The organism is Amycolatopsis sp. cg9 (genome assembly GCF_041346945.1).
GTDB lineage: Bacteria > Actinomycetota > Actinomycetes > Mycobacteriales > Pseudonocardiaceae > Amycolatopsis.
Map to the genome: position 1 here is coordinate 10,268,830 of NZ_CP166850.1, position 182,383 is coordinate 10,451,212.

150 protein-coding genes, 1 tRNA gene and 1 pseudogene (1 of these 152 cut by a window edge) are annotated in these 182,383 nt (G+C 72.0%); 65 read left to right on the forward strand and 87 right to left on the reverse strand.

Going from position 1 to position 182,383, the window contains the following annotated elements; genetic code table 11:
* The 3 genes from AB5J73_RS46875 to AB5J73_RS46885 all read right to left on the reverse strand — a co-directional run.
* Positions 1–10,415: the 5' portion of a type I polyketide synthase gene (locus AB5J73_RS46875; protein ID WP_370966489.1), read on the reverse strand. It extends 8,995 nt beyond the left edge of the window; 10,415 of the gene's 19,410 nt are visible here — the first part of the coding sequence; its start codon is at positions 10,413–10,415; its stop codon lies beyond the left edge, outside the window.
* Between the two features lie 61 nt (positions 10,416–10,476).
* The gene (locus tag AB5J73_RS46880; protein WP_370966491.1) at positions 10,477–13,242 is read right to left on the reverse strand and encodes an acyltransferase domain-containing protein; all 2,766 of its coding nucleotides are present in this window, start codon (positions 13,240–13,242) and stop codon (positions 10,477–10,479) included.
* Positions 13,243–13,270: 28 nt separating this feature from the next.
* Complete coding sequence (locus AB5J73_RS46885) at positions 13,271–14,761, reverse strand: FAD-binding oxidoreductase (protein WP_370966493.1); 1,491 nt, start codon at positions 14,759–14,761, stop codon at positions 13,271–13,273.
* Between the two features lie 200 nt (positions 14,762–14,961).
* On the opposite strand from AB5J73_RS46885, the gene AB5J73_RS46890 reads away from it, so the two are divergent.
* The 5 genes from AB5J73_RS46890 to AB5J73_RS46910 are packed head-to-tail and all read left to right on the forward strand — an operon-like array spanning position 14,962 to position 23,081.
* Positions 14,962–15,753, forward strand: coding sequence for a hypothetical protein (locus AB5J73_RS46890; protein ID WP_370966495.1), 792 nt, complete (start codon positions 14,962–14,964; stop codon positions 15,751–15,753).
* Positions 15,754–15,790: 37 nt separating this feature from the next.
* Complete coding sequence (locus AB5J73_RS46895) at positions 15,791–17,218, forward strand: methyltransferase (RefSeq protein WP_370966497.1); 1,428 nt, start codon at positions 15,791–15,793, stop codon at positions 17,216–17,218.
* Positions 17,205–20,075 carry a condensation domain-containing protein gene (locus tag AB5J73_RS46900; protein WP_370966499.1) on the forward strand — a complete coding sequence of 957 codons (2,871 nt, stop codon included), beginning with the start codon at positions 17,205–17,207 and terminating at the stop codon, positions 20,073–20,075. Before AB5J73_RS46895 ends, AB5J73_RS46900 begins: the two co-directional genes overlap by 14 nt.
* A complete protein-coding gene (locus AB5J73_RS46905) occupies positions 20,072–21,841 on the forward strand; it encodes a non-ribosomal peptide synthetase (RefSeq protein WP_370966501.1) in 1,770 nt (589 codons plus the stop codon). The genes AB5J73_RS46900 and AB5J73_RS46905 overlap by 4 nt, the downstream gene beginning before the upstream one ends.
* A gap of 10 nt (positions 21,842–21,851) precedes the next feature.
* A complete protein-coding gene (locus AB5J73_RS46910; RefSeq protein ID WP_370966503.1) occupies positions 21,852–23,081 on the forward strand; it encodes a cytochrome P450 in 1,230 nt (409 codons plus the stop codon).
* A gap of 349 nt (positions 23,082–23,430) precedes the next feature.
* On the opposite strand, the gene AB5J73_RS46915 is transcribed toward AB5J73_RS46910, so the two are convergent.
* The 3 genes from AB5J73_RS46915 to AB5J73_RS46925 form a co-directional block, all read right to left on the reverse strand.
* Positions 23,431–25,815 carry a beta-glucosidase gene (locus AB5J73_RS46915; RefSeq protein ID WP_370966505.1) on the reverse strand — a complete coding sequence of 795 codons (2,385 nt, stop codon included), beginning with the start codon at positions 25,813–25,815 and terminating at the stop codon, positions 23,431–23,433.
* 179 nt (positions 25,816–25,994) lie between these two features.
* Complete coding sequence (locus AB5J73_RS46920) at positions 25,995–26,303, reverse strand: hypothetical protein (RefSeq protein ID WP_370966507.1); 309 nt, start codon at positions 26,301–26,303, stop codon at positions 25,995–25,997.
* 20 nt (positions 26,304–26,323) lie between these two features.
* Entirely contained in the window at positions 26,324–27,652 is a 1,329-nt protein-coding gene (locus tag AB5J73_RS46925) for a histidine kinase (RefSeq protein WP_370966509.1), read from the reverse strand.
* A 301-nt stretch (positions 27,653–27,953) separates the two neighbouring features.
* On the opposite strand from AB5J73_RS46925, the gene AB5J73_RS46930 reads away from it, so the two are divergent.
* The 5 genes from AB5J73_RS46930 to AB5J73_RS46950 all read left to right on the forward strand — a co-directional run bounded on the left by AB5J73_RS46930 (position 27,954) and on the right by AB5J73_RS46950 (position 32,608).
* Complete coding sequence (locus AB5J73_RS46930; RefSeq protein ID WP_086863354.1) at positions 27,954–28,625, forward strand: VC0807 family protein; 672 nt, start codon at positions 27,954–27,956, stop codon at positions 28,623–28,625.
* Between the two features lie 39 nt (positions 28,626–28,664).
* Entirely contained in the window at positions 28,665–29,858 is a 1,194-nt protein-coding gene (locus AB5J73_RS46935; protein ID WP_370966512.1) for a macrolide family glycosyltransferase, read from the forward strand.
* 183 nt (positions 29,859–30,041) lie between these two features.
* Positions 30,042–31,028: an ABC transporter ATP-binding protein gene (locus AB5J73_RS46940; RefSeq protein ID WP_370966514.1), complete on the forward strand. Its 987-nt coding sequence runs from the start codon at positions 30,042–30,044 to the stop codon at positions 31,026–31,028.
* Positions 31,025–31,861, forward strand: coding sequence for an ABC transporter permease (locus AB5J73_RS46945; RefSeq protein WP_370966516.1), 837 nt, complete (start codon positions 31,025–31,027; stop codon positions 31,859–31,861). Before AB5J73_RS46940 ends, AB5J73_RS46945 begins: the two co-directional genes overlap by 4 nt.
* An 87-nt stretch (positions 31,862–31,948) precedes the next feature.
* Positions 31,949–32,608: a response regulator gene (locus AB5J73_RS46950; protein WP_370966518.1), complete on the forward strand. Its 660-nt coding sequence runs from the start codon at positions 31,949–31,951 to the stop codon at positions 32,606–32,608.
* Between the two features lie 79 nt (positions 32,609–32,687).
* Here the strand turns inward: AB5J73_RS46950 and AB5J73_RS46955 are convergent, their stop codons facing one another.
* From AB5J73_RS46955 to AB5J73_RS46990, 8 genes are all read right to left on the reverse strand, one after another.
* Positions 32,688–33,743 (reverse strand): DegT/DnrJ/EryC1/StrS family aminotransferase, encoded by a 1,056-nt coding sequence (locus AB5J73_RS46955; RefSeq protein ID WP_370966520.1) that lies wholly within the window; start codon positions 33,741–33,743, stop codon positions 32,688–32,690.
* Positions 33,744–33,772: 29 nt separating this feature from the next.
* The gene (locus tag AB5J73_RS46960) at positions 33,773–35,125 is read right to left on the reverse strand and encodes a glycosyltransferase (RefSeq protein WP_370966522.1); all 1,353 of its coding nucleotides are present in this window, start codon (positions 35,123–35,125) and stop codon (positions 33,773–33,775) included.
* Between the two features lie 4 nt (positions 35,126–35,129).
* A complete protein-coding gene (locus tag AB5J73_RS46965) occupies positions 35,130–36,161 on the reverse strand; it encodes a GDP-mannose 4,6-dehydratase (RefSeq protein ID WP_370966524.1) in 1,032 nt (343 codons plus the stop codon).
* A 315-nt stretch (positions 36,162–36,476) separates the two neighbouring features.
* Entirely contained in the window at positions 36,477–39,329 is a 2,853-nt protein-coding gene (locus AB5J73_RS46970) for an AAA family ATPase (RefSeq protein WP_370966526.1), read from the reverse strand.
* Positions 39,330–40,054: 725 nt separating this feature from the next.
* Positions 40,055–40,543: a hypothetical protein gene (locus AB5J73_RS46975; RefSeq protein ID WP_370966528.1), complete on the reverse strand. Its 489-nt coding sequence runs from the start codon at positions 40,541–40,543 to the stop codon at positions 40,055–40,057.
* Positions 40,544–40,555: 12 nt separating this feature from the next.
* Positions 40,556–41,158, reverse strand: coding sequence for a TetR/AcrR family transcriptional regulator (locus tag AB5J73_RS46980; protein ID WP_370966530.1), 603 nt, complete (start codon positions 41,156–41,158; stop codon positions 40,556–40,558).
* 143 nt (positions 41,159–41,301) lie between these two features.
* Positions 41,302–41,748: a nuclear transport factor 2 family protein gene (locus AB5J73_RS46985; RefSeq protein WP_370966532.1), complete on the reverse strand. Its 447-nt coding sequence runs from the start codon at positions 41,746–41,748 to the stop codon at positions 41,302–41,304.
* A 5-nt stretch (positions 41,749–41,753) separates the two neighbouring features.
* Complete coding sequence (locus tag AB5J73_RS46990; protein ID WP_370966534.1) at positions 41,754–42,629, reverse strand: TIGR03619 family F420-dependent LLM class oxidoreductase; 876 nt, start codon at positions 42,627–42,629, stop codon at positions 41,754–41,756.
* A gap of 146 nt (positions 42,630–42,775) precedes the next feature.
* Here AB5J73_RS46990 and AB5J73_RS46995 point away from each other — a divergent pair, with 146 nt between their 5' ends.
* Complete coding sequence (locus tag AB5J73_RS46995; protein ID WP_370966536.1) at positions 42,776–43,597, forward strand: hypothetical protein; 822 nt, start codon at positions 42,776–42,778, stop codon at positions 43,595–43,597.
* Positions 43,598–43,660: 63 nt separating this feature from the next.
* On the opposite strand, the gene AB5J73_RS47000 is transcribed toward AB5J73_RS46995, so the two are convergent.
* The gene (locus AB5J73_RS47000; RefSeq protein ID WP_370966538.1) at positions 43,661–44,467 is read right to left on the reverse strand and encodes an Fpg/Nei family DNA glycosylase; all 807 of its coding nucleotides are present in this window, start codon (positions 44,465–44,467) and stop codon (positions 43,661–43,663) included.
* Positions 44,467–44,940 carry a ribose-5-phosphate isomerase gene (locus AB5J73_RS47005; protein WP_125314872.1) on the reverse strand — a complete coding sequence of 158 codons (474 nt, stop codon included), beginning with the start codon at positions 44,938–44,940 and terminating at the stop codon, positions 44,467–44,469. Before AB5J73_RS47005 ends, AB5J73_RS47000 begins: the two co-directional genes overlap by 1 nt.
* Before the next feature lie 45 nt (positions 44,941–44,985).
* On the opposite strand from AB5J73_RS47005, the gene AB5J73_RS47010 reads away from it, so the two are divergent.
* Complete coding sequence (locus tag AB5J73_RS47010; RefSeq protein WP_370966540.1) at positions 44,986–45,708, forward strand: 2-phosphosulfolactate phosphatase; 723 nt, start codon at positions 44,986–44,988, stop codon at positions 45,706–45,708.
* On the forward strand, positions 45,705–46,514 hold the full coding sequence (locus AB5J73_RS47015) for an MBL fold metallo-hydrolase (RefSeq protein ID WP_370966542.1): 810 nt from the start codon (positions 45,705–45,707) through the stop codon (positions 46,512–46,514). Before AB5J73_RS47010 ends, AB5J73_RS47015 begins: the two co-directional genes overlap by 4 nt.
* Before the next feature lie 79 nt (positions 46,515–46,593).
* Here AB5J73_RS47015 and AB5J73_RS47020 read toward each other — a convergent pair whose 3' ends face one another.
* Entirely contained in the window at positions 46,594–47,214 is a 621-nt protein-coding gene (locus tag AB5J73_RS47020; RefSeq protein WP_370966544.1) for a DsbA family protein, read from the reverse strand.
* A 154-nt stretch (positions 47,215–47,368) separates the two neighbouring features.
* Between AB5J73_RS47020 and pepN the strand changes: the two genes are divergently transcribed.
* Positions 47,369–49,936: an aminopeptidase N gene (gene pepN / locus AB5J73_RS47025; protein ID WP_370973560.1), complete on the forward strand. Its 2,568-nt coding sequence runs from the start codon at positions 47,369–47,371 to the stop codon at positions 49,934–49,936.
* A gap of 160 nt (positions 49,937–50,096) precedes the next feature.
* Here the strand turns inward: pepN and AB5J73_RS47030 are convergent, their stop codons facing one another.
* Positions 50,097–50,585, reverse strand: a complete 489-nt coding sequence (locus AB5J73_RS47030) for a DUF5130 family protein (protein WP_370966546.1) — start codon at positions 50,583–50,585, stop codon at positions 50,097–50,099.
* Positions 50,572–50,826, reverse strand: a complete 255-nt coding sequence (locus AB5J73_RS47035; RefSeq protein WP_370966548.1) for a hypothetical protein — start codon at positions 50,824–50,826, stop codon at positions 50,572–50,574. The genes AB5J73_RS47030 and AB5J73_RS47035 overlap by 14 nt, the downstream gene beginning before the upstream one ends.
* A 278-nt stretch (positions 50,827–51,104) precedes the next feature.
* Here AB5J73_RS47035 and AB5J73_RS47040 point away from each other — a divergent pair, with 278 nt between their 5' ends.
* The gene (locus AB5J73_RS47040) at positions 51,105–51,476 is read left to right on the forward strand and encodes a hypothetical protein (protein ID WP_086862935.1); all 372 of its coding nucleotides are present in this window, start codon (positions 51,105–51,107) and stop codon (positions 51,474–51,476) included.
* A gap of 95 nt (positions 51,477–51,571) precedes the next feature.
* On the opposite strand, the gene AB5J73_RS47045 is transcribed toward AB5J73_RS47040, so the two are convergent.
* Positions 51,572–52,000, reverse strand: coding sequence for an HNH endonuclease (locus tag AB5J73_RS47045; protein WP_370966550.1), 429 nt, complete (start codon positions 51,998–52,000; stop codon positions 51,572–51,574).
* A gap of 427 nt (positions 52,001–52,427) precedes the next feature.
* Here AB5J73_RS47045 and AB5J73_RS47050 point away from each other — a divergent pair, with 427 nt between their 5' ends.
* The 3 genes from AB5J73_RS47050 to AB5J73_RS47060 all read left to right on the forward strand — a co-directional run bounded on the left by AB5J73_RS47050 (position 52,428) and on the right by AB5J73_RS47060 (position 55,687).
* Entirely contained in the window at positions 52,428–53,414 is a 987-nt protein-coding gene (locus tag AB5J73_RS47050; RefSeq protein ID WP_370966552.1) for a mechanosensitive ion channel family protein, read from the forward strand.
* Positions 53,415–53,673: 259 nt separating this feature from the next.
* A complete protein-coding gene (locus AB5J73_RS47055; protein WP_257920085.1) occupies positions 53,674–54,075 on the forward strand; it encodes a globin in 402 nt (133 codons plus the stop codon).
* 58 nt (positions 54,076–54,133) lie between these two features.
* Positions 54,134–55,687 carry a glycoside hydrolase family 13 protein gene (locus AB5J73_RS47060; RefSeq protein ID WP_370966554.1) on the forward strand — a complete coding sequence of 518 codons (1,554 nt, stop codon included), beginning with the start codon at positions 54,134–54,136 and terminating at the stop codon, positions 55,685–55,687.
* Positions 55,688–55,815: 128 nt separating this feature from the next.
* Here AB5J73_RS47060 and AB5J73_RS47065 read toward each other — a convergent pair whose 3' ends face one another.
* The 7 genes from AB5J73_RS47065 to AB5J73_RS47095 form a co-directional block, all read right to left on the reverse strand.
* A complete protein-coding gene (locus AB5J73_RS47065; RefSeq protein ID WP_370966556.1) occupies positions 55,816–56,070 on the reverse strand; it encodes a hypothetical protein in 255 nt (84 codons plus the stop codon).
* Between the two features lie 52 nt (positions 56,071–56,122).
* The gene (locus AB5J73_RS47070) at positions 56,123–56,758 is read right to left on the reverse strand and encodes a hypothetical protein (RefSeq protein WP_370966558.1); all 636 of its coding nucleotides are present in this window, start codon (positions 56,756–56,758) and stop codon (positions 56,123–56,125) included.
* Entirely contained in the window at positions 56,751–57,170 is a 420-nt protein-coding gene (locus AB5J73_RS47075; RefSeq protein WP_370966560.1) for an acyl-CoA thioesterase, read from the reverse strand. Before AB5J73_RS47075 ends, AB5J73_RS47070 begins: the two co-directional genes overlap by 8 nt.
* Positions 57,167–62,161 carry an NAD-glutamate dehydrogenase gene (locus AB5J73_RS47080; protein WP_370966562.1) on the reverse strand — a complete coding sequence of 1,665 codons (4,995 nt, stop codon included), beginning with the start codon at positions 62,159–62,161 and terminating at the stop codon, positions 57,167–57,169. Before AB5J73_RS47080 ends, AB5J73_RS47075 begins: the two co-directional genes overlap by 4 nt.
* A gap of 574 nt (positions 62,162–62,735) precedes the next feature.
* A complete protein-coding gene (locus AB5J73_RS47085; protein WP_370966564.1) occupies positions 62,736–65,345 on the reverse strand; it encodes a hypothetical protein in 2,610 nt (869 codons plus the stop codon).
* A gap of 16 nt (positions 65,346–65,361) precedes the next feature.
* On the reverse strand, positions 65,362–67,038 hold the full coding sequence (gene ettA / locus AB5J73_RS47090) for an energy-dependent translational throttle protein EttA (protein WP_370966566.1): 1,677 nt from the start codon (positions 67,036–67,038) through the stop codon (positions 65,362–65,364).
* Between the two features lie 118 nt (positions 67,039–67,156).
* Positions 67,157–69,184, reverse strand: coding sequence for a cytochrome c oxidase assembly protein (locus AB5J73_RS47095; RefSeq protein WP_370966568.1), 2,028 nt, complete (start codon positions 69,182–69,184; stop codon positions 67,157–67,159).
* Between the two features lie 56 nt (positions 69,185–69,240).
* Here AB5J73_RS47095 and AB5J73_RS47100 point away from each other — a divergent pair, with 56 nt between their 5' ends.
* A complete protein-coding gene (locus tag AB5J73_RS47100; protein WP_370966570.1) occupies positions 69,241–69,879 on the forward strand; it encodes a phosphoglycerate mutase family protein in 639 nt (212 codons plus the stop codon).
* Here AB5J73_RS47100 and AB5J73_RS47105 read toward each other — a convergent pair.
* Positions 69,853–71,016, reverse strand: coding sequence for a sensor histidine kinase (locus AB5J73_RS47105; protein ID WP_370973562.1), 1,164 nt, complete (start codon positions 71,014–71,016; stop codon positions 69,853–69,855). The genes AB5J73_RS47100 and AB5J73_RS47105 overlap by 27 nt on opposite strands.
* Before the next feature lie 377 nt (positions 71,017–71,393).
* Here AB5J73_RS47105 and AB5J73_RS47110 point away from each other — a divergent pair, with 377 nt between their 5' ends.
* From AB5J73_RS47110 to AB5J73_RS47120, 3 genes are read left to right on the forward strand one after another with little or no spacing between them, the layout of a single operon-like run.
* Positions 71,394–72,662 (forward strand): MFS transporter, encoded by a 1,269-nt coding sequence (locus tag AB5J73_RS47110; RefSeq protein WP_370966572.1) that lies wholly within the window; start codon positions 71,394–71,396, stop codon positions 72,660–72,662.
* Positions 72,659–72,805 (forward strand): hypothetical protein, encoded by a 147-nt coding sequence (locus tag AB5J73_RS47115; RefSeq protein WP_158104371.1) that lies wholly within the window; start codon positions 72,659–72,661, stop codon positions 72,803–72,805. Before AB5J73_RS47110 ends, AB5J73_RS47115 begins: the two co-directional genes overlap by 4 nt.
* On the forward strand, positions 72,805–74,166 hold the full coding sequence (locus AB5J73_RS47120) for a YcaO-like family protein (RefSeq protein ID WP_370966574.1): 1,362 nt from the start codon (positions 72,805–72,807) through the stop codon (positions 74,164–74,166). Before AB5J73_RS47115 ends, AB5J73_RS47120 begins: the two co-directional genes overlap by 1 nt.
* Before the next feature lie 377 nt (positions 74,167–74,543).
* Here AB5J73_RS47120 and AB5J73_RS47125 read toward each other — a convergent pair whose 3' ends face one another.
* On the reverse strand, positions 74,544–75,728 hold the full coding sequence (locus tag AB5J73_RS47125; protein ID WP_370966576.1) for an MFS transporter: 1,185 nt from the start codon (positions 75,726–75,728) through the stop codon (positions 74,544–74,546).
* A 216-nt stretch (positions 75,729–75,944) separates the two neighbouring features.
* Between AB5J73_RS47125 and AB5J73_RS47130 the strand changes: the two genes are divergently transcribed.
* The 7 genes from AB5J73_RS47130 (at position 75,945) to AB5J73_RS47160 (ending at position 81,073) form a co-directional block, all read left to right on the forward strand.
* Positions 75,945–76,328, forward strand: coding sequence for a peptidase inhibitor family I36 protein (locus AB5J73_RS47130; RefSeq protein WP_370966578.1), 384 nt, complete (start codon positions 75,945–75,947; stop codon positions 76,326–76,328).
* Between the two features lie 373 nt (positions 76,329–76,701).
* A tRNA-Arg gene (locus tag AB5J73_RS47135) sits at positions 76,702–76,778 on the forward strand.
* Between the two features lie 330 nt (positions 76,779–77,108).
* Complete coding sequence (locus AB5J73_RS47140) at positions 77,109–77,393, forward strand: hypothetical protein (RefSeq protein WP_370966580.1); 285 nt, start codon at positions 77,109–77,111, stop codon at positions 77,391–77,393.
* Positions 77,394–77,546: 153 nt separating this feature from the next.
* Positions 77,547–78,164, forward strand: coding sequence for a TIGR03086 family metal-binding protein (locus AB5J73_RS47145; RefSeq protein ID WP_370966582.1), 618 nt, complete (start codon positions 77,547–77,549; stop codon positions 78,162–78,164).
* A 49-nt stretch (positions 78,165–78,213) separates the two neighbouring features.
* Positions 78,214–78,669 carry a VOC family protein gene (locus AB5J73_RS47150; protein ID WP_370966584.1) on the forward strand — a complete coding sequence of 152 codons (456 nt, stop codon included), beginning with the start codon at positions 78,214–78,216 and terminating at the stop codon, positions 78,667–78,669.
* Positions 78,670–78,756: 87 nt separating this feature from the next.
* Positions 78,757–79,350 carry a dihydrofolate reductase family protein gene (locus tag AB5J73_RS47155; RefSeq protein WP_370966586.1) on the forward strand — a complete coding sequence of 198 codons (594 nt, stop codon included), beginning with the start codon at positions 78,757–78,759 and terminating at the stop codon, positions 79,348–79,350.
* Positions 79,351–79,534: 184 nt separating this feature from the next.
* A complete protein-coding gene (locus AB5J73_RS47160; protein WP_370966588.1) occupies positions 79,535–81,073 on the forward strand; it encodes an alpha-amylase family glycosyl hydrolase in 1,539 nt (512 codons plus the stop codon).
* A 126-nt stretch (positions 81,074–81,199) separates the two neighbouring features.
* Here the strand turns inward: AB5J73_RS47160 and AB5J73_RS47165 are convergent, their stop codons facing one another.
* Positions 81,200–82,153, reverse strand: a complete 954-nt coding sequence (locus AB5J73_RS47165) for an NAD-dependent epimerase/dehydratase family protein (RefSeq protein WP_370966590.1) — start codon at positions 82,151–82,153, stop codon at positions 81,200–81,202.
* A gap of 177 nt (positions 82,154–82,330) precedes the next feature.
* Here AB5J73_RS47165 and AB5J73_RS47170 point away from each other — a divergent pair, with 177 nt between their 5' ends.
* Entirely contained in the window at positions 82,331–82,933 is a 603-nt protein-coding gene (locus AB5J73_RS47170; RefSeq protein WP_370966592.1) for a sugar O-acetyltransferase, read from the forward strand.
* A gap of 60 nt (positions 82,934–82,993) precedes the next feature.
* On the opposite strand, the gene AB5J73_RS47175 is transcribed toward AB5J73_RS47170, so the two are convergent.
* Together AB5J73_RS47175 and AB5J73_RS47180 are read right to left on the reverse strand one after the other, a co-directional pair.
* Positions 82,994–84,574, reverse strand: a complete 1,581-nt coding sequence (locus AB5J73_RS47175) for an FAD-binding oxidoreductase (RefSeq protein ID WP_370966593.1) — start codon at positions 84,572–84,574, stop codon at positions 82,994–82,996.
* A gap of 254 nt (positions 84,575–84,828) precedes the next feature.
* Entirely contained in the window at positions 84,829–85,761 is a 933-nt protein-coding gene (locus AB5J73_RS47180; protein ID WP_370966595.1) for an LLM class F420-dependent oxidoreductase, read from the reverse strand.
* A 238-nt stretch (positions 85,762–85,999) separates the two neighbouring features.
* Between AB5J73_RS47180 and aroB the strand changes: the two genes are divergently transcribed.
* The 9 genes from aroB to AB5J73_RS47225 are packed head-to-tail and all read left to right on the forward strand — an operon-like array spanning position 86,000 to position 94,119.
* Positions 86,000–87,190, forward strand: coding sequence for a 3-dehydroquinate synthase (gene aroB, locus AB5J73_RS47185; protein ID WP_370966597.1), 1,191 nt, complete (start codon positions 86,000–86,002; stop codon positions 87,188–87,190).
* Positions 87,187–87,858 carry an HAD-IA family hydrolase gene (locus AB5J73_RS47190; RefSeq protein WP_370966598.1) on the forward strand — a complete coding sequence of 224 codons (672 nt, stop codon included), beginning with the start codon at positions 87,187–87,189 and terminating at the stop codon, positions 87,856–87,858. Before aroB ends, AB5J73_RS47190 begins: the two co-directional genes overlap by 4 nt.
* Positions 87,851–88,750: an NAD(P)-dependent oxidoreductase gene (locus AB5J73_RS47195; RefSeq protein WP_370966600.1), complete on the forward strand. Its 900-nt coding sequence runs from the start codon at positions 87,851–87,853 to the stop codon at positions 88,748–88,750. The genes AB5J73_RS47190 and AB5J73_RS47195 overlap by 8 nt, the downstream gene beginning before the upstream one ends.
* Positions 88,750–89,757: a BadF/BadG/BcrA/BcrD ATPase family protein gene (locus AB5J73_RS47200; RefSeq protein ID WP_370966602.1), complete on the forward strand. Its 1,008-nt coding sequence runs from the start codon at positions 88,750–88,752 to the stop codon at positions 89,755–89,757. The genes AB5J73_RS47195 and AB5J73_RS47200 overlap by 1 nt, the downstream gene beginning before the upstream one ends.
* A complete protein-coding gene (locus AB5J73_RS47205; RefSeq protein WP_370966604.1) occupies positions 89,723–90,679 on the forward strand; it encodes a sugar phosphate isomerase/epimerase family protein in 957 nt (318 codons plus the stop codon). The genes AB5J73_RS47200 and AB5J73_RS47205 overlap by 35 nt, the downstream gene beginning before the upstream one ends.
* A complete protein-coding gene (locus AB5J73_RS47210; protein ID WP_370966606.1) occupies positions 90,676–91,944 on the forward strand; it encodes a glycosyltransferase in 1,269 nt (422 codons plus the stop codon). The genes AB5J73_RS47205 and AB5J73_RS47210 overlap by 4 nt, the downstream gene beginning before the upstream one ends.
* Positions 91,941–92,666, forward strand: coding sequence for an SDR family NAD(P)-dependent oxidoreductase (locus tag AB5J73_RS47215; RefSeq protein WP_370966608.1), 726 nt, complete (start codon positions 91,941–91,943; stop codon positions 92,664–92,666). Before AB5J73_RS47210 ends, AB5J73_RS47215 begins: the two co-directional genes overlap by 4 nt.
* A 5-nt stretch (positions 92,667–92,671) precedes the next feature.
* Positions 92,672–93,496 (forward strand): mycothiol conjugate amidase Mca, encoded by an 825-nt coding sequence (gene mca, locus AB5J73_RS47220; protein WP_370973564.1) that lies wholly within the window; start codon positions 92,672–92,674, stop codon positions 93,494–93,496.
* Positions 93,497–93,498: 2 nt separating this feature from the next.
* Positions 93,499–94,119, forward strand: a complete 621-nt coding sequence (locus AB5J73_RS47225) for a DsbA family protein (RefSeq protein WP_370966610.1) — start codon at positions 93,499–93,501, stop codon at positions 94,117–94,119.
* Positions 94,120–94,398: 279 nt separating this feature from the next.
* Here AB5J73_RS47225 and AB5J73_RS47230 read toward each other — a convergent pair whose 3' ends face one another.
* The 5 genes from AB5J73_RS47230 to AB5J73_RS47250 form a co-directional block, all read right to left on the reverse strand.
* Positions 94,399–95,595 carry an amidohydrolase family protein gene (locus AB5J73_RS47230; protein WP_370966612.1) on the reverse strand — a complete coding sequence of 399 codons (1,197 nt, stop codon included), beginning with the start codon at positions 95,593–95,595 and terminating at the stop codon, positions 94,399–94,401.
* A complete protein-coding gene (locus AB5J73_RS47235) occupies positions 95,592–96,812 on the reverse strand; it encodes a MalY/PatB family protein (protein WP_370966614.1) in 1,221 nt (406 codons plus the stop codon). Before AB5J73_RS47235 ends, AB5J73_RS47230 begins: the two co-directional genes overlap by 4 nt.
* A 174-nt stretch (positions 96,813–96,986) precedes the next feature.
* Positions 96,987–97,436: an NUDIX domain-containing protein gene (locus AB5J73_RS47240; RefSeq protein WP_370966616.1), complete on the reverse strand. Its 450-nt coding sequence runs from the start codon at positions 97,434–97,436 to the stop codon at positions 96,987–96,989.
* Positions 97,433–98,815, reverse strand: coding sequence for an FAD-binding oxidoreductase (locus AB5J73_RS47245; RefSeq protein ID WP_370966618.1), 1,383 nt, complete (start codon positions 98,813–98,815; stop codon positions 97,433–97,435). The genes AB5J73_RS47240 and AB5J73_RS47245 overlap by 4 nt, the downstream gene beginning before the upstream one ends.
* A gap of 21 nt (positions 98,816–98,836) precedes the next feature.
* Positions 98,837–100,165, reverse strand: coding sequence for an MFS transporter (locus AB5J73_RS47250; RefSeq protein WP_370966620.1), 1,329 nt, complete (start codon positions 100,163–100,165; stop codon positions 98,837–98,839).
* Positions 100,166–100,348: 183 nt separating this feature from the next.
* Here AB5J73_RS47250 and AB5J73_RS47255 point away from each other — a divergent pair, with 183 nt between their 5' ends.
* From AB5J73_RS47255 to AB5J73_RS47265, 3 genes are all read left to right on the forward strand, one after another.
* Positions 100,349–101,002, forward strand: a complete 654-nt coding sequence (locus AB5J73_RS47255) for a sigma-70 family RNA polymerase sigma factor (protein ID WP_370966622.1) — start codon at positions 100,349–100,351, stop codon at positions 101,000–101,002.
* A 51-nt stretch (positions 101,003–101,053) separates the two neighbouring features.
* Positions 101,054–102,052 (forward strand): dTDP-glucose 4,6-dehydratase, encoded by a 999-nt coding sequence (gene rfbB, locus AB5J73_RS47260; protein ID WP_370966624.1) that lies wholly within the window; start codon positions 101,054–101,056, stop codon positions 102,050–102,052.
* An 87-nt stretch (positions 102,053–102,139) separates the two neighbouring features.
* A complete protein-coding gene (locus AB5J73_RS47265) occupies positions 102,140–103,360 on the forward strand; it encodes a class I SAM-dependent methyltransferase (protein ID WP_370966626.1) in 1,221 nt (406 codons plus the stop codon).
* A 174-nt stretch (positions 103,361–103,534) separates the two neighbouring features.
* Here the strand turns inward: AB5J73_RS47265 and AB5J73_RS47270 are convergent, their stop codons facing one another.
* Positions 103,535–104,644, reverse strand: coding sequence for an acyltransferase family protein (locus AB5J73_RS47270; RefSeq protein WP_370966628.1), 1,110 nt, complete (start codon positions 104,642–104,644; stop codon positions 103,535–103,537).
* Between the two features lie 252 nt (positions 104,645–104,896).
* Between AB5J73_RS47270 and AB5J73_RS47275 the strand changes: the two genes are divergently transcribed.
* The 3 genes and pseudogenes from AB5J73_RS47275 to AB5J73_RS47285 all read left to right on the forward strand — a co-directional run bounded on the left by AB5J73_RS47275 (position 104,897) and on the right by AB5J73_RS47285 (position 107,322).
* Positions 104,897–106,150, forward strand: a complete 1,254-nt coding sequence (locus AB5J73_RS47275) for a cytochrome P450 (protein WP_370966630.1) — start codon at positions 104,897–104,899, stop codon at positions 106,148–106,150.
* 23 nt (positions 106,151–106,173) lie between these two features.
* Positions 106,174–106,323, forward strand: a pseudogene (locus tag AB5J73_RS47280) (hypothetical protein); the annotation flags it as partial.
* A gap of 39 nt (positions 106,324–106,362) precedes the next feature.
* Entirely contained in the window at positions 106,363–107,322 is a 960-nt protein-coding gene (locus tag AB5J73_RS47285) for a class I SAM-dependent methyltransferase (RefSeq protein ID WP_370973566.1), read from the forward strand.
* 1 nt (position 107,323) lies between these two features.
* Here the strand turns inward: AB5J73_RS47285 and AB5J73_RS47290 are convergent, their stop codons facing one another.
* A complete protein-coding gene (locus tag AB5J73_RS47290; protein WP_370966632.1) occupies positions 107,324–108,913 on the reverse strand; it encodes an MFS transporter in 1,590 nt (529 codons plus the stop codon).
* Positions 108,914–109,139: 226 nt separating this feature from the next.
* On the opposite strand from AB5J73_RS47290, the gene AB5J73_RS47295 reads away from it, so the two are divergent.
* Positions 109,140–110,276, forward strand: a complete 1,137-nt coding sequence (locus AB5J73_RS47295) for a nucleotide disphospho-sugar-binding domain-containing protein (RefSeq protein ID WP_370966634.1) — start codon at positions 109,140–109,142, stop codon at positions 110,274–110,276.
* A gap of 166 nt (positions 110,277–110,442) precedes the next feature.
* Here the strand turns inward: AB5J73_RS47295 and AB5J73_RS47300 are convergent, their stop codons facing one another.
* The 9 genes from AB5J73_RS47300 to AB5J73_RS47340 form a co-directional block, all read right to left on the reverse strand.
* Positions 110,443–111,798 (reverse strand): nucleotide disphospho-sugar-binding domain-containing protein, encoded by a 1,356-nt coding sequence (locus AB5J73_RS47300; protein WP_370966636.1) that lies wholly within the window; start codon positions 111,796–111,798, stop codon positions 110,443–110,445.
* Between the two features lie 101 nt (positions 111,799–111,899).
* Positions 111,900–113,408: an APC family permease gene (locus AB5J73_RS47305; RefSeq protein ID WP_370966638.1), complete on the reverse strand. Its 1,509-nt coding sequence runs from the start codon at positions 113,406–113,408 to the stop codon at positions 111,900–111,902.
* 265 nt (positions 113,409–113,673) lie between these two features.
* Entirely contained in the window at positions 113,674–115,242 is a 1,569-nt protein-coding gene (locus AB5J73_RS47310) for a GMC family oxidoreductase (RefSeq protein ID WP_370966640.1), read from the reverse strand.
* Entirely contained in the window at positions 115,242–116,789 is a 1,548-nt protein-coding gene (locus tag AB5J73_RS47315; RefSeq protein WP_370966642.1) for a GMC family oxidoreductase, read from the reverse strand. Before AB5J73_RS47315 ends, AB5J73_RS47310 begins: the two co-directional genes overlap by 1 nt.
* Positions 116,790–116,883: 94 nt before the next feature.
* Complete coding sequence (locus tag AB5J73_RS47320; RefSeq protein WP_370966644.1) at positions 116,884–118,263, reverse strand: aspartate aminotransferase family protein; 1,380 nt, start codon at positions 118,261–118,263, stop codon at positions 116,884–116,886.
* 129 nt (positions 118,264–118,392) lie between these two features.
* Positions 118,393–119,580 (reverse strand): acyl-CoA dehydrogenase family protein, encoded by a 1,188-nt coding sequence (locus tag AB5J73_RS47325; protein WP_370966646.1) that lies wholly within the window; start codon positions 119,578–119,580, stop codon positions 118,393–118,395.
* Between the two features lie 107 nt (positions 119,581–119,687).
* Positions 119,688–120,149: an SgcJ/EcaC family oxidoreductase gene (locus AB5J73_RS47330; RefSeq protein ID WP_370966648.1), complete on the reverse strand. Its 462-nt coding sequence runs from the start codon at positions 120,147–120,149 to the stop codon at positions 119,688–119,690.
* 29 nt (positions 120,150–120,178) lie between these two features.
* Positions 120,179–120,646 carry an SgcJ/EcaC family oxidoreductase gene (locus tag AB5J73_RS47335; protein WP_370966650.1) on the reverse strand — a complete coding sequence of 156 codons (468 nt, stop codon included), beginning with the start codon at positions 120,644–120,646 and terminating at the stop codon, positions 120,179–120,181.
* A gap of 87 nt (positions 120,647–120,733) precedes the next feature.
* The gene (locus tag AB5J73_RS47340) at positions 120,734–121,213 is read right to left on the reverse strand and encodes a hypothetical protein (RefSeq protein WP_370966652.1); all 480 of its coding nucleotides are present in this window, start codon (positions 121,211–121,213) and stop codon (positions 120,734–120,736) included.
* A 167-nt stretch (positions 121,214–121,380) separates the two neighbouring features.
* Here AB5J73_RS47340 and AB5J73_RS47345 point away from each other — a divergent pair, with 167 nt between their 5' ends.
* Positions 121,381–122,907, forward strand: a complete 1,527-nt coding sequence (locus tag AB5J73_RS47345; protein WP_370966654.1) for a hypothetical protein — start codon at positions 121,381–121,383, stop codon at positions 122,905–122,907.
* A gap of 84 nt (positions 122,908–122,991) precedes the next feature.
* On the opposite strand, the gene AB5J73_RS47350 is transcribed toward AB5J73_RS47345, so the two are convergent.
* The 4 genes from AB5J73_RS47350 to tpx all read right to left on the reverse strand — a co-directional run bounded on the left by AB5J73_RS47350 (position 122,992) and on the right by tpx (position 125,750).
* Positions 122,992–124,017 carry a methyltransferase gene (locus AB5J73_RS47350; protein ID WP_370966656.1) on the reverse strand — a complete coding sequence of 342 codons (1,026 nt, stop codon included), beginning with the start codon at positions 124,015–124,017 and terminating at the stop codon, positions 122,992–122,994.
* 150 nt (positions 124,018–124,167) lie between these two features.
* Entirely contained in the window at positions 124,168–124,623 is a 456-nt protein-coding gene (locus AB5J73_RS47355) for an SgcJ/EcaC family oxidoreductase (RefSeq protein WP_370966658.1), read from the reverse strand.
* A gap of 23 nt (positions 124,624–124,646) precedes the next feature.
* Positions 124,647–125,105, reverse strand: coding sequence for an SgcJ/EcaC family oxidoreductase (locus AB5J73_RS47360; RefSeq protein WP_160697723.1), 459 nt, complete (start codon positions 125,103–125,105; stop codon positions 124,647–124,649).
* 105 nt (positions 125,106–125,210) lie between these two features.
* A complete protein-coding gene (tpx, locus tag AB5J73_RS47365; RefSeq protein WP_370966661.1) occupies positions 125,211–125,750 on the reverse strand; it encodes a thiol peroxidase in 540 nt (179 codons plus the stop codon).
* A 237-nt stretch (positions 125,751–125,987) separates the two neighbouring features.
* Between tpx and AB5J73_RS47370 the strand changes: the two genes are divergently transcribed.
* The 3 genes from AB5J73_RS47370 (at position 125,988) to AB5J73_RS47380 (ending at position 128,700) form a co-directional block, all read left to right on the forward strand.
* Positions 125,988–126,650, forward strand: a complete 663-nt coding sequence (locus AB5J73_RS47370) for a DUF899 domain-containing protein (protein ID WP_370966663.1) — start codon at positions 125,988–125,990, stop codon at positions 126,648–126,650.
* Positions 126,651–126,728: 78 nt separating this feature from the next.
* A complete protein-coding gene (locus tag AB5J73_RS47375) occupies positions 126,729–127,523 on the forward strand; it encodes an SAM-dependent methyltransferase (RefSeq protein ID WP_370966665.1) in 795 nt (264 codons plus the stop codon).
* A 58-nt stretch (positions 127,524–127,581) separates the two neighbouring features.
* Positions 127,582–128,700 carry an epoxide hydrolase family protein gene (locus AB5J73_RS47380; protein WP_370966667.1) on the forward strand — a complete coding sequence of 373 codons (1,119 nt, stop codon included), beginning with the start codon at positions 127,582–127,584 and terminating at the stop codon, positions 128,698–128,700.
* A gap of 56 nt (positions 128,701–128,756) precedes the next feature.
* Here the strand turns inward: AB5J73_RS47380 and AB5J73_RS47385 are convergent, their stop codons facing one another.
* From AB5J73_RS47385 to AB5J73_RS47410, 6 genes are all read right to left on the reverse strand, one after another.
* Complete coding sequence (locus AB5J73_RS47385) at positions 128,757–129,305, reverse strand: carboxymuconolactone decarboxylase family protein (protein WP_370966669.1); 549 nt, start codon at positions 129,303–129,305, stop codon at positions 128,757–128,759.
* Positions 129,277–129,729, reverse strand: a complete 453-nt coding sequence (locus tag AB5J73_RS47390) for a DUF6187 family protein (RefSeq protein WP_370966671.1) — start codon at positions 129,727–129,729, stop codon at positions 129,277–129,279. Before AB5J73_RS47390 ends, AB5J73_RS47385 begins: the two co-directional genes overlap by 29 nt.
* Before the next feature lie 11 nt (positions 129,730–129,740).
* The gene (locus AB5J73_RS47395) at positions 129,741–131,078 is read right to left on the reverse strand and encodes a hypothetical protein (protein ID WP_370966673.1); all 1,338 of its coding nucleotides are present in this window, start codon (positions 131,076–131,078) and stop codon (positions 129,741–129,743) included.
* 34 nt (positions 131,079–131,112) lie between these two features.
* The gene (locus AB5J73_RS47400) at positions 131,113–131,589 is read right to left on the reverse strand and encodes a DUF6423 family protein (RefSeq protein WP_086857195.1); all 477 of its coding nucleotides are present in this window, start codon (positions 131,587–131,589) and stop codon (positions 131,113–131,115) included.
* Positions 131,590–131,843: 254 nt separating this feature from the next.
* Positions 131,844–132,155 carry a DUF6235 family protein gene (locus AB5J73_RS47405; protein ID WP_370966675.1) on the reverse strand — a complete coding sequence of 104 codons (312 nt, stop codon included), beginning with the start codon at positions 132,153–132,155 and terminating at the stop codon, positions 131,844–131,846.
* 159 nt (positions 132,156–132,314) lie between these two features.
* Positions 132,315–132,452: a hypothetical protein gene (locus tag AB5J73_RS47410; protein WP_370966677.1), complete on the reverse strand. Its 138-nt coding sequence runs from the start codon at positions 132,450–132,452 to the stop codon at positions 132,315–132,317.
* A gap of 170 nt (positions 132,453–132,622) precedes the next feature.
* Here AB5J73_RS47410 and AB5J73_RS47415 point away from each other — a divergent pair, with 170 nt between their 5' ends.
* Entirely contained in the window at positions 132,623–132,871 is a 249-nt protein-coding gene (locus AB5J73_RS47415; RefSeq protein ID WP_370966679.1) for a hypothetical protein, read from the forward strand.
* An 83-nt stretch (positions 132,872–132,954) separates the two neighbouring features.
* Here the strand turns inward: AB5J73_RS47415 and AB5J73_RS47420 are convergent, their stop codons facing one another.
* The 17 genes from AB5J73_RS47420 to AB5J73_RS47500 form a co-directional block, all read right to left on the reverse strand.
* Positions 132,955–133,149, reverse strand: coding sequence for an acyl-CoA carboxylase subunit epsilon (locus tag AB5J73_RS47420; RefSeq protein WP_370966681.1), 195 nt, complete (start codon positions 133,147–133,149; stop codon positions 132,955–132,957).
* Between the two features lie 10 nt (positions 133,150–133,159).
* Positions 133,160–134,872 (reverse strand): acyl-CoA carboxylase subunit beta, encoded by a 1,713-nt coding sequence (locus AB5J73_RS47425; RefSeq protein ID WP_370966683.1) that lies wholly within the window; start codon positions 134,870–134,872, stop codon positions 133,160–133,162.
* Positions 134,869–135,048 carry a DUF6222 family protein gene (locus AB5J73_RS47430; protein ID WP_370966685.1) on the reverse strand — a complete coding sequence of 60 codons (180 nt, stop codon included), beginning with the start codon at positions 135,046–135,048 and terminating at the stop codon, positions 134,869–134,871. The genes AB5J73_RS47425 and AB5J73_RS47430 overlap by 4 nt, the downstream gene beginning before the upstream one ends.
* The gene (locus AB5J73_RS47435) at positions 135,045–136,082 is read right to left on the reverse strand and encodes an NAD-dependent epimerase/dehydratase family protein (protein WP_370966687.1); all 1,038 of its coding nucleotides are present in this window, start codon (positions 136,080–136,082) and stop codon (positions 135,045–135,047) included. The genes AB5J73_RS47430 and AB5J73_RS47435 overlap by 4 nt, the downstream gene beginning before the upstream one ends.
* A 13-nt stretch (positions 136,083–136,095) precedes the next feature.
* Positions 136,096–136,671 (reverse strand): flavin reductase family protein, encoded by a 576-nt coding sequence (locus AB5J73_RS47440; RefSeq protein ID WP_370966689.1) that lies wholly within the window; start codon positions 136,669–136,671, stop codon positions 136,096–136,098.
* 1 nt (position 136,672) lies between these two features.
* Positions 136,673–137,125, reverse strand: coding sequence for a thioesterase family protein (locus tag AB5J73_RS47445; protein ID WP_247020264.1), 453 nt, complete (start codon positions 137,123–137,125; stop codon positions 136,673–136,675).
* A 2-nt stretch (positions 137,126–137,127) separates the two neighbouring features.
* Complete coding sequence (locus tag AB5J73_RS47450) at positions 137,128–142,953, reverse strand: SDR family NAD(P)-dependent oxidoreductase (protein ID WP_370966691.1); 5,826 nt, start codon at positions 142,951–142,953, stop codon at positions 137,128–137,130.
* A 247-nt stretch (positions 142,954–143,200) separates the two neighbouring features.
* Entirely contained in the window at positions 143,201–143,995 is a 795-nt protein-coding gene (locus AB5J73_RS47455) for a TIGR03084 family metal-binding protein (protein ID WP_370966693.1), read from the reverse strand.
* Positions 143,996–144,190: 195 nt separating this feature from the next.
* Entirely contained in the window at positions 144,191–145,252 is a 1,062-nt protein-coding gene (locus tag AB5J73_RS47460; RefSeq protein ID WP_370966695.1) for a carboxymuconolactone decarboxylase family protein, read from the reverse strand.
* Positions 145,253–145,476: 224 nt separating this feature from the next.
* Entirely contained in the window at positions 145,477–147,129 is a 1,653-nt protein-coding gene (locus AB5J73_RS47465; protein WP_370966697.1) for a GMC family oxidoreductase N-terminal domain-containing protein, read from the reverse strand.
* Positions 147,126–147,695 (reverse strand): DUF5987 family protein, encoded by a 570-nt coding sequence (locus AB5J73_RS47470; protein WP_370966699.1) that lies wholly within the window; start codon positions 147,693–147,695, stop codon positions 147,126–147,128. The genes AB5J73_RS47465 and AB5J73_RS47470 overlap by 4 nt, the downstream gene beginning before the upstream one ends.
* A gap of 34 nt (positions 147,696–147,729) precedes the next feature.
* Positions 147,730–149,115 carry a cytochrome P450 gene (locus tag AB5J73_RS47475; RefSeq protein ID WP_370966701.1) on the reverse strand — a complete coding sequence of 462 codons (1,386 nt, stop codon included), beginning with the start codon at positions 149,113–149,115 and terminating at the stop codon, positions 147,730–147,732.
* A complete protein-coding gene (locus AB5J73_RS47480; protein WP_370966703.1) occupies positions 149,112–150,116 on the reverse strand; it encodes an enediyne biosynthesis protein in 1,005 nt (334 codons plus the stop codon). The genes AB5J73_RS47475 and AB5J73_RS47480 overlap by 4 nt, the downstream gene beginning before the upstream one ends.
* Before the next feature lies 1 nt (position 150,117).
* Positions 150,118–152,091, reverse strand: coding sequence for a CRTAC1 family protein (locus AB5J73_RS47485; protein WP_370966705.1), 1,974 nt, complete (start codon positions 152,089–152,091; stop codon positions 150,118–150,120).
* Entirely contained in the window at positions 152,088–153,071 is a 984-nt protein-coding gene (locus tag AB5J73_RS47490; RefSeq protein WP_370966706.1) for a DUF1702 family protein, read from the reverse strand. Before AB5J73_RS47490 ends, AB5J73_RS47485 begins: the two co-directional genes overlap by 4 nt.
* Positions 153,072–153,295: 224 nt before the next feature.
* The gene (locus AB5J73_RS47495; protein WP_370966708.1) at positions 153,296–154,291 is read right to left on the reverse strand and encodes a DUF1702 family protein; all 996 of its coding nucleotides are present in this window, start codon (positions 154,289–154,291) and stop codon (positions 153,296–153,298) included.
* A gap of 31 nt (positions 154,292–154,322) precedes the next feature.
* Complete coding sequence (locus tag AB5J73_RS47500; protein ID WP_370966710.1) at positions 154,323–155,228, reverse strand: helix-turn-helix transcriptional regulator; 906 nt, start codon at positions 155,226–155,228, stop codon at positions 154,323–154,325.
* Between the two features lie 497 nt (positions 155,229–155,725).
* On the opposite strand from AB5J73_RS47500, the gene AB5J73_RS47505 reads away from it, so the two are divergent.
* Together AB5J73_RS47505 and AB5J73_RS47510 are read left to right on the forward strand one after the other, a co-directional pair.
* Positions 155,726–156,532 (forward strand): BTAD domain-containing putative transcriptional regulator, encoded by an 807-nt coding sequence (locus tag AB5J73_RS47505; RefSeq protein ID WP_370966712.1) that lies wholly within the window; start codon positions 155,726–155,728, stop codon positions 156,530–156,532.
* Between the two features lie 66 nt (positions 156,533–156,598).
* Positions 156,599–157,297 carry a winged helix-turn-helix transcriptional regulator gene (locus tag AB5J73_RS47510; RefSeq protein WP_370966714.1) on the forward strand — a complete coding sequence of 233 codons (699 nt, stop codon included), beginning with the start codon at positions 156,599–156,601 and terminating at the stop codon, positions 157,295–157,297.
* Between the two features lie 52 nt (positions 157,298–157,349).
* Here AB5J73_RS47510 and AB5J73_RS47515 read toward each other — a convergent pair whose 3' ends face one another.
* Both AB5J73_RS47515 and AB5J73_RS47520 read right to left on the reverse strand, forming a co-directional pair.
* Positions 157,350–158,573 (reverse strand): RNA polymerase sigma factor, encoded by a 1,224-nt coding sequence (locus tag AB5J73_RS47515; RefSeq protein WP_370966716.1) that lies wholly within the window; start codon positions 158,571–158,573, stop codon positions 157,350–157,352.
* The gene (locus AB5J73_RS47520; RefSeq protein ID WP_370966718.1) at positions 158,570–158,953 is read right to left on the reverse strand and encodes a YciI family protein; all 384 of its coding nucleotides are present in this window, start codon (positions 158,951–158,953) and stop codon (positions 158,570–158,572) included. Before AB5J73_RS47520 ends, AB5J73_RS47515 begins: the two co-directional genes overlap by 4 nt.
* 126 nt (positions 158,954–159,079) lie before the next feature.
* Between AB5J73_RS47520 and AB5J73_RS47525 the strand changes: the two genes are divergently transcribed.
* On the forward strand, positions 159,080–159,745 hold the full coding sequence (locus AB5J73_RS47525; protein WP_370966720.1) for a maleylpyruvate isomerase family mycothiol-dependent enzyme: 666 nt from the start codon (positions 159,080–159,082) through the stop codon (positions 159,743–159,745).
* A gap of 22 nt (positions 159,746–159,767) precedes the next feature.
* Here AB5J73_RS47525 and AB5J73_RS47530 read toward each other — a convergent pair whose 3' ends face one another.
* Positions 159,768–160,388, reverse strand: a complete 621-nt coding sequence (locus tag AB5J73_RS47530) for an L-threonylcarbamoyladenylate synthase (RefSeq protein ID WP_370966722.1) — start codon at positions 160,386–160,388, stop codon at positions 159,768–159,770.
* A 140-nt stretch (positions 160,389–160,528) separates the two neighbouring features.
* Here AB5J73_RS47530 and AB5J73_RS47535 point away from each other — a divergent pair, with 140 nt between their 5' ends.
* Positions 160,529–161,044 carry a DUF899 family protein gene (locus AB5J73_RS47535; RefSeq protein ID WP_370966724.1) on the forward strand — a complete coding sequence of 172 codons (516 nt, stop codon included), beginning with the start codon at positions 160,529–160,531 and terminating at the stop codon, positions 161,042–161,044.
* A gap of 180 nt (positions 161,045–161,224) precedes the next feature.
* Positions 161,225–163,639, forward strand: a complete 2,415-nt coding sequence (locus AB5J73_RS47540) for a sensor histidine kinase (protein ID WP_370966726.1) — start codon at positions 161,225–161,227, stop codon at positions 163,637–163,639.
* A 52-nt stretch (positions 163,640–163,691) separates the two neighbouring features.
* On the opposite strand, the gene AB5J73_RS47545 is transcribed toward AB5J73_RS47540, so the two are convergent.
* Both AB5J73_RS47545 and AB5J73_RS47550 read right to left on the reverse strand, forming a co-directional pair.
* The gene (locus tag AB5J73_RS47545) at positions 163,692–164,297 is read right to left on the reverse strand and encodes a DNA-binding response regulator (RefSeq protein WP_370966728.1); all 606 of its coding nucleotides are present in this window, start codon (positions 164,295–164,297) and stop codon (positions 163,692–163,694) included.
* 315 nt (positions 164,298–164,612) lie between these two features.
* On the reverse strand, positions 164,613–164,789 hold the full coding sequence (locus tag AB5J73_RS47550) for a hypothetical protein (protein ID WP_370966730.1): 177 nt from the start codon (positions 164,787–164,789) through the stop codon (positions 164,613–164,615).
* Positions 164,790–165,243: 454 nt separating this feature from the next.
* Here AB5J73_RS47550 and AB5J73_RS47555 point away from each other — a divergent pair, with 454 nt between their 5' ends.
* Positions 165,244–165,996: a helix-turn-helix domain-containing protein gene (locus AB5J73_RS47555; RefSeq protein WP_370966732.1), complete on the forward strand. Its 753-nt coding sequence runs from the start codon at positions 165,244–165,246 to the stop codon at positions 165,994–165,996.
* Between the two features lie 260 nt (positions 165,997–166,256).
* Positions 166,257–166,862, forward strand: coding sequence for a DNA-binding response regulator (locus AB5J73_RS47560; RefSeq protein ID WP_086860973.1), 606 nt, complete (start codon positions 166,257–166,259; stop codon positions 166,860–166,862).
* Between the two features lie 185 nt (positions 166,863–167,047).
* On the opposite strand, the gene AB5J73_RS47565 is transcribed toward AB5J73_RS47560, so the two are convergent.
* The 3 genes from AB5J73_RS47565 to AB5J73_RS47575 form a co-directional block, all read right to left on the reverse strand.
* A complete protein-coding gene (locus AB5J73_RS47565; protein WP_370966734.1) occupies positions 167,048–168,238 on the reverse strand; it encodes a sensor histidine kinase in 1,191 nt (396 codons plus the stop codon).
* Between the two features lie 67 nt (positions 168,239–168,305).
* A complete protein-coding gene (locus AB5J73_RS47570; RefSeq protein ID WP_370966736.1) occupies positions 168,306–169,751 on the reverse strand; it encodes a SagB/ThcOx family dehydrogenase in 1,446 nt (481 codons plus the stop codon).
* 50 nt (positions 169,752–169,801) lie between these two features.
* Positions 169,802–172,108 (reverse strand): TOMM precursor leader peptide-binding protein, encoded by a 2,307-nt coding sequence (locus AB5J73_RS47575; RefSeq protein WP_370966738.1) that lies wholly within the window; start codon positions 172,106–172,108, stop codon positions 169,802–169,804.
* A 300-nt stretch (positions 172,109–172,408) separates the two neighbouring features.
* On the opposite strand from AB5J73_RS47575, the gene AB5J73_RS47580 reads away from it, so the two are divergent.
* From AB5J73_RS47580 to AB5J73_RS47590, 3 genes are all read left to right on the forward strand, one after another.
* Entirely contained in the window at positions 172,409–173,101 is a 693-nt protein-coding gene (locus tag AB5J73_RS47580) for a winged helix-turn-helix transcriptional regulator (RefSeq protein ID WP_247020216.1), read from the forward strand.
* A gap of 150 nt (positions 173,102–173,251) precedes the next feature.
* Entirely contained in the window at positions 173,252–173,827 is a 576-nt protein-coding gene (locus AB5J73_RS47585) for a hypothetical protein (RefSeq protein ID WP_370966740.1), read from the forward strand.
* On the forward strand, positions 173,824–175,152 hold the full coding sequence (locus AB5J73_RS47590) for a copper resistance CopC/CopD family protein (RefSeq protein WP_370966742.1): 1,329 nt from the start codon (positions 173,824–173,826) through the stop codon (positions 175,150–175,152). Before AB5J73_RS47585 ends, AB5J73_RS47590 begins: the two co-directional genes overlap by 4 nt.
* Positions 175,153–175,170: 18 nt before the next feature.
* On the opposite strand, the gene AB5J73_RS47595 is transcribed toward AB5J73_RS47590, so the two are convergent.
* Positions 175,171–175,842 (reverse strand): maleylpyruvate isomerase family mycothiol-dependent enzyme, encoded by a 672-nt coding sequence (locus AB5J73_RS47595; protein WP_370966744.1) that lies wholly within the window; start codon positions 175,840–175,842, stop codon positions 175,171–175,173.
* A 109-nt stretch (positions 175,843–175,951) separates the two neighbouring features.
* Here AB5J73_RS47595 and AB5J73_RS47600 point away from each other — a divergent pair, with 109 nt between their 5' ends.
* The 3 genes from AB5J73_RS47600 (at position 175,952) to AB5J73_RS47610 (ending at position 178,831) form a co-directional block, all read left to right on the forward strand.
* Complete coding sequence (locus AB5J73_RS47600; RefSeq protein WP_239071419.1) at positions 175,952–176,671, forward strand: MgtC/SapB family protein; 720 nt, start codon at positions 175,952–175,954, stop codon at positions 176,669–176,671.
* Positions 176,672–176,791: 120 nt separating this feature from the next.
* Positions 176,792–177,634, forward strand: coding sequence for a M protein (locus tag AB5J73_RS47605; protein ID WP_370966746.1), 843 nt, complete (start codon positions 176,792–176,794; stop codon positions 177,632–177,634).
* 522 nt (positions 177,635–178,156) lie between these two features.
* Complete coding sequence (locus tag AB5J73_RS47610) at positions 178,157–178,831, forward strand: type II CAAX prenyl endopeptidase Rce1 family protein (protein WP_370966748.1); 675 nt, start codon at positions 178,157–178,159, stop codon at positions 178,829–178,831.
* Here the strand turns inward: AB5J73_RS47610 and AB5J73_RS47615 are convergent, their stop codons facing one another.
* From AB5J73_RS47615 to AB5J73_RS47625, 3 genes are read right to left on the reverse strand one after another with little or no spacing between them, the layout of a single operon-like run.
* Complete coding sequence (locus tag AB5J73_RS47615) at positions 178,832–179,113, reverse strand: metal-sensitive transcriptional regulator (RefSeq protein ID WP_370966750.1); 282 nt, start codon at positions 179,111–179,113, stop codon at positions 178,832–178,834. It lies immediately after the preceding gene.
* 55 nt (positions 179,114–179,168) lie between these two features.
* Positions 179,169–181,280 (reverse strand): heavy metal translocating P-type ATPase, encoded by a 2,112-nt coding sequence (locus tag AB5J73_RS47620; RefSeq protein ID WP_370966752.1) that lies wholly within the window; start codon positions 181,278–181,280, stop codon positions 179,169–179,171.
* Entirely contained in the window at positions 181,280–181,486 is a 207-nt protein-coding gene (locus AB5J73_RS47625; protein ID WP_370966754.1) for a heavy-metal-associated domain-containing protein, read from the reverse strand. Before AB5J73_RS47625 ends, AB5J73_RS47620 begins: the two co-directional genes overlap by 1 nt.
* Before the next feature lie 78 nt (positions 181,487–181,564).
* On the opposite strand from AB5J73_RS47625, the gene cobF reads away from it, so the two are divergent.
* A complete protein-coding gene (gene cobF, locus AB5J73_RS47630) occupies positions 181,565–182,332 on the forward strand; it encodes a precorrin-6A synthase (deacetylating) (RefSeq protein ID WP_370966756.1) in 768 nt (255 codons plus the stop codon).
* The last annotated feature ends 51 nt before the right edge of the window (positions 182,333–182,383 follow it).

Sequence of the window (182,383 nt, forward strand, 5' to 3'; positions counted from 1 at the left end):
CTGATCAGGGTGTCGAGCGCCGCCGCGTCGTGGGCGGAGAACACCTGGGGCAGCAGTGCGTCGGTGGGCTCGGGGTCCGGTAGCGGTTCGGCGGCCGGCGCCTGCTCCAGGATCGTGTGCACGTTGGTGCCGCTGACGCCGAACGCCGAGACGGCGGCGCGGCGCGGACGGTCGCGCTCCGGCCAGCCGCGGGCTTCGGTGAGCAGCTCGACGGACCCGGCCGTCCAGTCCACTTGGGACGAAGGCGTGTCGACGTGCAGCGTGCGCGGCAAGACGCCGTGCCGCAGGGCTTCGACCGTCTTGATGACCCCGGCCATCCCGGCCGCGGCCTGCGTGTGGCCGAGGTTGGACTTGACCGAGCCGAGCCACAGCGGCTCCTCGCGGTCTTGGCCGTAGGTGGCCAGGAGGGCCTGCGCCTCGATCGGGTCGCCGAGCCGGGTACCCGTGCCGTGGGCTTCGACCGCGTCGACGTCCGAAGTGGACAGTCCGGCGTTCGCCAGCGCGGCCCGGATGACCCGTTGCTGCGAAGGACCGTTCGGAGCGCTCAAGCCGTTGGACGCGCCGTCCTGGTTGACCGCCGAGCCGCGTACGACGGCGAGGACCTGGTGGCCGTTGCGCTCGGCGTCCGAGAGGCGCTCCAGCAGGATCAGGCCGACGCCTTCGCCCCAGCCGGTGCCGTCGGCCGCGTCGGCGAAGGCCTTGCAGCGGCCGTCCGCGGCCAAGCCGCGCTGACGGGCGAACTCCAGGAACGCCATCGGCTTGGCCATGATCGCCACGCCGCCGGCCAGCGCCAGCGAGCACTCGCCCTGCCGCAGCGCCTGGCTCGCCAGGTGCATCGCGACCAGCGCCGACGAGCACGCGGTGTCCACCGTGACGGCGGGGCCTTCCAGCCCGAAGGTGTAGGACAGCCGTCCGGACATCACGCTGGGGGCTTCGCCGGTGAGCAGGTACCCCTCCGAACCGGACGGTCCCTGCTCGAGGTTCGAGCCGTAGCCGGAGCTGCTGGCCCCGACGAACACGCCGGTCGCGCTGCCGCGCAGCGAAGCCGGGTCGACGCCCGCGCGCTCGAACACCTCCCACGCCGTTTCCAGCAGCACGCGCTGCTGCGGGTCCATCGCCAGCGCCTCCCGCGGCGAGATGCCGAAGAAGCCCGCGTCGAAGTCGGCCGCGCCGGTCACGAACCCGCCGACCTCGGCGAACTCCGTGTCACCGAAGGAACTCAGGTCCCAGCCGCGGTCGGCCGGGAACGCGGTCAGCGCGTCGACGCCGTCGGTCACCAGGCGCCAGAGGTCTTCCGGCGAGCGCACGCCGCCGGGGAAGCGGCAGCCCATCGCGACGATCGCGATCGGTTCGTCGGTGGCGGCGGCCGAGGTGACCACCGCGGTTTCGGTGCGGCCCAGCAGCAGCCGGTGCAGTTCGGCGGCGAGCGCGGCCGGGTTCGGGTGGTCGAACACCAGTGTCGCGGGCAGCGTCAGCCCGGTCGCCGCGTTGATCCGGTTGCGGACCTCGACCGCGGTCAGCGAGTCGAAACCCAGCTCCCGGAACGCCCGGCCGGCCGGGACCGCGGTCGCCGAGTCGTGCCCGAGGACCGACGCGGCCTCGCCGCGGACGAGGTCCAGCAGCAGCCGGCGGGCCTCGGCCTCACCGAGTTCCGCGACGCGGCGGGCGAGCGCCGGGCGCTCGGTTTCCGGCTCGTCGGCGGCTTCGAGCAGCGCCCGGACCTCGGGGATGTCTTCGATCAGCGGCCGCCGCCGCGACAGCGTGAAGCCGGGCGCGAACCGCGCCCAGTCGACGTCGGCGACGGCCAGGAACACCTCACGCGCGTCGAGGGCCTGGCAGAGCGCCTCCACCGCGGCTTCCGGTGCCATTTCGCGGAGCCCGCGGCGGCGCAGCTGGTCCTCCAGCTCGACGTCGCCCGCCATGCCCCCGCCGCCCCAGAAACCCCAGGCGACCGAGGTGGCGGCGGCCCCGCGGGCGCGACGCTGCTCGGCGAGGGCGTCGAGGTAGGCGTTGCCCGCGCCGTACGCCCCCTGGCCGCCGGAGCCCCAGACACCGGCGTTCGAGGAGAAGAGCACGAAGGCGTCGACGTCGTCGCCGAGCAGCTCGTCCAGGTTCCGGGCGCCCGCGACCTTACCGCCGATGACGTCGGCGAACTCGGCCGCGGTGGTCTCCCGCACCGGGGTCGCCTGCGGCAGCCCGGCGGCGTGCACGACCGCGCGCACCGGCTCGCCGAGACCGGCCAGCAGCGCGGCGAGCGAGTCGCGGTCGGCGACGTCGCACGCGGCGATCGTGACCCGCGTCCCGAGCGCGGTCAGCTCGGCTTCGAGGTCGGCCGCGCCGGGCGCGTCCGGGCCGCGGCGGCTGGTGAGCACGAGGTGCTCGGCGCCGTCGGTGGCGAGGCGGCGGGCCACGTGCGCGCCCAGCGCCCCGGTGCCGCCGGTGATCAGGACCGTGCCGCGCGGCTTCCAGCGCTCGGCCGGCGGGGTGAAGGGGGCGCGGACCAGGCGCCGGGCCAGCAGCCCCGACGGCCGGATCGCGACCTGGTCTTCATCGTCCACACCGGACAGCGCGGCGGCGAGCAGACCCGCGGTCGCGGCGTCCGGCTCCGCGGGCAGGTCGAGCAGCCCGCCCCAGATCCCGGGCAGTTCGAGCCCGATCACCCGGCCCAGGCCCCACGTCATGGCCTGCGCGGGACGGAGATCGATCCCGCCGCGGGTCAGCAGCCACAACGGCGTCTCGCCGTCGGCCATGGCCTGGGCCAGCGCGAGGTTCGCGGTGGCGCCGGCGGGCAGGAAGTCCGCCTCCGGCGCCGGGGTTTCGTCGAGCGCGAGCAGCGACACGACCCCGGCGTACCCCTCCCCGCCGGTGAACTCCGGGACGACGACCGGCTCGGCGCCGTGGGCCGCCAAAGCCGCCGGGACACCGCAGTCTTCGTGCCCGGCCGGGACGACGACCAGCCAGCGCCCGGACAGCTCCGGCGTGGCCGGCGTGCCGACGGGCTTCCACTCGACGCGGTAGCGCCACGAGTCCACTTCGGACGCGGCGCGGGTCCGGTCGCGCCAGCGGGTCAGCGCGGGCAGCACCTCGGCCAGTGTGCTCCCGGGCGTGACGTCGAGGGTGCCGGCGACCGCGTCGAGGTCGAGGCCGTCGACGGCGGCCCAGAAAGCGGCGTCCACCGGGTCGGCGGCCGACTGCGGCGCGACCCCCGCGTCCAGCCAGTAGCGGCGGCGCTGGAAGGCGTAGGTGGGCAGGTCGACGCGGTGGGCGCCGGGGAACGCGGGCGTCCAGTCCACGACGACCCCGCGCACGTGCGCCTCGCCGAGCGAGCGCAGGAACCGCTCGTACCCGCCGTCGTCGCGGCGCAGCGAACCGAGCGCCTCGACGCCGTCGGCCTCGCCGATCGCCATCGTCAGCACCGGGTGCGGCGAGGACTCGACGAACGTGCCGAACCCTTCCGCGGCCAGCGTGGCGACGGCGACGTCGAGCCGGACGGTCTCGCGGAGGTTGGTGTACCAGTACTCGGCGTCCAGCTCGGCGCCGTCGATCCAGGCGCCGGTGACGGTCGAGAAGAACGCGATGTCGCCGGTCCGCGGCCGGATCGGGGCCAGCACACCGAGGAGTTCCCCGCGCAGCTGCTCGACCTGCGCCGAGTGGGAGGCGTAGTCGACGGGGATCCGCTTGGCCCGCACGCCGTCCGCCTCGCACGCGGTGATCAGCGCGTCCAGTGCGCCGGGCGTACCCGAGACGACGACGGCGGCCGGGCCGTTCACCGCGGCGATCGACAGCCCGCCGGTCAGCCGCGCTTCGACCGCGGCCAGTGGCGCGGCGACGGAAACCATGCCACCGCCGCCGGCGAGCGCCAGGATCGCCTTGCTGCGCAACGCGACCACCCGGGCACCGTCCTCGAGGGACAGTGCGCCGGAGACGACCGCGGCGGCGATTTCCCCCTGCGAGTGCCCCACGACCGCGTCCGGCACGACCCCGAAGGACCGCCACAGCTCGGCCAGCGACACCATCACGGCCCACAACGCGGGCTGCACGACGTCGACCCGCGCCAGCTCCGAAGCGTCGGCCAGCACGTCCCGCAGCGACCAGTCCACAAAGGATGACAACGCGGCGGCGCACTCGTCGAGCCGCGCCCCGAACACCGGCGACGACCCGGCCAGCTCCAGCGCCATGCCCGCCCACTGCGAACCCTGCCCGGGGAACACGAGCGCGGTCCGGCCCGTGCCGGCGGTCCCGGTGACCACGTTCGGCGCCGGAATCCCCTCCGCCAACGCGGAAAGACCGGTCAGCAGCGCGTCCCGGTCTCCGGTGACCACCGCGCGGTGCGGGAAGGCGGTCCGGGAAGTGGCCAGCGAGAAGGCGAGGTCGGCGACGTTGTGCTCACCCGCTCGCCCCTGCAGCGCAAGCGCTTGCGCCTGCAGTGCCTCGGGCGACTTGGCCGACAGCACCCACGGCACCACCGGCGGCTCGGGCGTCGGCTCGACGTCGGCGACGTCGCCCTGCTCGAGGAGCACGTGGGCGTTGGTGCCGGAGATGCCGAACGACGAGATCGCGGCCCGGCGCGGCCGTGGCCGCTCCCACGGGCGCGGTTCGCCGAGCAGGCGCACCGCGCCGCTGTCCCAGTCCACGTGGGACGACGGCGTTTCCGCGTGCAGCGTCCGCGGCATCAGCCCGTGCCGCAGCGCCTGCACGGTCTTGATCACCCCGGCGACCCCGGCGGCGGCCTGGGCGTGGCCGATGTTCGACTTGAGCGAGCCGAGCCACAGCGGCTCCTCGCGGTCCTGCCCGTAGGTGGCCAGCAGCGCCTGCGCCTCGATCGGGTCGCCCAGCGCCGTGCCGGTGCCGTGCGCCTCCACGAGGTCGATGTCCGAAGTGGACAGACCGGCGTCGGCCAGTGCCGCGCGGATCACGCGCTGCTGGGCCGGTCCGCTGGGGGCGCTGAGGCCGTTCGAAGCGCCGTCCTGGTTCAGCGCGCTGCCCTTCAGCACGGCGAGCACCGGGTGCCCGAGGCGCCGCGCGTCGGACAGCCGCTCGACCAGCACGATGCCCGCGCCTTCGGCCATGCCCATGCCGTCGGCACCGGCGCCGAACGCCTTGCAGCGCCCGTCCGCGGCCAGGCCGCGCTGGCGGCTGAACGCGGTCAGCGACGCCGGCGTCACCATCACCGCGACCCCGCCCGCGAGGGCGAGCGAGCATTCACCGCGGCGCAGGGCCTGCGCCGCGAGGTGCAGCGCCACCAGCGACGACGAGCAGGCCGCGTCGATCGTGAGCGCCGGGCCTTCCAGGCCGAGGGTGTAGGCGACCCGGCCGGACAGCACGCTCGACACGCTGCCGGTGAGCAGGTGCCCTTCGAGGCCGTCCGGGATGTCGCGCATCCGGGCGTGGTAGTCCTGGTAGTTCGCGCCGACGAAGACACCCGCGGACTCGCCGCGCAGCGTGGCCGGGTCGATCCCGGCGTGCTCGATCGCCTCCCACGAGATCTCCAGCAGCAGCCGCTGCTGCGGGTCCATCGCCAGCGCCTCACGCGGCGAGATGCCGAAGAAGCCGGCGTCGAAGTCGGCGACGTCGTGCAGGAAGCCGCCGTGGCGGACGGTCGAGGTGCCCTGCTCGTCGGCGTCGCCGCCGAACAGCTTCGCCAGGTCCCAGCCGCGGTCGGTGGGGAACCCGGAGATGGCGTCGCGGCCTTCGGCGACGAGGGTCCACAGGTCGTCGGCGGACCGCACGCCGCCCGGGTACCGGCAGCCCATGCCGATGATCGCGATCGGGTCGTCGGCGTTCGCGACCCGGGTCGACGCGACCGCTTCGGTGCGCGTGCCGAGCACCTGGTCCCGCAGGTGCGCGGCGAGCCGCTGCGGTGTCGGGTGGTCGAAGACCAGCGTCGCGGGCAGCCGCAGGCCGGTCGCGGCGGCGATCCGGTTGCGGACGTCCAGCGCGGTCAGCGAGTCGAAGCCGAGGTCGGTGAACGGCCGGTCCGGCTCGACGGCGGCGCCGTTCGCGTGCCCGAGCACCGCGGCGGCCTGGGCGCGGACCAGTTCGAGGAGCTGCCGGTCGGCTTCGTCGCCGGACAGCCCGGCGAGCTGCGCCGCCAGCGCCGGCGCCTCCGCGGCGGGCGCCTTCGCGGTTTCCTTCAGCCGCTTGACCTGCGGCAGGTCGTCGAACAGCGGCCGGGCCCGCCCGGCGGTGAACACCGGCAGGAACCGCGCCCAGTCGACGTCGGCGAGCACCGCGAAGGTCTCGTCGTGGCCGAGGGTTTCGTGCAGCGCGGCGACGGCCGTGGCCGGGTCCATCAGCGGCAGGCCGCGCCGGGCGAGCTGCCCGGTGTCGACGCCTTCGGACATCCCGCCCCGGCCCTCGATCTCGGTCGGGGCCCAGACGCCCCAGGCGATCGACGTCGCGGTCGCGCCCCGGGCCCGGCGCCGCTCGGCGAGGGTGTCGAGGAAGTTGTTGGCCGCCGAGTAGCCGGCGTGGTCGCCGCTGCCCCAGACGCCGGCGATCGAGGAGAACAGGACGAACGCGTCGAGGTCGTCGCCGAGCAGCTCGTCCAGGTGACGGGCGCCGGCGACCTTCGCCCGGACGACCTCGGCGAACCCGGGCAGGGTCGTCTCGGTCACCGGCAGGAGCTCGACCGTGCCCGCGGCGTGGAAGACCGCGCGGACCGGTTCGCCGAGGTCCGCCAGCAGCGCGGTGAGGGCGGCGCGGTCGGCGACGTCGCAGCGGGCGAGCGTGACGCGGGTGCCGAGCGCTTCCAGCTCGGCGGCCAGTTCGGTGGCGCCGGGCGCGTCCGGGCCGCGGCGGCCGGTCAGCACCAGGTGCGACGCGCCTTCCCCGGCGAGCCAGCGGGCGACGTGCGTGCCGAGCGCCCCGGTGCCGCCGGTGACGAGGATCGTGCCTTCGGGCCGCCACCGCGCCGGCCGGGCCTGCTCGCCCTTGCCCGCGGGGTGCAGCCGCCGGACCCGGACGCCGCCGGGCCGCACGGCGAGCTGGTCTTCGGCACCGCGCGCGGCGAGGATCCGGCCCAGCTGGTCCAGTTCGGCGGCGGACGGACCGGCGGTGAGGTCGACGAGACCGCCCCAGCGGTCGGCGTGCTCCAGCGCGAGCACGCGCCCGAGGCCCCAGAGCAGCGACTGCTCGATGCCCGGCAGCTCGTCGGCGGGGCCGGTGCGGACCGCGCCGCGGGTCAGCACCCACAGCGGCGCGCCGATCCCGGCGTCACCGAGGGCCTGGGCGAGGACGAGCGTGAGGATCAACCCGGCCGGGCTCTCGGGGAACTCCGGGTGCGGCCGTTCGTCACTCGCGAGCAGCGAGACGACGCCGTCGTACGGCCCGGCGAAGCGCTCGGCCAGCGCGGCCCGGTCGGTGTCGGTGAGCACGAGGGTCTCGACGTCGGCGGTGCGGGCCAGCGCGTCGACGACGTCCTGGCCGGAGCCGTCTTCGCCGCGCACGACCAGCCAGCGCCCGGACGGCGCGGCGGCGGGCAGGTCGGCGGGCTTCCAGGTGATCCCGTACCGCCAGGAGTCCACGGTGGATTCCGTGGTGCGGCGCCGCCGCCACTTCGCCAGGGCCGGGAGGACCTCGTCGAGCGGGGTGTCGACGGAGACGCCGAGGGTGCCCGCGAGGTCCGCCGGGTCGTCGCGGTCGACGACGTCCCAGAACCGTGCGTCGGCGGGCGCGACCCGGCCGCCGTGGCCGTCCTCGGTGTGCAGCCAGAAGCTTTCGCGCTGGAACGCGTAGGTGGGCAGGGCGACGCGGCCCGCGCCGGGGAACGCCGGGGTCCAGTCGACCTCGACGCCGGCGCAGTGCGCTTCGCCGAGCGCCAGCTGGAACCGGGCGAGCCCGCCGTCGCCGCGGCGCAGGGTGCCCAGCGCGGTCGCGGTCTCGCCGATGGCCATCGTCAGGACCGGGTGCGGCGACGCCTCGACGAACGTGCCGAAGCCGCGCTCGGTCAGCGCGCGGACGGCGTCGTCGAGCAGCACGGTGCCGCGGAGGTTGGTGTACCAGTACGTCGCGTCCAGCTCGGCGCCGTCGGCCCAGTCGCCGGTGACGGTGGAGAAGAAGCCGGTTCCGGCGGTCCGCGGCGCGATCGGGGCGAGCACGCTCAGGAGCTCGTCGCGGATCTCTTCGACCTGCGCGGAGTGCGACGCGTAGTCCACCGGGATCCGCTTGGCGCGGACGCCGCCGGCCTCGCAGGCCGCGATCAGCGCGTCCAGAGCCCGGGGTTCGCCCGAGACCACCACCGCGGCCGGGCCGTTCACCGCCGCGATCGAAAGTCCCTCGGTCAGGAGCGCCTCGACGGTCTCCCGCGAGGCGGCCACCGAAACCATGCCCCCGCGCCCGGCCAGCGCCAGGATCGCCTTGCTGCGCAACGCGACCACGCGAGCACCGTCCTCGAGGGACAGCGCACCCGACACCACGGCGGCCGCGATCTCACCCTGCGAGTGACCCACGACCGCGTCCGGGACGACGCCGTGCGAACGCCACAGCTCGGCCAGCGACACCATCACGGCCCACAACGCGGGCTGCACGACGTCGACCCGCGCCAACGCGTCGGCGTCCGCGAGAACATCACGCAGCGACCAGTCCACGAAGGACTCCAGAGCCGCCGCGCATTCGTCGAGCCGGGCCGCGAACACCGGCGCCGACTCCGCCAGGTCCAGCGCCATCCCGGCCCACTGCGAGCCCTGCCCCGGGAACACCAGAGCGACCTTGCCGGGCTTCGCGGCCACGCCGGTCACCACGGAGTCGTCCGGTGCGCCGGCGGCGACCGCGGCGAGCCCGCGGAGGAGTTCGCCCCGGTCGTGCCCGACCACGACGGCCCGGTGCTCGAACCGGGCCCGGGTGAGGGCCAGGGAGCACCCGACCTCGGCCGGCCCGAGGCCGTCCACCGCCGGCATCAGCGCCGCGGCCTGCGCCCGGAGCGCTTCCGCGGTCCGACCGGAGACGACCCACGGCACGACCGCCCCGGCCCCCATGCGCCCCAATGTGGCGTTCGGTGCGTCCAGCGCACCCAACGCCACATTGGGGCGCTCTGGGGCGGCTTCGAGGATCGCGTGCGCGTTGGTCCCGCTGATGCCGAACGACGACACCGCCGCGCGACGCGGGTGGTCGCGCTCGGGCCATTCGACGTCTTCGGCCAGCAGCCGCAGCGTGCCGTCGGACCAGTCCACTTCGGACGTCGGGCGCTCGGCGTGCCGCGACTTCGGCAACGTCGAGTGCTGCAGCGCCAGCACGGCCTTCATGACGCCGGCGACGCCCGCCGCGGCCTGCGTGTGCCCGATGTTCGACTTCACCGAACCCAGCCAGAGCGGCTGCTCCGGCGACCGGCCGCGCCCGTAGGTCTCCAGCAGCGCCTGCGCTTCGATCGGGTCGCCCAGCGGTGTCCCGGTGCCGTGGGCCTCCATCAGGTCGACCTGGCTCGCCGCCACCCGGGCGTTGGCGAGCGCGTCGAGGATGACCCGTTCCTGCGACGGCCCGTTCGGCGCGCTCAGCCCGTTCGACGCGCCGTCGGAGTTGACCGCCGAGCCGCGCACGACCGCGAGCACCGGGTGCCCGTTGCGCTGCGCGTCGGAAAGCCGTTCCAGCACCAGCATCCCGGCGCCCTCGGCGGCGCCGAACCCGTCGGCGTCGGCGGAGAACGGCTTGCACCGGCCGTCCGGGGAGAGGGCCCGCTGCCGGCTGAGCTCGATGAGGATGCCCGGCGTCGCCATCACGGTCACGCCGCCGGCCAGCGCCAGCGAACACTCGTCGCGGCGCAGCGCCTGCACCGCCCAGTGCAGCGCGACCAGCGACGACGAGCACGCGGTGTCGACGGTGACCGCGGGGCCCTCCAGCCCGAGGACGTAGGCGATCCGGCCGGAGGCGACGCTGGTGATCGTGCCGGTGAGCAGGTGCCCCTCGACCGACTCGGGCACCTTGTGCGAGCTCGGCACGTAGTTCTGCTGCATGGCGCCGACGAACACGCCGGTGCGGCTCGACTTCAGCGTCCGCGGGTCGATGCCGCCGCGCTCGAGGGCTTCCCACGACGTCTCCAGCAGCAGCCGCTGCTGCGGGTCCATCGCCAGCGCCTCACGCGGGGAGATGCCGAAGAAGCCCGCGTCGAACCGGTCGGCGTCGTGCAGGAACGCACCGCCGCGCATGGAGAACGTACCCGGCCGCGACGGGTCCGGGTCGTACAGCGACGCGAGGTCCCAGTCCCGGCCGTCGGGCAGCTCGCCGACGACGTCCTCGCCGTCGGTCACCAGCCGCCACAACGCTTCCGGCGTCTCGATCCCGCCCGGGAAGCGGCAGCCCATGCCGACGATCGCGATCGGCTCGGTTTCCCGCGCCTCGAAGTCCCGCAACCGCTGCTTGGCCTGGCGCAGGTCCGCGGTGGCCAGCTTCAGGTAGTCGCGAAGCTTGTCCTCGTTCGACATGTGCCGTCAACTCCGTGCCTTGTCCGCGCCGCCGGGGTGGCGGCGCCGGCCCGACCCCGTCTCAGGACAGGTCGAGCTCTCGATCGAGCAGTGCGAAGATTTCGTCGTCCGACGCGGCGTCGAGCGGCGCGTCCCCGGCTTCGGGGCCGCCCGCGTCGTCCGCGCCGTCGAGCCGGAACAGCAGGTCGCGCAGCCGGACCTTGACCCGGCCGTGCAGCGGCGGCCCGCCCGCGTCGGCGAACAGCGCCTGCTCCAGCCGGTCGAGGCCGGCGAGGACGTCGGAGTCCTCGGTGGACGGTCGAAGCGCGTCGAGCAGGTGCCCCGCCAGCGCGTCCGGAGTCGGGTAGTCGAAGACCAGCGTGGTGCGCAGTTTCAGCCCAGTCGCCTCGGCGAGCCGGTTGCGCAGCGCCACCGCCGTGAGCGACTCGAAGCCGAGCTCGCTGAACGCGCTGTCGCCGCCGATCCCGGCGGCCGTCTCCCGGCCGAGCACCTCGGCGGTGTGCTCGCGGACCAGGTCCAGCACCAGTTCGGCGCGGGCGGGCTCGGGCAGCGAGGCCAGCCGCGCGGCGAACCCGCCCTCGGGAGCGCTGCGCGTGACCGGTTCGGTGTGCGGGGCGCGGACGTACTCCCCCGGCAGCGCGCCGAGGACGACGTTTTCGGCCGAGAAGACCGGCCGCCCCACGGTGTCGGTGGCCGCCACGGACACCGACTCCGGGCCGGTGGCCCGCAGCCGGACCCGCAACGCCGGCGCCCCGGCCGTGTGCAGGGCCAGCCCGCTCCACGACGACGCGAGCCAGCCTTCGGACTCCGCCGCGGCGGGGAACAACGCGACCGCCTGGAGCGCGGAATCGAGCAGCGCGGGGTGGATGCCGTAGCCAGCGCCGCCCCCGGCCTGCACCGGCAGCGCGACTTCGGCGAACAGCTCGCCGTCGAGCGACCAGGCGCCGGTGAGCCCGCCGAACTCCGGGCCGAGCTCGATGCCGTGCGCCCGCAGGCGGTCCCGCGCGGTCTGGGTGTCCTCGGCGGCGGCACCCGGCGGCGGCCATTCGACGGGCGGCTCGGCGCCGGCCGCCGCGCCCGCGGTCTCGGCCATGATCCCGGTCGCGTGCCGCGTCCACGGGCCGCCCTGGGCGGCGCCGACCGAGTCGGGCCGGGCGAACACGCCGATCCGGCGCGCCCCGGCGTCGTCGACCGGGCCGATCCGCACCTGCAGGCACAGCGCCTCTTCGGCGAAGACGACCGGCAGGTGCTGGGTGAGCTCTTCGATCCGGGCGCAGCCCAGTTCGGACGCCGCGTGCAGGATCAGCTCGACCAGCACCGCCGACGGCAGCACGGTCCGGCCGAACACGGTGTGCCCGGCCAGCCACGGCTGCTGCGCGGCGGACAGCCGGCCGGTGAACAGCCAGCCGCCGTCCTCGGCGAGTTCGACCGCCGCGCCGAGCAGCGGGTGCCCGGCGGCCAGCAGGCCGGCGGCGGCGACCGTGGCGTCCGAACCGGACTCCGGCAGCGTCACCGGCTCGGCACCGCCGGGGAAGGCCGCGGTCCAGTCGACGCCCACCCCGGACACGTAGGCCGCGGCCAGCGAGCCGAGGAACGAGCGCGGGCCGTCCTCACGACGGCGGATCGAGCCGAGCACCACCGCGCGGCCGTCGAGCGTGTCGATCGTGTCCTGCACCGCGACCGTGAGCACCGGGTGCGGGCTGATTTCGGCGAAGACGCCGAGCCCCTGCGCGACGAGCCCGCGGGTGGCCTCGTCGAAGCGGACCGGGTTGCGCAGGTTCCGGAACCAGTAGCGGGCGTCGAGCACCGAGGTGTCGAGCGGGCCTTCGGTGACCGTCGAGTGGAACGGGACGGCGGTGGACGACGGCGCGAGCGGGGCGAGGTCGGCCAGCAGCCGGTCGCGGATGCCGTCGATGTGCCGCGAGTGCGCGGCCAGCCCGACCGGGATGCGCCGGGCCCGCACGCCTTCGGCGGTCAGGTCGGCCAGGAGTCCTTCCACCGCACCGGAATCGCCGGAGACGACGACCCACGACGGCGCGTTCACGGCACCGATGTCGAGCCCGTCCCGGCCCGCCAGCCGCGACCGGACGTCGGCGACCGGCAGGGGGACGGAGATCATGTCGCCGCGGCCGGACAGCGTGGCCTGCGCCTGGCTCCACCGCGCGGCCACCCGCATGCCGTCCTGGTGGGACAGCGCGCCGGTCGCGCAGGCCGCGGCGACCTCGCCGAGGCTGTGCCCGACGACGGCGGCGGGTTCCACGCCGTGCGAACGCCAGAGGGCGGCCAGCGCCACCATCACCGCGAACAGCACCGGCTGCACGACGTCGGCCCCGTCGTCCAGCGTGGGCGCGCCGGGGCGGCCGTGCAGGACGTCCACAATGGACCAGTCGGCGAAGGCGGCGAGCGCGGCGTCGCAGCGCGCGATCTCCCCGGCGAACACCGGCGACCACTCCAGCAGGTCCAGGGCCATGCCCGGCCACTGCGAACCCTGGCCGGGGAACACGAACACGACCCGCTCGGCCCGCCGGGCGCTGCCGCGCACGACGTCCGGCGGGTTCTGGCCGGCCGCGAGGGCCTCCAGACCGCGCAGGCCGCCGTCGCGGCCGCCGGAGAGCAGCACGGCCCGGTGCGCCCGGCCGGTGTCCTCGGCGGCGACCGAGCGCGCGAACGACTCGAACGGCGTGTCGGGGTGCTCGGCGAGGTACCGGGCGAGGCGGTGGGCCTTCGACCGCAGGCCCGCCTTGCTGTCGGCGGAGACGATCAGGGGCACGACGTCGTGACCACTGCCGGTGTGCTCGTGCTCGGTCGTCAGGGTCGGGGTGGCCACTGCTTACCTCCGGGGTCGGGCGTCCGGCTCAAGGAAGACGCACGGAGAACGGGTTCCGGAACACGTCGCCCGGGTCCCAGCGCGCCTTGACCCGCTGCAGCCGCGGGTAGTTGTGCTGGTGGTAGAGCTCGTGCCAGGCCAGCCCGGAGCGGTTCCACCGCTCGTCCTGCACGTCGAAGTCCGGGTTGTTCACGTACGAGCCGTTGGTGCGCTCGTCGGGCACCGGCACGCCGCCGGTCCCGGCGTAGACGTCCGCGTAGAACTCGCGCAGCCAGGCCAGGTGCGCCTCGGGCTGCTCGGAGGCGTCCCAGTGCGTGGAGTAGACGAGCTTGAGGATCGAGTCGCGCTGCGCGATCGCGGTGTCGGCCGGCGACAGGGCGTTCATCTGCCCGCCGCAGCCGACGAACATCACGCCCGCGCGGTGGTTGCCGTAGTCCTCGCGCAGCAGGTGCCGGTAGATCTTGCCGGCCTGCTCGTCGGTGCAGCGCTTGCGCAGGTCGGCCGCCTTGATCTTGAAGCTCAGCGTGTGGTCGCCGCTGTCGGCGATCCCGCCCCACGACGTCGAGTGCAGCCACGGCAGCTCCTGGCGGCTGCTCAGCGCCGGGGCGACGCCGAGGTCCCGGCGGATCGCGGCCACGTAGTCGTCGAGCAGGCCGGCCGCGTTCGGGAGGGCGCTGTCGATCTGGGTCGACATGGCGACGAACTGCGAAGCCCGCGTCCCGCACCAGAGGCCGCTGTAGAGGTCGTCGTAGGGCGAACCGGGCGCGCTGTTGCGCTCGTACCAGTCGCCGTGGTTGCGCAGCAGGCGGGTGAACGCGGCTTCGTCGAGCATGTCCCACACCCAGACGTCCTGCTGCACCAGCAGCCGCGCGGGCGGGGTGGGCAGCAGCGCGGACGGGGCGCCGGTCACGCCGGGGATCCGCAGCCAGTAGCGCGTCACCACGCCGAAGTTGCCGCCACCGCCGCCGGTGTGGGCCCACCAGAGGTCGTGGTTCTCGTCGTCGGGGTCGCGGGTCGCGACCACCGCGCGGGCCGTGCCGCCGGCGTCGACCACGACGACCTCGACCGCGTACAGGTGGTCGGAGACGTAACCGAACTTCCGCGACAGCGGGCCGTACCCGCCACCCGCGATGTGCCCGCCGAGGCCGACGCTCGGGCAGGAGCCGGCCGGGATCGTGACGCCCCAGCGCTTGTACAGCGTCCGGTAGGCCTGGCCCACGGTCGCGCCGGGCTCCACGACGAAGGCGTCGCGCTCGGGGTCGAAGTCGATGCGGTTGAGCTCGGAGAGGTCGATGACGACCTGGACGTCCGGGGCGCCGACCATCTCCTCGACGCAGTGGCCGCCGCTGCGGACCGCGATCCGCCTGCCTTCGCGGACGGCGGTGCCGACGGCTGCCACCACCTCTTCGGTGGAGGTCGCGACGCAGACGTAGTCGGGCTTGCCGACCCAGCGCTGGTTCACCCCGCGCACGAGATCGGCGTACCGGGCGTCGTCCGGCAGAACAGTTACCGCACCCATCGATCGCCCTCATTCCCGAGTTTATTCATCCTCGCCGAACACTACGGTGGCGCCGCTGACCGCTCCAACCCCTAACCCCCCGAAACCGCTGCTCACCAGCCTCTTGCTTAGGGGCGCGCTAGGGGTTACCGGCCCGATCGGCCGCTGCTAAATTCAGACTGCGGAAATCTTTATTCTGCTAAATACAAGGGCGGGCAATCGTGGCCGAACTCCATTCATGGCACCCGATCGACGAGAACGCGGACGACAAGGAAGTAATCATCACGGTTGATTTCACGGTCACCGGGCGACCGGAAGCGGGGTTCGCCGAGCTCGCGACCCACCTGGAGACGCCCTACGGCGTGTGGGAGAGCCTGCCGCCCGCCGTCGGCGACGAAACCGGCATGAACGGGGACGACTACCTCGACCGGTGGACCACCGAGCTGAGGGAGAGCGGCGTCGAGGTCAAGGCGGTGTTCGGCTACTGCGCGTCCAGCGTGTTCGCGCTGGCCATCGCCGACCGGATCGCGACCTGGCAGGACAAGCCGCAGGTCGTGCTGTTCGACCCGACCGCCGCGACCGGGTTCACCGTGCTCTACTACGGCTTCTTCCGCGTGGTGGACGCGCTCGCGGCCGTCCTCACCGACGACGAGGTCCGCGACGCGCACGCCGCCGGCGAGACCGCGCAGCGGACCCACGACGACCTCGAGACGCTCACGAAGGAGTTCGTGCGCATCTACCGCGAGGTCGGCGGCACCGCCTTCGAGCGCGTCGGCCTGGAAGCCGACCGCGCCGAGGAGCTGGTCTCCTGGTTCAGCAGCTACATGACCTACCTCGTGGCCGCTTCGCAGCTGACCGTGCCCGCCGACCTGTCCGGTGTGGACGTCATCCGCTCGGCCGAACTCCCCGGCGCGCTCGAGATCGGCGCGCGCGAAGTCCGCTTCGACATCGACCACTCCGGCCTGCTCAGCCAGCCGGAGGTCGCGCAGGCCGTCAGCGGCCTGCTCGCCTGACCGCCCCCGTTTCTTCCGGAATCCAGCAGGAGAGCTGATGCCGACGTCACCGACCGGTCTGGGCACCGGCACGGAAAGCCAAGCCGAAGCCGCGCTCGCCGGGCACCCCGGGATCGCGCGCGCCCGCGTGACCCGCGAACCCGGGACCGGGCGGCTCGTCGCCCACGTCGTGCCGCGGGACCCGGTCGCCGAGGACGGCGACGACCGCAAGCGCGTCGACGAGTGGCAGCTGATCTACGAATGGGTCTACGGCGAGCTCCCCGAGTCCGGCGGGCTCGGGGAGAACTTCGTGGGCTGGCACAGCACCTACACCGGGCTGCCGATCGAGCTCGCGCAGATGCGGGAGTGGCGGGACGCGACCGTCGAGCGGATCAAGTCGCTGCGACCCCGCCGGGTGCTGGAGATCGGCGTCGGCACCGGCCTGCTGATGGCCAAGCTCGCGCCGTCGTGCGAGGAGTACGTCGCGACGGACTTCTCCGCCACCGTGGTCGAGACGCTCACCGGCCAGGTCGCCGACGACCCCGCGCTGGCCCACGTGACGCTGCACAACCGCGAGGCCAACGACTTCTCCGGGCTGCCGGACCAGCACTTCGACACCGTGGTGATCAACTCGGTCATCCAGTACTTCCCGGACATCGGCTACCTCGCGGACGTGCTGCGGCAGGCGGCCGCGCTGCTCGCGCCCGGCGGCGCGGTGTTCGTCGGCGACGTCCGGAACCTGCGGCTGCTGCGGGCCTTCCGGACCGCCGTACTGGCCGACGAGCTCGCCGCCGCGCCCGAGTCGGCCCGCGAACTCGTCGAGAACAGCGTCCTGGAGGAGAAGGAACTGCTCGTCGACCCCGACTTCTTCCCGGCGCTGGCCGCGACGCTGCCCGGGATCGCGGCGGCGGACGTCCGGCTCAAGCGGGCCCACCACCACAACGAGCTGAGCCGGCACCGCTACGACGCCGTGCTGCGCAAGGAACCCGCGGAGACCGTCGAGCCGGTGCTGACCGCGGCCTGGGACCCGGGTGCGCTGGAGACGCTGCTGAGCGACGTCCGGCCGGCGTCCGCGCGGATCACCGGCGTGCCGAACGGCCGGGTCGCGCGCGAGCTGGCCGAGCTGGCGAAGCTCGACACCGGCCGGGCGCCCGCCGCGGTGACCGCGCCGGACCCGGAAGACCTCCACGAGATCGGCAGGCGGCGCGGCTACCAGGCCGCGGTGACCTGGTCCGCCGAAGGCCCCGGCCTGGTCGACGTCGTGTACACGCGCGACGGCGAGCCGGTGACAGTGCCCGCCTCGGCCGCCACCCCCGGACTGCCCTTCACCACCTACGCGAACGCGCCCTCGCGCGCGGCGAAGACGAGCTCGTTCGTCGCCGAGCTGCGCGCGTACCTCGCCGCGCGGCTGCCCGCCGAGGCGATCCCGCACGCCTTCACCACCGTCGAAGACCTCCCCGAAGGGACCGGACATGCCGACCACTGAGGGCGCGCGGATCCCCGCGACCCGCAAGGAAGAAGGCCTCTGGCTGCTGGAGCGGCTGGTCCCCGGCGAAGGCGTCAACAACGTGCCGGGCGTCGCGCTGCAGGTCTCGGGCCGGCTCGACCGGGCCGTGCTGCAGGAAGCCGTCGCCCGGCTGGTGCGCCGGTACGACGCGCTGCGGACCGTCTTCCACGCCGACGACACCCGGCTGACCAAGGAGGTGCTGCCGTCCTTCCCGGTCCGCCTGGAGGGCGAGGACAGCACCGACGTCGAGGCCGGGCTGCGCGAGCTGATCACCCGGCCGTTCGCGCTCGACGGGACCCCGCTGCTGCGCGTCGGCCTGTTCCACGGCCCCGAGCACGACTCCGTCGGCGTGGCCGTGCACCACCTGATCTTCGACGGCACCTCGATGTCGATCTTCCTGGAGGAGCTCGCGGCCGCGTACGACGCCGTGCTCGCCGGGGACCTCCCCGACGCGAGCGAGCCCGTGCCGCTCTGGCCGGAGTCCGAGCCGAAGCCGGCGAGCCTCGCGTTCTGGCGCGAGCACCTGCGCGACTTCGACGCGAGCGGCCTCGAACTGTGGTGCGGCGGCCAGGAAAGCGCCCAGCCGACCCTGCGCGGCGAGCAGCTGGTCCGCGCGTTCTCGCCCGAGGCGAAGGACGTCGTCACCGCGCTGCAGAAGGACCTCAAGGCGCCCGACGTCGTCCTCCTGCTGGCCGCCTACTACCTGCTGCTGCACGCCCACGGCGCCGGCCCCGACCTCGCCGTCGGGTTCCCGGTGAACGTCCGCAGCCAGCAGGCCCAGCGCGCGATCGGCTACCACGTCAACATCGTCCCGCTGCGCGTCCGCATCGACCCGGCCGAGACGTTCCGGGCGTTCAGCCGCCGGGTGCGCGACCTCTTCTTCGAGGCGATCGCGCACGCGGACGTGCCGATGGACGTCCTGCTGCCCGAGGTCGAGCGCGCCGATTCCTCCTGGCGCACCACGATGTTCCGGCACGTGTTCAACTACCTGCCCTTCGGCGGGCGGGCGGCCACCAGCATCGGCGGCGCACCCGCCGAAGTCGCCGAGATCGACCCCGGGCACAGCAAGTTCGACCTCGAGTTCGTCATCCTCCCGTCGGCGGACGAAAGCCGCGTCAAGGCGGTGTACGGCGCCGAGGTGCTCAGCGGCGACGACGTCGGCCTGCTGCTGGAGCGCTACGACGCCCTCCTCGTCGCGGCCGCGGGCGCGCCCGACCGGCCGCTGGGCGAGCTGGACGTCTGGGGCGCCACCGACCGCCGCGTGCTGGACGTCGCCGCGAAACCGGCGTCGCCGGACACCGCGCTCACCGCGATCGCCCGCCACGTGCGGGAGAACCCCGGCGCGCCCGCCCTCGTCACCGACGACGGCACCACGTCGTACCGCGAACTCTGGCGGGCCGCTTCGGCGGTCACGACCCTGCTGGCCGACGCCGGGACCGGCCCGGGCGACCTGGTCGCGGTGGTCGCCCCGCGCGGGCGCGAACTCGCGGCCGCGGTGCTCGGCAGCTGGCTGGCCGGCGCCACGGTGACCACCGTGGACCCCGATCAGGACGGCGTCGCCGAAGCCGTGTCCGGTGCGAAGCTGGTGCTGGGCGCGGCGGAAACCGCGCCGCACGCCTCGATCCCCTGGCGGCCGATCGCGTACGCGGTCACCGTGGCCGTCGAGCCGAACGCGGGCGCCGTGGCCCCGGACGATCCGGCGCTGATCGGCGTGACGCACCGGGAACTCGCCGCGTCCGTCCGGCACAGCGCGGCGCTCGTGCCGCCCGGCCGTCCGGTGCTGTGGCTGACGTCCCCGGCCGCCGGCGCCGCCGTCGCCGAGCTGCTGCTGGCACTGGCCACCGGTGCCCCGCTGGTCGTGGCGCCCGACCGGGCCCGCGCCGACGGCCGGCTGCTCGCCGAGCTCCTGACCCGCCACGACGCCGGCGTCGTGCACGCCACCCCGGCCGTCTGGTCGCGCGTGGTCGAGCACCTCGGCGAGGCCGCGGGCGGCCGGACCGCGCTGATCGGCGCCGAACCCGCGCCCGCCCCGCTCGTGCGCACCCTGCGCGCGCTCGAGGCCGACGTCCACACCGTGTTCTCCGGCTCCGGCCGCTGGGTGCTCGCCGACGGCATGCCGGTCGCGGGCCTCGACGCCGACGTCGTCGCCCCGGACGGGCGGCGGCTGCCGCTGGGCGTGCGCGGGGAGCTCCGGCTGGGCAGGCTCGCCGTCGGTGTCCTCGCGCACTGGCGCACCGACGGGTCCCTGCACGTCCACGGCCCGCGCGAGCGCCAGCTGTTCCTCGGCGGCACCCGCGTCGACCTGGCGACCGTGGAGGACGCGCTGACCGCGTACACCGACGTCGTCGCGGCCGCGGTCACCGCGCGGGTCACCGACGGCGGGACCGAGCTGGTCGCCGTGGTGCACGCGCCGGACAAGCCGCAGCTCGCCGCCGACCTGGCCCGGCACGCCGAGACGGCCCTGCCGCCGCGGGCCCGCCCGGCCCGGTACCTGCGGGTCGACGCGCTGCCCGAGACCGCCGGGCACGAAGTGGACCGGGCGGCGGTCGCCGAACTGGCCGCCACGGCCGGGCCGGCGCCCGAAGTGCCCGCCGAGGCCGTTCCGGACGCCACGACCACCGCCGTGATGGCGATGTTCGCGAAGCTGCTCAAGCGCACCGACGTCACCGAAGACACGAACTTCTTCGCCAGCGGCGGGCATTCGCTGCTGGCCGCCCAGCTCGTCCAGTCGATCCAGAAGCAGACCGGGGTCCGGCTGAAGCTGTCCGCCGCCTTCTCCCACCCGACGCCGGCCGCGCTGGCGGAGCTGATCACCGAACGCGGGAGCACCCGATGACGACGTCCTTCAACCCGGCGCCCCGCCCGTTCGAGCGGGCCGAGACCATGCACGGCCTGTTCGAGTGGTGCGCCGAGCGCTGGCCGGACCGCACCGCGCTGCACCACCGCGGCCGCGACATCAGCTACCGCGAGCTGGCGGAAACCGCCGACGCGTACGCGGCCGAACTGCAGGCGCGCGGCGTCGAGCGCGGTTCGATCGTGCCGGTGCTGCTGCCCCGCTCCCCCGAGCTGTTCGCGACGCTGCTGGCCGTGCTCAAGTGCGGTGCCGCCTACGCGGCGCTGGACCTGCGGTGGCCGCACGCCCGGCTGGCCGAGCTGATCGAGCACCTCGGCGGGGCGGTGGTGGCCGCCGAACGCGGGGCCGGGTGGCCGTCGGCGTGGGCGCCGCCGGAACAGCCGATCCTCGGCGCCCGCCCGGCCGCCGTCGAGGTCGGCGCGGACGACGCCTGCGCGGTGTTCTTCACCTCGGGGACCACCGGGACGCCGAAGGGCGTGGTGACCGCGCACCGCGGCAACGTGCGGCTCTTCGACGACTGGCTGTTCACCCCGCTGGACTCCGGCGCGGTGATGCCGCAGGCGCTCGCGGCGACCTGGGACGCCTTCGGCCTCGACTCGTGGGGCGTGCTGTTCAACGGCGGCACCCTGGTGCTGCTGGAGGACACCCTGGAGCTGGCGACGAAGCTGCGTGACCTGGTCGCGATCCACGGCGTCACCACGATCTTCCCGCCCACCGCGGTGTTCCACAGCATGGTCGACAACGACCTCGACGCCTTCGCCGGCCTGCGGGCCGTCGGCACCGGCGGCGAGAAGCTCTCGGCCCGGCACGCCGCCCGGTTCCTCGAGGCGTACCCGGACATCCCGCTGTACAACATGTACGGCCCGGTCGAGTCGAGCGTGGCGGCCACCTGCCACCGCGTCCGGCCGGAGGACTGCACCGAGGTGCCGCTCGGCCTCCCGTTCCCCAACACCCAGGCCTACATCGTCGACGGCGACCGGCTGTGCGACGTCGGCGAGAGCGGCGAGATCTGCCTGGGCGGCAAGGGGCTGGCGCTCGGCTACTTCGAGGACCCTTCGCTGACCGAGCGCAAGTTCGTCGAGATCGCCCTGCCGGCCGGGCCGGAGCGGGTCTACCGCACCGGTGACCTCGGGCGCTGGACCGCCGACGGGCTGCTGCACTTCGAAGGCCGCGCGGACCGCCAGGTCAAGATCCGCGGGCACCGCATCGAACTCGACGACGTCGAACACAACGCCGGGCGCGTGCCGGGTGTCGGCGCGTGCGCGGTGGTGCCGGTGACCGGCGCCGACGGCGCGTACGAGGACCTGTGCCTGTTCTACGCCGGTGCCGGCGACGAGACCCCGGGCGAGGAAGAGCTGCGCACCCGGCTGGCCGAGCGGCTGCCGGGCTACCTGGTGCCCGCCCTCGTGCAGCGCCTGGAGCGGCTGCCGGTGCTGGAGGACCGGAAGCTGGACCGCCGGGCGCTGGCCGAGCTGGCCGCGAACCGCCGTGCCGAGTCGGTGGCGCCGGTGGCGGAAGAGCTTTCGGACACCGAAGCGGCGGTGGCGGGGTTCCTGCGCGAAATCATCGGCGTGCCCTCGATCGCCAGCGACGTCTCGTTCTTCCGGCAGGGCGGCAACTCGCTGTCCGCCGCCCAGCTGTGCTCCCGGATCAGCCGGGACCTCGGCGTCAAGCTGCGGATCTCCCAGGTGTTCGAGGCGCCGACCGTGCGCGGCGTCGCCGGGCTGATCACCGCCGGAAAGCCGTAGGAGGAAAGCCATGCCGGTCCGGACGGCCGAGGACATGACCACCCAGATGCGGGTGCTGTGGACCCTCGGCGAACTCGGCGATCCCCTGGCGCTGCTGCTGCGCGGCCCGGAGGATCCCTATCCGCTCTACGAAAAGATCCGCGCGAAGGGCCCGCTGCACCGCAGCGAACTCGGCGCGTGGACGACGGTCGACCACGCGACGGCCACGAAGGTGCTGCGCGACCGGCGGTTCGGGGTGCTCAAGTCCGACGGCAAGCCGATCAGCCCGGTGATCACGTCGTTCGACAACTCGATGCTCGGCGCGGACGGCGCCGACCACGCGCGGCTGCGCAAGCTGGCGACGCCGTTCCTGAGCCCCAAGGCGATCCTCGGCTTCCGCGACCGGCTGACGGCGATCTGCCACGAGCTGCTCGACCGCGTCGACACGAGCCGCGAGTTCGACCTGATGGCGACGTTCGCCGACCTCATCCCGGTGACGGTCGTGGCGGCCATCTTCGACATCCCCGAGCCGTTCCTGAGCCGGTACCTGGAGCACGGCCCGAAGTTCGGCACGATCTTCGACGAGATCACGTCGGCGGAGCACATCGCGGGCGTCCAGCGGTCGCTGGACGAACTGGACGCGCTGTTCACCGAGCTGATGGAAATGCGCCTGGCCCACCCGGGCGACGACGCGGTCAGCAAGCTCCTCACGGCCCGCGCCGAGGACCGGCTCACGACGCACGAACTGGTGTCGATGTGCCAGCTGCTGACCCTGGCGGGCGCGGAGTCGACGGTGAACCTGATCGGCGTCGGCGTCAAGACGATGCTGGAACAGCGGGACCAGTGGGACAAGCTGGTGGCGGACCCGGACCTGGCTCCCCAGGCGGCGCAGGAGTCGCTGCGGTTCGAAGCCCCGGTCCAGCAGTCCAGCCGCGTGTCCACAGTGGACGTCGAGATCGGGGACACGGTGATCCCGGCCGACACGGCGGTGGTGGTCCTGACGGCGGGCTGCAACCGCGACCCGCAGGTGTGGTCCCGTCCCGACGTCTTCGACATCACCCGCCCGACCACCCCGGACAACCTGTCCTTCTCGGGCGGCTCCCACTACTGCCTGGGCGCGCCGCTGGCCCGCCTGGAGGCGGACGTGGCGTTCCGGGTCCTGGCAACGCGCTTGCCGGACCTGCGCCAGACGGGCCCGGCCGACCGCCGGCGCTCGGCGATCATCCGAGGCCTCCGCCACCTACCGGTGACGAACGGCTGACGATCCTTCCCCGGACGGCCGGCACCCCGACCAGGGTGCCGGCCGTTCGCTTTGCCCGGCCACCGGCGACAACCGCCGTGGGGACCCTCATGGGCTTGAAAGCCGGGAGGCCCGGCAAAGTCGGGGCCGGTTCGGCCGACCGTCGCGTCGCGGGTTGGTGATGGTCGCGAATGACTCATTCGGGACCACCGGGGTCGCGAATGAGTCATTCGCGACCATCCTCGGCGGTCACCGGCCGGAGGCGACGGTGGGCGAACGCGACTTCGCCGGAGCGCTGGGCTTGAAGCGCCGGAACGCGAAACGGCCGGCGCCCCCGGGAGGGAGCACCGGCCGTCCGGTTCGGGTGGGATCAGTTCACCGCGACCGTCGTGCTCAGCGGCAGCGAAGCCGAAGACGAACCGGCCTTCACCGAGCGCGTTCCGGCGCCGCGCTTCCACGCCTTCGCCGCCGAGTCCCAGTAGCTCAGCTGGCGCGGGTCCACGTGGATCGTCAGCGTCCGGTACGCCCCGGCCGTCAGCGTGACCTTCGCGTACCCGCCCAGTGCCGTCGGGGCCTGGGGAGCCGTCACCTGCGGGCTCGGGCCGAGGAACACCTGCGCCACCTCGGTGCCCGTCCGGGTCCCGGTGTTCCGCACCGTCACCTTCACGTCCAGGCCGCCGTCCGACGCGTTGGCGGCCGTCAACCCGCTGTAGGCGAACGACGTGTACGAAAGCCCGTAGCCGAACGGGAAGAGCGGGGTCACCTTCTTGTCCGCGTACCAGCGGTAGCCGATGTCGACGCCCTCGGTGTACTTCACCTGGCCGTCCTGGCCCGGGTACAGGCCGGCTTCGCCGCTGACGAGCGTGTGGGCCTCGTCCACCGGGAACGTCTGGGTCAGCTTGCCCTGCGGGTTGGCGTCGCCGTACAGCAGCGCCGTCGTCGCCTCCGCGCCCTTCTGGCCCGGGTACCACATCTCCAGCACCGCGGCCGTCTTCGCCAGCCAGGGCATCTTCACCGCGGACGCCGTGTTCAGGACCACCACCGTGTGCGGGTTGGCCGTGGCGACCGCGTCGATCAGCTCGTCCTGGTAGCCCGGCAGCGACAGGTCGGGCCGGTCGAGGCCTTCGGAGCTGTCGTCGTAGGCGAACACGATCGGCGTCGTGGCCAGCTTCGCCGCCGCCACCGCTTCGGCGATCTTGGTCTGGGCCGCGACCGGGGTGAGCCAGTGCAGGTTCACCTGCAGCGGCTTGACGAAGTCCGCGAAACCGTACAGCAGCAGCGAGTGCTGGCCCGCGGTCAGGTGCACGGTGATGCCGGTGTAGCCGGTCGCGATCGAGTCGCCGAACAGGCCGCTGGCGACGCCGTCCACCTGGAGGAAGCCGCCCCCGCCGGTGGCCTGCAGCTGGATGCTGTAGTCGCCCTCGGTCGGCGCGGTGATGGTGCCGTTGTAGAACACGCCTTCCGAGCCGGCGGGCAGCCCGCCGCCCTGGGTGTACGCCGGGGACAGCGCGTTCGCCGGGACGGCTTCGCCCGCCGGGTCGTAGCCCGCGGTGTAGGTCGTGGTGCTGCCCGCGCGCTGCTTGATCAGGTCCAGCGGGGCGGCCGGCGTGGCCGACGGGAGCACGTGGGAGCTGCCGCCGCCGTTGAGCTTCGGCGTCTTCGCGTTGTAGCCGATCACCGCGACCTTGCCCGAGCGCGCGGTGCTCAGCGGCAGCGCCGCCTTCTCGTTGCGCAGCAGGACCGCGCCCGCCTGGGCCACGTCCTGCGCGGTCGCCGTCAGCCCGGCCAGGTCACGCGCCGGGCGCGCCGGGTTGTCGAGCAGGTGGAACCGGTCCATCTGGCCCAGGATGCGCCCGACCGCGGTGTCCAAAGCGGACTGCGGGATCTTGCCCTCGCCGATCGCGGTCTTGAGCTGGTCCCCGAAGTACGTGCCGTCCGGCATCTCCTGGTCGAGGCCCTTGGGCAGGCTGTCGGGCGTCAGCGACATCCGCCAGTCCGACATCACCCAGCCCTTGAACGCCAGCTGCTCCCGCAGGATCCCGGTGAGCAGGTCGCCGTTCGCGCACGCGGACGGGCCGTTGAGGTTGTTGTACGAGCACATCACCGCACCGGCGCCGGCCTTCACCGCCGCCTCGAACCCGGGCAGCTCGACCTCGTGCAGCGTCTGGTCGTCCATCTGGACGTTGATCGTCTGCCGGTCGTTCTCCTGGTTGTTGCCGGCGAGGTGCTTGACCACCGGGATGGTGCCCTGGCCCGCGATGCCCTTGACCTCCGCGGCGGCGATCCGCGACGTCAGCAGCGGGTCCTCGCTCAAGGTCTCGAAGTTGCGCCCGCCGTAGGGGATCCGGATGGTGTTGACCATCGGGGACAGCAGCGCGTCGGTGCCCAGCGCCCGGGCTTCGCGGCCGACGCCGGCGCCGTAGCGGGTGGCGAGCGACTCGTCGAAGCTGGACGCGAGCGAAACCGGCGCCGGCATGACGACCGACGGCTTGTCGACGCGCACCCCGGCGGAGCCGTCCGCCAGCCGCAGCGCCGGGATGCCGAGGCGCGGCACACCGGGCACGTAGCCCGCTTCGCCGACGCTGTTCGGGTCCGTGCCGCCGTGCACCAGGGAAAGCTTCTCGTCGAGCGTCAGCTCGCCGACGAGGCTCCGCACCCTCGGCGAGAACTTCGCGGCCGGATCGGCCGCGGCGCCGGCCGCCGCCAGACCGGACGTCAGGAGTACGCCGGCCAGGACGACCGCCGCCGTGCGCAACCGTGGCCGCGCACGAAGAAGATCATTACGCATAGTCACCCCAGAAACCCGCGAAAGGGTCGCCCCCACCGCATGTTGGTCCAATTGACGACCAACCTAGGTGACTACTGCACGGACCGTAACCCCTGTCTTGACCAGGGCCTTCACCGGTTCAGACCGGCCGCGAGACGAACTCCCGGCTAATTCCGGGTGACGTCCAGGCTCGCTTCGCCGCCGCGGATCTCCCCGAGGTGCAGGTGGTACCCGAGGAAATTGATGTCAACCCCCTGGAACAGCGAGACGCTGATCCCGTTCGACAGCAGGGTCACGGAATTGTTGTCGACCTTCTGCACTTCCAGTTCCTGCCCACCGAGGTCGACTTTGCCACCACTGGTGAGGTTGAAATGGCACGACCGATCCGCGCAGCCCAGATCGATCAAATGGTCACACCCGGCCACCGAAAAAGAAGTGACGATAGCGAACAGGCACACCACGATCCCACGACGCATTTCGATCCCCCGGTATCAGTTTACTGTTCGGCTGAGGGCAGGACGCACGGAATGAGGATGGTGATTTCGGTCGGGCCGCCCGCCGGGCTGTCGATTTCCACGACGCCGTCGAACGCCGCGACCCGCCGCTGGACCCCGGCGAGCCCGGTCCCGCGGCGGAGGTCGGCGCCGCCCCGGCCGTCGTCGGCGACGACGACCCGCAGGACGCCCGGCCGGTGGGTGACGGTGATCCGCACCCGCTTGGCCGCCGCGTGCTTGGCCGCGTTGGCCAGCAGTTCGGCGACGGAGAAGTAGACCGCCGACTCCAGCGCCGCGTCGGGCCTGCCGATCAGGCCGACCTCGACGTCGGTGGGCATCGGCGCGTCCATCGCGAGGTCCTCGAGGGCGGCGCCGAGGCCCCGGTCGGCGAGCATCGGCGGCTGGATGCCGTGCACCAGCCCGCGCAGCTCCCGCAGGGCGGCCGCGGACAGGTCCCGCGCGCCCGCCAGCTGGCGGCGGACCTCGTCGAGGTCGGTGTCGAGCAGCATCTCGGCGGTGCTCAGCGACATGCCGATCGCGATCAGCCGCGCCTGGGCGCCGTCGTGCAGGTCGCGCTCGATCCGCCGCAGCTCCGCGGCCTGCGCGTCGATCGCCGCGGCCCGCGTCGCGAACAGCCGCTCCACCCGCCGCGCCAGCAGCGCGCGCTCGTCGGGCGCCAGCAGCCACCGCGTCCAGGCCTCGTGCAGGCTGACTGCGCCGGGTGCGGCCACCAGGCCCAGCACCAGCAGCGCCAGCCCGGCGACGGCGGTCCCGGCGACCCCGGCCGGCGTGTCCATCGGCAGCGGGAAGTACCACTCCCCGGTCGCCAGGTGCGGCGCGGTCAGGGGCGAGACCAGCAGGAACGCCCCGAACGCGGCGAGCGCGACCGGCAGGGCCGCGACCAGGCCGCCGGTCAGCGGGTTGACCACCAGCCAGCACAGGTCGCGCCAGGTGGCCGGGTCGGTGAAGAACCAGCGGCCGCGGCGCTGGGCGAGGGAGATCCAGCGGGACTTGTGGAAGTCGTACCCGTTCCAGTACCAGCCGTTTTCGGTGCGTTCCAGCGCCGGCAACGGGAGGTACGGCGATTCGATCGCACTGCCGTAGACGGCGGGCGCGCTTTTCCGGGAAAGAGCGGGCAGCACCCGGCACGCGGGAATGGCGACCAGTACGGTCAGCCCCGCGGCGGCGACGTATTCCGGCAGCCAGATCACCGCGGGCAGCGTGAGAACGCACACCTGCGCCGCCGCGAACAGCACGAGAACGACGAGTCGCGCCATTCCGGCGAAGCCGCGCCGGACGGCCGACGCGCTGCGCTGGGGAATCGTCGACATCCGCAGATCATACTCTCCGCGGGAGAGTGTTCCCGGTCGGCTCATCGCGTCCCCCATCCGCCTGAGGCGGCCCGATCGGGTCCGCACGCACTCGAGGTCGTCCCAGTCTGGGGCGCCCCGAGGGGGGAGACAATCGGCTTAGGCCACACATAGGGGTATAGCCAGCCCTACCCCTATGTTCGGTCTAACAGGCTCACGCCGACCAGCATCGCGACACTACCGTTGTCAACGCAAGCGGCGCCACGACGCAAGCGAATGGCACCGGAAACGCGACCGAACTCGCGATGACCCAGGAGCAGCAATGAACGAAGCCGGCATCCAGCGCACCCAAGCGGGCACGCAGTCCCACGCGGAACCCCGGAACCCGCGGCTGGCGCTGTTCGCTTCCGCCGCATTCGACCTGATCGTCCCCCTCGCCGTCTACTACATCCTGCGCCAGAACGGTGTCCCGCTGTTGACCGCGGCGATCATCGGTGGCATCGTCCCGGTGGTCCGCACCGTGTACGTCTTCGCCCGGTACCGCAAGATCGACGGGCTCGGCCTCTTCATGGTGACGATGATGGTCATCGGCACCGCGGTTTCGCTGATTTCGGGCGACGCACGCTTCTTCTTCGCCAAGGACGGCTGGCTCACGGCCATGTTCGGCATCTGGATGCTGATCACGCTGTTCTTCGAAAAGCCGTTCTTCCTGCACGCCGGGGTCAGCATCGCCCGCACCAAGCGGGGCGGCGCCGGCGCGGAGGTCTGGGAGCGCCGCTGGGACACCGAGCCCAAGATGCGCCACGGGCTGCGCCTGCTGACGGTCGTCTTCGGCGTCGGCATGATCGTCGACGCCGTCGTCCGCGTCGTGCTCGCCTACTCGCTGCCGCTCGACGACATCAACCTGGTGACGACCGTGCAGTGGATCGTGGTCCTCGGCGGGCTCATCGGCTTCATGGCCTACTACACCCGCAAGCACGACCTGCGTGCCTGAGGGCCCCCGGCCGACCACCGCACTCCGAGGAGCTTTCCCATGGCACACATCGCGCTGCTGAACATCCCCGCGTACGGGCACGTCATGCCGACGCTGGACGTGGCCGCCGAACTGGTCCGCCGCGGTCACCGCGTCACCTTCGCCACCACGGACCAGTTCGCCGACCTCGTGGCGCCGACGGGGGCACGGGTCCTGCGCTACGAGTCGTCCTTGACGCCGAAGCCGCGCACCGAGGCTCCGCCCGCCGACTTCGCCGCCTGGCTGCCGCTGGTGCTGGTCATGGAGAGCACCGCGACCATCCCGGTGTTCGAAGCGGCCTTCGCCGACGACGTGCCGGACCTGATCCTGTACGACCGCACCGTTTACGCGACCGGGCGGGTGCTCGCCGCGAAGTGGGGCGTGCCCGCGGTGGAGCTGTTCCCGTCCTTCGCCTACAACGACCAGTGGTCGCTGGCGAAGTTCCTCGGGGAAGAAAACGGTTTCAGCGAGGACCACCCGGCTCGCGTGGCCTTCCGCGAGAAGATCGCGGAACTGACCGCGGCGCACGGCGTCCCGGAGATCACCCCCGCCGACTTCGCGATCGGCCGCGAGGAGTTCGCGCTCGCGTTCGTGGCGAAGGAGTTCCAGTACTACGGCGAAACCTTCGACGACCACTTCGCGTTCATCGGCCCGTGCCTGGGCGACCGGACGTTCCAGGGCGACTGGCAGCCGCCGTCGGACGGCAAGCCCGTGCTGCTGGTCTCGCTCGGCACGGCGTTCAACGACCGCCCGGACTTCTTCCGGGCCGTCGTGGCGGCGTTCACCGGCGAGGACTGGCACGTCGTGCTGTCGATCGGCGCGCTCGACCCGGCGGAACTGGGCGAGCTGCCGCCGAACGTCGAGGCGCACGCCGCGGTGCCGCAGCTGTCGGTGCTGAAGCACGCTTCGGCCTTCATCACCCACTCCGGCATGGGCGGGACGATGGAGGCGCTGTACTTCGACACGCCGATGGTGTCGCTCCCGCAGAGCGTCGAGCAGGCCGCGGTGGCCCAGCGGGTCGCGGAGCTGGGCCTCGGCACCAGCCTCGCCGGCCAGGAGCCCACCCCGGAGCTGCTGCGCGAAGCGGTGCGGACCATCGCGGGCGACGAGCGGATCCGGTCCGCGGTCGCGGCGATGGGCGCGAAGGTGCGCGCGGCCGGCGGCGCCGTCCGCGCGGCCGACGAGCTCGAGCGGCACCTCAAGCGCGTTTCCTGACGACTTCGCGCCCGGGCCCCCGCGGCCCGGGCGCGCTTTCCGGCTCGCTGGTTCCCTCGAACCAGCTGCCTGTGGGGAAGGGCCGAGGTTGTCCCCCAGCACCACGGCCCTTCCTCACCCCCGTATGCGCTCTTTCCGACCCTGCCCGGGCCCGCGCGCCCGGTGATTTCCTGGAGGACCAGCGTGCAGGACGCTGTGGTGGTGCGGGACCTCGTGAAGAGGTACCCGAAAGCAGAACGGCCTGCGGTCGACGGCCTCGGTTTCACGATCGCCGCGGGCGAGGTCTTCGGCCTGCTGGGCCCCAACGGCGCGGGCAAGACGACGACGGTCAGCATGCTGACCACGCGCGCGCTGCCGACGTCCGGCCACGCCGAAGTGGCCGGCATCGACGTCGTCAAGCACGCGACGGCGGCCCGTCAGGTGCTGGCCGTGGTGCCGCAGCGCAACAACCTCGACCAGTCGCTGACGGTGCGGCAGAACCTGCTGTTCCACGCCGCTTACCACGGCATGGGCCGCGCGCAGCGGCACCGCCGGGCCGACGAGCTGATCGAGTGGATGGGCCTGGGCCCGCGCGCGAAGGCCCGGGTGGACGAGATGTCCGGCGGCCAGGCCCAGCGCGTGATGATCGCCCGGGCCCTGATGCACAAGCCGAAGGTGATGTTCCTCGACGAACCGGCGACCGGGCTGGACCCGCAGTCGCGGCTGTTCGTGCACGAACGCGTCGCCGAGCTGACGGCCGAGGGCGTCACGGTCGTGGTCACCACGCACGACATGGAGGAGGCGGCCAAGCTGTGCGACCGGGTCGGCATCGTCGACCACGGCAAGCTGCTGGCCCTCGACACCACCGAAGCGCTGACCCGGTCGCTGCCGGGCAACACGACGCTCACCGTGGGCGTCACGGTGGCCGACGCGCCCGCCGAGGCCGTCGCCAAGGAGCTGGAGCTGGTGCCCGCCGTCGTGCGGGTCGAGCGGCTCGCCGCGACCGGCCGGGCCGCGGCCGACGAGAGCGCCGTCCAGTTCCGCCTCTACACCGAAGCCGAGCCGGCGTCGCTGCTGCCCGGCGTGCTCGCCGTGCTGGGCCGCGAGCGGTGCGAAGTCACCGGCATCTCGTTCGGCAAGCCGACCCTCGAAGACGTGTTCATCTCCATCACCGGACGGGACCTCCGATGACCGCCACGACGCTCACCCCGCAGCCCGGGCTCGGCACCGGGACCGGCCAGGCCGGGAACCCCGGCCAGGCCCGCGCGTTCCTCGCCGTGCTCGGCCGCGACGTCTTCGTCACCGGTCGCGAGCTGCTGCCGTTCCTGGCGCAGATGCTGATCCAGCCGCTGTTCCTGCTGTTCATCTTCGGCAAGGTGCTGTCGCAGATCGGGTACGCGGGCGCCGGGTACGCCCAGATCCTGCTGCCCGGCATGGTCGCGATGAACGCGTTCACCGGGGCGCTGCAGAACACCGCGCTCCCGCTGGTGCTGGACTTCTCGGTGACCAGGGAGATCGAGGACCGGCTGCTGGCGCCGCTGTCGATCCGCCTGGTGGCGGTGGAGAAGATGCTGTTCGGCGCGATCCGCGGCGTCATCGCCGGCCTGGTGATGATCCCGATCGGCCTGCTCATCCTCGACGGCGTCAGCTGGGACCCCGCGGCCTTGCCGGGCGTGGCCGGCGTCGTCGCCCTGGGCTCGCTGGCCGGCGCGGCGGTGGGCATGGTGCTCGGCACGATCGTCCCGCCCCGGCACATCAACCTGGTCTTCACGATCCTGCTGGTCCCCCTGATCTTCACCGGGTCGGGCCAGTTCCCGTGGCTCAGCCTGTCCGGTTTGCGGTGGTTCCAGGTGATCTGCGCGGCGAATCCCCTGACGTACGTGTCGGAGGCGCTGCGCCGGCTGGTGATGCCGACCCAGGTCGAATCGATCCCGCTGTGGATCTCCCTGCTGGTCATGGTGGCCGCGACGGCGCTCTTCGGGATCTTCGGGATCCGCGGGTTCCTGAAGCGCGCCCTGGACTGACGCGGGGTAACCGGGCGGACGCGCCGACGGTACGGTTGGACCACCCAGCCCCCGGCCCCGCCCGGCCCGGAAACCCAGGAGCGGTTCGTGCGCGTAGTCCTCGCGGAGGATCTCTACCTGCTTCGAGACGGCATGACCCGCTTGCTCGAGGCGAAGGGGTTCACCGTGGTGGCCGCGGTCGGCAACGCGACCGAGCTGCTGAAGGCGATCGACGACCACGAACCGGACATCGCGGTGGTGGACGTCCGGCTCCCGCCCAAGTTCAGCGACGAGGGCATCCGCGCCGCTCTGGAGGCTCGCAGGCAGCGTCCGGGGCTACCGGTGCTGGTGCTGTCGCAGCACGTCGAGCAGACGTACGCGCGGGAGCTGCTCGCCGACGGCACGGGCGCGATCGGCTACCTGCTGAAGGATCGCGTGCTCAACGCGGACCAGTTCGTGGACGCGTTGCGGATGGTGGCCGCGGGCGGCACGGCGATGGACCCCGAGGTGATTTCGAAGCTGCTGGCCAGCCGGTCCCGCCGGGACCCGCTGGACGCGCTGACGCCGCGGGAGCGCCAGGTGCTGGAGCTGATGGCGGAGGGCCGGTCGAACGCGGCCATCGCCCAGCGGATGGTGATCAGCGAGGCCGCGGTGGGCAAGCACACGGCGAGCATCTTCACCAAGCTGGACCTGGCCCAGCACGAGGACGACAACCGGCGGGTATTGGCGGTGCTGACGTACCTGAGCAGCAAGGTGCCCAAGCCCTAGCAACGTCATGAAAGACCCTTTCACCGCGTCGGACGCGGTGAAAGGGTCTTTCATGACCTCCGGGCCCTGCCGGACTGGCTCAGCAGCCGTAGAACTTCCGCACCCGGTCGGTGATGTACTCCTGGTCGGCCTCGGTCAACGACGTGTACGTCGGCAGGTACAGCCCCTCCTCGGCGAACCGGTTCGCCTTCAGCGACGGCCACACCGGGTCGAGGTACATCGGCTGCCGGCTCATCGGCTTGAAGAACACCCGGGTCTCGACCCCTTCGGAGGCGAGGAACTCCCGGAGCTCCTCCCGGCGCTCGCACAGGAAGTCGTACATCCACAGCACATCGCGGCGCGGCATGAGCGTCACCCCGGGCACGTCCCGCAGGCGGGCGTCGTACCGGGCCTCGATCTCCGACCGGAGCGCGAGGATCGAGTCCAGCTTCCCCACCTGCGCCACGGCGACCGCGGCCTGCAGGTTCGTCATCCGGAAGTTGTAGCCGATCTTCTTGTGCAGGAACGTGTGGTCGCGGTTGAAGGCCATCCCCCGCAGGTGCTTCATCTGCTCGGCCAGCCGCGCGTCCGAAGTCAGGCAGATCCCGCCCTCGCCCGAAGCGATGATCTTGTTGGCGAACAGCGAGAAGCAGGCGATGTCGCCGACCGGGCGCACCCCGTGCGCCTCCGCGGAATCCTCCACCACGCGCAGGTTGTACTCGTACGCCAGCTCCATGACGGCGTCCATGTCGCACCGGCGGCCGTAGACGTGCACCGGCATGATCGCCTTGGTGCGCGGCGTGATCTTCGCTTCGATGAGCGACACGTCGATGTTCAGGTCGTCGCCGCAGTCGACGAACACCGGCGTCGCGCCCGTGTACGTCACCGCCCACGCCGAAGCGATCATCGTGAACTCCGGGACGATCACCTCGTCCCCCGGCCCGATCCCGAGCGCTCGCAGCGCCAGGGTGAGCGCCGTGGTGCCGGACGAGCACGCCACTCCGTGCTCGATCCCGTTGTACGCCGCGAACGCCTCTTCGAAGCGGGCCACGTACGGGCCCTGCGAAGAGATCCAGCCGCTCGTGACGGCTTCGGTGACGTTGGCCAGCTCGGCTTCGTCCAGGTACGGCTGCGAAACCGGGTACTTGACGGACATGCCCTTCCCTTCCCCGCCCACGGAATCGGTCACCGGACCGCGGCCAGCACGGCGTCGGCCGCGGCCGCGGCACCGCCCGCCGAGCGGAAGCGGTCCGCCCAGTCCTCGGCGTTCGCCGTGAACTCCTTCTCCTCCAGCAACCTGCGCAGCTTGGCGACGATCGCGTCCGCGGACACGGTCTCCTCGTGCGAAAGCACGAGCCCGCAGCCGCTGTCGAGGACGCGGGCGGCGTGGTCGTGGCAGTCCATCCAGAACGGCTGCACGAGCCCCGGCTTGCCGAAGTACACGCCTTCGTACGCGCTGTTGCCGCCGCCGTGGTTGTAGTAGACGCGCACGTGCGGGTGGGCCAGCACGTCGAACTGCGACGGCACCCAGTTCTCCAGCCGCACGTTCGCGGGCAGGTCCGCCGGCAGCAGCGCGCGCTGGGCCTTGGGCAGCTTCCACAGCACGTGGTGCTCCGGCCCGAGCTTCCGCGCCGCTTCGGCGATCGCCGTCACCTGGGGCGCGGTCAGCCGCATGTGGGTGCCGAAGGCCAGGTAGACGACCGACTCGTGCTCGTCCAGCCAGGCCGACAGCGCGGGGTCCGGCTCCACCGCTTCGGGCAGCGGCGGCACGACCGGGCCGACCATCTTCAGGTGCGAGGGCGCCGCGGCGAACGGGTACTCCATGCCGAACACCGAATAGGCCAGGATCGCCTGCGCGCGGTCGGCGTAGGTGGACTGCCCGGCGGTCGCGTTCAGGATGCCGGCTTCCTTGCGCGCCTTGGTGAACTGCACCGCGGGCACCTTCGTCAGCATGCCGAGCAGCAGCCGCAGCCGGAACCCGAGGTTCGCGAGCTTCTGGCGCCCGGAGAGGTCCCGCGGCAGCCCGGTGTTCGGGCTCGGGTAGCTCAGCGGCAGGCGGTCGGCGAAGACCTCGCTGACCGAGATCGGCACGCTGTAGACGTAGGGGATGTCCCGGGCGATCGCCGCGTCGGTCGGGTAGACGCTGGAGGAGTCGATGACCATCAGCGCCGGCTTGACCTCGTCGACGACGGCCAGCGCGCGCTCGTACATCGTCACCATGATGCTCGCGTCGGTGACGCCGCTGAGGTAGGCGATCACGTTCTGCGGCCGCGCGGTCAGGCTGCCGGGCTTCGCGGGCTGCGTCGCGGCGGCGTAGAGGTCGGGGTTCCACTCGCCCGGCGGGCGCTCGAGGCGCTCCCCGAACGAAACGAACTTCACGGGGTTGTCGGCGGAAATCGCCTCGACGTCCGCGCGGCGGTCCTCAGTGGACGCGAAGTACAGGTCCGGCACGCCGCGGCGGGCGAGCTCGCCCGCGATGACCAGCAGCGGGTTGATCATGCCGGCGTCGGCGATCGACGCGAACAGGATGGGGGCCATCGTCTCACCAGCTCCCGGCGAGCATCAGTTCGCTGTACTTGTGCTCGTTCGAGGCCTTGCGCAGGTCGGCCTCGACCATCATGCGCATCAGCTCTTCGAAGTCGACCGACTGCTTCCAGCCGAGCTCGGCGCGCGCCTTTTCCGGGTTGGCGCAGAGGGTTTCGACCTCCGCGGGCCGCACCAGGGCCGGGTCGATGACGACGTAGTCGTGCCAGTTCAGGTCGACCGCGTCGAAGGCGATCTGGACGGCGTCGCGGACCGAGTGCATCTCGCCGGTGCCGACCACGTAGTCGGTCGCCGTGTCCTGCTGCAGCATCAGGTGCATCGCGCGGACGTAGTCGCCGGCGAAGCCCCAGTCGCGCACCGCGTCCAGGTTGCCGAGGTACAGCTTGTCGCGCATGCCCAGCTTGATCTCCGCCACCGCCATGGTGATCTTGCGGGTGACGAACTCGGCGCCGCGGCGCGGCGACTCGTGGTTGAACAGGATCCCGGAAACCCCGAACATGCCGAAGGATTCGCGGTAGTTCTTGGTGATGAAGTGCCCGTAGGTCTTCGCGACCCCGTAGGGGCTGCGCGGGTGGAAGATGGTCTGCTCGTTCTGCGGGGTCTCGGCGACCTTGCCGTACATCTCCGACGACGACGCCTGGTAGAACCGGATCCCGCCACTGCCGGTGGGCCGCGACTTGTCCAGCCCGCACACCATCCGGACCGCTTCGAGCACCCGCAGCACGCCCATGCCGTTCACCTCGGTGGTGAGTTCCGGCTGCTGCCAGGACATCGGCACGAACGAGATGGCCGCGAGGTTGTACACCTCGTCCGGCTGCACCAGGTCCACCGCGGACACGAGGCTGACCTGGTCCATCAGGTCGCCTTCCACGAAGTGGAGATCGGAGACCAGCCTGCTGATCCGCGACTTGCGCGGGTTCGCCTGGCCGCGGACCAGGCCCCAGACCTGGTAGCCCTCGGCCAGGAGGTGTTCGGCCAGGTACGACCCGTCCTGCCCGGTGATGCCGGTGATCAACGCACGCTTCGCCATGAATGTGCCTTCCCTTGCCACGTAACGAGTGCAGCCCCCGCCGTGGCGTCGTCCGGCCGCCTTGCGAGCAGCTTCGGTGAACCCTGCCGCCGCGAAAATCGCGCTGTACCGCCGAATCCGCGTCCGGTGGTCGGCAACGACGTCCACGCTCGCGCCAGGCCGCTTCGAAGTCAAGGAGATCGGCACCAAGTCAATGGCCCGCCCCTACCCGGTCCGAAGCGGCCTAGGGGCGGACCGGAAAACCTAGGGGTGGGCCCGAAACGCGCGAAGGAGCCGGGGCCCGCCGATGCGGGTCCCGGCTCCTTCGAACTGGGCTCAGCGGCCGGGCGGCACCGGACGCAGCGGACGGCGCACCGGGGGCACCGCCTGGTGGTTGACCGCCACGGGCTGGCGGGCGGGCGCGCCCGGCAGCCGCTCCTGCTGCTCCGGCACCCGCAGCTGCGGTTCCGACGCCAGGTCGCGGCGCCGGGTGACGCTCAGCTTGCGGTAGACGCGCGTCAGGTGCTGCTCCACGGTGCTGACGGTGATGTAGAGCCGGCTCGCGATCTCCCGGTTGGTGTGGCCCCGCGCGGCCAGCCAGCCGACCCGCTGTTCGGCGTCGGTGAGCAGCTTGACGTCGGCGGGCGCCACCGCACCGCGCAGGGAGACCACGACGTCGTCGTTCCCGCCGTCGAGGAAGGACCGCCGCAGCAGCTCCGCCCCGCACTCCTTGGCCAGCGCCCGCGCGTCCCGGCTCGCCGTGCGGGCCGTGGCGGGGTCGCCGCCGGCCCGGCTCAGCTCGGCCAGCGCCCGGGCCAGTTCCAGCTTGGCACCGGACTTCTCGAGCACGTCGACCGCTTCCTGCAGCAGCTTCGGCCGCTGCGCCGGGTCGGCCACCAGCGCCAGCGTCCGCAGCGTGATGCCGCGGGTGCGGTCGCCGCAGTCCGGCCCGAGCTTCGCCGCCTGCTCCTCGGCGAGTTCCCTGGCCTTCTCGCGGTCACCCAGCTTCAGGTAGACCTCGGCGGCGCTGGACCGCCACGGCACCAGCGACGGCTGGTCGAGGTCCCAGCGCGCCATCTGCTCCCCGCAGGCGAGGAAGTCGTTCAGCGCGGTCGGGAGCCGGCCCGTCGCGAGGTAGTAGTGCCCCCGCGCGTGCAGGTAGTGCAGGCCGAACCGGGTCTCGCCGAGCGCGTCGGGCACCGGCTGGTTGAGCAGCTCCGCCGCCTCGTCGAACCGGCCCATCTCGGTCAGCGCCGCCAGCAGCGTGGCCAGCGGGGCGCCGACCCCGATGCCCCAGGCCTCCGGCGTCATCTTCGTCAGCGCGATCTTCGCGTTGCGGGCCGCGAGCGGGAGATCGCCCTGGCGGAGGGCGACCTCGGCGCGCAGTTCCGCCAGCGACGCCTGCCACGTCGGGGCCGGGCGCCCGGCGGCCTGCGCCATCAGGTGCTCGGCCCAGGTCGCGGCCTTGTCGAGGCGCTCGGCGTAGATCAGCACCGTGGCGGCGAACACCAGGTGCCGCAGGCTGGTGTCGGTCATCCGGGTGCCTTCCAGCACCTGCTCGGCGTCGAGCACGGCGGCCTCGGTCGGGCCTTCGCGCACGGCGCTGGTCAGCGCGTCGACCGCCTTCTGCTGCGAGTTCACCGCGAGCCCGAGCCGGGGCGCGGCCGCGTCACCGGTGCAGGTCGCGAGCATCGGCTCGACGAGGTGCCGCATCCCCGGCACCGAACTGGCCAGCCACGAGTCGAGCGTGAGCAGCTCGCCGCGGGTGCGGCGGTCGGTGGAGTCGACGAGGTCGCCGAAGGCGTTCGCGATCTCCACGGCCTCGTCGACCCGGCCGAACCACAGCAGGAACTCGAAGATGCCGACGACCCGGATGCCCGGCAGGTGCCCGGCGCGGGTCGCGTGCACCAGCTCGGGCAGCCGCCGCATCGCCTTCGCCGGGGTGGTCCGCCACTCGATGTCGGCCAGCGACGCCTTGGCGATCGCGCGGTCGCGGTCGTCGGTGCAGCAGCGGCTGGCCAGCGCGATGCAGGCGCGGGCCAGCTCGACGTCGTCCTCGAGCAGCGCCGCTTCCGACGCCTCGGACAGCAGGTGCTCGGTCCACGGCTCGTCCAGGTTCCCCGCCACGACGTGGGCGGCGATGGCGGTCGGCCGGGCCCCCTGGTCGAACAGCAGGCGCGCGGCCTGTCCGTGCAGGGCGGACCGGACGGCCGGGTCGAGCTCCTCGAGCACCGCGGCGCGGGCCTCGGGGTGGCGGAACCGGTGCCCGTCGAGGACGCCGGCCGACTCCAGCGCGCGGCGCACCGGTTCGGTGGTGGCCGGCGCGAAGGAGACCATGCCGCCGGCCAGCGGGATCAGCGCCTGCTCGCCGTCGCCGAGGACGGCGATCGCCCGGGCGAGTTCGAGCGCCCGCGGCTCGCTGGAGTGCAGGCAGCTGAGCACCGCGTGCCGGTAGGCGGGCCCGGCGACGACCCCGCCCGCGCCCGCCGCCCTGGTGTCCTGCACCAGCGCGGTGGCCAGCAGCGGGTTGCCGCCGCTGACCGCGAAGCACTCCGCGGCCAGCGCGTGGGCCTTGCCCTCGTCGAGCTTGCCCGCGAGCAGCACGCCGACGCCGTTGCGGGACAACGGGGCCAGCCGCAGCTGGCGGCAGTGCGGGCGCCGCATCAGGTCGACGTGGCGCACCGGGCGCCGTTCGCCGGGATCCGCGCGTTCGGCGAGCAGCACGAGCACCCGGGCGGGCCGGATGCGCCGGGCCATGTGCTGCAGGAACTGCAGCGACGCGGGATCGGCGTAGTGGGCGTCGTCGACGCAGATCACCAGCGGGGTCTCGGCCGACCAGCCGATCACCGCGCTGGAGAGGCGGTGCAGGAACCGGCTGTCGAGCAGCGTCGCGTCGGCTTCGGCGTCCTCCACGTACGCCGAAACCTGGTCGACGATGTCCGCGCGGACACCCGGGGTGTGCACCAGCTGTGAAACGACGCCGAGCCCGACGGCGGTTTCCGACCGGGCGCCGGAGGCGGACAGGACGACCGCGCCGGTGCCGGCGGCCTGCCTGCCGAACTCCTCCAGCAGGGCCGTTTTCCCGCTGGCGACCGGACCGAGGACGAGGCCGACACCGCCGGCCCCGGAATGGCAGTCGGCGAGCATCTGACTCAGCGTCGCCGTTTCGAAGTCACGTTCGATGAGCATGACGGAACTTCCCCCAGAAATTCTCTGTGTGTTGGACTCCTTCGATCCACGGCCGGAACGACGACCCCCAGGCCGCCGGCTCCGCTTTGTCCCGCGAATCACCAGCACAGCCACGTGTGCGGGCGGGCAAATGCCGCCGCACGCATTGCTTCACGGCAATCACACGGCCCAACCGCTCCCCAACGGCGCCGACCGGCGATTACGAACTCGACCGGCTCGCGCATGAGCCGGCGTCAGAGACTATTGAGCGTCCTCACGAAGGACAGCGGTAACCGTTCATCAGACGAACCTTTCCCCAGACCCCAGATCCCCGCGGTTTCCCGGTTGGGTGATTACTGCCCCGATCACCCGGTCTCCCGCGAGGAGATAACGAACCAGAAGCTACCACCTGCCCCTACGTGCCGCAACGAGCCACGAAGGGGGTCCACCCGGACCACGATGTCCGTTTAGTCCTGTTCGGCAGGACATTCCGCAAACCCGTCCCGACCAGCGTTTACGACAGGGAAACGCCGGTCGCCGGGCAAGGGGCCGAAAGTCGGTGGGCACTATGAGCCGCACCACTTGTTCCACTCCGAGTCGAAGCCCCGGCCCGGGTGCTCCGGCATTCGAGTGAGTCACGGACGCGCGGTTATTTCTTGCGTAGCCGAAAAAGCCGGAAGGAAACAGAATGTGAACAGTTTTTTGACGGGGTGCCGCGCCCGCGGACCGGGCGCGGCGCCCGTCCGTCAGACCTTCGCCGGAACCCGGCCCTCCTTCGAGAAGTACCCGCGGACCCGCTTGGAGCAGAGCAGCAGGAACAGCACGAGCAGCACCACGGCCTGGACGACCTGGCCGGCCCGCATCCAGTTCGGGAACTCGGCCGAGACGACGAGGTACACGAGACCGGCCAGCCCGAGCACGGTCACCAGCATGACGCGGACCCACGTGCGCCGCCTGCCGAGCTTGAGCCGCGCGGCGAGCCGGACGTAGACGATGGCGATGACCAGGACCGAGACCGGGCGGATCCACAGGACGCTCTCGAGCGAGGTGCGCGTCCCCGCGTGGTCGGCCGGGTCGGCCTGACCGGTCGACTCCCAGTGCAGCACCTGGTAGTCGAGGATCGAGTCCTTGTTCAGGAAGGTCAGCACCGCGAACGCGATGCTGATCAGCAGGTTCAGATAGAGCAGGAAGACGATCGGCCGCAGCACGCGGCCGCCCGAGGGCGAGGTGGCCATGGTTTCCCCAGTTCAGTCGTGCGCGGTGGCACGTTCGACGATGCGGACGAGTTCGGCCGCGTAGGCGGTGACGTCGATCCCCGGACGGCGGATCGATTCGGTGTGGAAGCCGTCTATGGCCTGGCGGATGGTGATCGCCATGACGCGCGGGTCGAATCGGCCGAAGTCGCCGGTCCGCTGCCCCTCGCGCAGGCAGGTCTCCAGGACGTCGATGGCGCCGTGGTACCACTCGCCGGTACCACCGTCGGCCTCGCCGCCGGGGGCACCGCCGTGCCGCAGGCTTTCGAGCAGCGCGGTGAGTTCGACCGGGTGCTCGGCGATGAACGCCAGGTTCGACTCGATGTAGACCCGCAGCTCCGCCGCCGGGCTGTCCACCGCGTCGATCCGCTCCCGCATGTACGCGAGGCTCGTGGTCAGCACGTCCCGCACGACTTCGGCGATCAAGTCCGCTTTGCCGTCGAAGTGGTAGGAGATCATGCCGGTGCTGCTCAGCCCGGCACGTTTCGCGATCTGCCCGAACGATGCCTTCGCGTACCCGAGTTCACCGATGGTTTCGATCGCCGCGCGGACTATCTGCGCCCGCCGGGCGGTCTCGGTGAACGTTTTTGCTTGCATGAGCAAAAAGTAGCACGGTCGAGCAAGCAATCGCCAGAATGCCGTCTTTCCGCAATCGAGCGATTGCGGTACGTGTCGATCTTTTCCCGCGACACGGGAAAGGCCGCCCCGGAGAACTCCGGAGCGGCCTTCGCCCTGCTGCGCTACTCCGTGACCTGGCGGGCGGTCGCCATCGCGCGCTCGGTCTCCCAGAACGCCCGCATGGACCGGATCAGCCCGTCCTCGCCGACCCGGTAGACGAACACCCCGTCCGTGTCGACGCGGTAGCCGCCCGGCAGGTACGTCGTGATCGTGCCGACGTTGGCGCACTCGCCCCCCGCCGCGTGGGAGTCGCGGATGACGAACTCGAAGCGCTCCACGTTCGCGATCGTCTTGTCCCAGAACGCGCTGATCCCGTCGCGGCCGTGGTGGCCCTTGCCCTCTTCGTCGAAGAAGGACGGCCCGACCGGGTCCTCGACCACCCCGTCCGGGGCGAAGAGGGCCAGCCACGCCTCCTTGTCCCCCGCCGTCACCGCGGTCATCGAGGCGAACGCCGCGCGCCGCGCGGGCGGCTGCTCCGCCGAAGTGTCCCAGCTGACCTGCACGCCCACGGCAGTCACTCCTCGAACTTCGCGATGATTTCGGCCCCGAACTTGCGGATCGCTTCGAGCTTCGGCTCCACCGGCGCGTCGAACCCGACGCCGTCGAACACCCACGGCATGGTGATGACGTCGGTGACGCCCAGCTCGGCCTGCTCGCGGTAGCCGTCGAGGCCGAACCGGTCGATGCAGACCGCCTGGTACTCGAACGGGTCGTCGGCGCGGCCCCGCTCGGCCAGCAGCTCCTTGAGCCGGGCGATGGTGTCGCGGAGCTCCTCGAGCTTCATCATCGCCGACGACCAGCCGTCGGCGACCCGGGCGGCGCGCTTCAGCGCGACCTCGGTGTGGCCGCCGATGTAGAAGGGGACGCGCGACGGCGGCGCCGGGCTCATCTGGATCTTGTCGAAGTCGTAGAAGTCGCCGTGGTACTCGACCATGCCGCCGTCGAGGATCAGCCGCAGCACGTCGATGGCCTCGTCGACGCGCTTGCCGCGCTTCTCGAACGGCACGCCGCAGTACTCGAACTCCTGCGGCAGCCAGCCGACGCCGAGCCCGAGGCCGAACCGGCCGCCGGTGAGCACGCTCGCCGAGCCGACCTGGCGCGCCAGCAGCACCGGGTTGCGCGAGCCGAGCTTGAGCACCGACGTGTAGAAGTGGATCCGGCTGGTGACCGCCCCCATCGACGCGGTGGCGACGAGCGGGTCGACCCACGGGGTTTCCCCGGTCCAGAACCGGCTGCCGTCGGGGGTGTACGGGTAGTCCGTGTCCACCGTTTCGGCGTAGAAGAGCGAGTCCGGCAGGGCGATCGAGGCGAAGCCGGCCTCTTCGGCGGCCCGGGCGAGCTCGCCCAGCTGATCGAGGGGGTTCATCGCGATCGACAGGGTGAACTTCATGGTGTCGAACTATAACGTGTTCTAGTTTGCTCGGCCAGGTCTGGCGGTGTGCCGGATCACTGGCGGGAACCCTCCGCGTAACGTCCGCGTTGTCCGAATCAAAGGTGACTTCCGGTCACCGAGCCCCGAACTTCTGGGAGTGGTCCATGGGCACCGCGATCTTCCTGATCGTGCTCGTCGTCGTGATCGTCGGTGGCGGCCTCTATTTCTCGCGGCAGCGGGCCGCGGCCCGGCAGCGGGAGCTCGACGACGCCAAGGCCGACGCCCGGCGCCTCGTCGAGCGGCTCGGCGGTCAGGTCCTCAACCTCAACGGCAACGACACCGCGTCGATGCAGGCGATGGCCGACGCGAGCGAGCGCTACAACGCCGCCGGCTCGCAGCTGGAGCAGGCGCGCACGATCGAGCAGGCCCGGCTGGTGAAGGACACCGCCGTCGAGGGCCTCTACTACGTCCGCGCCGCGCGCGTCGCGATGGGCATGGACCCCGGCCCGCAGCTGCCGGAGGAGGCCGAGCGCGAGCGCGCCGGCAAGGTCACCGAGCGCCGCGAGGTCGACGTCGAGGGCCAGCACTACGCGGCTTCGCCCGACGCGGGCCAGGACACGCCGTACTACTACCCCGGCGGCCGCGTCGCGGGCCGTCCGGTGCCGCAGGGCTGGTACAGCGAACCGTGGTGGAAGCCCGCGCTCGTCGCCGGCGCCTGGGGCCTCGGGTCGATGTTCCTGTTCAGCGCGATGTTCTCCGGCATGAGCGGCATCGCCAGCGCCTCGGCCTGGGAGTCGGGCTACGACGCGGGCCAGCAGGACGCGCTCGAGTCCGGCGACATGGGCGGCGACGGCGGCGGTGACGGCGGAGGCGACTTCGGCGGCGACGGCGGCGGCGACATGGGCGGCGGCGACTGGGGCGGCGGCGGGTTCGACGGCGGCGGCTTCGACGGTGGGGGCTTCGACGGCGGGGGCTTCGACTTCTGACCCGCCCGCAACGCCGTGAACGACTCCTTCATGTCGTCTGACGACATGAAAGAGTCGTTCACGTCAGTTCTGGCAGGTGGGGCACCAGTAGAGGTTGCGGCCCACCAGCTCCGAGTTCGCCACCGGCGTCCCGCACACCAGGCAGGGCTCGCCCGCCCGGCGGTAGACGTAGACCTCGCCGCCGTGGCGGTCGACCCGCGCCGCACGGCCCATCGCCTCCGGCAGGTGCTCCGGGCGGACCGTGTCGATCCGGCCGACGCGGACGCCGTCGCGCATCAAGGTCACCAGGTCGGCCCACAGGTCGTCCCACAACGCGCGGTCCAGCGCGCGCCCCGGCGTCAGCGGCGCGACCCCGTGGCGGAACAGCACTTCCGCGCGGTAGACGTTGCCGACGCCGGCGAGCACCGCCTGGTCCATCAGCAGTGCCGCGATCGACGTCTTCGAGCGCGAAACGCGCTCCCACGCCCGGTCGGGCTTCGCGTCGCGGCGCAGCGGGTCCGGGCCCAGCCGGGCCTTGATCGCGTCCGCCTGGTCCGGGGACAGCAGCTCGCAGCGCGTGGGCCCGCGCAGGTCCGTCCAATGTGTCCGGCCGGCCAGCCGCAGCCGGACCTGGCCGACCGGTTCCGGCGCGGGCAGCGCGGCCTCGCCGAAGGTGCCGTACAGGCCCAGGTGGATGTGCACGATCCCGTGCGGGCCGTAGTCGTGGAACAGGTGCTTGCCGTACGCCTGCGCGCCGACGAACACCTGACCGTCCAAACGGGACGCTTCGGCGGCGAACCGGCCCTGCGGGCTGCTCACCTCGACCGGGGCGCCGGCGTACCGGCGCTTGTGCAGCCGCGCGAGCCGGTGGAGCGTGTGCCCCTCCGGCATCAGGCCTCCGGCAACGCCGGCGGGGTCCCGGTGCGCTCGTAGTCGAGCAGCTGCTGCACGCGGCGGGCGTGCCGCTCCTCCGGCGAGACCTCGGTCGCCAGGAACGCCTCGACGATTTCGGTGGCCTCTTCGGCGGTGTGCATCCGGGCGCCGACGCCGATCAGCTGGGCGTGGTTGTGCTCGCGGCACAGCTTCGCGGTCTCGACGCTCCACGCGAGGCCGGCCCGCGCGCCGGGCACCTTGTTCGCGGCGATCTGCTCGCCGTTGCCGGAGCCGCCGACGACGATGCCGCGGCTGCCCTCGTCGGCCACCACGCGCAACGCCGTCTCGACGCAGAACGCCGGGTAGTCGTCGGCCGCGTCGTAGACGTGCGGACCGATGTCGGTCACCTCGTGGCCCTGCTTCTCCAGGTGAGCCACCAGGTGGTTCTTCAGCTCGAAACCGGCATGGTCGGATCCCAAGTAGACACGCACGGCTGGGAGTCTGCCACCACGCCCGGTTTCGGGCATGCTCCGGGGGTGGGCAGCTGGGAGCAATCGGGGCACGACGTGCGACTCGACTGGGGCGGCGAAGGCGTCGCCGCGCTCGGCCGCGAATGCGCGGTGCTGGTGGTCGTCGACGTGCTTTCCTTCGGCACCACCACGGATCTCGTGGTCGGCCGCGGCGGCCGCGTGCTGCCGGTCCGGTGGCGCGACGAACGCGGCGTCGCACTGGCGAAGGCGGCGGGCGCGGTCGTCGCCGGTGAGGCCGAATTCACGCTGCGGCCCTCGTCTGTGACGGAGATCCCGCCCGGCACGCTGCTCGCGCTCCCCTCGCCCAACGGCGCGACCCTGTGCGAAGCGGCCGCGGCGACCGGGGCCGCCGTCCTCGCGGGGTGCCTGCGCAACGCGTCCGCCGTCGCCGCGAAGGCGCTCGGGCTCGGTGGCCCGATCGGGCTCATCGCGGCCGGGGAACGCTGGGGGGTGAACATCTTCGGGGCCGGCGAGGCGTTCGGCCCGCTGCGGCCGTGCGTCGAAGACCAGGTGGGCGCGGGCGCGATCGCCGCCGCACTGGCCCGGCTGGGTGCCTCGCTCTCGCCCGAAGCCGCCCTCGCCGCCCGCGGTGCCGACGCCGGAGCCGTGGCGGGCTGCGTGTCGGGGCGCGAACTGATCGAATCGGGCCACGGCGGGGACGTCGCACTGGCCACCGAGCTCGACGTGAGCCAGGCTGCCCCTGTCCTGAACGAAGGAGTACTGGCATGACCGGCCGCTGGATCGACGTCGCCGAAGGCGTGCACGCGCGCCGCTACGAGGAGCTGGACCTCACCGTCGGGCTGGTGGTGGGCGCCGAGCGCTGCCTGGTCGTCGACACCCGCGGCGACCTCGAGCAGGGCGCCGAACTGGCCGCGGCGGTGCGGGAGATCACGCCGCTGCCGTGGTCGGTGGCGTTCACGCACGCGCACTTCGACCACACCTGGGGCACCGAGGGGTTCACGCCCTGCGCGGTCTGGGCGCACGAGGGCTGCCGCGCCGAGCTGGCCGAGTCCGCCGAAGACGCCCGGGCCAAGTGGATCGCCTACTACCGCGAAGCGGGCAAGGAGGAGATCGCCGACGCCATCGCGCGGACGACGTTCGTCGTGCCCGACCACCTGTTCACCGACCGGGCCGAACTCGACCTCGGCGGCCGCACCGCCGTCCTGTTGCACCCCGGCCGCGCCCACACCGACCACGACGCGATCGTCCACGTGCCGGACGCGGGAGTCGTCTTCGCGGGCGATGTCGTGGAGAACGCCGAGCACGGCTTCAGCGCGTTCTCCTTCAGCGCGGAGTCGGACCTGACCGCCTGGCCGGACACCCTGGACGCGATCCTCGCCCTGGCACCGCGGGTCATCGTGCCGGGCCACGGCGACCCGGTCGACGCCGACTTCGTCCGCTACCACCGCCACGGCCTGCACGAGCTGATCGCCCTGAAGGCGGCCATGGGCCGCGGCGAGACGACCGAGGCCGCCGCCGTGGCCGCTTCGCGCTACCCCGGCGACGTCACCCTGGCCGCCCTCGCGACGCCTTGACGCGCAACTTTCCCTACGAAAGTGACGCCCTCGTCCCCCGGAGGCGTCACTTTCCCTACGAAAGTGGCGCCTCGGGTCGTCAGTCGAAGTTCAGGTCGCCCGTGCGGGTGCGCTTGAGCTCGAAGAAGTCCGGGTAGCTCGCCAGCGCCACCGCGCCGTCGAACACCTTCAGCGCGTCTTCGCCGCGCGGGATCGAGCTCAGGACCGGGCCGAAGAACGCCACGCCGTCGATGTGGATCGTCGGGGTGCCGACGTCCTGGCCGACCGGGTCCATGCCCTCGTGGTGGCTCTTCTTCAGCGCCTCGTCGTACTCCGTCGAGTCCGCGGCGTCGTAGAGCTCGGCCGGCGCGCCGATCGCGGCCAGCGCCTCCTTGATGACCTGGTCGCGGTCCTTGTTGCCCTGGTTGTGGTAGCGGGTGCCGAACTCGGTGTAGTACTCCCGCAGCAGCTCTTCGCCCTTGAGCTGCGAGAGCGCGACGGCGACGCGCACCGGGCCCCAGCCCTTCGCCAGGAGCTCCTTGTACTGCTCGGGCAGCTCGTCCCGGCCCTCGTTGAGCACCGACAGGCTCATGATCCGGAAGCGCAGGTCCAGGTTGCGGTGCTTCTCCACCTCCAGGATCCAGCGGGAGGTGATCCACGCGAACGGGCAGATCGGGTCGAAGTAGAAATCGACCTTCGTGGGCTGCTCGGCAGCGGTCATCGGGGTACTCCTCCAGGCACGTCTCGATGTGGGCGGACCCCCACACGACGGGCCAACACCGGCGCACCCGAGCTTGTTCCCTTATCGCCGGGCACCCCGTCGCCATGATTGGATGCGGGGAGTTGAAAACCGATACCAACGACCAGAGGTGCCTGTGCCCGCCCCCAACCTGACCCGCGACCAAGCCAAGCTGCGCGCGGATCTGCTCGACGTCACCGCCTACGACATCGAGCTGGATCTGACCGACGGCCACGGCGGTCCCGGGGAGAAGACCTTCGCGTCGACGACGACCGTCCGGTTCTCCAGCGCCCGGGCCGGGGAGGACACGTGGGTCGACATCGTCGCCGACCGCGTGCACTCGGCGACCCTCAACGGCGCGGACGTCGACGTCAGCGCCTACGTCGAGGACAAGGGCATCGCGCTGGCCGGCCTGGCCGAGGCGAACGAGCTCACGGTGACGGCCGACTGCCGGTACATGAACACCGGCGAAGGCCTGCACCGGTTCGTCGACCCGGTCGACGACGGCGTCTACCTGTACACGCAGTTCGAGACGGCCGACGCCAAGCGCATGTTCGCCTGCTTCGACCAGCCCGACCTGAAGTCGGTCTACCGGCTCACGGTCATCGCGCCGCGGGACTGGAAGGTCGTCTCGAACACGATGGCCGAGTCCACCGAGGAGACGCCCGAAGGCGCCGTCCGGACGGTGTTCAAGGAGTCCGAGCGGCTCTCGACGTACCTGGTCGCGCTGATCGCCGGCCCGTACGCCGAGTGGCGCGACGAGTACACCGACGCCCACAAGACCATCCCGCTCGGCGTCTACTGCCGCGCGTCGCTGGCCGAGCACATGGACGCCGACCGCCTCTTCACCGAGACCAAGCAGGGCTTCGGCTTCTACCACGAGAAGTTCGGCACGCCGTACCCGTTCTCCAAGTACGACCAGCTGTTCGTGCCGGAGTTCAACGCGGGCGCGATGGAGAACGCCGGCGCGGTGACGTTCCTGGAGGACTACGTCTTCCGCAGCCGCGTCACCCGCTACGCCTACGAGCGGCGCGCCGAGACGCTGCTGCACGAGATGGCGCACATGTGGTTCGGCGACCTGGTCACCATGCGCTGGTGGGACGACCTGTGGCTGAACGAGTCGTTCGCGACTTTCGCGAGCGTCCTGGCCCAGGCCGACGCGACCGAGTACAAGAACGCGTGGACCAGCTTCGCGAACATCGAGAAGTCGTGGGCCTACCGGCAGGACCAGCTGCCCTCGACGCACCCGATCGCGGCCGACATCGTCGACCTGCACGCGGTCGAGGTCAACTTCGACGGCATCACCTACGCCAAGGGCGCGAGCGTGCTCAAGCAGCTCGTCGCCTACGTCGGGCTCGACCACTTCCTCGACGGCCTGAAGGTGTACTTCGGCAAGCACGCCTGGGGCAACGCGACCCTGGCCGACCTGCTGGGCGCGCTGGAAGAGGCGTCCGGGCGCGACCTGTCGTGGTGGAGCGCGCAGTGGCTGGAGACCACCGGCCTCAACTCGCTGAGCCCGCGCTACGAGATCGGCTCGGACGGGAAGTTCACGTCGTTCGCCGTCGTGCAGTCCGGTGCGAAGCCGGGTGCCGGTGAGCTGCGCACGCACCGCGTCGCCGTGGGCGTGTACGACGAAGACGCTTCCGGCAAGATCGTCCGGACGCAGCGGGTGGAGCTGGACGTAGACGGCGAGCGCACCGAGGTCCCGGACCTGGTCGGCCAGGCCGCGGGCAAGCTCGTGCTGGTCAACGACGACGACCTGACGTACTGCACGATGCGCCTCGACCCGGCGTCGCTGACCACGCTGATCGACCGCATCGCGGACATCACCGAGCCGCTCCCGCGGACGCTGTGCTGGTCGGCGGCGTGGGAGATGACCCGCGAGGCCGAGCTGAAGGCCCGCGACTTCGTCACGCTGGTGCAGCGCGGGATCCACACCGAAACCGAGGTCGGCGTCGTCCAGCGGCTGCTGCTGCAGGCCCAGACCGCGCTGAACTCCTACGCGGAGCAGGACTGGGCGGCCTCGACCGGCTGGCCGGCGTTCACCGGGCGGCTGCTGGAGCTGGTCCGCGCCGCGGAGCCGGGTTCGGACCACCAGCTGGCGTTCGTGAACTCGCTGGCGGGCTCGGTGCTCGACGACGCGACGCTGTCGGTGGTGGCCGGCTGGCTCGACGGTTCGGCACCGCTCGAAGGCTTGACGGTGGACACGGACCTGCGCTGGCGCCTGCTGCACGCGCTGGTGGCGCACGGCAAGGCGGACGCGGTGGAGATCGACGCGGAGCTGTCCCGCGACAACACGGCCACCGGCCGCCGCCAGGCGGAGCGCGCCCGTGCGCTGCGCCCGACGGCCGAGGCCAAGTCGGACGCGTGGCAGCGGGCGGTGTACGACGACGAGCTGCCGAACGCGGTCAGCGACTCGCTCATCTCGGGCTTCTCGCACCCGGGCCAGAAGGCGCTGCTGGGCTCGTACGTGGCGAAGTACTTCGAGGTGATCGACGAGGTGTGGCAGCGGCGCTCGAGCGAGCGCGCGCAGCCGATCGCGATCGGCCTGTACCCGTCGTGGGCCGTGGCCCCGGAGACGGTGACGGCGTCGGACGAGTGGCTGGCGGGCGACCACTCGCAGGCCCTGCGGCGGCTGGTTTCGGAGGGCCGGGCGGGCATCGTCCGCGCCCTGGCGGCGCGGGACTTCGACGCGCAGGCCTGACCCCAAGTACCCCAATGTGGCGTTCGGTGCGTCTGACGCACCGAACGCCACATTGGGTGCGCTGGACGCAACCAACGCCACATTGGGGCGCTTGACCGGCGCCGCAACGTGAAAGAGCCCCGCATCTCGGCCGAGGTGCGGGGCTCTTTCGTGGCTCAGATCAGCGGGGCGCCGGGCCCGCCTGGTCGGACAGCATGCGCAGCGCGTTCACCAGGCCGTTGACCAGCCCGCGAACCAGGTCGCCCTCCTTGAAGGACGCCACCATGCTCGCCACCGCCAGCTTGGCGCCGCGGTCGGGGAGACGCGTGTAGGCCGTCTTGCCCGTGACGATCTCGATCTTGCGTTCGCCGGGCGAGACCGCGATCAGGACCGCGTTCGCCGGGTCGGTCGTCGTCGAGTGCAGCTTCTCCGCCGAAGCGCGGCTGTCCTCGCCCAGTTCGCCGAGGTACAGGCTGAAGTCGAGGCCGGTCTCCCGGCTCGCGAACGTCAGCGCCTCGTCCAGGCGGGCCAGCTGGCGGGTGTCGAACGGGCCCGACGGCGCGGCCGGCTCGTACATCTTCGCCGCCGACACGCGGCCGCTCGACGTCAGTCCCTCGCCGTAGGCCAGCTCGGACTCGTCGACGCGCTTCGTCAGCTCACCAGTTGCCACGAGCGCCTCCCGCCGCGGTCGCGGCGCCCGAAGGCGCCTTGTTTTCGGCGCCGGCGTGCCGGTGCCCCTCGCCGACCCCGTCGGGGTTGGCGCTCCACCACATGGCCGGGTACTCCCAGGCCTGGCCGGACCGGTACCGCGGGGCGCCGCCGGACCTGCGCCGGAGCGTCAGGAGCCCGGCGAGACCGTAGATGGCCAGCGGGATCACGGCGAAGACCACGATCGTCTCGACAACGTTCACGGCGCTGAGCGTATCGGATGACCTCCACGGCCACCGCGCGCGCCGCACTCGACCGTTCGTCGTAAGCCGACTGCCGTCCGCCGCTTGGCTCGCGGCCACTGGAACGTTGGGGCGAAGACCGTCGGGCCGAAAGGTTGCAACTCAACGTACAGGCGGCCGCACCCGCCGCTGTCGTCTTGTCGCAGCCTTGAAATCCTCGTAGCTTTTTCACCTGTACGGGCCTTGCGCCCCGCTCCCCAGCCCCAGCAGGTAACGCACCGGTCCCAGGAGGCCTTGCCATGAACAGCGCCCAGACCCCCGCACAGGCGATCACCGAGACCTTCTCGTCACCCAGCGACATCGAATTCGTGCCCGGAACACGTGTGACGGCGGGCACAAGGGTTACCCGGGGTACACGCGTCACTCGCGGTACACGCGTCACGGCCGGAACCCGCGTCACCATGGGCACCCGGGTGACGGCGGGCACGCGGGTCACGCGCGGTACCCGGGTCACGCGGGGCACGCGCGTCACGATGGGCACTCGTGTGACGGCCGGCACGCGAGTCACCTGCGGCACCCGCGTCACGCGCGGCACGCGGGTCACCCGCGGCACGCGCGTCACCATGGGCACTCGCGTCACCTGCCAGAGCGACTACGCGCTCGCTGCCTGACCCGTACTCCAGGGACGCACGCACTACCTGAGCACACCGCGCAAGCACCCCGGCTCGCCCCGGCCGCCGTCAAGGCAGCCGGGGCGCCGGCATGTCTAGGCCGCCGAACCCAGGTACGGCTGCCAGAGCGGGTCGGCCTCTTTGGAGTGGGCGAGCAGCCGCCAGTGCGGGCCGTGGGGCGCCCGCGGGACGACGCGGAGCCGCCAGCCGATCTCCGAGAGCAGCCGGTCCGCTTTGCGGTGGTTGCACTTGGCGCAGCAGGCGACGCAGTTCGTCCAGCTGTGGGGCCCGCCCCGGCTGCGCGGCTGGACGTGGTCGATCGTTTCGGCCCGCCCCCCGCAGTAGGCGCAGCGGTACCGATCGCGGTGCATCAGCCCGGCGCGGGTGAGCGGCACCTGCGCCCGGTAGGGCACCCGCACGTACGTGCTGAGCCGGATCACCGACGGCACCGGCAGCGACACCTTGGCCGAATGCAGCTCGATCCCGCCGGGGTCGCCGTGCACCACTTCGGCCTTGCCGCACATCACCAGCACCACGGCCCGCCGCAGCGGTAGCGCGGTCAGTGGCTCGAAAGTGGCGTTGAGCAGGAGAACCCGGCGCCGGCCCCAGGCCGGGGCAGCCGGATCCCGGCCTCTACTACGCTGTCCGGGCGGGCGGGTAACTCCCCCTGGGCGGTTCCCCGGCCCGGCCGGGACGGCTCCGCCGGATGCGGAACCCCCCGGATAGGCGCGCAGGACCACCTCTGGCGTCTCATCGGCCGTGGCTTGGCCGGAGACGCCGCGGGGGCTGGGTTGTCGGTCTGGCACTCGACCACCTCCAGGGGCGTAGGCATAGTCGACCACAAAACAACCCCCCAGCGCACGTGTGTTACAAGACGTGTCACATCCGCGCGACCCAACATCCACTTGAAGTTGGGCAGACCGACCTGATCGGAAGGATGATCGAACTCCCGTGTCCCCCTTGCTCACCGCCGGACAGACGCCGTGCATCCAGGACACCAGCACGTTCTGCTACCAGGTGTGGAAAGCCACGAACAACGAGTGGCTGGCCGGCTCGGCGAACTGGCTGCTCACCAAGCCGCTGAAGATCCTGATGATCCTGGTGATCGCGTTCGTCATCCGGCTGCTGCTCAAGCGCCTGATCAACCGGATCACGACCTTCCCGCGCTCCGGCGGCAAGCTCCCGGCCCTGCTGCGCCCCCTGCGCGAGCGCGCCCCCGAGGTGCTCGGCTCCGCGGTGATCGAACGGCGGCGGCAGCGCGCCCAGACCATCGGCTCCGTGCTGAAGTCGATGTCCACGTTCCTGATCTACGGCCTCGCGTTCATCCTCGTGCTGGGCGAACTCGGCCTGAACCTCGGCCCGATCATCGCCTCGGCCGGCATCATCGGCGTCGCGATCGGATTCGGCGCGCAGAACCTCGTGAAGGACTTCCTCTCCGGCATCTTCATGATGGTCGAGGACCAGTACGGCGTCGGCGACGTCGTCGACATCGGTGAGGCGACCGGCACCGTCGAGGCCGTCGGCCTCCGGATCACCACGCTGCGCGACCTCAAGGGCACGGTCTGGTACGTCCGCAATGGCGAAGTGCTGCGCGTCGGCAACTCCAGCCAGGGCTTCGCGGTCGCGGTCGTCGACGTCCCGCTCGGCTACACCGCCGACGTCGAGCGCGCGACCACCGTGCTCGCGGCGGCGGCGTCCACGGCCACCGAGAGCGAGCTGCTGAAGGACAACGTCCTCGAGCCGCCGGAGATGCTGGGTGTGGAAAGCGTCACACCGGAGGGCCTCCAGCTGCGCCTGACGGTCAAGGTGCGGCCGGGCAAGCAGTGGGCCGTGCAGCGCGCCCTCCGCGCGCAGCTGCTCGCGGCCCTGGAAGAGGCCGGGTTCGAGCCGCCGCTGGGCCGGCTGTTCCCGAGCGCGGCCCCGGCCGTCGAAAAGTAGCGCCGTTACGCTGGGAAGCGGGTTCGTCGCTCTCGTTTGATGCGCTGAAGGGGACTTTCCTCTCACCCCATCGCCTGAGAGTCCCCTTCAGCCCATCTCTTACCGGCTCCCGAAGCCCGCTCACCGGCCCGCAGACTCTGCCGGAGCACCAGGCGGTCCCGGCGCTCCCCGGTTCCGCGCCGTTACGCTGGGAAGCGGGTTCGCGACCATCCGGCAGGAGCGGGACCGGGCGTCGGGAACCCGCACCCAGGAGGGCAAAATGGAAGGCGTGTCTGCAGTGAGCGAACCGGCGAACCTCTACGAAGCGGTCGGCGGCGAACCGACGTTCCGCCGCATCGTCGGGCGGTTCTACGAAGAGGTGGCGCGCGACGAGATCCTCCGCCCGCTCTACCCCGAGGAGGACCTCGGCCCGGCCGAGGAGCGCTTCCGCCTGTTCCTCATGCAGTACTGGGGCGGCCCGCACACCTACTCCGACCAGCGCGGGCACCCGCGGCTGCGGATGCGGCACGCGCCGTTCAAGATCGGGCCGATCGAGCGCGACGCCTGGCTGCGCTGCATCCGGATCGCCGTCGACGAGGAGAACCTGGAAGAGCCGTACCGCGGTCAGCTCTGGGCGTACCTGGAGATGGCGGCGCACAGCATGATGAACAGCTTCGTATGAGAGCTGCAGCCTCTGGGGCTCCGCCCCAGGCCGGGGGCTCCGCCACCCGGAGCCCCCGATGAGACCCGGGGGAGCCTGGTGGCGCGATGCCGTCTTCTACCAGGTCTACGTGCGCTCGTTCGCCGATTCGGACGGCGACGGCGTCGGAGACCTGGAAGGCATCCACTCCCGGCTCGGTTACCTGGAGCTGCTGGGCGTGGACGCGCTGTGGCTGACGCCCTTCTACCGCTCCCCGATGGCCGACCACGGCTACGACATCGCCGACCCGCGTGACGTCGACCCCATGTTCGGCACCCTCGGCGACTTCGACGTCCTGCTGACCGAGGCGCACAAGCGGGGCATCAAGGTCACCGTGGACGTGGTCCCGAACCACACCAGCAACCAGCACGCCTGGTTCAAGTCGGCGATGGCGGCGAAGCCGGGCAGCCCGGAGCGCGACCGGTACGTCTTCCGCGACGGCGTCGGGCCGAAGGGCGAGGACCCGCCGAACAACTGGGTCAGCGCGTTCGGCGGCCCGGCCTGGACGCGGGTGCCGGACGGCCAGTGGTACCTGCACCTGTTCGCCCCGCAGCAGCCGGACCTGAACTGGGCCAACCCGGAGGTCGCCGCCGACCTCGAACGCACCCTGCGGTTCTGGCTGGAGCGCGGCGTCGACGGCTTCCGCATCGACGTCGCGCACGGTATGGCCAAGCCGCCCGGGCTGCCGGACATGGACCCGCGCGCCGACGCGCTCGGGCCCAGCCACTACTACGACCCGCGCTGGGACCACGACGGCGTCCACGAGATCCACCAGATGATCCGCAAGGTGCTCGACGAGTTCCCGGACGCGATGGCGGTCGGCGAGATCTGGGTGACCGACGAGGAGCGCCTCTCCCGCTACCTGCGCCCCGACGAGCTGCACCTGGCGTTCAACTTCCGGCTGGTGCTGACCCACTTCGACGCCGACGCGATGCGCACGGCCATCGAGCGCTCCCTGACCGTCCCGGCGAAGGTCGGCGCCCCCGCGACCTGGACGCTGGGCAACCACGACGTCTGGCGCCAGGTCAGCCGCTACGGCGGCGGCGAGGCCGGGGTCCGGCGCGCCCGGGCGATGGCCCTGGTGGAGCTGGCCCTGCCCGGCACGGTCTACCTGTACAACGGCGAAGAGCTGGGCCTGGCGAACGTCGAGCTGGCACCGGCCGACATGGCCGACCCGCGCGCGAAGACGAGCGGCGCCGAGTTCGGCCGCGACGTCTCCCGCGTCCCGCTGCCGTGGGAGGGCGACCTCCCGCCGTTCGGGTTCTCGCGCAACCCGCGCACGTGGCTGCCGATGCCGGCTTCGTGGGCCGGGCTGACGGTGGAGAAGCAGATCGAGGACGCCGACTCGACGCTTTCCCTGTACCGCCAGGCGATCGAGCTGCGGAAGACGCATCCGGCGTTCGGTGGCGAAGAGCTGGAGTGGTACGGCGCGCCCGCGGGGTGCTTCGCGTTCCGCCGCCGCGGCGGTGGGCTCGTGTGCGCGCTGAACACGTCCGCGAGCCCGATCGCCCTGCCGCCGGGTGAGGTGCTGCTGTCGAGCAGCCCGCTGGTGGACGGCAAGCTCCCGGCGGATTCGGCCGCCTGGCTGGTCTGAGGCCGCTTCAAGCACCCCAATGTGGCGTTCGGTGCGTCCAGCGCACCCAATGTGGCGTTCGGTGCGTCCAGCGCACCCAATGTGGCGTTCGGTGCGTCTGACGCAACCAACGCCACATTGGGGTGCTTCTAACCGGACTGGTCACCCGAACCCGAGCCGTCGTCGAAGGCGCCGCTGGCCAGCCACGCCGCCAGTGCCGCGGCCTGGAGGTAGGGCGCCGCCTGGGCGGCCGCCCGGCCCGCCGCACGCGTGCGGCCCCACCTCTCAGGTCTTTCGGCGCGCTCCGGCGCCGGCTCGCCCGGCGGGCGGTCCCGGCGCCACGGGGTCTCCTCGGCGCGTACGGCGTCGAGGAAGTCCGCGGTCGGGTCGTCGTCCGGGCTCACCACTCCAGACTGCCACCGCCCGGGCCGGGCGGGGGCAGCCGTAAGGAATCCGTCAGAACAGCAGCGGCAGCAGCGCGTGGCGCCGCCGCACGATCGCGCCGTAGCGCGCGTCCAGGCGCAGCCACGAGTCCGTCGCCGACACGCGGACGACGTCCTCCGCCAGGTCCGAGTCCACGAAACCCATGCCCGACATCGCGAACAGGCAGCGCATCTGGACCTTGACCTCCACCGCGTCGCCGGACACGGTGAGCACCGCCTGGTCCATCAGCGACGACGGCGGGTTGCCGTGCGGGCCGGCGTTGTCCCTGGCCAGCGTCACACCCCGGTCGGCCAGCTCCGCGACGACCCGCGCCGGGAGCTCGTCGACCAGCGGCCAGCGGCCGGACGGCGGCAGTTCGCCGTGCCAGAGCAGGTCGCGCGCCGGGCCCGGGTCCATCCGTGGCCCGCCCGCCACGGTCAGCGCGGCGAGCAGCTCGTTGCCGGACACCGTGACGTCGCCGGGGGTCACGTCCCCGGCCACCGCGCGCGTCGCGAAGCACTCGAACGGCGTCGCCGTCCAGGCCTCGACCACGCCGTCACCGCGCCGGCGCAGCCGGACGGCCGTCTGACCGTCCAGCCGGACCGCGCGGGCGACGAACGCACCGAGGGTCTCCCGGTCCGCCGCGTCCGGCACGAACAACTCAGGCATCCGCGAACCCCTGCTTCAGAAACTCCGACTCGGGCGGGCTGAGCCTACGCGGCCGCAGCGCGACCGTGTCGTACGGCGCCAGCACCGTCTCCGCCGTCACCGCGACCGGGTCGGTTCCGGCCGGCCCGGTGTGGACGCGGTAGGCCAGCGTGAAGCTCGCCGCGCGCAGCTCCGTCAGGTCGATGGCGACGCGCAGCTCCTGCCCGGAGACCACGATCGGCGCCTTGTAGGCCACCTCGAGCTTGACCACGACGATGCCCTTCGGCAGCTGGTCGAGCCCCGCCTCGACGGCGCCCTTGAACAGCAGCGGGATCCGCGCCTCTTCGAGCAGCGTCACCATCTTCGCGTGGTTGATGTGGCCGTAGACGTCCATGTCCGTCCAGCGCGGGCGGACGTGCGAAACGTAGGTCACCGCACCGTGCTCCGGATCTGGCGGGCCGCCACCGAAAGCGTCGCGAGGTCGAGCCGGCCGGACTTGTGGATCTCGTCCAGCGCGACCCGCGCCCGCTGCAAGCGCGAGGAATTCGTCTTCTCCCACTGGGCGATCTTGGCGTCGCCGGACGAGCCGGGATCGCTGTGCCGCAACGCGTCCAGCGTGATCGCCCGCAGCGAGCCGTAGACGTCGTCGCGCAGCGAGAGCCGGGCGAGGGCGTGCCAGCGGTTGCCGCGTTCCAGCGCGCTGATCTCGGTGAGCATCTTGTCGACGTCCAGGTGGTCCGAAAGCGCGTAGTACAGCTCCGCCGTCTCGGCCGGGCTGTGCGTCGCGTCCACGCCGATCTGCTGCTCGGCGAGCTCGGCCACCTCGGTGACGTCGAGCAGGCCGTAGGTGTGCAGCAGCAGCGACACCCGGCGGGCCAGTCCCTCGGGCACCTTCGCGGCGATCAGCTCGTCCACGTGCTTCTGCACCGACTCCGCCTCGCGGCCGCGCAGCAGGTCGCCGATCTTCGGGACGAGCTTGCCCAGCACCCGGCTGAACCGGTTGATCTCCGCCAGCGGGGCCAGCGGCTGCGGCCGGTTGGTGAGGAACCAGCGCGCGGCCCGGTCGAGCAGCCGCCGCGTCTCCAGCACCATGGTGTCCGCGACCTCGGTGGACACGATGTTGTCGAGCGCGTCGATCTCCGTCCACAGCGCGGGCAGGTCGAACACCCGCGTCACCACCGCGTACGCGCGCACCGCGTCGGTCGCGGTCGCGTTCATCTCCTCCATCAGCCGGTAGACGAAGGAGATGCCGCCGCCGTCGACCACTTCGTTGGCGATGAGCGTGGTGATGATCTGGCGGCGCAGCGGGTGCTCGCCGATCGCGGAGGCGAACCGCTCGCGCAGCGGCACCGGGAAGTACTCGGGCAGCCGGCCGGCGAACACCTGCGAGTCGGGCAGGTCGCTGGCCAGCAGCTCGCCCTTCAGCTCCAGCTTGACGTGGGCCAGCAGCGTCGCCAGCTCCGGCGACGTGAGGCCCTTGCCCGCCTTCTCCAGCTCGCGGAACTCCGAGTTGCTCGGCAGGGCTTCGAGCTTCCGGTCGAACGCGCCCGCGGCCACCAGGGCCTGGACCTGCCGCTGGTGCACCGAAAGCATCGGGGCGGCATGCGCCCGGCTGACGCCCAGGACGGCGTTCTGCCGGTAGTTGTCCGCCAGCACCAGCGCGCCGACCTCGTCGGTCATCTCCGCCAGCAGCTCGTTGCGCTGGGCCTCCTCGAGCTTCCCGGTCTGCACCAGGTGGTCGAGCAGGATCTTGATGTTGACCTCGTGGTCCGAGCAGTCGACGCCGGCCGAGTTGTCGAGGGCGTCGGTGTTGATCTTGCCGCCGTTGCGGGCGAACTCGATCCGGCCGAGCTGGGTGAGGCCCAGGTTGCCGCCTTCGCCGAACACCTTGACGCGCAGCTGCTTGCCGTCGACGCGGATCGCGTCGTTGGCCTTGTCGCCGGCCGCGGCGTGGGTCTCGGTCTCCGCCTTGACGTAGGTGCCGATGCCGCCGTTCCACAGCAGCTCGACCGGCGCCAGCAGGATCGCCTGGATCAGGTCCATCGGCGCCAGCGCGGTGACGCCCTCGTCGAGGCCGAGGGCCGCGTGGACCTGCGGGCTGATCGGGATCGACTTCGCGGTGCGCGGGTAGATCCCGCCGCCTTCGCTGATCAGCGAGCGGTCGTAGTCGTCCCACGAGCTGCGCGGCAGGTCGAACAGCCGGCGGCGCTCGGCGAACGTCGAAGCGGCGTCCGGGTCCGGGTCGAGGAAGACGTGCATGTGGTTGAACGCCGCGACCAGCCGGATGTGCTCGGACAGCAGCATGCCGTTGCCGAAGACGTCGCCCATCATGTCGCCGATGCCGACGACGGTGAAGTCCTCGGTCTGGGTGTCCTTGCCCAGCTCGCGGAAGTGCCGCTTGACGCTCTCCCAGGCACCCTTCGCCGTGATGCCCATGGCCTTGTGGTCGTAGCCGACCGAGCCGCCGGAGGCGAACGCGTCGCCCAGCCAGAAGCCGTACTGGCCGGAGACCTCGTTCGCGATGTCGGAGAACTTCGCGGTGCCCTTGTCCGCCGCGACGACCAGGTAGGAGTCGTCGGGGTCGTGCCGGACGACGCCCGGCGCGGGCACGGTCTTGCCCTCGATCCGGTTGTCGGTCAGGTCGAGCAGGCCGGAGATGAACATGCGGTAGCAGGCGATGCCCTCGGTGAGCTGGGCGTCGCGGTCGATGCTCGCGTCGCCGGTCACGGCCGGCGGGCGCTTGACGACGAAGCCGCCCTTCGCGCCGACCGGCACGATCACGGCGTTCTTCACCGCCTGCGCCTTGACCAGGCCGAGGATCTCGGTGCGGAAGTCCTCACGCCGGTCCGACCAGCGCAGGCCACCGCGCGCGACCTCGCCGAAGCGCAGGTGCACGCCTTCGACGCGCGGCGAGTACACGAAGATCTCGAACTTCGGCCGCGGCTCGGGCAGCTCGGGCACGCCGGCCGGGTCGAGCTTGATCGCGAGGTACGACCGGGTGGTCCCGGCGGCGTCGGTGACGTGGTAGTTCGTCCGCAGGGTGGCCCGGATGACGGCCATCAGGCGGCGCAGGATCCGGTCCTCGTCGAGGCTGGTGACCTCGTCGATCATCGAGCCGAGCTCGCTCGCCAGCGCTTCGGTGGCCGCTTCGCGGTCGGCGTCGCCCAGCTGCGGGTCGAAGCGGGCCTCGAACAGCCGCAGCAGCTTCGTCGCGACCTGGGTGTGGTTCAGCAGCGTGTTCTGGATGTAGTCCTGGGAGAACGCGCTGCCGGCCTGGCGCAGGTACCGCGAGTACGCGCGGAGCACGGCCACCTGCCGCCAGCTGAGCCCGGCCCGCAGGACGAGCCCGTTGAGGCCGTCCACCTCGGCGTCGCCCCGCCACGCGGCCTCGAAGGCGTCCTGGAAGCGGTCGCGCAGCTCGGTGATGGCCCCGGCGTCGGTCTTGGCGATGACCTTCTGGTCGATGCGCAGGCCGAAGTCGTAGATCCAGCAGGCGCCGCCGTCCTCGCGGTGCAGCTCGTACGGCCGCTCGTCGACGACCTCGACGCCCATCGCCTGCAGCACCGGCAGCACCTTGGACAGCGTCACGCCCTCACCGCGCAGGTAGAGCTTGAAGCGCCGCTCGCCGGGCTCGGCGTCGGCCGGCAGGTAGAACGACAGCGCGAGGTCGCCCTCGTCGGTCAGCGAATCGAGGGCGCGGAGGTCGCCCAGCGCCTCTTCGGCGGTGAAGTCCTCCTTGTAGCCCTCGGGGAACACGCCCGCGTAGCGCTGGCCCTGCTCGGTCGCCGACTCCTCGCCGACGATCCCGACCGCGACCCCGCCGTCGGAGCGCTCGCGGCGTTCGTCGAGCACCGCCTCGACCATCCGGTCGTCCCAGCTGCGGACCGCGGTGTTGAGCCGCTCCTGGATCCGCTGCGTGTCGGGCTCCAGGCGGCGCGCCGGGTCGGTGTGCACCATGAAGTGCACCTGCGCCAGCACGGTTTCGCCGATCCGGGCGCTGTACTCGAGCTGGGTGCCTTCGAGCTCTTCGAGCAGGACTTCCTGCATCGCCAGCCGCGACCGCGTCGTGTAGCGGTCCTGCGGGAGGTAGACGAGGCAGGAGTAGAAGCGGCCGTACGGGTCGCGGCGCAGGAACAGCCGCAGCCGGCGGCGGTCGGACAGCGTGATCGCGCCGGTCGTCGTCGCGTACAGCGAATCGGTGTCGGCGGAGAACAGGTCGGCGCGCGGCCAGTTCTGCAGCACCTCCAGCATCCGCTGGCCCGAGAAGGACTCCATCGGGAAGCCGGCGCGGTGGATGACCTCGCGGACGCGCTTGCACACCACCGGGATGTCGAGGACGTTCTCGTGCAGCGCGGTGGTGGTGAACATGCCGAGGAAGCGGTGCTCGCCGGTGACGGTGCCTTCAGCGTCGAACGTCTTCACGCCGACGTAGTAGGGGTAGACCGGCCGGTGCACGGTCGAGGGCGCGCTCGCCTGGGTCAGCACCAGCAGCGACGGTGCGAGCGCGGTGGCGGCGGTGTCCGGGCCGGCGGTCAGGCCCCGAGCGGCGAGGCTGTCCTGACGCAGGACGCCGAGGCCGGAGGCCAGGACGGCGCGCAGCGCGGGCGCGGTGTGCTCTTCGGATTCCGGGTGCGGGGTGTCGACCAGCTCGTAGCGGCGGTAACCGAGGAAGGTGAAGTGGCCGTCGGCCAGCCAGCGCAGCAGCCGGGCACCCTCGGCCACCTCGGCCTGGGGCAGCTTCGGCGGGTCGGTCTCGAGTTCGCTCGCCAGCTGGCAGGCCGTCTGGGCCATCTTCTCGGCGTCCTCGACGACCTCGCGGACGTCGCCCAGGACGCTGGAGAGCCGGTTGTCGAGCTCGCGCGCGCGGTTGCGGTCGGTGACGAAGTCGATCTCGATGTACATCCACGACTCGGCGGCCGAGTTCGCGGGCGGCTCGCCCGGGTCGGCGTCGGGGTGGACTTCCTGCAGCTCACCGGTCAGATCCCGGGTGACGACGACGATGGGGTGGACGATCCGCTGCACCTGCACCCCGTCGCGCGCGAACTCCGCGGCGATCGAGTCGACCAGGTACGGCATGTCGTCGGTGACAACCTGCACGACGGTGGCCTCGCGAGCCCACCCGTCCTCGGCGACGGTCGGGTTCAGCAGCCGCACGGCCGGGCGGCCGGGCATCCGGTGCTTCGCCAGCTGCAGGTGCGAGCGCACCGCGCCGACGAGGTTCACGGCCTCGTCGCCGACGATCTCCTCGGCCGGGATGTGCCGGTAGTACAGCCGGATGAGCTCACCGATCTCCGGCGCCAGCCCCGCGGCGGCGTCGATCAGGTCGTCCCTGATCTGCTCCGGGCTGGCCGGGGCGCGCTGGCCGAACTCGGGTTCGGTTTCCGCGCCGGTTCCGGATGGGGACGAGACTCCGGTCGAGCTCATTTGAGACAACTCTCCAGTTTGCGTGAGGTGGCACCGCGCCGGCTCGTCGTTGAACCGGACCCACCCCACACTAATGCGCCGGGCCGTCGGCCCACACGAAGACCCGGAGGTTGGATCGACGGTGAAAACCCTTTTGGGCCAGCGGATTCGCGGTATCGGTAAAGCTACCGACGGGTTGTGTACGGCCCGGTGTCGCGGCGCTGACCAGCCACGCTGGAGGGCGGTCGGCCGGCAGCCGGGCATCGTGATCGGTTCAGCTGTGGGGGTTCGGCACCGCTCGGCGAACGTTGTCGGCCGGTCGGCGACCTCGGCGCGGGGTCGCTCCCCTGGCGGCGGGGGTGCGGACAGGTCGGCGACGAAACGGGACGTCTCGGCGACCCGGGCGGGGATCGGCCCAACGTCGCTCCGCTCGCCGGACGCCGGGTGTGCTGGTTACCGCTCGGGCGGCTTGGCGGTGCGCGAGGGTCTTGAATGAGTCATTCAGGGCGCCGGACGTCCTGAATGACTCATTCAAGACAGCGGCGAAGTCGGTCCGCCCTGGCGAGGCGGCTTCAGTCGGTGCCGGGCAGCTGGGTCAGTCGCCCGAACCGTGGCGGCGGGAGTCCGATACCTCGGCGCCGTGGCCATTGCGGCCGTGGCCGTTTCGGCGGCCCGTGTCCTGTGAGCCCAGCTGCTTCACCAGCGCGGCCGCGCTCGCCGTACCCGCCTGGTGTTCGGCCAGGGCTCGGGCGAGGAGGTCGGCGAGGCCGGCGTCCGGGGGTGGCTCGTCCTCCGCGATCGCGCGGGCGTAGCTCTCCGGGAACGGCGCCGTGGCCGGGGTCCAGTGGCCGAAGTCCTCCATCGGCTCCAGCGACGGTGGCATCCGCAGGCGCGGCAGCCAGGGCTCGGCTTCGTCCCGGTAGTCCGGTGCGGCGGGCGGCTCGTCCTCCGGTCGCGGCGGCGGGGCGAGTTCCGGCTCGGGGCGGTCGTCGGCACGGGCGGTGTCGGCGTCCTCCGCGCGGCGACGGCCCCCGGCACCGCCGGACGAGGAAATGCCCAGGCGGTCCAGCACCGACCGCGCGGCGACGGACCCGTGTTCGGAGTCGTGCCGGGTCGAGGGCTGCGGCTCCCGGCGCGGGCGCGGCTCGGGCTCCCGCTCGGCGGCGGGCTCGGGCGCGAGCGGCAGCGCGGGCGTGACGCGCGTGGGCGCCGACTCCCGCTCGGCGGCCGTTTCCTTCAGCCGGGCTTCGGCCAGCGCGGCCCAGGAGAACTTCGTCTTCCCGCCCGCCACGGGCTCGGGCTCGGCCGCCGCGGGTTCGGACCGGAAGTCCGGCTGCACCTCGCCCGGTGCCGCCTCACGGTGACGCTCGGCCGGCCCGGAATCGGACGGAGAGCCCGCTTCCCGGCCGCGCTCGGACGCCTCGACGGGCTCGGATCGCCGCCCCGCCCGCCGGTCACGCTCGATCGGCTCCCCGCCCGAGCGCACCTCGACCGGCTCAGGCCGCGACTCCGCCTCCCGCCCACGCGAAGGCCGCACCTCAACGGACTCAGGCCGCAGCTCGGCCTCCCGCCCACGCGAAGGCCGCACCTCAACGGACTCAGGCCGCAGCGCGGCCTCCCGCGAAGACCGCACCTCGACCGGTTCCGACCGCAACTCCGACGCCCCACCCGAGCGCACCTCGATGGGCTCGGGCCGCGCCGCCGGGCGGAACTCCGGCTCACGCTCCGCCGCGGCCCGGACCTCGGCCGCCTCGCGACCGCGCTTGGGCACCGCGCGCGGCCGGGTGTCGCCCGCCGTCGAGCGGACCTCGATCGGCTCGGGACGGGCCACCGCGGGCTCCGGACGCCGCTCCACCACGACCGGCTCCGGTCGGGCCACCACGGGCTCGTCGCGGATCGCCGGCATCACCGTCGTCTCGGCCGCGTCGGCCGTGACCCGGGGGCGTTCGAACGACCACCCGGGCGACGCCTTCTCCTCGCGCCCGAACGACCAAGCGGGCGCGGGCGGCGAAGGGGCCGGCTCCGGGGCGACCACCGGCACCGGCCGGGACGGCACCGCCTTCAGCACCTCGTCGAGGTCGACCGAAGCCGGCTCGCCGGTGCCGAACTCGCCGGCCAGCACGCTGCACGCCTGCCGCCGGGCCCGTGCGTGCAGCTGCTCGGCCGCCCGTGAGCGGTACAGGCACGCGATGGCCTCCTCGGCCCGGCCGAACCGCTCCTCCAGCTGCGCCAGCTCCAGCCACAGCCGCGCGGTGACCGCCGGGAGCCCGTGGCGTTCCGTGCTCGCGACGGCCTCGCGGACCAGCTCGATCGCCGCCTCGCCGGAACCGGCGGGCAGGTGGATGCGGGTCGCCACGGCCAGCCGCAGCCAGCCCATCGGGGCGACGCCCGCCGCCCGCACCGGCTCGGCCAGGACCGGCTCGGCGATCTCGTACGCCATTTCCGTGTCGCCGCGGTCGAGGAGCGTGCTGACCAGCAGCAGCACCAGCCGGATGCGGACGAGGCCGCCGTCGTCGGCCGGGTTGTCGAGCTTCTCCAGGAAACCCAGCCCGGTCCGGGCCGCGTCGGCCGCCGCCGTCAGGTCGCCGTGGCGGCGCCGGTGCGCCGCGGTGCCGACGCGCAGCAGCGCCCGGACCAGCAGCTGGCTGTCGGCTCCCAGGGACTCGTCGCCGAGGACGAGCTTGTCCGCCTCGACGAGCACGCGGTCCAGCTCGGCCTTCCGCCCCAGCAGCCCGAGGCAGCCGACCAGGTGGCACAACGCGGCGGCGCGGTGCACCGGCGAGACCACGGGGTCGGTCAGCACCGGCCGCAACGCGGCGAGCCCGGTCAACGGCACGCCCAGGCTCCGGGCGCACACGGCGAGGTCGATGCGCAGCCGCGCGGCGATGTCGCCGTAGCCCGCGTGCTCGGCCGCGCGCAAGGCCGCGACCGCGCGCCCGACCGTGGCCGGCCGCATCCCGAGCCGGACGCGCGAGGACACGACCAGGCTCTCGGCCCGGATCCACTGCTCGTCGGCGCCGGCGGCCTCCGAGAGCGCGGCCGAGCGCTCGCCGAGGACCAGCGCGAGCTCGGGCGCGCGCAGGTGCAGCGCGTCCGCGCGTTCGATCAGCCGGCCGACTGCGGAGAGGGTTCCCCCGGCATTGGCGGAGCGCCCGCTCTCCGATCGCGAGAGCGGGCCCGTCCGGTGCTGCTTGCTGGCTTCCACGGGGAAACCCGCCCCCTCAGTCGCGGGTCAGCTTGCGGTGGGTGACACGGTGCGGGCGGGCGGCCTCGGCGCCCATCCGCTCCACCTTGTTCTTCTCGTACCCCTCGAAGTTGCCCTCGAACCAGAACCACTTGGCGGGGTCCTCGTCCGTGCCCTCCCAGGCCAGGATGTGCGTCGCGACCCGGTCGAGGAACCACCGGTCGTGCGAAATCACGACGGCGCAGCCGGGGAACTGCTCCAGCGCGTTCTCCAGCGAACCCAGGGTTTCGACGTCCAGGTCGTTCGTCGGCTCGTCCAGCAGGATCAGGTTCCCGCCCAGCTTGAGCGTCAGCGCCAGGTTGAGCCGGTTGCGCTCACCACCGGAGAGCACGCCCGCCGGCTTCTGCTGGTCCGGGCCCTTGAAGCCGAACGCGCTGACGTACGCGCGCGACGGCATTTCGGTCTGGCCGACGTGGATGTAGTCCAGCTCGTCGGAAACGACCTGCCACACGGTCTTCTTCGGGTCGATGCCGCCGCGGTTCTGGTCCACATAGGACAGCTTGACCGTCTCGCCGATCTTGACGACGCCGTTGTCCGGCTCCTCGAGCCCGACGATCGTCTTGAACAGCGTGGTCTTGCCGACGCCGTTCGGGCCGATCACGCCGACGATGCCGTTGCGCGGCAGGTTGAACGACAGGCCGTCGATGAGGACGCGGCCGTCGAAGCCCTTCTGCAGCTTCTCGACCTCGACCACGACGCTGCCCAGCCGCGGGCCCGGCGGGATCTGGATCTCTTCGAAGTCGAGTTTGCGGTGCTTGTCCGCCTCCGCCGCCATCTCTTCGTAGCGGTCGAGGCGCGAGCGCGACTTCGTCTGGCGGGCCTTGGCGTTGGACCGCACCCACTCGAGCTCGGTCTTCAGGCGCTTCGCGAGCTTCGCGTCCTTCTTGCCCTGGACCTCGAGGCGCTCGCGCTTCTTCTCCAGGTAAGTGGAGTAGTTGCCCTCGTAGCCGACGACGCGGCCGCGGTCCAGCTCCATGATCCACTGGGCCACGTTGTCGAGGAAGTACCGGTCGTGGGTGACGGCGAGGACAGCGCCGGCGTAGCGGGCCAGGAACTGCTCCAGCCACAGGACACTCTCGGCGTCCAGGTGGTTGGTGGGCTCGTCCAGCAGCAGCAGGTCGGGCGCCGACAGCAGCAGCTTGCACAGCGCGACCCGGCGGCGCTCACCACCGGAGAGGTGCGAGACGCCTTCGTCCGGCGGCGGGCAGCGCAGCGCGTCCATGGCCTGCTCGACGGTCGAGTCGAGCTCCCAGGCGTCGGCGTGGTCCAGCTCCTCCTGGAGCTGCCCCATCTCTTCCATCAGCTCTTCGGTGTACTCGGTCTCCATGAGCTTGAGGACCTCGTTGTACCGGTCGAGCTTGACCTTGACCTCACCCAGGCCCTCTTCGACGTTCTCGCGGACCGTCTTGTCCTCGTTGAGCTCCGGCTCCTGCATGAGGATGCCGACGGTGGCGCCCGGTTGGAGGAACGCCTCGCCGTTGCTGGCCTGCTCGATCCCCGCCATGATCTTGAGAACGGTGGACTTACCGGCACCGTTCGGCCCGACCACGCCGATCTTGGCGCCGGGGTAGAACGCGGTGCTGACGTCGTCGAGGATGACCTTGTCCCCGACGGTCTTGCGCACCTTCTTCATGGTGTAGATGAACTCGGCCATACCCACGATCGTAGAGCGCGCCTGATCGCGTCTCGACGCCGGTCACCACCGGACTACCGAAAGTCAGGCCGGGATCACCGGAAGCGCTGTTTTCCGGCCGCCGGACGAGCCCTCAACCTCAACTGGAACCCGAGGGTCGCTTGCCCTCGGCGAGGTTCTTCAGCATCGCGTTGTAGGCGTTCAGCTCTTCGTCCCCGGTGACCGCTTCTCGCCGGTCACGCCGCTTCGCCTCACGCTCGTCCTGACGCGCCCACTGCACCAGCAGCGCGATCAGCACGAGCAGCACCGGGACCTCGCCGGCGGCCCAGGCGATGCCGCCGCCGAGCCGCTGGTCGGTGAGCAGGTCCGAGACCCACGGCAGGTGCAGCTGGCTGTAGAACGCCTGCCCGATGACGGTCTGCTTGCTCATCAGGATCACGCCGAAGAACGCGTGGAACGGCATCGCGGCGAACATCATGCCGAGCCGCCCGAGGTACGGGATCCGCCGCGGCGCCGGGTCGACGCCGATCACCGGCCAGTAGAAGACGTAGCCCGCCAGCAGGAAGTGCCCGTTCATCACCAGGTGCGCCCAGTGGTAGTTCAGCGCGTTGTCGAACAGGCCCGAGAAGTACAGGGCGTAGAACGAGCCGACGAAGAGCAGCAGCGCGACCACCGGGTGGGTCAGGAACCGCGACACCGGGGAGTGCACGAAGGCGACGAGCCACTCGCGCGGCCCCGGCGGGTTCTCCTTGCCCGCGGCGGGCAGCGCGCGCAGGGCGAGCGTCACCGGGCCGCCGAGCACGAACAGCACCGGCGCCACCATCGACAGCAGCATGTGGTTGCCCATGTGGACGCTGAACATCGCGGGCGCGTACCGGCCGATGCCGGACGACGTCGCGATGAGCAGCACCACGCAGCCGCAGATCCAGGCGACCGTGCGGCCGACCGGCCAGGTGTCGCCCCGGCGCAGCAGCCGCCGGACGCCCGCCAGGTAGAGCCCGCCCATGACGAGTGCGAGGACGCCGTAGACCAGGTCGAAGCGGGTGTCGAAGAGGAGCCGCCACAGCGTGGGCGGGCCGTCGAGGTCGTAGCCGATCAGCAGTTCGGTGGTGGACGGCTGGGTGACCGCGTCCGCCGGTGGCGGCGTCCGCGCGAGCCCGGACGCGATCCCGATCGTGACGAACATGATCACGATCTCGACCGCGGCCAGCCGCAGCAGCTGCCCGCCGCCCTTGCCGTCCACGAGGTCGGCGACGCCCTTCTGGCGTTGCTGGTGGCCGAAGACCCCGAGCAGCAGCAGCGCGACCGTCTTGGCGACGACCAGCAGGCCGTAGTCGGTGGTGAAGAGGTCGTTCAGGCCGATCCGGACCAGCGCGTTGACCACGCCGGAGAGCAGCATCACGATCCAGCAGACCAGCGCCAGCCGCGAGAACCGCCGCGCCGCCAGGCTCAGGTGGCTCCCGCGCCGGTAGCCCAGCGCCAGCAGCGCGATCAGCCCGCCGACCCACAGCGCCGCGGCGACCAGGTGGAAGAGCAGGCTGTTGGTGGCGACGTCGTGCGAGCCGCCGCTGGCGGAGTGGCCGGTGACCGCGACCGGGACCAGGCCGACGACGGCGAGCCCGAACAGCACCGCCGTCCAGCCCCAGGTGAGCGCGAGCCGGCAGCCGAGCGCGACGAGGACCGCGACCAGCGCCGTCCACAGCCAGGCCTTCGGCTGCTCGATGGCGCCGACGAGGTCGAGCAGCGTCTGCGGGTCCAGGATGTCGCCGAACGGCTTCCCGGCGGTGTCGGCGGCGGTGAAGGCGACCGACAGCAGCGCCGCGGCGAACCACACCCAGGCGGCGATCCCGGCGGCGCGCAGTGCGCCGTAGCCCTCGGGGCCGAGCGTGCCCGACTGCTGCGGCGGCACCAGGAACGCGGCCAGCAGCAGCGACCCGACGCAGATCACCGACGCGGCCTCGGACAGCACGCGCACGACGGTGACGCCGTACTGCGTGACCAGGCCGGGATCGGGCAGGCCGGCGATGACGTAGCCGGCCCCGCCGGTGAGGGCGATCAGCCCGACCGCGACGACGGCGGCCAGCAGCACGCCGACCGAGAGCAGGGGCAGCACACTCGCCCGGCGCTGCGTGGGGACGTCGGGTTCCTTCACGGACTGCTCGGACACGCCCCTGAGGGTATGCCCAGCCCCGGTCAGGCCCGTGTGACGGGCAGGATGGGAGCGTGAAGATGATCCTCCTGCGGCACGCCGAGTCGCTCGGCAACGTCGACGAGCTCGCCTACACGCGGATCCCCGACCACGCCCTGCCGCTGACGGAAAAGGGCGAGCGGGAAGCGCTCGCGGCCGGGCCGGAGATCGCCCGGCTGCTCGGCGGCGAGCGGCCCGCGGTGTACGTCAGCCCGTACCTGCGCACCCGGGAAACGTTGCGGTTGCTGGACATCGAGGCGTCCTGCGAGCGGCTGCTGCAGGAGCCGCGGCTGCGCGAGCAGGACTGGGGCAACCTGCAGGACCCGGCCGACCAGGAGGTCCAGAAGGCGCGGCGCAACGAGTTCGGGCACTTCTTCTACCGGCTGCCGTTCGGCGAGTCGGGCGCGGACGTCGACGACCGCGTCGCGGCGTTCCTCTCGGACCTGCGCCTGCGCGACGAACGTCACCCGGAGACGGTCCTGATCGTCTCCCACGGGCTCACGCTGCGGCTGCTGTGCCGCCGCCTCTTCGGCTGGAGCATCGAGCTGTTCGAGTCGCTGTCCAACCCGGGGACGTGCGAGTACCGCGTCCTCGAGGAGCAGGACGGCAAGTGGTCGCTGGACCGCCCGTTCGCCCAGTGGCGGGACTCACCCGACGGGGAAACGCAGCTGTAGCGGCGCGGTCAGCACGACGCGGGTGCCCTGCCCGGGCGCCGAATCGATGCGCGCGGCGCCGCCGATCTCGGCCAGGCGCGCGTGGATGGAGTTGTCGATGCCGAACCCGGCGCGGCGCGCGGCGGGGTCGAAGCCCGTCCCGTGGTCGCGCACAGACACCGTGACGACGCCTTCGCGCTCTTCGAGGCAGACGACGGCTCGGGGAGTTTTCGCGTGCTTCAGCGTGTTTCGCAGCGCTTCGCGGGTTGCGTCGTGCAGCGCGTTGACGACGGCTTCGGGTACGTCGGCGGGCTTCGCGAGCACGACGAGGTCGACGCGCAGGCCGTCCGCCGTCATCTCGACCGCCAGCGCGCCGAGGCGGTGTTCGAGCCCGCCCGGCTCGGCGGGCGCGTCGCCGTCGAGGCTCAGCCGCAGGCGCAGCGCGTGCGCGCGGGCGGTGCGCCGGACCTCGTCGAGGCTGCCGATCGGGTCGAGGGCGTCCCGGGGTGCCGGCAGGGCGAGGGATTCCATCACCTGCAGCACGGTGTCGTGGACGTCCCGGCGGTGCCGCTCGCGTTCGGCGGCCCGGCCACGCTGCTCCCCGAGCCGGTGCGCGAACCGCATCGACCCGGCGACCAGGAGCACGATCGCCAGTGCCGTCACCACGGCCGCGAGCAGGGCGAGCAGGATCCACGTCGCCGGCGCGGACGTGCCCGAGACCGCGGCCGTGCCGTACCGCAGGAGCACGGCACCGGCGATCGCCGCCGCGCCGGCCGGCGCGCCGCGCAGCAGGGTCCAGACCATGACCGTGCCCATGATGTTCGGCCAGGTCAGCGCCAGCAGGCCGGGCGCGAACGCCGCCGCGGCGAGGCTGGTGACGAGCGTGTACGCGGTGTCGGCGACCAGCACCGGCCGGATCCCGGTGGCGCGGCGGAAGACCCAGGCCACCTCGATGAGGTTCGGCACCAGGAAGAACGCGACGGCGAGCCAGAGCACCGGCGCGGTGCGGCCGCCGTCGGCCCACAGCGCCTGGAGGAACAACGCCAGCCGGAACACTACCGGCACCAGCACGAGCCGCGGCACCACGCCCTGGACCAGCGAAAGCGCACCCCATCGACCGCTCCCGCCGGCGAGCGCCCCCGCTCCGCCGAGCAGCACAACCCTCACGACGTCCTCCCCGGATCAAGGCCCCTACCCTGATCAGCCGACCTGAAATCGAAGCGTCGTCGCATTCATTTCAGTTTACCGACAGGGTCAGCTTGCCCCCACCGGTTCGGGACTGTCAACGGGTGCCGCCCGACCAGCGGGCAATCGAGGAGAGGAGCGATCTCCATGCCGGGAGCCATGATTTATCCATGAGTCCGGGGGTGCGCCTCCCAGCTGAGACCCAGCGGAAGGCACCCGGCTCGATGGGAGAACCACACCCGAGGTTCTCCCGCAGGAGCCCCGGGAACGCCATCCCCGCTGCGATCCAGACGGAACGGCAACCCGGCTCGGGACGGGAAACCAGTGGAACGGGGAAAGGGGGCCGGCGGGTGACGCACACGATGACGTCCCGCCGGAGCCCCCTGAACCTGCCGCCGGTGTTCTGGTGGATCTGGATCAGCCTCCTGGTCAACTGGGCCGGCGCGTTCACCCGGCCCGTGCTCGCGCTGTCGCTGACGGCCGGGCACGGGTACCCGGTGTCCTACGCCGGGTTCGTCATCGCCCTGATCGGGCTGGGTGGCGTACTCGGCACCGTGGCCGGCGGCGTGCTCGCCGACCGGCTGGGCCGACGGCCGACCCTCGTGCTGGCGCACGTCGTCACCGCGGTGGCCATGGTCGCGCTGGGCACCGCGAGCGGCCGCTGGCAGCTCGAAGCGGCGGCCTTCGCCGTCGGTGCCGGCTCCGTGGCGGCCCGGCCGGCGATGAACGCCGCGCTCGCCGACGTCGTGCCGGCGGCCGACCGGCCGAGGGCCTTTTCGCTGAACTACTGGGCGGTCAACGTCGGCGTCGCCGTGTCCGCCGCGCTCACCGGCGTGGTGGTGGGCTTCGGCTACCCGGCGGTGTTCGTCGCCGACGCCGCCGCGACCGCGTTGTGCGCGCTCGTCGTGCTGCTGAAGGTGCCCGAAACCCGGCCGCCGAGCACGCCGCGAGCCCACGTCGCCCGGCCGCCGCTGCGGTTCGACCGGCGGTTCGCCGTCTTCTTGCTCGCCACCCTCGCGATCGCCTCGGTCTACGAACAAAGCGCCACGACGCTGCCGATCGTCATGGTCGGCGCCGGGCTCACCGCCGGGGCGTTCGGCCTCGTGCAGGCCCTGAACGGGCTGCTCATCGCGTTCCTGCAGCTCCCGCTGACCCGGTGGGCGCGGCGGCACCGGCGACGGCCGGTCCTGGTGGCGAGCGCCTTGCTGATCGGGTGGGGCTTCGGGCTCAACCTGTTCGCCGGAGGACTGCTCGGCTACGCCGTCATCGCCCTGGTCTGGACGGTCGGGGAGATCCTGCAGATGCCCGTCGGCAGCTCCGTGGCGGCCGACCGGGCACCCGGCACGCAGCGCGGCCGGTACGCGGCCCTCTACACCGGCGCGTGGTCGGCGGCGGCGCTGCTCGGGCCCGCCGGCGGCGGCTGGCTGCTCGATCGCGGTGGCCCCGCGGCCGTCTGGCTGGCCTGCGCCGGGCTCGGTGCGCTGGCCGCCGCGGGGTTCGCGTTCGGTACCAAGCTTCCGCGCGAGGTGGGCGCCTCGGACGCGCGGAACGGGGAGCACTCCCCGGAACCCGCCACCGCAACCGGTGGTGGGCCGTCGATGGAAAGGGTAGCACCATGAAGCAGGAGCAGTTCTCCGTCGAGACCGCCCCGGAAGCCCTGGTCGTCAACACCTGCGTGGCCGCGAGCCTCGTCGTGAACACGTGCGTGGCCGCGAGCCTCACGGTCAACACGTGCGTCGCGGCGTACCTCCCGGAGCGCTGATGACCGCTGTGCACGAAGGGCTGCCCGGCCGGAGCGGCGCGCGCCGCTCCGCGCCGGGCCCCGGCCCCATCGTCACCGGGCTGCGATCCTTCGCCGGCCTGCCCGGCACCCCGGCGGCCCTGCACCTGGCGGTGGCCGACATCCGCGACGTCCGGGCGGACCTGCCGTGGCAGGGCGACCTGCAGGGCTTCGGCACGTCGTGGGACGACCCCGGCCCGGCGCGCGTCTCCGCCCGGGGCGAGGCGGTGGAACGGTACTGCGGGACCTGGCCGCCACGGGACCTCGTCCACAGCAGCCACGACGACCTCGTCGCGCGCGGGCTGACGGCGCTGGCCCCTTCGCGCCTGGCCCTGTACTCGCCCGGCCAGTACGCCACCCCCGGGTTCCCCTTCACGCCGTTCCTCCGCTCGTCGCCGGTCCACTGGGTGCGCGCCACCTCCCTCGGCGGCGGCGACGTCCACGTCCCGGCGTTCCTGGTCCACACCGGCTGGCCGCACGTGCCGAAGGCGGCCGGGGAACCCCTCCACGCGTTCCCGGCGATCGGCGGCACGGCCGCCGGCGAAACCCTCGAAGCCGCGATCCGGTCCGGGTTGCAGGAAATCGTCGAACACGACGCCTCGGCGGTCTGGTGGCTCAACGGCGCGCCCCAGCCCACCCTGGCCCCGACCCCGCGCCTGGCCGCGCTCGCCGGCGCGGACGAGGTCCGCTTCTGGTCGATCGCGAACGCGTTCGGCGTGCCGGTGATCGCGGCGGCAGTCCGGTCACCCGAGGGCTGGCTGACGGTCGGCACGGCGATGCGGCCCGACCCCGAGCAGGCGGCGCTGAAGGCACTGGCGGAGGCGTACACGCTGCAGATCACCTGCCGCACGCTCGACGACCGGAACGCGGTGTCGGCGATCATCGCGGGCTACGGCGACCGCCCGGCCCCGCTGAGGCCGTGGCGGGCGGCGCGGGACTACGTCGACCACTACGGCCCGGCGGACCTGGTGGAGCTGCTGTGCCACCAGCAGTTCCACCTGGATCCCCGAGCCGGCGACGCCGCACTGGCCTGGGCCGCGGCCGCTCCCCCGGCCGACTGGGCGGCGATCCCACGACCGGCGGACGACTCCCTGGACGCCCTGCACGCACGCGTCGCGGCGGCGGGCCACGAGGTCCTGTACGTCGACCTGACGACCCCGGAGGCGGCCGAGGACGGCGTGCACGTGGTCCGGGTCCTGGTCCCGGGCACGATCGGCACGGCCCCGGCCGCGTACCCCCCGCTGGGCCTGCGACGGGCCCAGGACCTGGGGGCGCGGCTGGGGTGGCACCCGGAGCCGCTCGGCGAGGAGGAGCTCAACCGCGACCCGATGCCGCACGGGTGAGGTCCGGTGCTCGGCCCGCCCGGGTGCTCGGCCCGCGCGTGCCGGCCCGCCCGGGTGCTCGGCCCGCGCCGGTGCTCGGCCCGCCCGGGTGCTCGGCCCACGCCGATGCTCGGCGCGGTGGGAGCTCCGGAACGCCGCCGGGCCGGATCTCGACCCGGCCCACGGTCGCACTCGCAACGCCGCCAGCCGAACCATGCCCCGGCCCAGGCTGAAACCACCCCGGCCCACCCGAGACACGGCCGAGCCGAACCTCAACCCGGCTCCGGTGAAGGCCACTCGGCGCACCCGCCGTGGCATCCGGAACGCCGCCGGACCCCGCCCCGGCCCACCCGCCGTCGCGCGGCGGCGCCAGTGGACCAGAACCGCGCGGCCGAAGCTCACCCCACCGCCGCCTCCCGCGCTTCCTCGCGGCGCCGCGACCGCCGGGCCGCGACCGCCGCGGGCAGGATCAACGCCGCGACCAGCGCGACGAACACGAACGCCGCGCCGTAGCCGATCGCCTGCGCGATGCCCCCGATGATCGGCGGGCCGGCGAGGAACCCGGTGTACGCGATGGCCGACACGAAGCCGATCTCGCGTTCGCCGCCGGTGCCGTCGCCGCGCTTGCCGGCGTCGCCGGCGAGGCTCAACGCGAGCGGGAACGAGGCCGCGAGACCCGCTCCGGCCAGCGCGAAGCCGGTGTAAGCGACCGCCGCGGCCGGGATCGTGGCCGTCGCGAGGAAGCCGGCCGTGGCCAGTGCGGCGCCCGCGACCAGGCAGCGGGTCGGCCCGAATCGCCGTTGCACCCACGGGCCCGCCAGCCTGGCCAGCGCCATGACCAGCTGGAACCCGGCGAACGCCAGTGCCGCCGCCCCCTGGCCCGCGCCGCGTTCCGCCGTCATCAGCAGGGCGGACCAGTCCGCGGCCGCACCCTCGGCGACGGCCGAGCACAGCGCGACCGCGGCGAGCAGCCACAGCACCGGGCGGCGGATCGGCGCCCGGCGGCCGGTGACCACGGCGGGCGCGCCCGTGTGCTCGGGGTGGATGCCCGGGACCGCGCGGACCACGAGCAGCAGCACCACGAGCGCGACGACGGCCGCCGTGGTGAGGTGGCGCGCCGGTGACCAGCCGTGCCCGGCGGCGAGGCCGGCGGCCAGCGAACCGGCGAGGGCGCCGACGCTGAACCCCGCGTGGAACACCGGCATGACCGGCCGCCGCGTGCGGCGTTCGACGGCCACCGCGGCGACGTTCATCGCGACGTCGAGCATCCCGACGCTCGCGCCGACCACGAACAGCGCCCCGGCCAGCAGCGGCACGCCCGGCGCGAACCCGATCAGCACCAGCGCGACGGCGGCCAGCCCCGTGCTCCCGGCCACGACACCCCGGGCGCCGAAGCGTTCGACGACCCGCCCGGCGACCGAGGCGGCCGCGAGCATGCCGACGCTGGCGCCGAGCAGCGCGAGCCCGAAAACGCCGGGTGACGCGTGCACCTGGGCGGCCAGCGCGGGCGTCCGCGTCGCCCACGAGCCGATCGCCAGGCCGTTGAGGGCGAACACGGTGAACACCGCGATCCGATCCCGCATGGTCCCCCTTCCGCGGCCCCAGCTTGACACAGCGCGCGATAACACCGGAACGTCCCGGCCGCAAGACCCGGTCGCGGCCATGTGGACAACTGCTTCCGCTTCCCCGAGTTGTCCACAGAATCGAAATCGCGGGCTGACAACCGTTCCCCGGCGAGCCAATCTGGAATCACACGTTCACCGCGGCCACCGGGCCGCGACTCCAGAGGGGAATCCACCATGTCTTCAGGCCGTCTCCGTTCCCGGCTGCCGCAGGTGCTGGTCCTGGCCGTGCTCGGGCTGCTGACCAGCGCCGGAGCAGCTCAGGCCGCTTCGCCGCCGCCCGATCCGGCGTGCCAGAAGGGCGAGTTCTGCCTGTGGTCGGCGGACGCCTACGGCGGCGAGTCCGAGCGATTCGACCTGCGCACCGCGAATCCGGGGGAATGCATTCCGCTGCCCGAAGGATTCGCGGGATCGTCGTTCGCGAATCTGATGAGCCGTGACGTCACCGTCTACCAGGACGAGGAATGCTCGACCGAGGGCGATTTCACCACCTACCCGGGTGGCGGCACGTTCGTGCCGAACGCGCCCTTCCTCGTCCGCGCGGTCCAGATCTGGGAATGACCCCGACCCGGGCCCGAGCCCGCCGCCCGCTCCAAGGGGGAGCCGGCTCGCGGCGGCGGCCGGGCCCGACCGGGGCCGCTCCCCCGACAGCGGCCCCACCCCGTGGGCGCGCCTCTGCGGCGTGGCGCGCCCACGGGGCCTCCCGGCGGCGGACGTGGAGCGAGAGCCTTCCGGACGCCGCCGGGCCGGACAGGTCCAGACACCTCACCCGGACGGGTCGGATCGCGGGCGGTGACGGTGTCGCCACCGAGGTCCGGAATTACGTCGAACGAGACCTGAAACGATTCGCCGGTGTCGAACGATCGAGAGGATGGCGACGACTAAGCTGCCGGTGCCGGGCGACCGGCACGATCGGCAGCAGCCGTCGGCGCGGGCCCTCGTAGCTCAGCTGGATAGAGCAAGAGCCTTCTAATCTCTAGGTCGCAGGTTCGAGTCCTGCCGGGGGCGCCACCAGGGAAGACGTCGTGCGCGGCTGCGCACGACGTGCCCTGGCCACGTGATCGGCCCCACACCGGACCACCTTCCCGTACCCGGTGTGCTCCCACTGTGGACGGTGGCGGCCCGCATTCCCCCGCAGCGCGCGAAGGTCCGGACGACGCACCGTGCGAGCGGCCAGGTGGCCCAATGGAGCCGGGCCGAGTTCCAGTCGAGACAACCTTGTTACCCAGGCGGCGAACCCGGCCGTCGTGCTCGCGCGCGACCGAACGGTCACACCGAGCTATGAACCGCGTCAACCCGACACGCCGGCCCGATCCGGCACACCCAGTGGAGGACACCATCGTGGCGGACCACGGATCCACCCCGCGGCACCGGCGCCGGCGCGAAAACGGTGCCGCGCGCACCGTCTTCGACGAAGCACGGCGAGCCGGCCTGGTGCAGCGGCACCTGAGGAAGCTGCACCACTTGGCCTTCCGCGCGGCCGCGGAGCAATCCGGTACCGGACCACCGCCGGACGTGGTCACGTCCGGGGGCGCCGCACTGTCCAGTTCGGATCCCAGCGCAGGCGTGCCGGCGTGGCCCGCCGACGGGCGGCAGGAGCCGCACCCCACGGCGGAGGCCGCTTGACCGTCACTTGCGGACACCGGCCCGTTCCCCGGTACCCCAAGCACTTCACGACAAGCCGCTGACCACGGCAAAGACGAATTTCGCACGCAACAAGATGATCGTTTGCGTGATCTTGTCCCAGATTGGAGGAAAGCCAGCGACGAGAGGACGGACATGGATCTGCCCACACTGCTCGAGCGCGCTTTCCGGACGACGGTGGGGGCCGTGGCCGCCATCGAACCGGTGGCCTGGGACGGGCGGAGCCCGTGCCACCGGTGGTCCGTGCGCCAGGTCGGCAACCACATGCTCGGCATGGTCGGCTTGGCGACGCAGGCCGCGACCGGGCCGGCGCTCGACCCCGCGGACTCGCAGCCGGACCGGCTGGAGCACCTGGCGCACACCGAACGGCTCGGCGCGGACCCCGCGGCCGCCGTTCGCGCTCTCGGGGACCGGTGCGTCGCCGCCTTCTCCGAGCCCGGGATCCTCGAACGGGTCACCCCCGGCAAGGGCGGCGCGGACACGCCGGGTTCGGTGCACGCCTTGATGTGCCTCAACGAGGTGCTCACCCACGGCTGGGACCTGGCGAGCGGCGGCGGGGTGGCCTACGAGCCCGACGCCGAGGTGGTCGCCGCGGCGCAGAAGTTCGCCGCCGTGCTCGTCGGGCCCGAAGCGCGGGCGCTCGGGATGTTCGGGCCGCCCGTGGAAGTCGGCCCGGAGGCGGACCTGCTGACCGCGCACCTGGGTCACGTGGGCCGGCGGGCGCCCTGGCCGGGAGCGCGGGCGGCCGCGTAGCTTTCGCGTCGCACGTCTGGATCGTCCGAAGAAACGAGGGAAATCGGCCATGAGCGGTGCGACCGGAGGCGGGGTGCGGCGGTTCGAGCACGTCGGCGTGATCGTCGAGGACCTCGAAGCGGTGACGGCTTTCTTCGCCGACCTCGGCTTCGAAGTCGCTCCGCCGATGCGGATCGAAGACGAGTGGGTCGACCGGATCCTCGGGCTCGAAGGCGTGCACGCGGAAATGGTGATGGTGAACGCGCCGGACGGCAGCGGGAAGCTCGAACTGACCAAGTTCCACCACCCGGTCGACCCGGCGGCTCCGCAGGCGACGGCGCCGAACCGGTTGGGGTTCCGGCACATCGCGTACATCGTCGAGGACCTCGACAGCACGATCGAGCTAATTCGGGCGAAAGGACTGGACACCGTCGGGGAAATCGTCAACTACGAAAACATCTTCCGGATGTGCTACGTCCGCGGACCCGAAGGTCTCATCGTCGAACTCGCCGAGGAGAGCAACTAGGAAGATGCGGGGTGCCGCCCGGTCGATAGCATCGCCAACGGGCGCGGGAATGTCCCGCGCTGCCGATGAAATCAAGGAGCGAATCCAATGGCCCGAGTTGTCGTACACGCTGTGGTTTCGCTGGACGGCTACATCGCCTACCCCGATGACACGGTCGGGCCGCTGTTCGACTGGTACAGCAACGGCGACACGACGATCCGCGCGAACGACGAATGGTCGTTCAACGTCAGCCAGGCGTCCGCGGACTACGTGCAGCCCTTCTGGGACGCCATCAAGGTCACGGTGATCGGCCGGCACCTCTTCGACACCTTCGACGGCTGGGGCGGCAAGCCCGCCTCCGCGGACGAGCTCGTCGTCATCACCCACCGGCCGCTGCCGGACGAGTGGCTGGCCCGGTTCCCCGACGCGCCGTTCCACACGGCCGACTCGATCGAGACCGGGATCGCGCTCGCCAAGAAGCTCGCCGGTGACGGCCTGGTCTGCGTGGCCGCGGGTGACGTCGCCGGGCAGGCGTTCTCGGCCGGGCTCGTGGACGAGGTCGCGCTGGACGTCGCGCCGGTCGTCTTCGGCGAAGGCAAGCGGTACTTCGGCAGCCACTCCGGGACCGTCAAGCTCGAGGACCCGGACGTCGTCATCCAGGGCGACCGGGTGCTGCACCTGCACTACAACGTCCAGCGCTGACCGATCCGGCGCCGGGCTCCGGATCGCGGCCGGCCGCCGGGGAAAACGTTTACCAGATCGCCGGGAGCACGACCGCTCTCGGCGATCTGCGTGCCTCGAGACCGTCTCGGGTCCGTCTCGCGCGCGCGTCTTCCCGCACGTTCGGATACGCGAGCCGACCGGCGGTTCTTGTAGCTTGGCAAGCATGGCTGACTGGTTGGCGGATGCGGTCCTATACCAGATCTATCCGCAGAGCTTCGCGGACTCGAACGGGGACGGGATCGGCGATCTCGGGGGCGTCGAGTCCAAATTGGACTACCTGGCGTGGCTGGGTGTCAACACGGTCTGGCTGAACCCGTGCTTCGCCTCCCCCATGTTCGACGCGGGGTACGACATCGCGGACTACTACCGCGTCGACCCGCGGTACGGCAGCAACGACGACCTGCTGAAGCTCGTCGATTCGGCGGGCAGGCACGGGATCCGGGTGCTGCTCGACTTCGTTCCCGGGCACACCTCCAACGAGCACCCGTGGTTCGTCCACTCGGCGAACGACCCGGACGACCACCGGTACATCTGGGCCGCCGAGCAGGGACCGAACTTCCAGCCGTCGCCGGGTAGCCGGGAGGGCTTCTACCTGCCGAACTACTTCCCCGTGCAGCCCGCGCTGAACTTCGGGTACGGGCGGGAAAACGAAGCCGAGCCGTGGCGCCAGCCGGTGGACGCCGAGGGGCCGCGGGCGAACCGCCAGGCCCTGCGGGACATCATGGACTTCTGGATGGGCTACGGCATCGCGGGGTTCCGGGTCGACATGGCGCCGTTCCTGATCAAGGACGACCCCGGCCTGGTGGAGACGTCGAAGCTGTGGCGTGACGTGCGCGCGTGGATCGACCGCGCGCACCCCGGCACGGTGCTGCTGTCGGAGTGGAACGACCCGAAGCTGGCCGTCCCGGCCGGGTTCGACGCGGATTTCTTCATGCACTACGGGGAAAGCCGCGCGTTCCGTTCGCTGTTCCACAACCGCGCGGTCTACGACATGACCTGGGAAGACCCGCGGCCGGCCTACTTCGACGCGGCGGGGCAGGGCTCGATCGACGTGTTCCTCGCCGAATGGGCGACGACGGCGGCGTCGATCGGCGACCGCGGGCACGTCATCCTGCCCACCGCCAACCACGACTGGCCGCGGCTGGTGGCCGGTTCGCGCACGGCCCGGCACGCACGCAGCGCGCTGGTGTTCCTGCTGACCTGGCCGACGCTGCCGGCGATCTACTACGGCGACGAGATCGGCACGCAGTACCAGCCCGGCCTGCCCGACCACGAAGGCAGCCTGCTGCAGGTCTTCGAAGACGGCTTCAACCGGGCGGGCTCGCGCACGCCGATGCAGTGGGACGCGGCCGATCCGGACGTCACCTACCTGCCCGCGAACCCGTCGCCGACGCGGCCGGACGTGGCCTCCCAGCGCAGCGACCCGGAGTCGAACCTGAACCTCGTCCGCGAGCTGATCGCGCTGCGCAAGGCCAACCCGGCGCTGGGCGCCCGCGGGGACGTCTCGATCGTGCGGGCCGGGTACCCGTTCGTCTACCGCCGGGGCGAGTTCACCGTGGTGGTCAACCCGGCGCTGCGCGCGGCGACCGTGAACGTCACCGCGCCCGGCGAGCTGGTGCTCGGCCAGGGCACGAGCTACGACGCCGCCGGGCTGCACGTCGAGGGCTACGGCTACGGGATCTACCGGGCCGCCCGAGGCTGACGAACCACCGCGGACGAACGATCCCGGCCGGTCACCGCGACCCGGCCGGGATTTTCGTGCGTGCGCCCGCGCCGCGCAAAAGAGCCCCGGGTGGCGCGTACCCGGGGCTCTCTCAGGACCGGCTGGTCAGCGTTCGTGCGTCTTCAGCCAGGCGACGTAGTCCTGGACCGTGCGCGCGGAGTCGTACTCCGGCTCGAAGCCGGTGTCCTCGCGCAGGCGGGTGATGTCGAGGTAGTTCGGCGACGGGCGCTCCGGGCTGCGGCCGGGCGGGAGCGTGATGTTCGCGCCCGGGACGGCCTTGTTGATCTCGTCGACGACCTCGGCGTAGGGCACCAGGCGGCCGCTCGAAACGTTGTACGTGTTGTGGTTCAGGTGCTTCGCCGTCATGAGCAGGGCGATCGCGCGGCCGCAGTCCTTGACGTAGCAGAGGTCCGTGGCGTCCTCGGCGAAGGCGTCCGGGCGGGGCGGGGTCAGGTCCGCGTCCTCGCCCAGCACGGCCGAGCTGAGCAGGCGGGGCAGCGCGAAGAACGGCGAGTCCGGCAGGCTCAGCGGCCCCCAGATCGTGCCGATGCGCAGGTTGACGAGCTCGAAGCCGCCGGCGGCCGCGGCCGCGATGGAGAACAGCTCGGCCGTCTTCTTGAACTGGAGGATCTGAGGCAGGGGCAGCACCGGGAGGGCCGCGTCCTCGCGCCACGGGGCCGAGTCGTCGACGCCGACGTACACGCCGATCGAGCTGGCGACCGAGAAGCGGCGGACACCCCACACCGACGCCGCCTTGAGGGCGTTCAGCAGGCCGAGGCTCTCGACGCGGAGGTACTCCACCGGGTCGGGGGTGGCGAAGTAGCTCGCCGCGAGGTGCACGATGCCGGTGATCTCGTGGCGCTTGCCGATGTCCAGGAAGGCCTGCTCGTCCGTGGTGTCCAGCGGCTCGACGACGACCCGGCCTTCGGCCTCGTTCGCGAGGTACTCCGGCAGCTCGGTGGACCGGTGCGAGGTGAGCACGACGGATTCGCCCAGGTCGAGCAGCGCCCGTGCGGTGTGCGACCCGATGGAACCCAGGCCGCCGGTAACGAGTATCATTGTCATCCTTTCGCGCTTTTCCGACGATGATCGCGCTCGTCTTTGCCGACAGTCATCCTGCCCTACCCCACCGCATTTCCGGCCGGAACGAAAGGGAATCGGCACGCTGGGAGATGTCCTGATCACCGCCGCACGGGCACCGTGGAACGGTGAACCGGAACTCCGAGGAGCGTCGCCATGCAGCTTGATGACCACGCGATGAAGGAATTGATGCTGGCCGGCGAGTACCACCTCGCCAACGGGGAACTCCTGAGCGAGGAGGTCCGGCGCGCGCAGGTGCTGCTGGAGGAGTACAACCGCAGTTCCGTGCTGGAGGGCGAGAAGCGCCGCCAGATCTGCGAAGAGCTCTTCGGCGAGTTCGGCGAAGGCGCCTACCTGCGCCCGCCGTTCTACTGCAACTACGGGTACCAGACCAAGATCGGCGCCCGCAGCTTCGCCAACTTCGGCGTCATCTTCCTCGACGTCGGGCAGATCACCATCGGCGAGGACGTGCTGCTCGGGTCGTACTCGCAGCTCTTGGCCGCCGGGCACACGATCGAGCCCGAGTCGCGCCGCGCGAAGTGGGGCTACGGCAAGCCCATCACCATCGGGGACAACGTCTGGCTGGGTGCGGGCAGCATCGTCGGCCCGGGCGTCACCATCGGCGAGAACGCCGTCATCGGTGCGAATTCCGTGGTGATGAAGGACATCCCGGCGAACGTCGTCGCCGTAGGCGCGCCGGCGCGCGTCATCCGGACCATCGAGCCGGGCGAAGACCGGCCCATCGACATCGCGAGCTGAACCCGCACCACGCAGAAGGCCCCGGCCGCCGAGCGGTCGGGGCCTCCTTCGCGCCGGGGGTCAGGACGGGAGCTCGACCGACTGGCGGTGCCGGAACACGTTGCGGGGGTCGTACTTTTTCTTCACGGCCTGCAGGCGCGGGTACGCGCCCTTGTAGTACAGGTCGTGCCAGGACGAAGCCGACTTGTTGAACGCGGGGTCGCTCAGGTCGGCGTCGCAGTGGTTGACGTACGAGCCGTCCGAGACGTCGTTGGGCACGGGGACGCCCCCGGTGGCCGCGTAGACCTCGGAGTAGACCTCGCGCGCCCACGCGATGTTCGCCGCGTCGTCGGCGGGGTTGTTCCACACCGAGGACCACTGGACCTGGTAGGCGGCGTCCCGGTGCTGGATGGCCGTGTTCGCCTGGGGCACCGCGGAGGTCTGGCCGCCGTAGGGCTGGAAGATGATGTTGATGTTGGGGTTGCTGATGTCGGAGCGGGTGAGGTGCTTGTACATCGCCGCGGTCTGGGCCGGGGTGAACAGGCCCTTCATGAACGCCGCCTTGTACTTGGCGCGCGACGTCGGGTCGTTCGCGACCGAGTTCGTGGTACCGGTCAGTTCGACGAACTGCAGCCACGGCAGCGTCTGCGGGGCGACGAAGTCGGGCGGCGCCACGCCGTCGGCTAGGTAGGCGATGAAGCCGTCCATGATGGCCTGCGCGTTCGGCACCGACACGTCGAGCTGCGCCAGCGCGGTGACCGAGCCGCTCGACTTGTGGTTCACCGACAGGGCGCCGGTCAGGTCGCGCGCCGGGCTGTTCGGCGACTTGTTGTCGATGTGCCACTGCGCGTAGTTCCGCACCAGGCGCGAGAACTGCTGTTCCGACAGGTTGTTGAGGTTCCAGCCGGCCACGGTGAAGTTCGTCCGGGCGGGCGGCTTGGGCAGCAGCTTGCCCGGGTCGGTGCCGGTCGCGCCCGGCGAGCGGAAGAAGTACCGCGTCACGATGCCGAAGTTGCCGCCACCGCCGCCGGTGTGCGCCCACCAGAGCTCGCGGTTCGGGTCGCCGGGCTCGCGGGTGGCGACGACCGTCTGGGCCCGGCCCGCGGCGTTCACGGTGACGACCTCGACGGCGTACAGGTGGTCCACGACCAGGCCGTTGCGGCGCACCAGCCAGCCCCAGCCACCGCCGGCGACGTGCCCGCCGACGCCGACGGAGTAGCAGACCCCGCCGGGGATGACGACGCCCCAGGTCTTGTACAGCTTCTCGTAGACGTCCAGCAGCGTCGCGCCGGCTTCGATCGCGATCGCGTTGCGCTGCGAGTCGTAGCAGATGCGGTTCATGGTGCTCAGGTCGAGGATGACCTGGGTGTCGTCGCTGTAGACGAAGTCTTCGTAGCAGTGGCCGCCGCCGCGGACGGTGATCCGCTTGCCCGCGCTGACGGCCGCGTTCACCAGCGGCGCGATCTGCGACGGCGAATCGACGACGGCGACCCGCTCGGGGTGCGCCACGAACCGGGCGTTGAGCGCGCGCACCAGGTCCGGGTACTGCTGGTTCGCGGGACTGATGACCGAGGCGGGGGAACCGGAACCCGCCGCGGTGGATTCGGCGGCTCCCGCCACCCCGGTGAGGAGCCCGTTGTCGAGGAGCGCCGTCCCGCCCACTCCGATAACTGCGCCAGTGAGGAATTTTCTCCGACCAGTGACCTGCCGCTCATTGAGCATTTCTGTCGTTCCTCTGCGATCGCGACTGAGTGCCGAGTCAAGAATTGAGAAGAAAAATTAACCGATCAGGTGATTGACCAGCATCTTGCGTCGTGCGGTTAGCGAAAAAGATTCGCTTCGGCACTCCCCGTGACCACACGAAGGAGGGGCTTTCCCCGGACGTGGAAAGCCCCCTCGGCACTTCGGCGAACCCACTACACCTGCGGGACGACCTCCGCGGCGATCAGGTCCAGGTGATCCAGGTCGGCCAGGTCGAGGACCTGGAGGTAGACCCGGGAGATGCCGGTGCGCTCGCGCCACCGGCCGATCTTGTCGACGACTTCGGCCGGCGAACCGGTCAGCGTCTTCTCGCGCAGGTCTTCGACCGTGCGGCCGATCTTCTCCGCGCGGGCCGCCACCGCGGCCTCGTCGGCGCCGACGCAGATGGTCTGGGCCACCGAGAACGTGATCTCCGCGGGGTCGCGGCCGATCTCGGCGCAGGCCGCGCGGACGCGGTCGAACTGCGCCGCCGTGTTCTCCTCGTCCCACAGGGAGTTGTTGAACTCGTTGGCGTAGCGGGCAACCAGGCGCGGCAGGCGCTTCGGGCCCTTGCCGCCCATGATGATCGGCGGGTGCGGCCCCTGCACCGGCTTCGGCAGCGCCGGCGAGTCGACGATCCGGTAGTGCTTGCCCTCGAAGGAATACGAGTCGCCGACCGGGGTCCCCCAGAGGCCGGTGAGGATCTCGAGCTGCTCCCCCAGCCGGTCCACGCGCTCGCCCTTGGTCGGGAACGGCGCGCCGATCGCGTGGTGCTCACCCTCGAACCAGCCCGAGCCGATGCCGAATTCCACGCGGCCACCGGACATTTCGTCCACCTGCGCGATGGTGACGGCCAGCGCGCCGGGGTACCGGAACGTCACCGGGCTCAGCAGCACGCCGAGCCGGATGCGGCTGGTCTCCCGCGCCAGCGCGCCCAGCGTGACCCACGCGTCCGACGGACCCGGGTGCGCCGCCGCGGTTCCGGTGCGCATGTAGTGGTCGGACCGGAAGAACGCGGGGAACCCGGTCGCTTCGGCGTGCCGCGCCACGCGCAGCAGATCGCCGTGACTCGCACCTTCCTGCGGTTCGGTGAAGATCCTCAGCTCCATGGGAAAAAGCCTATCCCGGCAAGGCGGGCACGCTAAGCGAGGCGGCACGCTCGGAGATGAGCACGACAAGGACCGGTGCGAGAGTTCGATGAGCGACGGCGCAGCCCGCGGTGCCCGCGACCCGGCCCATCCCGGTGACTACAAAGTACCAGCCGGAGCACGGTGTTCCACGATTTGGACACCGAGCGGGTCCGCAAGGTGCGGTTGCGCGAACAAGGACTTCAAGGGGAGTCAAAACATGCTCGAGCACGTGCGTTGTCCGCATCTGGTACCGATTCCCGCCGCGGACGATACCGAGCCGTTCACCGCCTCCGCCAGCCGCGACGACATCTACTCGGTCTTCGTCTGCAAGGCCGAACCCTGCGCCGAAAAGTTCCTCCTCAAGCAGATCGACGGACGCCGGGTCGCGCTCATCACCGATGACACGGTCTCCGCGCTGCACGCCGAGCGCCTCGCGAACTCGTTGCGGGAAAAGGGGATCGACGTCGCCATGACGTCCTTCCCGCCCGGTGAGGCCAACAAGTCCATCGACACCGCGGTCCGCATGCTCGACTGGCTGGCCGGCACGTCCATCGCCCGCCGCGACATCATCCTGTCGGTCGGCGGCGGCGTGGTCATCGACACCATCGGCTGGGTCGCCAGCGCCTACATGCGCGGCGTCCCCTACATCAACGTCCCCACCACGCTGCTGGGCCAGGTGGACGCGGCGCTCGGCGGCAAGGTCGCCGTCGACCACCCGAGCGCGAAGAACCTCATCGGCGCGTTCTACCAGCCGAAGGCGGTCGTCTCGAACGTCGCCTACTTGTCCACTTTGGACCGCAGGCAGATCGCGGCCGGGCTGGCCGAAGCCATCAAGAAGGGCGTGATCGGCTCGCCCCCGCTGTTCGACCTCATCGAGGACAACGCCGACCTGGCGCTGAACCGCGACCTGCCCGCGCTGGAGCAGATCGTGCGCGCGGCGAGCGTCGTGAAGTCCGAGCTGATCCAGCTGGACCCGTACGAGGTGGACCTGCGGCGGCCGCTGAACTTCGGGCACACCGTCGGCCACGCGGTGGAGACGGTGACCGGCTACGGCCCGGTGCTGCACGGCGAGGCCGTCGCCTACGGCATGACGATCGCCGCCGAAATCGCGGTGCGGCGCGGGATGCTCGCCGAGAAGGACCGCTCGCGGCTGGTCGGCCTGCTGAACCGCTGCGGGCTACCGACCTCCACTTTGGACCTCCCGCGGTCGGTGCAGGCGGGTGCCGTCACGGCGGCGCTCGGCCAGATCCGGAAGATCCGCGACTCGAAGATCCGGTTCGTGCTGCCGGTCGAGTACGGCTGCACGGTCATCGCCGACGACGTCACCGACGACGAGGTCGCGATGGCGATGGCCGCGACCCGCGCCACCGCGCTGGCCGAGACCGGCGAGGGGGCGAAGGCGGCATGAGCACCCCGGCCGATGCGCTGTCGTGCGCGGCGGTGCTGTTCGACCTCGACGGCGTGCTGGTGGAATCCGGCAGCACCGTGGAACGGTCGTGGCGCGCCTGGGCGGTGGACCACGGGCTCGACCCGGACGCCGTGGTCGCCGCCTGCCACGGACGCCCGTCGGCCGAGACCATCGCGGCCGTCGCGCCGCACCTCGACGCCGCCGGTGAAGCCGCCGCATTGGAACTCCGCCAGGCGGCGGACACCAGCGAGCTCGTGGCCTGCCCCGGCGCGGCGGACATCCTCGCCGCGCTGCCGGGAACGCGGCACGCCGTGGTGACGTCCGGGACGCGGCCGCTCGCGACCGCGCGGCTGACCAGCGTGCGGCTGCCGGTCCCGGCCGTCCTGATCGCCGCGGGCGAGGTCCCGCGCGGCAAGCCGGCGCCCGACGGCTACCTCGCCGCGGCCGCCCGGCTCGGCTTCGCGGCCGGGGCGTGCGTCGTCGTCGAGGACGCCCGGCCCGGCGTGCTCGCCGCGCGGGCCGCCGGCTGCCGCGTCATCGGCATCGACGGTCCCCTGCTCGGTGATCCGTCCGATGTGGACATCCTGGTGCCGGACCTGGCCGCGCTGGCGGCCACCGTGGGCACCGGCTCGATCGCGCTGACGAGGAGGAGCGAAACCCATGTCTGACCAGACCGTTCTGGTCGTCGGCCGCGGGCTGATCGGCGCTTCGGTGGCCGACCGGCTGCGCGCCGACGGCCACGACGTGGCGACCGTGTCGACCACGCCACTACCCCACGCCGGGCACCTGTCCGTCGACCTCGACGACCCGGCGGGCCGCGAGCGCCTGCGCAGTCACGTCGACACGCTGCGCCCGGCGCGGGTCATCCTGACCCACGGGCCCAGCGACGTCACGTGGATCGAAGCGAACGAGCAGCGCGCGGAGGCCGTCCACCACGGCGTGGCCAAGCTGCTCGCCGGGTCCGGGGTGCCGACCGTGCTGGTCTCCACCGACAACGTCTTCGACGGTTCGCGCGGCGGCCACCGCCCCGCGGACCCGATCAGCCCGCACAACGTCTACGGGCGGGTCAAGGCGCTGGCCGAGCAGGAGCTGCTGACCGGCCCGAACCTCGCGCTGCGCGTCAGCCTCGTCTACGGCTGGACCGGCCCGGCGCACCGCGCCACCTACGGCCAGCGCTGCCTGCAGGCGGCCGCCGGCGGCGAGGAGCTGGAGGCGCCGACCGACCAGTCGTTCACGCCCGTGCACATCGACGACGTCTCCGAAGTGCTGGCCGCGTTGTGCCGCGTGCCGGAGCTCCCGACCGGCATCGCGCACCTGGCCGGGCCGGCCGAGCTGAGCCGGTTCGACTTCGCGACGGTGGCCTACCGGCTCACCGGCACCGACCCCGCGCTGGTGCGGCCGGTCCTGCGCCGCGACACCCTGTGGGCTTCGCGCCCCCGGCACTCCTCGCTGGCCTGCGACGACTTCGGGCACCTGCCCGGGCTGGCCGGCTGGACGCCGATGACGCCGGAGGACGGGCTGCGGCAGATGCTGCGGACCGGTCCCGTGGTCGCGGTCTGATGGTCGGCCGGTTCGCGATCGACGCCGGCGGCAGCCGCACCCGGGTTCTGGTGGTGCCCGGGGACGGCCGCCCGCGGCGGACGTTCGAATTCCCGTCGATCAACCCGCACGCGACCGGCGACGAGGCCGGCCGCACCCTGCGGGAGGCGTTCGCCGAGATCGGCGCCGTGCTCGGGACCGGGCCCTCGGTCGGCTGGCTGGCCAGCGCCGCGGCCGGGCCCGGCGGGATCGGCCCGGAGCTCGAGCGGGCCCGGGCCGCCGCCGACGCCGTGGGCCTGGACGCCGGCCTGGTCGTCTCCAACGACGTGCTGCCGCTGCTGTGGGGCGTGCCGGCGCTCTCCGGCGTCGGCGTGGTCGCGGTGTGCGGCACCGGCTCCGGGTTCTTCGGCACCGACGGGCGGCGTGTGGCCAACGCGGGCGGCTGCGAGTACCTCGGCAGCGACGAGGGCGGCGCCGTCGACATCGGCCTGCGCGGGCTGCGGGCCGCCGTCCGCGCCACCGACGGCCGCGGCCCGGAGACGCAACTCGTCGACGCGCTGGGCGAGTACGCCGGGACGACCGTCGCCGGCCTCGCGCGCCGGCTGGCCGCGCAGCCGTTCCCCAAGCAGGGCCTGGCCGCGCTCGCGCCGGTCGTCTGCGCGACCTGGCTGGCCGGCGACGAGGTCGCGCTCGGCGTGATCGACCAGGCCGTCGGCGATCTGGCGGAAGGCGTGTACGCGGTCCGCGACGCGCTCGGCCTGCCGGACGGGTTCGCGGTCGCCGCGGCGGGCGGGGTGTTCACCGGGTGCCCCGAGCTGTACGAGCAGTTCGCCCACCACCTGACCGGGCCGGTCGGCGCCGGCAGTGCCGACCTCGTGACCGACACGGCCTCGGTCGTCCTGACCGCGCTCGACCGGTTCGCCGGCTCCGGCGAACCCGCGCTGCCCGGCGGGCTCGACGCCTACGCCGCGGCGCTGCCCCCGAGGAGGCGACATGAAGCTGGGACTGTGCTTGGCGGCGTTCGGTGACCTCGACCTGGCCACCGCGCTGCGGCACGCGGAGAAGTTCGGCCCGCTGTGGCTGGACGTGCCGACGGACACGACGTTCGGGCTGATCGACGCCCGCCGGTGCGCCGGGGACGCGGCCTACCGCGACGACGTGGCGGCGGTGCTGCGCGGGCAGCAGGTCGGGTGCGTCAGCAACAGCCGCGACGCGCAGCTGCTGCTCGGACCGCACGACCGGCACACCGACCCGGTGCACCGCGGCGACGCGGCGGCCAAGCGCGCCCACGCGCTCACCTGCGCCCTCGGCGCGATCCGGCTGGCCGAGCGGCTCGGCGCGCCGGACGTCCGGCTGCTGCCCGGCTGCCCCGACTTCGGGCGCTGGCTGTCGTGGTGGCACAGCGACGTGAGCTGGGCGGACAACATCGCCGAGTTCCGCACCGCCGCCGAGCCGCTGGTGCGGGCCGCGCGCGAGGCCGGTGTCCGGCTGCTGGTGGAGCCGCACCCGAAGCAGGTCGTCTACGACCGGGCGAGCGCGGACCTGCTGTTCGCCGCGACCGCGGACTGGGCGGACGTGCTCGGCCTGTGCGTCGACCCGGCGAACCTCGCCGCGACCGGGCACGACCCCGTCGACGCCGTGCGCGGCTGGGAAACGCGCATGGGCGCGGTGCACGCGAAGGACCTGCAGCGCTGGAGCGGGCGCGGCCTGCCGTCCGGTCCCGGCTGGGGCCGCTACGGCCCGCAGCCGCCGATCCGGTTCCGCGCGCTCGGCCTCGGCGAGCTGCCCTGGGCGGAGATCGTGGCGACGCTGCAGGACGAAGGCTTCGACGGCGTGCTGTACCTCGAGCACGAGGACACGCTGCTCCCCCGCGAACGCAGCATCGAGCGCGGCCTGGGCGTGCTCCGGTCGATGGTGCCGGACGCGGTGGCCGAAGGGCGGACGTGGTGAGGCCGGCGTGGGTGCGCGAGCCCGGGCCCGGCCCGCGGCTGGTGCACGTCAACGCGACCGCGACCGGCGGCGGCGTCGCCGAACTGCTGCACGGGCTGGTGCCGGCGCAGGTGGCCGCCGGGGTCGACGCGGGCTGGGCGGTGATCGCCGGGGACGACGGGTTCTTCGCGTTCACCAAGTCCCTGCACCACCTGCTGCACGACCGCGGTGCGCCGCGGATCTCCGCCGCCGACCTGGACCACTACCGCGAAGTGCTGGCACCGCAGGCGGAGTGGCTGGCCGCGCGGGTGGGGCCGGGCGACACCGTGGTGCTGCACGACCCGCAGGTGCTCGGCCTGGCGCCGGCGCTGGCGGCCGCGGGCGCGCGGGTGGTCTGGCACTGCCACATCGGCACCGACGCCCCGGGCGCCGGGCCGGCAGCGGTCTGGCGGGCCTTCGCGGGTGAACTGTCCACAGTGGACGTCGTGGTGACGGCGCTGGCGGCGTACGCCCCGCCGGGACGGCCGGTCGCGGTGTGCGCGCCGGCGTTCGACCCGAAGGCGGCGAAGAACCGGCCGATGGACGCGGTGGAGACGACCGAGCTGCTGGCCGAAGCCGGGCTGACCGCGGAAACCCCGAGCGGGCTCGCCGCCGTCGAGCAGGACGCGCCGATGCCCGCCGGGGCGCGGATGGTGCTGCAGGTCTCCCGGTGGGACCCGCTCAAGGACATGCCGGGGGTGCTGCGGCTGCTGCCCGGCCTGCCCGGCGACGTCCACCTCGTGCTGGCCGGCAACGACCCGGAGGAGATCCCGGACGATCCCGAAGGCCTGGCCGTCCTTGCCGAAGTGCGGCGGCTGCGGGCCGGGCTGCCCGCGTCCCTGCGGCGCCGGGTGCACCTGCTGCGCACGTCGCAGCGGGACCCCGAACGGGCCGCGCTGCTGATCAACGCTCTGCAGCGGCGGGCCGACGTCGTCGTGCAGAAGAGCCTCGCCGAAGGGTTCGGGCTCACCGTCACCGAAGCGATGGCGAAGGGACGGCCGGTGGTCGCGGGCCGCGTCGGCGGGCTGTGCGCGCAGATCGAGCACGGCCGGACCGGGCTGCTGGTCGATCCGGCGGACACCGCGGCCGTCGCGGCCGCCGTGTGCGGACTGCTGTCGTGCCTGCGGGACCGCGAGCGGATGGGCGCGGCCGCGGCCGACGCGGCGGCGGCCACCTACCTGATGGACCGCCTGGTCGCGGACTACCGCGCGGTGGCGGCCCGGATCCCGGAAGGAGCGGCGCGATGAGGACCGGAGTGGTCACCGCGGCGGGCGGGCGGATCGGCTCGGCGGTGGCCGAGCGGCTGCTCGACGCCGGCGTGGTCGACGAGGTCGTGGCGGTCGACGTGGTCGAGCCGGTGGTTCCCGCCGGTGCCAAGGGTTTCGTCTGCGACCTGCGCGAAGCGTCCGAAGTGGACAAACTGGCGGCCGCGCTGCCCGGCGAGCTCACCGTGCTCGTCAACGTGCTGGGCGGCGAACGGCGGCCGCACCTTGAACCCGTCGAGGACGCGACCTGGCCACCGGAAGCGGTGTGGGACGACATCTTCGCGCTCAACCTCACCACGGCCTACCGCGTGACGAAGGCCCTGCGCGAGCGCTTCGGCCGCGGCTCGGCGATCTGCAACGTCAGCTCGATCGCGGCGAACATGCCGTGGGTCGTCTCCCCCGCGTACGGCGCCGCGAAGGCCGCGCTCGAACACTGGAGCACCTCGCTCGCCGTCGCGCTGGCGCCGGCCGGGGTGCGGGTGAACACCGTCCGGCCCGGGTTCGTCTGGAGCCGGCAGTGGCAGGACGTCAGCCGCGCCGAGTTCGACGAGGTCGTCGCCGACCGCGTCCCGCTCGGCCGGGAACAGACCGCGGAGGACGTCGCCGACGTCGTGGCGTTCCTCTGCTCACCCGCCGCGAAGCACATCACCGGGCAGGGCCTGGACGTCGACGGCGGGGCGACCCTGGTGCGGAGGGCACGATGAGGCTGATGGCGGTGCACGCGCACCCGGACGACGAGTCGAGCAAGGCCGCGGCGACGCTCGCGCGGTACGTCGACGAGGGCCACGAAGTCCTGGTCGTCACGTGCACGGGCGGCGAAGAGGGCAGCATCCTCAACCCGGCGATGGACACGCCGGAGGTGCGCGCCGACCTCACCGCGGTCCGCCGGGGCGAGATCGCCCGCGCGATCGAGGTGCTCGGCGTCGAGCAGCGGTGGCTCGGGTTCGCCGACTCCGGCTGGCCGGACGGCACCCCGGTGCCACCGGGCCGGTTCGCGAGCCTGCCGCTCGCGACGTGCACCGAGCGGCTTCTCGTGGAGATGCGCGAGTTCCGGCCGCACGTGGTCATCACCTACGACGAGAACGGCGGCTACCCGCACCCGGACCACATCCGGGCGCACGAGGTCGCGCTCGCGGCGTTCGAGGCGGCCGGCGACGACCCGGACTGGCAGCCGCTGAAGCTGTACTACGTGCACGAGTGGTGCGGCAAGAAGATGGCGATCTTCCACGAAGCGCTGCTCGAAGCGGGCCTGGATTCGCCGTACCACGAGTGGCTGAAGGAGTGGGACACCAAGCCGGACGTCTACGCCCGGATCACCACGCGGGTGCCGTGCGCGGACCACTTCCCGCGGCGCGACGCGGCGCTGCTGGCCCACGCCACCCAGATCGACCCGGACAGCCACTGGTTCGCCGTCCCGCTGGAGCTCCAGCGGGAGCTGTGGCCGACCGAAGATTTCGAGCTCGCCCGTTCCCGGGTGGGCGGCTCTGGGCCGGAGGACGACCTGTTCGCCGGCATCGAAGTGCGGAAGGGGTAAGGATGAACACCGTGGAACAGTGGTTCGACCCGATGGACCCGTGGTCCTGGGTCGTGTCGCGGTGGCTGCTGGAGGTCGAGCAGGTCCGGGAGATCGACCTGCGGTTCCGGGTGATGAGCGTTTCGGTGGTCAACGCCGACCGCGAGATCCCCGAGCAGTACCTCGACGACCCGGAGGCCTACCTGAAGCGGATGCAGGCGGCCTGGGGCCCGGTCCGCGTGGCGACGGCGGCCGCCGAGCAGCTCGGCCCGAAGGTGCTGCGCGACCTGTACACCGCGCTGGGCAAGCGCATCCACGAAGAGGGCAACAAGGACTTCCCGGCGGTGATCTCGGCGGCGCTGGACGAGCTGGGCCTGCCCGCCGAGCTGAACGAGGTCGCTTCGACGGACGCGGCCGACGACCAGGTCCGCGCGAGCACCCGCGAGGCGATGGACGCGGTCGGCATCGAGATCGGCACGCCGATCATCCGCATCGACGGCGCCGCGTTCTTCGGCCCGGTGGTGTCGAAGATCGCGCGCGGCGAGGACGCGGGCCGGCTGTTCGACGCGCTGGCGACGCTGGCGGGCTTCGAGCACGTTTCGGAGATCAAGCGGGCGCGGATTTCGGAGCCGGACTTTTCCTGAGGTTGTGGGTGGTGCCGGAGGGGCTTTCCTTGTGGGGGAAGCCCCTTTCGGTGTGGGCGGGTCTGGGTGTTCGTGCTCGCGCCGGAGGTCGCGAATGACTCATTCGGGACGCTGGTGGTCCCCAATGAGTCATTCGCGACCTTCACCGACGCCCGCGGCCCGCGCACAGCCGGACACCCGCGCACCCCGGGCAGGCGGGCAGGCGGGCAGGCACCGACGTCCCCAATGACTCATTCGGGACACCAGAGGTCCCCAATGAGTCATTCGCGACCCCGGAACTCAGCCCACCACCCGGCCCCGGGCCACGACCAGCCGCACGTTCCCCAGCACCGACGTCGAGACCCGCGGATCCCCGGCCACCACCAGCAAGTCCGCGGCCAGCCCGGGCCGCACCCGGCCGGTCACCGACGACAACCCGAGGATGTCCGCCGCGCCCGAGGTCGCCAGCTCCAGGACCCGGGCCGGGCTGAAGCCCAGCCACTCGTACATCCCCAGCAACCCCGCGTACTCGCCGAACACCGCGTTCCGCACGCCGCCGTCCGAGCCCGGCAGGATCGGGACGCCGAGTGCGTCGAGCCAGGCGATCCGGTCGAACAGCGGCCGGGCCGCCGCCTCGCCGAGCGTGGCGCGCTGCACCAGCCAGTCGCGCGGCCCGGCCGTGCAGCACGCGGCGATGCCGGCGGAAGCCATCCGGCGGGCGATGTCCTCGCGGCGGTGCCACTGCGCGTCGCCGGCCAGCCAGTAGCAGTGCTCGATCGTGTCCGCGCCCGCGTCGACCGCGAACTCGATCGACTCCGTGCCGTGCGCGTGCGCCGCGACCGGGAGGCCGAGCGCGTGCGCCTCCGCGACGACCGCCTTCACCTCCGCCGGGGTGAACTGGGACTCCCACATCGCCGCGCCGCCCGGGGTGAGGCTGCCGCCGCTGGCCATCACCTTGATGACGTCCGCGCCCGCTTCCGCGTTGGCCCGGACCAGGTCCCGCATCGCCGCTTCACCGGCGACCTCGCCGCCGAAGAACCAGCAGTGGCCCCCCGGCGGGGTCAGCGGGGCCAGCGCCGCGAGGATGCGGGGGCCCGGCCGGGTGCCGGCGTCGATCTCGCGGCGCAGGCCGGTGATCCGCGGCGGCCGGTCGCCGAGGTCGCGGACCGTCGTCACGCCGGACGCGACGAGCCGCGCGGCCCGCTCCGCCATCCCCGCCTCGACTTCGCCGGGACCGGCGGCGAGCAACCCCGTCACCGGGTCGCTGCCGCCGTCCATGGCCAGGTGGACGTGCCCGTCGATCAGGCCGGGCACCAGCGTCGCGCCGGGGAAGGCCAGGCGCCGCGCGGATTCCGGCGCCCCGACGGACCCGCGCGGGCCCGCCGCGGCGATCTTCCCGTCCGCCACCAGGACGGCCGCGTCCGGGACGCAGTCGCCGAGCGGGCCCCGGAGGAGCCGGTCCACCTCGATCAGCAGCGGCGGCTCCGGAGCAGTCATGCCAAGGACGATAGCAACGGGACGCTGCGCGCCACGCGGCCTTTGAGTTCGCAGAGCAACGGCCAAGAAGTCGCGAAGTTCAGCCGCGCGTACCCCTGCCCGAGGCGCCCGAACGACTCGCCGGGGCTCAGCTCGATCCCCGCGTTCTCGCGCACCACCGACGTCGGGTCGGCCCAGCCGAACGCCCGGAAGTCCAGCCACGCCAGGTAAGTCGCCTCCGGCAGGTGGTAGCGCACCATCGGCAGCTCGGTCCGCATCGTCTCGGCGACCATGTAGCGGCTGCGGTCGAGGTAGGAAACCGTCGCGTCGAGCCACTCGTCGCCCTGCGTCCACGCGGCCACCGTCGCGGCCGCGCCGAAGATGTTGACCGAACCGAGCAGGCCCGCCTGGACGTCCACCACCGCGTGCATCCACTTCGGACCGAGGTGCGCCACCGCGCAGCGCAGCCCGGCCAGGTTGAACGCCTTGCTCGCGCCGTACACGGTCACCGTGCGGGCACCCATTTCCGTGCTCAGCGAAGCGAACGGGATGTGCCGGTGCGGCGCGAACGTGAGGTCGGCGTGCAGCTCGTCGGAGACGACCAGCATGTCGTTCCGCTCGACGGCGGCGGCGAGCGCGGTCAGTTCCGCGCGGGTGAACACGCGCCCGGTCGGGTTGTGCGGGCTCACCAGCAGGAGCAGCTTGGCGCCGGCCAGCGCCGCGTCCAGCTGCCCGGCGTCGAACCGCCAGCCGGCTTCGGTGTCCTCCATCGGGATCGGCACGACCCGGCGGCCCAGGCTGGTGATCATCTTGGTGAGCGGGCCGAACGCCGGGGTGTGGATGGCGATCCCGTCGCCGGGCCGCGTCGCCGCTTCCAGCACCACGCGCACGGCCTGCGCGACGTTCGTGAACTCGCGCACGTCACCCGGGTTCACGAACCAGCCGTAGCGGTCGGCCATCCGGTCGACGAAGGCTTCGCGCACGGTCCGCGCGCCCGTCGGCCAGTCCGGGTAGCCGAAGTCGCCGCTCGAGATCAGGTCGTGGAGGGAGTCCCGGATCGGCTCGGCGACCGGGAAGTCCATGTCCGCCACCCAGGCCGGCACCACGTCCGGGCGCACGACCTGCCACTTCGCCCCGGGCCGGGACCGCAGTTCAGGCTCCGACAACGCCGAGAACGCTTGATGCAGCCGCGATCGCGCCGCCGGCACCAGCGTCGCGCTCGCCTGCTCGATCGTCATGACCGCACCTCGTTTTCGTCTCCACCCAGTTTGTGTTGCCCTGCTCATGTGACGGCTCGGGCGTGCAAAACTCATCGGTACCGGGCGAAAAATCCCCTGACTGCCGCGTTCTTCCCGGTCAGGGCACGGGAAGAGCCCAGCCGGAGCCGGGCTCTTCTTCGCACGTGCGGACTTTCAGCCGTTCCCGGCCGGTTTCCCGCGCTCCAGCGAGAGGGTGCGGGACGTGCCGTGCGCGACGGTGAACCGGGCCGCCAGCTCCGGCGGCAGGTACTCGGCGAGCCGGGCCACCGGGACCCACTCCGAGCGGTCCAGCCCGTTGCGGCCGAGCGTCAGCCGGATGTCGTCGTCGGCGAGCTCACCGCCGTCGAACACGTAGAGGAACTCGTCGCCGTCGTCACCCGGCACCCAGTCGACGACGACCAGCCCCGCCGGTTCCCGGTCAAGACCGAGGTCCTCGCCCAACTGGCGCCGCGCGGCCGCGGCCGGCGACTCGCCGTGCCCCACCAGCGCGCCCGGGATGTCCCAGCCGTTCTCGTAGATCGAGCGGTGCAGCAGCAGCACGGTGTCGCCGCGGGTGAACAGCGTCCCCGCGCACACCCGCGGCGCGGGCGTCGGGTCACTCATGAACCCTCTCCTTCCTGGCCGCGCCGCTCGCCGAGCGGCACGGACTGGGCGAACCGGAACAGTCCGTCCGGGTCGTAGTGGGCCTTGACCGCCCGCAGCCGGGCGAGGTTTTCGCCGTAGTAGGCCGAAGGGGCGTCTTCGAGGTCCGGGTCGGGGAAGCCCGGGTAGGCCCCGCCGGTGCCCCACGGGCGCGCGAGCTCCCACGAGCGGTTCAGCCACTTGCGCGTGTCGGCCGGCTCGAGGTCGGCGTCGATGTCGGCGGCGTGCTTGAGCAGGTACTGCGCGGTCCGGTGCGGGAAAGCCGTCGCGGTCGGGTCGAGGTCGTTGTACGCGCCGCCCGAAGGCAGCAGCTCCAGGGACCGGCCCTCCCCCGCCTTGCGCCCGTCGTCGAACCCGCTCAGCAGCGCCTCGACGACGTCGGCGGGCAGCGGCCGGGCGATGAACTCCGCCCGGCTGTACAGGTGCGCGCCCGGGTGGTCGTCGCCCGGCCCGTTCTCCGCGAGGTACGCCTTGGTTTCGCGGTAGGGCAGGGTGACGCGGGTGTCGGTGACCGGCGCGGGCAGGGAGCGCACGAACTCCGCCACCGACTCCGCCCCGCCGGTCAGCGTGCCGAACAGGTGCGTGACGGGCTCGTCGGCCGGGTTCGCCGACGCCGTCACCATCAGGCTCGGAGCCACTTCGCGCGGCGCGCCGGCGAGCCACTCCTGCCAGGCGAGCACGAGCGCCGGGGCGTGCTCGCGGCCCCACGTGAGGTGGAAGCTGGTGGCTTCCGGCGCCGGCACGGGGTCGAAGACCAGCCGTGTCACGACGCCGAAGTTGCCGGTGCCCGCCCCGCGCAGCGCCCAGAACAGGTCCGGCTCGCGGTCGGCGTCGCAGTCGACGACCCGGCCGTCCGCGAGGACCACCGTGGCCGCGCGCAGCCGGTCCAGCGCGAAACCGTGCCGCCGGCCGAGGATGCCCATGCCGCCGCCGAGGGCGTGCCCGGCGAGGCCGACGGTCGGGCCGCAGCCGGCCGGGATCGTCCGGCCGTGCGGCGCCAGCGCGTCGTAGGCGTCGGCGAGCCGCGCGCCCGCGCCGACCACGAGCTGCCCGGCTTCGACGGTCGCCGTCGCCATCGGCCGGGTGTCCAGCAGGATCCCCGTGGTCGACGAATGCCCGGCGAAGTCGTGGCCGCCGCCGCGGATCGCCAGTGGCAGCCCGGTTTCGCGGGCCGCGGCCACGGCCGCCGCCACGTCGGCGGCGCCGGCGCAGCGGACCACGACGGCCGGGCGGACGGTTTCGTACCGGGCCATTTCGGGGCGGCGGGCCTCGTCGTAGCCGGCCGAGTCCGGGGTGAGGAGCTCACCCGCCAGCCGCCGCTCCAGCGCGTTCCAGTGCACCAGGATCGTCCTTCCTCGCGGTCAGGCAGCTTCGTCCGTGCGTTCGGGGGTGCCCGCCGCGGCCGCGGGGGCGGCGGCCGGCGAGACCGCCGCGACCGGCCGGCTGCGGAGCAGCAGCAGGAAGGTGACGATCGGCAGGATCCCCATGATCTCCGACATGATCGAGTACCCGCCGGCGCCGAGCAACGCCGTGCCGCCGATGGTGCCGGTCGCCGACACGCACCAGACGACGGCGTCGACCGCGCCGACGACCTGCCCCTGGCCGTTCGAGGCCAGCGTCGTCGCGAGCGTCCGGCTGCCCGCCATGAACCCGAGGTTCCAGCCGTAGCCGAGCAGGAACAGGGAGATCGAGCCGAGCACCGTGTGGGACATGGTGGAGCCCGCGCCGATCGCGGCGGCGAGCACGAGGACCGCGAGGCCGGCGAACATCACCTTGCGCGCGCCGATCCGGTCGATCATCCAGCCGGTGAGCGGGGCGAAGATGAACATGCCGCCGGCGTGCGCGGCGAGCGCGGCGCCGACGACCACCAGGGTGCCGTCCTTCAGGATGATGTCCATCGGGGCCGCGGTCATGATCGCGACCATGATGAGCTGGCTGACGATCATGACCAGCAGCAGCATTCTCGCCGAACCGGAGCGGAACACCGAGCCCAGCACCGCCAGCTGCGAACCCTCACCGCGCGGGGCCTTGTGCCGGGGCAGCGTGATCCCGCCGAGGCCGGCGACCGCGCTGACCACCGCGGCGAGCAGGAACGGCCCGGAGAGCTCGGGCAGGCCGAACGACCCCATCAGCGAGCTCATCGGGTAGAGCAGCAGCGGCCCGCCCACCGACCCGACCGCACCGGCGGCGACGACCAGCCCGAGCGCGTACCCGCTGCGGTGACTGGGGTAGAGCTCCGCGGCCGCGTACCGCGAGACGATCGAACCGCCGACGCCGAGGCCGAGCACGAACATCCCGCCGTCCAGCAGGGGGATGCTCTCGATCAGCGTCGCGGTGAAGCAGATCAGGCCGCCGAGCGTCCCGACGGCGAAGGCGACCATCAGGCTCGCCCGCCAGCCCAGCCACGACGTCGCGCGCACCAGCAGCAGCGCGCCGAGGCCGGTGCCGAGGATGGTCAGCGTCTGCGGGAACGCGCTCCACATGACGCCGACGTAGGGCTCGGCCCAGATGGTGCTCGTCGGCGCGACCGCCGCCATCGCGGCGTTCATCAGGGTGGCGGTGGTGAACAGCGCCATCATCCCGCGGCGGCGTGCCGAGATCTCGGCACGGGTCGCCGTGTCGGCCGGCGCTGCTCCGGCGGCTCCCAGTCCTGGTGACACGACTTCCTCCCGGCCATCGGCGTCAACCACTTCGTTCATCGTGCTGGAGGTCCGCGACCGGCACATCTCCCGCGTTGCCGAACGAAGAAGCCGTGGCGCCGGCAGACCGAGCGGGCAGGACTCGCCGGGGCCTGCGGCGGAGCGCAACCCAGGAGTGGGGCACCGTCCACCGCGCTGCGAGCCTGGACCGGGGATGCGAGGGGAGTACGACGAGTGGACGACAGACCGGACCGGGCGAGCGCCGTCCCCGCGGGCGACGAGCGCGCGTTCGGCAGGCTGCTCGAACGGCACCGCCACGAACTGCGCGTCCACTGCCACCGGCTGCTCGGTTCCCGCGACGAGGCCGAGGACATGGTCCAGGAGACCTTCCTCCGCGCGTGGCACAAGCGGGAGCAGTACGCGGGCCGCTCCACCTTCCGCGCCTGGCTGTACCGGATCGCCACCAACTGCTGCCTCGACCACCTCGCCCGGCAGCCGGCGGCGGACGAGCTCGGCGCGGACGGCCCGGAGCCGAGCACGCCGGGCGCGGACGCCGCCGTCCTCGCCCGGGAGGTGCTCGAGCTGGCGTTCCTGACCGCCCTGCAGCACCTGCCGCCCAAGCAGCGCGTGGTGCTCGTCCTGCGCGACGTGCTCGGGTGGTCGGCCAAGGAGTGCGCGGACGTGCTCGAGGTCAGCGTCGCTTCGGCCAACAGCGCGCTGCAGCGGGCGCGTTCGACGATGAAGCGGCACCTGCCCGGCGCGCGCAGCGGACGGGCGCGGCCCTCCGGCGCGGAACGCGTCCTGCTCCGCCGGTACATGGCCGCGCTCGACCGGTCCGAAGTGGACGTCGTGGTGGAACTGCTCGACCGGGACCGGCCGGCGGCGTGACCCGCACGTGAGGAGACGCTCCGGCGCACGGGACTGTGGAACCGTGCCCGCATGCGGCGGATGCTGGTCACGGGCGGAGCGGGGTTCATCGGCGCGAACTTCGTGCTGGACACCATCGAAAGGCGGCCGGACACGGAAGTGACCGTGCTGGACGCGCTCACCTACGCGGGCAACCGCGACAACCTCGCGCCGGTCGCCGACCGGATCACGTTCGTGCACGGCGACATCTGCGACGCGGGGCTCGTCGACCGGCTGGTCGGCGCCACCGACACCGTCGTCCACTTCGCGGCCGAGTCCCACGTGGACAATTCGCTGCACGACCCGTCGCCGTTCATCCGGACCAACATCTTCGGTACCTTCACCATTCTGGAGGCGGTCCGCAAGCACGGGCGGCGGCTGCACCACATCTCCACCGACGAGGTGTTCGGCGACCTGCCGCTCGACGCGGTGGAACAGTTCACCGAAGAAACCGCCTACGACCCGTCGAGCCCGTACTCGGCGAGCAAGGCGAGCTCGGACATGCTGGTCCGCGCGTGGGTCCGCTCGTACGGCGTCGAGGCGACGCTTTCCAACTGCGCCAACAACTACGGCCCGTACCAGCACGTCGAAAAGCTGATCCCGCGCCAGGTGACCAACCTGCTCACCGGCACCCGGCCGAAGCTGTACGGCGCCGGCGCCAACGTCCGGGAATGGACCCACGTCGCCGACCACAACGACGCCGTGCACCGGATCATCGATGGCGGCCGCGCCGGCCACACCTACCTCATCGGGTCCGGGGACGAGCGCAGCAACAAGGAAATCGTGGAGCTGATCCTCGAGCTTTCCGGCCTGCCCACCGACGCCTACGACCACGTCGAGGACCGCCCAGGCCACGATCTGCGCTATTCCAACGATTCCACCAAGGTGCGCACCGAACTCGGCTGGCAGCCGCGGTACGCGGATTTCCGCGCCGGACTGGCCGCCACCCTCGATTGGTACCGCGAAAACGAATGGTGGTGGAAACCGCAGAAAACGGACACCGAGGCCAGGTACGGGATTCTCGGGCGCTAGCTCGCAATCGCGGAGACGCCGCCGCGGAACCGGGCGCCGTACGTTTGTCCACCGGAGCACCGTACGGCTAGCCCGAAGGAGTAGGTCGTGAGTAAAACGCTCTGCCAGACGTGTGGGGACGTGGAGGTCCGCAAGTTCCTCTCACTCGGCCAGCAGCCTTCGTTCCATTTCCCGGCGAATCGGGAAGAAGCGGAGAACGAACGCCTCTGGCCGCTCGAGCTGGGTTTCTGCGAACAGTGCAGCCTGGTGCAGGTCTTGGAGTCGGTCAGCGAGCGCATCCTGTTCTCGGGCGACTACCACCACCTGGCCGGCCTGACCGCCGGCTACCACGAGCACCTGCAAGGTCTCGCCGACACCCTCGCCGGTCTGTTCGACTCGACCGACGGCCGGTCCGTCGTCGAGTTCGGCAGCAACGACGGCAGCCTGCTGGACAAGCTGGCCGCGCGCTCGTTCGACGTCCTCGGCGTCGACCCGGTCGGTCAGGTGACCGCCGCCGGGTCCCAGGTCGTCAAGGACTACTTCAGCTCGACCGTCGGGGCCGAACTCGCCGCCACCCGCGGCAAGACCGACCTCGTCGTCGCGCTCAACGTGTTCGCGCACGTCACCAACCTGCACGACGTGCTGGACGGCGTGACCACGATCCTCAAGGACGACGGCCTGTTCGTCACCGAGTCGCACTACCTGGTGGACCTGCTGGAGACCCTCCAGTACGACTTCGCCTACCACGAGCACTCGCGGTACTACTCGGTCACGGCGCTGGACGAGGCGTTCCGGCGGCACGGCCTGGAGACGGTCAAGATCGAGCGGATCCCGACCCACGGCGGGTCGATCCGGGTCTACGCCGGCTTCGCGGGCGCGCACGAGGTCGACCAGTCCGTCATCGAACTGCGCGAGCTCGAGGACTCCCTCAAGCTGCGCGACTCGATGATCTACACGCAGTTCGCCGAGCGCGTCGAGCAGCACCGCGAGAAGCTCAACGAGCTGGTCCGGTTCCTGAAGAACACCGGCGCGCGCGTCGCGGCGGCGTCCGCCCCGGGCCGCGCGGTCACGATGCTGAACTACTGCGGGCTCGGCCCGGACGACATCGACGTCGTCTCGGAGATCAGCCCGCGCAAGATCGGCAAGCTGTTCCCCGGCACGCACATCCCCATCATCAGCCAGCAGGAGCTGGCCGGGGACAACCAGCCGGAGTACGCGCTGCTGATGTCCTGGCACATCGCCGACGAGGTCATCACCAACCTGCGCAACGAAGGCTTCCGGGGCACGCTCATCGAGCCGCTGCCGGAGCCGCGGATCCTCGAGCGCTGAGGCCGCACCGCCGTACGGGCAGCCACTGGCCCCGTCCCTCTCCGGAGGGGCGGGGCCAGTGGCTTTCCCGCGCCCGGCTGAAGGGGACGTTCAGTGCATCAGACGCGCTGAAGGGGACTTTCCTCGCATCTGGTGCGAGGAAAGTCCCCTTCAGCGCAGTGCCGGTAGCGCGGGCTAGCTCGCCCGGGGTGCGGGGATCCGCGCGGGACGCGCCCGGCTGAACCGGCGCATCATCGGCGTCTCGACGAACCGGTACAGCAGCCACCCGACGAACAGGGTCACCACGAACAGGCCGATCAGCACCAGGATCGCGAGCGGGGTGCTCAACACGGCGTTGCCCATCAGAGACCGCAGGTAGAAGATCGTCACGCCCTGGGACAGGTAGAACCCGAAGGACACGTTGCCGAGCCAGACGGCGACCCGGCCGCGCAGCCGGGTGCGCGTGCCGCGCAGGTCCGCGTTGGCGAAGGACGCCACCATCACCGCGATCGGGATCAGCGTCGCGAAGTTCAGCGAGAACTGGAACGGCACGAACATCGAAGCGACGTACCCGACCACCATGAACACGACCGACGCGGCCGGCTTGATCCCGATCCACTTGCCGGCCAGCACGATCCGGGCCAGCACGGCGCCGAGCACGAACTCGAACAGCCTGCCGACCGGCAGGAAGTAGCCGAACCAGTACTGCAGCGGCGAAATCGGGATGTTCGGGTTGGCGCCGTCGCTCGGCACGACGAACGTCGCGACGAGCTGGTAGGCGAAGAGCCCGGCCACCATGATCCCGGCCCACAGCCACAGGCGACGGACGTCCATCCGGAGGATCGGGCGGATGATCAGCGGGAACAGCACGTAGAACAGCAGCTCGCCGCCGAGCGACCACGACGGGGTGTCGACGCTCATGGCGATGCTGAAGTCCGGGAACCACGGGTGCACCAGGAACAGGTTGGGCAGCCACGCTTTCCAGCTGGTGTACGCGGCGGCGAACAGCACCATCGCCGCGACCCACATCGCCAGGTGGTTGGGGAACACCTTCACGATGCGGCGGCGGATGAACGCCCGCGCCCGCTCGCCGGGTTTCACCGACCAGGACAGGACGAACCCGCTGAGGACGAAGAAGAAGGAGACACCGACGAAGCCGCCGGTCCCGAAGATCGCGCCGTACCACTTCGCGACGTCCACGTCGGCGAACGGGTTGATCGGCCCGGTCGGCAGTGCCGGGTTCATCATGATCCCCGTGTGGAAGAGGAACACGACGAACGCGGCGTAGAACCGCAAGCCGGTCAACGAATCGAGTTTCCTCGGCGCCCCCAGGTGGTGGGGCTCGAGGGGTACTTCCACAGTTTGCGCCATGCCGGCTCCTGCTCTTGGGATCGCTCGAGGCAGCCGAAGCTGATATTCCGTTTTCACTCTTCCCGTGCCATCCGGTGGCGGCGTCTCCCCGCGTGCCGCCCTCGCGCGCAACCTCGAAGGCGCGCGGACGGACCGGCGTCTGCGATAGTCGGCGGTACACCGTACTTTGGCGTGGAGGCCGGAACCATGACCACGATCGACCTTTCCGATTTCGAAGGCTTCTGGGCCAAGCCCCTCGACTACCGGCACGCCGCGTTCGACGAGCTGCGCGCCCGGCCGGGGCTGCCGTTCTTCGAGGAGCCCGAATTCGGCTCGCTGCCGCGTGGCCGCGGCTACTACGCGGTGACCAAGATGGACGACATCCTCTTCGCCAGCCGCAACCCGGGCACGTTCATCTCCGGCAAGGGCAACGCCACGCCGGTCGACATGCCGGCGGAGTTCCTCGACCAGTCGATGATCTCGATGGACGACCCCCGCCACGCCCGGCTGCGGCGCATCGTTTCGCGCGGCTTCACCAACAAGAAGATCAAGTCTCTGCACGACAACGTGGCCCAGGTGGCCAAGGAGATCGTCGACGAGGTGATCGACCGCGGCGAGGGCGACGCGGTCGAGGACATCGCCGCGAAGCTGCCGCTGCGCATCATCTGCGACATGATGGGCGTCCCGGAGGCCAGCCAGCAGTTCGTCTTCGACCAGACGAACAAGATGATGGGCGTCCAGGACCCGGAGTACGTCCCCGAGGGCGAAGACGCGTTCGAGGCGCTGTTCAAGGCCGTGCAGGAGCTGACCAACCTGCTGCACGAGCTGGCCGCCAAGCGCGCCGAAAACCCCACCGACGACATGATTTCGCAGCTGATGACCGCCGAGGTCAACGGCGAGTCGCTCACGCCGAACGAGCTGGCCCAGTTCTTCATCCTGCTCACCGGCGCCGGCACCGAGACCACGCGCAACGCGATCACCTGGGGCATCCACCTGCTGACGCAGCACCCCGAGCAGCGCGAGGCCTGGCTGGCCGACATCGACGGCGTGACCCCGACCGCGGTGGAGGAGATCGTCCGCTGGACGACCCCGGTCATCGCGCAGCGGCGCACCATCGCCGAGGGCGCCGAACCGGTCGAGCTCTCCGGCCAGCTGCTCGTCCCGGGTGACAAGGTGATGATGTACTACTGGGCGGCCAACCGGGACCCGAAGTACTTCACCGACCCCGCGGGCTTCGACGTGCGCCGCGACCCGAACCCGCAGATCGGCTACGGCGGCCCGGGCCCGCACTTCTGCCTCGGCGCGCACCTGGCGCGCCTCGAGATCGGCGTGATGTTCCGCGAGCTGCTGACCCGCATCCCGGACCTGCGCTCGACGGCGGAGCCGGCGCGGCTGACGTCGCCGATGATCAACGGCATCAAGCGCCTGCCGGTGGCCTTCACCCCCGGCGGTGCGCGGTAGCCGTCGGCTTCTGCCGGACGTGCCCGGGCGTCGAGGTCCACGAGTTCCTCGCGCTCGGGCCGCAGCCGGCTTGCCTGTTCCCCGCGGACGCGGCGGCCGAGCCCGCGTGGCCGCTCGACCTCGCTTTCTGCCCGCGCTGCGGCCTGGTCCAGATCGTGGCGCCGGTGAGCGAACGCGTGCTGTTCGCCGGCGACTACCACCACCTCGACGGGGTGACCGGCAGCTACCGGCGGCACCTGCGCGACCTGGCGGCGGACCTCGCCACCGCGTACCCACGCGCCTCGGTCGTCGAGATCGGCAGCAACCACGGGGTCCTGCTCGCCGAACTGGCCGCCCGGGGGCTCGACGTGCTCGGCGTCGACCCCAATGGCTTCGGCGCGGCGCCGGTCGTGCGGGAGTTCTTCGGCGCGGAGACCGCCCGGCGGCTGTCCCCTGTGGACATCGTCGCCGCGGTCAACACCCTGGCCTACGTCGAGGACCCGGCCGACTTCCTGAGCGGGGTGCGCGCGATCCTGCGCGACGACGGGCTCTTCGTCTCGGAGTCGCACTACCTGCCGGATCTCCTCGAAACCCTGCAGTACGACTTCTTCTACCACGAACACCCTCGGTACTACTCGCTGACAGCGCTCGAGGCCGCCTTCGCCCGGTACGGGCTGGAGGTGTTCCGCGCCGAGCGGATCCCCACCCGTGGCGGTTCCCTCCGCGTCTACGCCGGATCCGCCGGCAAGTGCACGGTGGACGAATCGGTGACCGCGTTGCGGGAGTTCGAGAAAACCCTGGCGCTGACGAGTGCGGTGACCTACCGGACGTTCGCCGCACGCGTGGCCGAGCACCGCGAACGCCTGCGCGGGTTGCTGGCCGAGGTGACGCGGGACGGTTCGCGCGTCGCGGCCGCGACGTCACCGGCGCGGGCGACGACGTTGCTGACTTACTGCGGACTGGGACCGGCCGACCTCGAGTTCGTTTCGGAGGTCAACCCGCGCAAGATCGGCCGGTTCTCGCCGGGCGCGCACCTCCCCGTGGTCGCCCAAGAGCGGCTGTGCGGAACGGACCAGCCGGAGTACGCGCTGCTGCTGTCCTGGCACATCGCCGACGAGCTGATCTCCCTGCTGCGCGCCGACGGGTTCCGGGGGCGGTTCATCGTCCCGCTCCCGGAACCCGTCGTCGTCTGAGCTACACGGTCTCGCCGGCCGGCACTTCGTCCGGAATGGACTCCGCTTCCGGCGCGGGTTCCTGACCGCTCTTCGGCACGTGCCGGAACAGCAGCAGCGCCACCGTCGCGAGCACCACCATGAGGACCGCGCAGACGATCGCCACCCCGGCGAACCCGCTGGTGAAGGCCTCGCGGATGGCGGTCAGCAGCGAACCGGCGAGGTCACCGGGCAGGCTGCCGGCCGCGGCCGTGCCTTCGGCGATGCCCTCGCGGGCGGCCGCGGCGACGTCGGACGGCACCCCGGCCGGGACCTCGGCCGTGCCGCGGTAGACGGCCGTGGCGATGGACCCGAACGCGGCGATCCCGAACGCGACCCCGAGCTCGTTGCTCGTCTGCGAGATCGCGCCCGCCGCCCCGGCCTTCTCCGGCGGCGCCGAGCCCATCACCAGGCCGATGCCCAGCACCAGCATCGGCGAAAGACCGGCGGTCGCGAGGACCGTGCCGAGCACCGTGATGACCAGCCCGCCGCTCGCCGGCACCTGCGTGAGCAGCACGAAACCGACCAGGGAGACCATCATCCCGGCGGCGATGACGACCGCGGGGCGGAACCGCTGGGCCAGGCCCGGCGACACCATGTACCCGGCCACCATGCCGACGGTGTAGGGGATCAGCCACAGGCCGGAGTTCAGCGGCGACAGGCCGAGCACCAGCTGCAGGTACTGGTTGAACAGCAGGATGATGCCGCTGATCGTGGACCCGCCGAGCAGCATCATGCCCAGCGCGCCGCTGAAGGCCGGGCGGCCGAGCAGCCGCACGTCCAGGAGCGGGTCGGCCAGCCGCCGCTGCCGCCGGACGAACGCCACCCCGAAGAGCAGGCCCGCCGCGAGGACCACCAGCGACACCACGACCGAGCTGCCGCGCGCCAGTTCCTTGAGGCCGTAGATGACCGGCAGGATGGTCGCCATCGACAGCACGATGCTGAGCAGGTCGAGCTTGAAGCCGGCGCCGGCGGCCCGGTGCTCGGGCAGCAGGATCGGGGCCACGACCAGCAGCAGCCCCATCACCGGCAGGCCGAGCAGGAACACCGAACCCCACCAGAACGCCGACAGCATCACGCCGCCGACGAGCGGGCCGATCGCCATGCCGACCATGAAGAAGCTGGTCTGGACGCTGATCGCGACCGCACGCTGCTTCGCGTTCCGGAACATCGTGGAGATCAGGCCCAGCATCGTGGGCATCATCGTGGAGCCGGCGATGCCGAGCCCCGCGCGGGCGGCGATCAGCATCTCCGCGCTGGACGACCAGGCCGCCACCGCCGAAGCGACGCTGAACAGCGCCGCGCCGATCATCAGCAGCCGCCGGTGCCCGATGCGGTCGCCGAGGTTCCCCATGGTGACGAGGAGACCGGCGATGGTGAAGCCGTAGATGTCGACGATCCACAGCATCTGCGCGCTGCTGGGGTGCAGGTCCGCGGTGACGTGCGGAATCGCCAGGATGAGGACGCTCAGGTCGAGCGACAGCAGCAGGGTCGGGAGGATGAGAACGGCGAGGCCGATCCACTCCTTCTTGCCCGCCAGCTCGCCTGGGGACGTCGAGCTGTTGGTGGTCATGATCCCCTTTAGGTGTTTTGTCTGAATCGTTTCAAGAGTCACTTGGCGTGACTCGTCCAACACTGATCGTCGGTCACTCTCGATGACGGCCGCATCTTTCTCATTGCTCTGCGTCACGAACTCCGCAAGCAATCGACGAGACGCTGGGGGCGGCGGACGGCTGGGAACCTCGAACGCAAGGACCGTCGCCCACCTGGGCGTTCGCCGACGCTGGGAGCACACGATCATGCGGATCCTCTTCGCCACGGTGCCCCTCTCGGGACACTTCTTCCCCCTCGTGCCGCTCGCGTGGGCCTACCGGGCCGCCGGCGCCGAGGTCGTGGTGACCACGTCGGAGGACTACCTGCCGACGGTGCTGCGCGCGGGGCTCCCCGCGACGCCCGCCGGTCCCGCGGCCGACTTCACCGGCCTCGCCGGCGACGGTTTCGCCGACGCCGGCGAGCACCTGCTCGCCCACGGCCGGGTGTTCGCGCGCATCTCCGCCCGCAACCTGGTCGGCACGCTCCGGCTCGCGGAGAGCTGGCGGCCGGACCTCGTGGTGTTCGAACGCGCGGCCGCGGCCGGCGCGATCACGGCGGCGGTGCACGGCGTCCCCGGCGTCGAGCTGCAGTGGGGCGTACCGGCGCTGCGCGAATACCGGGCCGCGGCCGACGAGGTGCTCGCCGGCGAGCTGTCCGCGCTCGGCCTGCCCGAGCTGCCGCGCGCGGACCACGTCGTCGGCACCTGGCCGCCGAGCCTGCGCCACCTGCACGCGGCCGAGCAGTCGAGCATGCGGCACGTGCCCTACAACGGCGACGCCCGGCTGCCGGACTGGCTGGCGGTCCCGCCGCGGCGGCCGCGGGTGTGCCTGACGCTGGGCACCGTGCTCCCCGGGCTGGGGACGGCCGGGCTGTTCCTGGCCCTGCTCGAAGAACTGTCCACGTTGGACATCGAGCTGGTGGTGGCGGTGGCCGACGAGACGGCGGCGGCGTGGGGCCCGCTCCCGCCGTCGGTGCTCCACGCGGGACGGCTCCCCCTGGCCCAGGCACTGCGGACGTGCGATGCGGTGGTGCACCACGGGGGCAACGGAACGTCGCTGGCGGCGCTGGAAGCCGGGGTCCCGCAGCTGGTCCTGCCGCACTTCGACGACCAGATCGGCAACGCGGAAGCCGTGGTGCGCTCGGGTGCGGGGTTGCGGCTGGCGCCCGGGGAGATCACGCCCGAGGCCGTCGCGGCGGGGTGCGCCCAGTTGCTGGACGATCCCCGGTTCGGCGTCGTCGCGGCCGAGGTCGCGGCCGAGAACGCCGCGCAGCCGTCGCCCGCCGAAGTCGTGCGGACGCTGACTCCCCTGGCGCTGCGACCGGAACTCCGCCGGGCGGGCTGACCCCACGAGAAAGGCCGCGGGCCGGGTGATCCCCGGCCCGCGGCCTCCGCACGGCTCGCCGCCAGCGCCCCAATGTGGCGTTGGGTGCGTCCAGCGCACCCAATGTGGCGTTCGGTGCGTCCAACGCACCGAACGCCACATTGGGGCGCAGGAGACGCGGCGGTACTCAGCTCTGGTGGTCGAGCGTGAGCTGCTCCAGGATCTTCACGTACTCGGCCGGGCCGGGGACCGAGTTGATCTCCTTCTGCAGCCGCTGGGCGTTCTCCTTGAAGGACTTCTCCTCCAGGACCCGGCGGATCTGCTCGCGCATCACCGCGGCGTCCGGCTCGGCCACGTTCAGCACCAGGCCCGCGCCCTTCGCCAGGGTGAAGCGGGCCAGCGCCGGGCCGAGGCTGTAGCGCGACCGGGCCAGGCGGGCCGCGCCGGAGGGGTTCGCGCGGATGCTGTGGCCGACGAAGTCGACCAGCAGCTGCGGGACGCTGTTCAGGATCGCCGGCATGACCGTGCCGACGCCGCCGTGGTGGATGAGCAGCGAGCACGTCGGGACCAGCTGGTCCAGCGGGACGAACGGGAGCACGCGGACGTTCTCCGGGATCTGCTCGACCTTGGCCAGCTGCTGGTCGTCGAGCGTCGCGACGACCTCGACGTCCAGTTCGGACAGCGCGTTCAGCAGGACCGGGATGTGGTCCCAGCCGCCCTCCATGAACGCGCGCTCGGACAGGCCCAGCGACACCGCGACGCGGGGGCGCTCCGGCACCGGGTACAGCCAGTCCGGCATGGGCTGCTGGCTCGAGTACGACACCCACCGCATGGGGACGACGTTCGCGGACACCTCGGGGCCGATCTCCTGCGGCTGCGAGTTGATCGTCCACTGGCCCCACAGCAGCTCGTCGTCGACCTCGACGCCGTAGCGCTCGGCCGCCGCGCGCACCGTTTCGACCGCCGGGTTCGGCAGTTCCGGGGCGCCCGGCTTGCTCGTGAGCTCCTTGAACTTGTCGATGCTGCGGCAGAAGACGTCGGGCGCGGTCCACCAGCGGGCGTGCGCCGCGCCGGCGACCTTCGCCGCCACCGCGGCGGCGGGCAGGCAGGCGTCCCAGATCACCAGGTCCGGCTTCCACGCCTTGGTGAACTCGACGAGCCCGTCGAGGAACGGGAGCGGCTCGTTCGGGTCGCCCTTCCACGGCGCGAAGTCCCACTGCGCGGGCAGGTAGTACTGGCTGTAGACGTCCCAGTGCTCGCGGTCCGGGTCGTCGGCGTCGAAGCCGAGCGCTTCGAGGGCCGCGGTGATCTCGGCGAGGTCCGCGCGCTCCTTCTCGTAGGCCCGGCCGGGGCCCATCGGGATCGGCATGCTGTCGATGTCGCAGACCGCGACCGGGGTGATGCCCATCGACGCGATCGTCTCCACCCCGCCCGGGTGCGTGGCGATCACGACGTCGTGCCCCGCGGACTTCAGCGCCCAGGCCAGCGGCGCCAGCGGATAGGTGTGCGCCGGGGCCGGCCAGATGGCGAATTGCACACGCATTGTTTCGGCTCCTCCAGGACGTGTCGGCGGGAGACTTTCTTCAGCCGCCAAGGGAAAATCGTATGGTCGTGAAGCGGTGCGGACATCTCCCCGAGTGCCGCTCAGGCGGCCTCGGCGCGCCGGTCACCGGGCTCCTCCGGGTCCGGGACCGCCGCCAGCCCGCCGCGTTCCGACGCGATCCGGGAAAGCGCCGCGTAACGCTCGGGACGGCGGGCGCGCAACCACAGCGCGAAGCCCGCGCCGGCCGCCACGACGACCACGAACGCCCACGGCAGCGAGTTCACCAGCGTGCTGGTGGTCCCGGTCAGCAGGTCGAAGTTCTGGATGACCAGCACCGCGGACGCCACCAGCCCGAGCAGCCCCAGGACCGGCGCGACCCCGGTGCGCCACCAGTGCCGGTCCGGGCGGCGGCGGAAGAACGCGATGACCGAAAGGGACGCCGCCGCCTGCAGCCCGACGATGCCGAGCGTGCCCAGCCCCGTCATGGTCGTGGCGAGGTTGACGTACGGGTCCGCGCCGGCGATCGCGAAGATCGCGGTCACGGCGACGGTGAAGACCGTCTGCGTCAGGCTCGCGCGGTGCGGCGAACCGTGCTTGCGGTGCACCGCGCCGAGCCCGGCGGGCAGCACGCGGTCGCGGCCGAGGGCGAACAGGTAGCGGTTGGACGCGCCGTGCATCGCGAGCATCCCGGCGAACAGGCTGGTGCACAACAGGATCTGCATCGCGGTGGTGACGGCCGAGCCCAGGTAGTCGTCGGTGAGCCCGCCGAAGAGGTTGCCGAGCTGCTGCCCGGCGACGTCCCGCAGCTGCCCCGGCCCGACGGCGCCGACCGCGACCCAGCTCGTCAGCGCGTAGAAGACCGCGATCAGGATCACCGACCAGTAGGTGGCGAGCGGGACGCTGCGGCGCGGGTTGCGCGACTCTTCGCCGTACAGCGCGGCGGATTCGAAGCCGATGAAGGAGATGAGCGCGAACATCAGGGACACGCCGAGACCGGCACCGACGATCGTCGCCGGGTCGAACGAAGCCGCGGGCAGCGCGCCACCGCCGTGCCGGAGCAGCACCGCGACGTCGAGCAGCACCAGGATCGCGACCTCGGCGATCATCAGGACGGCCAGCACCCGCGCGCTGAAGTCGATCTTCCGGTAGCCCAGCACCCCCATCAGCACCAGCCCGATCGCCGCCCACACCGGCCACGGCCAGTCCAGCCCGTAGGAGGACGCGACGAGCTGCGCGAAGTAGGCGAAGGCGCCGGTCATGCCCACGGTCGCGGTGTTGTAGGCGAGCACGGCGGCCCAGCCGCCCCCGACCGCGGCCGGCCGGCCGAGCCCGGCGGACAGGTAGCCGTAGAACCCGCCGGAGGTGACGATCCGGCGGCTCATCGCGGCGTACCCGACGGAGAAGCAGAGGAGGGTGAGCCCGGCGAAGACGAACATCGCGGGCACCGCGGCGCCGTTGCCGATGGCGAAGGCCAGCGGGACGGTGCCGACCATCGCGGCGAGCGGCGCCGCGGCGGCCACGACCAGGAAGACGATCTTGGGGGTGCCGAGGGTGCGGCGGAGGGACGCCGGTCGCGCGTCCCCGGAACCGCGGTCGGATGCTGCGCTCACGGGCTTTTCCTCTCACTGGCTCGCGATGGGGTTCGCGAACAAGTCTTCGCTTCCGGCGAGCACGTCCTCGTCTCCCCCGCTGCGGACTAGAGCGCCCCAATGTGGCGTTGGTTGCGTCGAGCGCACCCAATGTGGCGTTCGGTGCGTCTGACGCACCGAACGCCACATTGGGGCGCTTGAGGCCGGGCGGAGCGCAGCGGAGCCGGGGACGCGAAAGGGACGGCCGGGGGTGCCGGCCGTCCCTTTCTCCGCGCGGGGAGCCGCGTCAGGACGCCTTGGCCAGTGGCGTCGACTGCGCGCCGCGGACCAGGTCCGCGGCCTTCTCCCCGATGACGATCGCGGTCGCGTTCGGCGCGCCGCGGCCGACGGTCGGCATCACCGAGACGTCGGCGACCCGCAGGCCTTCGACGCCGTACACCTTGAGCTCGTGGTCGACGACCCGGCCCATCCCGCAGGCGCCGCTGCCGTGGAAGATCGAGTTCGTGTAGCGCCGCACGTACTCGCGCAGGTCGTCGTCGGAGTCCGACGCCGGGGCGTTGAGCAGGCGCTCGTTGAACTTCGCGAACGCCGGCTGGCGCGCGATGTCCATCCCGATCCGGACGCCGGCCACCGCGACGTCGATGTCGCCCTCCGCGGTGAAGTAGCGGTGCTCGATCTTCGGCTTGGCCGTCGGGTCCTCCGCCACCAGCGTGATCTGCCCGCGGCTGCGCTGCGTCAGCAGCACCGGGCCGAACGTGATCGCGTGCCGGGTCGGCACCGTCAGGCCGCTGTCGGCGAACTCCATCGGCCCGGAGAAGTACACGACGTCCGGACCCGGCAGCCCCGGCTGGGTCCGCACGTAACCGCCCGCCTCGGGGCCGTTCGACGTCAGCGGGCCGCGGCCCTCTTCCTGGAACGCCCGGATGCTCTCCGGCTCGAACGCGCTCAGCAGGCTGTTCGGCTGCGAGTGTTCGTAGATCAGCGGGACCAGCGGGTGGTCCTGCAGGTTCTTGCCGACCTCGGCGTGGTCGAGCACGACCTCCATGCCCAGCCCGCGCAGCTGGTCGGCCGGGCCGACACCGGAAAGCAGCAGCAGCTGCGGCGAGTTGTACGCCCCCGCCGAGAGGATGACCTCGCGCTCGGCGTGCAGCGTGAGCTCCTCGTCGACCTGCCGCCCGGTGACGCCGATCGCGCGGCCGTTCTCGATCAGCACGCGGTAGACCTGGTAGTTCTTGATCAGCGTCAGGTTCGGCCGCTCGAGCGCCGGGTGCAGGAACGCCTGCGCGGTGCTCCAGCGGCGCCCGTTGCGCTGGGTCACCTGGAAGCGGCCGAAGCCGTCCTGGGTGGGCCCGTTGAAGTCGTCGTTGGCCGGGTGCCCGGCCTGCAGCGCCGCCTCGACGAGCGCCGTCGTCGCCGGGTTCAACGAGCGACCGTCCGAAACGGACAGCGGGCCGCCCGCGCCGTGGTACTCCGACGCGCCGCGCTCGTTGTCCTCCGAGCGCTTGAACAGCGGCAGCAGCTCGTCGTAGCTCCAGCCGGGCTGGTTCCAGCCGTCGTAGTCGATGCGGTTGTTGCGCAAGTACAGCATCGCGTTGATCGAGCTGGTGCCGCCGAGCACCTTGCCGCGCGGGTGGAAGATCCGCCGCCGGTTCAGCTGCTCTTCTTCGTGGGAGTCGTAGTCCCAGTCGACCCGGGTGCGGAACAGGTCGCCGAAGACGGCCGGGATGTGGATGTTCTCGACGTCGTCGTTGCCGCCCGCCTCGACCAGGGCGACCTTGACGTCGGGGTCCTCGGACAGCCGGGCCGCGAGCACGCAGCCCGCGGAGCCGGCGCCGACCACGATGTAGTCGTACATCAGCTGGCCTCCTTGATGAGGTCGGCGGCCTTCTCGCCGATCATGATGGCGGACGCGTTCGGGTTGCCCCGGCCGACGACCGGCATCACCGAGCAGTCGGCCACGCGCAGGCCGTCGACGCCCTGGACGCGCAGCTCGGCGTCGACGACCTCGCCGATCGCGCAGGTGCCCGCGGGGTGGAAGATCGAGTGGGTGTACCGGCGGAGGTAGGCCTTGAGGTCCTCGTCGGACTCCGACGCCGGCAGCTGGTAGAACGACTCGTGGAACGGCCGCAGGGCTTCCTGCTTGGCGATCTCCAGCGAGACCCGCAGCGCCCGCACGCCCGTCTCCAGGTCGGACTCCTCGGCGAAGAAGTTGTTGAGGATGCGCGGTTTCGCCGTCGGGTTGGTCGACTGCAGGGTGATGTTGCCCCGGCTCTCCGGCGTGATGAGCACCGGGCCGAGGGAAATCGCGTGCTCGTACGGGAAGGCGAGCCCGCTCTCCACGAACATCACCGGCGCCGCGAAGATCGCCGCGTCCGGGGCGGGCAGGTCCGGCAGGGTGCGGAAGTAGCCGCCGGCCTCCGGGCCGTTGCCGGTCAGCGGGCCGCGCTGCTCCTCCATGAACAACCGGAAGTTCTCCGGGGTGGCCGCCGCGGTCATGCTGATCGGCTGCGAGTGCACCGAAACCAGCGGCACCAGCGCGTGGTCGGAGAGGTTCTGGCCGACCTGCGGACTGTCGGCGACGACCGGGATCCCGAACGCCGAGAGCAGGCAGGACGGGCCGATGCCGGACAGCTGCAGCAGCTGCGGCGAGTTGTAGGCACCGGCCGAGAGGATGACCTCGCGCTCGGCGCGGATGTCCACCGGGGCGTCGTCGCCCTGCTGGCCGGTGACGCCGACCGCGCGGCCGTTCTCGATGATCACCTTGTGCGCGCGGAACTCCGTCAGCACGGTGAGGTTCGGCCGCCCCAGCGCCGGGCGCAGGAACGCCGCCGCGGTGCTCCACCGCCTGCCGTCGCGCTGGGTCAGCTGGAACTCGCCGAAGCCGTCGAGCTGGGCGCCGTTGAAGTCGTCAGTGGCCTTGTAACCGGCCTGGACGGCGGCCTCGACGAGCGCCACCGAGCTCGGGTTGTGCGAGCGGTTGTCCGAAACGGACAGCGGGCCGCCCTCGCCGTGGTACTCCGACGCGCCGCGCTCGTTGTCCTCGGACTTCTTGAAGTACGGCAGCACCTCGTCGAAGGACCAGCCCGGCTGGTTCCAGCCGTCGTAGTCGAGCTTCGTGCCGCGGACGTACAGCATCGCGTTCGTGGAGCTGGTGCCGCCCAGCACCTTGCCGCGCGGGAGGTAGAGCCGGCGGCCGCCGAGGTGCGGCTCCTCCGCCGTGTCGTAGTCCCAGTCGTAGCGGGTGCGGAACAGCTGGCTGAACGCCGCCGGGATGTGGATCTCCTCGGCGTCGTCCGGCGGTCCCGCCTCCAGCAGGGCCACCTTGACGTCGGGGTCCTCCGACAGCCGGGCCGCCAGCACGCACCCCGTCGAACCCGCGCCGACGATCACGTAGTCGTACATCTGCTCTCCAAGCTCCAGAAGGTCAATCGGGGTCGAGCTCGCTGCCGGAGCTCGGCGGGCGGGGCGGCGGGCTCGCGCCCGCCACCCCGCGGGGTCACCGCGGCGCGAGGGTGCCGTCCGGGCGCAGCCGAGAAACGACCTCGACGACCGCGGCGGTGGCCCGGCGCGCCTCCGCCTCGGTGAACACCAGCGGCGGCGCGAGCACGAAGTTGTGCCCGTACGGCCGCGCGATCACGCCGTGGGCCTTGCGCGTTTCGAACGCGACCGCCTCGACCTGCGACCAGTCCAGCGGGATGGTCGTCTCCTTGTCCGCGACGAGCTCGAGGGCGGCGAGGGTGCCCTCGATCCGGACGTCCCCGACGTTCGGCAGCTCCCGCGCCGGGGCCAGCCCCTCCTCGAACCAGCCCTGGATGCGCCGCGCGTTGTCGAGCAGGCCTTCGCGCTCGATGATGTCGAGCGTGGCCAGGCCGAGGGCGCAGGCGACCGGGTGGCCCTGGAACGTGTAGCCGTGGAAGAAGCCGCCGTCGCCGATGAGGGTGTCGGCGATGTCGTCGGTCATCAGGGTGGCCCCCAGCGGCGCGTAACCACCGGCGATGCCCTTGGCGGCGGTGATGATGTCCGCCTCCATGCCCTGGTTCGCCGACTCGAACCACGAGCCGATCCGGCCGAACGCCGTGACGACCTCGTCCGCGATGAGCAGGATCCCGTTCTTGCGCAGGACCTCGCGCACGCGCTTCCAGTACCCCGGCGGCGGGGCGAGGACGCCGCCGCCCGCCATGATCGGCTCGCCGATCATCGCCGCGATGTTGCCCGCGCCGATCCGCTCGATGGTGTCCTCGAGCTCCTTGACCAGGAAGTCGGTCGGGTCGACGTCGCCGTAGAGCTGCTTCGCCCGGTACGGGTAGGGCGGGGAGAGCTTCTCGACGTGCGGCAGGTTCGGGCCGACGCCCGCCTGCATGGGCGGGAAGCCGGTCGCGGTGCCGCTGCCGTAGGTCGCGCCGTGGAACGAGTAGTGCCGGGCGAGGATCCACGTCCGGTCCGGCGAGCCCTTGCGGGTGTGGTAGAGCCGGGCGGCCTTGATCGCGGTCTCCACCGCTTCCGAACCACCACTGGAGAAGGCGACCCGGTTGATGCCGGCCGGCGCCAGCTGCGCGAGCCGCTCGGCGAGCCGGATCGCCTTCTCGTTGGTGAACTCGAGGAGGCTCGTGAAGAACTCGATCTCCTTGATCTGCTTCGCGGCGACCTCGGCGAGGTCGGCGCGGCCGTGACCGAGCGGCGAGTGCCAGACCCCGCCGCCGGCGGCGTCGAGGAGTTCGTTGCCGCGCGCGTCCCAGACCGTGCTGCCCTGCCCCTTGACGATGACCAGCCGGTCGGTGATGTCACCGCGGTGCATCGAGCGGACCAGGTGCTTGCGGTCGAGGTCTTCCAGTTCCGACGCCGGGGCGGACAACGGCGGGATCCCAGGTGTGGTCACGGCTTTCAGTCCAATCATGAGAGGAGACGACGTAATTCGCCCCAGGAACGTTGGCACACAACACTTTCCGAAACCGAATTCACCGTACCCGGCGGTCGGTCGATGACTTCTCCGCCGGTGCGGGGCGCCTCAGATGTACTGCGTGTTGGGTTCCAGGCCGAGCAGGATCCGGCCGTAGAGCTCGTTGTTCGTGTCGGGCGCCATCAGCGCGTGCAGGTTCACCACGTGGATGTCACGCGCGATCCGCTGGATCGGCACGCTGGTGTAGGCCGACGAACCACCGCTGGCGAGGCTCAGCGCGTCCACGGCGGACTTGGTGAGCTTGCAGATCGCGCCGATGTCCGCGCGGGTGCGGGCGCGCTCGAGGAGCGACCACTCCGCGCCCGTCGCGGCCTTCTCGTCGGCGGTCCGGGTGATCCGGTCCGCGTGGAAGGCGGCCTGGTCGATCTGCAGCCGGGCCTCGGCGACCTTGAGGTGCGTGACGGGCGCTTCGGCCTGGTGCGCGTAGTCGGTGTAGGTGATCTTGCGGGTGCCGACGCGCTCGAGGAAGTTCTCCATCGCGGCCTCGGCCAGCCCGATCGGCGTGCCCGCCGAAGACGCGTTCGCCACGCCCAGCAACGGGTTCCGGTAGATCGGCAGCTCGGCGCTGGCCGGCGAGTGGCTCTGCCCCTGCAGGATCGAGACCAGCGGGATGACGCGCTCGGCGGGCACGAACAGGTCGTTGGCGACGGTCGTGACGCTGCCGGAGCCGGCCATGCCCATGGTGTACCAGTCGTCGATGACCTGCAGGTCGCTCAGCGGCACCAGCGCAGCGACCGGCCACATGCCCTGGCCGTCCGGCGTCGGGGCGATGGCGATGATCTCCTGCCAGTGGCTGTGCAGCGCGCCGCTGATGAAGCCCCAGCGGCCGTTGACGACGTAACCGCCGTCGGTGGGCACGGCCTGGCCGCCCGGGCTGAGCGTCCCGCAGACGCGGACGTCCGGCGTCGAGTAGACCTCGTCCTGGACGGCGTCCGGGAACATGCCGACCATCCAGCCGGGGATGTTCCACACCGACGTCGTCCAGCCGACGGCGCCGTCACCGCGGGCCAGTTCGACGAGCACGGCGTTCAGGGTCGCGGTGTCGACTTCGAAACCGCCGTAGCGCTTCGGCACGCGAAGCTTGAAGAACCCCGCGTCGCCCAACGCTTCGAGGGTGTCGTCGTGCAGGCGGCGGTTCTCCTCGTGCCACACGGCGTTCTTCTGCAGGAGGGGCACCAGGCCCTGGGCCCGGCGGACCAGTTCCTCGCGCGAAGGGACGGGGACGTTCGTCGTCATCGGTGGTCCTTCCGGGTTTCCACGTGCGGCGTCGGATCGAGAATCCGCTTTCCCGCTCCGGCGGCGCACCTCCGCGATTGCGGAGCACGCCGCCGGGCGGAGCGTGCTCAGCCGCGGACCGGGCTGCTCTGGTGCGACAGGAGCGACCACTCGCCGTCGCGCTCCACCACGATCCAGGTGGCGCGGATCTGGCGCTCCGGCGCGGTTTCGGTCTCGCCGTCGAGGATGATGCCGCCCTGGGTGATCACCATGGCGGTGTCCTCGGCCAGGAACGTGACCTGCAGCGGCCAGCCCTTGACGTGCGCGCCGGCCAGCGGGCCGTCGAAGCCCGCCTGCATGTAGGCGCGGATCTGCTCCCGGCTGGTCAGCTGCTCGTCCTGCATGAGCAGGCTGCCGTTCTCGGTGAAGACCCCCGCGAACTCGTCCGCGTCGTTGGTCTTCCACGCGTGCGTGATGCGCAGCGGCACGGTCAGCGCGGCGCGGTCGCGGGGATCGGTGAACTCGCGGTAGAAGTCCGTGTCCTCCTCGACCCCGTACGAGGCGAGGATCTCCGTTGCGGTGGCGGGCATTGCGGCTCCTTCGTCGGTGTTTCGGGTGGTCACCAGCGGAGGGTCGCGCCGGTGCCGCGCGGGCTGTTCTGGTAGCCGGCGAGGTACCACACGCCGTCTTCTTCCTTCTTGACCGTCCACGTCGAGCGGACGGCGAGCTCCGGCGAGATTTCGGTCTCCCCCGGCGCCAGGATGCCGCCGTGCGTGCGGATCAGCGCGACGGTGTCGTTGACCAGCCGCAGGTCCACCGGCTTGCCGGTGATCCGCGAGCCCTTGAACGGGCCGGCGAACGCGGCCGCCAGGAACGGGCGGATCTCGTCGCGGCCGACCTTGTAGACGTCACCGGGCAGGATCAGCGTGCCGCCCTTGGTGAAGACGTCGACGACCGCGTCGACGTCGTTGCGTGCCCAGGCTTCCACCAGCCGCAGCGGGACGCCCAGCACTTCCTTCTCCCGCTCGCTCGTGAACGGGCCGTAGTAGTCGTCCAACGCGGACGACGCGTCGACTTCAGCGGACACCGGGTCCTCCTCTTAGCCTCAGCGGACGGGTCCCGCCCATCATCGGCGCTCACCCCGTGACCCGGCGCCTTCTGCATTGCCGCTACGTCACGCGCTCCGGTCGAGACCGGCGACGAGCGGCTCCGGGCGCACGTTGTGCGGGTACGGCCAGCCGCGCTGGGTGAGGTAGAGGACGAGGTCGACGGTGTTGCTCGCGACGTCGATCTGCGAAATCCGGTGATTTTCGATCTTCAGCACAATTGTTTCGACGGACGTGCCCTCGCGACCGGTCGGCCCGATGTGGAAGAACGGCTCGTCGTGTTTCCAGTGCAGGTTGAAGACGATGAAACCCCGCCCGTTCCCCTGTTCGTCCAGGGCGAGGTGCTCGTCGACGAGGTCTATGCGCTTGCCGAGGCGCACGAACCACTTCGCCCATTCCTTCAGTGCCCCCAGACCGATTTGCCCGAACTGGGCCGGGCTGTTGATGAGGACGTCATCGGCGATGATGGCGTCCCAGCGGTCGAACTCGACGAGTTGCAGCCCGTCGTACAGTTCTCTGGTCAGTGTGGTTTTCGAATTCACGGTCACTCCTGTGGAGAGTAGGATGTGGAATGACCGAGAATGGCACCGCCCGGCAGGCGTTGCCACTTTCCGGCGAATCACGAAACCCAGAGCGCACGCTCGGAGTAGAGCGCTGTGCTCACCCCCGTTACCGTGCGACAGTGGAGTGAACCCGGCCCGCGGAAAGGGCGGACATGATTCCCTTCCGAACCGAGGAGCCGCCGGGAGCGCGCCTGCGGGCCGCGCTCGCCGCCGACCGGCCCCTGCTCCACGACCACCCCCGCCTGCGGTCGGTGCTCGAATCGAGCGCGGTGGCCGACCCCGGCGAGTTCTTCCTGCTGTTCCTGCACCACTGCATGGCCACCGGCGCCGCGCTCGACCAGGGCGCGGCCGAAGAAGACGTCGCCGGCCTCGGCTCCGGGCGCTGGGCCGGCGCCGCGCTGCTCGCCGAACTGGGCCACGCCAACAGCAACTCCCGCACGCACACCGAGGCCGTCTTCGACCCGGCGACGCGGGAGTTCGTGCTGTCGACCCCGGTGCCCGGCGCGGCGAAGTACCCCGCCACCTTCGGGCCGGCCGGGCTCGCGACGCTCGCCGTCGTCAGCGCCCGGCTCGTCACCGGCGGCGAGGAGCACGGCACGGCGTTGTTCCTGGTCCCGGTGCGCGACGAGCGCGGCCCGTGCCCGGGCGTCACGATCGAACCGTGCCCGCCGACCGCGTTGCTGCCGCTGGACTACGCGACCGTCCGGTTCGACGGCGTCCGCGTGCCCTACCGGCGCTGGCTGCGCGACGGCGCGTCGATCACCTCGGACGGCCGGTTCCACGACCCGCTGGCCGACGCCGGCGCCCGTGGCCGCCGCACGATGAGCATGGGCCGGTTCGGCTGGGGCGCGATCACCGTCGGCCTGGCCGCGGTCGCGCGCGCGAGCGTCTCACTCGCCCTCGAACGCGCGAGCCGCCGCGGAACGCTCGACCGGCTGGCCGGCGAGATCCCGGCGATCGACCACCTCAACCAGCAGCGCCTGCTGTTCGGCGCGCTGGCTTCGGCACTGGCCGCGACGACGCTCGCGCGGCGCGAAACCGGCCGGTACTGGTCCTTCGGCGCGCCACCCGGCGTGCACCGCGAACTGGGGCTGACCAAGGTCGCGGTCACCTCGCTGGCCGACGCGGCCGTGAACCGCGCGCGGTCGGCGAGCGGGACGGCCGGGTTCTTCTCCGAGCACCGGCTCATCGGCTACCAGGGCCTGACGCTCGCGTTCCAGTCCGCCGGCGGTGACAACCGGCTGATCCGGCTGGACGCCGCCTGGACGATGGCCGCGGGCCAGGACTACACCCCGCCCGCGGCCGCACCGGGCGCCGACGAGTGGGTGACGCTCTTCCGGCACCGGGAACGGCTGCTGCACGAGGAACTCACGACCGGGCTGGACGGGACGTTCGCCGGCTGGAACGCGCGGTCCGAACTGGCCCTGCGCTTCACCGCCGCCCACTCCGCCCGCTCGTCGGCGGAAGTCCTCTCCGGCGAGTTGCCGTCCGACCTGTACGAGCTGCACTGCCTCGAGGAGATCGACGCGCACGCGGGCTGGTTCCTCGCCCACGGGCTGCTCACCGCCGAGCAGGTGCTCGGGCTGCCGGAGCGGATCAACGGGATCTGCCGCCGGCTGCACCCGCAAGCCACTGCGCTCCAGCACCTGCTGGACCTCGCCGGCGACCTCGCGGCCTGACCCCCGGTGTGCTGAAGGGGACTTTCCTCGCATCCGGTGCGAGGAAAGTCCCCTTCAGCGCGTCACATGCGCCTGACGTCCCCTTCAGCGAGCCACGGCCTCCACGACCGAGACCGCGAACCCGGTGTCGAGGACCCGGGTCAGCTCCAGCTCGGCCTTCGCGAACAGCGCCCGGAACTCCTCCTCGGTGCGCTCCCGGCCGGGCAGGATCGACATGACCATGATGTCGAAGAGCTTGCCGAGGTGCGGTTCGTTGCGCGGCGGGATCACCGTGTCCAGCACCACGATCCGGCCGCCCGGCCGCATCGCGCGGCGGCAGTTGCGCAGGATCCGCACGCACTGCTCGTCGTTCCAGTCGTGGATGATGTGCTTGAGCAGGTACACGTCGGCCGGCGGGCACTCCTCGAAGAAGTCGCCGGTGACGAGCTCCCAGCGGTCGTCGTCGCCGAGCTCGCCGAGGCGGTGACCGGACACGACGTGGTCGCCGAGGTCCATCAGGAGGCCGTACAGGCTGTCGTCCGCGCGCAGCGCTTCGAGCAGCAGCCCGCCGTACCCGCCGCCGACGTCGACGACGATCGCGCCCGCCGGGAACGTCAGGTTGCGGATGATGGAAGCGTTTTCGGAGTCCGACTTCGACTGCATGCCCGAGTAGAACGTCTCGGGCGACTCGACGTCGCGGAAGTAGTCGAAGAACGTCGTGCCGAAGACCTTGTCGAAGGACGCGTCGCCGTGCTCGACGCTGTGGGCCAGCTCGCCGTGCGAGTTCCAGAACGTCTTGTCGGTGAACGTCAGCACCGCGGACCGCAGCGAGCCCGGCACGTCCGAACGCAGCAGCTCGGCCTCGGGCGTCAGCTCGAACCGCCCCTGGTCGTCCTCGTGGAACACCCCGCGCATGGCGAGCGCCCGCAGGACGCGGTTCAGGTTGTCCGCGTGGGCCCCGGTGGCCTGCGCCAGCTCGACGACCGTCTTCGGGCCGTCGGCCAGGTGGTCGGCGACGCCCACGGCGGCCGCGGCGCGCAACGCCGCGGAGTAGACGTAGCCCAGCGTCTCCTCGAACAAGCGGATCCCGGCCTGTTCGGTCTCGGAGAGTCTTGCGGGTTTGCTGTCCACGGGATCACCTTCCGCTCGTCGCCTGTGGCTCCCCATCGTGGCGGCGCGCCGCGACCGGCGTCGACTCCTCCCGTGCGCGACCACAGTGGACGGTCCACGCGCGAAGGCCACCCCGAGGGCGTCGGGGTGGCCTTCGCACCGGGGGCGGGCTCAGCCGCGGATCGGGCTGGTCTGGTGGGAGACGAGCTTGTAGTCGCCACCCTCCTTGCGCACGACCCAGGTGGCCCGGTTCTCGTTCTCCGGCGCGATCTCGGTCTCGCCCTCGTTGATGAAGCCGCCCTTGGTGATGGCGAGCGCGACGCCGTCGGCCAGGAACTTGACCTGCACCGGCTCGTCGGCGACGCGGCTGCCGCGGTACGCGCCCGCGAACTGCTCGGTCAGGTAGGCGCGGATCGCCTCGCGGCCGCGCAGCTGCTCGTCGCCGATCAGCATGCTGCCGTCGACGGTGAACAGGTCGGCGAGCGCGTCGGCGTCACCGGCGTCCCAGGCGGCGCGCAGGCGCAGCGGAACGGTGAAGACCGCGCCCTCCTCGCCGTTCGGGAAGTCGCCGTAGTAGCCGGCCCACTGCTTGGCCTTGGCGACCAGGTCGGAAGCCTTGGAAGTCATCGGTTTCTCCTCGAAGATGGGGGTTACCAGCGGAGGGTGGCGCCTTCGCCGCGCGGGCTGTTCTGGTAGCCGGCCAGGTACCAGGTCCCGTCGCGCTTGACGGTGATCCAGGTCGAGCGGACGGCCAGCTCGGGCGCGATCTCGGTCTCGCCTTCGGCGAGGATGCCGCCGTGCGTGCGGATCAGCGCGACGTCGTCGGTGACGAAGCGCAGGTCGACCGGCTGCCCGGTGACGCCGCTGTTCTTGAACGGCCCGGCGTACGCGGCCTTCATGAAGATGCGGATCTCCTCGCGGCCTTCCTTGTACACGTCACCCGGCAGCAGCAGGAGGCCGTCCTCCAGGAAGACGTCGGCGACGCCGTCGGCGTCGTTCTTCGCCCACGCCGCGACCAGCCGCAGCGGAACCTGGAGCACCTCCTTCTCCTTGTCGCTGGTGAACTCTCCGTAGTACGCGTCCAAACGGGATTGTTCGGTGGTCGTCATTCCGGCCCCTTGTCGTCACGGATCTCTGCCGGGTTCGGCACAGCAAACCCCGGTTACCATGGTGGGCACCCGGTTCCGCACGGGCGCCTTCATTCGTGCTTCGCGTTACGCGGCCGCGCGGGCCGTCTCGGCGGCCTTGGCGGCGGCGAGGACGGCGTCGTAGTCCGGGTGCTCGCCGATTTCCGGGACGTATTCGGCGTGCACGACGGTGTCGTTCGCGTCGATCACGAAAACCGCGCGCGCGAGCAGCCGGAATTCCTTGATCACGACGCCGTACGCGGTGCCGAAGGAGAGGTCGCGGTGGTCGGAGCCGACCAGCGCACCCTCGATCCCGGCGGCCCCGCACCAGCGCGCCTGCGCGAAGGGCAGGTCGACGGAGACGGTGAGGACGGAGACGTCCCCGAGCCCGGCGACCTCTTCGTTGAACCGGCGGGTCTGCAGGTCGCAGACGGGCGTCTCGAGCGACGGCACGACCGAGACGATCCGCACCCGGCCGGCGAGCGAGGCGGACGCGACCGGGGACATGTCCGGCGCCACGACGGTGAAGTCCGGAGCCTGGTCGCCGACGCCGACGGCCGGCCCGAGCAGGGTCACCGGACGGCCGCGGAAGGTCGTGACGCCGGTGCGTTCGGGAATCGCGTTCATGGACTGGACCACTTTCGGCTGGGTACGGGTCGAGGCCCCAGTTTCCGGCTTCGCCGGCCCCCGCGCCTCTCCTCGACTGCCGGATTTCCCGACCGCCGCCGGAGGAAAAGCTTCAGTCTTTCACCCACACGATTGACCGGCGTCTTCTGCCGTGCGCTCCCTCCCGCGACCGGTGTTCCACCCCCTGCCCCGCTGCTACGGTCGATTTCCCCCGCCCCCGAAGGAAAGGACCCACCCATGAATCGCCCGCCCGTCGTCTCGGCGGAGGAATGGCAGGCCGAGCGCGACAAGCTCCTCGTCAAGGAAAAGGAGCTCACCCACGCGCTGGACGACCTCGCCGCGCAACGGCGGCGGCTGCCGATGGTGCGACTGAAGGACGGCTACGTCTTCACCGGCCCCGACGGCGAAACCGGTGACCTCGTTTCCCTCTTCGACGGCCACAACCAGCTGATCATCTACCACTACATGAAGCAGCCGGGCAGCGATCACCTCTGCGTCGGCTGCGCGTCGCTGACCGACAACCTCTCGCCGTGGGCGCACCTGGCTCCCCGCGGGGTGCGGCTGATCCTCGAGTCCGTGGCGCCGCAGGAAGAACTCGAACCGTTGCGGCAGCGGTTCGGCTGGCAGATCCCGTGGTACTCGAGCTACGGCAGCACGTTCAACGAAGACATGGGCACCGGCGGCGGCTTCGGCGTGAGCGTGCTGCTGCGCGACGGTGACGACGTCTTCCGCACCTGGTTCACCAACGGCCGCGGCACCGACCGGCTCCGGCTCGACTTCAACCTGCTCGATCTCACCCCCTACGGGCGCCAGGAGGTCTGGGAGGACTCGCCGGAGGGCTGGCCGCAGACCTCGACCATGGGGTGGCTGCGGCTGCGCGACGAGTACCCGCAGCACTGAACCAGCGCACGCACGAAGGCGACCGCGGTCCCGGCGCGGCTTAGGCTCGCGGCCGGGACCGACGTGCGGGAGGCCAAGATGCCGGGAGCAGAAGACGCCGTGGCGGCGGAGAAGCCGTCGCCGGCGCGGATGTACGACTACTTCCTCCACGGGGACAACAACTTCCCGGTCGACCGGGCGGCCGGGGACGCCGTCATCGACCAGGTCGGCGAAGTGCTCACCAAGGACGTCGTCTGGGAGAACCGCCGCTTCCTCGGCCGGGTGGTGCACCACCTCGCCGCCGAGCACGGGGTGCGGCAGTTCATCGACGTCGGGGCCGGGCTGCCCAGCATGGAGAACACGCACCAGATCGCCCGCCGGTCCATCCCGGACGCCCGGGTCGCCTACGTGGACCTCGACCCGGTCGTCGCCAGCCACGGGAAGACGCTGCTGACCGAGGACCAGCAGAAGATCACCCGGCTGCTGACCGCCGACCTGCGCCAGCCGTTGTCCATTGTGGACCATCCGGAGCTGACCGGGCTGATCGACTTCGCCGAGCCGGTCGCGCTGCTGTGCGTCGCGGTCTTCCACTTCGTCACCGACGAGGACGACCCGCACGGCATCATCCGCACCTTCCGGGAGCGGCTGGCGCCGGGGTCGTTCCTCGCGCTCTCGCACCTCAACGCCGACGAGTCACCCGAAGCCGAGCAGGACACCATGCGCGCGATCTACCGCAACGCGACGTCGCCGATGGTCTTCCGGACCCGCGCCGAGATCGAGGCGCTGTTCACCGGCTTCACCCTGCAGCCGCCCGGCCTGGTGCCGACCGGGCACTGGCGCCGCGAAGGCGACACCACCCGCCGGATGTACGGCGGCCTCGGCCGGCTGGGCTGACCACCGCGCTCGCGGCCGGGTCCGCGGCCGTGGTCATCACGAACGAAGGGCGAATCCCTTGCCGAAACCGGAACCGTTCCGCATCGCCGTGCCCGACGAGGACATCCAGGACCTCCGCGAGCGCCTCGCGCGCACGCGTCTCCCCGGCGACCTGGCCAACGACGGCTGGGAGTACGGGACCAACCAGGAGTACCTGGCCGGGCTGCTGGCCGACTGGCGGGACACCTACGACTGGCGCGCGCACGAGGCGGAGATGAACGCCCACGCGCACTACCGCGTCGAGCTGGACGGCCAGCCGGTGCACTACCTGCACGTCCCCGGCGAGGGGAAGGTGCCGCTGCTGCTGATCGGCGGCTGGCCGTGGACGTTCTGGGACTTCAAGGATGTGCTGCCGCACCTGGCCGGCCACGAGGTCGTGGTGGCGGACCTGCCGGGCTACGGCTTTTCGACGCCGCTCGCCCGGCCGGGCATCGGGTACGCCGAAACCGCCGGCATGTTCCACCGGCTGATGACCGAGGTGCTGGGCCACGAGCGCTACGGCATCTACGGCTCAGACTGGGGCTCGATCATCGGCCAGCACCTGGCCCACCACCACCCGGAAGCGGTCGCCGGGCTGCACACGACGATGCCGTTCAGCCTCGAAGGCCCGATCCCCGAGGAGCTCTGGGCCGACGACGAGAAGGTGCGGCGCGCGGCGAACACGGCGTGGGCGCGGTACAGCAACGGCTACTTCGTGCTGCACACGACCCGGCCGCAGAGCATCGCCTACATCGGCGACTCGCCGGCGGCGACCGCGGCGTGGCTGGTGGAGAAGCTGCACGACTGGACCGACCACGACGGCGACTTCGAGACCGGCTACCCGCGCGACCGCGTCCTCACGACGCTTTCGCTGTTCTGGTTCACGAACTCGATGGGCAGCACCGCGCGGCTGTACGCGGAGAGCTTCCAGAAGCCGTGGACGCCGAAGAGCGACGCGCAGCCGCTGTTCAACGTGCCGACGGCGGTTGCGGCCTACCCGCGCGAACCCGCGGCGGTGCCCCGGAAGTGGGTGGAGAGCCGGTTCGACCTGCGCCGCTACACGGTGATGGAGCGCGGCGGGCACTACCCGGCCGTCGAGTCACCGGAGACCCTGGGCCGCGACATCGCCGGGTTCTTCGCGGACCTCGCCCAGTCCTGACCGCAGGTGGTCGTGAGTGTTCAGGGCGGTTCTAACCGCCCTGAACACTCACGACGTCAGGCCTCCGGGAGCAGCTGGGCGAGACCGCCGTAGCCGCTGTGCTTCAGGCGCTCGCCCGAGAGCTTCTTGTAGGCGTCGTCGGCCTGGATGCCGAGGCCGTCGACCATCCGGTTCATGAAGTTGAACAGCGCGCAGACCAGCACGGCGTCGTGCAGCGCCCGCTCGTCCCAGCCCGCCGCGAACACCGCTTCGGCGTCGGCTCCGGTCATCCGGGACGGCGTCCGCGTCAGCTTGCCGACGTAGGCGAGGACCGGCTTCAGCCGCTCGTCGATCGGCGCGGAGTCCAGGTCGTCGAGCGCCGCGCCCAGCAGGCCCGCCTCGACGCCGAAGGCCTCGGCGGTCACGGTGTGGATGCCGTGGCAGTACCCGCAGTCGTTGACGCCGGAGACGTAGGCGGCGATCAGCTCCCGCTCCCCCGGCGTGAACGGCGAATCGCCGCGCAGCAGCTCCTCGTGGAAAGCCAGCAGGTGCCGGGCCGGGCCGGGGTTGGCTTGGAAGACCTGCAGCAGCGTGGTCTCAGCCGGCAGGGACTTCAAGTACGACATCGGTGTCCTTTCGATCCGCGATCCGGTCGACGTCGGCGCGGCGGAGCACGCACGCCGTCAGGTAGGCCAGCGACGCGGCACCCGCACCGGGCACGGCCGCGGCGACCCGGGCCGACGCCCGGTCCCACTCCCGCCGGAGCGAGCCCGGCGTGGACGTCGACGGCGGGTCGCCCAGCGCCGAGCGCAGGCCACGCCAGTGCTGTTTGCCCGTTTCCAGCAGCCCGGGCAGGCCGGCGTCGGGGACGCCGTGCCGGGCCTGGTCGACCACCTGCGTCACCAGCGCCGGGTCGTCCGCCAGCCGGGCGAGGCCGAGCCCGGCGAGCAGCCGGTCCCCCTCCAGGCCGAGCAGGATCACCCCGACCTCGGTGGCGGCGGGGTCGTCGACCGCGGGCAGGGCGAACCGGGTGTCTTCGCCGGCGTCCATCACGTTCCTCCTCAGACCCCGACCGCGGTCTTCGCCGCCGGCGCCGGGGCCGGGAGCTCGCCGCCGCGCAGGACCTGGGCGATCGCCGCGGCGGCGCGGGTCGTCGCGACGCGGTGGCCATCGATGTTGCGGGCCGCCGGGCCGAGGACCATCGCGGCCGCGGCGCCGACCACCGACACCCGCGGTGCGCGGACGTGGGCCAGGGTCCGCTCGTCCAGCTCCGGCCAGCCGTCGCGGACGGCGAGCGCCTCGTCGGGCAGCAGGCCTTCGCCGATCGACGGGGTGGTGCCCAGCGCGAGCTGGACGTGGTCGGCGGCGATCCGCCCGCCACCGGCCAGGCGCACCACGGTCGTCCCGCCGACGCCGGGACCGATGCTCTTGACCTCGGCGCCGCGGTGCACGACCAGCCGTCCCTCGGCCTCCGCGCGTTCGAGCAGGGGCCGGAACTCGAACATGATCGACGCCCGGCGGAACCGGCCCATCAGCTCGAGCCGCTCGGACCAGCCGACGCGGTTGAAGCGCAAGCGGCCTTCGGGGCGGAAGAACGAGGAGTTCACGTCGGCGCACTGGTAGCGCTCGCCGGTTTCCCGCACGACCCAGTGCACTTCGCGGCCTTCGCCGAGCGCGCCGGCGATCAGGTGGGCCGCGGTGAGCCCGGCGCCGACCACCGCGACGCACCGCCCGCCGACCGGCACCGATTCGTCCCAATAGGACACTCCGGCCGGCGCGGCGCCGCCGCCCCACCACGAATCCGGCGCTTCCCGGCGTTCCTCGCCGAGGCACAGCACGACGTGCCGGGCGGTGACCGAGAACCGGTCGGCCCGCACGGTGACCGCGTCGCCTTCGGGCACGACCTCGCGGACGCGCGCCTGCCACGTCTTGCGGCCGATGTGGTGGCTGGCGATCAGGTGGTCGCAGTAGGCGTCGAAGACGTCCACCGGGACCACCGACCGGTGGCCCGACTGCGACATCCGGATCTCGCGCCGCTCGGTGCGGGTCAGGCGTCCCCAGTGCAGGCGCGCGAAGTCCAGGAGCTCGCAGTCCCGGTAGCCCTCGACGCCGGGGTGGTGCTCGTACGGCGACCGCAGGACGCGCTGGCCCAGCCGGTCGATCCGGCCGAAGAACCGGCCGCACGGGCGGCCGGTCCGGTCGGCGATGACGACGTCGCGGACGCCGTGGTGCCACAGCGCGGAAGCCACCGCGACACCGGCCGGGCCGGCCCCGACGACCACGACGTCCGCCGACGAGGCGGGCACCGTGCCGCGAACCGGGGCGGGCACCGGGGGCCGGGGCCAGTCCCGGCCCCGGGGCGAGTCCAGCAGGTGCGGCTCGGGCACGAACGAGATCATGTGCTCCCCAGCTCGATCGGGACCCGGCGGGTCGTCAGATGACGGTGACCGGGACGATCAGCTCGATCACGGGCCGCTGGTTCATGCCGTGCGCGACCAGCTCGTCGAGCGTCTGCTGCGACTGCTCGGCGCTGTCGGTGGGGATGGGGCTGTACCGGGAGTAGAAGTACGCCGGCTTGCGCCCGCCCGTCTCCATCGAATACGCCTTGAGCACGGTCTCGCCCGGGCGCACCTCGCCGTCGTAGAACGTGAGGCGGCGCTGGTCCGGCGTCATGAAGCTCTTCGTGAACTGCGGCGACATCAGCAGGTCGTCGTCGAGGAACGTGGAGTCCTCGTCCAGCACGGCCTGCATGGCGACCCAGGTCTGGTCGGTCAGGTTGGTTTCGGCCTTGATCACGTGCCAGCGGCCCGGCTCGGGCAGGTTGACGCTGACCGAGACGTCGTGGTCGGTCGTGTCGACGGCGCCCGTGATCATGAGAACCCGGCGGCCGAGATCGGCAGTCCCGGTCATCTGGATGTCCCGTGCCCGGACCCGGCTGGAAACGTCAAGTCCCGGCAGTTCAGGTGACGACATTGTGCTGCCTCCTCGTTATTCGCCCCAAAATAACGTTCTGACCAGCGAACATATGAAGAGTTTCATACCGGGAGGGCCATAGTCAAGGTGTGAAACACATGCCGGGAGCAGGCGTTGTTGGGCCACCTACGCGGCGCGGTACCACCGCTCGCCGACGCGCATTGCGCCGTTCGGACCAGGATCTCCGCCGGTTACTCCGGGTTGGCCGGGCTCGACTGGGCCGGCGCGACGTCGGCGTCGTCCTCGAGCGCTCCGACGTAGCGGATTTCGAAGGACGATTCTGCGCGCTGAACCATGATTTTGAGGGCGAGATTCGCTTTCACGACCACGACGAAATTGCGCGGGTTTTCCGCGTCGCCGAAAATGTCGTAAACGAGGAACGCCGAACCGTCGCCGACCGCGAACAGCGCTTCGTAGAGCGCGTTGCGCTGGGCCTGGGTCGCGGATTCAGCCCACGCCTCGAGGATCTCGAAGCCAGCGGTGAGCTGGAGGCGCACTGCCATTCGCCGGCCTCCCTACCGAACGTCCGCCGGTGCGCCCGGCCCACGCAGACGTGCATCGCGGACAGGCCACTGGCTCGCCCCGCCGGGAACCCCGTGACGCCCCGGCCGACCTCCAGTTTCCCGTGGCGGCCGGGACGTGGTCATCTTCGAAAGTGCGAGTCAGTTGTAGCCGAGCACGATGTGCCCGCGCTCGTCCGCCTCCGGCTCGGGGTCGGGCACGGCGATCAGGTGCCGCTCGGCCCGCTCGGCCGGCTCGGCGGACGGCTGGGGTTCGGCCGGAACCGCTGCTGCTGTCATGGCTTTCTCCTTTCCGGTGGGACGCCCCAACGATGCGCCCGGCCGGTCGCGGATCGGATGTGCGCTGATCACGTCCGGGTGGATGCGCACCGCACGAGTGGCGGCCGGGATCGGGCGGGGAGTGCACTGGGGTGACGAAGATTTCACCTGACCGTCGAGCGAGGTGCCTCATGACCGATCACGAGACCCACCGGGGTGCCGCCGAGCGCCAGCGCACCTGCGCGGCTTGCGGAGGCGCGTTCGTCCCCGGCGAGCACACCGAGGTCGAGGTCCTCCTCGACGGGATGGTGCGGTACGTGGCGGTGCACCCGGGACACAGCACGTACTCCCCGGCCAAGGAGGACGCGGCGGCGGCTCGGCTGCGGGAGTTCGCGAAGGCCCGTCAGGCCGAGGACGAGCGCGGCAGCCGGGCGGCCTGACCCGGACACGCTGAAGGGGACTTTCCTCGCATCGGATGCGAGGAAAGTCCCCTTCAGCTCACCAGGTGCGGTGAACGTCCCCTTCAGCGCGGCAGGCCGGACAGCCGCCAGGCGCCCGGGCGGCGGACGAGCGGCTCCCCCGCGCCCCGGGCCCGCCAGCCGGCCACCGCTTCGCCGGCCGGCTCCGGCCGGGAACCGGCCGCCAGCACCGTCAGCGCCGTCACCAGCGCCGCCAGTTCCGCGTCGTCCGGGGTTCCCCGGACCACCCGCAGCGTCATCGAAGCCCCCTCAGATCGGCAGGTTCCCGTGCTTGCGGGACGGGCCCGGCTTCCGCTTGTCCCGCAGCATGGCCAGCCCACGCGCCAGCGCGGCGCGGGTTTCGGCCGGGTCGATGATGTCGTCGACCAGGCCCCGCTCGGCCGCGTACTGCGGGTTCAGGTACTCCTCCGTGTACTCCGCGACCAGCTTCGCCCGCAACGCGGCGGGATCCTCCGCCGCGGCCAGCTCGCGGCGGTGCAGGACGTTCACCGCGCCCTCCGCGCCCATCACCGCGATCTGGTTGGTCGGCCAGGCCAGCGACAGGTCGCAGCCGATCGACCGCGAGTCCATCACGATGTACGCGCCGCCGTAGGCCTTCCGCAGGATCACCTGGACCCGCGGGACCGTCGCTTCGCAGTAGGCGTGCAGCAGCTGCGCGCCCTGGCGGATGATCCCGCTCCGCTCCTGTTCGACGCCCGGCAGGAAGCCCGGGACGTCGACCAGGCTCACCAGCGGGATGCCGAACGCGTCGCAGAACCGCACGAACCGCGCCGCCTTCTGGGACGCCGGACCGTCCAGGACGCCGGCGAACACCACCGGCTGGTTGCCGACCAGGCCGACCACGCGGCCGTCGAGGCGGGCCAGCGCGCACAGCACGTTGCGGGCCCAGCCCTCGTGCAGCTCGAAGAACTCGCCGTCGTCGGCGATCTCCGCGAAGACGTCGCGCATGTCGTAGGGCTGGTTCGGCTCGACCGGCACCAGCTCCGCCAGCCGGGGCCGGTAGTCGTCCTTCGCGCTGGACGAGCTCGCGTCCGGCGGCGGGTCCAGGTAGTTGGACGGCAGCAGGGAGACCAGGTAGCGGACGTCGGCGAGGCAGCTCTCCTCGTCGTCGTGCACGACCGTCGCCACCCCCGAATGGCTGCCGTGGACGTCGGCGCCGCCGAGCTCCTCGTGGGTCACGCGGCGGCCGGTGACCGCCTCGACGACGTCCGGGCCGGTCAGGTACATCCGCGCCGTGTCGCGCACCATGAACGTGAAGTCCGCCAACGCCGGCGAGTACGCCGCGCCGCCCGCGCACGGGCCCAGGATCACGCTGATCTGCGGGATCACCCCCGACGCCTCGACCTGGCGGCGGAAGATGCCGCCGTAGCCGTTGAGCGCGAGCACGCCCTCCTGGATCCGGGCGCCGCCGCTGTCGTTGAGCCCGATCACCGGGGCGCCGTTGGCCACCGCGAGGTCGAGCACCTTGTGGATCTTGGCCGCGTGCGCCTCGCCGAGCGAGCCGCCGAACAGCGTGAAGTCCTGGGCGTAGACGAAGACGCGGCGCCCGTCGATGGTGCCGGACCCCGCGACGACGCCGTCGGTGTACGGGCGGTTGCCCGCCAGGCCCGGCCCGCTCGCCTGGTGGCGCCGGTAGGGCTCGATCTCGGTGAACGAGTCCTCGTCGAGCAGCAGGGCCAGGCGTTCGCGCGCGGTGAGCTTGCCGAGCGAGTGCTGGCGCCGCACCGCGTCGAGCTTGCCTTCGTGGATGTGCGCGCGGAGCTCGTCGCGGCGCCGCCGCAGCAGCGGCATGTCCGCGGGCTCCGCGCGCACCTGGTCGGCCGCCCTGGCCAGCTCGATGACCTGGGCGTCGCCGGGCTCCCCCGGCCGCGCGAGCCGGCGGCGGCCGTGCCGGGTCCCCTCCGGGACCGGCACCACCTCCGCGTCGGCCCGCTGGGCCCCGGACTCGTGGCCTCCGCTCACGCGGCATCCCTCATCCGTAGCTGCTGGTCGTGCTCGATCTCGGCGACGATGTCGGACCACACGATGCCGCGGCCGAGGCGGGGCATCGGGCGGACCGGCCACTCGGCGGGCACGTCCGGCGCCACGGGCGGGGCCGCGGCCGACCGGGCGGCTTCGGTGGCATCGCTGGCGGTCATGGCAGAACCTCCTCGGTCGGGGCGCCGGCACCGGCGTCCGAATTGGGCAGAACTCCCGGGGTGCCCGCCTGCCGGCCGGTCAGCCGTCCGGTGGCGTGCAGCCAGGCCACCGTGTCGCGCACGGTCTCGGGCACCGGCCGCGCGGGAACGTCCCCGCGCGGCGCGCCCGCGTCGACGGGCACGGCGGTGGCGCAGACGTAGAGCGCGCCGTACTGCGCCGGGATGTGCCACGGCCAGGCGCGCTGCAGCAGGTCGGCGGCCCGGCCGACGGGGAACATCGCGCGGGCCGGCAGGAACAGCGCGGGCAGCCGCCGCCCGGTCGCGGCCCGGACCGCGGCGAGGTACTCGCGGGTGCTCAGGAAGTGCCCCGGCCCGAAGTACGCGGGCCCCGGCGCCGGCGCGTCGAACAGCCGCGCGTGCAGCTCCGCCGAGTCGCGGACGTCGCCGATCGGCAGCCCGCCCGACGGCCACATCGGCATCAGCCCGCGCAGCAGGTCCCGCAGCCGCGCGTTCTGGTCGCCCAGGTGCGGGTCGTCCGGGCCGAGCAGCGCGGGCGGGTAGGTGGTGGTGACCGGCGCGCCGGCTTCCCGGTGGCGGCGGGCGATCCGGTCGGCTTCGGCCTTGGCCGCGAGGTAGGCCTCCCGCGGCGCGCCGGCCGGGCTCGCCGGCCCGATCGCCGGCTCGCCGGTCGGGTACAGCGCCCCGACGGTGGAGACGTGCACGATCCGCCCGGTGCCCGCGCGGCGGGCGGCGTCGAGCACGGTCGACGTGCCCTCGACGTTCACCCGCCACACCTCGGCCCGGCGCCGGCTGTCGAAGGTGTACACGCCCGCCGCGTGCAGCAGGGCGTCCGCTCCCTCGAGGAGCCGGGCCGCCGCGGCGGGATCGGTGACGTCCCCAGCCACGACGTCCACAGTGGACGGTGCGCGATCGGGATCACGGGCGAGCAGCCGCACCCGGTGACCCCGCCGCAGCAGCGCCGCGACCGTGTGGGTCCCGAGGAAGCCGGTCCCGCCCGTGACCGCGATCAGCATGTCTTCCGCCCCTTCAAGCCGCGCGAGCGCGCCCGTCGATCTGGTGGTAGCCGCCGCCGTAGAAGACCAGCGCGTGCTCGCCCTCGCCGCGGCTGGTTTCGACCACCCGGCCGAGGAAGATCGAGTGGTCACCGCCCTCGACGACCTGGGCGAGCTCGCACTCCAGCCACGCCAGCGCGCCCTTGAGCAGCGGCGAGCCGGTCTTGCCGCCTGCCGTGTAGCCGACCGCTTCGAACTGGGCGATCCCGTCGGGACGGCGCCAGTCGGCGAAGTACTTCGACAGCTCCTGCTGGTCGGCCGAAAGGATGTTCACCCCGAACGAGCCGGCGGTGACGATCGCGGCGTGCATCCGGGCCGCCTTGGAGACGCAGCACAGCACCATCGGCGGTTCCAGCGACACGGACGAAAACGCGTTGGCGGTCATGCCGTGCGCGTCCTCCCCGCCCGCCGTCAGCACCGTCACCCCGGTCGCGAACTGCGCCATCACCTGGCGCAGCCCCGGCTGGGCCGACAGCCCGCGGCGGGCGGGCGAAGTCCGCAGCCGCTTGAGGACGTGAGCCCTCTCGGAAGGCTCTGCTTCGTAGCCCACGTCAGACTCCCTTGCCGTTGACCGCGGCCGTCGAGTAGGGCACCAGCGCCTCTCGCAGCTGCTCGGGGACCCGCGACGGCACGGTCGCCGTGTTGGGCCCGCGCATGCAGGCGATGCGCTGCCGTCCCCGGGCCACCAGCCGCTCCTCGCCGTCCTCGGTGAGGTGGACGTAGTCGAACGCGAACTGGATCTGCGTCGAGGTGAGCTCCTCCAGCCGCAGCCGGATGGACAGCTCGTCGAACGCGGTGATCTCGGCGAAGAACTCGCACTCCACCTTGAGGGTGAACAGCTTGAGGTCGTGGCGGACCTCTTCGAGCACCGCCGGCGCCTTCTCCTTTAGGAACATCTCGCGGCACCGGCCCTGCCAGCGCACGTAGTTCACGTAGTAGACGTTGCCCACCAGGTTGGTCTCTTCGAAGCCGACCGTGTGGCGGATCTCGTAGTAGTCGGTCATCTTCAGTTCCCCTCTGCGTGGAGCACGGCGAACACGATCGGGTCGGTCCGGTCGTTGACGGTGGTCGACCAGGTGGCGATCCGGGCGCTGCCGGAGGCGAGCAGCGCCCACCCGTCGGCGTCGACCTGGCGGACGGTCAGCGCCTGGGTCATCAGCCCGGTCTTGCGCACGCACTCCAGCGCGCTCCAGACCCGGGTGTTCGCCACGCTGATCGGTTCCCCGGTGTCCGCGGCGAGCAGCCGGCCGAGGCCGAGCAGCTCCTCGCCGAGCAGGCCGGCCCAGTCCTCTTCGGTGCGTTCGATCGCCGTCTCGATGTCGCAGGCGACCTGGTCGGCGCCGGCGACCACGAGGGTCAGCTGCGAGGTGTGCGAAGCGCCGACGTTGCCGCCGTCGAACTCCGGCTTGCCGTCGGGGCGGTAGCGGACCTCGACCGGCTTGTCGAGCGCGCGGCCCGCCGCGAGCGCGGTCTGCGCCCGCCGCTCGGCGATGCCCTCCGCCGGGCGCCCGGCCGGGTCCGGCTCGAGCACGACCGACCGCGTCCCGCCGAGCAGCCGCTCACAGGCACGCTCCACGTAGGACCCGAGCATCGACGGGACCCACGGGCCGGCGCCGTCGCGCTTGCGGACCGCGCGCAGCTTCAGCCCTTCCCAGCGCTCGACCAGCGTGCCGTCCGGGTTGCGGACGTCGAGGTCGTAGACGTAGCTGTCGCCGTCCTGGAAGCGTTCCTTCGCGTCCAGCAGGACGTACTCGTCGTGCTGGGCACCCGGCTCGGCCAGGTACAGCTTCTCGATGCCCTGCGGCAGCAGCGTCGCGTCCGGGACGCAGCACTGGATCGCGTGCATCATCGCGTCCCGCGTGCCGGGGTCGGCCAGCAGCCGCTCCTGCGGGAGGAACGGGGCGAACCAGTAGTGGTCCGCGCTGGTCGCGATCTCGGCGACCGCGTGCCGGGCGCTCGCCCGCTGGTAGCCCAGCACCCGCTGGAACCGCTTGCCCTGGAACAGGACCGAGCCGTAGAGCTCGCTGATCGGCTCCACCGGGACCGGCGGCAGCGCGACGTCGCGGGGCACCTGCTCGCCCAGTTCCGCCGGCCGCGCGAAGCTCAGCCGCGCCCGGAAGTGGTCGGCGCTGAAGCCGGTCTCGTCACTGCGGATGACGACGTCGACGGTGTCCGCGTCGCGGGCCAGCGTGGCCAGCCGGACCGTGGTCGACCCGCCGGGCGAGACGATGATCGGGCGGAGGAACTCGACGTCGGAGAGCACCGGGGTGCCGGTGCGGTCGAGCGTCGCCGCCGCGGCCTGCGTCATGGCCTCCATGCCGAGCACCGCCGGGAACAGCAGCTGCCCGTCGAGCAGGTGGTCGGTCAGGTACGGGTCGGCCCCGTCGGACAGGTCCGCTTCGGTGATCAGCTCGACGCCCGGGTAGTGCACGATCGCGCGGTCGACGAACCGGGTCAGCGGCAGCTCCCGCTTCTGGATCGGCAGCGTGGCCAGGCCCGACGTGCGGCCGCAGACCACCAGCACCGGTGGCGCGGCCGGGTCGGCCAGCACCTGGCGGAGGATGGTGATGCCCTCCTCGGTCGGGATCGGCGTGATGCCGTCGCGCATCAGGGCGCTGACGACGCCGAGCTTCTCGCCCATGCCGGTGCCCGACCAGACCGACCACTCCAGCGCGATCGCCCGCGCCTTCGGGTGCTCCTGGCCGAAGCGCAGGGTCAGCTCGGTCATCCAGTCGTTCGCCGTGGCGTAGTGCGCTTCACCGCGCAGGCCCGCCCGGCCGATGATGCTGCCGAAGGTGACCAGCAGCTTGATCTTGTCCTGGTCGACCGCGTTCAGCACCGCGTTGAGCCCGCCGATCTTCGGGGCGAGGGTCTTGCGGAAGCTGTCTTCCGTGAGGGAGAACAGGGCGGCCGGCTCGTTGCGGCCGGCGCCGTGCAGGACCGCGGTGACCGGGCCGAGGTCGGCCTCGATCCGCGCGACCACCTCGGCCACCTGCGGGGCGCTGGTGACGTCGGCACGCTCGTAGCGGTAGCGGATGCCCGCCGCCTCCATGCGGTCGAGGTTCTCCGCCAGCTCGCTGTCGGACTCGGGGTCGCTGCGCCCGAGCAGGGCCAGCCGCGCTCCGGAGTCCTTGGCCAGCGCGAGCGCGCTCTCCGCGGTGATGCCCTTGCCGCCACCGGTGACGAGCAGGACGTCGGTGGCGTCCAGCGAGTCCTGGATCGGTCCGGGCTTCGGCGCGGCCAGCGCGGACAGCCGCGGCACGGTGCGCCCGCCGTCGGCGCCGTAGCGCGCTTCGGTGAAGTCCGTCGTCCCGGCGACCTCGGCCACCACCGTGGTCACGGCCGACGCGATCGCGTCCTCACCCGACGGCGCCGGGTCCGCGAAGTCGATGATCGTCGTCTTCGCCGAGGGGTCCTCGAGCCGCAGGGTCCGGGCCAGGCCGGCCGCGCCGTAGCCGTGGTGCACGACCACGAAGCGCGTGCCGTTGGGGGCGGCCATGACCGCGCGGCCGGCGTCGAGGAACAGGCCGACGTGGCTCGAGTCGCAGTCCGCCGGCAGGCAGAGCAGGACGCCGTCGCCGACGCCCGCCTTCGCCAGCGCCGCCTTCACCGGCTCGGCCAGCGGGTGGCGCGGGGTCGCGAAGACCTGCCACTCGGCCTGCCCGGCGCCCGGCGTGAGGTCCGCCTTCGGCCGCGCCGCGGGCACGTACTCGACCGCGAACGGCCGGACCCACGGGCCGACACCGGGAGCCTCGCCGGCGCCCTGATCGGTCGGCTTGGCCGTCTGCGCCAGCTCGTCGATCATCTCGGCGAGCTCACCGAGGCAGACCGTCGCGAAGTTCGGCATGCCTTCCAGCGCGGGGCGGCCGAGCGCCCGGGTGACGTCGTTGACCAGCTGCCCGACCGTGATCGACGACAGGTGCAGGTCGTCGAGCGGGTGGGTGTCGGCGGTGACGGCTTCCAGCGGCAGCTCGACGCGCTCGGCGGCGAGCTTGCGCAGCAGGTCCAGCGTCGAGCCGGACTCGCTGTCGGCGGTGCCGGCGTCGGCCTCGGCGGCCTGCGCCTTCTCCGCGGCCAGCTCGGCGGCCAGCTCGCTGTCGATCGACGGCGCCGCCTCGCACGGGCTGGCCAGGAAGTTGAACACCCCGTCGGCGGGCAGGGCGCGCACGACGCGGCCCTCGAACAGCGCGTCCACCGCCAGGTCGGCGCCGAGCGCGAACGCCGCGCCGACGACCCGCAGCAGGGCCTGCAGCGACGCGTTGTCCGTGTCGATCGCGAGCACCGGGGTCTCCGGCGCGATCTCTTCGAACAGCCCGGTCAGCACCCGGCCCGGCCCGACCTCGACCACCAGGTCGCTGCGCTCGGCCACCTTGGCGGCGGCTTCGCGGAAGCGAACCGGCAGCACGATCTGGTCGCGCAGCAGCTCCGAGAGGTTCTCCGCCGCGTGCAGGACGTCGCCGCTCACGGTGGAGACGACCGGCCGCTCGAGGCGGGAGAAGGAGAACTCGCCCAGCTTCTCGGTCATCGCGTTCGCGGCGGGTTCGACCGCCGGCGAGTGGAAGGCGTGCGAGACCTTGATCCGGGTCGCGCCGACCCCCTGGGCCTTGGCCCGGGCGACGATCTTGTCGATCGCCGGGGCGGGCCCGGAGATGACGGTCTGCTCCGGCGCGTTGTAGCCGGCGATGACGACGTCGTCGCCCAGGCCGAGCTCCTCGACCCGGCCGGGGGACGCGGCGATGCCGGCCATCGCGCCGGTGCCGTCACCGGTCGTCGTGGCCATCACCTTGCCGCGGACCTTCGCCAGCGCCAGCAGCCCGCGCTCGTCGAGCGCGCCGCCCCAGTGCAGGGCGGTCAGCTCGCCGAGGCTGTGGCCGGTGGCCGTCGACGCCTCGATGCCGAACGAGCGCAGCACCCGCAGCGCGGCCAGCGAACCGGTGACGATCCGGGGCTGCGCCACCTCGGTGGCGACCTGGTCGCCGGTGGCCGGCAGCCCGGCGGCTCGGTAGATCTCCTCGGCCGAGCTGAACCGGCGGCGCAGCGCGCTGTCGCCGCCGCGCCCGGAACCCTGGCCGGGGAACAGGTAGCCGATCTTCGGCGCGGTGCCGCGGCTGCTCGCGAAGATGCCGTCGGCGCTGTCGAAGACGGAGTCGCCCGAGTCGAGCTGCTCCAGCAGCTTGGTCAGCTTCCGCTCGGCGTGCTCCGGGTTGGCCGCGACGACCGCGGCGCGCACCGGCTTGCCCGAGGCCGCCTTCGCCAGCGAGGCGGCGAGGTCGGTCAGCTCGGCGAACGACAGCTTCGGCACGGTTTCCAGCACCGCGGCGACGTTCCCGCGCAGGGTCGCCAGGTCGTCGGCGTCGAACAGCAGCAGTTCGGCGTCCTGGCGGCCGGCGACCAGCGTGCGGGCCCGCTCGTCGAGTTCGCGCCGCCGCGGCGCGGTCGGCGCCTCGGTGACGGTGATGTGGGAGTTGATCCCGCCGAAGCCCATCGCGGAAACACCCGCGCGGACCGGCTGGTCCTCCGGCCACAGCGTCGCGTCACGCGGGACGTACATCCGCGCCGAGGAGCCCGTGAGCGACTCGTGCGGGTCGTGGTGCCCGGTGGCCGGCGGGATGACCTGGTGGTACACCGCCAGCGTCGCCTTGATCAGGCCGGCGACACCGGCCGCGGCCTTGGTGTGCCCGATGTTGCCCTTGATGGTCGACAGCGCGGCCTGCTTGGCCAGCGGGTCGGCGTCGCGGCGGGCGGTCGAGAGCGCCTCGATCTCGGTGGCGTCGCCCAGCGCGGTGCCGGTGCCGTGGCCCTCGAAGTAGGAAACGGTTTCGACGCCGTAGCCCGCGCGGTCGTAGGCGCGCTTGATGGCCAGCCGGTGCCCGGCGGCCTCGGGCCGGGTGATGCCGCCCTTGCCGTCGGAGGAGACGCCCCAGCCGCCGATCGACGCGTAGATCCGCTTGCCCTGCTCCAGCGCGTCGCTCTCGCGCATCAGGACGAGCATGCCCGAGCCCTCGCCGGGCCAGAAGCCGTTGGAGTCCGCGTCGTAGACCTTCATCTCGCGCTTGGCCAGCGCGCCGGTCTTGGCGAAGCCGATGACCTCGAACGGGTCGATCGACAGGTCGACACCGCCGGCGATGGCGAGGTCCAGGTCGCCCTGGACGAGCGCGTTGGCCGCGGTGACCACCGAAAGCAGCGAAGACGAGCAAGCGCCGTCGACGGTGTACCCGCCGCCGGCGAAGTCGAAGTGGTTGCAGACGCGGCCGGCGATGGTGTTCGCCAGGCCACCGGCGAGGGTGTCCTCGTTGATCTCGGGGAACGGCTCCTTGTACTGGATCTCCAGTTCCCGCAGGAAGCTCGCGGTGTCTTCGTCCTCCCAGCCGCGGGAGCTCAGCGCCGCCGCGACCGTGCGGCGCACGTACGGCCAGCGCAGCCGCATGATGTTGGCGCGGGAAAACTCGCCGGTGAGGCTGTTGCCGATGACGACGCCGGTGCTCTGCTTCGGGGCGCCGTCGCCTTCACCGAACCCGGCGTCGGCGAGCGCCTGCGCGGCGACGTCGAGGGCGAGCCAGTGCGTCGTGTCGGTCGCCCGGAAGGTGCTGCCGGCGACCTTGTGCGCCACCCGGTCGAATTCGTAGTCCCGCAGCACGGCCGCCTTCTGCGCGTAGAAGCGGTCCGGCGCCTTCGGGTCGGGCGAGTAGTAGTCCGCCCGGTTCATCCGCTCGTCCGGCAGCCTGCGGAACGCCCGGCGCCCGGCCAGCACGTTTTCCCAGAGCTCCTCCGGAGAACTCGCGTCGGGGTACCGGAGACCGATACCGACGATCGAAATCCGCTCTACGCTCATGCCACCGCACTCCCACTGGCTCTCGAGCCCCGTATCACCGGGACCATCAGGTCCCCGCTGTCCTCCGGTGCGGGGCTCGCGCCCCGCCCCCGGTCTGTCTCCTCGGGCGGCGCCGCCGCCGGTGCCCGTCCGCCGGGCCGTGAAGTCCAGCATCTCCCGGCCGGTGCGGACCGTCTTCTCTCTCCCTGCCCGTGGCGTGCACGTCAGCACGCTGGGACAAGGGACCCACACCGTCTACAATGGATTGTCAGGAGCCGAACTGGCCGGGCTTGCGGCCCTGGCCCGCCGGTCCGCGGTAAGCCTGGGCGATGTCGAGCCACTGGTCCGCCAGCGTGCCCTGCGCCCGCACGTCGAGGTCGTAGCGGTGCCGCCGCCGGGTGACCAGCAGGCAGAAGTCCGCCGCGCTGCCGGTGACCCGCTGGGTCGCGTCCTCGGGCCCGAACGCCCAGAGCGCGCCCGAGGGCGCGGTGAGCTCGAACCGGAACTCCTCCGCCGGCGGCTTCAGGTTCCGCGCCTCGTAACCGAAGTCCCGGACCCGCACCGCGAACCCGACCAGGTGCTTGATCCGGTCGGTCCGCTCGCGGCGCACGCCGAGCGCGTCGGCGATGTCCTGGCCGTGGCCGAACACCTCCATCATCCCGGCGCACGCCAGCACGTACGGCGGCAGCGGGTTCACCAGCCACGGCACCAGCTGGTCGCCGGGCACGGCCGCGAGGGCCTTGATGCCCGCGTCCCGCTCGGCGCGCCAGCGCGTCAGCAGCACCTCGGCCGGGTCGTGGACGTAGTCCTCCAGCGCGGCGTTCACCGCGGCCTCGAAGCCGCCCTTGAGCGACTTCGTCATGGCGACGAAGGCTTCCGGCTGCGCGGCCGAGAGGCCGGCGATGCGGAAGATGAAGGCGAGGTGCCCGATCTGGTGCCGGACCGGCCACCCCGGCGCGGGGGTGGGGGTGTCCCACTCCGCTTCGGAAAGGCCGGCGACGAGCGCGTCCACCTCGGCGGCCTCGGCGGTCAGGTCGGCGATCACGCCCGTGGTGTCAGTCACCTGTCAGTCCTCTCACCGATGCGACGTCTTCTCGTGAGCCGGCGGCCGCCGCGACGGGGGCGGGGGTAAGGGCGCCACCGCGCGGCGACCGCCGGTCCGGCAGATCGGCCGGCGCGCGGGGCGGCGACGCGGTCCCGGGGAATTCGTTGTGTCCCGGTGCTGCGCGCCCCGGCGGGCGATCTGACCTCCCGATCATCACCCGCGCCGACCTGCAGGGTCTTCTCTTGGCGGGCGGACCGCCAAGCGCTCACCGGCCGCCACGGCCGCCGTGAAAGCGGCCCACGACACCAGCTCCACCAGGCCCCGATCGGTCGCGCCGGCGGCGGCGACGTCGTCGGCCCCGACCTGGTACGCCGCCTTGGCGACGAGCAGGGCCAACCGCCCCGCGGCCCGTTCCGGCGCGGGCAGTTCGGCGAGCACCGGCTCGGCCCAGGCGCGGCTCAGCCCCGGCGGTTTCCCGTCCCAGGCCTTGACCTCCCGGCGGACGAGGTCCCGCACCCGGGTCGGCACCGACCGTTCCCCGGCGGCTGCCACCGCCGCCGAGGCGCGCGCGAAGGCGTCGGACAGCGTGTCCCCCGGCGCGGCCCAGTCCGGTCCGTCCCCGGCCGCGGCGGGCAGCAGTTCCAGCGCCCGCCCGGCGGCCGGCGGGTCACCCGGCTTGAGCAGGAACCCCAGCACCGCCTTGGCCTTCGCGCGCGCCTGCGGCGGAACGTTCTCCGGCAGCGGAGAGGGGCCGAGGAACACGCTCACCACCCGGTTGAGGTAGTGGAACGCGACGGCGACCGCGGTGAACTCCGCGGCGGTGCCGGCCGGGACGTCCGCGGGCAGCGCGCCCTCGCCCCGCGCCCACGCCGCCAGCGCCCGCGTGTCGCGGTCCTGGATGGCCCCGACGTCCCCGGCCTCGATGGCCGCGGCGGCCGCGGGATCGCCCAGCGACCCGAGCGCCATCCCGTGCACCTCGACGCAGTAGGGGCAGTCGTTGGCCGCGGAAACGGCGGCCGCGACGACCTCCTTGTCGGCGCGGCTCGCGGTCCCGCCGGCCACGAGCGACTCCCGCAGCACGACCCAGGCCGCGGCGAGCACCTCCGGCGAAGCCGAGTGCAGCGCCATCGGCGGCGCGAGCATCCCGAAGTCCCGCTCCACCTGCCGGTACACGTCCTTGACGAGACCCCGCGCCCGCCCGGGGCGCACGACCTCGACGTACTTCACGTCCCGCAGCGTCCGCCGCAGCGCGAGCCTGACCAGACCCGGAGCCATGGTTCCTCCTCCTGAAGCTGTTCTGCCGATCCGGCGCCCCGCGGGCCGCCGGCCTCGCTCACCATCGCCCGCCGCAAGCTGAAGGGGACGTTCAGCACATGTGCTGCGAGGAAAGTCCCCTTCAGCTCGCCGGATGCGGGCAACGTCCCCTTCAGCTCGCCGGACGGCTTCCGAAACGCCGAACTCGCGCACCCGGACGAGTACGCGAGTTCGGGGGCGGTGATTCAGTTGCCGGCGACCAGGTCCAGTTTGGACACCGCGCGCCGGCCCGTGATCGAGCCGTCCGGCGAAGGAGCGCCGTACTTCACGTCCACCCCGCGCGACTGCAGTTCCCGGACGATCCCCGGGATCGAACGCTCCGCCAGTGCGGCGATGGTCATCGCCGGGTTGACCGTGAGCGCACCCGGCACCGACGCGCTGTCGGTGACGAAGATGCCCGGGTGGTTGCGCAGCTCGTGGTTCGGGTGCAGCGCGGACGTCGCCGCGTCGTCACCGATCCGGCAGGACGCCAGCGGGTGCACGGTGTACGCACCGACGACGTCGTTGGTCCACGGCGAAACCTTGGCCAGGCCGTCCTTCTCGATGATCGCCTTGCAGTCGGCGTCGGCCAGCGCCCAGCCCCGGCGGGTGTTCTCCGTCGGGTCGTAGCGCAGCGGGCCGCGGCCGAGCATCTGCTGGGAGATCCGGTACGCGTTGCCGGTCGGCGGCGGCGTGCCGAACACCCCTTCGTTGTCGTCCTCGGTCATCAGGAAGATCGTGAGCCAGTTGGCCCACTGCTTGAGGATCTCCTTCTTCTCCGCCCCGTACCAGCGCGGCTCCTCGCCGCCGGGCACCTGGGCGAGGATGGTGCCCAGCCCGGGCGGGAAGTACAGCTGCTCCAGCGAGTACCGCTCGTACTCCGGCAGCGACCCGTCGAGCTTGTCCCAGTTCGCGACGGTCGGGCCCTTGCCGATGTGGTTGGCCGAGTACACCGGACCGTCCTCACGGGACAGTCCGAGCACCTCGCGGACGCGGTCCTCGTCGATGATCGCGGTGTTGAGCCGCTCGCCGTTGCCGGAGAAGTAGCGCCCGACGCCGTGCGGCATCTCGCCCAGCGCCGCCTCCGAACGCTGCAGGATCACCGGGGTCGCGCCGGCGCCCGCGGCGATGATGACGACCTTCGCCTCGATCACGCCGGTGCCGGTGTGCACCCGGTAGTCCTCTTCGTCCACGATGTCGAAGTGGACGCGGTAGCTGCCGTCCTCGGTGCGCTCCAGTCGCTGGACCTCGTGCAGCGGCCGGATCTCGGCGCCGTGCGAGAGCGCCGCGGGCAGGTAGTTCGTCAGCATCGACCGCTTGGCGTCGAACTTGCAGCCCGCCATCATGAAGTTGCAGTTGACGCAGGTGTCGTTGTCCACCGCGACCGGCGCCGGGTTGGCCGTGCGCCCCGAGTGGTTGCACGCCGCCGCCCACAGGCCGCCGGCGTAGGAGACGTCACTCCAGTCCTGTTTGGACACCGGGATCGACTCGTCGACGCGGTCGTACCACGGCTCCAGGCTGTCGCGGGAGATCACCGACGGCCACATCCGGCGCCCGATGCTGCCGTGGCGCTCGAAGACGAAGCGGGGCGCGCGCGGCATAGCGGCGAAGTACACCACGCTGCCGCCGCCGACGCAGTTGCCGCCCAGCACGCTCATCCCGTCGCCGACGACGAAGTCGAACGCGCGCGTGTAGGACGAGCCCAGCAGGTAGTCGTGTTCGAAGTCGGCCGCGGCCAGCCACGGCCCGCGCTCCAGCACGGTCACCTTCGCCCCGCCGGCGGCGAGGTGGTAGGCCGGGATCGAACCGCCGAAACCGCTGCCGACGATGACGACGTCGGTCTTGTCGATGGCGTTCATGCGGGGCTCCCGGAAGGCGTGGTGTCGGGGTGGAGCTCGGCCAGCTTGCGGCCGTAGCCGTACTTCGGGAACCGCCAGAACCCGTCGGCGTCCGGCGCGGTGTACCCCAGCGCCAGCAGACCGGGGTGCCCCTCGCGGATGGCCTCGGCGGTGTGCTTGTGCGCGGCGCTGTCGAAGGCCATGTTGCAGAACAGCGCGAGGCTGACCCAGCCGTCCTTCTCCGGGTGCCCCGGCGTGGTCAGCCGGTGCACCAGCTCACGGCGGTGCTCGTACGGCAGCGCGACGAACGGCGGGACGTCGTGGTCGAGCTCCAGCTCCACCTCGCCCGCGTAGGTCTTCGCGTGGTCGTTGAGCGACTGCGCGAGGTAGGGCAGGCCGGCCGTGACGCCGGTCGCGTCGAAGTTCAGCAGCTCGAGCGCACCCGCGGCGACCGAGCCGGGCCCGGGCGCGGCCCCGGCGATCGCCCGGTCCTCCGGGAACCGCTTCTCGCCGGGCACGATCGTGTCCGCGTACGCCTCGAGAGTCATGTTCATGACGCGTTCTTCTTCGGTGGCCTCGGGTTGCACCGGCCTACCTCCTCATCGAATGTCTACAGTGGCCTCAGGCGGCTTCGGACCGCCGCGTCCGCTCCCGGCGGTGCACGGTCATCGGCAGCCCGCCGCGCACCCGCAGCGAGAGCATCGCCTCGGGGTCGACGACCTTGCCCGGCACCTTGCGCAGCTCCAGGTCCCGCGCGGTCATCGCCAGCACGAACACCGCCTCCATCACGCCGAGGCTGTTGCCGATGCAGAACCTCGGCCCGGCGCCGAACGGGAGGTAGGCGTACCGCGGCGGCCGCCCGGCCGGGTTGGCCGGGTCGAACCGTCCCGGGTCGAAGCGCTCCGGGTCGGTCCAGAACTCCGGGTTCCGGTGCAGCGTGTAGGGCACGACGACGACGTCGGACCCGGCCGGCACGTGGTACCCGCCGATCTCGTCGTCGGCCTGGGCGATGCGCGGCAGCAGCCACACCGGCGGGTAGAGCCGCATGACCTCTTCGACCACCGCGACGGTGAACGTCAGCCGCCGCAGGTCCTCGTGCTCGGGCAGCCGGTCGCCCAGCACCTCGACGGCCTCGGCGTGCAGCCGCTCGGCGACCTCCGGGTGCTCGTCGATCAGGTGGAACGCCCAGCCCAGCGTGCTCGCCGTGGTTTCGTGCCCGGCCAGCAGCAGGGTGATCAGCTCGTCGCGCATGCGTTCGCGCGAAGCGCCGTCCGCCGAACCCGACGCGATGAGCCGGGACAGCACGTCCTCGCCGTTCTCGACCGGGTTCGCCAGTCGCTGGTCGACGAGTTCGTCGGCGATCCGGCGCAGGTCCTCGCGCGCGGTCCGGAAGTGCAGCTGCTTCTTGAGCGGCACCCACTGCGGGACCATGCTCAGCGTGACCGCCTCGAACATGGCCTGGTCCTGCACGGCCTCGAACGAGTGGCCGAGGGTTTCGTACCCGCCCAGCTCGGCGTCGAGCAGCGTCTTGCCGAGCACGCCGAGGGTCAGCCCGGTCATCTCGTGAAGGATCTCGACCGGCCCGTCGTGCGCGGCCAGCCGCCCGATCAGCGCCTCGACCTCGGCGGCGACGATGCCGGCCTGGCGCGAGATCCGCTTGGGCTGGAACACCGGCTGGATCGTCCGGCGCTGCTGGCGCCAGGTCTCCCCGTCGCTGGTGAGCAGGCCGTCGCCGAGGGCCCGGCGGGCCTCCTGCAGGCCGATGCCCTTGTGGTAGTTCGCCGCGTTGTCCGCGAGCACGTGCTTGGCCAGGTCGGGGTGGTTCACCAGGTACATCGCCTTCGGTCCGATGGCGATGCGGACGACGTCGCCGTAGGCCTCGGCGTTGTCGCCCATGAGCGCGAGCCGGTCGGTGAAGAGCTGCTTCAGCAACCGGAGGGTCGCGCGGCGCGGCGGCCCGGGCGGCACGGTGTGCGCCGCCCGGGCTTCGTGCTGCGAACCGGTCATGCCGCGACGGCTCCCGGCTTCTCGTCGTCGGCCGGCGGTGCCGCGGCGAGTTCGAGCTTCGCCTTCTGCGCGGCCTGGTCGGCTTCGAACTTGATCCGCGCCTTGTTCGAGAAGTGCAGGCCCCACAGGAACATCCCGCGGATCAGGCAGATGGTCGCGGTGGCCAGGAACAGCCCGTAGGCCACGTGCACGGCGGTGAAGAAGCCGTACGCCAGCGCCACGCCGGAACCGAAGGCGAACTGCGAGGCCGGCTTGGACGGCGACGTACCCGGGTCGGTCACCATGTAGTTGGTGTAGAGCACGAACGCGACGCCGGTGCCCATCGCCAGCGCGCCGGGGATCGACGTGCCGAAGATCCAGCCGCGGACGAAGGCCTGGACCACGAAGAAGCTCAGCCAGCCCGCGATCAGCCACATCCGGTTGGTCAGCAGCGCGTTGAGCACCGTGCCCGAAATCAGGATGATGGCGACGATCAGCCAGCCGCCCCAGGTGGGGATCTGCTCGGTGAAGTGGTACGGCGGGGCGATGCTGGCCCACGGGAACACGAGCAGGATGATCGTGATGCCGAAGTTCGACGGGTTCATGTAGTGCCGCATCCGGCCGTACACCGGAGCCTGCAGCACCCACTTCGCGCCGACCGCGACGACGACGCCGAACATCATCACGAGGATCTGGTCGTTGACGTAGGTCAGCATGTTCAGCGCGAGACCGGTGATGTGCGCCGGCAGCAGGAACTCCACGAGCCCCTTGAAGCCGTTGCCCCGGAACCGGACGTCGCGGTGCGTCACCCTGGCGTTGATGATCTCGAGCAGGATCTCCGTGGTGTACGCGGTCGCCAGCGCGACGAACGGGTAGAGCCACGGCTGTTCGAAGCCGAGGACCGTGTAGCCGATGATGTTGAAGATCGTGATCGAGATCGCGAACCGCCGCAACGCGGTGATGACCTTGTTGGTCCGCTTCGGTGGCGCGCTGTCCACCTTGGTCAGAGTCGGGGTGGCCATGTCACATCGCTTCCTTCGCCGTGGAGCCCAGCTGGTACATGTGGCAACCGGGTTCGAGCTTCAGGTCCTGCGTCCGCAGCTGCCCGGTCCGGTCCCGCCACTGCAGGTGCACGTCGAGCGGGCCGCTGACGTCCTGGCCGAGGCCGATCTGGACGTCGAAGCTGCGCCGGCCGGCCTCACCGCTGCTGCCGTCGACCCGGCCGAGGTACTTCTTGCCGTCCGAGGTCGTCACGGTGACCTGGGCACCGATCGCGGGCGGGCCGGCCGCGGGCAGCGGGCCGGGTGCCACCGGGCCGTCGGTGAACAGCTTCAGCTGCAGGAACTTGCCGGCGTTCGGGCTGTCGTTGTGGTAGAAGATCGGCTGCTCCCACTGCCGCGCCACGGCGAACTCGGGCAGGCCGTCCCCGTCGGTGTCGCCGACGGCGATGCCACGAGTGGGCACCGGCACCGCCAGGCCCAGCTTCGGCGCGAGGTCGACGTACCGGCCGTCCGGGCTCTTCACGAAGAAGTGCAGGGTCTGGTCGCCACCGATGTCGTCACCGGCGCGGGCGTTCGGCCACCAGAAGGGGTTGGACAGCAGACCGTCGTGCGCGGTCGCGATCTCCTGCAGGTTCGGCCAGCGGTTGACCTGGCCCTTGACGAACCCGGTCGCCTGGGCGATCTGGTTTTCGCCGCTGTTGTTGAAGTCCTGGATCTTGACGTCCCAGCCCCAGCCGGACCACGCGGTGCCTGCCGAAGCGCTGTCGTCGTGGAAGGGGGCGACCCCGTCCTTCAGCTGCGCGGTCAGGTCCGCGTTGTCCTTGGCCCGGTTCATGAACTGGAAGTTCGACTCTTCGATGCCCCACGACGTCGTGATGTTGCTGACGAACAGGTCGTAGAGGCCGTCGTGGTTCAGGTCGCCGAAGTCGACGCCCATCCCCTTGAAGGAGTCGTGGCCCAGCACCTTCGACTTCGGGTCGTCGATCCCGCGGACCCCGGTGACCTCGCCGAACTCGATGTGGCCCGGCGTGGACTTGTTGTACAGGAAGTGGTCGTGCCCGAAGTCGTTCGCGATGTAGAGCTCGGGCAGGCTGTCGCCGTCGACGTCGGTGGCGCTGGAGGCCAGCGTCCAGCCGAGGCGAGCGCTCTCCGGGATCCCCTGGGACGCGTCGACGAACTGCGCGCTCGGGTCCGCCCCGGCCTTGGCGCCGGTCCAGCGGTAGATGAACTTGGCGCCGGAGTTGGTCGCGTGCGACATCGACTGGTTCAGCGTGATGCCGCCGTCGGCGTTCGGGTCGAGGACCTTGCTGTCCGGGAAGTAGTTCCCGACGAAGATGTCGACGTGGCCGTCGCCGTCGAAGTCGCCGATGGTGACGGAGTCGGTGTTCCACAGCGGACCGTTGTACTTGCCGTCGGCCCCGCGGTGGTTGCCCGGCACCAGCTCGGTCGGCTGGAACGCGGACGCGTCGAACTTGGTCGCGTTCGCCTTCTGCAGGAACAGCACCGGGGTCCGGCCCCAGTAGTAGGCGAGGACGTCGGTCCGGCCGTCTTCGTTGTAGTCACCGGGCACGCAGCCCATCGGCGCCATGTAGTCCCACGTCGGCAGCGCCGGGGCGGGGTCGAGCGCGAAGGGCGCGTACCGCGGGCCGGAGTCCGGCGCCGGCGTGATGACGACCTGGTCGCTGCGCGGGTCGACCAGGCAGAGGTCGTTGGGCTTGCCGCTGCCGCTGATGTCGTTGATGGCGATCGCGGCGCCGACCGAGGAGATCCACGCGGCGATGTGCTCGTACTCCTTGTTCACCGTCCGGATCGACTGCGACTTCGTGGCCGCGGGCAGCGCGATCGTCATCGGGGTGAAGTGGAACTTGTCCGCCATCTGGTCCTGCTCGGCGGCGGAGACGCTGGGCAGCCGTGCGACCAGGAACAGGCCGAGGATCAGCACCAGCGCCACGATGCCCGCCAGCTGCTTGCGCAGCCAGCCGAAGGTCGCGGTCATTTGTTCTTCCCTCCGTGGGTCAGCACTTCTTCGGCGATCCGCTGCCGCCAGGTTTCGAACGCCGGGACGTCGTCACCGTCGACGACCACGGCCGGCCGGACCTCTTGGGTGATGGCGGCGGCGCGTTCGGCGGGCAGCCCGCAGATCGCCTGGGCCGCCATCTCGGTCTCCGGGATCATCAGGCCCGACCGCACCCGGCACTCGGCGGCGAAGGCGCTGCCCTGGGCCAGCGGCCCGTGGTGGATCCCGGCGCGGTCGACCAGTTCACCCAGCTCGTCGGCGGTGACGCCGCACGCGTAGGTCGAGGCCAGCCCCACCCCCGCGTACAGGTCGCCGTGGCGCGACTCGGGGAACTCCTCGATCGTCTTGGTCACCAGTTCGACGTCGGTGCCGCAGATGAACCACAGCGCCCGGCCGATGCCCTGGTCGATGGCGCGCAGGGCGTAGCCGTCGTAGCGGCGGTCCGGCCAGGAGAAACCCGGCTCCTGGTACTGCTGCCGGATGTACTTCTCGGTCTTGAAGTACGCCTGGTGGAAGCCGTAGCCGTCGAGCACCAGCCAGCGCAGCAGCGGGTCGAACGCCGACGCCTTCGGCCACGCGAACCGCGGGAGCCGGCACATGGCCCAGCCGACCCCGACGTAGATGATGTAGTCGTGCTTCTCGCCGGGACCGGCCAGGAACTCGGCGATGTTGGTGCTCTTGCCGAAGGGCAGCCCGTCGAGGACGCCGTACCCCATTCCCGCGCCTTCGTAGGCGAAGCCGCGGAACTGCGTCGGGATCTGCTCGAGCCATTCCTCGGCCTGCTCGACCGACCGGGCTTCGACCGCGTGCGCGTAGCCGAGGAGGAACTTCTCCCCGACCGTCTCGAGCCGTTCTTGAGCGGCTGGGCTCTTCCGGTGGAAACCCCGCTTCTCCAGCGAGGTCTCCGAGACATTCGGTGTCAGGATGCGCCGTCTGAGCGCGCGCCAACCATTGCCCAACGCACTCTCCCCCTTACGGGTCGAATAGGAAGGTGTCGCTTCTTCGCCTTCTACGGTCACAGATTCGCTGGTCAGCGCTCTACTCCACATTTGCGTGGGCGAGCCTGGCCTCTCCGCGAGTGCGGAATCCGCCTCAGCTCGCCGAGCCGGGCTGAAGGGGACGTTCATCTCATCTGATGCGAGGAACGTCCCCTTCAGCTCATGAGATGCGAGCAAAGTCCCCTTCAGCTCGCGCGACGCTTTGCGGCGACGTCGAATTCGTCGCGGATCCGCTGCCGCCACAGCTCGTAAGCGGGTTCCGGGCCGTCCTCGCCGTCGGCCCGCTCGGTGCGGTCCGCGAGGTTCTGCGCGCCCTGCACCGACAGGTCGGTGAGCACGCCGGCCGCGAGGTGCGTGTGGGCCGGGACGTAGCCGGAGTACGTGCGGGCCTTGACCGCGAACACCACACCGAGCGCGAGCTCGTCGTAGTGCTCCCCGGCCAGCCGCCGCAGCTTGCCCAGCCCGGCCTGGTCGGCCCCGCCGGCGAACGTCGCCGCGAGCCCGACGCCGCTCCACAGGTCCGCCCGGCGGCCCTCGGCGAACCGCCCGACCGCGGCGGCGACCGCGTCCGGGTTGCCGCCGTTGATGAACCACAGCGCCCGGCCGACGCCCTGGTCGAAGGCGCGCGCGAAGTACTCAGGGCGGCCCGCCCACGGGTAGGGCTGCGGCTCGGCCTGCTCGCCGACCCACTTGTCGGTGTCGAAGTAGGCGCGGTCGAAGCCGAAGCCGTCGACGGCGAGCCAGCTCATCACCGGGTGGTAGGCCACCCCGGACAGCTCGGGCAGGATGTTCTTCCACAGTGGACGCGGCAGCCGCGCCATGGCGAAGCCGATCCCGATGTAGGTCAGGAAGATGTGCGGGCGGCCCGGTCCTTCAAGCAGCTCGCGCGTGCGGTTGCGGCCGCCGCCGGGCATGGCGTCGAGGATCGTGTACCCCATCGTGGCGCCTTCGTAGGCGAACCCGCGCTGCTCGGGCTCGATCAGCGCGAGCCGGCGCTCGATCTCCCACAGCGAAGCGCCTTCGATGGCCCATTCGAACCCGCACACGACCGCCTGCGGCACCGCCTCCAGCCGGGCCGTCGCTTCGGTGTGGGTGACGGGGAAGCCGCGTTCGGCGAAGCCGACCGAAGCGAGCGAAGGAGCGAGCACCCGCTTGCGGAGTACTCCGATGACAGTGGACATCGTCGTGGTCGTCCTTACTGTGTCGGGGGGATCAGGCGACGGCGCGCAGGTGCGGCCGCTGGGCGGCGAGCATGCGCTGGGTGAACGGCGACTGCTTCGACGCCAGGGTGATCGCGATCGGCGCGTCGGTCGACGCGGGGGCGCGCAGGCCGACGCGGCCGGTGGACTGGCCGTGCGGGGCCACCTGCACGGCCGAGTAGCCGATCGAGAAGCGCGGCCCGGCGTGGCCCGGCTGGTGCTGGGCGACCGCGATCGCCGTCCACCGCCCGGCCGGGACGCCGTGGATGGTGAGGTCGCCGGAGGTCATGTTGGCCATGCCGCCGAAGGCGACCGGGCCGCACTGGGGCACCGGGTCGGCGAACAGCCCGACCAGGGTGTCCGCCGGCGCCGCGCCGCGCGGCATGTCCAGCTGCAGCGACAGCACGCCGGAGCCGGTCTGCAGCGAGGCGCAGCTGCGGCCGGCCGCGCGCAGCGTCCGCAGCGGCGGGAGCCGCTGGAACGTCGGCGAGATCGCCACGAGCAGCTCGGCCACCTGCGGCTCGCGGTACTGCGTCGGGGTCATCCCGACCGCCCGCGAGAACCGGCTGGTGAACGTGCCGACGCTGCTGTAGCCGACGCTGCACACGATGTCCGAGACGTTCAGCGACGTCGTCAGCAGCAGCCGCTTCGCCTCGAACAGGCGCACGGCGGTGAGGAACCTGCCGGGGGTGACCCCGGTGGCCTCGGCGAACATCCGCGAGAAGTGGAACCGGCTCACGAACACCTCGGACGCCAGCTCCGCGAGCGTGATCGGCTCGAAGTACCGCTCCTGGATGGACGAGATCGCTTGCAGGACGGCGGGCCGGACCGACTTTTCAACTCGCTCGAGCGCCGGTTCGCGGCGCTGTTCGCCGAACTCGCTGTCGTCCCCGACAGCCGCAATAGAGCGCAACATCATCAGTCCAAACCTCGAATTCCCCTGATGGCAGTTCTCCTGGTTCTCTTGGTGCCAGGGAAGACGCCACTTCTCGCAGATCGATCGACGAGCGATTGAGGAATCCCGACGTCCGTCCAACCCGGACGCGTGACACCCACCCGGGTGCGGGAGTTGCGCCGGGGTGTGGCGTGCGCAACGCCCGGGTCCGGCGTGCGCAACACCCGCGGTCTTGATCGTCCGCGGTCCGCCGGGAGTCCCGTCTGGTCCGTTCCGGGGACCCCCTGGACGGCCCGGGTCCTGGTTCGGCCAGATGGCCGCGGGTGCACAACGCACATCCGGGCCGTGCGAAACGCATGCGGGGACGGGGCGAACGCACGAGGACTCTGGTGGGCGGTTCACTGGCCGCGGGGGCCCCGCTCTGTCACATTCGGATAGAAGCCCGGAGTTCGGCCGTCCACCGACCCGCGCGGCACGAACTGGGGAGCGCGAGGACGCATTGATGATGCTGGAGGCCTGCCATGTACTCCGAACAGCGGCGAACCGACGAGCCGGACCAGGGTGGTGTCCGCTTCACCGTACTGGGGCCGCTGGAAGTGCTGCGTGGAGGAACCGACTACGCACCGACGACCCCGAAGGTGCTGGCACTGCTGGCCGTGCTCGTGATGCGACCGGGGAAGATGGTACACATCGACACCCTGATCCGGGAGCTCTGGTCGGACAACCCGCCGCGGACGGTCCGGACCACGCTGCACACCTACGTCTACCACCTCCGCCGGTGCATCGACCAGAACGAGCTGGCCGCGGACGGCGAAAAGATGTTGACCACCAAGCAGTCCGGTTACACCTTCCACATCGATCCGACGCAGGTGGACACGTACGACTTCACCCGGCTGCAGCAGATCGGTCACGAGCACCAGGACGCCGGCGACCACTCGGCCGCCGCGGACGCCTACCGCGCGGCGCTGGACCTCTGGTCCGGCACGCCGTTCGCGAACGTCCACTGTGGACCGGTGTTGTCCGCGTACCGGACCGAGCTGCTGGAGCAGCGGCGCAGTGTCCTGCACCTGCGGATCGAAGCGGAGATCATCGGCGGGCGGCACCGCGAGCTGATCGGCGAGCTGCGCTCGCTGACCACCGGCAGCCCGCTCGACGAAGCCCTGCACGGGCAGCTGATGCGCGCGCTCGGCCGCAGCGGACGGCGGTCGGACGCGATGACCGTCTACCGCAGGCTCCGTTCCCGGCTGGCCGGCGAATTGGGCGTCGAACCGTGCGACGACCTGCAGACGCTGCACCGGGAGCTGATCTCCGAAGGCGACCACCGCTGATCCGCCCAGACTTCCCCGGCACCCGCCGACCGTCGGATCGCCCGAGAAAGAAGTGAGGAACGTTCGATGCCCACTGCACCCACCCGTGCCTACGGCCAGTTCTGCGGCGTCGCCCGCGCGCTCGAGCTCATCGGTGAACGCTGGTCGCTGCTGATCATCCGCGACCTGGTGCTCGGCGCGAAGCGCTACGACGAGCTGCAGGCCGGCCTGCCGAAGATCCCGCCGTCCATCCTGTCGGCCCGGCTCAACGAGCTGGAGGCGACCGGCGTGATCCGCCGCCGCGTCCGCGCCGAGCTCGAAGCCGGCCTGGTCTACGAGCTGACCCAGTACGGCAGCGAGCTCGACCACATCCTGCTCGACCTCGGTCTCTGGGGCGCCCGCTCGCTGCACGCCCCCGGCGCCGACGACGTGTTCACCCTGGACGCGGCGATCCTGTCGCTGTACACGACGTTCCGCGCCGAGTGCGCGGAAGGCGTCCAGATCAACTTCGAGATCCGCTACGACGACCGCATGATCGTGCACGCCCTCGTCGAGGACGGCGCGGTCAAGGTCGGCGAGGGCCGGTTCCCCGGCGCCGAGCTGGTCATCAAGGCCGTGCACGGTGCGGCGCTGCTGGACCTGATGAGCGGCCAGCTCACCGCGCCCACCGCGCTGCGCTCGGGCAAGATCACGATCGAGGGCGAGCTTTCCGACCTCGAGCTGTTCGCCCAGCTGTTCCACGTCCCGGCGGCTCCGGAGCCGGCCACGGGCATCGTGGTCCGCTGACCCGCTGTCGTGAAAGGGTCGTTCATGTCGTCCGGCGACGTGAACGACCCTTTCACGACGTCGGTGCGCCGCCGAGCCGGTCCGCTTTCGCTTGCAGGTAACGGCGTTCCGGGCCGCTCTCGGTCCGCTTCGCCGCCCTGAGGTAGAACTCGCGCGCTTCCGCCGGCCGCCCGGCCTCTTCGAGCAGGTGCGCCCGGACCGCGTCGGCCCGGTGGGCCACGTCGACGCCGTCCAGCAGTTCCAGGCCCGCCGCCGGGCCCGACACCTGGGCGACGGCCACCGCCCGGTTGACCGCCACCACCGGGCCCGGCATGAGCTCGGCCAGCACGCCGTACAGCTCGACGATCTGCGGCCAGTCCGTCGTCGCCGTGCTCGGCGCTTCGTCGTGCAGCGCCGCGATCGCCGCCTGGACCTGATAGGGCCCGATCGGGCCGCGCCCGAGCACCGCGCGGACCAGCTCGACGCCCTCCGCGATCATCGCCGCGTCCCAGCGCGTGCGGTCCTGCTCCGGCAGCGGGACCAGCTCGCCGTCCGGGCCGGTGCGCGCCGCCCGCCGCGCGTCCGTCAGCAGCATCAGCGCCAGCAGGCCCGCCACTTCGCCTTCGCCCGGGATCAGCGCGCGCACCGCGCGCGTCAGCCGGATCGCCTCCGCGGCCAGCTCGACGCGCAGCAGGTCCTCCCCCGACGTCGCCGTGTAGCCCTCGTTGAAGATCAGGTACAGCACCTGGAGCACCACGCGCAGCCGCTCCGGGAAGTCGGCGGGCGACGGTTCGCCGAACGTCGAGCCCGCCGCCGCGATGCTCTCCTTCGCGCGGGTGATGCGGCGCGTCATGGTCGGCTCGGGCACCAGGAACGCGCTGGCGATCTGCGCCGTGGTCAGCCCGCCGACCGCGCGCAGCGTCAGCGCGACCTGCGAAGGCGGCGAAACGGCGGGGTGGCAGCACAGGAACAGCAGCGTGAGCGTGTCGTCGGAGTCGGCGGGCCGCTCTTCCCCGGGTCCGGCGACGACGGGGGCCGGTTCGCGCACGGCGACCGTCTCTTCGCGACGCCGCCGGGCGCTTTCGCTGCGCCAGAGGTCGGTCAGCCGGCGGGTGGCGACCGTGATCAGCCAGCTGCGCGGGTGGTCCGGGACGCCTTCGGCCGGCCACTGCTCGCTCGCCGCGAGGAGCGCCTCCTGGACGGCGTCCTCGCACGCGTCGAACTGGCCGTACCGGCGGACGAGCACGCCCAGCACCTGCGGCACCAGCGGCCGCAGGACCTCGGCGACCCCGGTCACGCCATGGGGACTTCGGTTTCGGCGTCGGCGAAGAAGACGACCTCGCGCACCTCGATGCCGAGGCCTTCGACGGCGGCGTCGGGGATCATCGCCGCGAGCTCGACGGCGCGGTCCTTGCTCGCGCACTCCACGAGGTAGTAGCCGGCGAGGAACTCCTTGGACTCCACGAACGGCCCGTCGGTGACGGCCGGCAGTCCCGACCGGACCCGCACGACGGAGCTGTCGGCGACCGCGCCGAGCGCCTGCGTGCTGATCATCTCGCCGGATTCCCTGATCGTGCGGATGAAATCCTGGTGCCCGGTCATGATGGTGTCCATCTCGGCTTCGGAGAGGTTCGCCATCACGTCGGGGTTCAGGTACATCGCCAGCAGGTACTTCACGCCCGCTCCCTTCGTCCGTGCGGATGAACATAGCCGAGGCGGACGTCGCAACCGCGGAGTGGAGCCCCCGCGAGCCCGCCTGCCAGCCTGGACCCGGGCAGTCCCGGACCCAGGAGGGTGGCACCGATGGCCGACGTGTTCACGGACCTGCAGACCGAGACGGAGGCGCTGGCCGAACTGGCCGAACGCCACGGGTACGGTCCCGGCCCGAACATCACCGGGCACTTCGCCCGGTTGACGTCGACCGCGCGGCTGGTCCGGCTCAGCGTCGAAAACCCGGGTGCCTTCGGCGTCACCCCGCAGATCTCGTACGACTCGCTCGACGAGGCCATCCTGATCTGGCTGATCGAGCAGCGGAAGGCCAACGCCCTGCTGGCCGCGGCCCCGCCGGAGCCGGAGCTGCCGTGGAGCGACGGCCCGCTGCGCCCGTCGGTGCTGGCCGCGGCCGTGCTGACCGAGGTCTTCGCCGGCGGCCAGGACATCGCCGACCTGTTCGGCGTCACCCCGCAGCGCGACGACGCCATCGGCCACGTCGCCTACTACGGCGTCCGGACCAGGGACCGCGCCTACCGGCGCCACCAGGAGACGCCACCCGCGAAGCCGTTCCGCTTCGAGCTGGTGGCCCCGTCGGGAGCGCGCTGGGACTTCGGCCCGGAGAACGCGACCGACCGCGTGAGCGGCCCGGCGGAGGACTTCTGCCTGCTGGTGACCGGCCGCCGCTTCGCCGAGGACCTGGACCTGGCGTTCACCGGCCGCCACACCGCCGAATGGCTGGAACTGCTGGAGAGCTGACCGCACGGCCGCGCGCCTGGCGTCACTCGAACGGGGCCGGGTCACCCGCGCCGACGCGCAGGATCTCCGCCTCCCCCGAGGAGAAGTCCACGACGGTCGTCGGCTCCACCCCGCAGTCCCCCGAGTCGAGGACCGCTTCCAGGACGTTGTCGAGCTCTTCCTTGATCTCCCAGCCCTGCGTCATCGGCTCGCCCTCGCCGGGCAGCAGCAGCGTGCTCGACAGCAGCGGTTCGCCCAGCTCGGCGAGCAGCGCCTGGGTGACGCGGTGGTCCGGGATGCGCACGCCGACCGTCTTCTTCTTTTCGTGCATCAGCCGCCGCGGCACCTCCTTGGTGGCGGGCAGGATGAACGTGTAGCTGCCCGGGGTCGCCGCCTTGATCGCGCGGAACACCGAGTTGTCGACGATGACGAACTGCCCGAGCTGGGCGAAGTCCTGGCAGACCAGCGTGAAGTGGTGCCGGTGGTCCAGCTTGCGGATGCTGCGGATCCGGTCGAGCCCGTCCCGGTTCCCCGGCCGGCACCCGAGCGCGAAGCACGAGTCGGTCGGGTAGGCGATCAGCCCGTCGCCGCGGAGGATCTCGACGACCTGGCCCAGCGACCGCTTCTGCGGGTTCTCCGGGTGCAGGTCGAAATAGCGTGCCATGGGCCGAGCCTAGGGTCGCCCGCCCGGACCGGCACGGCGGGGCCGCGTCTCCTAAGTTGCGGTTCCCCGGCCGAACCCTGGGCTCCGGCCCCGGTACCGGCTCACAATCCGCTGTGGGACCAAGCCAGGGAGGACGAGTCATGACGGAGCTGACCGTGCCGGAGCTGGACCGCCCCCGCGTCGTCGCCGGGGCCGAGTACCTGTTCGAGGGTTCGCGGGGCCGCGTTTCGCTGGCCGAACTGTTCGGCGGTCACCAGCGCCTGGCCGTGCACCACCCGATGGCCGACCACAGCGGACCCGCCGACGTGGCGCGGACCGCCGACGTCGCGGCCGCGCTGGACGATCCCGGCCTGCGCCTGGTGCTGGTGTCCCGCGCGCCCTACGCCAAGGTCGCGCAGTACCGGCGGCACCTGGGCTGGGACGTCGCCGCGTTCTCGGCCGCGGGCACCGGGTTCACCGACGACTTCCCCGCGACCCGGCACATCCCCGGTGCCGCGGGCGACGATTCGTGGGACGACGACGAGTCCGGGCTGAGCTTCTTCCGGCTCTCCCAGGGTTCGGTGCTGCACACCGGATCGGTCGCCGTGTCGCGCCTCGACTTCCTCGGTCTGCTCGCCCACGCGTTCGGGTTCCCGCCCGCGCCGGGCGGCCGCTGACCGGCTGTCAACTCCGTTTCCCGGCGTCCGAACGGCCCGCCGGGACCGTTCTGCGCGCTTTCGCACCGTTTTCGGCGCGCTCCCGTGAGTTAGGATCTACCGCACGCCATGCACACCGCGTCCAGGTTCCGGCCTCCCGAGCGGACCGGCCGCCGCGCAGACTCCGGGGGGTCCGCACTGATGTCTCCGGTCGCCGCACTCGAGCCCCCCACCGGGCGCTCAGCGACCGCCGAACCCCGCGGCACGACCGCGGCGGACCGGCGTCCACGACTGGCCACCTACCTGGCGGCGGCCATCGTCGTCGTCGTGGTCGCCGGGTTCGGCGTGGTCGGCGTGGTGAACCTGCTGCCGACGTCGGTCGACGGCTGGCACGCCGTGTACGCGATCGCCGCCGTCGCCGGGCTGCTCGCGATCCAGCTGCTGTGGTTCAGCCGGCCGGGCGCCCAGCTCGACTCGGCGACCAGCCGGGTCCTGCTCGCCGTCGTCGTCGTACTGGCCTACCTGCCCATCCCGACCTTCGGCGTCTACTGGGCGGACATGCCGGACTTCGTCGGCGGCGCGGCGCTGCTCGTGCTGCCGCCCCGGTGGGCCTGGCCGACGCTCGTCACGGTCTGCCTCAGCGTCGTCTTCGTCTACTGGATCTTCGACGCCGCGCCGCTGTCCGCGATCTACAACGGGCTCGCGGCCGCCTTCTACAGCTTCCTGTTCTACCTGCTGGCCCGGCTCGTCCGGCTGGTCAACGAACTGCACCAGGCCCGCACCGAACTGGCCCAGCGCGCGGTCGCGGAGCAGCGCCTCGCCTTCGCCCGCGACCTGCACGACCTGCTCGGGCTGAGCCTGTCCGCGATCGCCCTCAAGGGCGAGCTCGTGCACCGGCTGATGCGCAAGTCCGTGGACCGCGCCAAGGCCGAGCTGGGCGAGATCACCGCCACCGCGCAGCGCACCCTGTCCGACGTCCGCGCGGTGTCCCACGGTTACCGGGAGCTGTCGCTGGAGAAGGAGTCCCGGACCGCCGAGACGCTGCTGTCGGCCTCCGACATCGCCGTGCAGATCCACCTCGACCAGGGCGACCTGCCCGTACAGGCGCGCACGCTGCTCGCGCGGGTGCTGCGCGAAGGTGTCACGAACGTCCTGCGCTACAGCGAAGTCGAGCACTGCGAGATCGACGTCCGGCACCACGACGGCAAGGTCACCCTCGAGATCGTCAACGACGGGGTGACGGCGGACGACCCCGCGCTCGGCCCGGACAGCAAGCTGACCGCCCTGCCCGACGAGGTCGCCGCGCTCGGCGGCACCGCGACCGTGAAGACCGGCGCGGACGGCCGCTTCCGGCTGCGCGTCGACCTCCCGGTACCCGACCGGACGGTGCGGTCCGCCGCGCCCGAAACGGAGCGGTCGGCGAGCGACTCGAAGCGGATCCGCTGGCTGCTGCCGGCGTGCATGGCCATCATGGGGTGCGGCGCGACCGTGCACGTGCTCCAGCTGACCACGCAGGCGTGGCAGGTGGCGCTGGTGGTCGGCTGCGTGGTGGCGCTGCTGGCCCTGCAGTTCTCGTACTTCAACCGGCCGTTGACGCAGCTGCGGTCGGTGCAGAGCTACGGCATGCTCTTCGTCCAGATCTGCCTGACCTACCTGCCGCTGCTGCCGCTGGGCGCGAACTGGGTCAGCGTGCCCGGGTTGCTGATCGGGACCGGGCTGCTGGTCCTGCCGCCGGTGGCGGGCTGGGCGTTCTTCGCGGTCAACATCGCGGCCTACGCGGAGATCCAGCGGTTCTCCGGCGCGGACGTCACCTCGACGGTCTTCTACACCGCCGCGACCGTGATGACCGGGCTGGCCGTGTTCGGGCTGCTGTGGCTGGTGCGGCTGGTCACCGAGCTCGACATCACCCGGCGCCGGCTGGCCGAGATGGCGCTGGCCGAGGAACGCCTGCGGTTCGCCCGCGACCTGCACGACCTGCTCGGCATGAGCCTGTCCGCGATCGCGCTGAAGAGCGAGCTGACCGCGCGGGTGCTGCCGCTGGACCGCGACCGCGCCGCCGAGGAGCTGACCGAAGTCCTCGGCCTGACGCGGCAAGCCCTTTCCGACGTCCGGTCGGTCGCCAGCGGCTACCGCGAGCTGTCCCTCGACAGCGAGTCGCGCACCGCGAAGTCCGTGCTGGTGGCGGCCGACGTCCGGGTGCGGATGGAGATGCTCGAGGACGACCTGCCGATGCCGGTGCGGACGGTGCTGGCCGTCGTCCTGCGCGAAGGCGTCACGAACGTCCTGCGGCACAGCCGGGTCGAGAGCTGCGAGATCGCGATGCGCCGCATGGACAACGGGATCTGCCTCGACATCGTCAACGACGGCGTCGAGCGCAACGGCGACGGGCCCCGCTCCGCCCGCCAGGAGCCCGGCGCGGCCGGGGCGCCCGCGGCGCCGGCAGAACCCGCGGTGCCCGCACCGCGGCGCCCGGACACCGTCGTCACCCCGCGGGACACCTCGCCGGGCAGCGGGATCGGCAACCTGTCGCACCGGGTCACCGACCTCGGCGGTGAACTCACCGCCGGGGTCGAGCCGGACGGGCGCTTCCGGCTGCGCGTGGTCGTACCGGTCTGAACCACGAGAATACTGGTCTGCACCTTTTGGTCCGGACCAGTTTCTTCGCGGCTCAGAGCCAGCCGGACTCTTCCGCGATGCGGATGGCGTCGACCCGGTTGCGGGCGTTGAGCTTCGCGACGATGGTCGTCAGGTAGTTCCGGACCGTGCCGGCCGACAGGTACAGGCGCGCGGCGACTTCGACGGTCCCGTAGCCCTGCGCGGTCATCCGCAGCACGTCGAGCTCGCGGCCGGTGAGCGGGCAGTCCACCGTGTCCCAGGCGGCCAGCGCCAGGTCCCCGTCGACCATGCGGCGGCCCGCGAGGACCCCGCGCACGGCGTTGGCCAGCTTGTCGGGCGGGGCGTCCTTCAGCAGGAACCCGCCCACCTTGGCGTCCAGGGCGCGCCTGAGCGTCCCGGGCCTGCCCAGGCTGGTCAGGATGAGGGTCCGGCACTCCGGGAGCTGCTCGTGCAGCTCACCGGCCGCGGTGAGCCCGTCCTTGCCCGGCAGGTCGATGTCGATGACCGCCACCTGCGCCTGCTTGGCCCTCGCGGTGGGCAGGATCTCCAGCCCGGACGCGACCTCCGCGACGACCTCGATGTCGGGCTCCAGCCGCAGCAGGGCGACCAGCGCGCCCCGCACGATGTGCATGTCCTCGGCAACCAGCACTCTGATCACGGGTGCCTCCGCACTCACGATTCCCCAGAAGCTCAGTTAAACATTCTGCTTGACGAATCGGTTGCACCATTCGGGCACCACTTTGCCGCTACTGCCGCGGGAATACACCGGGTCAGGTAAGTACCAGGTTAAAAATGCCACCTGGCGACCGGACGGCTACCGGCCGTGACGAGCGGACCGGCGGTACGGTTGGAAACTCCCCGGCCGGCGAGAGTGGACACTCGGGCCCTCCACATGCGACGAGCCGGTCGCGGCGGACACGGGAGGCATCCGTCGAGACCGGCTCGGCACCCTCAGGAACAGGGCAAACACCCCTCAGGCTGCTTCGAGGAGGTCCATGTTGCAGATGGTGCCCATGACGGGGCGGACGTCGGCGCCGCGGTTGCTCCACTGCTCGAAGCGGTCGATGGCCAGATCGGTCGCGGTCTTCTCGAACTCGATACCCATATCGGCGAAAAGTGCGCGGACGTCAGCGGAAACCTGTGCGGACATTTTTTGCTCCCAGTGGCGAAGATGAATGCTTCACGTGACATAAATCGTCGCCGAACGACGCTGGGACAGCCAGTGCCCGCATCATCGGGGCACTGTGGCTTACACATGGTCCGTGCGGTTCCGGAGCAGACTCCGAACGGACTAACAAGAAGTCGAATCATGAGCGGATCACGCCGATTTCGTGACCAAGCGCGGTCGGCCGGATGCGCTTTGCTATCACCGGCACGGGTGACACACGTCCGGTGCACGTCGGCTACCCGCTCCGAACCCCCACAAACAGGGCATGTGCAAAACGCATGTCGACCACCGGTGAAATCCACGTCGACCGGTGCACAGAGCACTTAAGAAGTAGACGGCAACGGATCTACAGTTTTAGCCGGAATCAATTCCCGCTCCGGGTGCCTTCGCCGGGAAGGCGATCGGGCGGCACTCCTCGACCGGAAGGACGGCCACCATGGATGAGATCGTCCGGCAAGCCGTGGCACGAGCGATCGTGACCATGCGAGACAACCTGGGCGAGCGGCTCACGATCGACGACCTCGCCCGCGCGGCCATGTTCAGCAAGTTCCACTTCACCCGCGTGTTCCTGCGGGTCACCGGGCTCTCGCCCGGCCGGTTCCTCTCGGCCCTGCGGCTGGCGGAAGCGAAACGCCTGCTCGCGACCACCGTGATCTCGGTGGCCGACATCAGCCACCAGGTCGGGTACAACAGCGTCGGCACCTTCAGCGCGCGGTTCAGCGGCAGCGTCGGCATCTCGCCGTCCGGGTACCGCCAGCTGCACGGCATGGCGCCGCGGATCGCCGACCGGCAGGCCGAGCCGGGCTCGGGCGCCACGGTGCGCGGGCAGCTGCGCCTCTCGTCGCCGGCCGATGTCGGACCGGTGTTCATCGGGCTCTTCAGCGCCCGCATCGCCGAGGGCACCCCCGCCCGGCACGTGGTCGTGCCCGGTCCCGGGCCGTACGCGCTGGCCGACGTTCCGCTCGGGTCATGGTACGTGCTGACCCACGCCTTCGGCACCTGCGCGCTGGACGGCAACCAGGCGCTGCGGCCGTTCACCGGCCTCACCGGCCCGGTGCACATCCAGCGCGGCGTCACGGCGAGCCTGGCCGACGTGCGGCTGCGCCCGCGCCACGGCTTCGACCCGCCCGTCCTGCTGGCCCTCCCGGACCTGCGCCAGGCCGCGGTTTCGCGTTCGCTGGCGAGCTGAACGAAGCACTGGGGATGCGCCGCCCGCGGTCCGCGGGCGGCGGGAAGACTGGGGATGAGCCCGCGGCCGTTCGGCCCAACCTGCCGTCATCGGCCGCGGGATTGCGGGCACCCGCCTATCTCGGGTAAGTGCGCGGGAATTGAGGGGACATTCTCCCCGGGTGCGCGATCGGGGTTTCCCTTCCGCGAAACTCCGGCGTCGCCGGGCAATGGCGTACAATTACCGTTCGGAGTCGTCGGACTGGGGTGCGAGGTACCGTCGTGATCAAGGTGTTGCTGGCCGAGGACATGCACATGGTCCGCGGCGCGCTCGTCGCCTTGCTGAACCTCGAATCCGACATCGAGGTCGTCGCCGAGGTGTCCACGGGGGACCAGATCCTGCCCGCCGCGAAGGCGGCCCAGCCCGATGTCGCGATCATCGACATCGACCTGCCGGGCAAGGACGGCCTGTCCGCCGCGATCGAAATCCACGAGAGCCTGCCGGACGTCCACACGCTGATCCTGACCAGCCTCGGCCGGCCGGGCACGGTCCGCCGGGCGCTGGACGCCAAGGTGAACGGCTTCCTGCTCAAGGACGCGCCGTCGGACAAGCTGGCGAACGCGGTCCGGTCGGTCGCGATCGGACGCCGGGTCATCGACAGCGAACTGGCGCTCGCCGCCTGGGAAACCGACGACTGCCCGCTGACCCCGCGCGAGATCGAGATCCTCTCGCTGGCGGCCCGCGGGCGCACGGTCGCCGACATCGCGTCCGAGCTGTTCCTGTCGGCGGGCACGGTCCGCAACTACCTGGCCGCCGTGGTGACGAAGCTGAACGCCCGCAACCGGGTCCACGCCATCCGCATCGCCACCGAAGCCGAGTGGCTCTGACCGCACCGGTCCTGGAAAGCGCTTTCGCCCGCCTCCACCACGAGCACCCCAATGTGGCGTTCGGTGCGTCCAGCGCACCCAATGCGGCGTTCGGTGCGTCCAGCGCACCCAATGCGGCGTTCGGTGCGTCCAGCGCACCCAACGCCACATTGGGGTGCTTGGGGCGGTGGGGAGGCGGGGCGGGGTCAGCTCGCCCGGGGGCGTTCGCGGCGCACCGACCCGACCGGGATGGCGACCAGGAGGCGGTGGGTGCCGTCCGGGCCCACTTCCGTCGTCAGCGTGCCGTTCATGGCCTCCACGCGGTCGCCGAGGTTGCGCAGCCCCGCTCCCGAGCCCTCGCCGCCGCCCGCGCCGTTCGCGCCGTCGTTGACGATCTCCAGCCAGGCCGTGCCGTTCTCCGTGCTCACCGAAAACGCGCACCAGCTCGCGGTGCTGTGGCGCACCACGTTCGTCACGCCTTCGCGCAGCACCGTCCCCAGCGTCGTGGCCACCGGCGGCGGCAGCTCGCCGATGCCGGAGCGGGCGACCGTCACGCGGGTGCCCGCGGCGCTCAGCACCTCCGCCGCCGCGCGGCACTCCTCGTCCAGCGACAGCTCGCGGTAGCCGGCCGCGATCGTGCGGACGTCGGCCAGCGCGCGCCGGGACATCACGAGCAGCTCCGCCAGTTCCGCCTTGGCCAGCTCCGGTTTGCCGGGCACCAGGCGATCCACGAGTTCACCCTTGAGGGTGATGGCCGAAAGGCTCAATCCCAGCAGGTCGTGGAGGTCGCGGGAGAACCGCATGCGCTCCTCGGCGATGGTCCGGCGCTTCAGCTCGCACACCTCCTTCGCCCGCCCGGCGACCACCCGCGCGGCCGTCGCGAGCCCGAACAGCGACAGCGCCGCCACGCCGGCCGACACCGCGCTCCCCAACCCCGCTTCCAGCAAGCCGGCGGGCCAGCCCGGCACCGCCGAAACGACCCCGGCCACGACGCACGCGAGCAGCGCCCAGGGGACCGCTCTGGCCGGCGGGGCCACCAGCAGCAAGCCGCCGGCGAAGAACCCGCCGGCGGTGCTCCACGGCTCTCCCAGCGGCAGCAACGGCCCGAATCCCAGGACGGCCTGCGCGGTCAGGGCCAGCCAGGGGCGCCGGACGCGGCCACGGGCGAACCAGAACAGGTGCCCGGCCACCAGCCCCGCCGCGCACGCCAGCGCGGCCAGCCGGAGGAACCAGGGCGCCGCACCGGTCAGCACCGGCAAGACCGCCAGCACCGCCACGCCGACGGCGGCCACGGCCTGCGCGCCGAGCACGAGCGCGCGGGAATCCCGCCGCTCGTCCGCGACCTGCGTGGCCTGCCTCCGAAACCGCAGCCCACGCACCCGCACCGGATAAACCACGGCCCCTCCCGCGTCACCCCGCACCCCAGAGCACCAAGGTAACAGGGCGGCGCCCGGATTCAGGGGGTCAACCGACCCCGGGGAAGTCGAGGACGCACTCGCCGACGCTCACTTCGGCGGGCCACTCCAGTTTCAGCGACCGGTCGACGCGGTCGCCGGCGTCCACCGGCACGGCGTGCGCGGCGAGCCCCATCGCCTTCGCCGTGAGGTACAGGACTTGCTGGAGCGCGCCGACGTGCAGCAGCGTCGTCGCGTACGCGGCGCTGCCGAGCACCCAGGCGATCCGCGACATCCGCGCGGTCATCGTCAGCAGCACCGACGGCCGGCGGTGGCTGCCGGCGCCGATCATCGCCAGGTCGAGCAGGCCGTCCAGGGCCACCGCGTCGTCGTTGATGAGCGTCAGCGTGTGCCACAACGGGTCGTAGTGGTAGATCCCGCGCCCGAGCCCCGCGCACCGGTTGATGGCGACGTAGATTTCGAGCTCGTACAGGCAGGCGACGCTGAAGTACGGCCGTTGGGACGCCTCGTGGCCGGGCCCGCCGGGCAGGTACGTCGGCCCGATCGAGCGCACCCGCGCGGCGCGGAAGAGGAACTCCCCGATCTGCTCGGCCGACAACGCGCGCTCGGTGACCTCGGGGCACACGTGGTCTTCCTCGAGCAGCGAGCTCAGCGTCGGGTCGGTCGCCTTGAGCGCCGCCGCGTCGGGGCGGTGCAACGGGAAGGTCGGGCCCGCGGTGATCTGCTTGACCACCGGCGGCTCGGCGCCGGTCCGGCGCGGCCCCGGTTCCGAGGACCCGCCCTTCTGCCACGTCCGGCTGCGCGCGTGGAACATCAGGTCGTCGGGCGACCAGGCGGCGAGGTCGTCGTCGCCGTCCTCGGCGAACTCCGCCCAGTCGTCGGCCGCCAGCACCACGCCGGACGCCACCAGGAACGCGGCGATGTCGCCCACCACCGCTTCGGCCAGCCCGGTGGTCTCGGCGACCTGCGCGACGGTGACCGGCCGGGCGAGCGACGACGCCACGGTCACCGCGGCCGGGCGCAGCAGCGCGACCCGGTACCGGGCGCGCGGCGACTCGAGCAGCAGCCCGCCGCCGTCCGGCCGCATCGCCGAGAACCGCGAAAGCTTGATGAGCCGCCCGGGCGGCACCGGATCGGTGGGGAAGACCGGGTACTGCGTAACCGGGATCGCCGACAGCAGGGGCCCGCGGCCGTCGTTGAGCGCCAGCGAGTGCACGACCGAGCCGGACAGCCGGTTCAAGGCCTTGCGCAGCGCGCCCGCCCAGGCTTCGGCGCCGCCGGTCGCCGACGAGGCGAGGTTGCCCATCGAGACCGGGCCGAGCACCATCCGGCCCAGTGATTCGCGGACCGGCCCGGGGATGCCCGCCAGTTCGTACTCACCCCACCAGGTGATCGCGACGATCGTGTCGTCGTCCCCCGCCTCCAGCAGGGTGTCTTCGGTGAGGGACCAGAGCCGGACGGTCTCCGGGATCCCCTCCGGGTGGTCTGCAGGCAAGGCCAAACTCCTCAGGCGAACAACGAACACCGAGCTCCCGCACGGGGCGCTCAGAGGAACATCGGGAACGGGTTGAGCCGCTCGTACGGCGTCGGCGTCTCGAGCCTGCCCAGCGCGACCGGCACGTCGAACAGCCGGCCGGGGGCGAACCGGGCCCAGAAGGGGCGCAGGCCCGGGACGAGCACCTTGACCACGGGGATCCCGACGTCCGGGCGCGTCTGGTCGAGCACCAGCAGTTCCAGGCCCGCGCGGTCGAACACCCGCCCCAGCGCCTCGACGTCGTCGCGGACGTCGGGCCGGTTGACGAACGGGAAGTCCGCGGCGGTCCGCATCCGCTGCCCCGCCGCCGGCCGCAGGTACGGCTGGTTGGCGACGGTCGCGTAGGCGAGCCAGCGCCGCGCGTCCGGGTCGTCGAGCCCGTGGCCGCCTTCCTGCACGACCGGCAGCATCTGGTTGAGCTCGGTCACCGCGCGGCGCACCGCGATCCGCGGGTCCAGGTGCGCGCCGAAACCCATCATGATGTCTTCGTGCGGGCCGTCGGTCCGCCGCGAAAGCGCGACGGTCACCGGGACCCCCAGGTCGGAGGTCACGTCGAGGACCCACAGCTCGCGGCCGATCGCCGCGTAGTTGCCCGCCATCTCCTCCAGCCACGCGTCGGCGAAGGACGCGAGGTCGACCCCCGGCACCGGCGTCCGGTTGTACCACCACAGCGCCACGGCGTCGCGTTCGACGAGTTCGAGCGCGCCCTGCAGGATCGCGTCCTCCAGGCTGCTGCCCGCCGCCGCGCCGTTCGAGTCGGCGCGCACCCCGCGCGCCGCGCTCTCCCGCGGGGTCCCGTAGTACAGGTAGGACGTCGGCAGCAGGCGGCGGCGCCCGGACGGCGACCACACCGGCGTCCAGTCGGTGCGGGCCGCCGGGTCGAACGGCTCGGGGACGTGCTGGAAGTCGGCGTGCGCGCGGTTCCAGGCAAGGCGGTCGACGTACTGCCGGCCGGCGAAGAGCATGCAGGCGTTGGGGTGGACGGCTTCCTCGCCCAGCTCGTCGTAGGAGCCGCGGATGCGCAGCTCGTCGCCCTGGAAGTTGCCGGAGAACCGTTCCGCCGCCTCGCAGAGCGCGCTGACCTCCGCGTCGAGCGGGCTGACGCCCTTGCCGCCGTTCTCGCAGCGCAGCCCGGCGCGCAGCGCGGCCATCCCGGTGATGCCGCGGGCGACGTTGGGCCCGGAGCGGTAGGCGTTGGCGAACGGCGGCGCGGCCGGGTCCGGCTGGATCTCCTTGATGATCCCGGTGACCGGGCTGATCAGGTGCCGGTGCCGTTCGAGCATCTGCGACGGCGTGGCCGTGCGGTGCCCGCCGCCCCCGGTGGTCGCCTTCTTGGCCGGCCGCAGCGTCACCGGGCGGACCGAACGCCACGCGACCTGCCACGGGTCGCCGCAGCCGGGGCACTGCGGCCGGCGGCGCAGCTCGTGCAGCCGGCCCTGCAGGTCCAGCGTGTCGAGCGTCCAGACGCACTGCTGGCCGTGGTAGCGGTACCCGGCCACCCACTTGGCCGCCTCCAGCGCGACGAGGTGCGCCGCGGCCGAGGTCAGCGGCGGCAACGCCGGCATCGGGCGGCGCGCCGGCCCGGCGTGGCCCAGCTCCTCCTGCACGCACGCCTCGGCGTGCCGGTGGCCCCACAGCCGGTGGGTCAGGCAGTGCCAGCAGGCGCCGGCCGGCTGCAGCACCGGGCCGATCCACACCTGGGCGCCGAACGGGCGCGCCAGGAGCCACGGCCGCCCGGCCCGCCGGTGTTCGGCGTCGACCACGGCCAGCCGCGGGTCGAGGTAGTCGGCGCACAGCACGACCGAGAGATCGGCGGCACCCTCGTCCGCGCGCACCACCCCGAGCCCGGCACCGGCGAGCGCCCGCTCGACCGCACCGGGGTCGACCCCGTCGGCGCTGTCGCCGACCGCCGTCAGCCGCACGGTGCCCTGCCGTGCGGCCACGAGGTCGGCGTCCACGCCGCACGCGTCCCAATAGGCCAGCGCGCGTTCGTCGCCGAGCCGGTCTTCGTCGCTCTGGCTGCGCAACGTCACCAGCCCGGCGTCGACCAGTTGCGCCAGCAGCGCGGCGACCTCCTCCGGGGCCATGCCACCGGGCCGGTCCCGCAGGAGCCGGTCCAGGTCGTGCTTGCCGTCCAGGAGCGCCGCGAGCGACTCGATCTTCGCCCCGCGCATCGCGATCACGCCCTGCTCGGAGAACAGGTACGCCCCTTTGCCCGCCCTGACCTCGGCTCGCAGGTGGCGGCGGAAGGCCGGGGCCCGCGTCGGGGTCGCGCCGCCGTCTTCCGGGACCCGTGCGTTGACAGCTGTCGTGCGCATGGGCTCTCCTGCCGGTAGCCGGGTGGGGCGGGACGAGAACTTGAATCCTGCTCCACGCGAGGTCTACTCAGCCAGTGCGGCAAACACGGAGAAGTCATGCAAAACGCATGGGTTGACATGGGAAACGCATGGTGGGCCGGTGCGGGACTCACTGGCCGCGCACCGCGCTGAACCGTCACCGTAGACAGCGACGCCCGCGGCGGATTGGTGCGTCACGGGGCACCGTATCCGACCTCGCGGCCCTGCGCGATTCGGGGGTGGTGCCCGATCTGGCACCCCGAGACAAGTGAGGACCCGAGTATGCCTACCTCTGCTCGCACCTACGGACAGTTCTGCGGCCTGGCCCGGGCGCTCGAGATCGTCGGCGAGCGCTGGTCGCTGCTCGTCGTCCGTGACCTCATGCTCGGCCCGAAGCGGTTCACCGACCTGCAGCGCACCCTGCCGCGCATCCCGGTGAGCATCCTGACTTCGCGGCTCAACGAGCTCGAAGAGTCGGGTGTGGTCCGGCGCCGCGTGCTGTCGCAGCTGGACGGCGGCATCGTCTACGAGCTCACCGAGTACGGCACCGAGCTCGACCACATCGTGCTCGACCTCGGCCTGTGGGGCTCGCGGTCGCTGACCTACCCGAAGCCGGACGAGGTCTTCACGCTCGACACCGCGATCATCTCGCTCTACACGACCTTCCAGGAGGAGGCCGCCACGGGCGTGCACGTCAACTACGAGCTGCACCACCCCGGCGACATGGTCGTGCACGCGATGGTCGACGACGGCGCGCTCAAGGCGTCCGCGGGCGCGCTGCCCGCCGCCGACCTGGTGATCGAGCCGCAGGGGCCGGCGCTGCTGGACCTGCTGAACGGCAACCTGTCGGCGCCGGACGCGATCGCCAGCGGCAAGGTCCGCGTCGAGGGCGACCCGGCGCACCTGGATCTGTTCACCCGCCTGTTCCGCGTCCCGCCCGCGCCCGACCGCCCGACCGGCCTCGTCGCGCACTGACGATCCGCGCCGCGGGCCCGCCCCGCGGCGCGCACTCGGCCGACCGGCGCAGTTTCCCTGGTGGAATGCGCAATCCGGAGTAACGGATCACGGCTCGCGGACGGCTATCGTCTACGCACACCTTTCGACTTCGGAAGACCTGGGGTTCGCATGTCGACGTCCGAAATCACCCGCCCTGCCGGGTTCCTGGGCAGTCTCAACAGCCGCTACCACAACCGCGCGCTCGCGGTGTTCATGCTGGTCGTGATCGCCCACTGGGCCGAGCACATCGTCCAGGCCGTGCAGATCTACGGGCTCGGCTGGCCCACCTCGAAGGCCCGCGGCGTGCTCGGCATGCCGTTCCCGTGGCTGATCTCGCAGGAGTGGCTGCACTACGGCTACGCGCTGGTGATGCTGGTGTTCCTGTGGGTGCTGCGGCACGGCTTCGCGGGCCGCTCGCGCCAGTGGTGGAACCTCGCGCTGGGCATCCAGTTCTGGCACCACATCGAGCACCTGCTGCTGTTCATCCAGGCGCAGAGCGGCTGGCGGCTGGCCGGGCAGAAGGTGCCCACCAGCATCATCCAGCTGCTGGTGCCGCGCGTGGAGCTGCACCTGTTCTACAACACGATCGTCACCATCCCGATGATCGTCGCGGTCATCCTGCACCGGCGCGCTTCGGCCGCCGAGCGCGAGATCACCGGCTGCTACTGCGGCGCGCCGAAGCAGCCCGAGCTCGCCGCGTCGTGAAACGCGCGCTGGCGCTGCTGGCCTTCCTGGCCGGCTGGCTGCTGCTCGGCGCCACTCCCGCTTCGGCGCACGTCGAAGTCGTCTCGTCGACCCCCGGGGACGGCGCCCGCCTCGGCGCGGCGCCGTCCCTGGTGTCGGTCACGCTGTCGGAGAACGTGGGGATCCAGCCCGGGTCCATCAAGGTCGTCGACCTCACCGGCAAGCAGGTGGACTCCGGTCCGGTGTTCCAGCCCGGCGAGGACGCCGAACAGCTCGCGGTGAAGCTCCAGCCGGGTCTGCCCGACGGCAGCTACCTGGTCGAATACGCGTTCGTGTCGGCCGACTCCCACCCGGTCCGCGGCACGTTCGCGTTCGTGGTCGGCACCGGCCCCCTGGTGACGTCGGCGGGCGCGGTGTCCGCGGCCACGGGCACCGACGGCGTCGTCGACGCGGCCTCGACGTCGGTGCGCTGGCTCGCCTACCTCGGCGTCGTCCTCCTCGGCGGCACGGCGTTCCTGGTCCTGTGCCGCCCGGCGGGCCGCACCGACCGCCGGGCCCGCCGCCTCCTCGGCACCGGCGCGGGCCTGGTCGCGGCGGCCACCGTGGCGGCCTTCGTGCTGCAGGGCCCGTACGCGGCCGGGCGGGGCATCGGCGCGGTGTCCGACACCGGGCTGCTGGCGGACACGCTGCGCGTCGCCTACGGCAAGCTGCTGCTGCTCCGGCTGGTGGCGGTGGCCGTGCTGACGCTGCTGCTGCCCCGGTTGCTGCGGCCCGGGCTGCCGGACAAGCTGCGCGCCCGCTACGAGAACCTGACGATGGTGACGGGCTTCGTCCTCCTGCTGACGTTCTCGGCCACCGGCCACCCGGTGACGGACCCGGTCATGTTCGTCTCGGTCACGGCGGACCTCGTCCACTTCGGCGCGATCGCCGTCTGGGCGGGCGGCCTGGTCCAGCTCGCCCTGTGCCTGTACCGCCCGGCCCCGGACGAAGACCTGGTCCCGGTGGCGACGCGGTTCTCCCGCATCGCGGCGGGCGCGGTGACGGCGGTCGCGATCAGCGGCGCGATCCTGGCGCTGCGGATCATGCCGACGCTGTCCGCGCTGTGGACGACCGGGTTCGGCCTGCTCGTGCTGCTGAAGATCGCCGGGCTGGCGGCGCTGCTGGCGGTGGCGAGCCGGTCGCGGGCGGCGGTCCGGCGGAGCCTGACCGAGCCGGCCGGGGGCACGACGAAGACGGTGACGGCGAACCTGCGCCGCCTGCGCGCGGCGGTGGCGATCGAGGTCCTGCTCAGCGTGGTGGTGCTGGCCTTGGCGGCCCTGCTGACGGTCACCCCGCCCGGCGGCTGACATGACGTCCGATCGCGCTCAGCTCCCGGGTCGGGGCGGGGGCACGAACGGTCCCCAGGTGAACGCCGGGAGCCAGCGGGCCGGGGCCGCGCTCCAGTCCAGGGCCGCGAGCTGGCTCACCGACCGGCGTCCGGCCAGCGCCCGGTAGAGCTCGTGGGCCGGGGCGGTCACCGACACCCCGGGCCGTCCCGGGCCCGCCGTCCAGGCCGAGCCGCCCGTCGTGCGGAGCCGGACCGGCGGCAGGCCGCGCCCGGCGATCGAGCCCGAAAAGCCGCGGACCAGCACGTCGAAGCTCGGCGCCCAGGCCAGGTGCTCGACCGGCGGCGGGACGCCGAGGGCCGCGCGCAGGTCCAGTTCGTGGGTGTAGGCGTCCATCACCAGCACTTCGCCGCTGCGCCCGCCCGCGTCGGCGAGGCGCCGGTCGAGTTCGTCGCCGATCTCGTCCCAGCGGTCGAGCAGCGCGGGGACCTCGAGCGGTCCCGGCGGCGGCAGCGTGCCGCCGTGGCGCGCGAGGACGCCCTCGGCCTTCTCGAGAACGTGGGCGAGCAGGTCCGTGACCGTCCACTTCGGACACGCCGGGACCGCGCGGCGGTGCGTGCCGGGCCGCCCGTCGAGCAGGGCGCGGACGTGACGCCGCACCTCCGGGTAACCCACGAAGTCCGGCGCCGGGACCGGCCGGGTCGCTGTCACGAGCTCACCTCACCCTGGCACGATCGGGGCTGTCGGACCAGTATCCCCTGGTGACGGCCTCGCGGTTCTCCTCGCGTGCCGTCGGCCGACGAGAGAGGAGGTCGTGACCTTGCCCACACTGTGGTCCACGTCGGCGCAGTGGGAGCTGCTACCGCCGGTGCTGCTCGCGCTCGTGCTGAGCGTCGCCATCGGGCTCGAACGCGAGGCCGGCATGAAGGCCGCCGGGCTGCGGACGCACAGCCTGGTCGGCGTCGGGTCGGCCGTGTTCATGCTGGTGTCGAAGTACGGGTTCGCCGATCTGCTCGGCCTCGACCACGTCTCGCTGGACCCGTCGCGGATCGCCGCGCAGATCGTGTCCGGCATCGGCTTCATCGGCGGCGGCCTGATCTTCGTCCGCCGGGACGCGGTCCGCGGCCTGACCACGGCGGCGACGATCTGGGTCACCGCGGCGGTCGGCACCGCGTGCGGCGCCGGGCTCCCGGTCCTCGCCGCCGGCACGACCATCGCGCACTTCGTGGTGACCCGCGGCTTCCCGCCGCTGCAGCGGTTCGTCGCGCGCCACCGGCGGCAGCCGCCGGTCCTGCAGCTGAGCTACCTCGACGGCCACGGCGTCCTGCGCGCGGCACTGGCCGCGTGCACCGGACGGGGCTGGTCGGTGCAGCACGTCGACGTCGACCACGAGTCGCTTTCCGAGGAGGGGCAACGGATCGCGGTCGTCACCCTGCGCCTCGACGGCCGCGGTGATCTCTACGACCTGGCCGCCGAACTCGCGGAACTGCCCGGCGTCCGAAGCACGTCCACCGGCGCCGGGGAACCGCTCGACGAATGATCACCCGCCCGGGCAGCGCGCGGCGGCGGGTTTGCGGCACACTGGGGTGCACACCGGATTCCCCGGCACGGCAAGGAAAAGGTGCGGCCGAGGAAAAACCATCCAATTCGGAGGTGAGGCATGGCCCCCGGCGGTGGCGAGGACGTGGCCCGATTCGACCTGGCGTGGCGCGGGTTCAACCGCGCACAGGTCAAGGAATACGTCGAGTGGGCCGAGGCCGAGATCCGCAGGCTCACCGCCGAACGCGACGCAGCGCGCCGGCGCGGAGCCGAGCTCGCGGAGCGGAACGGTGAGCTCCACGTGAAGATCGACCGGATCAGCCGCACCCCGATCGCCCCGGACGCCCTCCAGGAGCGCTCGCGCCGGATGATCGAGCTGACCCGCGAAGAGGCGACCGAAATCACCGCGCGCGCAACGGAAACCGCGACGCGCATCCACCGCGAAGCGGAGGCGGAGGCCGTCCGGCTGACCGCGGAGGAACGCCGCCTGGTCGCCGAGGCGGAAGCCGAACGCGACCGGCAGCGCGCCGAGCACGAGGAACTGATGCGCGCGGCCGAGCAGCAACGCCGCGAGCTCGACGAAGCGGCGGCGCACCGCCGAGCCGAGCTGGAAGAGGACCACAAGCGCGCGATGACGGTCCGCCGCGCGGAGGCGATGCGCGAACTGGCGGACCAGGAAGCGGCCGCCCGCACGAAGGCGGACCAGCTGATCACCGAGGCGACCCAGCGCGGAGAAGCGCTGGTCGGCGTGGCCGAACGCGAGGTCGCGGCGCTGAACGAGGTCCGCGACAAGCTGCACGCGAGCCTGACGGGCTGCCGGACGCTCCTGACGGAAGCAGCGGTGGCCCTGGACGACCGGCCGCCCCCGTTCGACCCGGAAGCGACGTTGCCGATGCCGATGTCGAAGAGAGTGCCGGTCCAGCGCCGCTCACCAGCGGACAACCTCGCCGACCCGGTCAGCTGACGTTGACGCACGCCGTGGCTGGTGGCTTGTGGTGGGGTCGCGAATGACTCATTCGGGACCGCGCCGCCCCAGCCAGCTGACGTTGACGCACGCCGGCGCTGGCGGCTTGTGATGGGGTCGCGAATGACTCATTCGGGACCGCGCCGCCCCAGCCAGCTCACTCTGGCCCCCGCGGCAGCCGGTCGCTCATGGCGGGGTCGCCAATGACCCATTCGCGACCTCACCGACCCAGCCAGCTCACCCTGACCCCCGCGGCGGCCAACGGCTCATGGCGTGGTCGCGAATGAGTCATTCGGGACCACCAACGTCGCGAATGACTCATTCGCGACCTCGCCGACCGACCCTGACCCGCGCGGTCGCGGGCGGCTCGTGGTGGGGGTCGCCAATGACCCATTCGCGACCACCCCGACCCAGCCCCAGCACACCGCTCAGCGCCCAACCAGCGACCCCGGCGACCCCAGCGACCCCGCCAACCCCGGGCGCACTCCCTTGACCGACACCGTCCCCTTCACACCACGCCGCGTGTCCGCCCTGGTCGCCGCCGTCCTCACGCTTGCCGCGGCCACCACGCTCGCCAACCGCGTCCTGCCCGGGTGGGCCTACCCCCTCTGCGGCCTCGCCGCCGCCCTCGTCCTCGTCGGGCTCGCCCGCGCGGCCGGCTGCACCTCGCGGGACCTCGGCCTGAGCACCCTCCGCCGCCCCGCGCTCGTCGGCCTGGCCGGTGCCGCGCTCATCGCCGTCGTCTTCGGGGTCGCGCTCGCCGTCCCGGCCCTCCGCACCGTCTACCAAGACGGGCGCGTCGGCGACCCCGACCTCGGCCAGCTGCTCTGGCTGACCTGCGGCCGCATCCTGTTCGGGACCGTGCTCATCGAAGAGGTCGCCTTCCGCGGCGTCCTTCCCGGGCTCTTCGGCGCGACCGACGACCGCTGGCGCTGGCCGCCCATCCTCTGCTCGGCCGCGCTCTTCGGGCTCTGGCACGCCCTCCCCGCGCTCGCCATCGGCCGCAACGCCGCGGTCCACGCCGTGTTCGGGGCGACTCCCGTCGTGGTGCTGCAGGTCCTCGCCATGGCCGCGGCGGGCGTCGCCGGGGTGTTCCTGCACTGGTGGCGGCACGTCGGCCGGGGTGTGCTCGCCTCCGTGATCGTGCACTTCACGACCAACGCCGGCGGCCTCACCCTCGCCGTGCTGGCGAAATAGCTAAGAGCGAACCAGCCGCGCGATCGCGTCCGATGCCTCGCGCACCTTCAAGTCCGCTTCCTCGCCGCCCGCCGCCGCTGCCTGGACGACGCACGTCGCCAGGTGCTCGTCGAGCAGCTCCAGCGAGAAGGACTGCAGTGCCTTCGTCGCCGCCGACACCTGGGTCAGGATGTCGATGCAGTACTTGTCCTGTTCGACCATGCGCTGCAGCCCGCGGATCTGCCCTTCGATCCGGCGCAAGCGCTTGAGATAGGCCTCTCGTTCCGTGCTGTAACCCGTCATCGCCCACCTGTCCCCTCGTCCGCGTCCCTGACCACCGACTATACCCTCCGGGGGTTCAGCGGAAGCGGCGCAACCGGAGGCTGTTGCTCACCACGAAAGCCGACGAACACGCCATCGCCGCACCCGCGATCATCGGGTTCAGCAGGCCGAGCGCCGCGAGCGGCAGCGCCGCTACGTTGTACGCGAACGCCCAGAACAGGTTCCCCTTGATCGTCGCGAGCGTGCGGCGGGCCAGCCGGATCGCGTCGGCCGCGACGCGCAGGTCGCCGCGCACCAGGGTCAGGTCGCTCGCCTCGATGGCCGCATCTGTGCCGGTGCCCATCGCCAGGCCCAGGTCGGCCTGTGCGAGCGCGGCCGCGTCGTTGACGCCGTCGCCGGCCATCGCCACCACGCGCCCCTCGGCCTGCAGCCGCTTGACGACGTCGACCTTGCCCTCCGGCAGCACCTCGGCGATGACCTCGTCGATGCCCGCCTCGGCCGCGATCGCCCGGGCCACGCCCTCGTCGTCGCCGGTCAGCAGCACCGGCGTCAGGCCCAGCTCCCGCAGCTCGGCGACGGCGCGGGCGGACGTCGGCTTGATCGTGTCGGCGACGGTCAGCGTGCCGCGGACCTCGCCGTCCCAGGTCACACCGACCGCTGCGCCCTTCGCTCGCCCGACGCTGACCGTGCGCCCCTCGACCACGCCGGTCACGCCGACGCCGGGGGTGCTGCGGAACTCGGTGACCGCGGGCAGCGCGCCGAACCGCTCGCGGGCGGCGTCCGCGATGGCGCGGCCGATCGGGTGCTCGGACGCGGCCTCGACGGCGCCCGCCAGCCGGAGCACCTCGCCGCCGCCCTCGACGAGCGTCATCCGCCCGGTGGTGACGGTGCCGGTCTTGTCCAGGACCACGGTGTCGACGCGACGGGTGGACTCGAGCACCTCGGGCCCCCTGATGAGGATGCCGAGCTGGGCGCCGCGGCCGGTGCCGACGAGCAGCGCCGTCGGCGTGGCCAGGCCGAGCGCGCACGGGCACGCGATGATCAGCACCGCGACGGCCGCGGTGAACGCCGCCTCCGTCGCGCCGCCGGTGGCCAGCCAGCCGACCAGCGTCGCCAGCGCCGCCAAGACGACCGCCGGCACGAACACCGCCGAAACGCGGTCGGCGAGCCGCTGGACCTCGGCCTTGCCGTTCTGCGCGGCCTCGACGAGCCGCGCCATCTGCGCCAGCCGGGTGTCGGCGCCGACGCGGGTGGCCCGCACGAGCAGCCGCCCGCCGACGTTCACGGTGGCGCCGGTGACCGCGTCGCCCGGCCCGACCTCGACCGGCACGGACTCGCCGGTCAGCATGCTGGTGTCGACCGCGGAGCCGCCTTCGGTGACGACGCCGTCGGTGGCGATCTTCTCGCCGGGCCGCGCCACGAAGACGTCGCCGGGGTGGAGGCCGGCCACCGGGACCAGGCGCTCTTCGCCGTCGCGGAGGACGGTGACGTCCTTGGCGCCGAGGTCCATGAGCGCGCGCAGAGCGGCCCCGGCGCGGCGCTTCGACCGGGTCTCGAAGTAGCGGCCGGCCAGGATGAACGTAGTGACCGCGGCGGCCACCTCGAAGTACAGGCTGTCGCCCGGCATCCCGGAGCTGATCAGCTCGAAGCCGTGGCGCATGCCGATCTCGCCCGCCATGCCGAACAGCAGCGCATACAGCGACCAGGCTGTCGCGGCGACGACGCCGAGTGAGATGAGCGTGTCCATCGTGGCGGCGCCGTGGCGGAGGTTCACCGCGGCGGCGCGGTGGAACGGCCACGCGCCCCAGGTCACGACCGGGGCGGCGAGGGCGAGGGAGACCCACTGCCAGTAGTCGAACTGCCAGGCCGGGACCATCGCGAGAGCGACGAGCGGGACCGTAAGCGACGCCGAAAGGAGCAAACGCTTGCGGAGCGTGGGCGGCTCGTCCGGAGCTTCGGGCTCGGGGAGCCGCGCGGAGTACCCGGCGGCTTCGACCACGGCCGTGAGGTCGTCGACGGACAGCGCGCTCGGGTAGCTGACCTGGGCTTTCTCGGTGGCGTAGTTGACCGTCGCGGTGACGCCGTCGACCTTGTTGAGCTTGCGTTCCACGCGGGCCGCGCAGGACGCGCACGTCATCCCGCCGATGGCGAGCTCGACGCGTTCCGCGGCGGTCGCTTCGGCCGCCATCACGCGACCAGGCGGTAACCGGCCTCGGTCACGGCGGCGGAAACGGCTTCGGCGGTCAGCGGGGTGTCGCTGGTCACGATCACGCGCCCGCTCTCGACGTCGACGTCGACCTGCCGGACCCCGGAGAGTTCGGAGACCTCTTCGCGGACCGAAGTGGCGCAGTGTCCGCAGGTCATGCCCTCGACGGTGTAGGTCGCTTCGGTCATGGGGAGGTCCTTTCGTTCTCCTTCCTTTATACCCATCGGGGGTAGGGGTTCACCACCGGCCCCCGACAGACTCGACGCATGCGCAAGCTCTACGCGATCGGGATCGGCGCCGGCGACCCGGAGCACCTCACGGTGCAGGCGATCGACCGCCTCAACCGCGTCGACGTCTTCTTCGTGCTCGACAAGGGCTCGGAGAAGGCGGACCTGGTGCGGCTGCGGCAGGAGATCCTCGACCGGTTCGTCACGCGGCCGGGCTACCGCGTGGTGCTGGCGGAGGACCCGCCCCGCGACCGCGCGCCGGCGGACTACCGGGCCGCGGTCGCCGACTGGCACGCGGCGCGCGCCGAGGTCTACGAGCGGCTGATCCGCTCGGAACTGGGGCCCGACGGCACGGGCGCGTTCCTGGTGTGGGGCGACCCGTCGCTGTACGACAGCACGATCGCCTTGATCGAGGCGGTGCTCGCGCGGGGGAACGTGGCGTTCGAGTACGAGGTCGTGCCGGGGGTCAGCAGCATCTCGGCACTGGTGGCCCGCCACCGGACGACGATGAACCAGATCGGCCGGGCGGTCCAGCTCACGACGGGCCGCCGACTGGCCGAGGGCTGGCCGGCCGGGGTCGACGACGTCTTCGTGCTCCTGGACGCCCACACGACGTTCGACCGCTTCACCGACGAGGGCTTGCAGATCTTCTGGGGCGCCTACGTGGGCACGCCGGACGAGATCCTGCTTTCGGGGCCGCTGACGGCCGCTCTGGCGGACGAGATCCGCCGCGTCCGGGCCGAGGCCCGCGAGCGCCACGGCTGGATCATGGACACGTACCTGCTGCGCCGGCCGGCCGGGAAATAGCGAAAGGCCCCGGGAGAACCGAAGTTCTCGACCGGGGCCTTTCTTTGGTTG

Coding starts and splice junctions, on each gene's coding strand:
- AB5J73_RS46885 (WP_370966493.1), bottom strand. CDS start 14,761: ATGGGTGCGGTAACTGTTCTGCCGGACGACGCCCGGTACGCCGATCTC.
- AB5J73_RS46895 (WP_370966497.1), top strand. CDS start 15,791: ATGCCGACGTCACCGACCGGTCTGGGCACCGGCACGGAAAGCCAAGCC.
- AB5J73_RS46900 (WP_370966499.1), top strand. CDS start 17,205: ATGCCGACCACTGAGGGCGCGCGGATCCCCGCGACCCGCAAGGAAGAA.
- AB5J73_RS46905 (WP_370966501.1), top strand. CDS start 20,072: ATGACGACGTCCTTCAACCCGGCGCCCCGCCCGTTCGAGCGGGCCGAG.
- AB5J73_RS46910 (WP_370966503.1), top strand. CDS start 21,852: ATGCCGGTCCGGACGGCCGAGGACATGACCACCCAGATGCGGGTGCTG.
- AB5J73_RS46920 (WP_370966507.1), bottom strand. CDS start 26,303: ATGCGTCGTGGGATCGTGGTGTGCCTGTTCGCTATCGTCACTTCTTTT.
- AB5J73_RS46925 (WP_370966509.1), bottom strand. CDS start 27,652: ATGTCGACGATTCCCCAGCGCAGCGCGTCGGCCGTCCGGCGCGGCTTC.
- AB5J73_RS46930 (WP_086863354.1), top strand. CDS start 27,954: ATGAACGAAGCCGGCATCCAGCGCACCCAAGCGGGCACGCAGTCCCAC.
- AB5J73_RS46935 (WP_370966512.1), top strand. CDS start 28,665: ATGGCACACATCGCGCTGCTGAACATCCCCGCGTACGGGCACGTCATG.
- AB5J73_RS46945 (WP_370966516.1), top strand. CDS start 31,025: ATGACCGCCACGACGCTCACCCCGCAGCCCGGGCTCGGCACCGGGACC.
- AB5J73_RS46955 (WP_370966520.1), bottom strand. CDS start 33,743: ATGTCCGTCAAGTACCCGGTTTCGCAGCCGTACCTGGACGAAGCCGAG.
- AB5J73_RS46960 (WP_370966522.1), bottom strand. CDS start 35,125: ATGGCCCCCATCCTGTTCGCGTCGATCGCCGACGCCGGCATGATCAAC.
- AB5J73_RS46965 (WP_370966524.1), bottom strand. CDS start 36,161: ATGGCGAAGCGTGCGTTGATCACCGGCATCACCGGGCAGGACGGGTCG.
- AB5J73_RS46970 (WP_370966526.1), bottom strand. CDS start 39,329: ATGCTCATCGAACGTGACTTCGAAACGGCGACGCTGAGTCAGATGCTC.
- AB5J73_RS46975 (WP_370966528.1), bottom strand. CDS start 40,543: ATGGCCACCTCGCCCTCGGGCGGCCGCGTGCTGCGGCCGATCGTCTTC.
- AB5J73_RS46980 (WP_370966530.1), bottom strand. CDS start 41,158: ATGCAAGCAAAAACGTTCACCGAGACCGCCCGGCGGGCGCAGATAGTC.
- AB5J73_RS46990 (WP_370966534.1), bottom strand. CDS start 42,629: ATGAAGTTCACCCTGTCGATCGCGATGAACCCCCTCGATCAGCTGGGC.
- AB5J73_RS46995 (WP_370966536.1), top strand. CDS start 42,776: ATGGGCACCGCGATCTTCCTGATCGTGCTCGTCGTCGTGATCGTCGGT.
- AB5J73_RS47000 (WP_370966538.1), bottom strand. CDS start 44,467: ATGCCGGAGGGGCACACGCTCCACCGGCTCGCGCGGCTGCACAAGCGC.
- AB5J73_RS47015 (WP_370966542.1), top strand. CDS start 45,705: ATGACCGGCCGCTGGATCGACGTCGCCGAAGGCGTGCACGCGCGCCGC.
- AB5J73_RS47020 (WP_370966544.1), bottom strand. CDS start 47,214: ATGACCGCTGCCGAGCAGCCCACGAAGGTCGATTTCTACTTCGACCCG.
- AB5J73_RS47040 (WP_086862935.1), top strand. CDS start 51,105: ATGAACAGCGCCCAGACCCCCGCACAGGCGATCACCGAGACCTTCTCG.
- AB5J73_RS47045 (WP_370966550.1), bottom strand. CDS start 52,000: ATGTGCGGCAAGGCCGAAGTGGTGCACGGCGACCCCGGCGGGATCGAG.
- AB5J73_RS47055 (WP_257920085.1), top strand. CDS start 53,674: ATGGAAGGCGTGTCTGCAGTGAGCGAACCGGCGAACCTCTACGAAGCG.
- AB5J73_RS47060 (WP_370966554.1), top strand. CDS start 54,134: ATGAGACCCGGGGGAGCCTGGTGGCGCGATGCCGTCTTCTACCAGGTC.
- AB5J73_RS47070 (WP_370966558.1), bottom strand. CDS start 56,758: ATGCCTGAGTTGTTCGTGCCGGACGCGGCGGACCGGGAGACCCTCGGT.
- AB5J73_RS47080 (WP_370966562.1), bottom strand. CDS start 62,161: ATGAGCTCGACCGGAGTCTCGTCCCCATCCGGAACCGGCGCGGAAACC.
- ettA (WP_370966566.1), bottom strand. CDS start 67,038: ATGGCCGAGTTCATCTACACCATGAAGAAGGTGCGCAAGACCGTCGGG.
- AB5J73_RS47115 (WP_158104371.1), top strand. CDS start 72,659: ATGAAGCAGGAGCAGTTCTCCGTCGAGACCGCCCCGGAAGCCCTGGTC.
- AB5J73_RS47120 (WP_370966574.1), top strand. CDS start 72,805: ATGACCGCTGTGCACGAAGGGCTGCCCGGCCGGAGCGGCGCGCGCCGC.
- AB5J73_RS47125 (WP_370966576.1), bottom strand. CDS start 75,728: ATGCGGGATCGGATCGCGGTGTTCACCGTGTTCGCCCTCAACGGCCTG.
- AB5J73_RS47130 (WP_370966578.1), top strand. CDS start 75,945: ATGTCTTCAGGCCGTCTCCGTTCCCGGCTGCCGCAGGTGCTGGTCCTG.
- AB5J73_RS47145 (WP_370966582.1), top strand. CDS start 77,547: ATGGATCTGCCCACACTGCTCGAGCGCGCTTTCCGGACGACGGTGGGG.
- AB5J73_RS47150 (WP_370966584.1), top strand. CDS start 78,214: ATGAGCGGTGCGACCGGAGGCGGGGTGCGGCGGTTCGAGCACGTCGGC.
- AB5J73_RS47155 (WP_370966586.1), top strand. CDS start 78,757: ATGGCCCGAGTTGTCGTACACGCTGTGGTTTCGCTGGACGGCTACATC.
- AB5J73_RS47160 (WP_370966588.1), top strand. CDS start 79,535: ATGGCTGACTGGTTGGCGGATGCGGTCCTATACCAGATCTATCCGCAG.
- AB5J73_RS47165 (WP_370966590.1), bottom strand. CDS start 82,153: ATGATACTCGTTACCGGCGGCCTGGGTTCCATCGGGTCGCACACCGCA.
- AB5J73_RS47170 (WP_370966592.1), top strand. CDS start 82,331: ATGCAGCTTGATGACCACGCGATGAAGGAATTGATGCTGGCCGGCGAG.
- AB5J73_RS47180 (WP_370966595.1), bottom strand. CDS start 85,761: ATGGAGCTGAGGATCTTCACCGAACCGCAGGAAGGTGCGAGTCACGGC.
- aroB (WP_370966597.1), top strand. CDS start 86,000: ATGCTCGAGCACGTGCGTTGTCCGCATCTGGTACCGATTCCCGCCGCG.
- AB5J73_RS47190 (WP_370966598.1), top strand. CDS start 87,187: ATGAGCACCCCGGCCGATGCGCTGTCGTGCGCGGCGGTGCTGTTCGAC.
- AB5J73_RS47195 (WP_370966600.1), top strand. CDS start 87,851: ATGTCTGACCAGACCGTTCTGGTCGTCGGCCGCGGGCTGATCGGCGCT.
- AB5J73_RS47200 (WP_370966602.1), top strand. CDS start 88,750: ATGGTCGGCCGGTTCGCGATCGACGCCGGCGGCAGCCGCACCCGGGTT.
- AB5J73_RS47205 (WP_370966604.1), top strand. CDS start 89,723: ATGAAGCTGGGACTGTGCTTGGCGGCGTTCGGTGACCTCGACCTGGCC.
- AB5J73_RS47215 (WP_370966608.1), top strand. CDS start 91,941: ATGAGGACCGGAGTGGTCACCGCGGCGGGCGGGCGGATCGGCTCGGCG.
- mca (WP_370973564.1), top strand. CDS start 92,672: ATGGCGGTGCACGCGCACCCGGACGACGAGTCGAGCAAGGCCGCGGCG.
- AB5J73_RS47225 (WP_370966610.1), top strand. CDS start 93,499: ATGAACACCGTGGAACAGTGGTTCGACCCGATGGACCCGTGGTCCTGG.
- AB5J73_RS47230 (WP_370966612.1), bottom strand. CDS start 95,595: ATGACTGCTCCGGAGCCGCCGCTGCTGATCGAGGTGGACCGGCTCCTC.
- AB5J73_RS47235 (WP_370966614.1), bottom strand. CDS start 96,812: ATGACGATCGAGCAGGCGAGCGCGACGCTGGTGCCGGCGGCGCGATCG.
- AB5J73_RS47240 (WP_370966616.1), bottom strand. CDS start 97,436: ATGAGTGACCCGACGCCCGCGCCGCGGGTGTGCGCGGGGACGCTGTTC.
- rfbB (WP_370966624.1), top strand. CDS start 101,054: ATGCGGCGGATGCTGGTCACGGGCGGAGCGGGGTTCATCGGCGCGAAC.
- AB5J73_RS47275 (WP_370966630.1), top strand. CDS start 104,897: ATGACCACGATCGACCTTTCCGATTTCGAAGGCTTCTGGGCCAAGCCC.
- AB5J73_RS47290 (WP_370966632.1), bottom strand. CDS start 108,913: ATGACCACCAACAGCTCGACGTCCCCAGGCGAGCTGGCGGGCAAGAAG.
- AB5J73_RS47295 (WP_370966634.1), top strand. CDS start 109,140: ATGCGGATCCTCTTCGCCACGGTGCCCCTCTCGGGACACTTCTTCCCC.
- AB5J73_RS47300 (WP_370966636.1), bottom strand. CDS start 111,798: ATGCGTGTGCAATTCGCCATCTGGCCGGCCCCGGCGCACACCTATCCG.
- AB5J73_RS47310 (WP_370966640.1), bottom strand. CDS start 115,242: ATGTACGACTACATCGTGGTCGGCGCCGGCTCCGCGGGCTGCGTGCTC.
- AB5J73_RS47315 (WP_370966642.1), bottom strand. CDS start 116,789: ATGTACGACTACGTGATCGTCGGCGCGGGTTCGACGGGGTGCGTGCTG.
- AB5J73_RS47325 (WP_370966646.1), bottom strand. CDS start 119,580: ATGACGACGAACGTCCCCGTCCCTTCGCGCGAGGAACTGGTCCGCCGG.
- AB5J73_RS47330 (WP_370966648.1), bottom strand. CDS start 120,149: ATGCCCGCCACCGCAACGGAGATCCTCGCCTCGTACGGGGTCGAGGAG.
- AB5J73_RS47345 (WP_370966654.1), top strand. CDS start 121,381: ATGATTCCCTTCCGAACCGAGGAGCCGCCGGGAGCGCGCCTGCGGGCC.
- AB5J73_RS47355 (WP_370966658.1), bottom strand. CDS start 124,623: ATGACTTCCAAGGCTTCCGACCTGGTCGCCAAGGCCAAGCAGTGGGCC.
- AB5J73_RS47360 (WP_160697723.1), bottom strand. CDS start 125,105: ATGACGACCACCGAACAATCCCGTTTGGACGCGTACTACGGAGAGTTC.
- tpx (WP_370966661.1), bottom strand. CDS start 125,750: ATGAACGCGATTCCCGAACGCACCGGCGTCACGACCTTCCGCGGCCGT.
- AB5J73_RS47370 (WP_370966663.1), top strand. CDS start 125,988: ATGAATCGCCCGCCCGTCGTCTCGGCGGAGGAATGGCAGGCCGAGCGC.
- AB5J73_RS47375 (WP_370966665.1), top strand. CDS start 126,729: ATGCCGGGAGCAGAAGACGCCGTGGCGGCGGAGAAGCCGTCGCCGGCG.
- AB5J73_RS47385 (WP_370966669.1), bottom strand. CDS start 129,305: ATGTCGTACTTGAAGTCCCTGCCGGCTGAGACCACGCTGCTGCAGGTC.
- AB5J73_RS47390 (WP_370966671.1), bottom strand. CDS start 129,729: ATGGACGCCGGCGAAGACACCCGGTTCGCCCTGCCCGCGGTCGACGAC.
- AB5J73_RS47395 (WP_370966673.1), bottom strand. CDS start 131,078: ATGATCTCGTTCGTGCCCGAGCCGCACCTGCTGGACTCGCCCCGGGGC.
- AB5J73_RS47400 (WP_086857195.1), bottom strand. CDS start 131,589: ATGACCGGGACTGCCGATCTCGGCCGCCGGGTTCTCATGATCACGGGC.
- AB5J73_RS47405 (WP_370966675.1), bottom strand. CDS start 132,155: ATGGCAGTGCGCCTCCAGCTCACCGCTGGCTTCGAGATCCTCGAGGCG.
- AB5J73_RS47410 (WP_370966677.1), bottom strand. CDS start 132,452: ATGACAGCAGCAGCGGTTCCGGCCGAACCCCAGCCGTCCGCCGAGCCG.
- AB5J73_RS47415 (WP_370966679.1), top strand. CDS start 132,623: ATGACCGATCACGAGACCCACCGGGGTGCCGCCGAGCGCCAGCGCACC.
- AB5J73_RS47420 (WP_370966681.1), bottom strand. CDS start 133,149: ATGACGCTGCGGGTGGTCCGGGGAACCCCGGACGACGCGGAACTGGCG.
- AB5J73_RS47430 (WP_370966685.1), bottom strand. CDS start 135,048: ATGACCGCCAGCGATGCCACCGAAGCCGCCCGGTCGGCCGCGGCCCCG.
- AB5J73_RS47435 (WP_370966687.1), bottom strand. CDS start 136,082: ATGCTGATCGCGGTCACGGGCGGGACCGGCTTCCTCGGGACCCACACG.
- AB5J73_RS47445 (WP_247020264.1), bottom strand. CDS start 137,125: ATGACCGACTACTACGAGATCCGCCACACGGTCGGCTTCGAAGAGACC.
- AB5J73_RS47450 (WP_370966691.1), bottom strand. CDS start 142,953: ATGAGCGTAGAGCGGATTTCGATCGTCGGTATCGGTCTCCGGTACCCC.
- AB5J73_RS47460 (WP_370966695.1), bottom strand. CDS start 145,252: ATGGCTCCGGGTCTGGTCAGGCTCGCGCTGCGGCGGACGCTGCGGGAC.
- AB5J73_RS47465 (WP_370966697.1), bottom strand. CDS start 147,129: ATGAACGCCATCGACAAGACCGACGTCGTCATCGTCGGCAGCGGTTTC.
- AB5J73_RS47475 (WP_370966701.1), bottom strand. CDS start 149,115: ATGACCGGTTCGCAGCACGAAGCCCGGGCGGCGCACACCGTGCCGCCC.
- AB5J73_RS47480 (WP_370966703.1), bottom strand. CDS start 150,116: ATGGCCACCCCGACTCTGACCAAGGTGGACAGCGCGCCACCGAAGCGG.
- AB5J73_RS47485 (WP_370966705.1), bottom strand. CDS start 152,091: ATGACCGCGACCTTCGGCTGGCTGCGCAAGCAGCTGGCGGGCATCGTG.
- AB5J73_RS47495 (WP_370966708.1), bottom strand. CDS start 154,291: ATGTCCACTGTCATCGGAGTACTCCGCAAGCGGGTGCTCGCTCCTTCG.
- AB5J73_RS47500 (WP_370966710.1), bottom strand. CDS start 155,228: ATGATGTTGCGCTCTATTGCGGCTGTCGGGGACGACAGCGAGTTCGGC.
- AB5J73_RS47505 (WP_370966712.1), top strand. CDS start 155,726: ATGTACTCCGAACAGCGGCGAACCGACGAGCCGGACCAGGGTGGTGTC.
- AB5J73_RS47510 (WP_370966714.1), top strand. CDS start 156,599: ATGCCCACTGCACCCACCCGTGCCTACGGCCAGTTCTGCGGCGTCGCC.
- AB5J73_RS47525 (WP_370966720.1), top strand. CDS start 159,080: ATGGCCGACGTGTTCACGGACCTGCAGACCGAGACGGAGGCGCTGGCC.
- AB5J73_RS47530 (WP_370966722.1), bottom strand. CDS start 160,388: ATGGCACGCTATTTCGACCTGCACCCGGAGAACCCGCAGAAGCGGTCG.
- AB5J73_RS47535 (WP_370966724.1), top strand. CDS start 160,529: ATGACGGAGCTGACCGTGCCGGAGCTGGACCGCCCCCGCGTCGTCGCC.
- AB5J73_RS47540 (WP_370966726.1), top strand. CDS start 161,225: ATGTCTCCGGTCGCCGCACTCGAGCCCCCCACCGGGCGCTCAGCGACC.
- AB5J73_RS47550 (WP_370966730.1), bottom strand. CDS start 164,789: ATGTCCGCACAGGTTTCCGCTGACGTCCGCGCACTTTTCGCCGATATG.
- AB5J73_RS47555 (WP_370966732.1), top strand. CDS start 165,244: ATGGATGAGATCGTCCGGCAAGCCGTGGCACGAGCGATCGTGACCATG.
- AB5J73_RS47575 (WP_370966738.1), bottom strand. CDS start 172,108: ATGCGCACGACAGCTGTCAACGCACGGGTCCCGGAAGACGGCGGCGCG.
- AB5J73_RS47580 (WP_247020216.1), top strand. CDS start 172,409: ATGCCTACCTCTGCTCGCACCTACGGACAGTTCTGCGGCCTGGCCCGG.
- AB5J73_RS47585 (WP_370966740.1), top strand. CDS start 173,252: ATGTCGACGTCCGAAATCACCCGCCCTGCCGGGTTCCTGGGCAGTCTC.
- AB5J73_RS47605 (WP_370966746.1), top strand. CDS start 176,792: ATGGCCCCCGGCGGTGGCGAGGACGTGGCCCGATTCGACCTGGCGTGG.
- AB5J73_RS47615 (WP_370966750.1), bottom strand. CDS start 179,113: ATGACGGGTTACAGCACGGAACGAGAGGCCTATCTCAAGCGCTTGCGC.
- AB5J73_RS47620 (WP_370966752.1), bottom strand. CDS start 181,280: ATGGCGGCCGAAGCGACCGCCGCGGAACGCGTCGAGCTCGCCATCGGC.
- AB5J73_RS47625 (WP_370966754.1), bottom strand. CDS start 181,486: ATGACCGAAGCGACCTACACCGTCGAGGGCATGACCTGCGGACACTGC.
- cobF (WP_370966756.1), top strand. CDS start 181,565: ATGCGCAAGCTCTACGCGATCGGGATCGGCGCCGGCGACCCGGAGCAC.